This is a genomic window from Paenibacillus sp. MDV22-iso6, assembly GCF_058408365.1.
Genome location: NZ_JBZVDZ010000006.1, coordinates 1 through 228,420, shown reverse-complemented (window position 1 = coordinate 228,420; position 228,420 = coordinate 1). Strand labels below are relative to the sequence as shown.

Sequence of the window (228,420 nt, the reverse complement as noted above, 5' to 3'; positions counted from 1 at the left end):
CGTTGCTGCTGAATGAGCCGGATAAAATCAAAAGAAATGGAATGATGCAGATTAAGGAAAGAATCAGGATCATGCTGTAAGCGATGATTTGAAACAACAAGGTGAATTCCGTATCTCGGGTACGCGTGTGCATAGTAGGTCTCCCTTCTGCCTATTAGAACAAGGCGTAGTCCTCATTCACTTTACGGATGATATAGTTGACGGTCATGATCAGGATAAAACCGAACAGCGATTGATACAGACCAGCCGCAGTAGCCATTCCGATATCAAACGTCACTTTCAGGGAACGATACACATACGTATCGATGATATCTGTAGCGTTATATAAGACACCGTTATTTCCAATGAGTTGGTAAAAGAGATCAAACTGTCCCTTCATAATGCTCCCGAGCGAGAATAACAACAGGATGACAAAGGTCGGTTTTAGCATCGGTACGGTGATGTACCAAATGCGCTGAAAGATATTGGCCCCGTCAATCCGGGCGGCCTCGTAATACTCATCGCTGATCCCTGTAATGGCTGCAAGGTAGATGACCATGCTGTAGCCGAGATTTTTCCACAGATAAAAAATGATGATCAGAAACACCCAGATCCAGGGTGTGTTGTAAATATCAACAGGCCCCGCCTCAAAACGTTTGAGTACCGTGTTCACAAAACCGGATTCATAATTGAACATGTTGTAAGCGATTACACTTAATAGAACAAACGAGATAAAATACGGTAAAAACATGACCGACTGCGTAATTTTCTTAAACACTTTTCCCCGAATTTCACTGAGCAAAATCGCACAGAAGATCGCTAGCCCGTTTCCTAATATAATGAAGGCCAGATTGTACCCCACCGTGTTGGTTGTCAGCTTCAGCAGCATTCCGGATTGCCACAGAAACTTGAAGTTCTCCAGGCCCACAAATGGGCTGCCGAACAATCCACCTTCAAAATCATAGCGGGTAAACGCATAATAGATGCCGACCATCGGAAAATACGAGTTAATCAGAAAAAAGATCAGTGTAGGCAGCAGCATGAGAAACATGATTTTGTTTTTGTTCAATTCTTTGAGCATGGCTCGATCCCTCCCGAATTTCTTACGGCGCGGCGCGCAGTGGAGCTCTGTTTTTATTGTAGTTGCCCTAAGTGCTACCGGATACTGAATCATTCGGCCGGATCATGAACGATTCTGCGAAACAGAATATGAACAATATGAACGAACACTGAAATGAATGCCTGAGCGTTCACAAAAGTTGATATCGTGCATAGGTTGAACCTAGTGAACAATAAAGCGAAAGTTGAACTTTAGCTACGGAAATCGGCCATAGAATGCTGTCCACCGTTGATGTAAACGCATACATACTATATAATTCGAAATACATCCGTGATTCACCACACCCATATTATGAATTCTCATCCTTCGCTATGAAGTCTAACTTTGTTCATCCAAAACAGGAGGTCCACGGGAGGAAAGGTCATGCGCAAACGTTCAGAGGACAGCCAGAAAGTGTTTGCACGGATTCTCATCGGCATTATTGTTAGCACTGTTGCCACCTTACTTGTGGCTTCTACCATTTTGTACGTCAACTATAATCGTATTGCCCTTCGGCAGGTCTACCGAACCGATATGAACGGTCTTACCCAGACCAGTCGGGAAGTCTCCAAGATGACCGAGACCGCCAAATCACTGTCTTATCAGATTTATCAGGATTACACCATCTCTGCCCTGTTGCTCTATTCAAATCCGAGTATCTATGAAATTACGTCAGCGATGGAACAACTCGACAACTATCGCATGTCCCTCCCTTTTATCGAATCCATCTATGTATATAACTCCAAAAATGATGAGTTCTTTATCAGCTCCAATGAGGTTCGAAATGGACAACAGTCCATCTCGGAAATTGACGATCAAGGAATTACAAGTATCCTCGACCGTTTCCATGATTACAAACCTTTTGTCCCCATTCCGCGGACTTACCAAGTTGGCTCCACCGAGGAAACTCAAGTCAGCAGTTATACGTACCTCTGTTACGACACGATCAATGACAATGCTACACTGAATTATGCTGTTGTCGTAAATATTAAGGACGACTGGCTCAGTCCCAATATGAACTCAGCTGATCAGCCAGGGAAAACGTTTATTATCAATGAACAGGGACAGTTATTGTCCGATTTCAGCAATCGTGCGCTAATGAAAGATTTGTCCAATGAAACGTTTATGCAGCCAATCCTAGAAAACACGGAGCAGTCCGCCTATTTTACGGCAGAGGTTGATGGAATAAAGTCACTCATTACCTACACTGCTCCTGATAACCTGGGGTGGCGCTATGTAAGAATAACGCCTTATGACCTAATCACCTCAGATATTCGTAATATGCGGACACACACCGTTCTGTTTTGTATTGGGCTATTAATTGCGGGATTGCTCTTATCCTACCTCGTGTCCCGGAAGCTATATCATCCCATTGATAAAGTGCTTGTCCGTATGCGTGTGATGGAAGCGGAGCGTCGTGGCAGTCTGCACCTATTACGACAGGATTTTCTGCGTGGGGCTTTGCAAGGACGTGAAACGGTATCGGGAGGCATGCTGGAGGACAGAATGAAGTTCTACGGCTCTTCTGTTGATGTTCATCGTCTAACAAGACTGGTACTGCTTCGTATTGATCATTTTACCGATTTCAGCGATACCTACAGGGATGAAGTCCAACTTATAAAATACGCGATGATAAACATTTGCACGGAAACGGCTGACCTTTACTACCACACCGAAGCTGTGGATATGGGCAGCGATCTGATCACACTTATCTTTAATGATAAAGTTCAGGATGAAGCTGATGATGAGTATTGCCCCATTGAGGACCTGCTGCGCATGATGCAGGCTGCCGTGATGACACATCTAAGATGTTCCATTTCATTTACCATCGGGCCAGTGGAAGATTCACTGGAAAACAGTATTGCTTCTTATACTCGATCAGCAGAAGCTTCTCTTCATCGTTTGTTCATGGGTCCTGGATGCCTGATTTACACCTCGGACATCATGGCGTACCATTCCAAAGAATATGCTTTCCCTGTTGGAAAAGAGAGACAGTTGATTGATTACCTGATGACAGGCAAGACAGGCGAAGCCAAACAGGTCTATGCAGACATCGTGAGCGAAACGGCAACATATCCATTTACCGTATTTCAACTGGCTCTGTCCCATCTGACCATGACTCTGAATCATGTGAGAAACACACTCAAAAAGAACAACCAGCTTACACTTGAATCCATCTCCGACCGTTCGATGCTGCCGATTCATGATGCCGAGGATCTCAGTGAAGTTCACGCCCACTTCTATCGCATGTTTGACGAGCTTGGATCCAAAGTTGAGGAGAAAAGAACGCTTAAACATGAGGAACTCATTCGCAAAATTAACTGCATTATTGAACGAGATTACGCAGACACCAATCTTTGTCTGACCTCAATTGCAGATGAACTAGCCATGTCACCCATCTATGTCAGCAGACTCTATAAACAACTAACGTTAAAAGGTCTAACCGATGTTATTAACGAGACCCGCATAGCCAAAGCGCAATTCCTGCTCATTGAGACGGAAAACTCTGTAGCTGATATTGCTGAGCAAACCGGGTTCACCAACAGTTCTTATTTCTATCGGATGTTTAAGAAATTCAACGGGGTTACTCCCAACGATTATCGACGTAAGGAGCTTCATTCGGAGCTTTAGCAGAAGTAAAACGAATTTCCACAAGTGACGTCATGAGGTTTAGTTCATCGAAAATAGCAAAAAAAGCGTGATATGAGAGTCTGGTAGCCAGATGCATATCACGCTTTTTTTATAATATCACTCTTGATCTTCGCCAGACTCGTCCGCAGCTTCCCGAACTTTATACTTGTCCAAGCGGATTTGTTGATACTCGCGCAAGGCCTCTTCACCAACGATAACTTCAACCCGGTGAATGTTCATGCCTTTGCCCATGAATTTCTGCTCATACTCTGTCATGACATGCTCTTCATTCAATCCATCACGGTGCAGGTTCAGAGACAAATTGGTCATTTGCAGACCAAAGTCGGCAATTGCATTGAGAGAGAAATCAAACAATGTTTCCGAATCTGTTTTGAAATGAATCTGTCCTTTGGTGTTAAGCAGTTCCGTATATTTCTTCAGGAAACGTGGATGTGTCAAACGACGACGTGCATGCTTGGCTTTCGGCCAAGGATCGCTGAAGTTCAGATAAATCCGTTCCAGTTCTTCCTGTTCAAATACTTCCTCAATCTGTTCGATATTAGCCAGCGCCAGCTTCAGGTTGGGTGGTGTCTCCACTTCTGCCTGACTCCATGCTTTCCGAGCCTTCTCGCTGGCACGACGCACCAATTCATCATACATATCAATACCGATAAAATTAAATTCCGGATATTTATAACTCATTTGGCTGATAAATTGACCTTTACCCATGCCAAATTCCACAAAGATTGGATGGTCATTGCCAAACAGTTCAGACCATTTTCCTTTGTACTGTTTGGGATCAAGAACAACGAGGTCAACTTGTTGCTCCAAATTTTCACGAATCCCTTTTCTGCCACGTAAACGCATCTTATTCCTCCGTTTATCCATACTTGTCTCAGAATCATTTTGCCGAAGAACTGGCTAATTGTAAAGAGCAATGAAAAAGGAATCTTCGGATCTGCCACTTTGGGGCAAATCTCAAAGATTCCCTCTTCGATTTATTTGGAATTGGGGTCCAACTACTTTAATAGTTCATAGTCTACCTTATCTTGGTGTGAAAAATCAAATGTCTTTTCGAAAGCATCGCGAACTTTTTGTCTTGCAGCCGCTTTCACTTTCGGATTGCCATTGAAACGAACACCTGTCAAAGCCAGAGCTTCTTCTGCCGTCAGTTCTACAGAAACATGATGAAGATCATTATTTTTAAATTGGGAATTCATTCATATCACCTCACGGTATAGTATGGTCCATGACGTCAACATTGATTCAAATGCTATGATGAATAGTACCCATTAGATGGTGTCTGACGCTGGTTTAAATATAACATAATGTGTAAACTATAGCAAGGATAAAACCTCGTTTCTACGGCCTATTTTTGCGACTAGATTCCCCTTTTTTTGAGTTTTTTGATACAATGGTAAAAGTTCAAAAAGAGTCGAATTCGGTAATAGAATAAGCAAGCCATTAGGTAAACCAAAGGAGTACCCTGAAGATGAATGCACCTTCAATACAACCTCCTCTTCTGTGGGGAGATAAACGATTCCATACCTGGAATTACGAAATGAGAGACGAATTTAACAATAAGGTTTTCAAAGTGATGCTGGATGCAGGTTTCACCTGCCCGAACCGAGATGGATCTATCGCCAAAGGAGGCTGTACATTTTGCAGCGCTCGTGGATCGGGTGATTTCGCCGGTAGCAGACGCGATGATCTGGTCACCCAATTTAATACCATTCGGGATAAACAGCATCTGAAATGGCCTACAGCTCACTACATTGGCTATTTCCAAGCCTATACCAACACATACGCACCCGTTGAAGAACTGCGTGAATACTTTGAAGAAATCTTGAAGCAGCCCGGTGTCGTGGGACTGTCCATCGCCACTCGCCCTGACTGTTTACCGGATGACGTCGTTGATTACTTGGCTGAATTGAATGAACGCACCTACCTATGGGTTGAGATGGGTCTGCAAACCATTCACGAGTCCACGTCAACCCTAATTAACCGTGCGCATGATACGCAGTGTTATGAGGAAGCCGTTGCGAAGTTACGCAAACGGAATATTCGGGTGTGTACACATATTATTTACGGACTGCCTCAGGAAACCCATGAAATGATGCTGGATACCCGACGGGCTGTTGCCAACATGGATGTGCAGGGAATCAAAATTCATCTACTTCATCTGATGCGCAAAACGCCAATGGTGAAGCAGTATGAAGCCGGGCTCCTTCGTTTCCTGGAACAAGACGAGTACATTAAACTCATCGTCGATACGCTGGAGATGCTTCCACCGGAAATGATTGTACACCGTCTTACAGGTGATGCACCGCGTGATTTGCTGATTGGGCCAATGTGGTCCATGAACAAATGGGAAGTTTTGAATTCGATTGATCGTGAGCTGCGTGAGCGGGATTCCTGGCAAGGTAAATACTGGAGGGGTGCTTAAGATGGGCTTTCTTTCGGTTTTAAGTTGTGCCCATCAATGGATTTCTTCCCGGCTACAGCCTGGAGATTTAGCTATTGATGCAACGGTTGGAACGGGGGCGGATACTCTGTTTCTGGCACAAAAAGTTGGTAAACGTGGTCAAGTCATTGGTTTCGATATTCAGAGCGAGGCACTTACCTTGGCACAAGCCCGTATTCGCAAACAAGAGAATAGCGCAAAATTAGGCTCCATCTCCATGCTTCAATTAAGCCATGATCGAATGGCTGAGGCCGTTCCTGAAACATGGCAGGGTAATGTCGGTGCTGTAATGTTCAACCTGGGATACCTGCCTTCGGAAGATGCGGACTCCACCATAATTACGGAAACAGACAGTACTATTGCTGCTCTCCAGGCTGCACTGGCATTGCTCAAGCCGCGCGGCATTATTACCGTTGTGCTGTATCCAGGTCATGATGGAGGATCACAGGAAGCGGATGCGGTATTGGAGTGGTCCTCTGCTCTACCTGTAGAGCAGGCACAAGTGGTGATTTATCGCCAATTGCAGCGTGATGCCTCTCCTTTTCTGATTGGCATCGAGAAAAAATAATTTCCTTTGTCCCACAAATGCAATAAACTAGACACAATCGCAACAAAGCACTCTTTGGGTTTAATTTATGCGATTTGTGTACTACATAAAGACGTGCAACCGTATTCACTGTTACATTCATGCCAACTACGCGGTCATGATTGATTAAAGCGATCCACCATTTCATATACTAGAGGAGAGATTAGGAATGCCTACGCCATACCCACTGCAATTTCAACCAGAGTTCAAAGAACGTGTATGGGGAGGTCGCGCGCTGGAGCAATTCGGCCTGACGCCGCCTGAAGGACATATAGGAGAAGGCTGGATGATTGCGGATCATCCCAATGGTACAACCAAGGTATTAAATGGAGCACTTGCCGGAAAAGGCCTCGATGAAGTCCGTGAACAACTGGGCACAGCTTGGCTTGGAACCAAAGGAGTTTCGGAAAAGGGCGGACGATTCCCGCTTCTGATCAAACTGCTTGACTGTAACGATGATCTGTCCGTACAAGTTCATCCAACAGATGATTACGAAGTGCTCCCTCCTGGCGAGCTTGGCAAAACGGAAATGTGGTATGTGCTTGATGCCAAACCAGGAGCTCATATCATTTACGGCTTGAATGAAGGCGTTGATCGTGAAGTACTGAAGGAAGCGCTGGAAAATGGTACGGTCATGGATACCCTTCGCCAAGTACCTGTAGAGGCTGGAGATACGTTCTTTATTCCTGCGGGAACGGTACACGCTTTATGTGCAGGTGTCGTTGTGGCTGAGATTCAGCAAAACTCGGATACAACATACCGGATTTATGATTATAATCGTCCAGGCCTGGATGGCAAACCACGTGAGCTGCATGTTGAGGATTCATTGAATGTAACGGCTTATGAGGGTGCTGGCGCCACGACGATGAAAACCAACAACGCAACTCCAGGTGAGTGGCTGAAGCTTGCGGAATGTCCATACTTTGTAGTGGAAAAAGGGATTGTTACAGGACGTTGGGAGCTCTCTACAAGTGCTGAAAGCTTCACTATTCTTGTGGTCTGTGAAGGTAGCGGAACGCTGGAGTGGGATAACGCGGAATCGGATAAAATCGAATTGAAAGCTGGACAATGTTACTTACTGCCTGCCAACCTGGGCTCCTATACGCTGGATGGCAACACTACTGTTCTTCGCTCTTATTTGCCTTAATTGAATAATCAACTATCTATTCAAGGGTGAATTCCCTGATTTGAACTGGCTTTAATGTGACCTGTGAAGGAGGATTTACACGAGATGCAGGAATCTACCTTTAGCCTGGTTGGCAATGAAGGTACCCGTATTCATGTGTACCGCTGGCTTCCCGATCCGGAGTGCAACATCAAAGGTGTGGTCCAGATTGCACATGGCATGAGCGAGACTGCTGCCCGATATGCTGAATTTGCCCAACATCTCACCACGCACGGCTACGCGGTCTACGCAAATGATCATCGTGGTCATGGTAAAACGGTCGAAAACTCGAATTTGTTGGGCAATGCCGGCGTCGATGCTTTCCGCTGGATGGCGAGTGACATGATGAATCTGGGCGAAGTTGCCGCCAAAGAAAACCCTGATGTGCCCCTCTTTTTGATGGGGCATAGCATGGGGTCGTTTTTGGTACAGCATCTAATGTATGCTGGCCACGAGCGTTACCATGCATTTATTTTGTCCGGCACCAATGGCAAGCGCGGTCTTCTTCGGATTGGAGAGAAACTGGCTTTCTTGCAGTGTGGCATTCAGGGGACGGGTCATCCAAGTATGCTGCTCAATGCGCTCGTATTTGGCGGATTCAACCGTTCTTTCCGTCCGGCAACCACGCCGTTTGATTGGCTGTCTCGGGACTCCGAAGAGGTCAAGCGGTTTATGGATGACCCTTTGTGTGGAGCCGTCTGCTCTGCAGGTTTTTTCCGTGATTTCTTCAAACTGCTGTTGGACATTCACTTGCCGCGCAACATGAAACGTATTCCTAAGGATAAATCTGTATATCTGTTCTCGGGTGAACAAGATCCGGTGGGACTTCATGGCAAAGGAGTGCTTAACCTGGTCTCCCAATATCGAGAGCTTGAGCTTGAGGATATTGAACACCGCCTCTATCCGGGGGGGCGCCACGAAATGCTGCATGAAACGAATCGGACTGAGGTTGCCGGGCATGTCGTGGAGTGGCTGGAGAGGCATACGTCCGACTACAGTGCCTATCATTCCACAGCACACGCAGAAACCGCCGATTCCATATAATGCGACACAAATTACCTATACAATGACGAAAGCCCCTGAACGGGTGCACAGCATACACTGTGCTCCGCGTTCAGGGGCTTTACTTTTTTATTTATAAGATGGCAATTTAATGTTAATCATTATGGATTACCCTTCGATCAGCAAAGACTCTGGATCTTCAAGCAATTCTTTTACCGTCACGAGGAAACGTACGGCTTCGCTACCATCAATGATACGGTGATCGTACGACAGGGCGATATACATCATCGGACGGTTCTCCATCCGCTCTGCATCAATCGCTACCGGACGAAGCTGGATTTTGTGCATACCCAGAATACCTACTTGAGGTGTATTCAAAATTGGTGTGGACAACAGGGAGCCAAACGTTCCGCCATTGGTAATGGTGAAGGTTCCTCCTTGCAGATCAGACAAAGCTAGCGTGTTGGAACGCGCTTTGGACGCCAGGTCAGCAATGCTTTTCTCGATCTCAGCAAAGCCAAGACGATCTGCATCACGTACAACCGGTACGACAAGACCTTCTTTGGCAGATACCGCAATGCCGATATCATAGTACTTTTTGAGTACAACATCTTCACCATCAATTTCCGCGTTAATGGTTGGGAACTTTTTCAGTGCGCCTACAACTGCTTTGGTGAAGAAGGACATGAAGCCGAGATTGATTTCATGTTTCTCTTTGAACTTGTCCTTACGACGTTTACGAACATCCATGATTGCCGTCATATCCACTTCGTTAAACGTAGTCAACATCGCTGCAGTCTGCTGTGCTTCTACCAGGCGTTTCGCAATGGTAGCACGACGGCGGGACATACGTTGACGCTCCACTGGTTTGGTATACGTGGAACCACCTGCTGCCGGAGCACTAGGTGCTGTAGCGGGAGCTTTAGCAGGAGGCGCTGTAGGAGCGGCAGCCTGCGTGTTGTGAGTTTTCACATCATCCTGATAAACACGGCCAATCGGATCCTTGCTCTGTACCTGATCGAGCTCAATACCACGCTCACGTGCAAGTTTACGAGCAGATGGTGAAGCTGTCTTCGAGCTGCTATCCGAAGATTCCGGTGCTGCAGAAACGGGTGCTGGTGGCGGAGTTGGAGCTTCCGGTGCAGGAGCTGATTGTTTCTGCTCTGTTGCTGCTGGTTGGGAAGCGGACGCGCCGCTTCCTCCTCCAGTTCCAGCTGAAAGTGTTCCAATCGTTTCACCAATTTCTACAGTCTCGCCTTCCTGGCGAACAATTTTCTCAAGAACACCGCTCTCTTCAGCACTGATCTCAATATTTACTTTATCCGTTTCCAGTTCCAGAAGAACATCACCCTGATTAACGGTTTCGCCTTCTTTGACCAGCCATCTGGATACGGTTCCTTCCGTTATCGACTCACCCATTGCAGGTACTTTAATTTCACTCACAGCTGTTACCTCCCCAGTGGAATATTATTCTTCGTCGTTTGCTTCAATGCGGATGTAATGATCTGTTGCTGTTCCATGCCATGCACAAGTTGATAACCGCTGGAAGGACTCGCATGTTCCGGGCGACCTTCGTATTTAACGGTTGTTCCTTCTGGCGCGATTTCACGAAGACGAGGCTCCATGTATGTCCAGGCACCCATGTTTTTGTTTTCTTCCTGTACCCACACCAGCTCTTTCAGCTTGCTGAAACGTGCAAGTACACGCTTGATTTCTTCCGCCGGGAACGGATACAGCTGTTCGACACGAATAATGTGAAGCCAAGACCAATCTGCTTTATCTTTCTCAAAAGCATCTTCCAGATCGATGGCGATTTTACCACTGCACAAAACAATGCGCTCTACGCGATCCGGTTTCGTGCCCAATCCTGCTTGCTCAAGCACAGGCTCAAACTTGCCTTCGCTGAACTCTGCTGCAGGTGAAGCGACACGAGGATTACGAATGAGACTTTTCGGCGACATCATAACGAGCGGACGAGCATCTTCCGTTTCAGTCAACGAAGCCTGACGACGCAACAGATGGAAATATTGCGATGCACTTGTCAAATTCGCAACGGTCATATTATCTTCTGCACAAAGCTGCAGGAAACGTTCCAGACGAGCACTTGTATGCTCAGGTCCCTGACCTTCGTTCGCATGCGGGAGCAGCATGACCAGACTGGATTTTTGTGACCATTTGGCACGGCCGGCAGATACGAATTGGTCAAAAATAACCTGTGCACAGTTGGCAAAGTCTCCGAATTGTGCTTCCCAGATTACAAGCGTATCTGGTGAATAGACGTTATATCCGTATTCGAAACCAACAACGGACTCCTCAGACAACGGACTGTTGTAGATGGCAAAAGATGCTCTTGCCTGTGGCAGATGATGCAGTGGGCAGAATTTCGCACCATTCTCGGAGTCATGCAACACCAAGTTCCGATGGGCAAACGTTGCACGCTCTGCATCCTGTCCACTGATCCGGATTGGTTTGCCATCCGCAAGAATGGTAGCAAACGCAAGCGTCTCTGCAAGACTCCAGTCTACTTTCTCGCCTTCGTTCAGAGATGTGCTTCTGCGCTGCAAAATACGCTGCAACTTCGGATACACATTAAAATTCTCTGGCCATTTCAGCAAATCGGCGTTAATTGTCCGCAGATTTTCCAATGGTACCGCAGTTGGAATAATCGAAACGGCTTCTGGCTCGCTAATTTGACGTTGATAATATTCATGTACTTCATTGTTCTTCATCTGCTCGTATGCTTCTTTTAAGCGGTTCGTCACAGCTTCACGAATGCTGTTGATGGAGGCATCGTCGATAACCGATTCCTCTTTCAGATGATCCTGATACAAGTGACTAACCGTTGGATGAGCTTTTACTTTGTCATACACCGTCGGCTGTGTTGTTTCTGGATCATCCGTTTCGTTATGACCATAACGACGGTAACCGATCAGGTCAATCAGGAAGTCCTTTTTGAACAGGTTACGGTATTCTGCTGCCATACGAATAGCTGCGATACACGCATCCGGATTGTCTGCATTGACATGCACAATCGGAATCTCATATCCTTTGGCAAGGTCACTCGCATAATACGTTGAGCGTGAATCGCTGCTGTCTGTTGTGAATCCAAGACGGTTGTTCACGATAATATGAATTGTTCCGCCATTTTGGTAACCAGGCAATGCTTTGAAATTGAGCGTTTCTGCTACAATACCTTCCCCAGGGAAAGCCGCATCACCATGCATCAGAATAGTTGCCGCTTTGGTTACATCCTGCTTCGGATATCCCGGATCACGGCGATCATCCTGTGCTGCACGTGCAAAGCCCTGTACAACCGGATTTACATATTCCAGGTGACTCGGGTTATTGGCTAGCGTAAGACGCGCTTGTACTGTTTCACCGTCTTTTACATAACGGTTTGCGCCCAGATGATATTTGACATCCCCCGTCCAACCGTAATTGATTCCTGTTGACCCTTCGGAAGGAACCAAATCCTTGTTCGGAGAATGATGGAATTCAGAGAAAATTTTGCTATACGGCTTGCCCAGTACATGAGCAAGTACGTTCAATCGACCACGGTGAGCCATCCCCATCAGAATATGGCTGGAACCAGCGTGTGCCATAATTCGGACTGCTTCATCCAGCATAGGGACTAACACGTCGTTACCTTCAATGGAAAAACGTTTTTGCCCAACAAATGTTTTGTGGAGGAAATCTTCAAATTGCTCCACTTCAACCAAACGTTCCAGCAAAGCTTTACGCTCCTCTGGATTAAGCGGTGCCGGCGAAGTACGAGATTCTGCACGGCGGTTCAGCCATTCCCGCTCATGAACCTCATGCACATGGCTGAATTCATAAGCGATAGGACCAGTATATATTTGCCGCAGGCGCTGGATGGCATCCAATCCTGTTACCGTCTGTCCATCTGCACCTTCCCAGATCAGGGAAGCTGGCAGAGCTTTCAAATCTTCTTCATTCAATTCAAAATGCTTCGGTTCAAGCAAAGAAGTATCTGAATCTTCACTGATTCCAAGGGGATCAATATCGGCCGCAAGGTGACCATAGGTACGAATATTCATTACCAGTTTCCCTGCTGTAACCGCTTTCTGTAATAGTTGAATATCCACGCTTCCGGAAGCCTTTTGGGCGTTGCCAGAATACGAGACTGTATGTGCATCCCTGCCAGACATCGGCGGTGCACCCCATTGTTCAAATAATTCCCGATAAGCCGGTGTAACTGCACCCGGGTCTTGGGAGTATAATTCATATTGTTCCTGTACGTATCCCATATTCGGGCCATAGTAACTTTCCCAGGGTTTCTTGTTGCCTTCCTCGATCGTCATCGACGTTCCCTCCGTCTTGATTTAGTCATAAGTTTTTGACGGAAATCATTGACTAAGCCGTAATTTGCGTTCGTTCAACATTTTAAGCTAAATTTTTCATGAAGTCCAATAATCGTGCTGTTGGTGGTAGTAACGTTGTTCCGACGCTCCCGTCAAGGTTTGTCTGCGTTTTCAAAATCATAGTAAACTGATGATTGTATATACCGTCGCACAGATGTCGAATACTGTCCTGATCCGTTCGAGGGTTACACCTTCCTCAACTTTTTCAAGTGAAGTCCGTGTTCTAATATCTATTCTATAAACTTTTACGCTCAGGAGCATTTCCTATTTTTAGTTCAATTGATGCATAAATTAGATGAATCGAATAATTGGAACATTTCCGACCCACAAATGTGCTCTGATTGTATGGCGTTTTGTTGTTAATCGCTTATCCTACAATGGTTTCTACACATTTTCAGGTTTCACCCGATTTGCAGCCTCCTTATTTAGAATTGTGGTCCATAATGTCCAAAAACAAACCGTCAAGATAAATATTAACCATTTGGCTTGGTATTCAACAAGAAAATGGGTATTTCTTGAAATTCAATGTATAAACCAAAAGCCGCCTGTAATGCGTAAAAGCATCCGTGCGGCTCTTTTGGACTTAGTTTATTTAAACTGACAGACATTTTATTTTTTTTAATGTGGCACCTGAGACTGAAAATCGCTCCGGCTGGACTGATCTGCATGGTAAAAGACCACATCGCCATCCTTGAGGTGCCAAGTTCGGCCTTGACTGTCTACTGGTCTGTTATTGAAACCTTCCATCTTCCACTGATTCATCAGCGGAGCATAAATGTATTGCAGGTGTGGAGCCTCTGTATTCCCATCTCGAAGTGTCTCGATATTAAAGTTGACCACGATATATCCGTCCTTCAGAAATACAGAAGCCTTTTCATCCAGTTGATTTTGTCTGGCAAGCGATTCGAGATTGGTTCCCTTTGGCACGACGTATACATCTGCAGGCAGGCTGTATTCTCCGTACCAACGCTGGATCGCCGCATTCGCTCGGTCCACACTAACACCCGAAGGAATGTCTGTCTTGGGTCCAATCAGTGTACGAATGGAAGCGGGTAGGATCATCCAGTCATAGCGGCCTACCCATGTTTTCTGGTGAGAGATTTGATCTACAAGCTTAACCATATAATCAGCGAGCGAACTCTGATTGCGTTCATCGGCAGTCAGTTCATACGTATACTGATAACGCGCCGTGTCCCCCAATTCCGTACCGGGTACGTTACGCAATCTCGAGTTCAGGACAACAAACCTTTTCTCCAAATCCTGCGCCGATCCTATCCGAATAAGTCGCTCTTGACCGCGGTGGTAGTATAGATCAACTTCTTGTCTGGAAGAGCCATCTTTGCTAACAAAGTAGAATGTTGGAGTAATTCGAACACCATCCTGTTTCCCAAACATATTGCCTTTTGTTTTCAGGTCGAACTTGATATGGTAACCCGTTTTCACCGCAATATTACTAAAACCCTGCACAGGGTGACTACCTGGGCGAACAGGTAACACGAATGGTGCCAGATTCCCTCGCGGATCACCATCAATACTGTTAAGTCCTGTCCAGTAGCTCACTCCTGTCGGCTCCGAACTCCCGAGTTGCTTGCGGAACACGTTCTCCCAATTATAATCGGCGATATCCGTAACGTGAAAATCATACAATCGCCCAACAACCTCCACCGGGACCGTATCTGCCGCAACATGATGGGTCAGATTTGTGTTGGCATCCTGCTGTTCGGTGAATGTCGAAGGAGCATTTTCCGCAATATTGCGAAATTCAACTCGGTAATGCCCTTCATCCACCCATACTGGAAGATAGAAAATGGTATCCAGTTGGTTAACCGGAATGTCCACCCAGGTCTTGGCTGGAATGAACTGACTCCTATCGGCGTTATAGACGTCAAATGGGAAACGAATCTGCTTGATGCGAAAATACTTAGCATAGTCCCTATTGCCATAACCCGGGTAACTGGTTGCGTCCAGATGCTGCCCTGAGGTCGGGATGCGCACGATAAACGGTCGTTCCAGAATAAGCGCCGAACTTGTCGGATCAGGCACTGTTTTCTGGTTATGGGGCTGATCATCAGACACCCAGGCGTAGTTAACGACAGGCGTGTGCACCGTGACAGAATTGATTCCTTGAATAGAAAACTTCTGATCCTGACCGCCTTTAATGTTTCCAGGAATCAAGCCATATGCGATCTCGCCCGTTGTCGGTTGGTCCGCCTTGTTGACCAGTGTATTCTGAATAGTTAAACGATTCTGGTACAGCACGTTGTCGCCGATCATACCAGGCTGTGGAATTGTCCCAGGTCGCGGAGCAGTCTTATCCATCGAAGCAGGATCCATCACAGTGGTACCGTTAAACACTACCTTGTCATTATTTACAGTGTTCTCTTTAACCTCAGTCTCCGCTTTGGATTGGAATAATGACGTCTCATCAGGTGTAGGCGGCTCGCTGTCACCGCCTGACTTTGTTTCAGTGCCAAGGTCGATTTCCTTGCAAGGTGCAGGTTTCACATGTGCGGTAACCGCATCATCATTAGCCGATTGTAAGGTCGGGGGTGTATATCCGTTTGGAGTCAACGTTACTGTACCACCGTAGCCACCAAGTGCATAGTTGGATATCGTAGCTTGATTTATCTGATAGACTTCCAAATTATCAATCTGCCAATAACTATATTGTCGGATGACCTGCATTGGTTTTTCCACAGGAACGTCTAGTTCCTTAGGTTGTGGAGGTGTGCCTGGATCATTCGGTCCTGTCGAGGCTCTGCCCGGAATCGTCCATGTTTTGTGATACTTCTTTTTTACGTTAACCGTATAAGTCACTGTTCCCGTCATGTTCACCCACCGGTGCTGGAACAAGTATCCTTTAGCCATGACATTTGCATAGAGATCTTCAGAAGTCGGAATGCCTCGGGTGACATCGAACTTCTCAGACCCCCGATCATCAGCTTTCAGCACGCCCGAAACGGAGGGGTCCATGACAGCCGATTCGATCAACGCTCCTTTATTAGGAGGACTGATGGTCACGGGGCAACCCACAACACCGCCGTTACCTGGATCAGTTCCCCCATCTCCTCCGTTGCCTGTGCAATCCTTTACATCTAAAACCTGAGTTCCTTCCTCATCCAACTGCTGGGCAGTATCCAAAAATCGCGCAGTAATGGTGGTGCTGCCGACGATACCCTTGATCGTCATTTTCCCATCTGCACCTATGGTCGCTACTGCTGGATTAGAGCTTTGCCAGGTCAATTTGGGATGAGCAGTAAGCTCATGAACAGAAAGGTCTGACTTGGTCAGGATAGCTTTAGCTTGCAGCGGTGTGGCTGTGTCTGCTTTACAAGCGTTTGGCAGGTTCACAATGAGTCCTGGTTCGGACGTTACCGTAATGTCAGCCGTATCCGAGATGAGGTATGTACCGTTGTTCCAGATTGCACGCACAAAAGCAGTACCCGGCTTTTCAGCCTTCACCATTCCGGTTTTGGGTTCAATACTCACAATACTAGGATCGGATGACCACCAGGTGGTTTCAGCTTCGCGCCGACTTACGTCGATGCCTTCACTAAATTGAGTTGCACCATAATTTTTCGTTTTAACTTTGGCTACCATCTGTTTAGTTTCTCCGACCGTTAGAGTGGAGTCTGGAGTTACGTCGATTTGCTTTTCTTCTTCGAGATCCCCTTCCCAGATGATGTCCATAGGAGTGTAATAAACGACATTGTATTTTGGACATCCTTCCGTTGTCTCACCACCATTTAAAAAAGGTTTTTTTTCAGTCGGGGTATGGTAGCCTCCAGTAATTGTCCTTATTGCTACAATAGTAGAGGGAAATGGAGGACTTGGGTCCCCTACGCCAGTATAAGAATTTTGATCTGCTCTACCTTGATAGTCAACATCATGTATTCGAACATTTTTAATATTTGTTGCATCTACTTTGTTTCCATTATAGTCAGGCCAACTTTCTGGGGGCCATTTACTGAAATCAACATTATCAGGTATTTCTTTAGCTTCAGGATATGGACTCGAACAACTTCCTACATTTCTCGCATAGGTTGGGCCTCCCGCATGTTCAGCTTTAAATCGCCCGTCATCGACTTGGTACCAGTACACTCCTGGTGTTCCTATAGTAGGTGTTGCTAAGACCGTGACTTTATGAGGATTTTTCATTGATTTTGGCCCATACTGATCTGTTGCTGCATTAATGAAATTAATGGGTAGAAGGGAATTAGCTAATAATTCACTAACAAACACAGTTATCAAAATGAGACTAAGGAAACGTTTATTGATTTTTTTCACCACCCGAATCAAGCTACCTTTGAATTTTAAACGCTCCTTCTGTATCAGACTTCAAGAAATAGGACCAAGACTTATTTCTTAAAGTTGATGTAATCCAAAATCTTGTTTCAACACCCTTTTTAATCAGTTCACTAGAATTCATGGGTAACGTTGTAAAGCCATTCTGTTTTGCCAATTCCAAATCTAAGCGATTAAATTGTATAAGAGAATCAGAAAATCCCTTGTTAAATGTTAATAAATTTGATTCTTCTAAATTTGAAGTGAAAGAAACATCAGAAAATGTTTTATACGAACCAGGAACATAATTTTTCTCCAATAGTAATGAGGCATAAATACCTTTTGGTGTGCTCTTAGTGGTATCCACGACTATTAGTCGATGTATCTTCATTACACCAGATTTGTTAGTTAAGGTAATGTAACTTTTGGATAAGTCTGAAATATTAGCAGAACCCGAACTATACTTATAATTACTAATCGTCGTTAAATTCGTTCCAGTCGTACCAACCTCGCGCATTTCATTCAAATCACTGTACTTCCCTGCATCCGTACCCTCGACATCCATATAACGCAGCAAAATGGCAGACACTTCAGCTCGCGTTGTTGGATCAGCAGGCTTCAAGGAACCATCCTCAAATCCACCCACAATGCCAGTGCCGCGAACAAGTGCAAGATAAGGAATTTGCTCTGCACGAATCGTTCCGCGATTTACTTCAGGGGTAGGTAGCAGTGTATTTTTGCTATCGTCAAAAGCATCCTGGAAACTGGTTCCCGACTTGATCAGTCCGTTTGCAATCCATTTCATCATCTCGTAGCGTGTGAGCTCGGCATTGGGGTTGAATCCTTTCGGATAATCATTAGCGTTAATAAAGCCTTGGCCCACCAACTGTGTCACAGCTGATTCAGACCAGTGTCCCTTGAGATCAGCAAAAGGATTCTCGCTTTGTACCTTTTCCGAGCTGGTTGCACGGCTGAGAAGTGTGGCATACTCACCACGTGTGATTTTGGCATTGGGGCGGAACGTACCATCCTGATAGCCGGAGATCAGATTTTTATCATAGGCTTTGACAATTGTGGCTTGCGCCCAGTGCCCTTTGATATCTTTGAACTTCGTAAGCGCAGAGGCAGTTGTGCCCGCTCCATTCGTGCTTGTAGCAGCATCCACAGTAGACACCAGACCCACGGTTCCAGTAGTCAGCAGCGTTCCTGCCAGCAAAGCCGTCGTCAACAATCCGACTATTAACACATTCCTTTTTGATTTACTACCGTTTAATCTCATCTGCTTCTTCAAATCTACTCACTCTCCTATGTACCTTAGTATGGGGCAAACTTCTGCTTCTTCAGCAATCGTACTACTCTTCAAGCCAAAACCTAAATTTGTAATAATCATCAATATTCTACCATGCAAATCTAGGCTATTGGTATTATTTTTCAGCAATCCCCATCACTACAAGGCCTGCAACCTCCCCTTCCAAAGACCCAATTCACCCCTAAAAACACAAAAAAAGGCCACGAATCCGCAGATTCATAGCCTTATGCTTTAAGGTGTCAGTCCTATTCATTTGAAAAAATTGTAATCTATCTATCACAGAATAAACGATTCTGTTCCATTTGACCAGTCCTAAAATTCAAATCAAGTAGTTTTGTTAATCATATACTTTGCAAATGGCGTCAACGACAACGCTCCGACCTCTTCCAGAGTAAACCATTGTGCGCCCAGCGAATCTTCGCCATCCGGTTCCCTTTTGATCTCATAAGGCCGACTTTCGCATGTCAAATATACATCGTATAGAATTCCAATATGGTGCAGCTCTTCCGGCTCGCCTTCGTGAACCCACTCCAATACGTTCGATTCCGCAGAACGAATCACCAATTGTAGATTGGAAAGACCCGTCTCTTCCTCGATCTCACGGTGTAGGGCGGTCTCCGGTTGCTCACCAAACTCCAACCTTCCTCCAGGCAAATCCCATTTCCCCATGTAGGCCCCTCTCGCCTTATGTATTAACAGGACTTTTTGCTCCCAAGTGACTAAACCGTATACCCCCATGTGTGTGTACCGATCCACTTAAAGGTTCTTCCTCTCGTCTGAAAGATGCCTAACTTGCTCTTCCAATCTACGAATACGCTTATTCAACTGATAGAACGATGGAGTAAATATCACTCCAATAATAATAACAATGACCCAAACACTCAAATCATCAGCCCCTATCTTAAGAATCTCCCGACTCTAGCGATAACCGAACAATCAGTTCTTCACCCTCAATCAACAATGCGGTTAACCCTTTGTTCGAGCCAGATTGGTGATTCTCCCGTTGGTCCAATACGCGGCTTCTCCCGATCGTACAGCTACCCGTTCGCCTGTCTCACCTTCCACCCACCCTTCCCCTTCAAGCACCAGAAACACCTGGTCGCCCACAGCTGGATGCAAACCTACACTTCCTCCTGCAGACAGTTTCAGTTGTGCTACGTGGCAGGCTGTTGCGCTTCGGAGTATCGGCGTAATCTTTGCTCCCTCACTGCCATAAGCGGTGATGGTACGTCGGTCCTCTGGTTTGAGACGATATATCTTCACTTCTTATTCTCCTCTGCCACGGTATCGAGATCCAGAGACAAACGAATCATATCGACGCAGCGAATACCATCTTCTATAATCTCTTCTTCATAATGCTTCACAAAGAAATCCCGATCGACCCCTACAATGCGAAAACCACAGCGTTGATATAGCTTCAACTGATGAAAACTTGAGTTGCCTGTCCCAATTTCTACCGTTCGACCACCGAGCCTGCGTGCTGCCTCTATCGCTTCCTTGATCATGTGTTTGCCAACGCCCTGTCCCTGTAACTCTTCCTGTACGGCAATATTAACAATCTCTACCGTCTCTGGACGCGTCTTAAGCAAAACAAACTCTCCTACCATTTCTCCTTCATATTCAGCGATAAAACAAACACCGCGACTCAGATATTCGTCAACTATGGCTTTGGACGGATCAGCCATCAATAAAAGTTGATAAGGTTTTTCTTCTTCCCAGTCCAAAATCCGGAACGACAATTTCACACCAATCTCCACCTTTTCCTCGTACATATTCATTTACGTCCCGTTTGCAGAAGCCTATGTATGGCTAGTCACCAAATATATAACAACCTTCCGTATATAAATGTTTTAGTCTGAATTCATATTTTTCTCTTTTTATAACTTCGGGTTACTCCGGAACGATTTTTATACTTTATTTTAACCATCTAGTTCACCAAATCTATTAGCTATTTACCGCTCCAGCCTGATTTTGATAATGACGAATCACCATGCCAGATGCTTTTTGCATTCCCTGTTTCTCATAGAACTCCTGGAGTTCGTTATCGCACAGAAGATCAATCATATAGAGATCACCTAGACGATTAAACATACGCTTGATGAGATCTGTTCCGATCCCTTTACCCTGATACTCCGAAAGCACTTCCAGTAAGGGAATATATGCGCTAAGAACTCCATCTGAAATCGCTTGAATAAAGCCCACCACATTTCCGGTTTCTTCATCAATAGCCAGTTCGACAGCATAGGATTGTTCCAGCAACTTCAGAAATGTAGGCGTAGATGGAGGGTTTGGCCAACCTTCGAAAAAAGCCCCGCTAAGTTGGGCGATTCCTATTCCCTCCAGCGATTCACGAAATGTAATATCCATAATAGCAAGTCCTCTCCTTTTAAAAAGTAAACTTCATTATATCATAATATCTGGATATAAATATATAGAATTGGCTGATAAAATAAGAGACATGCTTCAAATAGAAGCCTTAATTATTAGCTTTATTCATGTAGACTGTTATAACAACAACGTTCTATTCCTCACGTTATACACCCGTACTTAAATGTTCGTGGATTAATTTCCATTCTCCGTTGATGCCTGCAACAAAAACATTGGTAGCCCGACCTTTTCCAGCAGCCGGCTCCCCTTGATACATTCCTTTCCAGTGATACGTATAAATACAGACCGCCTGTTCTTGCCCAGTCGTAATCCACGTGACATCTTCTGCACGATATACCTCATCCTTGACTGTCTCCCAAGCGTTTTCAAAATAAGCCCGAATTTCATTAAGGGTAGTACAAGACGTTCCCGTAAACCAATATACGGCATCCGGTGATAACCATTTGCTTACCTCATCAAACTCATGTGTATTGGTCGCTGCAATGTATCCTTCCAGTGCATGCTGGTATCCCATAAATGCTTCCTCCTCCTGAGCGTTTTGAATTATTTAACTTCACTCTATTCAAGAACCGAATCGCTATACACCATAAACGTCTCTTTCAGTGTACGTTCGGTTGATTTCTCCCAGATCACACTCCGCTCAAACGTACCTGCTTGAAAAAATCGCGGGAAACGTTCTGCAAACCAATCCTGCATGGGCAGCTCAAGCGCCTGTCCTAGAGACACCCACAACAGTTCGCCTTCCGGCGGCTCGCTCAGCAACTCCCCCTCATAAGAAGTAGCCACGTAGTTGAAGACCATATAACGCAATCCTTGCTCCGGATCACAAAATTCATCAAGACCTTTGTATGTAATCTCTTTCACCACAAGTCCTGTTTCCTCTTTAACTTCTCGCACGGCACCATCCACAATACTTTCTGGAAAATCAACTTTCCCTCCAGGAGCAATGTATCCCGGAAATCCTTTTTGGTTCGGACGATTCATTAATAGCACCTGATCATTCCGTTTGTCCCATACCATACACATCGTTAAAATCTCAGTTCTAGTGTCCATGTTTATCCTCCCAGTTGCCTTATACAAAACCTAATCCCTTGCAATTCATACATAGAATTAAGCTTATATACTTCATTGTACTCTAACACTTCTGGTACATAGATAGATTCTCCTGCTTCAATCTCTATTCAGAATCCCTCTTCACTTTCCTGATTATCTGCAAATTCAATTTCGATATAAACGCATACGAAAGACGGACACCGGAAATTTCGGAGGCCCGCCTCTTTATGATGTATGCAATGTTTTGTTTTTGAACCGAATATCGAATAGGCGATACTCAGCTCATGCCTGTAATTAATACCCGGCGCTCTTTCCACTCGGCACGGCGATAAGCCTGCAGCAGACCAAATTTGCGGATACTTGCTTTCGGTACCGATTTGTAAGGCATAACGACTGTAAAGTCCTCATCAAACGGCACAAAAGACAATCCGACTTTCTCATTGGAAAGCCACTCGGCCTGAATGGGCTGCCTTGAACAGGCGTCGAAGGTAGAGCCCAGTCCATCAGCAAAAAAATCATAACGTGCAGCAGGTGTTCCGGGTTCCTCCATACAGAGAAAAAGGCTGAGCTGATCACAAAATAGCATAATTTCTAAATCATGTTTCAGCCTAAGCTTCAACGCTTCACCACCACCAAGCTGCTGTTCCCAACGTAACTGATGCTCCCGTTCATCGTTCAGATATTCCCTAATATCTTCATCATCATTGGCGTTAGCACCCAGGTTGTTTTGAAACAAATCTGTATACATCATGCTGCACAACAACCCGGCGTACAGGTTTTTCTCCCGAACCTCTTCAATACCTTTACGGTAAAATACAAATCGTGGACGTAGCGGAAAATCACGAAACGAATACGGTATCTGACTATAATCATTCCAGAATGGAGCAGAATCCAGTTCAATCCATCCCCGATCATGCTCTTTTGCGGCAAAAATCAGATCTTCTCGATGCGCTTCATCAGTTAATAATTCCGTTTTCCAATGGGAAGCCATTTCTCCGGCTACTAGTCCATGCTCATGCTGTGCGGTCAAAACAAAATCATGCTCTCTCTCATATACGATCATTTGCTGTCACCCTCCCGCATGGTATACGTTGACTTTAACATAATTTGGTTTACAATTTCCTATAAGTTGCTTTTCATTCAACTTTCAGGGAATATACTAAGGGACCATCAATGTAAAGGTGTTGTCAGTTCCCTGAAATTTGGTACACTAATGATTGTGCCAACATAACATTACATACAGAAAGCGGGATCTCATGAATTTATACTCTCCTTACACCGAGTTTAACCGCAAGGAATGGGCTGACTTGAAGAAATATCAGACCACTCTTCCACTAACGACAGCGGAATTGGAACAGCTAAAGGGATTAAATGAAGAGGTATCCATTCAAGAAGTTGAGGATATTTATCTACCTCTTACCCACTTTATTGACTTATATGCAGGAGCTTCACGAGAGCTGAATCGCTTAACGGCATCTTTTTTAAAAAAAGAAGCACATCACGCTCCCTACATTATCGGTATTGGGGGCAGTGTTGCCGTGGGCAAAAGTACAACTGCCCGCCTGCTTCAGGCTATGCTGGCCAGAGGCAAAGGAAATCCAAAGGTGGATCTGGTCACTACGGATGGTTTCCTGTATCCCAATGCCGTGCTGCAAGAAAAAGGCATCATGAACCGAAAGGGATTCCCGGAAAGTTATGATATCAAGTCACTGATTCAGTTCATGGGTGATGTCAAATCGGGCAAACCCGAAGTGATGGCTCCCGTATACTCCCATCTTGCCTACGACGTCATTGCAGGTGAAGAGAATGCCATATGTCAGCCGGATATCCTCATTATTGAAGGAATTAACGTGCTCCAGGTCAAAAAGGAAACCCCACTGTTGGTCAGTGATTTTTTTGACTTTTCCATCTATATCGATGCAGAAGAGGAGCATATCCGCCACTGGTACATTGAGCGTTTCAAGTTGCTACGCAATACAGCGTTTCAGAATGAGAATTCCTTCTTCCACAGCCGTTTTGCCAATCTGGAAGAAAATGAGGCTGTTCTTACGGCAAGTCAGATATGGAAAGATATCAATGCCAAAAATCTGCACGAAAACATCCTGCCAACTAAAGGACGAGCCAGACTGATTCTGAAAAAGGAAGCGGACCATTCGATTCAGCGCATTCAATTGCGTAAGCTGTAAGTGTCATAATGAGCAGAAACATTCTGCTTAATACTCATTAAAAAGGAGACAAGACTACATGCAGACCTTGATTGTACTTGGAAGTATCATGATGTTTCTTGCTGTTGCCCTTGGAGCATTCGGTGCACATGCGCTCAAACGCAGATTGTCTGCTGACATGATCAAAATATACGAGACTGGCGTTCAGTATCACCTTGTTCACGGACTCGGAATCATCCTTCTCGGACTGTTCGCTGATCGACTGGAGCAGCCTTCTCTTGTGTTGCTGGCTGGATGGCTGCTATTCGCCGGCATACTCTTATTCTCGGGCAGTCTGTATGTCCTAAGCGTAACTGGCGTTCGAAAACTGGGGGCGATCACACCTCTGGGCGGAGTAGCTTTCTTAGCTGGTTGGGTAATGTTATTAGTCGCCGCTTTGTAAAACCAACATCGTAAACTGAAAAGAGTGTTCTAGCCGATCTCAAAAAATCGCTGGAGCACTCTCTTTATGTTTAACTTCGCCATATACGGCGAATGCTGTGTGTGACTTTATCTCCCTGCTGTTTTTCCAGGACATATACATCAGGATTAGATAGATTTTTCCACTCCTCGAATCCAAAGGATGCATCATGGCTGCGAATGAGCAGAGATAACAGATTACCGTGTGTAATCACAGCCCCGCTATGCTCAGGCCGGCTCCACAGCTCGTCCAGCACCTCAAGGCCCCTGGCTGTCGCGAAACGAGAAGATTCACCACCTTCTTCCGTCCAGTCTTCGTCCGTGTATGTACGTTCAAGCACATCCATCCAGTTATCCAGATGAAGGGTACTAAGCACCCTTTCTTGAAGACGTTCATCCGTATGTATATGTTGCAGGACGGTTTTGCCCAGTGGGGCAGCGGTTTGAAGTGCCCTTTTCCACGGACTCGACACAATGTATTGGATTGGGTGCTCCGCCAACATCTCAGCAAGTTCTTCTGCCTGACGAAGTCCTTCATCCGTAAGCTCGGCATCCGGTTCTTGCCCTGTAGCTTTGGCATGACGAATGAGATAAATAGACTGCATCGCCCTTCAACTCCTGTTGATTCAAATTACATTCAATGCTTCTCCAGATATTTGAGTGCAATTCGCATGTTCTCCCGGTCTTCCGAACGGCCAGATGAACTAAGAAAAGTAACATTATCCTCTGTCCACACGCCCTTTTGGTCTGCCAACCCAAGAAGCTGCTTCAAGCGGTTAACCGTTCCCGTACTGCCATCAATAATCTGAATATGATCTGGCAGAACCGTACGAAGAATCGATGTGTAAAACGGGTAATGCGTGCAGCCAAGCACAACTGTACCGTATGAGTTCATATCAAGGTCAGCCAGTTTGAGGCGGAAATACGCCGCAATCTTCTGTGGATCAAAGTCCAACTGCTCACACCACTCCACAAGTTCAGGTAATGGAATGGAATCGACACTGTGGTGATCATCCACTCGGGATACCAATTCATGATATTTCGTTTGACTCAAGGTTAGGGCTGTAGCAAATACAAGCACTCTTTTGCCGCTTCTTCGATTCATTTCCACTGCCGGTTTCACAGCAGGCTCCATCCCGATAACGGGGATATCATACTTCGCACGTAAATCCTTCACGGTCAGACTGGTCGCTGTATTGCAGGCAATCACAATCGCTTGCACATTTTCCTGAACAATAGCCTCCACACAATGGAAGATATGTCCTCTAACCTCATCGGCGGACTTGGTCCCATAAGGAACATGCAATGTATCGGCATAATACAGAAACGCTTCTTCAGGGAATTGATGCAAAGCCTTATGCAAGACGGTTAAACCACCGATTCCCGAGTCAAAAAATGCAATTTTCTTCTTCAAGGGTTTCACCTCTATAACGTATTCTTTCAGGTTCCTGGAACCTCTCATTCCTGCTCATGATGACTGGGGAGGTGAGTTATGTTATTCCGGATCATCACAGACGTTAACGTTTGACGATCTGCGGTGATCGTTTCGGTTACGGATCGTTCTTTCGATCGCTGTTGTCTCCAAATTTTCTTGATATATTTTATAAATGTCCAAATTTGGAGACAAAGGCGAACGCTACCGCTTCTTCAGAATCGATTCCGTTCCCTCCACTACCTTCGCTGTAAGTCATGCACTAATGAAGAGCCATTATTCTAACTTCATTTTATACTGTCTGAGCCAGTCTTTGCCACTTTGCCAGCGTTCCACGGGGTTACGCTCTCCGAGCAGTTCAGTACTAGCCTGAGCCATAAGCCATTCCTTAAGGCCATCATTCGAACTGGACTCCAGCTGCTGAATCAGGACGTTCAGTCCCTCTTCACCCGTATCCAGAATCTGAGCATACGCCTCTGTATTAGCAGCAATATAATCACCTGGATTACTGCTGGTCAGAATCTCAGTTTCGTTCACGATTTGCTGAAGATTGCTATCAATTTTCCAGCTCACGTCATGACTTTCCACCTGATTCGAGCATGCTACCAACATCCATGCTGCACACAGCATCATCATGCCGCTTGCAATACGTTTGCGAATCATGGAATCACTCCTGTCCCTGCTCAAACTTATGAACGGCACTCTCAATAAACCCGACAAAGCTATGATCATAATTATACTCATCCCGATAGATACGGATATGCGCTACAATGACTTATTGCAGGTTCTTTTGTACAAAATTCCTAATCATTGCTGCAACAACAACTTTTGATCCAGAGTTTCAACCCAGCGGATTGATGCCCTTCATTTAACACAAATGATTGCATCTTTTATGACGAGGTCGTGATGCTGAAATCCACACCAAACTGGATTAGTCCCAACTTCCGGGCAACAGTCTGCGAAGCTATATTATCCCATGATGTACTATAGATTGGAATGCGCCCGCTCTCTTTAACATGATACTTCCAGCACTTTACAGCTTCTGCTGCATAACCCTGTCCTCTGAAATTAGGCGCCGTATACAGACTAGCCTCAGCACCCTGTTGGGATACACGGGCTGAACAACATACAGCAACAGCCGAATTCTGCATAACATAAGCGGCAATGGGCATTTTCTCTTGCAGTTGTTCTATTAAATCAGGAAAATGCTCTTCCAGCAAAAAAGCACCATGACTCTCTATAAGCTGAACATTTGGATGCCATTCATCGAACTTCTCGGGAAATGTATAAGCCGGGCCCATCCATGCACTCTTCACTGGCTTAAACGTCTCCACTCTCCGAATCAGCTTCGCAATATCGAGCGGAAGCTTAGCATCACAGCCTAGCTCCTCAATCAGAGTGAACGGCAACTGCTCATGATAGTAGGAACATTGCCCGACAGAAGTTATTCCAATAAATAAGGCTGGAGCCTGCCCACCATCCGGCTCGTTAATACTTAACAGACGCTTCTGATTGTCCATCGTATACAATGTATTTGCCTGAATTTTCATCATATCCATGGGTGAAAGATTTAATATGGGATTCATAATTACGGAATGAACCTCCGCAATAATGGTTGGCCTACACTTCTTATTCCAGCGTCATGCTGCTTCAGAAAATCAGTTATTAATCCTGATATCGTATATTTGCACATTGGCTATACCCCCTCATTAATTTCCATTATACGGTATATCCCGTGCAGATACGAATCCAATGTGCACAATTGCGTATGAGAAATATATTAGATAATTTTAAGATCTAAACAAGGATTCAATATCGCTTATTGATCCTGCAGCACGGCTTTTTTCCATGCTTCACCTAATTCAGCAACCGACGCATAGCGACTCGCTCGCTCAGGGTCTATCGCACGAATAACCACCTGGTACAACGCTTCTCCCGCATCCCATCTGGCATATGAACGATCCAACTCTCCACCCAGCAGGGAGAAAGCCATCGCTCCCATGTTGAACACATTCGTGACTCCATCCATTGGTGCACCCAACTCAAATTCCTCAGGAGACATAAACCGGGATGATCCCCACATCCGTCCCATCGTATTCGTGAAAGAGCCCTTTCGATACAAATCAATATCACATATTTTCATCGATTGTTTGTCAAAATCATAGATCAGACTGCCATCGTAAAAATCAACAGCCACATACCCTCTCCGTTGCACTTCGATGTGAAAATCCAAAATCTGCTTCATCGCCTGAATACGCGTCTTTACCGGAAGCTGTCTGAATCGATAATAGGGGGAACGAGGGTCCTCATACTTGGCTGGTGGTGGAAAATCCCAATGGGAATGCAGACATTCTCCTTCCACCCAATCGAATACACAGACGTAGCCATGTTCCGTTGCAAAATGGTCTTTTAAATGAATCAATGTGTCATGTGCCAAATCTTCGTATATGGAAACGGATGATTTCAAATAATGAATCGCTTCGGCAGGTGTACTTAAACTGTTCGCATGTATCGTGCATGCTCCAGCATATTTCACGAATATCCGCTTTCCGTCCAGACCCAGAATACCAAAGGACAAATTGCCAGAATCCTGCTGATCAAACACACGGAATACAGTACCCAGGCGCGCGATCCACTCGAATGAATGAGGTTCTTTTAACTCAAAAGAAATGCCGTCAAGTTCAAGCTGAACCGTGTCCGTCATAAGTCACCACCTTCTTCAACATGCTCATCGCTCACATTCAAACGCTCAGCATAAAAGTACGTCATATGCGCTTCATCGTAACCCTTTCCCTGAACGACCAGTGCATTGCGCTCAATGCCATAGGTTTCAAATCCATGCTGCTCATACAATCGCCTTGCTGACCCGTTTGTGGTAACCACACTGAGATTGATTTGCTCTATGCCTTCCAATTCCCTGCCCCGATCCAACACTTCGCGGAGCAATCGGGAAGCAAGTCCACATCCACGATAAGACGGTGAGACATAAACTCCCCAGATGTATCCTTTGTGCCTCAGCTTTAGTCCCTGTTCTCTTTTGAACCCCATTGTCCCTGTGAGGATGCCTTCTTCTGTATATGCACCCAGAATGTAATTATCGGGTTCGGTATGTATACGTTCCTGCACTTCACTCATGGGAAGCTGAATGGACATTTCAAATGAAGCCCCGAAGGCTTCCGGATGATTTTTCAGTGCTTCCAGCCGCAAAGGCCAATATTTCTCTGCCTCATCTCTGCGTATATTGCGAAGGATGAACACGTTCTCCTTCTGACCTTCATTCATTCTTCAACCACTCCCTGCATGTCATAAGGATAATCGATTTGTAGCTTTACATTCGCTGCGGCTTCCTGGCCTGCAAGCAAACCTACAACATAGACCCCAAGATCAATGGACGTCGCTACCCCTCCGGCCGTAATCACATTTCCGTCTTTCACAATCCGAGTTTGAATCACCTCAGCAACATATGGCTCAAGCAGTTCATAGACATTGGGATGCGTTGTTGCTTTTTTACCCGTTAAAAACCCCGCCGCCCCCATCAGCAGAGAGCCTGTGCACACGGATACCTTCAGTGGAACATTCTCAGCTTGTCTCAGCCAGCCGACAAAAGCCTCATCGAATCGAAGCTTACGGGTTCCCATGCCACCAGGAACAAAAATGAGATCATATTCCGCCAAATTGGGCTTCACCCGGTCCACCTTCAACGTTAAACCCGATTCGTCCGTAACCTGATCTGTCATCGCACATGTTTCCCACGTCGTGCCTTTGGTTTGTTCAAAGAAATTCAACCGATTGATCACATCATAAAATCCTGCAAAATCAAGGAAAGTCAAACCATCAAACAAAACAAAAGCGATTTTCATATGAAAGCCCTCCAGTGTTTTTTATTTCGTGATTGAGTTTCGTAGCTGATTCTATTTCAATCCACGCGCAATAATCCACTCCAGCCATTTCCAGGGAAGCAGCAGCTTGCCGATGATAAGCAAACGCGAGCCTTTGCCCAGCGCATAACGAAGCCTTGGTGCACGCATCCGTGCAATGCGAGCAATCAGATCGGCTACTTCCTGCGGATCAGGTGCAGTCTCTCCAGCATGCTGGGAATAACGAAGAACCGCGTCCAGCTTATCCTTATAGGGAGAATCATCGCTCCTGTGAATTTCGCCCAAGCCTTTACTCCATATGGGTGTACGATAAGCACCCGGCTCTACCAGCACAACCCGGATGCCGAACGAAGACATCTCATGACGCAAACTTTCCGTGAAACCTTCAACGGCGAATTTGGATGCAGCATACGGCGCATAACCTGGAAAACCAGACAATCCGCTGACGCTGGACAAGTTGATGATCAATCCCTGCTTTTGCTCACGCATGATAGGCAGGACCGCACGTGTAACGGCAATCAAGCCAAACAGATTCGTTTCCATTTGCCGACGCCAATCATCCATGGATACTTCCTCAATAAATCCGCCAAGCGCAAATCCTGCATTGTTCACCAGCATATCGATACGCCCATTGTTTTGAAGTACCGTCTGAACAGCCTCCTGCACCGAAGCACCATCCGTTACATCCAGGCGAATAACCTGTAACCGATCCGAAATACCCGCCTGCTCCGCCAACCTTGCCAATTCCGCATTCCGACTCAAATCTCGCATCGTTGCCACAACACGATATCCTTGTTTAGCCAGCGTAACCGCCGTAAGCATACCGAACCCACTCGATGTACCCGTGATTAACGCCACAGGGGCGTTTGGGTTGAACTCTTTCGATTTCCGCACGGTTAAACCTGTTGCGCCCTTTATATGATCATCCTCTGTCTGTATCTTCTGTTCTGTCATCTGCTTCACCTCTTCCCTCGATGGATTTAGTCGATTTATCACGTTACCTTATCATCCAAACGCTTCACTACAAGTGTGCTGTCTCTCCACTCGGCGCAGCTTCGTTATTCCCGGTTCAAACGTATACGGGACAAATCTGATATCAGGTACGATGCATTCCAGCCGCTCTCCCAGTTTCGTCAGCTCCCGCTTCACACAAAATTCCACCTGCTGCATCCCTTCTCCTCCTCCTCCAAGCCTAAGCGATACTTCCAACATTCCGTTACCTCGCTGCACGACCCGATAATGCTCAATAGCTGGAGAGGCTGCAATCACCGAACGCGTAACAAAATCCGGAAACACAGGTACGGCTTCGCCCGTTTGTCGATGTGGAAAATAAAGCGTGTCATCACAGCGCCCTTCGATCCCCTCAATGGCAGTGAATGGAGACCCACAGGCACAAGGAACCGCTGCCTCGGTCAAAATGTCGTTCAGTCGATACCGGATAATCGGCTGTGAGGTTCTGGAGAAGTCCGTGATCACAGGCACAAATCTCCGGGTCGTGGGATCAATGAACTCTCTTTCAATATGAACGATATCTTCATTCAAATGCAAAGTACCGAAGCCACAGGTTGCGCCCAGAAATCCTTCAGTACACTGGTAAACCTGATGAATGGTTTGCCCAAAAACACTCTCCAGCACCTTGCGATCCAGGGGGTCTAGCACTTCAGCAACCGAAATGATTTTGTCCGGTACAGTGGTCAATGTGCCTGACGTATAAGCCTCAGCCAACATTCTCAGCATGGAGGGCGGCGCTACCCATACGGTGGGTCGGTATGTTTCCATACGTTCAACCAAGGTATCGACACGCTCCAGGAGATCAAAATATTGAAATTGCAGCTTACCCCGCTGCACCGATTCATACAGATTACTGTTGGCCCTTAGAAAAAAGGAGATCTTGGCAGGCTTCCACAGTCCGCCAGGCAGGAGCTTGGCCAACACAGTCCCTGTCCACGCATCCTGCTCACGATCACTCACCAGAAACAACCCCCGGTTGCCCGATGTGCCTGAGGACAAGCCTACCGTCACGCCCTGAACGGATGGCTTGAAATCACGCGTTTCCTCACTTTCCCCGGCGAGAGCCATCGCTTCGCCCTTGGAAATGCCCACCGTGTTGAGCCGATCGAAATGCTGCATCATGATCGTTTTGTCAATCAGCGGAAAGCTTCTCCAGTTGGATGCATCAACATCACCCCACCACTCCCGGTAAAAAGCGGACTTTTTACGAACCCTTTCCACTTGCCGAATGATCTGACGTTCCTGCCAGCGTTCAAGCTGCGCTCGTGTTTTCCATTTTCTCAATCCCCGTGCAAGTGCATAATGGTAGACAATACGCAGTGTACTGCTCATATGTGCTCACCCTCTGTACCCCAAGCATTCAGCGCTTCATGGCAATGACTGGGCACAATCCGAATCGCTGGAAACTGCTGATGCAACTGAACGAGTCTGTCAAAATTCCTTCGATACGCCTGACGATCCGACATAATGATTCCAGCGAGTGCATGAGGTCTGCGTTGTTCCTGAAAAGCACGACTCGACCACACTGTGTCCGCGCACAGAAAATAGTCATGTGACTCCGTACTAAGCAAAATTCCCATCATGCCTTCCGCATGACCCGATACGTCAACACCCAGCAGACTGCCATCACCGAAAATATCGTATACCTCGGGAAAAGGAAAATCCTCACCCGCTCTTACCCATCTCTCCGGCTGCTTCGTAACAAGCATTGATCGGGCATTAAAGTCCTCTGGCAGCAGGCCGGACAAAAAGCCTGCCTTTACAGCCGCAATGGGTCCAAGTGAACGCACCGCGTCATAGGCTCTTGGCAGATAGATCAATTGCGCCTGTGGAAAATCTCGCACACCTGCGATATGATCCCCATGAAAGTGCGAGAGAATGATGTACCGGATATCCGAAGCTTCCAGTCCTAAACGAGCCAGAAAATGTACCGCACTGTCTTCTTCACGATAGACCACAGGTGTAATATGACGATACAGCGCGTTTGGCAAGTGGGCGGTTTCCTTGAAAAAACGGGAGCTATATCCCGTGTCCAGCAGAATCGGACCATGTACAGGATGAATGATACACGCAAAGCCGGCCGGAAAGGCCACCGGACGCAAACTTCCACCACGCAGCGTCAGAAACTCCGGATGTGTGCAGTAACCCGCTACGCCCAGATGAAGTTTTACCGAGGTTGTTGTCAGCATGATTCAGCCCTCCACCAGTCTGCAAATTGTTGTAACCCCTCATCAATGGACAACCGAGGCACATACCCCAGCTTCTCACGGGCATCCGTAATATCCAGCGTCTGCGGGATAGATAACGAACCAACCGTATACCGCGTCAATTGAGGTTCACCTAACGCAGGAATCAAGCGGTGTACACGTTCCAGCACTGCGGCTGCTCCGTATGCTGCTCGGTAGGGAATATTTCGACGGCGTAAAGGCATTTCCAGCATGCCAAACAACGTGCTCACCAAATCCCGGAACGGTCTCGGATCTCCATTGGAAATATTGTAGGCACGACCCAGCACTTCTGTCTTGGCATCCCTACATAACAACAGCGCATCCACCACGTTATCCAAACAAGTCAGGTCAATGAGTGCCTGTCCGCCTCCGATCATAGGTACACCCGATTTGGCATTTGCTGCAACGATTCTGGGAAAAAGGGTCTGGTCATACGGGCCAAAAATAGCTCTCGGACGAATCATGATCGATGGAAGTCCCTTAGCATGAGCCTGCAAAACCACCTGCTCAGCGAGCCGCTTGGTGGCTGCATAATGATTAGCTGGCTTGGATGGCAAGGGGTCATTCTCATGTATGTCATATCGCGGACTGTAGTTAAAATATAGGCTCGGCGTTGATACATGAATGAAGCGCTTTATGCCAACTTTCATACAACGGTCCACCAAATGCTGTGTCCCCTCCACATTACTGCTGTAAAAATCCCGGTATTTGCCCCATGGCGACGATAACGCCGCACAGTGAAACACAACATCCTGACCCGAACAGACCTCATTCACCGCCGCCTGATCCCGTATATCTCCGTTATAAAATCGAATGCCTGCTGCCTCAAGCTGTGCACCGTGCTTTGGCTGGCGTCCCATACCCGTAACTTCCCAGCCTTGCTCTGCAAGCCGTATCGCCAGATGCCTGCCCAGACATCCGGTTGCTCCTGTAACCAATGCTCTATTCATCGTTGTTCACCGTTCCATTCTATGTCGTGAGTCAAAGCTTCAGTCAGCGAGAACTTATGTTTCCTTGCAAGCCGCCAGGCGGAGAGTACAATTGCAAATTGCTCAAACAAAGGTTTCATATCGTATCTCAGATACACCACATCCCTCGTTCCCCGCCAGGCTGTCATCCATGTCCGCAGGCCGCCCTTCCCCCAGAGTTGCTGCAATCCACTTCCCAACATCGGAAGCATCAACATCGCTTTGCTTCCTTGCTTGGGGATGATCACCTTTGCTGCTTTCACCAGCTCTTCAGGTGCAATTAAAGCACGTACCAAGCCATCACCAGGGTGAAACAAATGGATGCCACTGGTCGCCCTCGGATTACACTCAATGGCATACACTTGTCCGTCCTCTGTTTCGATAAAATCAAACCCAATCTGCCCGCTAAACCCTGTCGCCTGTACAAATTGCCTTACCCACTCGTAAATTCCTTCATGCTCCACATGTTCAAAAAAAACACTCGCCCCTACGCTGCCCGTTCGATAGCGACTGTCGTAGGTTGTATGTGCAACGATTTTCCCTTCATAAGCTACGCTGTATGTACATAACATTTGCCCGGCAACAAAAGCCTGTGCAACCCAAGGGGAAGCCGAGGATATTTCCGTGTCACCAGGAGGATCATTCTGTAAACGGTGCTGCTTCATTTTACCTTCGTATATCTTCTGATCAGGTGCGCCTCTATCAAAGTCTGCTGTGGAGGATATCGGCATACGAACTCTGGCAGCAAAGCGGGAGTATACGGGCTTCCATACCCATTCCCCTTCTATATCCAGATCAGCCTGCGCTTCCATCCATTCCTGCCGACTGTTGATCAGACGGGTATCCGGCACCGAAAGGCCAAACGACTCTGCAAGCTGAATAAAGCGATATTTATGATGCAATTCATGCAGCTGCTCTATAGGCGAAACAAGTACACGGCAGTGATTACGCAGTCGATCTGTCCCTTGGGCAATATAAAAAACTTCTTCACACATCGGAATCAACAATTCGATCTGCCAGGTTTGAACCAGACTCTCCATCTCTAACAAGTAATCCTCTGTTTCATGACGTGGAGATGGAACCATGAAACACTGCTCCACCGCACTGGTCAATCTGCACAAATGACGCACCACGCTCTCCGCAACGTAAACCCGGTGACCCGCACGATGAAGCATACGCGCCAGATCGAGCGTTACCGGAGCCCGCCCGCCTGTGAGCAGCACATTTAAGGATTCTGATGTTTGATGTCCATTCTTCGTGAATCTAGTAGTCAAAAATAAGTCCTCCCAGTGATAATCCGGCGGCTGTTCCGATCATTAGCACCCGATCTCCCCTCTGAATGCGCTGCTGCTTGATCGCTTCATGCAGCCCCATCGGAATGGAAGCGGCAATGGTATTGCCGTGATTTCGTGTAATGTCCATAAAACGGTCCTCTTCGATTCTTAGCTTCTTGCGGATCAGCCTCATCGCCATGGCACTTCCCTGATGCGGAATTACCAATTGGAAATCCTTCATCTGATTACCGGTTGCTTGCAACATATCGTCAATAAATGCTGGCAGCAACCTGGAAGCCATACGGAAGATGGCCTGTCCATCCATATGAAAAAGATAGGGGTCCGGCTGCTCTGCCACATAATTCGAGGCATGCAGACGAGTACCCCCACCGGCAATTTCCGAAAACCGCGCGCCGCGGCTGTACGTTTTCAGCGAGGCATGCACAATCTGCGAAGACTCTCCTTCAGCAGAGCGTTCAATAATGACAGCAGCAGCTCCATCACCGAACAGGGCAGCACTCTCCTTGTTCGACCAATTTAACCCCTTTGAAGCGATCTCCGTAGCTACAAGCAGCACCCTTTTATAACGCCCGGCATCCACCATATAGGAGATAACATCCAACCCGTTTAGGAAACTTAAACAGGTCGCATCCATGTCAAAAGCCGGTACACCTGAATCCTGCTGTCCCATCGCCTGCTGAATGAATACCGCCGTACTGGGTAAAGGTTGTTCCTTCGTACCGCTCGTACACACTAGACAGTCTATATCTGCGAACGTCAATCCCGCATCAACAAGTGCGGCTTCGGCAGCCCTCGCTCCCATGAAGGAAGAGGTCTCTGCACCAGAAGCGTAATGACGCACACCTACACCTGTTGCTTTGCTGACCCAGCCCGCAGGCACCTGCAAACGGCGATCCAACTCCTCGTCGGTTACTTCCTGTTGAGGCAAATACTTGCCTGTTCCCACAATTCTCACTCTTCTAAGCTGCATATGACCTACCTCTTTCTCTTCTTCTGACTGAATATAAGTTCAACTAATAAATATGTACACTAACACTCCAATGACAGAACAACCTTGTTATCGCAGTTATCGTGTAAATGTTTAGTCGAACATATCTAAATGAAAATTACACTTCACCCCGCCTGGCTAAACGCCATGACGAAGTGCAGAAAATACAGCAGAAGGGCAGATATCTCTGCCCCTCCCGTTGTGTTATTTTTTTATTCAGTCATGTTGATTCATTTCCTTACTTCAAAATCTCGGCCAGTGCAAGATCGAGCGTATCATATTTGAATGTAAATCCTTCTCTTTCCAGCCTTTCGGGAATCACCCAGCGACTTTTGAGAACCAGTTCTGTTTCGGTCCGGATGAATCGTGCCCCCAGTTCCAGCATCCAGCGAGGTGAAGGAAGTCCAATTCGAACTCCCATCTGCCGCCGCAGACTCTCCATAAGCTGGCGGTTCGTGACAGGATGCGGAGAGGATGCATTAAATACACCCTCCAATTGCGGATGCTGCTGAACATAGATCACCATGCGGAACAAATCTTCTATATGAATCCAGCTAAACTGCTGGGTTCCAGGTCCTTGTGATCCACCCAGCCCAAAGCGGACCAGATTGGTCAGTGGCTCCATGACGCCGCCTTCTCCCAGCACAATGGCGATCCGTAACGCAATCTGACGTGTAGACGGCAGACTGAATTCAAAAAAAGCCTTTTCCCACGCCTTGGCGACATCCACCGAGAACCCGGAACCAATCTCGCCCTCTTTCTCCGTCATGGGACGATCTTCTGCATGTCTGTATATGGTGGCGGTGCTCGAATTAATCCATAATTCAGGAGGGTTGCTACAAGCCAGAACAGACTCGCCCAAAATGCGGGTTGTGCGTGTTCTGGATTCCAAAATGATTTTGCGGTTCTCGTCCGTGTAACGGCAGTTTACGGATTTTCCGGCCAGGTTAATCAGCAATTCTGCACCTTCAAGTGCCTGTATGATTCCAGCCTGGTTCTCCCAGGCAATATGACCGGGCTGACGTGAGATGATGAGCACCTCATAACCAAGCTCCTTGAATCTTTGGGCAAAATCCTGACCAACAAACCCTGTTCCACCCGCCAACACAACCTTTTTCACGGTATCCCCTCATTTCCCCATACTGGGTAAAGCAACTACGCTATATATGGACTAACACTGTCTGCGACGGTTTTGTTTGATTTTAATTTATGCCCAAGGCTGCGTATAAACGATTGCGTTCTTCAATCGCCCATGCGTTCGCTGAGTTTTGCTCCAACTGATACATAAGCTCATCATGGAAATCATGAATCATGAACCCTTCAGGCAAATTCCCCAGCATGGCTGTAAAATTGTATTCAGGCAGTTTTCTTTGTCCTTTACCGATCTGCTTCAACCATTCCATCCATTCGACAAGCGTCAGCACTTCTACCTGCCATAGTTCGGCCTGTAATCCAAGTGCATCCTGAAACTGCTCATAAGCAGATAGCTCGGAGAAGGGACGACAAGCTTGCACAGCCAATTCATACAACTCGATTACTGCGCGCCGCACCTCATGCTCAAGCTCGATTTCCAACCCTTCCATGAAGTCCTGAACTTGAATTGACAGCCCGTCATCATATAGTAATGGTGCGTGTGCCAACAAACGCACAATCTCTTCCATGTCATGCGCTGAAACTTTCTTTTGCTCATAGAGAGCAGGTAACATATATGCTGTAATGATCCTTCACTCCTACATCGTTCTTCTATTAATGACGTATATTATATCATGATTTGGCGTTGAAATATTTGAACACTTGAATCGTTTCTTCCAGATCTTCAGGACCTGAATAGATATTCATAACTTTACCGATTTCGATTCCAAAATCCACATAAGCACTCGCCTTGGCTGTAATGATATGTCCATCAACAACAACACCTTCATTTACATATTTCCCTTGGGCTGTGATAGCTCTCATCTCGGATTCAGCATTAGTCGTAAATGATCTGCTCTCCAATATTTGCGCTTGACCGAACAATAATATTCCTGCACAGATGGCTGCAATGGGCGTCTTGCGCGCATTAAGTGCTTTGATGAAGTACATCAAGTCCGGACGTTGCAGCATTGCCGTAACATCTCCTCCGGGAATTATCAAAAGTTCCACTTCTGACGGATCAATCTCATTTAGTAGAACAGAGGGATTAACCGAAAATCCCTCATATGACTGTAAAGGTCCTTTTTCCAACGCTACCGTTATGATGTCTCCTTGGGTTTTCATAAAATAGCTGGCTAACATAATCTCAAATGATACGTATCCTTCAAATAATAATATGTATGTTTTCAAATCAGCTGCCCCCTTCTTTTTGTCCTTCTACCCTCGATACATATTAGTCTGCAAACATTTTTAAAGCATACTGATGATTATTTCTGATCAGATGATCATGGGCCATTCTCAAAAATTAGTTGTGAGCATCATTTGAATCCCGCAGCTGGATAAAATGCTTTTAATCCTGCTCTTCTATTTCACATAAAATGATCTTGATAACTAATGCATCCTCTCATGTTTATCCCCTATTTATGTTTCAATTTTCCAACTACCTCATTGTACAAGATTCTTTCGATTGATGGCGTGTTCCAACAAAAAAACAGCCCCGTGTAGGCCGATTTGGAATACGGAAGCTGTCGCAGTCAAACAAAACTTTTTATATATTTTCAGCAATTAAAAAAGTGGAGTGTTTGGTTCACTAAGAATTCGGGCGGATAGTTCACTCAACACTTGTTCTGTTCGTTCAAGCAGTTTGTCAATGTTGGTTGGCTCTGCAAGAAAAGAGTCTGGGCCGTTTTCTATTGAAGATATATATTGTATCGTGCTGATGAATAAGACAATATCCAATCCGGGATTCTTATCTGTATGCACAAAAGAAAGAATTTCGTTCATCGTCCATTTGTCAGGTAAGATCGTTGTTTGGTGCTCATGAATGTACAAAGCCTTGATCATGGCAGTCAAAGCCCAGTCACAGAGAATCAGGCAAACTTTCCTTTGGCTATGCTTATGCATCATAAAAGCCAATTTCATATGATATCCAGCAAGTTTTTGATAATCGAACACATCTCTTTTCACATTGGAAATCTCATCAGTTAAGTACAATAAAGGTTTATCGATCTGCCGATTCATGAAGGAGTGCATTTCATTCAAGTCCAACAACCCCTTTATCCGTTTTACTCTCTGTACAAAAAACTGGTGTGTATTTTTTAAGTTTTGGGCAAGATATAGATAAAATATTACTATATAGTAGTTTTTTAATCAAATTACTTATTAAGTATTGGTTAATCAACCTCTATTCTTTCTCTACACTTCTAATTAAAGAGAGGTGTACCCATGTCAGAACTTTTGGAGTTAGTTGGTGCAAGAATAAGAGATCTTCGGAAATCCAAGGATCTATCTCAAGAGGCTTTAGCTGAAAAGGCAGGATTTAATACAAGCTATATCGGATTCATTGAACGCGCGGAGCGTAACATCTCTTTGAAAAATTTGGATAGAATCGCGGATGCTCTTGATGTCGGCGTTAATCAATTATTTACATATGTGAATGAAAACGAGGCACTCTCCTATGAAGATAATAACATTCAGAAACTAATTACCATCCTGAGAACCCATGAACCACATGAAATAGCTATGGTTCTCAATGTGATCACTGAAATTTTCAAAACGTATGATAAGAAATAACAAAAAGGCAACGTTCACTCGATTAGGAGTTGATCGTTGCCTTTTTTGGATGTGATATCTTGAAGATTGTAATCCATTTCTGAATTCGCGCATTATCCATTAGATAAACGCTTTAACCGCTGCAAAATACTCCCGGATCATATTGATCGGTTTCAGATAACCCGGTGAAGGAGCGGAAATGCCGTATTCGGCAGCGTAACCGTTCTTGGCGGCCAAATACTTGGATCTGAACATATGGTAATCACTTGTGACAATCATGATCTTGGGATGCTCCAGCCCGGATGCATCAATGATTTTTTTAGAAAAAGCCATATTCTCCTGGGTGCTCGTCGATCGATCTTCCATAATGACTTGTGTGGGGCTGATCCCCTGATCAACAAGGTAGTTTTTCATGGCGAGTGCTTCCGGAATCGATTCTCCCGGCCCCTGCCCACCGGATACAATCACTGGCGTCTGAGGATGACTGCGGATATAGTCCAAACTGGCATCCAGCCTTTGTTTCAAGGTCAATGACAATTCAGTTCCCTTGATGCCCGAGCCGAGAATAATGACATAGTCCGCTTCTTCAGGATCATTCGCGTTAAGCTGAGTAAACACAAGTGCTTCGATAATTACAAATGAAACCGCAGCGATCCCGAAGCCAGTAAGCAGAATGCGTTTCAGCAGGATATGCTTTTGATAATCAATCCGCCTCAACACGATAAAGGCTACAGTGATCAGGCCAAAAAACTTCACCGCGAAGTTCCAGCCCCAGAAAACAAGGAAGAACACAAAACATGCAATGAAAATAAGATCAAGGATTAGGCCTTTTTCTCGTATAAACTTTTTCATAAATCCAGTAACACTCCTTCTCGGGCCTTCACTTCCGTCATATGCCCTTGATTCAGGATTTTATGATCGTGAGCTTGGGCCACTGTTGTTGCCAACATTTCTTCTCTACACGATGATTATAGTAGTCTGCATCCGTGAAAAACGGACTTTGGCGTACGATTAACGCATACAGATCCTCCAGCCCATGCGGGGCACAGATACGCACCTGACCTTGTTCATCTAACCGCACACCTATGGCTGTGACGATTTCTGGCCAATACCGAAGGGCATCTTCTGTGGATTGATAGGGCTTGTTTCCATTACGCAGATGCATCCTCGCCTGATTTTTCACCGACCATATGGAATTGCCTGTCTGCTCGCGAAGCCCTTGTTCCAGTAGCAGGTCCCGCTCCTCACGCATATCTTCCGTATCGTAGTAAATAACATCAATATCGCTGTGAAGTTCGCGAAGAGGATAGCCATGAAGCACATCCCAGATATAATTGCGAATATACCCCGCACCTATGTAACACTGAGGCAGATCCAGACTGCGAATCCGCCGCAGGTCATGCATTAATTGTTCATGCTCCGTAATCGCCTGGATCAACTTTTCCTCATGCAGCATATAACGTCTCTCCCCGTCACTCTGTCCATTTCATTGTAGAGCTATCATTGCTCGCTTTTACATTACCGACACGCTGCTCCTCCCAATATATCATGTTTGAGTACCTGCGATAAAATAAACAAATCCCCTCAGGCAGTCATCCTAGGCTCATCTGAACAGATGTTCCTTAAGATCATTTACCCTGAGGGGATCAATTGAAGAAGATTGAAAAAGCGATTAGGCCAGTGGCTTTTCCGAATACGTGATCTGCATTTTCTACATTTTACGTTGGATTATCCAATAGCGTCAGTTGTCCTTGCTTCTCCTGCATGCGGAAAATAACGGGTCGTTCCTTCGGATGATTGTTCGGAGCATGAATGGTGAGACACAGTTGTCCTTCGAACGTACGAAACAGCATCCCATGTCCTCCATTATTGGCGAACAACGGCTTGTCATCCTGCTTCCATGGACCTTGCGGTTTACCGGACACCGAGCGGGCCAGCCCCAGTGTATAACCGTCTTGACCGGATGTGGACCACATCATGACGAGTTCATCATTTTGCATACGATACAGAAACGGACCGTCCGTGACATAACGGTTTCGCTGTTCTCCACCTCCGACAGACCATGGCGCTTCGGAAGCTTTGAATAACAGATCAGGCTTGCCTATCGTTCCTTTCAGATCCGGTTTCAGACGTACCGCGTACATCTCCCCATCCTCCACCTGCACCCATTCCTTGCAAAAGATCATCCACGGATCACCCTGATCGTCCACATACAATGTACCGTCCAGGCATTCCCAATCTGGTGGCGTCAGGGAGCGACACCACAATTCAAAAGGCCCTTCCGGCTGATCAGCCACCAACACACCTGTTACCCGCGAAACACCTTCCGCCTTGAAGCTGGCAAACATATAAAAGCGACCTTCCCATTCATAGACTTCCGGGGCCCAATAGTGGTGATCGGACCAGAAGTCCGCAGGTGCACGGAAGCATGGGGAAGGACCACTCCAATGGATCAGGTCTTCACTCTCATAGACATCAAAACCGATGGCTGGGCCGTTCCACACATTTTGCCCGATAGAGCCATATAAATAATATTTCTTGCGCGATGGTATAGCCAGTATGTAGGGATCACGAAAATGAATATCTTCCAAACGGTGCACGTTCAATGGTTCATCCTCCTCATGAGAGCGGTTCATTAACCATGAGTATACACCATATCTCCAAATACTGGAATTCCACTAACCCCACATGCCTATCAGCAATATGCCGCCAAAAATAACGACGGAACAGAGAATACGCTTCTTCCCCTGCTGTTCTTTCAATAACAAAATACCGAGGAAGGCCGCAAATACTGTTCCTACTTCCCGAAGCGGGCCCAGTCTGGCCATTGGCGCCTGCTGCAATGCGAACAGAAACAACAAGTACGAGCCCGGATTCAGCAGCGCTCCCAGCATAATAGTTGATCGGTTCTTCTTCCATTCCTGACGCAGTTGGCGGGAAGCGAGCAGCGCCGGAGTCAAGCCGGCAACAAAGCCAATGTTCGTCACTTCCAGTAACGACAGGGGTGAAATATGCTCTAGATTTAATTTGTCCACGAACACATAACTGGTTGTACATAACCCGACACATAAGGCCATCAGAACCGGCTTTGATCCTGTTACACTTGAGCCAGATTTGCCAACTCTGCTTCCCACACCACTGAGCACCGTAAATCCTACAATCATGCAGGCAATACCGACCCAGCCGAACATGGACAACGTTTCACCCAGAAAAGCAACACCGATCAATGGCACCAACAAGGTGCTCGTTCCCCGCATAATCGGATAAATCTGCGACAAATCGCCCAATTCATACGTCTGCGATAGCAGCCAGGAATACAAGGCTTGCAGCGCCATCGATAACACGAGTAGTGCATAGGCTGGTATGGATAAAGGTTCCCGTACCAACTCCACGATAAGCACAGGCAACAGTATTACGGTTGGAATCATCATGATGGACCATAAAAACACACTTTTGTTTAAACTGCGTTTGGTGAACATACTCCAGACAGCGTGAGCCATCCCGGAAGCGAGCACCAGAACTATAGGTAAAATCATAATCAAAACGTTCCTCTCTAATGCCTTGCTCTTCTATATTCTCTAATGTGCCAAAGTGCTCTCAGGTTGATGTTCTGGCTGTTCCTTCACGACCGATCCGTCTTCCAGACGAATCCAGGTATCAAAGCTGCGTTGTCCCGCCTGCAATTGAATGACCCGTCCTCCGCGCAGCATGCCTTCCCTTCCATATGTACTGTGTCCACTCGAACGCCCGTAGCAGAGACGAATGCCGTGGTAAGTCCCCTGAAAATCATTCACATGATCATGTCCGCAAAAGGTCCCCATCACATCGCCCATCTCCAGCAGTGCAGAGAACAGACCCGAGTTCACTTGGGCAGAGCAGACAGGTTCATATTTGCTGCCGTAACAGATCTGTGTGTCCCACATGGACTGATATTCAGGAATCGGGATATGGAAAAACGCCAAGGCTGGGAGCTTCTCCCCGCGGCTGCGGCCGGGATTAACGCGTGTGGATTCAGACATCAGCCACTGGATCTGATTAGGCTGAATCCAGCCATAACCGGGAATGGACTCGAACTGGGAATAGTTCCCCGAATCGAGTAAATACAACACTGCTGCCGGACAGCCATCCGCTCCGGCAATCTCCAATGTGTAATTGCCTAGTCCCGCAATCTCACGCGGTCCAGGTTCTGTCACGGTATGCGCATGCTCCTGAATCACATCCATTAATGCATCGGGGGTAATCCGATTCTCTGTATCATGGTTGCCATACACAAAAGCCCACGGAATACCACGCTCTTCCACTACCGACACAGCATCCCGGAATGCCTGCTCCGGGTGTTCACATTCCTTATTGCCAGGATCGACTGGTCCCGTGTAGATGACATCGCCTGTAAAGACAACCAGATCGGGCTGTTCCGCTTCAATGACAGTTTTCATTAATTGCCTGGTCCGAAGATCTTCAGGTCGCCCATCTTTCCAGTGTAGATCTGTAAACTGCACGATTTTGAATGCTCCATTTGCTTGAAAAGCAAGCTGACGTTTCACCCTTTTTTCCTCCCTGATGATCCATGTACTATGGATTGAAGTTTTCAATGTTGTTTGTTGTGGTTTCACGTTGTTTTATATGATCTTATCGTCACATCATATTGCTGTCAATACATATTAAGAACAGAATTTACTTCTCATTATACTCCTCATTACATTTCAAAATTGACAAGGTCTTCTCTCCAACTTAAACTATTAAAACAACAACAATCCACACTATCTCACAACTCTAAAATAAATAGAACTTAGATCGAAACTTCAGGAGGCACAAACATGTCTTTAACGTATGAAGAACGCAGACACACCATTCTTAACCAGCTAGCTACCCAGGGCAAGGTTCAGGTACAGGTTCTGGCGGATCTGTTTCAGGTGTCTACGGAGACGATTCGGCGGGATCTGGACCGACTTGAAAAGGAAGGCGAATTGCGCAAAGTATACGGAGGCGCTGTACGTGTACGCTCAGGCATGATCGAAGCCCCTTTTCAAAAGCGTGCGCAGCTTCAACTGAACGAAAAGCAGGCCATTGGCGTGGCAGCCGCCTCTCTGATTGAGGATGGAGAGACCATAATGCTGGACAATGGTACAACAACGCTGGAGATTATGCGGCAGCTGCGACATCGGTCTCAGGTGACCGTCATAACCAACTCCGTCCCCATTCTTACCTGTGCGCTAGAGGAGTTTGCAGGCAAAATCATTTTCGCTGGAGGAGAAGTCACCCCGGTCGTACAAGCCTCTACTGGACCCATTGCTCATGAATTGCTCAGTCAATTCAAAGTCAATAAGGCATTCATCTCAGCAGGTGGCGTGTCATTAACGGATGGGATCACAGATTATGTGCTGGAAGAGGCACTCATCTCCCGCAAAATGATGGAGCGTGCGGAGGAAGCCATTTTGGTAGCAGATCATACCAAGTTTGGACGTTCAACCTTCGCCCAGATTGCACCTATAAATCAAATATCCATGGTGATCACAGATTCTGGATGTCCCACAGAATGGATAGATGCTCTTCACCAAATGGAAATCGAAATGGTTCACAGCATTTGACAATGTGAGCCATTTTCTATATTTTAGAAGTATAATGATCGTTCTATCTTATTCTGAAAGGAGCGTATTACTTCTTATGAGCAGCAAAAAGGAAATGCTGTTGAACGTGGCTGAGGAATTATTCTACCTGCACAGCTTTCATTCTATCGGCTTGAAGCGAATCATCACAGATGCCGGGATCGCCATCATGACGTTATATAATCACTTCAACTCCAAGGATGATCTCATTGTTGAAGTACTTCGGCGGCGCGAACAGCGCTATCTGGAACAGCTGCGGCAGTATGCCGACAACAAAGCGCAACCCGTATTCCTCAATCTGGCGGAAGGACATGCACGCTGGTTGATGGAGCATGAGTCGAGAGGATGCTTGTTTTTGCGTGCCAAGGAGGAATTTGGCGGAGATCCAGACAACGTCATTGTACAAACTGTCAACGCACATAAAAAACATGTGATGACCTTGATTAAAAATCTTGATCCTGCCGCAAGTGACCGTGCAGTGTTGCAATTTAACCTGTTGCTGGAGGGTTCTACTGCACTCGCTGAGACAGAAAATGTAAATAGCGTCTGCCGGGAACTCATTGACATGACGCAGAATAGTTTCAAGTAGTCCCACACCGGGTGAGTTAGTAGTTCAACTCACTTTTTTATTTCAAAGAAAATATAATGATCGTTCTATCTAAAAGGCGGTGGATTTGATGAAAAAAATTATTTTCCCAGGGATTGCCCTTATCGCTGTATGTTATGCATTCGGGAGATTCAGCTATGGGCTGTTTATGCCGGAAATCTCGGAAGCACTCCAACTGGACGATGCCCAATCCGGAGCAATCAATTCCGCAACCTACATTGCGTACTGTCTGTCTCTACTTAGTGCCCCACTGTTAATTAATCGCATTGGGCACTATCATGTCATTCAAATAGCGGGCGTTAGTGCTGTGCTCGGTTTATTGGGCATAGCCTTGTCTCCAAACGCGTTTGTTCTCACACTAGGTGTATTTCTTGCCGGATTAAGTACAGGCTTGGCCTCTCCTGCATTGGGTAACACCGTCTACGCTGAGCTTGCACCTGAGCAGCAAGCCAGGGGGAATAGCTGGATTAACACAGGTACCAGCTTTGGCATTATCGTATCCGGTCCGATCTACTGGCTGTTCACCGAGTATTGGCGTTTTACCTACATCTTCTTTGCTGTTCTGGGTGTTGTAGTAGTGTTATGGAATAGACGTGTTCTTTCCCCACGCAAAACAAAGCCTTGTACCAAATCCCTCTGGGCATGCATGAAGCCGACCAGACCCGGTGTGGCTCTGCTCATGGCTTCCCTTCTGACAGGTATCAGTTCTGCGATCTATTGGACCTTTGCCCGAAACTTCCTCACCGACGAAAAAGGGGCCTCCGATTCGGAAGCCGTACTGTTCTGGATTGTGATGGGGATTATGGGGATTCTCGGCGGGTGTGCTGGTCGGATTATTGAACGCATCGGAATTGGATGGTCCTATCGGATAGGCCTTCTGCTCTTGTCTGTTTCACTTGGCGTTATCCTTCTTCCATCGATGGCCGCCAGCCTGGTCTCAGCTGTTATGTTTGGCAGTACCTATATATTTCTGACCAGTGTATTCATCGTGTGGGCGACCAGGTTATTTCGCCCAAATACGTCCATCGGAATCAGCCTTGCTTTTCTCGCGCTCGGTGCGGGGCAGTTCATAGGTTCATCGATAGCGGGGTACACCATTGAGATGTTCTCCAACACGACAGCATTTCTGGCCTTTGCTGTACTGGGTCTGTTCGGATTACTTATTCGGGTGAAATAGCCAGACCCTTATCCTACAAACAAGCAAACCAACAGACTATACATCCGCTGCGCATCTGAAACCAATATGCCCAGTAGATGTATCAGGCGTGTTGGGGATTCTGGCCGCCACTCTATAGCGATTGCAGTAGGAACGGTGGCATAGGTAGGAACCGCCTTTTAACACCTTGCGGTCTTCATGAGGAGATAATTCCGTGGCAGCATCCGCAGCCTTCTCGTGATCCGTAACGTAGTTGTCTGCGCACCACTCCCATACATTGCCTGACATATTATAAAGTCCGTATGCATTGGGAGGAAACGATTGAGATGGAGCGGTGCCTGCATAACCGTCGGCTGCATTATTTTTCGTTGGAAATACCCCCTGCCAAATGTTGCAATAGTGCTGTCCATCCGGCCTTAACGTATCGCCCCAAGGATATTTTTTCTGAATTAGGCCACCCCGGGCTGCATATTCCCATTCGGTTTCTGTAGGCAGACGTTTACCCGCCCAGCGGCAATAGGCATTGGCATCATTCCATGAGATATGAAGAACCGGATGATCAGAGCGATCTTTTATATTAGAATCGGGTCCTTCAGGATGAGCCCAGTCTGCACCTTCAACAACCCACCACCAGGGTGTCTGTTGTACCACGTTTCGAACTTGAGCCGCCGTTTGCGGAGAAACGAACAGATGAAAAACAAAAGACCAGCCAAACCGCTCCGCCTCAGTCCGATACCCCGTCTCACGAACAAACTGTGCAAATTCCGCATTGCTTACCGTACAGGCATCCAGATAAAAGGAGTTCACCTGAACTTCTCTGACGGGGCCTTCTCCATCCGCTGCAAAAGCTTCAGGGTCATTCGTGCCCATCAGGAAACGTCCACCTTCAATACGAATACTTTCTTTCTTCTCTGCTCTATTGGTTAGAGCTATTGTGAAGTCAGCTGAATAACTGGTATGACTTGATGGCTTGTCCTCAACAGCCTCTACCAATGCAGCCGTTTCCTCTGGCAGACTCTTTTCCTCGAGCTTGCCGCCCCGACTTGCAGCGCAGCAGCAGGAAGAAGGTTTCTTTGGCAGCCGATCATGCATCTCAAGCATCCCCTTCATGGTTAGGTTTAAGACTCGTTCTCCCTATTGTACACGGCAGGGCGAATATTGGGATACGGTGGTGTTGTCATTCCTTCACCCAGATAATAATCGGTTAGCAAAGACTGCATATATCCTTTGACAGCCAGTCCGTTACGGTATGCCGGATTATGCGGCAGTGTGTAGATGCGAACATCTGACGGTATCGTCGTTCTGTACAGACGCAACTCTTGGAAATCACTCGTCTCATACAGAATTTCCTCCCGCCAGTCCCCGAGCAGATCCCCATAGAGTACAGGGGCGTTTCTGGAATTCACACGCACATCATCAGCTGTAAACAGACGTGTCGTCGTGTCCTGCTGCCAGTCCCACTTTTCCACAAAGTTCTTATCCAGCAGCTCGCCGAGCACATCTCCATCCCACCAGATTTTGAAGTTCGTTGATGGTTGAACCGAACTGATCACTTCACCATCCACATTATAAATATTGCCTGAACTGGACCACATCTCAAGCCCGCTGCGTCGTGGATCAATATCCGCCAGCGTTCCCCTTGCCACGTCCTGGGGCAGTTCTCCCGTGCGAATGATCTCACCCGTCGCTGCATCCGCGTAAAACCAAGGAAATTGATTAACGTTGCCGTTCTCCGCCTGCTGAATTCCAAACTGCTCCAAACCCGGCCGATCCGGATCAATATCCGTAATGTGGAATCGATCACCATGGACTACACCAGGCAGACTGTATAATGTCTCTCCATTATCATCCAGTGCCCAGCCGCCAAAAGAAACCTCGTCCTTTCCATCCCCATCGAGATCCAATATACGAATCTGGTGGAAAAACTCACCGTCCGCCCCTACATGTCTCCATCGCTCGGTTAGGGCTCCACCTGCATAATCATAAGCTGACGTCACATACTGGAAATTCCGGCTGAGCGCACGATTCTTGAGCGCCGTAATCAGACTCGGATGTTCACCATCCAGATAAGCTATACCGAAATGCCCGCTGAGCGGTCCATCGGCTGCATAATTATTCGTAATTGTAGTACGTGCAGCTTCTGTACCCGTCAATCCATCCACAACAGATACATATTGTGCGCGCTGCACCGTAGCAGGGACGACCTGACCATCGGCAAACGTCACACCTTCAAAGGTACGCAGCAGTACCTCAGCCTTTCCGTCACTATCCAGATCAAACACTGTAATATTGTCATTGTCACGCCAGCCGCCCAGTCCAGCCACACCGAATTCGCTTACCGAAGCAGGTGGTGCATTATATGTATCGATCGTGGTCACGCTGTAAGGCCCCAGATCAATTCGCCATAGGAAACCTTCGGTCAAGCTGTACGCCTCCACATATTTGTTGCCTCCATTCACCGGAATCCGGGTGACCACAACTTCATATTCTCCATCGCCGTCCAGATCCCCTGGCCAGCCATGCTGGACAAAATAATCGGACGGATTGGACGTTATATTTTGCAGCGGAATACTGAAATAATTGCGAATCTCGGGGTTTGCGGCCAGCACTACTTCTGCACTTGCACCCTGCAAAGTACCATCCACATAAGACTTCACGATATACGTATGACTCTGGTTTACATCCACGTCTGTATCCGTATAGTTGGTTCCCTGCGTCAAAGGCTGGGCATTCAGCTTCACCTCTTCTGTGCCCGTCCGTCGATAGACATTGAAGGTAGCTTGCTGCGGTTCGGTCCCAAGTAAACGCCAGCTCAGATAGACTTGGTTCTCCCCCAGGTACACCGCAGTAAGGCCTCGTCCCAGGTCTTCTACCAGCCGTGGTGCAGACACTTCTGCGGCCTCTGCCTTGGGTGCTAAACCTCCGGGTGAAGCCAAGCCTGTCAATCCAATGACTCCACTTAATAGCCATGTGAACAGTACTTTCTTTCCTTTTGCCACAGTCATTTCGGTTTTCATCAATGATTCCCCTCCATCGATTAATTTGCCAAACTCATAAACCGTCTGTATCTCACATCAAGTTCCCCTGCCTTATCCGGTCATAAAAAAAGCAAAGCAGATGATCCGCGCCCCTTTAGCCGACATCGTTTAATCGTCTAATCGTGGGAGCAATCTTCGCTTTGCCTCCGGTTGCCCGGTCAACGGATACACTTGGTCCTTCACACATTTACATAAACAACTCAATGTTACTCTCCTTATGTCTCCAGCGGCTTGGTGCCACCACGATCATAGAAGAAGGGTCCCTTGGCCCAGCTGACGGCCAGATGCATTAACAGTTCAGTCTTTAACTGTTCCCGGATTGCAGCATGCTGCTCTTCATCATATAGATTCGTCCATTCATGGGGGTCAACGGTCAGGTGATATAATTCACCTTTTGTTTCATGCACCCTGGAGGCCGATTCCGCAACAGAGCCTTCGAGGTACAGAATGAGCTTCCACTCCGTTGTACGCCACATATAAGCCGGGGCCGAATGGGGCGCTGTTACACCTTTACCATGAAATTCACAGAACGTTCCGCGATGCCGGAGTTCACCCAATAAGTTCACACCCGGTAGCATCGGGTTGGCCTCTAATCCTGCTGCTTGCGTTAATGTGGGGACAAGATCGACCAATTCGGCGGGTTTCTGATCCCTCGTTCCTCGCTTCTGTTCCGGGATGTATGTACCGGACAAAATGAGCGGAACTCTAACGCTGCTGTCATACAGATTGTATTTGGTGAAGCGGTATTGCCTTTCCCCCAACATCTCTCCATGATCCGATACAAATACAATCAGCGCATTCTCCAGCCTTCCGAGCTGCCCCAGCTTATTCAATGCCAACCCAAAATAGTGATCCAGCCAGGAGCAATTCGCCCAGTACCTCAATGTGGTTCTTCTTCTCTCCTCCGAACTGCGCTGCTCCCATACGGCCTTCTTGTCCAGATACGACTGACGACTGTTCACATTCAGATCATCCGAGGCTGCCAGATGGGTATTCAATTCGTCTTCCCAAGGTGGCTGCGGAATGTCCGGGATATCCTCCAGTCGGTAGAGGTCTTCAAATTCTTGGGGTACGTTGAACCCGGCATGCGGCTTGAGAAAGGACAAATAAAAAAACAGTGGCCTCTCCGTGTCTACTCCGTCTTCCAAAAATTGCAGTGCCTGTTCGGCTACCCATCCATCCCGATGCTGGTTCATCGGAATTCGGCTAGTGAACCCGGTATAACCGTTGACATTTTCCTCCCCGCCGCCAAAATCCTTCGTCTCCTGATGATACGCCTCCAGCGCTTCGGGATGGGTGTCCCCCATCATCGTTGCCCCCTGCTCATAATGGCCGCTCTGGCGGGAGAGACCGATCGATCTCACTTCAAACCCACGTGTGGATGGCTTGTCTACACCCTCGCTATGGTTCCAATGCGTTTTCCCAAAGCCAGCCGTCTGATACCCTGCGCGATGCATCAACTCCGGCAGCGGCTCAGAAGGCAGCTTGTCTTCCTCAAACAAACCACCATAATTCGTTCGAACCCCCAGCTGTGAGGGATAGTATCCCATCATCATGGAGCTTCGGCTGGGTGCACACATCGGGGATTGGCAGACCGCATCCTGGAAAGCGATTCCCTCGGCTGCAAGCTTATCCAGATTCGGCGTATGAATATGTTCATTAAACGTTCCAATGCAGTCCCATCGCTGCTGATCCGTCATAAGAAAAATAATATTGGGCTTATGATGTGACACGTTAGATCCCACACTCCTTTCGGCAGAAAATTATACGGAACGGTTACCACGCGAATGCCCGGTTTGCTTGCGAATGTCTTCCCGGTACCGACTCGGCGTCGTGCCCTCGCTTTTCTTGAACAAACGATTAAAATAACTCGCCTGATAACCGACCTGCTCCGCAATTTCGTTGATCTTGACGTCTGTTGATTCGAGCAGCTCTTTAGCCCGATTCAATCTGATTTCGGTTAAATAATCCACAAAATTCTGTCCAAATGTCTGCTTGAAGGCCCGGCTTAACGTGTAGGCATGAATCCCGTGAAGGTCTGCCAGTTCATCCAGCGATAACGCTTCAGCATATTGCCACTCGGCGTGCTCCTTCATCTGATGAACGGCCATCTGTATCTGCTTCTCTTCCCTGCCTGTGAATTCCTCTACACATACATGCACGATTCGTTCCCTGAACCACTGAAACAATTCATCCAGATCATGCAAATGCACCACTTCCTCATACATTGCCAAGCCGAACAGTTCAACCGGATTTTCACCTAATTGCAGCAGGGCATGCTGTATCCGCGCCAGCAATTGGAATAACGCCTGACGAATGTGCTCCTCTGGCGATTCAGACCCTTCGTATGTGTCTATAAATCGCCCAAAATGCTCCAGAGCTAATTCCTCATCCCCACTGCGCAATGCTGAAATGATGTCCTGCTCCAATTCGAGTGGATAAGCTCCTCTTTGCTTCACATCCTGCTCCGCCTCCTCATTCATATCCATGATTGATAGGTTGGAAGAGAGCTGCCTTTTCCTCAATACGGATCGTGATTCTCTAATCAGCTGTGGAATGTGCGAGGCGTCCGATGTGAGTTTGCTAAGGACCACCGTCAACCTGATATTCAATTCCGAATGTACACTGTCCATCCACTGTTGGCCCATACGCATCAGTTCATTTCTGAACTCAGCCGTATCCGGCTGGATCTTCGGAGGAACTGCAAGCAGCAAGGCAATGGACATATCATGATAATTGAGTGTCTCAGCCCGATAAGGAAGCTCCTGCAATTGTCTGCCCACTATGTCTGTTACGGCAAAACTGATCCACTCTTGGGATTCACGCCCATGATGTTCACTCCCATGAAGAAGAATAACTTCAGGACGAATATGGGCAAGCATAATAACGAACTGTTCATCCCTTAGGTCCCATCCGAGCTGGGACAGTCGTTCCCGCCATTCACGGTCTGATGGCAACAAGAGATGACCAAGGGTTAGCTGGATTAACAGGCTTTCCCGGGCAAGCGGCAGATGTTCTTCCAAGCGCTGTTGTAACGATTCCCGTTCCCGATTTATCCCGATCCAGCGCTGTTCGATATGCTTGATTTCATCCAGATGTACAGGTCCATTCGAGCGGATTGATGCTGATGAGAAACCTTTGGATAACGAAGACATTTCCGGTTTTTTAGCTTCTATCGCTGCCTCGGTCACGGTAAAGATCCGCAACAATTTGGTAAAAGGTTTATAGAGTTGGAGTGAACCGACCCAGGACAGGATTAGTGCCAGCAACAATCCCGCTCCATTCACAAGCAGCACGATACGGGGTACTGACACGATTGGAGCGACAATTTCATTGAGGGGAGCCGCGGAGATATAAGTCCAATTCGTACCCAGTCTGCGGAAGGTTCCTGATTGAACGGAATAGGTTATGTCGCCATACTCCATCAGGAAGGAAGACGGATTGGTTTCAAAATTTAACACACGTTCCCGAACGGCTTGCTGTAATCCACCCAGCTCTTTGTCCTGTGGCAGCATGGGCTTCCCCTGTTCATCCAGCAAAAAGGTTGTTCCGCCGTTATACGGGGATAAGGTCTGCAGCATGCTTCCCAGCTGTTGGTTATCTAGGGTGACGGTCAACGCACCAAGCGCATCATCATTTCCACCCGGAAGTCGATTCACCATCATCATGGAACTGCCCTCCAAGGAGCGGGACCAATACGTCGCCTGCGGCTGTTCGGTCAACCGTTCCATCTTTGTGATCTCACTGGGGTCACTTATAAAATCATATCGTTCCGAATCCATCTTCACGACTCGGGGTTCATCCAGATACAGCTGAACTTTGCCGATAAGTGTATTGGAATTCTGAATCATGAGCAGCAAACGATACAGTTCATGTACCTGCTTATATTTGTATACAAAATCAAGCTCTTTCAGGCGGTTATCAAAGACCGGATCGAACGCCCACTGGGAAAAGGTCAATTCAAGCGCATCCAATTGTTCGCTAACCCATGCAGTCCGCTGCTCGAATTGTCGCAGATGGGATTGCTGCAAAATGTTCTCCATTTTGACGGTGACCCAGCCGTACAACAACACACCTGTGATCACACCCGGAATGCAGGCGATAAACAGAATCATCATCAGACTGCGTCTGAAATAGCGCCCTTTGGGCAAGTTGTCTGCTGTGCACTTGAATAACATCTGTCTGTGCCTCCTTCCCGGGAATATAAGCCGAATATCAGCCGAATTACAGCCTGAATCCTGAACACAGATTTATCCTTTAACCGAGCCGATCAAGGCTCCTTTGGCAAAGTGTTTTTGGATAAAAGGGTACACAATCAGCACAGGCAAAATGGCTACAATGATCGCGGCCATCTTCAACATCTCTGTCGGCGGTGTCTCCATCTGCTGTCCAGGTGCAACCAGATCTATATTGGAAGCATTCAGCAGCATGTTTTGCAGCAATACTTGAATAGGCCATTTGGCTGAATCGTTCAGGTACAACAACGCCGCAAAGAATTGATTCCAGTAGCCTACGGCGAAAAACAAACCGAAAGCAGCCAATGCCGGCATGGACAGTGGCAGTACAATCGTGTACCAGGTTCGGATGGCACTACAGCCGTCAATGGACGCCGCTTCGCTGATCTCTGCCGGCAGGCTGTCGAAGAAATTTTTCATTAGTAACACCGTCCAGCCATTGGCGAGCGCAGGCAGGATTAATGCCCAAATATTATTGATCAGCCCCAGCTCCCGTACCAGCAAGTAATTCGGAATGATGCCCGGACTGAACAAGATGGTCAGTACAATCAGAAACATCAGAATCTTTCTGAATTGAAACCGCTTCTGGGATAGCGCATAAGCCAGAGAAGACGATACAGCCAGGCTGCACATCGTGCCCACGGTTGCCAGAAATGCACTGTTTCCCAGCGAGCGTGCAAAGGCAGGCGTGGATAACAAATACGTATACGCTTCGACAGACCAGTGTTCCGGGAAGAGTACGATTTTCTTTTGCAAATACTCTCCTGGATCGGTGAACGAAACGACAAAAACATAATACAGCGGGAAGAACATGACCACGGCCAACAATCCAAGAACAACAGCGTTCAGGGATTGCCCAACTCTCTCACTCCATTTCAAACGATGCATGCGAAACCTCCTTCCCCTGAAACAATGTCTGATCCGAATACGGGTATCGAAACTAGTAAACACCTTCCTGGCCCATGCGTTTTACCACGCGGTTTGCAACCACAACCAGCACCAGTCCAATCACCGATTTGAACAGTCCAACCGCCGTACTATAGCTAAAATCTCCCTGCTCGATCCCTGTACGGTATACATAGGTGTCGAATACTTCAGCCACTTCGGATACAGCACCGTTGTACATAAGGAAAATTTGCTCAAATCCAACCTCCATGATGTCTCCCAGTCTTAAAATCAGGAGCACGATGATGACACTACGGATGGCAGGCAGTGTAATGTGCCAGATCTGACGCAGCCGCCCTGCCCCATCCATTCGTGCCGCCTCATATAGTTGGGTGTCCACACTCGCCATGGCGGCCAGAAACACAATCGTTCCCCATCCTGCTTCCTTCCACATCGCTTGCAAAGTCACCATCACCCAGAAGCTGTCCGGGTTCGTCAATATATCCACTCGCGGCCAGCCCCATAAGGTGAACAGTTCGTTAATCAGTCCCGTTCCTTTGGCGAATAGCAGCAGCGTTAACCCGGCAATAATTACCCATGACAGAAAGTGTGGCATGTAGATAATCGTTTGAATTAGTCTCTTGTACGCCACACTTCGCAGTTCGTTAAGTCCCAAAGAAATCAGAATCGGAAAAGGAAAGAACAGAATCAGATTCAACAGACTAATCGCCAGTGTGTTTCGGAACAGCAAAGCAAAATCCGGATTGGCAAAGAGTTCAGTAAAGTGCTGCAGCCCGACCCACTCACTGCCCTGAATGCCACGAAAAGGGGAATAATCCTGAAAAGCAATGATGATGCCCCACATCGGGATATATTTGAAAACAAGAAAGAACAGGATACCTGGCAAGGCCAGCAAGTATAACGACTGGTCACGCCGGAGCGCGGACAGCAAGTTTAACCATTTGCTTCTGGCTGAAGTCTGCTTCCCCTTGACCGTGTTCATTCGTTGCTCATGGATGCTCATGGTTTGCAGCTCCTTCCCTCAGACTCACTGTCCGTTTCTTTTCTTATACGCCTCTATCATCTCATCACTCATCGCTTGAACATTCGGGTCATTACGCAGCGATTCCACAAAGGTATCCCAAGCTTCAATCGGCTCTCGGCCCAATATAATCTTCGCTTTCAGGTCCTGAATCTTCTTGTTGAGTTCAGGCAGAACCTTCTGCCCGGTCTCCGATTGAAGGCCTGCAGATAGATCGGCTACACTGGTTTTGTCCCGTTCGGCCTCCACTTTCTTGAACAGTTCATTCGCCTGTGTTTCTTCATCCGTTTCGCCTGTCGTATCCCAAGGCAGGTCAATAACGTTGACGATATGATTGAAATCCGAGGCGTTATCCGCCGTCAATTTCTCGGTATTCGTTACCTTTTTGCCATCCACCACTTCATAATGTGTGCCTTCAATCCCGAACTGCTGAATTTCAAATACTTCGGGGTTCATCCAGGTGTCCAGCAACTTCAGAATACGTTTCATCTTCTCTTCCGGCACACTCGCTGGGATCGCCAGAATACCGTTGTATCCAGCCCCTTTTGGGTTGTATCCATTCAGATTGGTCAGAGGGTAAAAGTCCGTATATTTGAAAGAAGGATCAACCTTCTTCAAATCATCAGCATAGATTTTGCGCATCGTTCCTGTCTTGTCCACAATAATGCCCGCCTGATTACGCTTGAACAATTCCCTTGCCTGTGTCAGCTTGAGCGAAAGCAGATCTTCCGGCATCATGCCGCTGCTGTAGGCTTTGGTCAGATATTGAAGGGATTCTCTAACCTCAGGCAGCAACTCCCTGTAGATCAGCTTCCCTTGCGATTCATCCCATTTCCAACTGCTGTTGGTTCCAATAAATGAACTTTCAATGGCACCCAGTACAGGACCAAGATTGCCTCCCCAGCCAAGATCATCCGGACTGATATAAGCGGCAAGTGCCGTCGTATCTTTGGCTCCATTCCCATCCGGGTCCTGCTCCACAAAAGCCTTCATCACTTCGAACAGCTCATCCGTGGTCTCCGGCACCTGCAAATTCAATTTGTCGAGCCAATCCTTGCGGATGATGAAAAAGGAGTCTCCGGTTACCGGGCGGGGGCGGGGAATACCATAATTGTTGCCATCCGCTGCCTTGGTTGTTTCCCAGGCAATGTCGGGAATACCGTTGCTCAGATTGGGATAATCCTTGATATAAGGCGTGACATCCCAGAAAGCCCCTTGTTTGACCATCTTGGTAAACGTGCTTCCGAACGGGTCATTAATCATGATCAAATCCGGGATATCCCCTGAAGCGAGTGTCAGATTCAGCTTGTCACCATAAATATTGTTGGAAACCCACTGGATGTTCATTTTGGAATTCGTCGCCTTTTCGATCGCACGCTTGATGACATTATCATCCGCTGCAGGAACCGCACTTGGCGTAATCGTCATGATACTGACTTCCAATGGATCATCCGCATTACCATTGCTTCCGTTCGCCTGGCCTTCTTCTTTATTTCCGCATGCACTGAGTACAACAGATAAAACCAACACAATGGATATGATCCAGGTTAAACTACGGGTGTTTCGTTTCCCCACTTTTTGCATGAGCTTTCCCATCCTCCTTAGTATCTTAAACCTATCGTATTAATCGGATTAATACCTAAAAAAAGGGGCTTCTACAGGCCAATGAAGAATGATCTTCGGCACTGGTCAAAGCTTTCACTCACTATATCGAACACCCGTATTTCCTGCAATTGCACTTTTTTGCACCTGTTAAAATCGGCATAAATAGCCTCTAAACCCTTTTGTCTCAGCGATATGGCCTGATAATTCTCTCGTTCCACACCTGTACTTCGATATAACGCTCCGGTCCGAGATCACCCTGTTGATTCCATTCCTGAGGCAGGCAGATCCTCCCATAAGATCTCCGGTTCGGTATACCATGATTCCAACCACGCGCATGCACCCAGGGTCAAGTAATGAGGATAATGGTTGCTCGGTTTCCCACCTTTGGTGATAAACTGCTCGTACGCTTTCCGCTCAAGTTCTCTGCGAATCATCATGTAATCTGCTGATCGCTGACTGGCAAAATTCCGGCCTTCCTGCCAGATATGCTGCGCAACAGCTTCTGCATCCTGCTCGGACAGACTGGAGAGATTGCGGAATGGTCCAACACTTTTTTCAAAATAATGATACGCTTTCAAGTCTGTCATACGGTACCACCTCCATGTACATCTCTTCGTCTCCCGTTTCGTTAGTCATAGTGTACATCATGCCAACATGTATGGAAATAACTGTAGTAAACCATTCCCTCTGGTGCACTATGCCATTTCAATTACAGTACCATCTTCGGATCGCTGCTTCGCTACTCCAGAATGATTCAGCACCTCTCCATCCAATAAGTGATAAACTAATAAAAAGACATTTTATCTTCAACAGGCTTAAAGGGAGGTTGTGTGTATGTTAGGCATTAAAGTACAGCAAGTAGAGAATAAACTCATCATCCGTTGGCAGCTTTCCAAAATAGAAATTCCCATCTCAGATATTAAAGCAGTTACCCTTGATGATACATATGGTGGAAGTGAGCCTTCAGCCATTCGAATCGGCGCAGCGTATGGCGCTTCCGAAACAATCCTGATCCGTACAACCAATCAATCCTACATCTTGTTTACTTCCAATGAGGCATTGTATCCAAAAATCAGTGCCATGCTATCCAATAATTCAGGTGAGCGGAATGCGTCAAACTTGCAACTTGCTAACGAATCTAGCGCACCTTAAAGGTCCGATTCTCAAGGCAGGCCAAATTAACGCGAACAAGAGGCGTCCACCGTCATGTTCATGACTTATGGAACAGCCCCCTTTTTTTTCACGTCGGTAGAAGTTCAGATAATACCCCTATCTCCAACTCCACTTCGGTAATTGATCCAGCGTAATGACTTCTTCACTATTATATACTTCCTTCAAATACGCCACGGTATTATGATTGCCACCCTTTAGGAATTCCCCTGTCCAGGTACAGAACCAGCTCCAATGTACACCTTGCTCTTTCATCTGCTTTGGATCAGGAATGGAGCCATTCTCGGCTAAAGCAATGATTTTGCTGTCATTCACTAATTCACGCAGATTTTCATAACGCTTAGCTAATGGGCTGTGATCGCCTGCTTCTGGATACACATCCACACTCACAATGTCCACCACATCGTCACCCGGATACCAATCCGGCTTTTCCGAGTTCCACACCCAGATCAGATTACCCAGCTCATACGTGTTGACCAATTGATCATACATTAGGCGGTATAACTTTTTGGCAGGTTCAGGTCCTTGGGCTCCCCACCAGAACCAGCCTCCTTCCGCTTCATGAAGCGGCCGGAATAACACAGGCACCCCAGCCTCCTTGAGTTCTTGCAGATGTACTGCAATGGCATCGATATCCCGGATCAATAAGGTATACTCTTGCGATTCAGGATGAGCCAATGCTGAATCGAGATCGTAGGTGGTGGCATCCATATAGAAACCGCGCCACCATTCTTTGCCTGGTTCATCTATCAGATGAGTAGGTGCATTCCAGTGCCAACACAATGTCACAATTCCGCCTTGCAGATGCCATGCAATCGCATCCCGAATCTCCTGAGAGATCGCGCCGCGTTCTGTCCTTGATGGAGAATAATCCATGAGATCGAATCCAATTACCGCCGGCTTGCGGCCTGTATTCTCATTAATCCAGTTCAGATTGCCGTAATCCTGCTGGCCGGACAGTACCCCTTTTCCATAACGCTCCGCCAAGTACTTCATCAGTTCTCTAGCCTCGGAAGTCGCATCTTTATTCACCAAATAACCGCTTATCTTTTGTTCCGTCATTGATAATCCCCCATTCCAAGGTAGGATACATAGAGACCCAAATATCAAAAACACCCGAATTACGCATCCTACACGACTACGCCAAGCCCGGTTAACCAACTACACCTGAACGTTCAATACTTTCCACGAAATAGCGCTGTACAAATAAATACAAAATAATGAGTGGTGCAATCGCCAGCAGAATTCCTGTATCCACGATCATGGCAACATAATTGGGGTCTGCCTTCATGCCCGAGTTCGAGCCAAAACCCATCAATTGGGGAATTAACTGGTTCGCCTGGGCAGGCAATGAAGCCACCTTCAGCGAGATAAGCGGGCTTTCACTCATGAATAGCGCGGAATAGAACGTATCGTTGTACTGCCAGACAAACGAGAACAGAATGACTGTGATCAGCGGTGAAATGGCGTTCGGCAGCATAATTCGAGCAAATGTCCGAAATCCGCCTGCTCCATCAATCAACGCAGCTTCTTCAATTTCCTTGGGCATGCCCTTGAAGAACTGGCGAAAAATATAAATGAACAGCCCCGCCTTCAGCCCACCAGCCGTAGCCGCAGTAATCATCGACGGCCAGTATGTATTCAGCAGGTTGATCCCTTCTCGCCCCGTGAACAGCCGAATCATGCCGAGAAAATCAAAGTTGCGGAAATGCAGATACATCGGCACCATCAGGGTGCTTGTCGGTACTAAAATAGTGAGGATGACTAATACAAACAGCACATTGCTGCCGGGAAAAGAAAAGCGGGCGAAGCCGTACCCGGCTAACGCACAGGATATCGCTGTGAGCAGCGTTGTAATCGTGACGAACAACAACGTATTCGCCAGCAAAGGTAAATAATCCATCACCTGCGCCGCAAGCTTGATATTATCCAGCGTAAAATGCTGGGGAATCATATAGATGGTCGGATTATAGATATCCTGTTTATCTTTGAACGCAACCGAGATTTTAAGAAACAATGGATACAAAATAATAAATGAAATACCAATAATCAATGCATATCTGAAGATGGAATACAGGAGGTCCGATGTCTTGTTTCGTACCCTCTGCATGCGGTAGTTCTCTTTCGGAACCACCACCATGCGATCCGTTCCCGACACAGCCATAGTCTCATGCCTCCTTCAACGTTCGTTAGCTTTCAGTTGTAATGAACCCGTCGTGACAGTACCCATCCCACAACAACCAATACCAGACCGATGACCAGCGTATACAGCCAGGACATGGCTGAGCTCAGGCCGAAGTTCTGGGTTTTAAATGCCGTCTGGTAGATGGCCTCCGTCACCGGGCTACCTGCAAAGGAATCAATAATCGTATAGATGACATTCGTCAGGATCAATGGACTCACCATTGGAAACGTAATTTTCCAGAAGGATTCATAGGCCGTTGCACCTTCAATTTTGGCCACTTCATACATCGAGCCGGGTACCGATTGCAGCGCAGCGAGGAAGATCAGAATCTGTACGCCAGAGCTGCTGACAATATCGTAAATGCGCATGATGGCTTCAACGATGTAATCGACATATGCCATTGGCAGCCCCACATCATTCAGCATTCGCACGATTGAAACGACGTTGAACGAAGCTCCCCCCTCCGCCGACGTATCCACTGCACTGATGTCTCCCATCAGATTGATCAGACCTGCGGACTCGGCCGCCGCCACAGCACTGGAGGCCAGAATGACCGGCAGGAAGAAGATCGCACGTGCCATCGTTCTGCCCTTGAATTTCTGGTTAAGCAGTGTCGCCGTAAATAAACTGAAGAATAGAATCATCGGCACATTCAGCAGCATCGCTCCGACCGAATCCACCAAGATCCGGTTAAATGTTGCATCGACCAGGATGGCATCTTTGAAATTTTTCAAACCGACAAAATCCAGTACATAGCCTCCTGGGGCAACCGACAGATTGCTGAAACTGAACCGGATCGATTGCAGCAGCGGCGTAGCGAACAAGAAGATGAAACCAATCAACCAGGGCGAAATAAACGCAAGGCCAAGCAGCGCTCTCCGTGATTTCAAGGATAAACGAAGGGTTCTCATCGGTTCACTCCTTCCACTGCATAGTCCGCCCCGCCAACGGTAATTCCATCAATCGTTACCGGATCAGCCGTATAATTCACCAAAATCGTTGCATCGCCACTATATGTGACACGCACCACGCCATCCTGAACTCGTTCATGCTCGGTTATTGGCTGGTTCCGCAAATGACCTAATACCTCATTCGCTTCCTTGTATAAGGCTGCTGCGTCATCTACCCAATAGGCAAAGTCAGTGGCATAAGCCGAATCATAACTGGTCAGCTTCAGCTTGGACGATGGTTCATACGTCCATTGAAACTGCGGAGCTGATCCCAGCTCCAGACTGCGGAGCAGCTGTTTGCGCAGATCCTGATCCCCTGACGTATTCATTGCGGAAGCAGCGTAGTCCATATATCCATGAATGACCATCTCATAAAAAGGAACTTCCTCATCGGTAATGTTGAACCGGCTGGAGCCTGAGGGAGCATTAACAATATGCTGCGTATATCCCCACGCATACGCATTAGCGGATGATAACATCATGTTTGGATATTCCTGCTGCAGCTTGCCCAGCTGCTCCTTCACGATGTTCTTCGCGGTCTCCCGGTGGATGACACGACTATCCCGATAATCCGAGCTCAATACCTGCCCGAGATCACGCAGCGATAATGCGCTGAGTTCCAATTTGTTGATTTTCCCGGCAAACTCGCTCACCACATACGGCAGCTTGGCGGCCGACAACAGATAATAACTGTCTTTGCTCTGATCCATCCGGTTGAGGGCAGGACTGTATGGATACAGTTCAGCCGTCTCCTTGGTGACAAATCGCGCTGCATCGGAGGATGGGGCAAAGTTCCAATCGTCGTGGTAAATACGCTGGAACGCCACATCAGGGAATAACGCTCCACCGGACTGCTTCAGTTGTTCAGACAGATCATGCAACTCGGAACGACTGCCCACTTCACTGTCCAGCTTGACCTGTGTCGGTGTATGGTGGCTGAAACCTCCGCCAAACCATCCCTGATACCGCATCTGCACGCGGTTCACACCTTCCTGCTGCAGCTTCGCAGCCATTTCAGCCGCTTGTTCATATGTCGTCATAGCCAATGTGGTCCGATAAGGTACACCCAGGAATGAAGCTTTTTTGTCCACTGCACCTAACACATCCACGTAAAAAGGCAAGGCTGAATCGTCCTCCAGCGGTTTCATTACGTTCTGCCCAACCAATTGCTGCTGATACAAACGGGCCATCCCGGAATAGCTGGCATCCTTACCATTAAGGAAATGGTATCGCACCTGAATATCCCCGCGGAATGGTTCCTCGCTTAGTAGCTGAATCTCCTGCATCTTTTGCGAGGTATACATCTCCAACTCATCCTCACCCCGCAGGGAGAACGTGCCGTAGACGTGGTTATAGCTATTTTGCCTGCCTCCAATGTCCGCAGAGATACTGGCCATGCCATCCCCTTTTTCAATCACGGCAAACCAGGCATGTTCACCGTTCTTCAAACCAAAGACAGGCATATGGACAGATTCACTAACCTGCGGGCGACTGAGTGAATTGTCATTCGGATCTGCACCATACACACGCTGTACGTACTGCTCCTCTTTGACCTTTCCGTTATTCAGATGGATCAGACTACCTGATCCGTCAGGTACAAACATATAACCTTCACCTTTCGTATCGGCGGCACCAAAATAAGCGAGCAGATCGATATTACGAATACGGTATTGACCGCTCTCTTTCACCTGACTTAGCGGCACGGTTACAACCAGCGAACCTTGATCCAGCCGATATTCCACCGGAATGACGAAGCTTGGTTTATCCGATGTGCCCCCGCCTTCGACTCCATTCTCCTCATTGTCAAAAGCAAGATCGTCAGCGGTGTAACCCGCCGTCTCAAAGGCATCCAGCATCTTGTTCAGTACAAGCTGCTTTGATATCTGTCCATCCAACCGTTCCAGCACATCCGGATTGTTCTTGGTTGGATAGTAGCGGGCAGATGTATATCTTGCGACTGTGGCATCCAGTTTCGAAAGTACCTTCTCCTCCAGACGCTGTTTGCTTATCAGTTTGGGCAGAGCATCAATGCCTAGCGAGGTATCCCCAAGCGTGTATGTAACACGAATGCCCTGATCCACATTGGCAGCTGCGAACTGTTTGTTGCTGATGCTGGAGCTAAAGTTCGGAAAGTTCTCCAGTGTACCGATCGCATCCCGAAATGACACGTTCAGCTGGGAGGACAACACTTCCTTTTCATAAGCGGAAGCCAGGCCATCCTGATTACGTTCGTTCGGATTGCTGTACCAGATCTGTCCACTCGCTCCATCACGAACGGCAATTTCCGTCGTCTCCTCGTTGTAATACAACGCCAGCCCCCGGTCTTCGGCGACCAGTTGCATACCCAGCACACCCTCTGAAGAATCGGTGAGGAATTGCAATGATTCGGTCTCAGTTGGCATAGCCTCTGTTGTTACTTCAAGATAAGCCGTTGCTTCCACGGCAGGTACTCCCCTGTTATTGATATACAGCAGTCCGGCTGTAAGCAGGATCACAGCAGCACCACTGGCCAGCACCGTATATATTCGTTGCCTTTTGTTCACGGATGCCGCCTCCTTTAGGTCCGAAAAATCAACTCGCGGTAGATGTTGTAACCGAATTCATATAACTGCTGCAACATGCTGAACACCAATGCTCCGAGGAACACGATTATGCCCATGACAATTAACGTCAGCAGCATCGTCAGGATCGTTTTGATCACGGTGTACTGGTGTACCGTCATCGTGCCAATGAAGAGCAGCAGCACGAACCAGAAGAACGCGATGCTATTAAACAAATAATAAAACGCCGTCTCTTCCTGTACCATAAACCGGCTGATGATAATCATCGGGACATAGATCAAAATGATCGGAATAAGTGAGTATCCTGTTGCCAGAAAAATCTCCTTGAACTTCCCTTCACCTTCCATCAGGGTGGTTACAGCCCAATTGGCTATGCACCAAAGAAAGAACGGTACTGCAACCGTTGCGATCTCCCCTATGCTGTTGATTGTGCGAGGATCGATGTAATTCACAAGAAACCCCGCGTATTGTTTTTGCAAAATCATCATGATAATGGTAAGCGCCAGTGCTCCAAAAGCAACGGTCAACCTGCCCCGCTGATCCGACTTGATATCCCAGAATGCATCAATGGGGTGAAAAATGAGATGCAGCGGAAACTTAATGTAATCCTGCTTCACGGTCAATCTGCCTCCTCCGTCTCCATTTAACCGCCACTCGGACCAGGATCAGAATGAAAATCAGTGCGATGGCAAGCGTCAGAAAGGTGCCGAAATGTTCCTTCATCATCTCTCGCCGATATCTTTTGAACGCGACAGAATAACTTTTGCGATCCATACCCAGTTCGAAATAACCCAGAGCTTCCTCGTTTTTCTTCTCCATCAGCAAGGATTTTCCGATACCGATATAGGCGATATCATAGTTGGCGTTCAACTTCAGCACTTCTTTCCAAATATGAACAGCCTCCGTATCCTCACCCTGATAATGAAGGGCAACCGCCTCATTCACGCTGGCTCCAAACCGTGTTGGCTCATAGATAACCAGATTGCTTTTCCCCCGATCCAGTACCAATTGATGATCCCCGGATTGTTCCATGGCGACTGGTGTTTTGAGCGTTCCCACCTGATTTCCTTTGCCTCCATATACGTAGAGCAGATGACCTTCATCATCGTAAGTAAACACCCGGTTCTGCGTCGCATCCAGCACACTGTACATACCGTTGCCCAGTACCTTCACATCAATCAGTTTGGACGGACCCGGGTTATTGCGGAATCTGATATCTCCTTTGACTTCAAAATAACCAAACCTCTTCAGCACATCCTCGCCGGATGGATTGAGACGTTTAATCGGTTCGCTGGAACCCGGGTCGATATTGGTCGCATATACGAACCCTTTGGAGTCGATATCGACATTGGAAAACTCGGTCGGTACAAACAAAACCATCTTTGCCCGCTGGGCTTTGGTTGAGAGCATCCGCCAAATGTATTCGCCGTAGTCGCGTTCCACCTTGTTCGTACCAACGTATCCAATGAACTGGCCGCGCTCGTCAAACTGCATAATTCCTTCGTAAACACCCTGAGCCACCACATACACGCGGCCTACCCGGTCCACAGTCAATTTCAGCGGTTGGAACTGAAAATTGGTCGCGAGGATATCGGACTCCGGCTTCGTAATCGTATGGACCAGCTGACCTTCCGCATCCAGGACAACTACACGGCTGTTCCCCGTATCAGCGATGTATACTCGATCCTCTTCATCCACGAATAATCCACCTGGCGTATTAAAACTCTCCTTGCTGCCGTCCATCATAAATCCTTCGATCACCCGCAGCAGCTTATAATCCGCGTCCAGGACAACAATTCGGCTGTTGCCACTGTCCAAAATATAAATCTGCCCGGAGGGAGAAACGTTTACATCACCGGGGTCTTTGAATTCGCCAATGCCCAGGTCGCTGCCCGAGATGGTTTGCTTGGGCAGATAGGCATCCGGTGAAGGAACGGCCTCTTTCCAGTAGTTGTAGTTATAACTCTCATACGGCGCCGGGGAGGCCGCCGCAGGCACGGCATTCACCAGCAGCAGCGATACTGCCGCCAGGAGAACAAGCCATCTTTTCACTGTGCGTGCCATATCGTTCCCCCTTATTCCTTCATGCCCGAACTCGCCATCGTCTCAATGATGCGGCTCTGGGAGAAAATGAATAGCGTAATGGGCACACTCATCAAAATAAGTGCTACCGCAGCACCTGCCCCGGCCCGGGATATCCCGCCCTGAATGATCTGACCCGCCGCATAGTGCAAGGTCTTGAGCTGTTCACTGTAGATGTACCCATTGCCATCACTGCCCCACAGCATCTGGAACAGCAAAATGATCAATGTGAGCCAGGCTGGCTTTACATTGGGCATGACAATGGACCAGAAAATCCGGTATTCACTGGCACCGTCAATTTTGGCTGCTTCCAGCAACGCATCCGGGATCTGCTCCATGAACTGCTTCATCAGATACAGACCCAATGAATAGGCAAATGCCGGAATAATGACGGCCCAATACGTATCAATCCAACCCAGCCATGACATGATCATATAGTTGGGAATGGCCGTCACGGCAGGTGTGAACATCAGGGAAAGCACAACAACCTGGAACATGAACACTTTGCCCGGAAATTTGTGCTTGGCGAGTGGGTACGCCGCTGCCGAAGCGAGCAGTACATGGCCCACGATGCCAATGCCCGTAATAAATACCGTGTTGAATATATATCGTGAGAACGGAACCCACGAGTCACTCAGCAGATTCAGCAGATCCGTAAAGTTGCTGAACGTTGGATTTTTGACAAATAGTGTGGGTGGAAAAGTAAAAATCTCATCCAGCGGTTTGAACGCATTATTGATCGCATAGATCAGCGGCAGCACCATGAAAGCACCAAATACGAGCAGAAGGGCAAACAGGGAGATGCTTCCTGATAAAGAGCGGTTGACCCTCTTTTTGCCTGTCGCAATTGCAGCCATAGCTATTCTCCCACCCTTCGAAGCAGTTTCTGTACCAGCAGGTTGGTGCCCACCATAATCATGAACAGCACGGTTGCAATCGCCGAGGCGTATCCCATCTCAAACCGCGTTGTACCAAAGTCGATCAAATGGGTCACCACCGTCTCCGCCGCATAGTTCACACTTGGGAACCCCGCCAGCGCAATGGACACATCCGCCACCGCGAATGAGGTCGTAAGTTGAATGACCGCACCGAACATCAATTGCGGGCGCATCGAAGGCAGGGTAATATACCAGAGTTCCTGCCAGCGATTTTTGATTCCATCTACCGCACCTGCTTCATATAACGTCCGGTCTACGGTCTGCAAACCGGCGATAAACGCCAGAAAGCCTGTGCCAAGACTTAGCCACAATTGCACCAGAATGAGGATTGGCATAATGTAGGCTTCCGTTTTCAACCACTGGATTGGCTCCAGCAGAAATCCCCATTTGATCAGCAGTCCATTTGCTATACCGTAGCGATCCCCCGAGAAAATCATCAGCCAGATAAAATAGACGTTCCCCGATATGGATGGCGCATAGAAAATCAGCGTCATGAACGCTCTCCATTTGGGTGTTAATTCATTAATGATCCACGCAAATACGAAACAGGCAATATAGCTGATGGGTCCGGTAATAATGGCAAACAGCAACGTATTTTTGATAGCAATCAGAAATACGTCATCCTCCAGAAACAGCCGGGTATAGTTCTGCCAGCCAATAAAACGCGGAAACTCCAACATGTTGAAATAAGTGAAGCTGAGTATGATGGAGATGACCACCGGAATCACAGTGAACATGATGAATAGGATCATATAAGGAGCTAGCAGTACATAGGAATGTTTGCTGGCCTTCATTTCCTTGAGCTTCCAGGACCACCATGATTTCATGCCCATGCCTGGTGTTTTCTCAGGAGGACTGTTTTGTCCGTCTCGGAGTGATATTTGTGACACTGTTAACCCTCCCTCTACTTACGGAAGACCAAATTCATTACGCTTGACTCGAATCTCGTCCTGAATATACTGGGTGTAATCCATGATGGATTCCCTGGCTTCCACTTGGCCAACAACCGTCTTGTAAAATGCATTGAACAGATGGCGTCCGGTAAAATAACCGCCAGGCACCTCGGGAATGCCCTTTACCGTCTCGAATTGTGCTTTCAGATTCGCATAATCCTCAGCAGGCCACGGAAGTGAATCGAGTGCCTTGATGTTGGCTGTCGGATAACGCGCAGCCGCACCCATCAGCCCTTCCATCTCGCGGCCAAACTCAGCCTGAACCGTTATACTGGTCCACCATTTCATGAACTCCCACGCGGCCTCTTGGTCCTTGGCGCTCTCCAGCATCATGACCGCGCTGCCGCCACCCGGAACGTCCCGATTCAATGTTCCATCCGGCTGCACAGTCCCCGGAACCGGAACAAATCCCCATAATCCACGGATCTCCGGTGCAAATACAGACAACTGGTTATACATCGTGTAATCCGTCAGACCAATCGGCATCTGTCCGGTCCGGAAACGGTTGGCAAAGTCATACTCCCGCTCCAGCTTGTAATCGGTATAAAACTCTGTCCACTTCTTAAAGGTCTCAATACCGATGCGCGAGTCCAGATCCGATTCCTTGCCGTCATTCCGATAGAAGGAGCCTCCGTTCTGCAGCAGCATTGTGGCATACTGCGAGTTAGGCGGGATATTGACCCCCTGAATGTTGGCTTGGGCCACCACCGGCATGCCAAATTCCATATGATTTTTACTCAGAATCGCCAGCAGGCTCTCGACATCATCCCACGTTTGAGGAACTTCAAGCCCCAGCTCTGCAAGCACATCTTTTCGATAAAACAACATATTAAAGGTCTGTGTCTCCGGCAGGGCGTACACGCCTGAATCATAGGCGTACGGTACGATGGCACTGTCTCTAAACTCCTGTTCTACCGTGGTATAGTCACTGAACTGGGTGAGATCCACCGCCGAGTTCCGCATCGCAAAGTTCACCGGCAGATCATTGCCGATCTGCATCGCTACATCAGGTCCTTCACCCGACAAGGTGGCTGGCAACAGCGTACCCATGTTGACCAGCTTCAAATTGACGTTGATGCCGCTCTCCGGTGTGAATGTCTCATCAATCATCGCTTTCATCGTGTTCGCCTGATCACGGCCACTGCCGATCCAGACCGTCACCGTGCGCTGATCCTCTGATGTGGCTACGTTCCCGATCTGGTTATAATCAATGAAGAACGAGTGATAGAATGTCTTCGCTTCATGACCAAGCTTCGCCAGTGGACCCGTACCCGTTCCGGGAATGCTGCTGTCTAATGAAGCTACATAGAGAGCATCAATCTCAAGCGGTTGCTCGCGAGCCTGCTGCACCCATGTCCCCAGTCCGCCTGTGTTCGTTTTGTAAGCGGCAAGTCTTCTTGGAATGGTATCCGGCTTATCGATCATCTCATCCAGCTGTTGGGCCATCGTTTTGATCAACGCTTCCTGATCGCTGGACTGGCCTGACAGAAGACGAAGTTGCCTTGCAACTTCCTTCAGACGTTTGCTTTCTCCGCTAAACACCTCCAGCAGATTTGGGATCTGCTTCTCCACCCGATAATCCCGGAATTCATCCGGCTTGGTGCCTGTAATCATTAGGATTCTCCGGTACATGGAGTTCAGGTTGTACAGGCTGTCCTCCACATTGCGAATAAGTGGTGCGAAGTCGCCCAGGCTGTTCTCCAGCCGAATGACATGTTTGCCTTTATCCAACTGGAACTTGTAAGCATCCTCACCGCCCAGCACATCAATGCGATAGTCGCTTTGGTAACGGAACGGGGCTTTCGTCATCTCCGCAAACGGAATCTTGCCATCGATGGTCAGCTTGCGTGTGGAATAGATGCCTTTGACAAAATTTTGCTGAGCGGTAAAACCAATATGATAAAGTCCACTCTCCGGCACATCCACTTCCCATTCGATCCACTGTCCTGGCAGACGCCAGTTAAAGCCACCAATCGTATTAATACGCACTTGGGAAGCACTGTACGGAGATACGGCTGAACTTGATCTTTCACTGGTTGGATATAACGTAGGTGAAGATTTGGCAACAGCCGCTTCCCCTTCAATTCGGATGAGCACATCCTTAGGCTGACCGGAAGGACCCATCTGCTTGGCCCCCGCGGTTTCCGCATAAGCAACGGCTGGCTTCTCGTTGAATAGTCGTATGGATCGAATTACCATGGGTTCGCGAGAGGATTTCAGCGTTAACGTGTGCTTCCCTTTTTCCAGATAGAATTTGAATGGAGCCTGTTCATACCCGTCCGAGTCCTGAAATGTTTCCTCCATCCAGCGGGGCTTCTCCACTTGTTTTGGACGAAGATCATTGCCCTGATTATCCTGTTCAACAGCTTGTTTCTCATTGCCCCATACCCGGTCAAACTGCAAATAGGCGGCTTCCGCAAACGGAAGTTCACCGTCAATGTACAATGCACGCTCAATGGCCGAACTCTTGCCTTCTACGGGAAAATAGACAGCAGAGAGGTTGTACAGCCCGGTTTCCGGTACTTCAACTACCCAGTCGATCTCGCCTGTCTCCCCAGTATGAAGCGATACACCCGGCCTGCCCTCATAATTATTCAGCTTGCGTACCTCTTCACCCTCTGCCCGTATGTAGTCTCCTGCTTCGATGGTCATATCCACATTCGGACGTGAGGCCTCGCCTGCTTGGGACAGATATTGTTCATATCCGTTCTTCTGCCTCGTCTGCTGCAAGATGGCATCCACCTTAATGGCAGGCAAACTGCCAGAAGGCACAACTGCACTCTTTACACCTGCACCGGAAGTAAGCAAAAGTATAATGCAGACTGCCGCTGCTGCAATGACTATGGGCAGGATCCATTTCTTTCGTTGTAGAATTCCAGCCATCCTACGAGCCCTCCTCATCAAGGCTGATGCCAGCAATGCTTAAATGGTGATACAGGAAAAGAGGTACCCGTGCGTGAGCCCGGACACGAGGCACCCCTGTCTGAATCATGCTGGTATTACTGTTTGCCAAGTTTATCGACTGCCGCTTGTGCCTGTGCTTTATACTTCTCAGCTGTTGCTGTAACGGAAGCATTGTTTTTGATAATGTCGTTTACATAGTCACCGATTGGATAACCCGCGTAGGCGTCATCCAGCAGGATGCGGCCCGTTCCCGCGATATGCTCGCGAATCATAGCGATGTCCTTCTCGTCGGTATAACGGCTTTCCAGGTAATCCTGACCTGGGTACTCTTCAATCTGCGGAATGTCGAAGGTTTCTTCATAGATTTGGTATACCATTTTAGGATCTTCCACACCTTTGGGAATGAATTTTGCTGAGGCAGCGTTGTTGGCGTATGTTACATCCTTGTTACCCTGAGGACCGTTCGGAATTGGTACGACTCCAGCAGCAAAGGTGATATCGCCCAACTGCCATTCCGCAGCAGTGAACAAAGCCACATCTCCATCCTTGAATGTGTTGCTTTCCTCCCAGTTCGTTTTGTCGCCTGTTTTGACTTTCACAACATTCTCGACGTTATACAGGCGTTTGACGAATTCGGCAGCTTCAATCGTTTTCGGATCGGATAATCCTTCTTTTGAATGTTCGTCGTCTACGATCGTGCCGCCATTGGCTGCAGTAAAGTGACGAAGTACGTCGATGGCCCAGCCAGAGAACCCGTATACGTCAATTTTTCCGTCGTTATCCGTATCTTTGGTCGCCTGTTTCGCCAGTTCCATGAATTTATCCCAATTCCATTCGCCTTTGTTGTATAGCTCCTGAGGATCAGGCAGCGACAACTTCTTGAATAAGTCACGGTTATAGTGAAGTCCCAGACCGATGCTGGTTGGAGATTCAAATGCGTAGTAGTTGCCTGCGATGGCAGGGAATTTCGTGATCAGGTTTGCCTCTTGGTTGATGTTATTCTCAGCTGTGGTGAATTCGGAGATCGGAAGCAGTTGCCCTTTGAGGATGGCGGGTAATGCGGATTTGTACTCCATCTGAACGATGTCTGCGAACGGTTCGCCAGCCAGCGCTGTCGTGGTAAATTTGTTCATGTATTCTTCGAATGGCACGTTTACAAACTCAATTTTCACGTTGTATTTCTTCTCGACTTCAGCGATTTTATCCAGTCTAGCCTTATCCGATGCGGTCTCCCCCGCTGGCTTTAGATCCCACCAGGCCGCAACCTTGATGACACGTCCACCCAAATCAGGTACATCTACGGCCACTTCTTCTGTTCCGCCTTCTTTGTCTGTCTCGACGGTTCCAGTGCTATTGCCCGAATTCGCTGGTGCATCATCAGCCGGCTGAGCCGTCCCCCCACCACTGCAAGCGGATACAAAAAGCATTACGACCAATAACATGAGCGGCAAAACGTTCCATTTTCTAGTCACGATTTTAACAACCTCCCCGAATGTGTATACAAATCATGGTCCGGCATAACTCCCTGACTTTCATTTACCCTAATGAAATTCGACGACCACCACCATTTGTTATTTTACCGTTTGGTTTTGACAAACAAAATTTAACATAGCATAATGTAAGCGTCAACATTTTTATTGTTAACATTTTCTAATTATTCTGATAAAATGCTGTTATATCGCTTTAATACCTTATGATATAGCATATTATCCGAATACCATTCTGAGTACTTCCATATCCAAAACGAAAATCATTTTTGATTATTTTGTTATTTTATAAAATAACAAAAAGATAATAACCCATTCAAAATTCGCCTTTTTCTCCTGCAACACGTCCATTCGCCAAGGTCTATTTTCGTCGGTACATGTATGGAACACTAACATTTTCACTTCTACAGCCGTTATTAGATTAAGAGAAATACATCATGATATACTAGAAACAGCTTTATTGCACAATGTAAGGAATACGGCAGAACTACGAGTGTAAGGATGGTATGATGAAGACGAAGGTAACAATTCAGGAAATTGCACATTTTACAGGTCTGTCGAAATTTGCGGTCTCACGAGCACTGTCCGGAAAATCAGGTGTTAGTGAGCAGACACGGGACGTTATTCTTAAGGCCGCTGGCAAACTTGGATATTTCAAAGATAACAGCATGTTGTCTGGTGATATGTATAGCAGCAATGAACTTCAGGACCCGCAGAACACGCGGTGGAGTGGCACCATTTTGATTTTGTTTCCTAATGTTCGTTATCAGAATCAGGAATCCGTATATTGGGGGCCTGTCTTTAACGGGATATCCTCCAGACTGAACCAGAAAGGCATCAATATTCTTACTCTGACAGAGCCTTCTGCGGATCAACTGTTCACGTTGCTGAATCCGGATGCCATTCGGGGCATTATTACGGTTGGTTCTATCTCCACACCCATTCTGCTTGAAATTAAGCGTCTGGGCATTCCCGTCGTCATGGTGGATCATCTGGACCCCGTCTTTCACAGTGACAGTATTTTCACAGACAACTTTGCTTCCATGCGTGACATTATGCTCTATTTGCTGCGCAAGGGATTCAAACGGTTTCAGTTTGTTGGAAATACCAGTGATGCGCACAGCTTCTATGAACGATGGGTCGCCTATACTTCGGTATTAATGGGGCATGGATTGGAAATGAATCAGATCCCCGAACTAAGCAGCCCGGATGTGGATGATTTTCGCAAGACGTTCACTTCGGTCATTCATGAGGGGAATTTGCCTGAGGTTTTTGTCTGTGCCAATGACTTCTATGCGCTATACACCATCGAGGCTCTGGAAAGTATTGGGATTAGTGTACCCGACCAGTGCGTAGTCACCGGTTTCGATAATGTGTATGATAATATCCCTGTACTCGCCACAGTTAATGTGAACAAGGAATTGCTTGGTGCGCGTGCGGTTGACCAGATGTTATGGCGAATTGTCAACCCGGAGAGCAGTGTGGAGAAAAAGCTGATTCTTGCTGATGTGATGATTCGGGAACAGTACGGAAGACATAGCGGATAAAACGGCAAGGTAACCATAGACAGCAAAACACCCCCATATCCAGTGTTCGGCTGGCTTGGGGGTATTTGAATTTGAATGTCAAATAAAAAATAGTTGATGTTAAAAGTCCATTCTACGTATCTGTCCGGACATCATCCCAATCTTGATCCAGATAACAGATCAGCCAATTGAGCGCACGGTGACGTTCGTAGGCCACTCCGCCATTCAGACCCCCGGGAGGTGTTTGCTCCTTCACACGACTGTCTACACACACCCAGTTGTACCGGTAGATTAGATCCGCTGCATCCAAAATCTCACTTTTAGAGCGAAGCTGTGCCCCGGCTACAAAGGCTTCAACATCGTCACATTGCTGCAAATACCCTACATCTTGTCCTACGTTACAAAGATTTACCGGAGCTCCAAGTTCCTTGACGTAGCCAAGCGCCCATAACATCACATGATAAGCCTCATATCCCCATGAAAAGGAGATAACCTCCTGATGCTCTGCCCCATGCTGCTCCACAAATCTTCTCTCCACAGGTGAAAAGAATGAAGCTGCATCATACTTGTCGATCACTTCCTGGACCAGCGCTGCTGTATCTTCTGCGCTCTCCCCCGCCCCCAGGCATTCACCCTTGAGAGCTGCAATACAGAGGGCTACCGCGCGATCTGCGACTTGTTCTACACTGCGGATCGTTGTATGCTCATCCTCCGCTCTTGCAGGTAAATGAACATTGAATGGGATTCCTTGCTCCGTTAGAAGCTGCTCGGAGCGCTCTTTACGCTGCATTGCAGATTCCGATGGGGGTCTGGCATCATCCAGAAAACTGGTGTGCGCTGTCACTTTGTAATCCTCTACTTCGGATTCTCCGTTGACATCCAACAGCAGCTGACCTTGCGCATTCAGCAAGGAGCCACCTCCCCAGAAGATGACTGCATCCAGGGCATCGGCCAGATGCAATAATTCATTAAAGAATTCTTCGGAAATGTCTTCTTCTGTCTCGATCCCAACAACCATATTCAGTGTAGAGCATTTAATAAGTACCTTTTCCTGCAGCGCAGCATTCTTTCCCTCAATCTGACTTAGAAATCCCAGCATCCCCTGAATCATTGCAGTAAATTCTTCAGGGTAGGTCTGGCTCGTCATGATATTGAAGCCCTTTGTCTTCTTACTAAATAACTTCTTGCGTGTAACTTGAATATGGGTTTTGTCTTCCTTACGCTCAATTGTATCCTGAGGGTATATGGATTGTATCATTTCAAACAACTGATCCAGGTCAAACTGCGAGCTGTATATCGCACAATTTCTCATGAGGTTCACCTTCTTCTTTCTATATAAGTTCAACTAATAAATATTTACACTGGCACTCCGATGACAGAACAACCTTCCGATCGCTGTTATCCCCAGATTTTGTTGATTCCCTTCTCCAAAGGGAAAAATCCGGGGATAAAGGCGAGGTCTATGCTTCCGATGCAGCTTTCTTTCAGAAAGCTTTTAGCTTCGCTTCTTCAGGTTATTTCTGTCCTCTCCGTTGTTGTGTAAATGTTGAGTTGAACATATCTAACTAGTCCTTATACGGGTCGAATTCATTACCTCCGGCCATCGCGACACCTACGGGACGCAGGATATGGTTGATTTTCAAGGTATGCGCATGCGCATTCAGCACGTCCTGCAGCTTCTTGTACACAAATGGACTTTCATCCGTTCCTGCACCCCGAAGCTCCACACCATAGGCACGAATCGCCGCTTGCATCTGTTCCTCGCTGATCTCCCCACCCATGCGTGTACGCAGCTTATAATTCATTTTGCCAGCCGCCTGGGTTCGGCTCATAGTGCGCCCTGCACCATGCACGGTGCTGCGGAAAGACTCGGTATTCTCTTCGCTGTGGATTCCTTCCACGATCACCGAGATATCTCCCATGCTTCCGCCCACAAAACCGAGCTGGCCCGGTGCCAGCGGCGTTGCTCCTTTGCGGACCACCACCACGTCTTCGCCCATATGCTGTTCTTTCCAGGCAAAGTTATGATGGTTATGAACCGAATATTCTGCGCTCGCTCCGAGGATGCCCAGAACCTGCTCAATCACATAATCGCGCCCTGCGTATGCATACCGGCCGGCCAATGTCATCCCGTCCCAATACATATCACCCATTTCACTCTTGAGGTCAAACAGTGTTGGTGGTTGGTCCATCGATTCTCCCGGCGCTTTGCCACTAAACGCACGTCCGGCAGCCAGATTCAGAAAACCACTGGCGACCTTATGCCCAAAGCCACGACTGCCAAAATGGTTTGCAATCCATACTTTACCCGTCGCCTCTTCCACAAAAATATCAACAAAATGATTACCACTGCCCACAGTCCCGAGCTGGTTGCGCGCGAGTGTCTTCAACTTGTGTTGTAGTCCAGGCTCAATGGAATCAAACAGCTTCCAGCTGGCATCGTCGAACAGCTCATGCTCCACAGGATTTGGATTGTTGCGTCCTACACCGAAGGATATGGTCGCATTAATATCATCCATAATCAAAGCAATCTGATCCCGTATATCATCCCACATCAGGTTGGTGCGCACTGCCTTGTTACCGCAGGCAATATCATATCCAACCCCTGACGGACTGATCATGTTCCGGTAGGCAACTACGCCCCCGATGGGCTGTGAATATCCTTTGTGATGGTCTGCCATTAGAGCCACGCCCAGTACATCTCCATACTGCGAGCAAGTCACCGCCTGACTTACCGCATTCTCCAGCGGCTCCCCCCAGACTTTAATGTTATCTACGATACGCATGATCTGGTTAACCTCCTTTTGTCTTCATTAAAACTTACAATTAAATATGTACATTTAAATATATACGTCCCTGCCCACAACTTTCTTTATTTTACCAAAGAGGGACCCTTCCCGAAACTATACATTCCTTCAGCTCAAAGATATCCGTATAAAGTAAAAAAAGAGAGCTAGGCTCTCTTTTACATGATCAGTCCCTATTTTATTTCTTACTGATCTTAAACTTGAACTCCCACGTCGCTGTGTTACCCGAATAACGGCCCCTGTTCTCCGTCACGACAACCGATAGAGTCTTGTTGATTGATTTGGTAATGGAGGAAACCTTAACGTTCATACTTTTGCTCCCTAGATCAGGGATTTTGTCCTGCTCTTCGGCATTCGCTTGTAATTTCAGCATATCTGTAGGTTTCAGATTCAACGTGACCGACGAACCCTCCTCCAGGCTCTTGCCGTTCACACTTGCCCCTATAGCCCATTCATTACCAACGGAATTGTTCTCCACCAGTTCTGCACTGACAAGCGTCACGGTCACTTTAACCGTCTTGGCAGCGGCATAGGATGTTGGGGAACATACAGCGAATACCAAACTCAGAATCATCAAGACATTAGCCCATTTTTTGAACACGAGAGTGCCTCCCTCATATCAGTTCATTTATTTCGAGACTATGCCTTATTCGCCCTGCTCCTTAAGTAGTCCTTCTACCTATTAGACATTTTCCGTGATATATTGATTAATTAAAATGCTTCCGGTAACCCTGAACTTTCTCATCTTTAAAGCCCAGCTTTTCATAGAAAATATGAGCCTCTTTGCGCTGATCGCCAGACACCAGAATCATGTATTCACATCCAAGATCTCTCGCAATGTGCTCAATCTGAAGCATAAGCTTCTGACCAATTCCCTGTCTGCGTACCCGATCGGATACAATCACATTCTCCACAACCATGAAGGGATTGCACTGACCCGCCAGATCCATACATTCAATACCCATAACCGATCCGGCCAGTTCGCCGTCGTAAAATGCACCGAGTACATGGTAGTGCCCATTTTGCTGGATATAATGAAACATCTTCTGCATCTGTTGTTCATTAGTCGGTGTACCCATCAATTCGTTGTATAATTGGCTTAGCGCCGGTAAATCCTCAAGTTCGATTGCTTTAATGGTAACCATAATAACCCTCCTGATTTTGCCCTATTTCACATACGCTGTCTTACGTTAGGTCCTTCTTAAAATAATAATGACTGTGTCCGGTCGGTGCATTCTCGATCGTTGTGATCAATTGGTAGCCATGCTTCTTGTAAAATTCAGGTGCTTGATATGAGAAAGTATTCAACATGACAAAATCACAAGATTTCTCTCGCGCAATTCGCTCAACTTCAAGCAACAACTGAGAACCATATCCCCGATGCCGTTGTTCAGAATCCACCCAAAGAATATCAACCTCCAGCCAGTTCCAGCAAAGTGTACTAAGCACACCTGCAACTATCTCGCCGGTCTCATTTTTGATATTGAAATTCAGTTCTTCGTAACGATGCCTTAATTCCTCGCTCACATGCGCAGCATTAAATGCGATAAGTTGCTGGCGAACATACTCTGAATCCTCTGAAGTACTTGGATTGATGTTTATTTGGGACATCCTCTTCTCCTCCTTCTCGTCATTACTTCGTGGTAAACATCTGAATAGGACCTTCCCAGTCAGGCTCTCTAGCCTCTTGGTATTTATTATCGGTATATCGTGCGATGACCTTACGCCAGAAAATCTGAGCAGGCTCATTCGTCTCCATCTCCGCTACTTTCCATGTCCCAGGGAAAAGGTTGAACACATGGATGGCAGCTTGCGCACCCATTCCCAGCTTTCTGTATTTTTTCATTACAAAAAACTCTGCCATAGCGTATATACTCGTTCCCTGTTCACTCTCGATTTCACGAATCAGTGCGAATCCCGCCAATTGTCCTTCTACCCGAAACAAAAAAGGATATCTGCCCGCTTCTGTCCAATAATGGTCCAGGTACACATACTCATATAACCCGTTTTCGTTAACATCTTCCGGGTCATACTCACTAAAATCGTATTTGTACAACTCCATCAGATTACGCAAAGTTGATTTATGTTGGTAATCCGCCTTATGAATCGATAACATGAGATTATTTCCTTCTTTCCGTTAGGTTTCGCAGGGGTTCTTTATTTCAGTAGTCTATAATTTACTAAGATATAGTTCAATCCTGAGAACAGCGTAACTCCTGCCGCCAGCCATAATAAAATCATATCAACCCGCACATCCGTCAGCAAACTGAACGGAAAATTATTCAATAATACAGCGATGATGGCTGCCACCTGCAGCACCATTTTGATTTTGCCATATCGATCAGCAGCCAAGGCAATTCCCTGTTCACTCGCAATCATACGCAGTGCTGTAATGACAATTTCACGTCCAATGATGATCACAGCAATCCATGAACCGATCAGATTCTCCTGAACCATCATAATCAGTGCAACCGAAATCAAGAGTTTATCTGCCAGTGGATCAAGCAATTTCCCCAGATTGGTGATCTGATTATATTTTCGCGCCACATACCCATCCAGCTTATCCGTACCCGCAGCCAGTGCAAAAATAATAACGCCAATCACCAGACCATGCTGATCCAAAAAACGAATAAGTTCACTCGACTCCTGTATCCATGATGGCAACGGGATGAAGCACAACATAAATAAAGGAATCAATGTCATTCTTGCCAGGGTAATCTTGTTAGCCAGGTTCATGGAAAACCTCCCTCTACTTCACTCCAATATGTTGTGATTTCTCCACCCTTGCGCCATCCTCCTTTTTTTCACAAAAAAAGAAAGGGCAGACTGTATATCATACAGTTGCCCTTCTTCGGAATTTTTTAATGTATTCCTCTGTTCCTCATCCTCTGGTCTACAATGATTCCTTAATCACTCGTTTGTAATACCATATGGACAACAGGCCGAAGATGGAATACAACAACGTATACACTATCATGACGATTACAGTCGGTGTGGCAAGTTCTGTACCGAAGAAAAACCAGCCTGATTTCACGGCAAAATAACTATGGCTCAGTCCCACAACAAGGGGAATGCCGAAATTAAACAACTGCTTGAACTGAATTCCGCGTAACAGATTGCTTTGCGTAAACCCGAGTTTGCGCAGAATCGTATAGTTTGATTTCTCTTCTTCGCTCTCATTCATTTGTTTGAAATAGAGGATACACCCGGATGTAATCAAGAAGGTGAGTCCCAGGAAACCAACAATGAACATAATCAGGCCCATACTGGTACGTTGATTATTTCTGAACTCGATCTGGGAGAAGCTTGGGGCCTTCAATTGCAGATCTGCAAAAATAGCATATGCATTCTCGTCTTGCCTCGAATCTGTAATTTGCACACCGTAATAATCGGTCGCTTGCCCTTTTTGAAGTTTTGGATCAAGATCCTGCGCAAGCTCTGCATAAACCAATTCATCCACAACCGTCACGGGCGTGCCTTGGTTATAGTATACGGGAAGCACGCCCTGTTTCGTGGTTCCGATTAGCTGCTGGTCAATCGTTTTCTTCAACCCGTGAAGAACAATGGGACCTTCATCCTTAATAGAAAAGAATTGCTGAATCACATTGCCATATCCCATGAAAATAACTTCGCCTGGTTTCAGGTCGATGTTATCCACCATGCTGTCACTTAACACACTGCTGAACAATCGATCTTCCGACAGGGAGTCATTCATGACCTTCGATGCATCAATCTCAATATATAAAGGTTGTCTGTGCTTTTCTTCATACGGAATTTGTTTGTTATCCAGCTCAGCTACAAAACGATCCTTTACATTCGCCTGAGCAAAAGAGAAATCCTCCGGCAGGCTTTCCTTGGCTTGTGCCTCTGCCGAATAATAGGAAATGTAACTGAGCGACAACAAACCTATGGCGAGTGCAGATACGGTAGTAATAATGGTCAGTAGCAAGGCATTCGACCTCATGCGAAACATGATGGAGGATAACGACAATACCTCATTAATGGAGAGATAGCCTTTTTTACTTTTGCGAATCAGATTAAAGAGAAAACTGACGGAACCTTTATAGAACAGATATGTCCCCAGAATAACCGAGAACAAAATCAAAATCATGGTGTACATTAACTGCTGCATATCCAATTTCTCGACGCTGAACAGCCGTGCAGACAGGATGTAACCGAACACGATGAGAGCAATACCCAAGATGCCCATCAGAATCTGCCCCACAGATAACTTCTTTACCTGCTGCTCTGTTGTAGAAGACACCCGAAAGAGTGATAGAATACTCTGGGCTCGGATAAACGTGTAATTCATCAACATGATAAGCAGATACATGACAGCAAAGACAATCAGCGTTTGCACTAGCGCCATCGGTGAGAAGTATAGCTTCGTGATCACATCAACGCCAATAATTTTGAACAAAATCATCAATATCAGCTTGGAACCCAGAAACCCAATTAGAATACCGATTACCATAGAACCAAAGTAGAGAATGCAATTTTCCGCACTCAAGATGCCAAATATTCTCCCCTTCGTCAGTCCGATTAGCTGAAACAAACCGATCTCCTTACTGCGTCGCTTGATAAAGATCGTATTGGCATAGAGCAGAAAAATGCCCACAATAACAATCAGTAACACGGAGGATGCGCCGATCGCAGCCGCTCCTTTCGTTGATTCAGCAACCTCATCCATGGAGGGATCATACTGTAAGGTCACAAAGGAAAAATACAGGGCCACACTAAAAATCAGGGCAAAGACATAAAGATAATAATTTTTCAGGTTTTTCCTCAGATTGCGAAAGATGATGTAGTTCAGGCTCATGGCTGCACACCACCCAACACGCCCTGAGTTTTGATAATATCGTTGAAGAAAGTTTGTCGGGACTCGTCTCCTTTATTTAATTGGGTGTAGATCTGACCGTCCCGGATGAAAATCACCCTGCTGCAATAACTTGCGGCAAACGGATCATGTGTAACCATAATAATCGTAGCCTGATGCTTCCTGTTCATATCACTCATTTTGCCAAGCAGGTCCGAAGCCGATTTGGAATCGAGTGCACCCGTCGGCTCGTCAGCGAAAATAATGCTCGGATCATGCACAAACGCACGGGCGGCTGAAGTTCGCTGTTTCTGTCCACCCGAGATTTCGGATGGATATTTGTCTTTCAGCTCATATATGCCCAGCTCACGGGCGATTTGTTCGAACTTCAGGTGTGCCTCATGCTTCGGAATACTCGTAATCGAGAGCGGCAGCAATACATTTTCCTTCACCGTGAGGGTATCCAGCAAATTATATTCCTGAAAAATAAAACCGAGATAGTCTTTGCGGAACTCAGCCAGCCTTTTCTCCTTCATGCCGGTAAACTCCTGGCCTTCGATTTCAATTGTGCCCTGACTTACCCGATCGATCGAAGAAAGAACATTCAGCAGCGTCGTTTTCCCCGAACCCGAGGGCCCCATAATCCCAACAAATTCGCCTTTACTTACCCCGAGATCAATCCCCTTGAGGACTTCCTGTTTATTTAATTTGTTGCCATAGACTTTATGAATTTTTTTGGCTTCCAGTATCCACATATCCCACTCACTCCTCTTTGGTATATCTTTATCATAGGCGGGATGCTCCAATTAATCGTGCGATTCACCGAACAAAACCAAAAAGCATGTGACAATGTTGTCACACGCCTGCTAGGTGGATCATGTCATTTTTTCTCGGGAAGGTTAGCTTGACACTAGTGCCCTCTCCGGGAGCAGACTGTACTTTAACGTCTATACGAAGTGCTTGTGCCACCTGTCGGGTCAAATACAAGCCCATTCCCGTTGCCGTTCCTTCCAGTCTACCCTGAGTTGAAGTGAAGCCTTTATCAAAGATACGTGGTAAATCCTGCGCTTCGATCCCTCTTCCATAATCCTGAATGGTCAATATGATGTGCCCATCCTGTTCCTTGCTTTCAATGACAATGTCAGAGGAATGGCTGTATTTCACGGCATTACTAAGCAGCTGCCGTATGATAAAACCTAACCATTTGCTGTCTGTCAGCACCTTTGTCACATCTAATGACACGTCGAAGCCAATCCGTTTGGATATACACCACGACTTCAAAGCTCTAATCTCGCCATTCAAAATCGGTTCAAGCTCTGTTTCTTCCACAAACAAATCATTATGCATAAATGGAATACGCTTCTGGTGAAGCTGCTGATCGAGAAGTTGGTGAATTCGCAGCCATTCATACGTCATCTGACCCTGCAGCTTGTCATCCGGCATTCGCTCAATCATTAATTGTAGCGCGGTTAAGGGCGTCTTCACCTCATGAATCCAGGACAGCATCTCATCCTTTTCTTGCTCCAGCAAAATAAAATGAGCTGAGGACTCCTTCCGATAACGTTCGGTCTGGGAAGTGACAGCATCGTGCACAATCCGTTCATAAGGGCTTTCAACGATATCTAAATCCCCTGGATCATAGGTGTGATCCCAGGCAGTTAATCTTTTGTAGAAACGAGTCTCTCTTGGATATCTCGCCCAGATAAACACAATGCATACCACCACATTCAGCACGACGATATACGCTACAGATCGGAATGGAATGGACGTGTCGATATAGGCTACAAATAAAATGATGAGCTGCATGCTTATAAGTAACACTAGCCAGCTGAGCTTTTCCCGTATGTATTTGCGAATCATACTTCCGCCTCTTCTGTTGCCATATAGCCCTGACCTACTTTCGTTTCGATATAGCTATCGAGTTCTAGCGGCTCTAGCTTCTTACGAAGGCGATTGACGTTGACTGTCAGCGTGTTATCACTCACAAAATGTTCATGATCCCATAAGCTGCGAATCAGGTCTTCCCGGGTCACAATCTGATTTTTGTGCTCCACTAGCACTTTGAGAATGAACATTTCATTTTTGGTCAAAAGGACAGATTCATTGTTATGGGTAAGTGTATTTTTCACATATTCAATGGTAGCCCCACGCCATGTGCGCAGCTCAATCCGCTCTGTATTGTAGTTATACACCCTACGCAGGGTCGCCTGGATCTTGGCAATCAGCACATCGAAATGGAAGGGCTTCTGGATAAAATCATCTGCGCCCAGATGCATCGACATGACCATATCCGTAGGATGATCACGTGAGGACAGAAAGATAATCGGTACATTGGAATGGGCTCGAATCATGCGACACCAATGAAATCCGTCATACTGGGGAAGCTGAATATCAATAATCACTAGCTGTGGCTGAATGGCACTGTATTCCTGCATCACTTTGCCAAAATCTCTCACGCCATACACGTCATATGACCACTGGGATAACCGTTCTTTGATTTCACTGAATAACGATTCATCGTCTTCAATGAGCATAATTTTAAACATACCTTCACCACGTTTCTGTTCTTCTTGGGTATTGCCCGAAGCATATTGTTTGACAATCTACGGGGGACCGTTCCAGATACGGATCGTTCTTCCGATCGCTGTTGTCCCCAAATTTCCTTTATTAAATTTATTAAATGTAGAAATTAGGTGACAAAGGCGAACGCTACCGCTTCTTCAGAATCGATTCCGTCTCTTCCACTCCTGCTGCTATTACATAGAACAATACAAATTGTCGAGGCAAAGTAAAATCCATAGTCTCTTACCAATTTAGATGAATCTAAACGTTTATAACTTTTAATCTGTTATCCCTCCATAGTATGGAGGACCTTGCTTGGATCACTGATTTCTTCCATCCGTTCTATCAATTGCTTTGCGACATCTTGTGGCGATCTTAATTGGCCTGCTTCATAGACCTGACCGAATACCTCAGACAGTGCAAATTCCTCTGCATTTTTGCCTCTTGCCACAGCCTGTAGCTCAGTATCTACCATCCCTGGATCGAATGCAATCACTTCAACGGGATTGGGCTGCCCGGATTGTTCCATCGCTACGCACTGGGTGAACATGTTTATTCCAGCTTTGGAGGCACAGTAAGATGCCATTGAAGGTGCCGGATAACTTCCTGACCCCGACGATATATTGGCTATTTTTCTGCGAGTGGTCAGGTGGTTGGTATGTTGTATAAAAGATGAAGTCAGAATCATAGGCGCTACCAAACTGATGTTCAGATTAAGACTGATCTCCTCTGCACTGCACCGATCTATCGATTTCAACGGTTCCAGCATCGCTGCATTGTTAATGAGCCCGATGAATTCAACTTCTTGCGGTGGAATCTGTTCCAATATGCCTGAGACAAGATCGTCGATGCTATGAATATCTGCCAGATCAAACTGAACATGCTGGTAACGCTCATAGGCTTCCTCCAAGTCAGACGTTCTGCGTGCAATACCGTAGACGTGATCTCCCTTTTCCAATAACAATTCCGCAAGCTGTTTGCCGATTCCTTTGGATGTACCTGTAATGATAAAATACCTTAGTCCCATATTCTCCCCGCCTTTCTCTCGCTCTGTGCAATATTGGTTAAACACGTCAAATCTATGACCCTTCGTCTATGACTACACGTTTGGTTTTCTCCACAATGTCACCCATAGGATGGGCAAGCCAAAACAATCTTCATCCTGATCCATCGCCTTCATCGGTCGCAGCTCCACGCATTCAAAAGGATCTTCCAGCAAATAGCGAAGCTTTTCTTCCGTAAAAGCCAGACCACCTTTCATCGACTTCTCACGGTATACTTCCCAATCGTCCATAACGCTCTCCGGTCCACCTTGACCGCCAAATCCTGGAGCAAAGCATGTCATTCCAAAATACCCTCCAGGTTTAAGTCCGTTCTGAATCATCTGTATGTAGGGAATTCGCTGATGTGGCAGCAGATGGTGAAGACAGCCCGAATCATAGACCAGATCGTACTCTTCCTGTGGCGTGAGTTCAAATGCTGATTTGCATTCAAAATTCACTTCAAGCTGTTCCTCCACAGCTCTTTCCTTGGCCCAGGCAATGGCTGTCTCTGAAAGATCATAAGCATCTACTTTATAACCCTGACGTGTTAGATATATTGCATTTCTTCCCGGGCCACAACCGAGCTCCAATGCGTTGCCCCCAGGTAATATTCCTGAGTTCACATGTGCTACCAAATTTTCATCCGGTTTGTTTGAAAAAAAGGGAATCGGCCGGTCCCTATCCTCGTAAAAAGGTTCCCAAAATTGCTTCGCTGATCTGAATTCTGCGTCAAGCATGTCATATAGATCCTGGACACTTTTAATTGTCTTCTCCATAAACACATTCCTCCTCGAATTCATACAAACATCCTGCACATTCCCTCTTATGTATCGATCTCTTCCCCTTTAAATCGCCCGCTCCATCACGGTTTCTACGCTAAATCAACTACCCTCTATTATAACATTCCCACCCAATTTAACTCTATTTTTCTTGTAAGATTCGAGCCGAAAACAGTCCGATTATATGTAAAAAAACGCTGTTTAGAAGAAAGTAATTCCCTGTCCTCTCAACAGCGTTATAATCCTTTTTATTCAGGATTCGATCAGCTTAACTTCTTCGTTAGATAAAGCACCACATCGTCATCGATAATCGTTTCATCGCCCCACTTTAGATAACGGTCATGCTTGTGAATGCCCTGTCCATCTGGTATATATCCACGAAGGGCATACAGAATTTGAGCTTTGCCATAATCCGAAAATATCCCGACACCAATCCCGGCAGTTTCGGTTCGCTCATGAATGACTTCTTCTGCCCGGTCCATCAAACGTGATCCAATTCCCTGACGCTGATACTTGATCAGCACATTGAAATCATTAATTTCCGGAATACCCTGTTCCCTGAACGAAGGGTAATACGAATTCCACAATACATTCGCGTAACCGGCAAAAGCTCCATCCAATTCCGCTATCAAAGTCACTCGCTCACCATTCTGCTGCTCTGCAAGATATTGAATGTACTGCTCCGCCGATTTCGCCCAACCCTGTTCCTGAAACGCCTGCGAAATTACGACCGGATCGCCTTCATTTAATAGTCTGATATGTATATTCATCGATATAATCTCCTTAATAAGTTATTTATTTCACCACTAGATTCCCAACCTGCTTCTAAGCGACGTTATATGGGCAACGTGGTGTCTGCCATGCCATGCATATACGCCCAAATTGTAGTCCAGTCTGGTCGTTTCTTTGGAAGCGGGGTGATAAAAGGTTTTGGCATAGTCTGCATCTGTTAATGTGTTCAGTAGCGCTACCCAACGTCGATGCAGCGCATCCAGGATTTGCAGGGAAAACTCGACATCCAGCTCCCGCGAATCACTCAGTTCAGCCCATCGTTCCTCGTAATATGGTCTTATCGTAGGGTTATCCTCTGTCAGTGCCAGCTTGAAACGAACCATGCTATTCATATGGCTATCTGCCATATGGTGTATGACCTGTTTGAGCATCCAGCCACCTTCCCGGTAGGGTAATCTCAATTGTTCTTCACTCAGTCCTTTGACCGCTTCGCGGGCATGCTCCGGCAAGTTGGCAATATCCTGAATCCATTGCTTCCGCTGCTCTGGTGTAACCTCGCCTGTATGTTCAAATGATCCAATCGGGTATCTCAAATCCATCGATCATTCCTCCTTGGTTAAATGGTTTATATAGCACGGCGCACTACCTATGGGGCATACTCCATCAGCCAGCAGTCTCTCATCTGTCCTTCGTGCAGCTCATGTTCTGGTAACAGTCTGACCTTCCTGAGACCACACTTCTCGTAACAGGATATGGCTCGTTCGTTCCATGATTGCGGGTCCATGACCACTTTCCGAGCTTGCTTTTCGTTGACTAGATAGCCCAACATGGATTGTACTAGTTGTGTACCAATACCGCGGTTCCAGTAATCAGCTTCTCCAATAAACTGATCTGTTCCATAGATGATTTCATCGGTGTCTCCATAACCATACTCATTCCGTTCTTCCTCCTCCAGTTCATAGAACTGGATATAGCCGATCGGTTTACCTTCGTGTTCAACCATACAACGATTTGCCGTATCCTCTTGTCTATAAAAGTGCTCTCTGACCAAATTCAGATCATGCGGCTGATCACGGCCTTCGTAATATTGAAGCACTACTGGGTCAGACAACCATTGAACAAGGAACTGCTCATCTTTTTCATCCAGTAAACGTACCGTAATCTCATTCCATTGATAGATTAGCATCACTCTGCGTACTCCTTAATGATTTCCAGAGGCTCTCCTGAGACCCAGCTCAGGTCTTTGCCCAGTAATTTTTCCTGATGAACATAATAGATCATCGGTTGCCGAATCAGTTCTGCCTCCTCACCCAAAGGATGAATGGTAAAACGCACCTTGTACGTGCCCACCGCATCAGGTATGGAGAACCCTGCAAATTCAGTAAACGCTGTTGATGACTGCCTCTGTAACACTTGACGAAGAATCTCTTCCATTGCACCTGTGCTGCCGACGGAAGTAGGTCGAATAAATCGGTTGTCCTGTTTGTCATCAAAAGATATTGAACCCCAGCCAGCTACAAGGGGATATATGGTGTGCTGACCCGTATCTTCTTTTGTACGTGTAATGGTTAATTGCACCTCGTATTCATCCGTAGCTGTCTGCCGAATCGTGCCCTTCATGTTAACATCCTGCGCTGTAACGCTTGGAGCCAGATTATTATATACAATGAAAGCTGCTACAATAATAATCGCAATGCCTGTTAGCCAAAATATCGTACTTTTTCGCATGTATTCAACCCCCAAGCTGATTAACCGTAAGTCTGAAGTAATTCTCTCTCCATTAGCCTCTGTGTAACGCTGTCCAGTTCCGGAGAAGCAGACCAATCACTATCTGTATTCAAACCATATTTAATCGTATGGATAACGCTATTAGCTGACATATATAAATTATGGTGTACTCCTGGTTGCACAATGACGTGATTTCCTTCGCCCATAACTCTGATTTCAAGCGTCTGATCATTCGTAAAATTTGCATAAGCGATCCAACCAGACTGCACAACATAGAACTCGATTATATGGTTATGAAAATGGCTATTTTGCCACGCTCCCTGAGATGAAGCTATCGTTCTGCAATAATAACTGCCATCCTCTGAAACCATTTTGTATTTCCGTTCCCCGTTAGCCATCTGCTCGAAGCTGGTATTCACATTATCTGGTCCTAAATTTTGTTCTAAAGTTTCTCTATCCAAAACACAACCTCCAGATCTGAAATACGAAGTCAGGCATTCATATTTTATAATCTTTCTTTAACGCCTTACGGCCTTCCAGATATATTTGTGATCACGCACAGCAAGTCTCCCATCAATCTGATTTTCCTTCAGCTTAACTTGAAGCTGCTCATGGTACTCAGGCTGTGTGTAATCCGGGTTGCCAGGGATATCGGAAAGAAAGATAGCGAACTCTTTTTCATCAGGGAAGACCATTAGGGCCTCGTTGAATTCCTCAATTTCAATGTTTTCATACTGATTTGTATGCAGCCTTTCTCGTACCTTGCTTACATCGGTATGAATGCCAAAGATCACGCCACCCTTTCGCAGCAATCTCCTATGTTCAATTATCGACGTAGGTCCTCTGCGGTCATAGATCAGGTCGAACTGTTCGTCTTCGAAAGGCAACTCTGTTTTGGTTGTAGCATAGACAAATTCAACATTGTCAACGTCACTGGCCACAAGCCCAGCCTGAGCGATACACAGTAGCTCCTTCGAGTTGTCAAAACCCTTAATATAATCGGTATAGGCCGACATTTTCAATGTGAATTCCCCATGACCACAACCTGCATCAAGCACAGATTTATACCTAGGCAGCAACTGCATTAGGCGCGCTTCAAATACATCTTCTGCTGAATTGCCCTCCCAGGTAAATACCGATCTGCCTTTGTATCCTCCGTTACGCCGTGCGATCATGTCATACCATTCCAAGCCCAATAGATATCCCCCCAGAAGAAAATCCCATATTAAACAACATTCGACACAGACAAGTCGATTTTCCTGTCCATAGGTTAACTTTTTTCTCACTTAAGAGTTTTATCTATCCTCATATTGTGCTTGTTAAAATTTGAAACGCTTCTCTCGTAGGCGCCGTATTATGCTCGAAGTCGTATTTTGCCACTTGGATAAACCAATAGGATGTGGAGGTTGAATGAATGTCTTTTTTTAAGAAAATGTTAGCCAGTGTAGGTGTTGGAGCAGCCAAAGTAAATACAGAATTACATACACCTGAGGTTACGCCTGGAGGAATCATCTCTGGGATCGTCTACATCGAGGGTGGAGACGTGGAACAGAATGTAGACCGAATCTACCTTACGATCAAAACCCATTACATACGGGAGCACAATGATCGAAAAGTAAATGAAACTGCCGTTGTAGCCAAATACTTGCTTACAGAAGGTTTTATTTTACAGCCTGGCGCCAAACTGGAGAAATCCTTCTCCTTTGATCTACCTGAAAATCTCCCAATTACACTGCATCGTGCAGAGGTATGGGTTGAAACGGGCCTCGATATCTCAAGCGCCATGGACCCCTCAGACCGGGACAGACTCCATGTAGTTCCTACAAAAGATATGAATACTGTGCTTGATGCGATTGATCTCCTTGGTTTCAAGCTGCGTGAAGTGACCAATGACTATGCTCCAAAGCTTGGTGGCAATCTTCCATTTGTACAGGAATTTGAATTCGTGCCAACGAGCAAGTTCCGTGGTTATTTGGATGAGCTGGAAGTACTGTTCTACCCGATGGGAGATTCACTTGAACTGTTGCTTCAGATCGACCGCCGCGCACGTGGACTCGGTGGCATTTTCTCGGAGGCGATGGGGACGGATGAGAGCTTTGTCCGACTGCATCTCTACGAGAGACACCTTGCACGGGGTGCGCATTCGGTTGCCCAAGGTCTGGAAGAAGTCATCTCCAAGCATCTATAATCTATTAAAAATAGATCCAAAAACAAAAAACAGTTCTCCTACCAACTTTCATTGGTGTAGAACTGTTTTTTGAATATGTTCTTCTTTTAATAAACAATCAGAAACGCTGTGTCCAGCGCTGTATTCCCGATCGAAGTCCGTAGTATGCAGCAGCAAGCAAGAGAAATCCAACAGTAGCGATCAGAATGGAAGTCATATCCCAACGGGCAATGGAACCAAAAGCAACTCTGGACTGCAACGTGCTGGTAGATGAATCAGTGTTCATCATTTCAGGTGTATGATTCAGCGTCATTAACATGCCTTGAATGACATTCCAAGCCATAAAACCCAGTGTGAATAGCAAAGTTACCAACAGGGACTCCATACCTAATCGTTTGTTGATACTCATTATTTTGCCTCCTCATTTACGGTTTGACAACACTTTGGAAGTTATAAAATTCACTACATCATCTGTCGTTTGGCCATCCGTCTGAATGTGCTCTTCAAAGCGTGCTCCATGGAATGCTTCGACACACTTAATCGCTTGTTGAAAAGTCCATCCATTAGGCTTATCCCCGCGCTTCAACAATCTCTCATGTAATGTTTCCATAGATGTCATCAGGGTAAAATGAAAAAGGTCAGTATCTAGCTCTTTCAGACCCCGATGGATGTAACTGAACTGCTCGGACTTGTAGATGGTCATCGGAACAATCAGATGTTTGTCATACTTCTGCCTGATTTCACGGGCGACTTTCACGGTAAGGACTTTCCACAGCTCCATATCCTGAAAATCGTCCGTTTTTTCCACTTCCATTCGGACGTCATCCGCAATCACGTTTCTTAACATGTATCCAATCTCTTCAGGATCGTAGATCATGCTGTTCGGAATTAGCGGCTGCAGCTTGGTTGCAGCAGAGGTTTTACCCGAGCCAAATGCCCCATTAATCATCACAATCATAGTAACGTCCTCCTGCGTGTCAGATTCAATTAGACAAGAGGTGCTCCAACTCCTGTTTCAGGCGATCTTTGTTCGTATCCACATATTGATAAAGGAGTTCAAATACCTCTTCATTATCCGATTGCATGCTTAAATTACCCGCTTCCAGCTCAACCCGTTGCAAAACCTCATGGATCTGCTGTCCATGCGTATTCAGGGTCGTCGTTACATCCTGTTCGGAGAATGCATTCACATTTTCTCTTAACTGCTCCGGTGTTACACCACTTTCGGATAACATATGCTGGATGTTCTTCAGAATCTCTGCATCAGCATCATTGCCTATGCGCTGCATCGCTTCCGTCGTTTCACCCAGAAAACGCCCACTCAAATTTTCAAGAAAACCAGTAATGCCGCTCATGGATAGCTCTGTATCCAGATCTATGATCAGGATGGTATCTCGCAATACCTGTGGAAGTTCAGGTCCACACTCCCGAATGGTCGCAAATTCCGCGCGATACAGATCCATCGCAACACTCCCCACCACTTCCTCACCTGACATGCTGTCAAACTGATCCAAGGGTAATAATTGCTGCAATTCTTCCTGTAATTTGTTCATCTCTCTGCCTCCTGTATCTCTCTATCTATATAAGTTGGACGAATGATTTCACACAGGTCCACTATAACTAAACGCCTATACATCATAGCAGAATATGTTATATAAGTTTATCCGATGTAAGTTTGCACCAGATCACTTCCCCGCACACTTTACACGGAATATGGATAAAGTTAACCTTCACTTGACCTTTGGAAAATGATCCGCTGTTATGATCTTCTCATCAAGAGTCTTGGGAGGGGTTATGATGCGCCTGGCCTTGTTCACCGACACCTATGTTCCGGAAACCAATGGTGTTGCCGGTACGCTGCACCGCTTGAGTAATCACTTGAACCGCAAAGGAATTGAGCATCTGTTATTCACACCGCAGTCTGTTATTGAAGGCAACGATGCCGCTCCGGTCCGTTCGGTGACCAACATCCCCTTTTTCCTCTATCCGGAATGTCGTATTGCCTTACCTAATCGAGCATCCATCCATAGGGAGCTAAAGACTTTCCAGCCAGATCTGCTGCATATCGCCACTCCATTCAATATGGGTCTTTTCGGTCTCAGGTATGCGCTCAAGCATCAGCTTCCACATGTCATCTCCTACCACACTCACTTCGATCGGTACCTCGAATACTACAAGTTGAAAAGTGTCATTCCTCTTTACTGGAAGTATATCCAATGGTTCCACCGAGCCTGTGATGCAACATTGACACCGTCTCAAGAGACCTTAAACTCATTGCAATCAAAAGGTATTCAACGTCTGAAGTTATGGTCCCGCGGGATCGATTGCAGCCTGTATTCACCTGATAAACGAAGTTCCGATTTTCGTACTCGCTACAATATAACGGCTCCTCTAATTCTACTCTACGTTGGACGAATTGCCCCGGAAAAAGATATCGCTACCCTCACCCTTGCCATGCAGCAGTTGCCAGAACATATGCAAGCCCGTGTACACTGGATCATTGTAGGCGATGGGCCATTGCTCCCCAAAATGCGTATGCAATCCCCACCCAATGTCACCTTTACAGGGTATCTGCATGGTGAAGAGCTTGCTGCTATGTATGCTTCGGCAGATATCTTTGTGTTTCCTTCCTCAACAGAAACATTTGGCAATGTGGTGCTGGAAGCGATGGCTTCGGGATTGCCGGTGCTCGCTGCGAATGGTGGCGGTGTAAAAGACTTGGTCACACATCATCGAAGCGGTGTTCTGTTCAAGCCAGGCCATGCGGATGCATTGATTCGGGAGATATGCCTCTGGGGAGATCATATGGATCAACTGAGGAATATGGGTCTTGAAGGCCGAAAACTTGCTGAACAGCGTTCGTGGGATCACATTTTTGACAGGTTGGTCAGAGATTATGAGGAAGCCATTGAGAATCGGAGAAGACGCACGAAAGATCGAATCATCACAGCTTGATTTTCATTAAATAAACCGAATTGAATAATGGATGATCACTGCTGCTCCAAGACCCACCTGTTGAAGTTTGGATATTCATATCCATCATCATTCCAAAAAGAGAATTTATATTCAATACGAGGTATTAAAAAAGAGCGGGGATGGTTAATATCCTCGCTCTTTATAACAGTCGTCTACAGACGTTAAACGTATAGCTTTTTCGATCAGAGATATGTCCCTTTCCCGGTCAAGACGTCTAACATTACACAACGGGTTCAAAGGATATCGTATCTTGCATAATACTCCATTCTACCCTTGGTTTAGCCGTTGCCCCTTCTCCATTCAGGACATTCCCGATCCATATCTCGTCGGTCTCCTGATTCTGCAAAAAGTGCCGGATCGCAGCTTTAATCAGAATGGATGTATGTAAATCCAGCAGTTCATCCAAAGGAATCCAAAATAAATCCCCTTCATCTGATGGAATAAAGGCTCGATGTGTCGTCTCACCAAAATATACAAACTGCTGCCGAACTTCACCGTCGCTATACTGCATCAAAACATATCGAAGACGGAAATTTTCAATTTCCGCTTGCTTGAACCCCGTCTCTTCTTCAATCTCCCGGTAACTAGCGGTCATTGGTGAATTAAGCTCGCCGTGCTCCAGATGCCCGCCAATACCACCCCAGAACTCAAAATCGAACAGCCTGCTGCCTGCCTTCTTCATCATTAACATGTCGTTGCCATTACTTAAAAATGCCGTAGCCATTTGTCTGATCTCCATGTGCACCTACCTCACTGTTCTGTTATGTAGTGTTGTTTGAAACTAACCTGAAGGTCTCCCCTTAGAGCAGGCCTTTTAATTCACCAAGATGCTCAATAGCATGTAATGGTTTGGTTGTAATGCTGTCCTGCCAAGGCTGATTGACCTTTATCCAGACCGTGCTCATGCCTACTTTTGCCGCTCCTTCAACATCATTGACGGGATGATCTCCAATGTAGATACACTGCTCGGCAGAGAGGTTGAAATGATCCAATGCCAATTTGAAAATACGAGGATCGGGCTTTTTGACCCCAGCCTCTTCCGAAACGATAATATGATCAAAATCATCCCGGATGCCAAGTTGATCGATTTTGCCGTACTGAATCTCGGTTTTACCATTGGTGATTAAACCTGTTTTATATTTTCCTCTTAGATGCTGAACCACTTCTCGCGCCTGCTCCATCAGAACAGCACTTTTCACATACTCTCTGCCATAGAACTCCATAAGCTCCGCGTGAGGTGGATTCTCAGCCCAAGGTAATTCATGGAGCAGCTCGTTGAACAATACATCCTTGTCCTTGTAACCGTCCTCATCCAGCTCAATAATTCGTTTAAGAATATCATCCGTAGTCTCAAGATGAGCAAAATAAGTGTTGATCAAGCTCTGGCTGAAGCCTTCAAAGGTACTTGTTCTGTTGAGAATCGTATTGTCTAGATCAAAAATAATCGCTTTAATATGATCCATCGTCATACTCCTCCTGTCTGGTCTTAAAAACGTTCTTTCCTTAATAGTTGCTCCAGTTTCCGATTGGTTTCGGCCTGCTCTTGAATTAACCGTTTCGTATTACTTTCTATGCTGATGAGTGTGACCGTCATAATAATTACACAAATGATCCCAATAAACCCCATAATACTACTCACCTCTAACGTAATGTTTATTGTATTCTGTTAGCTGCGACTACCATGAATTATAAACATGCAAACCCAACCATAGATTAGACCAGGGCTGGGTTTAGCTTGTAAAACTCAATTTCATTTCTTCTTTTTGTGATAATGGTAGCCTGTGCAAAGGCCCTTTTGTTTGGATTTCGCGGAACAATTATGTCCACCATTTTTGTCCAGTCTACCTGGATGGGCATAAGCTGAAGAAGATACACCAATAAGTACGACAAAAGACAAGATTACAATGACAACCTTTTTCATAAGTCACCCTTCGATCACACCCTATGCTTTAGGGCTTAATTCATCCTCCATCATTCTACATGAAAACCCATAATTAGGATATCCTTATTACTCCAACATTTGCTTATTCTATAATTTTAAACTTCCTCAACGCATGTGTGATGCCATCCTCACTTGCTCGCAGTGTGACATAGTCGGCACTTTGTTTGACGCGCTCTCCTCCGTTTCCCATCGCAATGCCAAGTCCCACATACTCTAGCAAATCCATATCATTTTCACCATCGCCAAAGGCCACTGCTTCCTCTTTCGATATATTCAGGTGGGCGAGTACTTTCCCTGCCGCTATGGATTTGGATACTTCGTTCTCTTCCAGTACGTTAGACACGTAAGGATGAAACCTCACGAATTTTAATACAGGGAATCTGGATTGGAATTTCTCCACTTTGTCTTGATCGGCATATAAGCAAATGCAATACACTTCCTGTTCCAAAGAACTGATTCTCAAGGGGTACTCCATCAGACCGAGCGTATCTCTCAATGCATCGATGACACGCACATCCCTTGTACATAAACCATTCATCTCGAATGACTCTGTAAAATAAGAAATACTGCTGCCGTTCAGCTCGGCAAATTCACTGAATTCTCTTACCACTCGTTCAGAAAGCACCGACTTATGTATCACTTCTTCACCGTTCTTGATCAATGCCCCGTTAGCCGAAATTATGGTATTAATCCCGAGTTTCTTGAAATCTCTGCATAAATTGTACGGTCTGCCAGTGACCAGCACGACCTGTATGCCCCTACGAACCAATTGTCTAATCGACTCCTCTGTACTTGGAGAGAGACTTCGATCCTTCTCACTGAGTAGCGTACCGTCCACGTCCATAAATACGATTTTAATCAAAGGAACACCTCCTAAGTTATCAATTGAGCATCAAACTTCCATACAAAAGGCAAGTGCTCAGTTAACTTAGTAGTCTTCCTGTACTTGCCTTTACATTAACGGGTCTGGACGTTCTGGCTCCGCTCCATATACCACAGTTGAAACGCCTCTACGGCTTCAAGCGGAATATCGTTTAAAGTGTGATGCAGAACTGGTTTGGCACGATTCACGGTTTGAATCGAAGCAACTCCAAACCAACGTTGCAGCAGATTCCGGGTGATCTGTACCTCAATGACTTTCTCTCGCTTGGAGATGTATAGTGTTGAGGTTAATGCACCCGTTCGCAATTGGATAAAGTTCTGATTCAGGACGTATCGTGTATGGAGAAAATCAATTATTCTGCATATGACAATCCACAGTAACAGAATAGCGGAAATCATCCACCATGCCTGATTCTGTCCCAGAATCGGCGGTTTGAAATAAAACAGTAACCCTGTTGCAATGATCCACACCCAGCTTGGTGTCAGCATGCGCAGCCATAATGATTTTCGTGGAAGCTTTTGCATCTCCTGCGTAACCTGATAGGATGGCAAAATCTCCGAGATCATATCGTAAGCTTGCTTCACAGGCAGAAAAGGATAGAGCGAGTTAACTTCCTGTTCGGATTCTCCCACACTACCTGCTGTCGTCAGTTCCACTTCTGCCAATCCTAGCAGTCTTTTCATCGGAGACTGTGTGATTTTCACCGCCTGTACTCGCTCTTTCAGGATCGAAAATGCGGTCTGTTCCAACATACCCTTCGTAATGTAGATACGTTTGCGATCAGAGGAGATTTGGAAATCACCATACTTCACAAAGGTTCTGACAATGCCTAGCATAATGGAAACAGCAATAAGTCCTGTGATGATCAATGCGGTAATCCACCATGTATCCAGCCACGTTAATAGGATGCTCTCCGTCACTTTTTCATCGGGAAAGAAATCTTTCACCGACGAATAGAGCGATCCCAGAATCGGAATAAGTACCAGAAAGCTGAGCGAGGTAAACGAAGCTTTGAATATATCTTTTCGGGTGGACTTGTAATGGACAATCCGTTCAAGTTCTTCTTTTACAGTCGAGGGGATATCTTCTTCCAGTGTTACGTGTTCAGGTCGCGTCACGGGTTCTTCGTTTGGTTCTACAGCATCACTGGCGACAATCGCTTCCGTTATATGCCCTGCTACGACCTTTTCAAGCCGATCCGATTCGGAAAGCGAAACGACTTGCAACTGAAAAGTAGCATCTTCTCCCTTGATACCCGTCTCAAAACGAATGGATGTGACTCGGAACAAACGATGAAACAGCGACGTATGCCGGTTTACGTTCTGAATTTTGGTATAGGGTATCGTTCTTCTTGTGCGATTAAATACCCCACTGTAGATCTGAAAAGCCTTATCATCAGCGGTATAACGGAGCGTAAACCAACTCCAGATGATGCTTATCACACTAAACGCGATAGCCACATAGAAGACGATTCTGCCATACATAATCCACGTGGACGCCGAGCCATGACGGAGAATAAATAAAAAAACGATAAATGCAAAAGAATTTTTCACCAGTTTCCACAAACTCCAGAGCATGGCTAACGGGTGTTGTCTTTTCATCTCGTTCATTCATCCACCTCATTAATCCTTGCATAGGACGCAATCTGATTACGCAGTTCAAGCGCCACTTCCTCTGGCAGCGCCGGGATCGTATGAGATGAACCCATCGTGCCAATCGATACAGAATATAGGCCATATTTTCTCAAAAGAGGACCTTGGTTCGTCGTGACGGATTGTACTTTGGCCATGGGAACGATCTGATGTACCTTTTTCAAAGCGCCGTGTTTCAATTGCAAGAACTCCTCATTCGCATCGTAATACCAATGCTTGTATAACAATGAAGGCCGGATAAAAACCTCCCACACCGTATACAGCACTGATATGGCAGTCACTCCCCACAGCAACCAACCAATCCACGCCCTCCATCCAAAGACGGAATCCAGAATCAGCAGTGCTGCAAGCACAATCAACCCTATTCCGTTCGATATAATCGCACTGATTCTCCATATGGTTATGGCATCCGGCGATAAACGTTGCTGGGGTGTACTCTGTATGTACTGCATATCTTCACTCCTTTTTCTTACTGTACGAAGAATAGTCCTCTATCGATGCAGAAAGATTGACTTAGTAAAAGAGATGACCCCTGTTCAGTACAGGTCGTCATCTCTTAGTCATTTATTGCAGCAAAATCCTTCACATTACATAACCACACCATATGGTCCGTGCCTTCACCCCAGTAGTTCTTTGCCACGGCATAGGGTTCTCCAAACTTCCGCTGCCATTTCTTCTGGGCTATCCGGTATCCACTATCCAGGCAAAATTGCGTAATCTCACGCCTCTGAAGTTCGGTTGCCAAAGCCTGAATGAGAGCAGACCCAATACCCTGACCCTGAACCTCTGGCAAAACGTAGAGACTACCCAGCTCCCCTACGTGGTTCAATTGGTGGTCTGTGCATTCTTGAATCTCCTCACCGCAAGGACCATACGAAATGGTGCCCACAACGGTATCTTCCCTTTTGGCAAGCAGAAAGAAGACACTTGATTCCTTGTTGTTGTCCGGATGCAAAGCGAAGTGAAGCATCGCTTTTTTGTGTTCAATTTCATCACGTATGTCTTCGTGTAGGGAACCCAGCCCTTCCTGTGTGAATGCATTCGTTATGGATGTCTCAAATACCCGCCAGGCACTCTCCATATCCGATGATGTTAAAGGTTGAATGGTAATCAGGTGACTCATATGACCGTCTCTCCGTTTCAATAGCTATATAAATTAAACTAAAAAATATTTACACTTGCCACTCCGATGGCAGAAGAACCTTCCGATCGCTGTTATCCCCAGATTTTTTTGATTCCTATTTTCAAAGGGTACAATCCGGGGATAAAGGCGAAGCTGATGCTTCCGATGCAGCTTTCTTTCAGAAAGCTTTTAGCTTCGCTTCTTTAGGTTTTTTCTGTCCTCTCCGTTATCGTGTAATTTTTTGTTGAACCTATATAGTAAACTGACTTACCGAAAGTAATCTGTAATCTTCTGTGTCAGTCCGTATGACTTTGAATCAGTTTCCTCACTCGGTTTGCATCCTCTATGGGTATGCTGTATCCTACGTGGGTATCCTCACGGTTAACCAGAAGGGCTGACTGCTTGGGATCTTTGCCTATGGAAAAATCATACTGGGTTAAGGACCCATCTGCATCTGTTAAGATCATCTTGTACTCCGCGCTATAATCAAGACTTCCCGATATACGCTCCGCTTTGTTTATAGCCTCGATTACGATTTCAATCTCAACAGGATCTTCAATTTTGACATCCTCGCACGCTTCAGTTATGAAGTTTGGGTTGCATGTTAATGTAATGAGCGAAGGTAGAGCTTCTTTCGGATTAGAATTAGTTCCAATTGGATGGTTGCACCCTGCAAGGAGCACCGCGAAGAGAACTAAGAGAATCCCTGCTTTTTTCATTAGCATATATACCTCCCGGCTAAACTAAACACATGGTACTCACTCTCTAAGCAATCATCTGTATCTAGCTCTAGATGCTTATGCTCGCATGCTGCAACTCGGTGTCCCATCCTTGGAGCAGGACTTTTAAACGCTGTGCAGTATCGGCCACGAAAGCACTTATCTTTACGTCCGTAATGAATTTGGGAACTATACCCGGTGTTCAACCCTGCACTCGCTCTGTTTGTATCCTCTCAAATAACTTCTCCAAATCCGTATGAAGATCCGGCTGTTCGTTAACGAGCAGGCTTATGTATTCCGACCCGCATTCATAGAAAACAAGACGATTAAACGGAGCTGAATCCCCCATACGATTGATTTCCAGTCCCAATTTCTCCCGAATTCGATTCTCCAGATAGCGCGCGTAACCTTCGTTCCATTCCAGCCAGTTGAAGTACTCACCTTGTTCTTCACTCAAAGAGCTGAACAGGGCTACTCTCGCCTCTTTCACTTGCAAGAGATCCTTACTCTTCAAGGCTGACAGCAGCGAAGTAATCCGCTGGACAACCATCTCATTGTCATAAGGAAACTCATAATCCAGTTCCCATGTTACACGTTTGATTTGCTCCATCTTACGTTTGATCTCAAGACGGTCACCCATGTCGGTATACTGCTCATATACGTAACAATGGACAAACTCATGAAAGAGATAAACTTTCTGTTCAAAATTTTGGAACGCCGCATCCGTCACTACTGCGCACATCCGCCCACCCATGTGGTGCACCGGAAATGCTGCAAGGCATCCTTCGGGAATGTTCAGGTCATCTGGGACGGTTTTCACCCATTCATATTGCTGCGTCTTGGACGAATAATCATAGATATATAATAAAGTTTCAAATGCCACAACCACGGGATAATAGTCTGCGAATAAAGGATGTATACTGACCAAATCTTTTTGAAGCTCCTGCAATTCGTTGATTTGCTCTAAAAAAGTATCCATGTCATTTACCCTCTCTTTAGTTGAATGATGAATTAATCATATCAATAGAACAACAATAAAACACTGAGAGAAAAATGATAATTCTATTGTTGAGTGAGATTTCTACAGCTTAGAACCGTTCTCCTCGTTTCTCATATAGATAAATGTCCAACGCCTGAATCCCGAGTTTAGCAAGTTTGATAAATAAAATGAGGGCATATACACCCAAACCGAATAACACCAAGTTAAATAAAACTGCGAATGTTGAAATGAATGAAAAGCTCATCACAATTCCTCCTTTTTTATCAACGTACTGAATTCATAATTCATATGATCATCATGATTGATAAATAGTTCAATTTATTAATTCACCAAACTATTTTAGCATATTTTACCTCCATTTACTTTCTCCAATCAAATTCCTCATTCTTGATAGAGTGAATTCTAATCATTAAATTCAAAAAGTCTTCCCCGAACTCCGGCAGGAAGACTCTACTTAAGACTTATTTTATTGGATACGTTCACCGCTTACCACATGCCAGTGTTGATGCTTCGAATCCTGGAAAGTGCCCAGGTTAGTTACGATTTTGGAAGAACCCGTCTGGACAACCATGTCCGCAGCAACCTTTTTGATAACGCGCATGATCTCCAGTAATAGTTCATCATTATTAGCTTCTTCCTGTGAAATGAACGATTGGATATGGATCTTTGGAATAACAACAATATGATGCTTGTAGTATGGTCGGGTATGATGATAAGCCAGCACCTTGTCTGTTTCCATGACGATATTTACTTTGGTATTACCACTAAGCACTTCATCACAATAAAAATCCTGTGTCATATACGATCCCCTTTCACTACTTAGTTAATATATCCCGCTTTTTTCAGTACATATTCCGTGAACGGATTAATCTCTGGAATGGGCATAGTCAGATCAAAATAACGTAGTTCCAGTCCTTCATCATCCATGACCGTTGGTTCGCCCTGAATTTCAGTAGCCTCATAGACAGCCATGACATTATATACTTCATCTCCATGCGGATACTTGTAATACATGTCCTGACCAGAGAAAACGGTAATGAGTTTATAGGCACCCGCTCTCAGTCCAGCTTCCTCATATAATTCACGGGCAGCAGCTTCCTCCAAAGATTCTCCCGGTTCCAATGATCCGCCAAGGGTTCCCCAATCCAGACTATCTGTACGTCTTTGCAATAACAGATGGCCCTGCTCATTGAAGACCAACACACATGAACCAGCCATGATTAGAGGGCGCGAACCCACCAGCTTTCTCAACTCCATGATATATCCCATAAAGATTTTCCCCCGTCTGTAATCAGATAAGTTCAACAACGTGTCTCTAAGACTTGGATTTAGTCAAGATTCCCTTGTCTACGGAATTTTGGATAATCTGCTGTGCGTACGTCCACAATGTTTTGGAACCGTTCTCAATCTCACGATTTCTATTTAACACCTGTTCACTTGTAATATTGTATTTCTGCCACGTATCTCCCTCATTCTGATGATTGTGGATCAACGGCTGCAACCGATCCATCGACGAGGCAAACTGCGCTTCGTTGGTCTCCTTTGCCTCAAACTCCAGCCATAGGTTCAACAGTTCTTCGGCTTGTTCCTCAGGTAAAATCCCAAATAGTCGATGCGCAGCCTTGATCTCTCGGTCATATTTATCCGCATGTCCTACCATATCGTAGGCAAATGTATCTCCGGCATCGATCTCAACGAGGTCATGAACAAGAAGCATCTTAATGACTTTGAGAATATCCACCTCCTTGTTGGAGTGACTCTGCAAAATTAAGGCCATCATCGCCAGATGCCATGAATGCTCCGCATCATTTTCAAGTCTGTCACCATGGATAATTCTCGTTTTTCGTTCAATCGTTTTCAGTTTATCAATCTCAATTAGAAATTGAATCTGCTCCTGTAATGATTCGTTCATTTAAGTCTCCTTTCAGCATTTTTTTCCAAACCCTATCAAGAGAGATTGTACCAGTAAACTCTGTAATCAAAGTTCAGAGACATACCCACACCCTCTGCCAAACGTATTGAACCTGCATTATCTGGGGAACAGTCCCAATACGGATGAATACCTTTAATCCTGCATTCTCCTACAAATGCTTGCGCTACCCGTGCACCGTAATTCCTTCTCTTGTATGCTTCGATAGTTTCAATATCAATTGCATGCCACTGATCTGATATAAACGCCGAAAAGCAAACACTCGCGATATCCTCGCCTTGTACTGCAATGTATCCAAAGCCATGTTCCAAGAACTCATCCATGTTATCCCAAAAGCGTGAGACTTTTTCCTTCAGAAAAGATAGATTGTTGAACTTCCCAGCTTTCAGTAATGCCTCGTCTAATTTGAGAAGCCTGACAACCTCATTCTGAGAAACATACCCTTCATGAATACCCAGATGACTTAGATGTTCAGTCATACCTTGGTCTGAATCCAATGTGAATACATGCTGAATATCGCTATGGAGCTCTTTATTCACGGCCATATGATGAAGCACATCTTCCCAGCTTTCATCCGCCACACCTACCTCGACTGTGTGGATATTTAATCTTAATAACTCAGGTTCTATGTGTTCTTTCATGAAATCTTCCAATTCGTTCAGGAAGGGTTCACTTCGAGCGTCTCCGACCAACTGAAAACCGTTTTGTCCCTTCACCCAAATTAACGCTGCTGTGATATTTTCTGCATTATCAACGTAGATTCGGCCAGGATTCAACCCAGATACCACGGCCTTCACCTCAATATTTCTGTATAAGTCCGTGAAGTGCCTCAACTTACAGAATTCATGCTTATTAAGCTCGCTAATCATAAGTTCATTCCCTCCCGAACGACACTCAGGAAATACTCACGATGATCCGGATGGCAGGCAATCAGATATGGCTCTGAATTCATGCCTTCAAAGGGAACCCCTTCAAAATCCATAACAATGGCACCTGCTTCTTTCGCCATTAATATACCTGAATACAGATCGTCTCCTTCCGAATTGTAGAGCACAATACCGTCAATATCCCCCTTAGCTAACATGCACCACTGTAAGGTTGGAGCCCATAATCGCATCATTCGTTTGAAACGAACATCGAGATGTTGACGTAGCCGTACAGCCTTCTCCTCATTTTGCACCTGATGCCCCTGAATCCAGCCAATGGTCCCTTTATGAATATGCTCTTTCTTTTGGACTTTCATGGGGTTTAGATTACAACTTGCCCCATTCCCACGTGATGCCACAAACAAACGATCCACCAGAGGTTCGTAAATAACCCCGAAAACGGGTTCTGAACGATACATTAAAGTAATGGAAACGGAAAATATCGGTAGGCCAATGGCAAAGTTGTTTGTTCCGTCTAATGGATCAATCATCCACAGCCAGTCACTCTTCTGTCCGTTATGCCCCCGCTCTTCACTATGGATCTCATGATCGGGAAAACTTATACTAATTTCATCACATATTATCCGCTCTGCTTCATGATCTACTTCAGTAACTACGTCGCCAAAGTTGCCCTTCTCCTCTGCGCAGGTAATCTTATCAAAATGATCTTTGGCAACTTTTCCGGCTCTTCGAATGACTCTCTCCGCAATCTCTTGGGCTAAATGAATGGTTTGTTCGATGACCATCACTCCGTTCGGTTACTGGATCCGTATTTCCCTTTTTCTTTGTTATTAAAACTTTCCTTTATATGCATATTTCATAGATCCGAGTCTCTTCATCATCGAGCAAATATCCTTTACCGAGATACGCCCAGTTATTTTTTTCATAATAGTCCGTCAAATCCGTACATAAATACAGCATGTCGTAACCCTTCGTCTTCACCTCATTAATCGCATGATTCTGTAGTTTCCCGCCAAGGTTCTGGCCTCGGTATTCTGGATCAACATGAAGGCACGCAAACCAAGGGAACAGATCCTGCCGGCTATTCAAATCACTCCGTAACAGAGCATATCCTCCAACAATCCTGTCGCCATCCAACATTACATAAAATCGGGGTACATCACTCTCGGTTTCCACGGAACGCTCTATGCAATCCCGATAAAAATGATAGCTCGATTCCGAGCCCCACTGCTTCCAAAAATAGTGTACAGCTGTCTGCAGCATGTCCGGCTTTTGCCGAATATCAACAATCTCAAACATCACAATCTACCTTCCTTATTGTGTTCTTGTATATTTTTGTGGTAATAGCTGCCCAATCGTTGTTTTAGAATAACCCTCTTCTCCCTGCAAAATGACCTGTGTGTCCTTCCCATAATCACTAATCAGTTCTCTGCAAATACCACAAGGAGATACCACGTCTAACTGGAGTTCCGCTCCGTTCGGTACATCATTAGGATCAACTTCGGGATGTCTTACGGCGACGATCGTTTCGAATTCATGTTCCCCTTCCGAAATGGCTTTACCAATGGCAATGGCTTCCGCACATACCGAGGCACGACCGATATAGGCTTCCAGATGTACCGCCGTAAATATTTTTCCAGATCGAGTTCGTACTGCTGCCCCAACGTGATGCTTGCCCTCCTGATACAAACGCGAAATTACGTCCTTTGCTGCTTCAATCAGTTCCAAATCCTCTGTCGTTATAATCATCATGATGTCTCCTTTTTATTTCATCCAACATGTACTTCGCATAATCCAGAAGTAAATCATCACTTAGATTCACGCTCTCCAGCTCTCCGTTATATTTTGCTAGACATTGTGAGATGACTTCTTTGTACTTCGGTAAAATATGAATGAGTGCCCACTCGCCTGCTTCTCGCTTGGAGTATATAACCGACTCTTTCACATACAATAGAACCCGTGATAGGTTCAAAACATAGTAGACAGGATTCTCCGTTATTTCTTCCATAGCTGAACCAACATCAGATGTAATAGAGGCCAACATATATTCACGTTTTACGGGCTGGAATAACTCCTTAATCGGTTTGCCGACAAGCACAATTCCACGGTCAACAATAACGGCCAGGTGTGCTACCAGATCTGGATCTTCGTATCCACCGCAAAGATATTGATCATCATTTCTATACTTTTCCCGGTGATACCCCGAGTAATGAAACTCAAATGGAGTCGGAAACGTCAGTTTAGCAACCGTAGACTTCAAAACAATACTAAGTTCAAATCCTGTGACAATGTGCATTTCATCTTCGGTGTGCATCAATCTCTTCGCAATCCTTCGATAGGTATCAGCAGACAGCTGCTCCCGGCATACCACCAGAATATCGATATCGCTTTGATTAGGAAGAAAGCACTCCATAGCCATGGACCCGTGCAAATAAATTCCTACCAAAGAGTCCGAACATTCTTCTTGTAACAAATGAGAAACTGTATGTAATACCGCCTGTTCATCCACCTAAACCCTCTCCTTCATTTACGTTGTTACGTATTCAACTCCACTTTCATTTCTTCCACAAAAACAGCCGTGCCTCGTATTCTGACATCCATGTCCTGTCCATTTCTGACCACACTGACATGAACTTTCCCATCTCTGCCAATCTCATGCCCTTGCTCCACAACAAAATGAGTCTGATCCATTCCAGAATTCATATACTCCAAATAATAGGCACCCATCACACCGGAAGCTGTTCCCGTAACCGGATCCTCCGTAGTTCCCGAAAAGGGCGAGGAAAAATGTCTGGCATGCATTAGAGCATCTGAATCGCGGGTTTCCAGAGTAAAGGGATGCAAAGAAGCTTTCGGATTTTCAACTAATATCTCAGGAAATAGAGAAGAATCCGGTTTCATTTGTTGGAAAGAAGTCAGTTCACGAATCGGTATCAATAACGTCCAGGTACCCGTAGTTCCATAGACGATGGGTGTGGATAGATCAATATCATCCGTGGTTAGATTAATAGAATTTGCCAGCTTCTCTATGTCACCTTGGAATGCCATGAAACGGGGTTGATCCTGCTTCATCTCAATGTTGATCGTATCGCCATCCTGCTGGAACTGAATCGGCAATATGCCTACATTAGTCTCAATGGTAATCGACTGTTTATCCTCCAGTAGCCCTCTAGTCTTTAACCCATACATGGATGCCATTGTTGCATGGCCACACAGATTAATCTCATGACCCGGTGTGAAATATCGTAATCTAACGTCTGCAACTACTGAACTCATCACGAAGACCGTTTCATTAAAGCCGACTTTATGCGCAATCTGCTGCATCGCTTCTTCACTGAGCGAATCGGCATGAAAGACGACTCCAGCCGGATTTCCTTTACCAGGAACCGTCGAAAAAGCATCATAATAATATACAGTGATTTCATTCATGGTAAACCCACCTTATTTTCAGTTTATACAACGTACATCGCCATAGGACTCTACCACTTCACCATCGATAACGATCCCGCCACCATCTTTGCAAGCATAGATTGTTGTAGAGTTGTCTCGCGCGTAATCTCTTAATGAATCCAAAGCTTCTTCCGTTCCATCCCAGTGCGGTGAAAATTCAAAATCAACGAGCGCCAGAGCCTGCTTGTCCATTAATCCAACATGGTTCTCGTCTGCATCTTTACCATATCCGGCCATTTCAATCGTTGGTGTAGTTAGAATACTACCCGCGCTAACGCCAATCAGAATGCCACCTTTAAGCACATAGGAACGCAACAATCCCATTGCATTTCTCTTCTGCAATAAACTTAGAAAATAAAATGTATTCCCTCCAGATAAATGAATCGCGTCGGTTTCAAAAATCGTATTGAATCTGTTTTCCTCATATTCTAGGTCTAGATCATAATAATCAATTGATTTGATTCCCAGTTGATTATAGTAACGTCTCGTATGCTCGAAATAGTTCCGTCCCGGGTCGGAACACGAAGGCACATAACCGATGGAAGGCTGGTCAGAGTTGAACAAACTCAATATCCTCTGATTTAGTTCGTGGTTAGATTCGAAATATAAGTCACTTAACAAAACCAGCTTGGTCATTTGAATTTCTCCCTTTCTTAATCTCCAGATTACTTAATACATCTGTCCATTAATATATCTTCTATGACTTGAAGATGCATCTTGAGCCCACAATTCCAACTCGATTCTACTAACCAAAAATTGATCTTGAACCTTGATGAAAGGAAACATTTTTCCTTCAAAGAAACCGGATGCCGAGAAACTTCCTTGTTCGGCCTTAATAATGTCCATCACCTGTTCTTTAGTCATACTCAGATACTCCGCCGTTTCTTGGATCGTCATTAATGTTTTATTATTGTTCGGCACAGTCTGCTCCACTGCCTGAGTCGATTCACTAGCTCTCCCCTGATTGGATAGCAGCAGGCAACCAACTATGAACGATATTCCCAGAATAACACTGGCTAGTAAAATGGAGATCGGAACGGATTTCATGGAATCCCTACCTTCTATTTTTGTATTACAGATCTCTGATCGTGTAATGACCCGCTTCGCCTAGAAAGTCACTTCGGGTTAACCCCTGCTCTCCAAGAAATGCTCTATAACTTGTTATCGTACCATCATGTGAAATGATAAAAGTACTCCCGCCCTGCTTTCTGCACCATTGAATTAGCTGTCCAGCATAAACCTCAAATTGATGTTCTTCCGTTCGATTAATCCCATCCAACCAGCAGTCAAGTTCAAAATCAAGAATTCGCAACCCTGTATACTGAGCATTTAATTCGTCTTTCGAATAGATTTGATCACAGCGCAGAACAGAGAACTCCGGATTTTGAGGGAACATTCTCGGGCCAACGAGTGGACAGACCGTCAGTTTAGCTCTTGATGTTAAGAGGGATGCCGTTTCTATTGTTCGTTTCGTAGGACTCACCAACACTATGTCTTCTGGTAAGATTTTTATCTGATTTCGTAATTCAGTGGCCTGCCTCTTTCCTTGTTCAGTAAGTCCCGGATGCAACTGGTTTAGCTGATGAGGATAATGAAGCAAATGTTCAGCGTGACCATGACGAATAAATGAGAGATCCATAAGCTCCTCCTATTTCGTTGCCTCAAGAAATAACATAAAAATAAACCTCCGTTATGTATTGTATTACCGCACAAAGAAATCTCGTACTTGTACTTTAGTATCTCAAAGTGAAATTCTCAAAATCTTCTCCAGTTCCTCCTGGCAAGCAGCGCGGTTATATTCCGAATTGTCCAGCCAGTGTTTGTCCATCTTCAGTAACTGATAAATTTCGGTCTCCAACTCTTTTCTTGCCTGAAGAACCTTCACCGTGCCTTCAACACCATGATATCCTTTCGCGAGTCCCCATCCTTGATTTGTGTAGTATTGTATGAATCCTTCTGACCATTCCTTGGGTCTTTCCTGGATTGCCTTGTCAAAGGTATGTGCAAGATCCTGCTGATGTACATAAATTAATAGCGGATTTAATAGTTGAACGATGCGCTCCAATTCCAAAACATATTGCACGTTTTCTTCTCTGGATTGATTGTATTTCACCATACCTATGGTCAGTGGATTTTGAATGAAACAACATTCGAATATGGTGATGGAATCATCATCCGCACTTATCACGCTTTCGGTAAAACTCCGCCATTTTTCGGTGATCAGCTTCACATTTTGTTCAAAAGGTAGTTCGTAAATATCTTTGCTAAATATCTCCTGCACCACATGATCGGGGAAATCCACTCCGAATTCCTCTTTCATTTTGCGATAAGGAATCAGAAAACCCTCTTGATAGGCTGTTGCTCTGCTCTCCAATATATGTTTACACGTCTCCTGAGCATCCACCAAAGATCTGAACTCTTCCGCAGAATAAAAGGCCACACCATCATAATCAGCAGGGTGATCCAGATTCCCTTCCTGGATGAGTTGCACCTTTTTGCCATGCTCAGTCAGAATCTCGGAAACCATCTTGGCAATCGTCGACTTTCCTGAACCCGGTAATCCCTCAATAAGTATCAATTGTTTTGTCATGATTTCATCACCCTTAACTTCTTTTCATTCAGTCGTTGTTAATCGATGTCTGCAAAGATCCACTTCGCAGCATCGCCATCCGCTTTCTTTTTCCTAAACACCATGCTAGAGCTGGCCTCCTCCTCGTTCTCTCTTAATTCAGTAACCATCACAAGTGCTTCATAAAGCTTCTTTTGCTCTCGAATGTTGATATCACTCATAGAGATGATCTTGCGAACTTTAAAACCTGAAAATCCTGAGACTGGCATGCCCGAGACTGGCGATTGTGGATCAAAAAGGCTCATATAGCCCTTCTCATCCTCTTCCCACATATAACGCATGCGATCGTTCATCAGTTTGACGATTTCCAGTTCATCACCTGTGTACTTTGTTTCATCAAGGTAAATAGGAGGGATGCCTTTGTCTTTTTTGGGTGCTTCTGCTTCATCGTCCTTCTGCTCGATTGCTTCATCAGTAACGCTTTCCGTCACAGGAATCGTTGGTTTCTGTACAGCTTCATGGGTTGTTTTATCCTGACAGGCGATTAAGAACAGAAATAATAACGACAACACAGTTAACTTTTTCATATCCAAGCCTCCAACATATGCACAACTTCGCCAAGATCTTTGCACTCATAATCCGGTGTAATCTGTTGCGGTTTGAGTTTTCCTTTTCGATTCAACCAGATAGCCTTAATTCCCGCATTTTGCGCTCCTTGTACATCACTGACGAGAGAATCCCCTATATGGATCACCTCATCTCGCTGCAAACCATACCTGTTGATCGCTTCATCAAACATCTCTGACCTTGGTTTATAAGAACGAACATCCTCACTGGTAATCACTCCGGCCACTTCAATGTTATGTGCCTTCATTGCAGCTTTCACGTCATCAGTATCGATATTGGACAGGATATATACCGGAACTTCAAGAGAATGAAGGAAGGGAATTGAATCAGCAAATATGCCAGGGTTACGCCAATGTGCCAACTGTTCCTGATTAAGCGACTCAGCTTGTAGATCCGATTTGAAATGGAGAAGCGTTTCTGCCAGAGATTGCACATTCAGCATTCTTTGCGTGGTAAACTGGCTGCCGTGGCTTGCATAAAACAATGTTGAAAAAGCCTTCCACCAGTAAGCACCGATCTCATCCGTTGTACATGCCACCTGCGCTGTCGCTTGAACTTGTTTATAAATCACAGGAAGAATGTCATCATCTTCATGAACAACTGTCCCATAGAAATCAAGGAAAATGGCTTTCATTCTATTCCTCCCACTGGAATAATCTCAATTCCCAAAAAACTTCCTATGTATGTTAAATTTTCTCTGTAGGTACATCATAACCCATAATGTGGAATTTGCGAATGAACCAAATAACGTAATCCGCCCCCTCCTTACGAATTCTGCTCAACACAAAAACCACGCTGCTCTGCATGCTTGCACCATACAAAAGCGTGGTATATCGATAAATTCTTTACAACTTCCAACATCATAGAACTTAAACCAACTATCTTTCAAAGAACATGTTCATTACACCAATGGCTTTAATGTTGATCTCATTACCCTCAGCATCCATAAAAGTCTCATTATACGTAGTAAAGATTCCCACATGCTGTATATGTCCGCTTCTGAAATTAAGACTTCTTTCCTGGCCATTCGTGATCTGTGTATACGTCGTTTCATTGATGTCGTAGGAGACATGTATACCATGCTCGCTTTCCAGCCATTTATAGAAATCTGTTCTGGATGGATTGGTAATAATCATAATGACAACTAAAACGACAAGACTCATAACTAGTATTTTACGGATCAAGTTCGGTTCATAACCAAATCTATTCTTCATCTTTTTCATTCCGTATCTTTGTTATCATTTCAAGCTTTTTAGCCAATACCCATCCACTTAATCCATATGATGATGTAATGACAAAGTACAGATATTCCCCCTCGAGCAACTTGGTTTCCAGTTCTTCATCAGTTTCATACATGATAGGCCAGCCCTGACCTTTCCCTTTCTCCAACAAATCGCGATTGTAACTAATAAAATAATCCAAACCAACGTCGTCAATATCGAAGATAATGCTGCCTTGCAACGGAGTATCAAATGAATGTGCCAATACATCCGAGAAAAGGATATCCGTATCACCATGCAATTCAGGATGATGCGAACGTGTACGCATCCTAATCTTCTCATTCTCCAAATCGACTTCGTAACTTAATATGATGTTATCATGCACACTTGCCATTTTATGACCCCTTTCAAAGTTCCATTTTAACTCATTGGTTGCTCTGCTTATAATCTGTTAAGCAACTGCCCATCAAACCATACATCCTCATAATCTTCTGCAATCACAAACCGCCATCCCGGCGCAAGTCCGAGGTACTTCTTAATTTTTGGGTCCCAGTCATCGATGTGTGTTACATGTAAAGGTACAAAAAAATCATCTGTATCCGAGTATTTTTCTGCCCAAATATACCAACCGGTTGTATCTCCCTCGGGCTGAATACGCATTCCGTGGATCGGTTCCAACTTCTCTTTGACGTTCCAGGCGATTCCAATCTTATGGTGCAGTTCGCTGGTTACATAGTCTGCGCTATATTTCTGGCACATCTGAATCTGTTCCTGGATGGAAGCAGCATTTGTCATCATTGATCATCTCATTTCTCACATGTTGTATATGACTAAGGTAGTTCATAATATTTTTTATAGGTAGAGACCCACTCCTCTTTGGAAAAATCAACAAAATCATATGGCTCACACTGTCTAAGATAATTCAACTGCTCTCCCGCTGAGTCCTCGAGATTCTGCTCCAGATCAGCCCAGTGTCCTCTACATTTCCTATGCAGAATAATAATACATAAGGTTTTGAGATACTCATGATCCACTGCTTCTTGATTCTCAATCTCTTGCTGCAACAACTCTCTGATTTGCTCCCTATGTCTGGTATCTGGATCTAAACCGTACAACTCCAAGATCTCTTCTTCGTTCATTTTAGTACCCCTTGCCTACTTCAGAATATTGTTTAATTCTTCCGCTTTTTTCCTGCTATCCATTCTAGCATAGAAATAGAATTGAATTGTGTGAAGTACTTGTTATGTTAGAAGAATTTCGAATTAACACAGACTAGTTTCGCCTTCAAAATCACGAAAAAAAGAACTACTCTATGAAGAGTAGTTCTTCTATTGACCTATCCCCACACCTGCTGCTAAAGATCAAATCATCGATCCGTTATCAGCCATGTCTTTGCCTCTTCAGGATCAGCATAAAATGATGCAGATTGCCCCATCCCCAGGCTCTTCAATCTTCTTTTCAGTTTCCAACGATCCATCCCTGATAGTCCTACAAATGAGAGCTTATCCACATGATCTTTGAGATTATTTATGTTGCAGATTAACTGATCCAAGACTTCTTTGGTAATCTTCGTCTCATACATATCCACCCAAACCTTGAGCTTTTTATTGATCCCTAAGATGAAAGCCTCTTCTTGTCTCATCACATCGAAAAGCTTATCTTGGTCCTTATGCTTGCTGCCATATTTCAGACAATGGATTTCTCCACCTTTATAATAATAAGGAAAAATATATCCACCTGGAGATTTCATGAAATGATCACTCCTTATATTTTGAGATTACTTTAGGCGTTGATCTCCGTAATTTCCAGATACATCTCCTGATTTTGCCGAATTATTTCATTCATGTGTAAAATAGCTTCCTGAGCAGCGGCTCGATATTTAGCGTATAGTTCTTCCGTTCTTTGCAGCAGGATTGGGTCTTTCTCCAAATCCGCAGGCAGGACCTCACGCCACGTATCTCCAACTTTATTTTTATCTGTAATCAAACGCTCGATGTCATCCAGCAGAGTTACCATTTCATTTTGGTTAAAATAGCGCATCCCATTCTTAATTCCATTCCAGCTCTTCATGTCAATAATGTTATACGCCGAAAACCAATAAAACTCTGCCAAGCTCTTCGTATGGTTATGATAGGAATAGAACAAAAATATCGCTTGTTGTCCTTCATGTAATCGCCGATATACCTCTACTTTTGCTGCAACATCTTTACCCCGAACGGAGATCAACATCGGTTGGACGCACAGCCAGCTAAGCTGCTCAGAGCCTAAATCTTCTGGTTTGACATTAACTTTCAATAACATGCTCCTCTCTACTTGCGATAATTGTACATTCGAACTTCACTAGTCATTTGTTAAGGATTCTTTGGTGTTTCTACTGCCGGATCACTCTCTCCACCCATTCTACGTCTGGACGTTTCTTTCCTGCCTGTCGCTGGAACATGGTTAGACACTTTAGCCAATCCGAATTTGGGCATATTCGCATAGATGGTCTCATATGAACCGGATTGAGCTTTGTACGTTTCATGATAAATCCCCACGCTTCCATCCGCTCCAATGGATTGGTTAAATCGTTTCCAAGCCTCCAAGTGTAGGCCACCGCGTGCGTATTTCTCCAATTCATCATAAGATCTCCAATATTGCAGCAGAGTCACTCCACGCCAGCTCATAAAAAATTCCGTCCCCAGAAACCCGGTATCTGGGTTCATGTACAGTTCTTTAATCATCGGGCCCATGGATTTAAAAACAGGCAACCACTTATGTATGGCCCACAAGCGATTAACTCTCATTCCAATAATAAAAACAACAAACTCTCCTTCGATCTCAGCCGAATATCTTCCCTTGTGTATGTTCGCCACATTAGTCCTCCTTTTTATCAAATATGCCGTCTTATTTGCCGTAATTCATGCCCTAAACCATTCTATATTGCAAAATTAGTTGAAGACCATTGATGCCCATTTTCCGCTCGCCCATATCCAGAAAACCTGCTTTTAGATACAGCTTTTGTGCTGCAATATTCCCCTCATTCACAGCTAAAATAATTTCATCGACTTTCGGATCAAACTGCTTAACCAGTTTAGGCAGTTCCCTCATGGCAGTGAGTGCATACCCGTTCCCCTGATGTTCTAACGTAATGGATAACGCACGTACCAGTATCGTACGGGAAGTATCTCGTTCCTCTACGTATTCAGAATTTTTATGTAATATGAAGAAACCAACTGGAGTCTCATCATTTAAAATCACTACCGGATATTTGTTCGGATTTTGGAATGCCTCCTCCATCACTTCCGCAGGCATTGCAGTAAACTGAACCTGTTCATCACTTAACGAAAAATTAGCCAACTCTTGATTGTACTTCTCATTATATGGGGCGAGGCTAATCCGTTTTTCCATTTAGAATACCTCCCACTTTCCTTATTAAGGTCTTTAGTGAATCAGATGGTATAACCATGCCCATCATCAAGCTTCTTTCTTTGCCATTAACACCCTTATGATACTTGTTGCGTTGACGAATTTCATCCGATTATTTTTCTGGTGGCAGTCCCATCCTTGTTCTAATGCATGTTGGATGAGATTAGATATCAGCTTGGGTTCATAGACAAATATATCCCACGTATCTTCCCAAGGGACAACAAACTCCACGAATGTAGATTTATACGTATTCGAAAATATACGAATTATAATGTCTTGTGCTTGCTCGTCTACAACGTACAGGAACAAAATATCTTTTATCACCATTTTACGGATTTGTTTCTTGTATACCTTCATAAATATCACTCCTTGCTCTAGCAATGCAGCATAAATCTTCAAACACCTCCCACTTTGCAAACAATTGTCTAAGTCTCTGGGCCGTTGTTTGTATAAACTCTTCTATAGCTTCCATAGATATAATGTTCAACTCACCTGAGGGCTCATTTTCAAGGTTTTTTAAAAAGTCTACTTTTTCTTTTCTATACTGATACACCTCTTGCTCCAGCAATCCACCCAAATCAAAAGCTTTACCTGCTTCCAGCTTATTCAATAGATCATGGCCATCAGACCCTTTTTCTCAAAATCATAAATTCCAGCTTCGTAACATCCTCCGTATAAATACTTCTTCCATCAGGGTGTTCTTCATATGCAGGATAAATCTCGAAAGTCCATACCCGATCCGTATATACATGAGCAATGTAGCCGCACAAATATTGCATGAACTTAGGACCACTCTGCGCACGTTTCTTGTTGGAATGGAAAAATGCCCTGAGCTCTTCGTCTGTTGCGAAACGTCCTGCCTCTGGCATAAGATGAGTTTTTGCCTTTTCGGCTCTTTCATTCGTTCTCACATGAATGGAGTCAGGTGCAAGACTGCCCACTATAAATTCAGGGGTTGGATCAGATAATAATTCCGATGCGATTGCAAAATGAGCCATGGGCCAAGGCATAATAATGCTCCTATCTCTATTAAAATAGCGATTTATATTTACTCTTGAAATATATTGTCCTATTTCCTCTGCAGATCTTCTTTATATCCTCTAGGGCTTAACGCAGAATTGTGAGTTCCCCTTGCATCAAATCTACCAATACAGGCTTCTGTACCTTATTGATTGTGGAAATATCAATTTCATCTAGACTTTTAAAAACAAGCTCTAGCGATTCATTCTGTTCATCTTTAAATAAAAGGGTTGTTTGATCATCATCAAGTTTCCCACCCAACTCCGCGGTGACGTTGAACAGGAACATTACAAATACAACCTCGTTGCCATCCGGATATGTATATTTCATTTTCTCACCTGTGTAGATGGATGCCAGTTCATATGAACTCACGTCAAGACCCGTTTCTTCTTTTACTTCTCTAATCATAGTTTCTTCAATACTCTCACCGGGCTCCATACCACCACCAGGTAATCCCCAATCGCCATAATCTGATCGTTTTTGCAGCAGTATTCTACCCATATGATCACGAATAATAGCTCCGCCCGTAACCACAATGCGGCTTGTCATTAATCTGCTCCTCTCTAATGGCTGGCTTCCCCTTTTAGTCAGCAGCTATGTTCCATAAGAAAATTTCACTTTAAAAGATCAAATACCAAAATGCAAAATGCATTTCTCATTTAGCTCTGCATCTTTTGTCATATTGGCAAGCTTGTTTAATTCGTTTATTAATTCAACTCTGTTATATATGAGTTTCTCATAATAGCCCCTCTGTTCATTTCCATCAAAACAATAATCCCCTGTAAGCTTAATCTGATCAGGAGCAAGGTTGAATACATCAATCCATGCTCGAATTAGTTGATGAAACTTCAACAAAGCATCTTTTTCTTCAATAACCGTTATTCCATAGTTGTTCAGTCCACTACATCTTTTACAGGTAGATGGGTTCCATGTATTCAACCAGTTAAGAGAATCCTGAATGTATGAAATGAACTCATCTTCCAAGTAAGCATGTTCCTCTGCCGTTAGTCCACTTTTATGTATAACTCCATGAGCATCCCATGAGTAGGAGGTGTAGATAGATTCATTGATTTGCGACTTATTTTCAATAACAAAATTATGAATAGGCATGCTATCCGAACCCCCGTTTTCTCTCGTGGTCCCCTTTTCATTCATCATAACCCATGTATTGGTAAATTCGAAACTAAAAGATCCTTTTTTTGACCAGAATCTCAGTTCCTTCTTCTTTGTACTTCGCAATAAATTCATTGGTCACATGATCATGATGAAGTATGCCCATATAGTCTGTGCCCGGCTTCTTCGGTCTGTAATCGGAATCAACTGTATAGATATTGAAGTGCACCTCATCTTCGTCTTCTGACACGTCCGTATGATTGAAAAGTACAATCACTTCATCTTTATTTAGAAACTGAAAATCCCCTTGTCTCTCCATAATATAAAAAGGATATTTCATGTCCTCTATCTGAATTAAATTTTGGTATTCTTTCAACTCTTCGGGGATTTGTTCCATGTAATGTATCGCTACCTCTTCTGCTTGAAATATTCCTGATATCCACTTGAACCTGCTTTTTGAAGCTACTATAACAAACAAATTAATCATCCTTCCTAGCTAAAATCACATAAATCTAGTTCGTTCTTGCACGTACAAAGGTTTGAGACAGAATCCGATGGCTGCCAGCGATGTTTTCAATTTCAATGCTATACTCAGACTCTACATATTCAATGTGATGTTGTTCATAGTATTTTTTCCAGAATGAAACAGCTGATTGGTTAATGGCCAGTTGCTCCACTTTGAATCTACCCTGAAATTGTGCAAACACCAGATCAACCGCTTGAGCTGCCAATCCTTGTCCACGATACTTTTTGACCAGAAATAGCTCTTGAACTGTATAGTCGACATCATCATCTACATATGGAGGAGAGCAAACCAGCACAAATCCGATTACCTTTCCTTCATCTAGAATAAAAAACGGATGTAATTCCGCCCGTTCCAGATAGAGATAGGTATTCGTTGGATCGAATTTACCCTCTTTTAGCAAATCCTCACCCGAGAATTCAGAAAGATCATACAGATAAAGGTTGTACAAGTTTAAAAATAATTCTTTCTGACTTTTATCGATTCTGGTGATCTGTACATTCATGTCATTACACCTCACTTTATTAATAAACCACAATTCCCCATCTTTAGTTGCATATCACGCCCCTGCTTACCACTTAAATGTATCGCTTCAACTCCAGTAAATATAGGTAAAGTTTAATTTAAACGATAAAGAATCCTTTCCATCATAAAAGGTTATGTGTAACCAAAAACGGACACGACATCGTCGCGTCCATGAGTAATCTCACTTATTTGATTAGATAATTAACTACAGGATAAGAAATCACGTTCCGGTCTCTATAGGTTGAGATCACTGCTTCGGAATGCGTACTTAGAATCCCATTTTGCAACATGACAGGTCTAAATCCTCGCTCCATCGCGCCATTATAAGTAAATAGAACACATTCCTCGGCGGCAAATCCCGATATGATCAACAGCTCAACACCGTTACTCTTCAGAATCTGCTCTAAGTCTGTCTGCCAGAATGCATTGGAGCTCTCCTTCGTAACCTTAAGATCCTTGTCATTCACATCAACCTCAGAAATAATACGATACGCCTCAGAATTTGAATCCTCCATCCCTTCCACGTCTTGTACATGAACTACCACATGGCCGCTCGAACGAAGCACGTCTGCAACATGATTGATATATTCACAAGCGCGGTCTATTGCTTTTTGATCTAACTTATCTCGTACAATACTCTCTTGCATATCCACGATCATAAAAGCTATTTTCATATCATTTCTCCTCTTACTTTCTTTCTCAGCATCATGATCTGCCCAATATGATACGCATTATGAATACACAGATTGGATATGACATTCCACCATGGGGCATTGAAGTACGATGGAATGGTCATCCCTAATTTTGCATCATCAATTTCCTCTACAGCCTGTATCCAGCGACTAAATGTTGCACCAATCTGTGCAATGCTTTTCTGCCAATCTTTTTCACTTACATGTGATGGGTTAACAATGAATGTCTCATCATTATTTATGCTATTGTCCGAACCCACATCACCCTTGATAAACCGCTCCAACCAAGTTTCATTCCAGAAAGTCAGATGATTCACCAACCTCCAGATCGATTGTCCCTCATCATTCAGCCATAAGGCCTGCGCAGCGGTTAGATCATGTAACATCTCATCCAGCGGCATAAACCAGCTCTTGTCATGATGACAGGCAGCGAGTTGGTCCAACAGCACCAATTTGATACTCATGTTCGGCTCCTGTCTCCTTTAAAAATAAAAACTATTAGTCCTTGAACAACTCATTCAGCATCCGGTCGCGATTTTCCAGGAAACTGCGGGTGATCTGATAATGTTCTGTATCCTCATATTCCACTTCCTGAATCCCATCGTCGAAGCTCAGAATGCATGCTCCCGGATATCCCAGTAGAATCGGCGAATGCGTCGCGATAATAAATTGGGAAGTGCCTGATAGATCATGCAGAATGCGCAACAAGGAGAGTTGACGGGCTGGCGATAAGGCGGCTTCGGGCTCATCGAGCAGATAAATGCCTTTGGAATTGAATCGGTTCACGAACAGATTGAGAAAAGACTCCCCGTGGGATTGTTCATGCAACGAACGCCCACCATAATACTTGAGCGACTCCGGCCCCAATTCATCTACATGCGATGCAAATTGATAAAAGGACTCCGAGCGCATGAAGAAACCATTCGTGATTTTGGGCAACCAGGATAGACGCAAATAGTCACCCAATGATGATTCAGCAGCATCAATCTCAAATGCATTATTTTTCCCGCCCCCTGCTGTGTTAAATCCACATTGATGAGCGATACCTTCGAGCAGTGTGGACTTGCCCGATCCATTTTCGCCAACAAAGAAAGTAATGTTATTTTTGAATTCCAAACGCTCCAATGACTGTATGGATGGTATATGAAACGGATATTGATCCGGATTTTCGACTTTAGCAGACAGTAACTCCACACTTCGAAGATACATAGACACACTCCTATTTTTATAACGTTGGACTCCTGTTGGTTTCAGTCCTGTTTATTGATCCACGGATGGATGATTTCTTTGCGGGTGATGATCTCAATGGTCCTGATAAAAAACCAGGTGAACCCGGCATAAAAACCGATATGCGGATATCGGAATGCCGCCGGTTTGTTGCCTTCGAAATAGAAGTGCCCAATCCAGGAAAGGGCGTAATGGATAAGTGCCAGAACCAGCATGACTTTAAAATTAATAAACAAGAAAATCCAAGCCACAAACGCCGATAAAAATGCGAAATAATGCAAGATGAGGTTGTTCCGATCCTGATGTTCCTGAAGATAATAACGCAAATCTTTGCGAACACGATTCAACATCCGGTCACACTCATTTCACCCTAAAATGTGATCATGGCTCCTTTTTCATCAAATACGGCAGTTGGATTCCAAGTGACTTCCCAGCAGTTATTCTCCGGGTCCAGAAAATAGGCGATTCTTCCGTCCCAGGCACGTCGTAGGGCTCTTTGATTACATTACCTCCGGCTGCGCGAATTTTAGCAATGGTATCATCAACATCTTCCGCTTTATCCACATTGATTGCCAGCGACGTTCCCTTCAACCCGTCAGATGCACTGAATGTCATACCTGTATCTTTCTCAAGCTCCTGAATGGGATATAACGATAACAATACACCAGTCGTTTCAAAGACACTGTACTGATCTGAACTGATTGCTGTCTCACTCCAGCCAAGCTTCTTACACATTCCCTATATTAAACGACGAACAGACGGATGACAAAATTATGGTTGACGGCGGCAGATCAGCTTCTATATTATGTAGGAAGAACGTTCTGCATAAAAACATAAAATGAATTGGCGTGTTACCACCCCAGAGGGCATGAGCCAAGAAGCGAACATGAGACTATACTCGCTTCTTGGCTCTTTTTGCGTTCCGGAGACCTGGAAGCGTTAACTTTAGAAACGAGGAGGCGGTGAACCGTGAGTAAAGGAATGATGCTGCAGGTGGAGCGGGTCGTCGGCAGCAATATTGTTCTGGCCCGGTCGCACCAGAATACCAAGGAGTACGTACTGATCGGCAAAGGGTTGGGATTTGCGTTCAAGGTGGAAAGCACCATTCAGTCCGATGATCCGCGGATTGAGAAAAGGTTCCGGCTGGAGGACCGGGAGGAGTGGGGGCAGGCGCAGGAGTTGATGAAGGACTTGGACCCCAATGTCATCGACATCTCTGATCAGATTATCCATCTCATCGCTGATCAGTTTCCTGGCAAGCTGAATGACAAGATCTACCTTGCTCTTCCAAGTCATATTCAGTTCACCTTATATCGTATCCGCAACGGGATGGAGATTCTGAATCCTTTCCTCACGGAGACAAAGCTCAGTTTTCCGAAAGAATTTGAAATCGCCTCGGAAGCGGCGGCCATGATCGGAGAGGCATTTGGCGTAGAGGTACCGGAGGATGAGGCCGGGTTCCTGACATACCATGTGTACTCCTCCGTGAATCACGTCCCTGTCGGACAGTTGGTTAAGGTATCCAATGTGATCAGCAAGCTTCAGTCCATTATTGAAGAGCAGGGTGGCATTCGCTTTGAGCAAGGCAGCCTTAGCCAGGCAAGACTCCTGATACACCTGCGCTTCTCCATGGAACGCCTGTATCAGCAGCCGATGACGGCCCCCACCTTCGCACAATATGTGAAAAATGAATATCCGTCCGAATACCAGCTGGCCAGAAAGCTAAGTGCTGTAATGGCCGAGGATTTGGGTACAGAGGTACCCGAGGAAGAAACGGCTTTTCTCGCCATGCATTTATACCGGCTTTTTCAAACCCAAGCCAAAACCAACAACAGAGAGGATAACACACAATGATCTGGAAATGGAAAAACAATAAATCTGCCAAAACATCTGAGACAATATCCGTCGTCTCCCCACTCACCGGAACCTGCGTCAGTTTGGAAGAAGTGCCTGACGAAGCGTTCGCGCAAGGACTAATGGGTCCAGGAGTTGCAGTGATTCCCCAGGAGGGCAGGCTGGTCGCACCTATCGACGGCACTGTGGTGCACCTGATTAAATCGCACCATGCCGTAATGATTGAGCATGCTTCTGGGCTACAGCTGCTGCTGCATATCGGTATGAATACTGTCAGTCTGAAAGGACAGGGCTTCACACCCCAAGTGCAGACCGGGGATCAGGTCGCTGTCGGTCAGACCCTGATCGAATTTGACCTGAATGCTATCGTTTCGGCTGGTTATCCGGTCATCACCCCTGTCATCGTTGCGAATGCGGCAGAACAGCCGTGGGAGTCACACCCGACGTATGGCAACGTAGAAGCGGGCTTGGGAACTATCATGAAAGTCAGCTTGCCCAAATAACATAAATCTAAAAAAAGAAAGGAAGAACAATATGCTGAAAGCACTGCAAAAGCTGGGAAGATCCCTGATGCTTCCTGTGGCAACCCTGCCTGCAGCAGGTATTCTTCAAGGCTTGGGTCTTCTTAATTATGAAAAGGACATTCCGCTCGGACCCGTGATAGGGGGATTTCTCAATCAGTATGTAGTTCCATTCATGAATGAGGGAGCGGGGGCGATCTTCGGCAACCTTGCGCTCATCTTCGCCATCGGGGTGGCAATCGGACTTGCGGGGGATGCGGTCGCCGCTCTTTCCGCCCTGATCGCTTATATGGTGCTGATACGGATTCTGGGAGCCGTTCCAGGTGTATTCGGTTATATTCCTGACGATGTCAAGCTGGATACGGGCGTTTTGGGCGGGATATTTGCCGGACTGCTTGCAGCCTATATGTATAATAAATACCACAATATCAAGCTTCCTGACTGGCTCGGCTTCTTCTCCGGCAAACGCTTTGTGCCGATGGTCACCGCCGGCTCCATGCTGGTGTTGGCCATCCTGATCGGCATGATCTGGAGCCCGATTCAGGATGCCATCGGCGCTTTCGGCGCCTGGATTGTAGGCTTTGGCGGCTTTGGCTCCATGGTGTTCATGATCGCCAACCGCCTGCTCATCCCGCTCGGTCTGCATCATGTCCTCAACTCCATCGCCTGGTTCCAGATCGGGGATTATACCAATGCAGCCGGGGAAGTCGTGCACGGGGACCTGACCCGCTTCTTCAACGGAGACCCTACGGCAGGCATGTTCATGTCTGGCTTCTTCCCGATTATGATGTTCGCTCTTCCGGCGGCGGCGCTTGCCTTGATTCATACAGCCCGGCCTGAAAAGCGGAAAATGGTCGCTTCGATCTTTATCGGCGCAGCGGTGGCTTCGTTCTTAACGGGTATTACCGAGCCGCTCGAGTTCTCCTTCATGTTCGCGGCGCCTCTGCTGTATGTGGTGCACGCTATTCTTACCGGTGTAGCGGCCCTGATCATGTACTTGCTGGATGTTAAGCTGGGCTTCGCCTTCTCGGCAGGTCTGATTGATTACCTCGTGAACATGAAGCTATCGACCAATCCGCTGCTCATGATTCCAGTCGGACTCGCATTTGCGGTCGTCTATTATTTCCTGTTCCGGTTCATGATTCTCAAGTTCAACCTAAAAACGCCGGGGCGCGAGGATGACGCTTATGATGCCGATGGCCCCACTGATGCTTCCGCCGTGGCAGCGGCGTCTGGCGACACCAAGGCTGGCAAAGTGCTCGCCGAGATCGGTGGAACAGATAATATCGAGAGCATCGATGCCTGCATCACTCGCCTCCGTCTTGTTGTTAAAGACGACAAAGCCATCAACGACCAGGCGCTCAAACAGCTTGGCGCTTCCGGCATCATGAGGCTTGGTGGCGGAGCTGTGCAGGTCATCTTCGGCACCCAGTCCGAAATTCTGAAGGATGAGATTAAGAAACTGATGTAACGCTCGTCCTCCTTTGAGTTTAAAAGGTCGAGAACAGGGGTATGCTTTACCCTGTTCTCGACCTTTTTTATTACCAAGAAGCGCATGATATTCTTTTGAGTGGCCGTGTCTTCTTTTGGTCTATGAGTTTTAATATACAAAGTTAATATACAAATCTGCGCTGCGCCCAATAGCTGAACACAAAGATCGATACCTCTGTTAACAGCTTGGCTGCAATCAGCGGGATAATCAATTTTTCATTGTAGAAGTACAACAATCCGTAATTTAATAACAGCACCAGAATGACCAATGAGAAGTATTTCGGTAAAGACTGACGGACTCTGGACGTTTTCCCAGCTGAAAATACATATTTCCGATTGATCGTATAGTTGAAGATGGAGCTGCACAGTCTCGCTGCAACGACCGATAGGAACAGATTATGCGTGAAGTACTGGATCACGAACAGTAAGCCAAAATCGATCAAGGCCGATAACACCGAAGACGTACTGAACATCAGAATCGGCATATAAATGCGGAATGAATCTACCAATGGGCGAAAATGAGAAGATTTGTTATGATCCAGATAGACCGTATCAATAAACTCCTCTGTAATCTCATACCCTTCTTTATGTGCTGTTAGCAGCATGTTCATTTCATATTCAAATCTTTCCCCCGGTATCTGGCACAGCCAGTCCAGCATCGAGTACGAAAAACCTCGCAGGCCTGTCTGTGTATCGTATACTTTCGTACCTGTCGTGAGAGAAAAGACACCTCGTGTGACCGTGTTGCCAAAACGACTACGCGCTGGAATGGTTCCACTGAACCGACGGCTACCCAGTACAATCCCCGGATTCGTTTGCTCCAATAGTACATCAAAGATGCGTTTGATATCATGCGGCAGATGTTGGCCGTCACTGTCTGCGCACACAATACCGCCCTGTGGGCCATGTTCCTTAATATATTGAAATCCTGTCTTGAGTGCACGTCCCTTGCCCAGATTAACCGTATGTGTCAAGACAGTACACCCATAGGCTTCTGCCGTCTCGAAAATCCCCCTGTAACCTGGTCCGCTACCATCATCTACAATGACAATGGGTCCTAACTGAAACGTCTGCAACTGCAGCACGAGATTCAATAAACGAACATCCGGTTCGTATGATGGAATTAATATGGTCATGATCATTGTCCCTCTTTCAGATAAAGGATGTCACTTACGCCGCGTTCCTGGTTTCTCCCCAGCGGATTATTAACAACCCGACCCATGAAATACATTGTGGATGAACCGCCGCCGTCCAGATTGTAGGCTTCCGTTGCTCCAAGACCTTTCATGACATCGGCAAGCTCTGCCAGCGTCATGCCACGGCTGTCATCCTGCCGTCCGTCAACCACAACAAATACATAATGATTCGGGGCGATCATGCCGATTGCAGTTCTCGGATTGGCATCCTGGATCGACCGGTTGCCAAAGTTGTTATCGATTTTCACACTGCTGAAGTCACTTACAATCTCACCGTCCTGAATCAGAATCGGTCCAAAAGATAGCGTATTGGTCGCACCTTCCGCCAGCAATTCCGATGAGGATTCTTCTGTCTCGTTATATGTCTTCATCGTGCCATCACTGAACAATGCCATCGCATCACGCACCGGATCATCCCGATATACCGTACCATTGCGGATAATTACGCCATCATCACGGAAGCCGTAATAGTCACCATTGATGGCAAAGATGGCATTGTTGGCCAATGCTATCTCTGAGGTGTTTTCGGTAATATTCGTGCCAAAGCTGTTATCTGCCAGAGCCGAGCGCAGGCTGCTCGCATCTGTCAGCTGTACATCTGCGACGTAATACGTGATCTGATCTGAGCCGGACCCCGTCTGCACCTTGTCGATTTTGACCTGCATATCATTGCTGGAATAGTTCCAGTCATCTGACGTTGCATTCACTTCAGTCGCCGGGGTTGAAGTATCGCTGGAGGTGCTGGTTGCTGATGTATTGTCATCCGCTACAACAACCTGTACATGCCGGATTAAGTAGCGATCTGCCAGGCTGTATATCACGGTACCAAGGCCTAGAACAATAACAAGGGTGATCATCAGCCATTTGCGCCTTGGTTTTGCATTTTTATATGGGTCGTTCTCGTTGGTTTTTGGATAGATCTTCATCATGTGAAGTTCACCTCTTCATCTAAGTTCTTAAGGCTCATCATAGGCGGGCTAGCTTAAATGAATCTGAAACAGGCTGAACGCAAAAAAAGAAGGTCATCCTTTCCCCCGAGAGGAAATCAGACAACCTTCCATATAAGTGATAATGATGGATCTCAATCTATATATGTACCCCAAATAGGGACAAGTACGATGCTAAACAACTTTCTATAAACGGGACTGTTCACCAGCAAAAAGAGCATCGTATGCAGGGCAGGGCTGCTTTTCTAGATAATCCATTAACGCTTGTGGTTGCTTGGTATAAATATCCTTCAAAGACGTACCCTCGTAGATATTGCCGATCACGACTGGGTGGCATAACTCACAGATGAGAATATCCCCATTACCGTGTAAATGCAGCTGCTTCGTCCCATCCACACAATTGGAGAAATACACACCCGGTTGTTCTCGTAACCCCAATTGCTCCGCGAAACGATCCATACAGGTAAAATATAATGTCGTATCTTCTTTCTTGTGCTTGATCAGATCATTTACGGACTGGATGAGGGACTCCTTGGAGGCAATCTTGCTCCATTTACTGTGTGGCATCACGATGCTGTTCTGAATCTCATGGATGCGCACACCCAGTTCATAGACTTTATCGCTAATAGCTTGCATATTCGCTTGGGTTCCTTCGAATAACAGCGTTTCAAGCACAGTTTCCAGCCCCGCTTCAGTACAAAGACGTATGTTATGCTCCAATCGCTCATACATGCGCGGATGTACACGATAATATGCTGCATATGCATCCCGATCTGTATAGTTAAAAGATATATGAATATTGGACAAGCCTGCATCCCGCAAAGCATGAATTCGTTCTTCCGTTAGCAGGCTGGCATTGGTATTTAATTGCGTGTCGATGCCATGTTCCCCACAATACGTCACAATCTCCAGGCAATCCTGATATTTCAGAGTCACCTCTCCCCCGGACAAACGCACCCGCTTGAGCCGCGGAAGCTCACGGATGATTCGGATAACCTCCTGACCGCTGATGCATTGCCCATCGTCCCGATTGTAGGCGCAGCAATAGTCGCATTTGTAATTGCAATTGGAGGTCACGCCGACCTCCAGTCCTTCCAGTTCATATACGCCGGGTGTTTCAAGCTCAAGTGATTTATATCTTTTTTTCGTTGTCAATTCAATGTACCTCCCGATTCCTTATCCATGTTTTTTCAACTTGGAGATTATAGCGGATCTCGGTCGATGCCCGATATGACATTATGTACGTTGGAAATCATTCATCATTTGAAATCATAATCGGATCGAATAATCGCATACATTTTCAAATCCTGCATTTCGTTTTTAATTTTCATATAACTCCGTAAAAGCCCTTCGAATTTCATGCCTGTCTTTTCCATGACCTTTGCGGAACCGATGTTACCCACCAGACATTTAGCCTGAATTCGTTCCAACCCGATGTCTTCAAATCCAAATTGAATGATTCGGCTAACCGCTTCCGTCATAATTCCTCGATCCCAGTACTCATTGGATAACACATAACCTAATTCCACCCTCATACTGTTGCTGTCGCACCCCAGATAATTGCAGCTGCCAATCAACTTTTTCTTTTTTTTATACTCAATCCCCCATGGCCCCAGCTTATCCACCTCATATCGACTCATGACAAAATCAATAAAGGCTTTGGTATCCTCCTTGCTCTGATGTGCGTCCCAAGTTGTGTATTCCGATACAGCAGGAACCGCGCAATAACGGTACATCTCATCCAGATCAGCATAGGTAATGGGCCTAAGGAGCAATCGTTCTGTTTCCAATACCGGAAATGGGTCAAAATAACTTTCAATGAACTTCATATGTATGCCTCCCCAGCTTATACAAATTAATTTAGCAACTGTTGCTGATAAGAACTCACACTATCCAGTTAATCTGTTTTGTTCTGGCTTCCCGCTTCTTGATCTACAGATTCATAACTCACAAAACGCTTGAGACTTTCTTTGGTTTTGGAGCTGGTTGCTTCATATTCCGCCCATACTAAATAGAACAAACCCAGGATTAAAGCAGCTATACTCCAACTTTGCGGAGCGGTTCCCACATAATTCAGCATCTCCTGAAACAATTCCGAATTCCACGAAGCCACACCAGAACCAAAAATGGCAGCACTCAAATATCGAACACTGTACAGAAATGCCGCTATGACCAGCAGCAGTGTCCCTGTAGTTCTACGACTCACACAATTCCCCCCTTTATAAAATCACGGCCATAACCTCTGGTGCTTCCATTGCCCATGTTGCAGAACATATTGGATTCGCACATGCTTTCGCTCCGGGTCTCCCTGCCAGAACTCAACTTCCTTTGCGTTCACGGCGTACAGTCTCCAATTCGGTGTAATGACATCAGGATCCCGGCTGATCCGCTCTTTCTGAGCGGCAATGGCGCGTTCCAATTCTTCCTCACTCTCCAGCTCCTGACTCTGTCGTCCTGTCATCGCAACTGCGCGCGCACCTGCCGATCTTTTCCGAAAATCCGCTGCACCTGCTTCCTCGCCCATATCCACGGCTTCTCCTCTTATGCGGATCTGTCTGCCCAATGTAGGCCAGTAAAAGGTCAGTGCCACATGCGGATTGTTCTCCAGCTGCTGTCCTTTTCGACTCTCCGAGCCAGATGCAAAATAAAAAGCTTCGTCAACTACGTCTTTCATTATCAATACTCGTGCATCAGGAAAACCATTCGAATCCACTGTCGAAATCGTCATCGCATGAGGTTCTTTCACCCCGTAATCTATAGCCAGTCTCAGCCATTCCAGAAAAAGATCCCCTGGTCGATCCGGTAACTGTTCGGTGTCCCAAGTCGGAAAAGGTCCAGACAAGGACTTCAACCCACGCAACAAATCACTTGGTTTATTAATCATATCTGCAACCTCCTTATACTTCCATTTCATTCCATTGTAGCGTAGTAGGCCATTTTCTCAACTATTTGTTTTGAAATGATTGATATGTTCTAATGAAAATTGGTATGAATGTACCCAGCTTAAAGTTAAGCCAGAACAGCTTAATATCTTTCCTGCACCTGTCGTTTATTGGATTGCTGAATCTAAATATGTTGATGATTTTGAATTACGTGCTATTTACTCGGAAGAGGTTTTAGTCGGTTTTCTCGTATTCTGTGCGAACCCAGACAAGGATGATAACTACTGGATTCCTGCCATAATGATTGACGAGAAGCATCAAGGAAAAGGTTATGGCAAGGCAGCAATGAAAACTTTGATTCAGCTTATGCGTATTTCAAATTGCACAAGAATCATGATTGGACACCGACCAGACAATCTAATTGCAGGAAAGTTGTATGAATCTTTAGGGTTTATAAAAACTAGTGAAGAAGTAATAGATGGTGAAATAGTACGTCTGCTTCAGACTCTAACCTAGATGACTCATCATATTCATGCTGCTAAACTCCCAACCATTCACTCCTTTTTCAAGCGTATGAACACTGGTATTCCCAATAGAATGAAACACCGATGTATTGGTCCAATTTTGGTTTCCTAAGAGATAATAAAGGATGTTGATTACTCCGCCGTGCGTGACCAGTAGAACATTCGATTTGATCTGTTGCTCCTCTATACTTCGGCATAAATCCCGAAAGGATGTACATATTCTGTTATAAAAATTTCGAGGACTCTCTCCTCCTGGAAACGGGGTATCCATGCCAAGAGTGTTAAAATAAACTCCTGCATATTTCAATTCTGCTTCCTGATTTGGCATTCCAGCCAAATCTCCGTTGTTCATTTCTCTCCAGTCTTTCAGATAAAGCCCCTTTATGTACAGTCTTTTTTCAAGCTCTTTGGCAGTCTGTACTGCGCGCGGAAGATCACTGCTAATCACTGTGTTTATCTTATATTGCTCTGAATGATGGTACAGGTAATCTCCGAGCCTCGCCGATTGAGTAACACCTTCTTCAATGAGCCCTCGCTGACTCCAACCACCTCTGTAGCCCTCCTCATCCATCCCATGCCTTACCAAGAAAATCTTCAAGATATCTCCTCCTCTATTTGAATCCTCTTATAACAAACCCCGGCCTTAGATCTTCCATCTTAGGTCGGGGCTTATGTTTTTATCTGACAAACGTATTGTGAACTCGAACTGATTTGATAAAATAAGGAATCCATATGGCACAGGTGAGTACCGACCTGCCTATCCCTTTTAACGAACTTCCATCCTCAAGTTCTACCGCCATAGGAATCTGAAGTAATAATAGATAATCAATAATGCCCACGGCTAGACTGACACTGTAAAACATAATCATAAGACGAGGGAATATCGATTTCTTTCTATAAAACGTAATCAGCGTATATACGCTAAATATTAAAAATAGCACATTATATACCGTTTCAAAAATGAGAACCGGGCCCCACCATGCGTGATAATAGTCAGATTGTTTGGAAGTTAAGAGCTCCCAAGTCTCTCTCGTCATTGAAGGTACAAGGTATTGAAATAATTGCACAACAAGCATAATGATGGTGAGATAAAGTCCAATATGGACGAGAATCAACCATCCCCCAAGTCCTGATATACCCAAAGGTCTATAATCAACCTTCTTTTCTTCAATTTGTGGTTCCACTAAATAATACCTCCTATTCTGTTTTGTTATTCTGAGATGACTCCTCTTTCTCGTGTAAACTTTTACACAACTGTATTATTATACAATGCGAGGAAGAGATACGATACCAATTTCTCCAATTAAAGCCATTGACCAACAAAAGAGGGTTACACTTTAAAAGATAATCCCTCTTCTTCAAGTGCTTGTCGAAGTTTTGGCATTGCAGAAGGCCCGATCCCGTGCAGCTTCAAAATCTCTTTTTCGGTGTATTGCGAGAGTATCTGCAATGTCGTAATCCCCTGATTCTCCAGCGCACGTCTGGCGGGTGCAGACAACAAGGAAAGAAATCCCTCTTTCGGTTTCCGTTCCTTCTCACAGACAGGACAGGTCGGACAATCGCTACTTTTGTAATAGGAATGCCCTTGTTCGCATGTTCTTAGTGTTCCTTTTGCGTTTACCATGCAGTTCACACCTTTCCGTTTTATGTTTATGGGATAACAATTATCTCGTATCTCGGATTTAGCTACTCAACCAGTTCTCAACATCGGAGATCATATCCTCGTATTGTTTTAAAGCCTCTATAGTCCATGTAACTTGTGATGTTCCCAACTGTTGCTCTTCACCGTCTGTGCATTCAATCCACAAAGAGCGTTTTAGACTGTATTCGAGCCAATCCAATTTTCCGGAAAAACCATTATCGAGAACCCTTCTCCAATTGGCGTTTAAATTCCCCACTCGAGACCGATATCCATTTATAAAAGCCAAGAACCTTTCTTTGCCCACGTTTCCGGTCTGATCCACAGACCAATACATCGCTGTTTCCACCAGATCATGCATCGGATTGATATAACCCGCTGATTCCCAATCAATAATGATGGGGTTGTCCTGCTGCCACATCACGTTCTTAGGTTCAAGATCTCTATGGCTAATAACTGCATCTGAAGCCAGTATTCCTGATGCATTTTTTGCCTGAGCACTCCACTCATAGATCTTTTGAATGTTATTAGCTAATAAGATCGTCCAATCCGAATTTTCTGTCTGCCCTTTGTTTAAATAATCATTCCAATCGGTTTCTTTGGAATCATCCAACTGAAGGTCAGGAATATGAAGCTGTGAAAAATCAGTTTTATGAATCTCCGCAAGAATCATGCCCATATGCTCACAATGGGTTTCAGTTACTTCATGATGCTCCAGACTTTTACCATCGATCCAGTCAAATATAAGATAACATTGATGATCTAAGATCTGCATTGAAGAACCGTTTATCACTTTGGCAGGTTGAGCATGGATAAAATTTGCTGCCACGTTTGCTATTTTTTCGGATTGGATATAATTCTGCATAGCTGTAGGTCTACTCATAATTTGAGGATTCAGTGCTTTCACAGCATATTTGGCATGTGTAGTTTCAATGGCATACATGCGATGTAAAAGCCCACCCGAGATTGCCTTGGGCTTACTGTTCAACTCACCAAGTTCTAATTCAGCGACGAGTTTTTCGAATTTTAGATTATATTGAACATTATTCATACGTTATAACACCTTTTGGAAACTACCAATATCCAATCTGCGATCAAATTTATATCCCACGCCTTTAAACATCGCACATTGCTCATACCCATGCTTTTCGAACAGGGACTTGCTGAGTGTGTTTTCCATGCATACCGTAGCAATTAAGGTGTAGAACCCTTGCTCGCGCGCAACATTCTCTATAAATCGCAGTGCCGTTCCACCAATGCCCTTCCCTACAATATCCGGTTTCAAATAAATGGTTACTTCTCCCGAGAAGTCATAGGCTTGTTTGCTCTTGTATTGCGTAATTAGCACATACCCTTTAATTTCGTTCTCTTCTTTAATGACAAACGATTTAAAGCGCGGATCTCTGTTTATGACAGAAGCCTTGATTTCTTCCAGAGTCAATTCTTCAGTATGAAACGAGATAGTCGTGTTGGAGACATAGTAGTTATATATTTCTCTGACTTCAGTCAAATCCTGCTCCGTTATTTCTTCGAAAGAGTATATGGGCATTTCCATTTTCATACTGATAAATAACATGTCCTCGTCATGCACTTTGCTATAAAACTCCTTATCTCTTTTAAAGCCTGTCCGCTCATACACTTTAATTGCTCGTTCGTTGAATGTGGCAACAACCAGCCGAAACTGAGAACTTTTGAAATGATTTTGCAAGAATACTAAACTTTGTTTAAGGAACACAGACCCTATCTTTTGTCCTGTCAGATCTGGATCTAATCCAAGACCTATATCCAGATATCCTTCTTCTTGATACAGTCCGATTGAGGTTCCTCCCGGTACACGTGCTGATTCCCCACAACAAATAAATCCTACTAACCTCTCCAGTTCATCCAGGACTGAAAAGTACTCCCCATTCATCAATTCTTGAATATCTTCATTGGATTCAGAGAAACTGTACATCGCGTATTCCTCTTCATATTTCCAGGTAACGATTTTTTCTGCATCAGCTATTTTCATTGGATGATAGGATAAAAGCATGAATAGTCCCCCTTTTTATACACTTACGAGCTTAATGAAGTCGATAGAGACACCATCACTGTTTTTCATACAGACTGGCACTCCAGTTCCCCTGTTTCATTCTGCGGATGTATTGGAATCCATAATCCTTATAATATTGATTAAGTCTCAGGTTATCTGCCATGCAATCCAGTCGGATCAAGGTCTTACCTTTATGCCTAATGTTCTCTTCAGCTGATTTTAGAAGGAGCAGGCCTATATTTTGCCCTTTAAAATCTCTATTCACTGCAAATCGGTGTATGTATCCGGAATTGGTGTTGTCGAGCTCTTCCCAAATCAGGGGATCTGACCACGTTAAGGTATACGTCCCTACGATTTCATGATTTATTTCAGCAAGATATACGTCAGATCCATCCGTCATGAATTCATTTACTTGTTCCAAATTGAAATACTCAGGACGCCATTGAAATATCTCTTTGGAGTTCAGCCATCGGGCAGACTCCTGCCATAGGTTCAACACAATGGAAGCTTCCTCCGGTAATGCAAGTCTAGTTATGAGTTTAGTATTAATTTGCTCCATCAAGATCCCTCGCTTATTCAAAAGTTTAATACCCCTATCAACCACGCTGCAAATCGTTCTTTCTCCTCGAACTGTGGGTAATGAGCCGATTCTTCAAATACAACAAAATCTTTTTCGGGTGCTCCAAGCTCATCGAAATAATCCCTTGCCGCATCCACAGACGTCATATAATCATACTTTCCCATAACAAAATAAGTCGGTATCTCCAGCTGATCTACAATGTCTGGCAAATGGTTGGCGGACCCCTCCTTCAGGAGAATTTCTTGTGTAGCCTGCACTCCTATCGAATACCGAATCACATCCAGTGCATTATATTCGGTTCCCAAAAGAAAGCCGAGCATATAGTCCCTGTTGTCATCAATAAGCCTAGCCGCACCGCCGTATTTGCGAACCATATTTCTTGGTGTGTATTTCTCGCCTCGCTCAATCGGACCCCGAAGACGTTCCAGACTTTCCGCATCAGCTGTACTGTCCGCTTGTTTCGCTTGTGTGATCGTATATTCCAAACTATCCAACTCACTCTGCACAGTATCAGCTACTTGTCCAATACCTATATAAGCAACGAATTTTTCAGGTGCTTTGGCCGCCGATTTTGTCCCTATGTATGTACCAAATGAATGACCGACCAGCGTAACCTTTCTTTGCCCCAGTTCGGCAGTAACGTAATCCGTTAATGCCAGCAAATCATCTACAAGCACATCTGAAGTCACATCCGAATAATCCTCCATGAAATGATATGACTTTCCACTTCCACGTTGATCATAATGCACAATAGTAAAATGTTGCTCAAGCTCCTGCTGATACTTCCTTACATAAGGAATCTCGGAGCAACCAGGACCACCATGCACAAAAAGAAGGATAGGATTGTTCCGATCCGTCCCGCGAATCATAACCTCATGACCTGCACCATTGATCTCGACCTGTCCTAACGTGCTGATACTATTCTCTCCCTTGATCCCAGGGGTCCATGTGGGAAAGATCAGAGCGATTATTACGAGTAAAAGAATACTAAGCATGGCGCGTCTGAATATTTTAATCGACCTCTTACGCATCAGATGGCTCCTCCGGCAGATATTCGTGTGTTTATTAAGTGGACTCCAAACTCCTCACTTGTTACTCCTTACTGCTCCTTGTTACTTCACTTTATAAAAATACGGTCCGCACATGGATTCATGGGTATGTACATACGTCCATGTGAACTCTTGGTCAAAAATATAAATGTCCTGTTCCGAATCAAAATCTTCTGCGATGACCTTATTCGCATTCTGAAATACCTGTATGAATGGTGTATGTTGATACATGACATACAATTCGTTTTTATTTTCGGCATTGAAAGCATCTCGTGCTGCATCGTCTGTTAGGCAATCCCGTTTCTCATAACTGAACATATGCCACTTGTACTGGCTATAATAGATAGCCTCTTTTATTTCTTCACTGATGCTCTTGGCAAATGTGTTATCCCATTTCTGTATAATTTCTTCGGATTCCTCGCACAATTCAGTCACAAGGACCCCCTTGTCCTCCAAATTTTTGTTATATATATATTTGCGGTGCACTAGCTCGATTCGCGAGTAAATCACGTTCAGTTCATGGTCCGGTAGAGCATCCAGCAGCTCATTAATTTCATCTCTAATCATCATAACCTCCGAAGTTTATTGGATTTAAGATTTAAGATTTAGAATACACTAGCATTCCAGTTACTCACCGTTTGCTTCTTCTCGCAGCAAATAGGCCAATCGGTACATTTCCGCGATGTCATATCTATTCTGTTCTTCAAATCTCTTAATCGCTTCACCAATCTCCACAACCTCTACGGCAATCACCTGTTCCCCATCCACCGGATTCAGCGGTTGGCCCACGAGTTCAACCTCTCCATAACCAATAAGTCTTACAAAATGAGGATGAGGAATATGCGGTCTATACGGCTCTGGTGCACTCGACATGCAATGAAATTGTCCAAACACCCGATACGTGATCAACTTGGCTCCTAGCTCCTCCATCACTTCACGTTGCAGTCCATCCATATATTTCTCTCCAACCTCCAACGTTCCTCCGGGCAGCTCCCATTTTCCGTTATCGATCTGAAAAACAACCACTCGTTCCCCCACAAAAGGGATAATGCTCACATTGCTTACCAGCGTTTCATCCACGATGTCATTCAATCTAAACTCCGCTTTAACAATTCCCCAATAAATCGATGTGCTGAGCGCCGGGAACTGTTCCCGGTCCAAAGTTTTCACTTTCTATCCGATCCTCTCTATGTAAAATAAATCTTCCATTATAAGTTCTAACTCTCATTATAGATCAAAAAAGAAAAAAGAAGGCCACTTTTCCCATCGGGAATCCATGGACCTTCTAATGTTATTTCAGTTGAACTAAAGAATGTCTATACTATTCACTCTGACCACTAATGGTGTACCAGTTTCCCGTTTTCCAAATAGAGAACCCGATCACATAGCGGCAAAATCCGCTCATCATGCGTAACCATGACTGCACTCTTACCCTGTTCTTTCACGAGCCGTGCAATCATGCCCACAATATCCAGTCCACGTTCCGCATCCAGACTAGCTGTCGGTTCGTCCGCGAGCAGGACGGCTGGATCATTCATCAAAGCTCTGGCAATGGCAACCCGCTGGCGTTCTCCGCCGGAAAGCTTCTCGGCATATGCCTTACGACGATGCGATAAACCTACCGTATCCAGCAACTCATCGACCCGCTTCTCTGCCTTGTTTTTGTCCGTTCCAGCGAGCTTGGCGACCACCATCAGTTGTTCTTCCACTTTCAGATACGGAATGAGGTTGGCACTTTGAAAAATAAACCCGAGCTGCTGGAGCCGTACATCGGATATGTCCTGTTTGTTTTTGCCCATAATCGATGCGCCATCCAGCATAACCTGTCCCTCCGTCGGTTCAAGTAGTGCACCTGCGATGGACAGAAATGTACTTTTGCCTGAGCCAGAAGGCCCCATGACCGCGACGAGCTCTCCTTCGGCCACCTTAAGATCCAACTTATCCAATATCGTCCGTTTGACCCCGCCATCTTCGAATGTCTGTGTAATTCCCTGCAATACCAGTCGGTTTCTCATGCTGCTGTCCTCCCAATCGCATCAAGCGCATCAATTTTGGTAACCTTCCACACCGAGAATAGCGAACCCGCCATAGACATCACCACGAATAACACACAGGTTAGTGCCAGGGTGGACAAGCTTAATTGAAACGGCATTGAAGCTGGCAAGATCGATTCAAATAGCCGAACCAACAGCACACTAATCACCAGACTGCCGATGGACAGAAGCAATACTTGCAATGAAACACTGCCCGCCAGATATGAATTTCGAGTCCCAATAGCTTTCAAAATACCGAATTGACTCGTTTTCTGAATCGTGATGACGTAGAAGAATACCGCAAGCACAAACGCCGAGATGACAAATAAAAAGGCAATCATCATGAGCAGCGAGCCCTGTTCTTCCTTGTACCCAGGAATGGCCGATACCGCATCGGACTTCGTAATTACCTCTGTATTCGGCAAAGCGGTACTAAGGTTATCCACCTTCTCGCCTGCATCCTTGACGGCAATCGCATTGTATACCGGAGCATTAGAGTTTGCTGTTCCTTGCGAAGTACGAGAACCCTCTTGAATAGCGAGCCATTCCTGCTCGTTTAAGAACACAACCGGTGAGTGACTGAAGGACTCATTTTCCACAAATCCACCTACGGTCCACTTCGTTCCCGAGGCTTGATCGACCAGTTCCGTTCCAATCTTCACTCCAGATTCAGACAGTTTTTGATCCACTACAACCTGCCCGTCTTTCAGATCCGTAATTGTAGAGCCTTCGGTTACGGTTGGAGTCAGCCAGCCTTCCGGGTTCACCATGAATAGCGTTACATCAATCTTCTTTGTGTCACCAGCTGGACTGACCGTTGTCATTTTTACACCCAGCGGTTCAGCGTTCTCTTGCCCCACAACGGAGCGTGTCTGCTCCAGCTGGTCCTTATTCACCTGGGAGCGGGTAAAACGATGATTCGAATCCTGCTCCAGAACAAAATGGGTTGCTGCCATATTTTTGATGGATGCCGCGTTATCATACGCAAGCCCCTGTGCCAGACCTGTGACAAACAAAACCAGAAATGATACAAGCACCATAATTGTAGCAATTAATGCATATCGCCCTTTGGCAAACCTCATCTCTCTAATAGCCAAGTACATATTCTCTGACCTCCTCTTGATAACCCAAGTATAGGAGGCGAAAATGAACGGCAAATGAATAACAGATTACATCTGCGGGAGCGTCACGGTAAAGACCGTTCCTTCAGACGAACTAGAGACCTCGATCGTACCGTCATGGATGCGGATAATTTTCTGCACAATGGCAAGCCCAAGCCCGGTTCGGCCGGAAGAACGTTCTCTCGCACGGTCTACTCGGTAGAAACGATCAAACAGGAAAGGCAAATGCTCTGCCGCAATCCCATCTCCTGTATCCCGAATATAGATTACGCACTGGGCATTGGTCTCTTCTGCACGAATCTCGATGCTTCTCCCCTGTGGAAGATGATTCACGGCATTACCCAGCAGATTCATCCATACTTGCATGAGCAGCACTTCATTGCCATATAACTGGATGGATTCGGGTACCGAGATCCTTAGCAACAGTTCTTTTTCTTCCAACTGCCATTGCAGCACCTGAACCGATTGGCGGAATTGATCTCGTAGAGAGAATCTCACTTTGGTCAAATCCTCATGACCTTGTTCCAGAGAGGACAACAGCAGCAATTGTTTACTGAGCAATGAGAGATGGCGGCTCTCCTCTTCAATAATGGAAGCATAGTGCTCCCGTTCTTGTTCAGGCAGATCTCGATCCGCTACCAGTTGGGCAAAACCCTGAATCGAGGTCAGCGGTGATTGAATCTCATGAGATACGTTCGATACAAACTGCTGACGGGCCTGATCCACCCGCTCCAGTTCACGACTCATGGTCATGAAATGCTGGGCCAGCTGTCCAATCTCATCACGCCTAGTCGTGGACAATTTCAGATTATAGTTTCCTTGGGCAATGCGCTTGGTCGCCTCGGACAGACGTTCAATCGGATTCACCAGATAGCGGGTACTGATTAAAAAGAGCAGAATACTAATGCCCACCGTAAACGCTCCAATCAACGCAAAAAAGATACGCAGCTCACCGAACTGCAAAATAACATCAGGGCGCATAAACAACGCATAACTTGCATTGCCCATCTGTAGATGAACACCAACGGTATTACTCAATTGATTATCGAAGAAACCCGTAATGAAGGGTTTGCTGGGAAACTCGGCAACGCCGTGGTATATCTCACCACCTAATACCCGATCTACAGCCTGCTTGTCCAGATCTTTCTGGCGGAATTCGCGGCCATAGAATTGGTCATTCCCTTTTCCATCTGTCACATAAATTTCGTAACCGAGCGCTGCGGCATTGTCCAGGTAATGCTCTACCGTAGCGGGTTCCTGCTCCACAAACTGCTTCATTTGCGTCGCGATGCCAACTAACTTCTCGTCATTGAAAGACTTCAGCTTCGCATGATAATAAATATTGGATAAAAGAAAACCCAGCATGGCGCTGACCAGAATCACCGCGATTGTAATCATAAACACCCGAAAGTACAGTGATCTCAATGCGCTTTCACCTCAATCTTATAACCAATCCCCCGTACCGTCTGAATGACAAAATCATCCCCATAATCGGCAAAACGATCACGCAGCCGCTTGATATGTACATCCACGGTGCGGTCATCGCCTTCATAATCCGCTCCCCAGACCAACCGAATTAGTTCATCACGCGAGAATAATCGCCCCGGAAACTGAGCAAGTTGAGAGAGTAGCTCGAACTCCTTCATTGGCAAAAAGAGAATCGATTGCCCATCGGAGACCTCGACATTATTCCGGTCAATCACGATGCGATTCATACGAATGATATCACTGGACGTACGATGGTACCGACGAAATAATGCTTTAACCCGGTAGACCAGTTCCTCGGGTTCAAATGGCTTCGTCACATATTCATCTGTGCCTCTCAAGTACCCATCCCGCTTGTCGGATAGTTGATCCCGTGCTGTCAGCAGCATAATCGGTATGTCATAATGTTGCCGAATGAAATCACATAACTCCAGTCCGTCCATACCTGGCATCATCACATCCAGAATCGCCAGATCGATTGGTGTTGCTTGCATAACCTTGACTGCTTCCACTCCATCCTGTGCTTCATGTACCCGATACCCTTCCTTGGTCATGACATGCCGGAGGAGTGCTCTAATATTGGCGTCGTCGTCCGCCAGAAGCAGATTCTTCATATTGTTGTCCGCCCCTTTTCTGTAAGTTGAAATAATATAGGTTCCGCGACATTGATCCTGCACAGATGGTAGCACAAAAGCAACGTAAATCGCCAGCGAACAAGTAAGAGTGCCCTGCGGGCATGTTTATATTTTCTTAAATCTGGTTGACACTATTATTAGGCGCACCTATAATAAAACCATAACATATGAATAACTGCTCATATGTTCATGTATTATCACTTTATCATTTCCGAAGATCACTTGTAGTCACAAAAGAAATCAATTACATAACGGAGCACGGCTCCAAAGGAGAGGATCTCATATGTCCGGACATCATCACAACCACGACCATGGACACAATCATGGTAGTACCAATAACAAGAAAGTACTGTTATTTTCCTTCATTATTATTACCGTTTATATGATTGTTGAAGCCGTTGGCGGATTCATGACGAACAGCTTAGCCCTCATCTCCGATGCAGGTCATATGTTATCTGATTCCATAGCTTTGGGGATCGCCTTGCTGGCGTTCACCTTTGGCGAAAAAGCGGTGAATACAGGCAAAACGTACGGGTACAGACGCTTTGAGATTTTGGCAGCCACGTTAAATGGGGTCACCTTAATCGCCATCTCACTTTACATCTTTTACGAAGCAATTGGTCGCTTCATCAACCCACCAGAAGTCGCAACAGTCGGTATGTTGATCATCAGTATCATCGGCTTGCTCATTAATATCCTGGTGGCATGGATCATGATGCGCGGTAGCGATACGGAGAAAAACTTGAATATGCGCGGAGCATACCTGCATGTCATTAGTGATATGCTCGGATCGGTTGGCGCCATTGCTGCTGCTTTGCTTATGATGTTCTTCGGTTGGGGCTGGGCCGATCCACTCGCAAGTGTCATTGTAGCTGTACTGGTTCTACGCAGTGGATTCTTTGTCACCAAATCATCCTTGCATATCTTGATGGAGGGAACGCCAGCGAATGTGGATGTAAATGACCTTGTTCAGACCATCAAACAAGTCGATGGCGTCAAAGGCGTGCACGACGTGCATGTCTGGTCCATCACCAGCAACCTGAATGCACTGACCGCTCATATCGTGGTGGATGGAACGATGGATGTGTATGCATCCGAGGTGCTTGTTCAGAAGATTGAGCATCTGTTGGAGCATAAAGAAATCAAGCATGTGACCTTGCAAGTCGAATCTGAAAAACATCTTCACGACACCTCGGTTTTATGCACTGTCAAAGGTGACGCACCGGATGCTCATGGGCATCATCATCATTGAGATTAATAGTTTTAAATAGAAACAGGACTTATTCCCGTTAGAGGAATAGTCCTGTTTTTCATTTTGCACGTAACTTTAATTCCATTCAGGCGTTCTGTAATACAAATGGCATTATCAAATTAATTTGTTGTACACCGTAATTTACTTAATATAATGAGGAGGTTATATCTACCATGGGGAAATTCCAAAAGTTCATGTCAGTGATTCTTGTACTGATAACGCTGCTCCTATTTCTTAACTACCTGGAGCTAAGAGAAAACAATAGACTACAAAACATCATCATAGATGGTATATATAATTAGCTTATCCATTTAAGTGGATAGCCTGGATATGTTCTCGATCAAAATCAATAATCATAATGTGACCTTGTAACACATTGTCTCCGCAGGCTATCGTTGCTCCGTAGTCCTCTTTACTATTAAATGTGATATCTACTTGATAAACTTCAATTTCATTAAACCAATCCTTATGTACTTGTTCACGAAGTTCATTCTCATAATAATTTCGAAATACGGCCTCACACTCCGTAAACCAATGCAGATATGACTCTACTACATCAGCAATTGCATCTAACTGAATAGTCGTCGATATATAGAGTCGGACATCATTTAAATCCTCATCCTTTATGGATTGCTTAAATATTTGGACTGTATTTTTCAAAACATAACATTTGTACCTCTCATCACTCTCTTCCACGAGCTCAATAAAATCACTTCGCACCTTAACCCTCCTTCCATAAAACGACCTGCATGATGCAAGGTATTGCTTCTTGAATAGGCACCTATACTATACTTTCTCGTCAATAATATATTTATTATCGCCTTGTTTATTGTTATTTTGTTTTTTAATTTCAGTTCTCAAATAGTGTACTTCTTTTATTAGATCCTCAAGTCTTTTCGATGTTTTTGAAGAATCTATCGCATAACGTATAACTGCAGCAACGATAAGAAACACAATAAAACATAGGATCAACGCTATAAAAGCTCCAAAGAGTTCCATCCTGATTCACAACTCCTTACTTATATTAAACTGTAATTGATTAACTGTTATGTTTACATGCATATAACGTATTGTCAAACCAAGTGCGAGGGAATTACTCTGGAGGATTTGTGAATACCACTATATAGAAAGAGGTAATCATCATGACAAATATAGCATTTTTCCCGATTCTTCTGCTCTTCCTTCTTCTCACAGCCTGCGCTTCAGAAGTTCCTACTGAAAATCATGACACTGAGGTTATCCCAAGAAATGAGGCTATGCCCATGATTGCAAATGTTGAGACTAACTTTCCCGAAAAAGAAGGTTGGATTATAATTCCTACAGATAGCACAGAGTTAAATGTCACAGTAGAGGCGACCAACGCGGAAACACTTCTTTTCTGGGCCGTTCCAACAGGAACTGAGACTTGGGGAGAACGAGAACTTATTGGGTATGATACTAACGAGGACGATGGGTGGAAGATAACGTGGGATATTGCGGGTAAGTCTGTGCATCACCACATGACTATTCAAGCATTGGGAAGTGATGGTAACACCATTACCGATGAAACGATAAAGATTACGAATGAGTAAGGTTGATTTAAATCCTTTAATTAAGGGAGATATTATTAATAATGGAGGCCTCCCCCGATAACTATTATCTTAGGTGGGCCTCCATTATGGTATGTAGTTGTCTCTGAACTACTTAATTTTAGAGAACAGCTTCTCTTTCTTTTGTTCAAACTCAAACTCAGTAATGATATTTTTTTCTCTCAACTCACCTAGCTGCAAAAGTTGTTCATGGACATTTACAGGTTGTTTTTTCCTCCGAGAAGATACAACCAAAGCAATAATTGAGAAGGGTATGGCGTACAGCATGCTTAAAAGTCCCAAGATTGCTGCGCTATCGGGATCTTCTGGCACTAGCCCGAATATCATTAAAAACGTTAATGTAAATAACACAATACCAATGATCGACAATGCTTTCAATTATAGTTCCTCCTAAACATCGACCTCGTCCCAATTCATAATGACATATGCAAGTTGAATTAAAAGCATAACCAGATAACTTATATTTACAACATAACAGAATTTAAGATTTTTGGCTTTATTCATGTACTCTTCTTTACTAATATTTCCAGTATCCAATCCGGATTTAAGTTTCTTATTCGATATCAATAATAAATACAACTCAATAAGCCCAAACAATCCCCATACTAAAGTGAAAAACAATGACACGGCATTGGCAACCGACAAAAGCATAAGGGAACCTTCATCCAATCCCCTTCCATAATGAAAAATAAGATTTATGGCCAAAGTCATAATAATTAATCCTAAACCAATGAAACTTAAATACGGTGTAAACCTGGAGCTTCTCACGCCCACTCCTCCTTCCAGGTAATTCTTAGCTGAATATTTTGTTATTTAAAGCCAACACTCTCTTTCAAACGGCTAAACATCGTTTTACTTCTTTCTGGAATTCCCCACTGAAGTTCCAACAAAATGGGAGGATAATAGATGGGATTGATCCATGAGTAGCTCCCATCCAATTGAAGGTTCCCTAACCAAATTTGCTTTTCCTTATCTGCCTTGATCGCCCACTCACCGGAGTACACCATATGGCCTTTATTTTTACGAGCGAACTTCTTGGCTTTATCAAAATCAAACACTTCTAGCAAGGAGCTATCAATTTCCTGACCCATCCGCTCATGCTTTTCTTCTTTGGCTTTCCAGGAAAACTCCGAATCCCAGATCTCCACCAATTGATAACCCACGATGGATTGACTTAATATTTCTTGAAAAAAATCTGAAACATATATGTAAGATAACTCTCTATCCTCGCTTGGTAGTTTAATTCTGAATATGTGTTGTCCTTGTAAAGCTTTTTGAACTAAAACAAGTGAATACTCATCAAACTGAGGAACGTCGTCATAATAAGTCCTTACTTTAGAGTTTTCCGGGTCTATACAATCGATAACACACAGCACGTGTAAAATATAGTATTCCTCTTCAGTGGCCGTTGAAAGTGGCAAGAACTCGATATGTTCAATGTGATTCTGTTCCAATAGTTCTTTCACTTTCCTACTAATGACAAGCGCCCCCGTGTATCTGTTTAAAATATCGGCTGGTTTGCCCACATCATTAAATTCTACGTTAGGTGCAGACCATTCCTGAATAATCGGCTTATCACTGCCTAAAGCCTCATAAACTTGATCTAATTCCTCCGAATCGCTAAATTCAATCGTATTATTCGGTGGATAGTAATCTAACAACCATGCTTTCATTCATTTCACTCCTGCTTATAAGATGCGTACTATTGCTAAACAAACCAAAAATGATAAAACTCTTCCGAAAACCAAAACCATATGATTCCTAATATCATCATGATGCAGCCTAATGCTTTTAATATCACTTCTATCAATTTTGGAATATCTCTGTTTGGAGGGTTGTCCTCAAATTCCCAATTTGGTTTGATTCCCCTATATCTCATCAGAACAAAGCATTTATATAAAATATCAGGAAAGAAATAAAATACAATCCCCAAGACAAACACCGGAATGGATAAATAACCAAATGTGCTGGTCGTCCACTCAATATCAATACCATTTGGTTTCTTCCCATATAGATTCATAGAATTATTTAAAATGCGCCCTTTCCTCTTGGTTAGAACTAAAAATATAATCTGGATACTTGTTTGCAATAGGTGGAAGCTCATTCTCGGGGAAAAATTGCAGATCCATTATCTCTTCATTATCGGATGCCAGTTGTCCAGACTTGATACTGCATTCAAATACGATCGTTAAATATTCAACTTGGTGACCATTACTGTATGTAAACCGCTGCTCTTCACCACCATAAATCCCTATCACTTTCTCCGGTTCTATGATAAGCCCTGTCTCTTCCCATGCTTCTCTTATCATCGCTTGAGCAGGTGTCTCACCGAGCTCGATTGCCCCAGCAATTAAGCCCCAGTTGGTTTCATTATGTTTACGACCGAACAAGATCTCTCCTTGTTCATTTCGGATAACCCCAGCCACACCCGTCATAAAAATAAGCTCGTTTCCGATTTTCCCCCTAAGGTTTTTATAATAATCAGACATGCCCATGTAGAGTATACCTCCTTCTTTCAGTTACTGAATTCCCGCTGTACCATAGGTAGCTTCAATGGCTTGTTTATAATTTTCCCAATGAAAATAAAATGGGCCCACATCTATTTTATTGTCGTTCAATAAGAAATCACTCCAGATTACAACATCATCTTCTCTATCAATCTTCACAGAGATAAATCCACATTCTTCATCTCCACACCAAGGGCATACTAAAATCGGATATCTATAATACATGGATTCATGTGGCTTATTAAGCAGAAAATAGTCAATAAGAAGTCGTTGATATTCGTCGCTTCCCCATCCTAGACAAGGTACTAAATCATGTTTTTCCAGTCTCTGATAGAGCGATCTACCATCAATAATGATGTCTGCAAATTTCGTGTTTTTATTTCCGTCTTGTTCAGGATCGAACTCATCGTATCTTGAAGATAATTTGGTTTCTATTGTACTGATGTTCACTACATTCCCTCCATACTCAACCACTTGGGCTCTGCCTCACTCTTCTTCTGCGAGAATATCTTCACAGCGAACAATAAGTTCAGGCATATTTTCTCCATAGAATAAAACATGAAGCTCATATCCGTTATCGATCCGATACAATTCCTGATACAGCCAGTAACTGCCTACAATCTGCCCTTCTTGCTTGATGATTTCGGGTGCAATCAGCATAAGTTTATTCATATTAGTGAAGCCTCCACTGGTATCAAAACGAATGGCAACTTCCTCTCCCGTCAGCAGTTCCGTCACTGTACAATCATGAAATTGAACTCGGCTATGTATCTCACCTGGAATATCCTGTGCCACAATAGCTTCCCTGTATTCTTTCGATACGCGGTCCAATTATTTATTGTTGTTGTGTGTGGTTGGTTCACTGCCTCCAGAGGACACTATTGGTGGCTGAGCTAGCCTGTTCGATAACCATGAAGCATTTTATTTCATACTCAAATACCTAGTATAATTATGTTAAACTTATAGTAATAAATTTTATTATAATTGGAAGAGGGTTCAGGATGTCCAGAAGTTCTTTGTTAAGAAACTCTGTAATATTAATTATTGCAGCTGCAGTAGCAAGGTTTTTAGGTGTTTTTCAACGTATTCCACTTGTTTATCTGTTAGGAAATACTGGGATGAGTAGTTATGCTATCGCTTTTAATCTTTATTCTACTCTTCTCGTGATAGCTACCGCTGGAATACCTACGATCCTAAGTAAAGTAATTTCTAGCAAAATAGCTGATAATTCAGAAGAAGAAGCTCATACCATTTATCACAGGGCCCTGTTTTTCTCAGTGATAAGTGGTCTATTTATGTGTTGTCTCTTATATTTTATTGCACCAATCTATGCACGGATATCTGGAGATTTAGATGCAGTTTTTTCTATAAGAGCTATTGCCCCTGCTTTATTATTTTTTCCAGCAGTAGCTGTCATGAGAGGCTACTCATTGGGGAATCAAAATGCTATGCCCAATGGTATCAGCCAAATAGTTGAACAAGTTGTAAGACTGATTATTTCAATACTTTTAGCATACTTATTAATTGGTTATGGTTTGATATGGGCAAGTGCAGGTGCATCATTTGGCGGGGTAGCGGGTGGATTGGCAGCACTCTTAACTCTAATTTATTGTTTCAAGAGGAATAAACACCTTAAAACCAAGAAAAAAATTGTGTATTCGTTTGGTGAATTGTTGAATTTTTTTAAGCGCTCATTAAGTACAGCAATTTGGCTAATAAAAATTTCCTTGCCAAATGTAATCTTCTCTATGACAGTTACACTAATTTATAATATTGATACTTCTTCGATCATACCTTTATTAAAAGATAAGTTTACATTAAATGAAGCTAAAGAGTTAATAGGTATATTAGGTGGCCAAGCGCAATCATTAGCCGGAATACCAATTATTATTTCTGTAGCATTTAGTCAATCTATTGTTCCAGTACTATCTGCACTTTATATTAAAAAGAATATGAATGAATTAAAAACAGAAGCATCCAAGTCATTGCGTTTGGGACTTCTAGCTGGATTGCCGGTTGTTTTAGGCATATGTTTTGCTAGTTCCTCTCTTGTTGGTTTTTTATTTAATTACGGGGGAACTGAATTCGGTAAGACATACTCTTCTAATATGGTAATAATGATAACGATAAGCTCTCTCTTTCAAATCTTAATGCAAACTAGCGGCGGTATTCTAATTGGAATTGAAAAATCAAAATATCTAATTATAAGTTTTATAATAGGTGTATCGAGTAAGGTTGTATTAAACTATATTTTATCCGATTACTTTGGTATCTATGGTATTAACGTATCAACAATTATATGTTTTCTTCTTATGTTTTTGTTTAATCTTTCAATAATCAATAAGGTTGTTACATTAAATATACTAGGCTTAAAATGGTTCAATCTAATTCTGTCAACTTCTATTGTTGTATTATTGTCTCTAGGTTTAAACAAATTTGTAGTAAAGAGTTTAAATCTTTTTCCATATGAAAAGCTCAACAATCTACTAGAAGTTGTCTTCATAATGGCATTTGTGTGTGTTTTATACATATCACTTTTAGTAATTTTCAAGTTACTACCTTATAAAGATGTGTTGAATGCCGTGAGCAGATTTAAAAGAAAAACAAGAAAAAATTCATAGATATAGTAAGCTAAGCTTTTTTTAATTCCGTCGCGGGTTCAACCAGCGACGGTTTCTTGGTTTGTTTTTATAAGAATCTTTTATTTTATGATTGGAGGCACTTTACAGGTTCTCTGGCACAAAAGGAAGCAACAGGAAACCCTTAGAAACTCGCTGTAAATTCACCATTGGCAGATCCATTTCGGATCGCCCTCAAGAGGTTCGTTCTCGTGAAACGTTTGGGAACTGGGAACTGGATACAGTTGAATCAGGGGCGCGGGAAAAGTAAAGGATGCGTAGCGACGTTGATTGAACGAAAAACACGCTTGTATACGGCTATTCTCATACCAGATCGTACGAAATTGTCTATGGAAATTGCGCTCGGTGTAGCGAACTCGCAATACCCAACAGGTACCTTCCTCACAGTCACTGCTGACCGAGGGAAGGAGTTCGCTTGCTATGCCAATCTGGAAACCACTCATGACGTGAAATTTTGCTGATCTGTATTCGTCTTGGCTGCGTGGATCCAACGAAAATGCGAATGGATTACTTCGAGAATTTTTCCCTAAAGGCACGGATCTCGCTCAAGTGGCAGAAGAAGATCTCGTCCACTCACTCCACTTCATTAATCATAGACCACGATAATGCTTGGGTTGGAAGACTCAAATCTTTCACAGTGGAACTGTCGCACTAGGTTTGATAATGTGTCTCATACCTATTCTGACTCGTATTTTCTATTTAGATACGATCTGTATAATTGTTTTTCGCAAGCTTACTGAAAGACTGCGTATATACCTCATTAAATAACCATTTGCACTCCCTTGATATTCGCAGCAACTATACGATCAGATCGCTCAGTCAATCTATTACAATTCTTAAGCTTTACGCTTCCTATAGCAAAAAGATACGGTACCCAAAAAATTTGAATTCAACTTTAAGGTTTTAATAAATGGCTAATTATTAAAGGAGTATACGACAAGTGCCTCGGTCCGTAGGAAAATCAAAAAAACAGAATCATTTCTGAAACTCTGATTTTACAAGAATTTTCAGAAATGATTCCGTAGTTAATTTACAGGCTTTGAGAAATCTAGTCATGATTCAAACAGGTTGGAGAAAGACGGTTGTATAATAATGCTGGAGCAGCTGGCACGAAGAAGTGTTACCTAACGAGAGTGAAAAAAGTTTATGATAATTCTTAAACGAAGTTGAGGCGTTTCATACTACTCAATTTTATAATGTGAATCTCTTCATCTAAAATTTCGTTAGGATATTCATTTATCACAATAGAATCTCCCCATGACTTCCTCTTTATCTGAACATACCAATCAGGAGCCTGTATAAAAACTATTGAATTTATAAAGCTGTTATTTTTCAAGAGCTGATCTAATTCATTATACATTTCATTAGTGCTATTCAGAAAAATAATATAATTAGAATTTTCTATGTCAATATTCTTCTCTTTACAATAGTTAATAAGATGAGAGTTTACTGAATTAATCTTAATTAATTTTATGGTTATGTATATTAAATATATAACCATAATAATCAGTGCTCCGATTTCCATATACTCGCCCCTACATTGTAAGATACAGTAAACTACTTAGTAATATTATTAAAATTATATTTCTCGTTAGAGGAAATTCATTAAGGAATTTTATCTTTCCAAAACATGAGCAGGTTCTCTTACTGGAAGAAAATCGCTTAATAATTAAGGCTGCAGTAAATAATAACAATAAAAAAATGGATGAAATTACTGCCCATATAATCAAGGATTGGTGCAGAAAAAAAATAGCTAGCAGAAGTTCAATAACCAAAACTGCAGGAGCTAGAATCCTCGATAACCTGTAGTTTACAAGACCATAAGAATAAATATCTACACTAAAATTAGTGATTCCGGTTATTTTCGAAGAAAAAGAAATAAAAAATATGATTGAGAAGAGTATACTTAATATGTTAGTAATCATATAATCTCCTCCAAGTTATTTATGTTGAAACTTTTCAACAACGAAGTTTTAGCTTATTCCTAGCGTCAGCAATAATAATTCCACTTTCGATTTAGCATTCATCTTAATATATATCCTACTAATATAAGTTCGTACAGTTGACTCGCTTAAACTTAACTCTTTTGCAATATCTTTATAATTCCAGTCATTTATCCATAGTAAAATTACCTGCTTTTCTCTAGTAGACAGTGTCAAACATTCTACTTTTTCTTCTAATTGAGCTATCATAATACGCCCCCCAGTAGTAGATCTAGTTGAATTTAGCTGCGTTGTACCATTTGGATTGACTAGTGTACAATTTTTTATAGTAGCTATCTTTGCTCATTAGTGTGTCATGATTCCCTTGTTCTATTAGTTCGCCGTCTTTCATTACCAATATTTTGTCAGCAAATTTTGTTGTGCTCATACGATGTGAAATGAAAATAGAAATTTTACCTTTAGTAACTTCAGAATACTGTTCTAAGATTTTATTCTCAGCTATCGGATCTAGTGCAGAAAAGGCTTCATCGAATACAACCACCTGTGGAGAAATATATAGTGTTCTCGCTAAGGCTATTTTCTGCCATTGTCCTCCTGAAATTTCAAGACCACCTGTAAATTGGTTTCCAAGTTCTGTATCATATCCTAGTGGCAGTTTATCAATCAATTCACTTAAACCTGCAGTTTGAATCGCTTGTTCGAAATCTTTAATATTCATATGTTCATTTAATGTTATATTTTCCTTAAGGCTTAGATTGTATTGAGAAAAGTTTTGAAAAATAACAGAAACATTATTAACGAAAGATTGGGGATCAATGTCTTTGACATTGATTTCATCATAAAAAACGTCTCCTTCTTGGATTGGGTATAAACCTAATAAGCACTTTATAAGTGTTGTTTTCCCAGCTCCGTTATCTCCGACAACTACCACTCTTTCCCCTACCCCAATATTTAGACTTATATTTTTTAATTGATTTGCATTACTATTTGGATAGTTAAAGCTGATATTCTTTGCTTGTAATCCTTGTTTTAGCTTGGGGAAATTAATCAAGGTCTGGCTACGAGTAGTTCTAACTTCTCCAAAAGAATCTGTGAAAGAAAAGTATTCCATTGCAAACAATGAATTCTCATAAATTGATGAAAATCTAGTTATTATTTCATTAATTATACTTTGTGAAGTGTTTAAAGCTTGTAAAAGTGCTACGAATACTCCGATAGTAATTTTATTTTTACTACCGATCACTATCAAACTAATACTGAGTGCAAATATTACAATCGAATTAGAGAGAAAGATAATTAATGAGTATAAAGACAGTTGTTTTTGTATTTTCATTTCTTTATTCGCAAAAAGATTATAGTATTTTCTCCATCTGTTTAGAAGGAAATCACCATGCTTAAATATCTTTAATTCTGATGAAACTCTTTTCTCTTTAAATAACTCCGAAAAGTAATTCGATTTTCTATTAAGTTCCGTATTCTGCACGACTTTCTGATATTTGTATCTACTCATTTTGATATTAAAAAAATAAATAGGCAAAGCACAGAATATAAAGATCATACTTACGATTGGACTATAAGAAAATAAAATTGAGATAAATCCAACCAACGTAATGAAATTCTTAAGAATGACTAGTAAAGAATCTATGATGCTGACACTTTTTGGTCCTGAGTTAGAAATCCGTTGAGTTTTATTATAAAACTCCCAATTTTCGAATTCCACTAATGGAATGTTTTGAATAGAACGGGAGAACAAGTCTTGAAAATAGAATTCTGTTTTCAGGTCTGTACTTTTTTGTATATAAGTAATCACACTCTGTGCAAGAAAACCTGTTATAAGCAGTATCAGCTGTAAAAATAGTAAATAAAATGACTGAAATAGATACGATTCCACTGCTGGATTCTCTATTACCAATTGAACATTGTTAATTAAATTAGTAGTAATCTTAACCAAAATAACTGGTATTAATGCTTCATATAACATGAATAAACATTTCACAAGAAAGAGAATAGGGTAAGTCTTCATTATCACTTTCATTGCTCGAGCAATTATTCTTAAAACACTAGAAAGTTTAACTTCTGTTTTCATTAATTCCATAAATAGAGCACCTATAATACCTGTATTGGATAACTGTATAATCTATTTTCATTTACATTTAAATCAACAAAAATCATACCTTTGCGACTAATAGGAAATTTAATTTGATAGGTTCCTTCAACTGTTGGGATTTCATTTGATGGTCTTTTGTTATACATGGCTAAATTATCTGTACTCCTGATCAAATTATCATCTTCATCCTTCACCTGAATGTTAAGCTCAAAGCCCCTTTCAGCAGAAAAAAAATCTACTTTGAAATATACAAAAAAATCAATTACACAGGGGAGTGTGTCTAGGTACACTTTGTTTAGAACAATCCCAATCCTGCTCTCGGTTTGGTCCCCTACTCTTCTTGCTTCTGCGTCTTTGCTACAAATCAATAAGCCCTGCATTGGAAGCCTCCTTATCCAAAAAAATAAAATGTTCATAATCATAAACAATGCTATTGTGGATAATCTCATTACTACTTTTAGCTGTGAATAAAACAGAAGGAAATTTCTTTACAGCAAAAAAAGATTCTGACTTTTTGTCAAGTTGTAAGACTTTAAAATTCCATTCAAAGTATGATACAAGCTCTCTGTTTTCTTCAGTACTACCTGTTGACATTAATATCATTTTACGGGGTGCTATTTCACTTTCAATTTTAGATAGATGGGGAAGCAACTCAATGCAATAAGAACATGTTAAAGAAATAAAAAAAATGATACCGTTTGAAAAATCTTCTACTTCTACGATACTATTATTATGGTCTAGTGCGCTAAGAAATGATTTTTCAACTCGTGTAGTGTCCATCAGTTATTTCCTTTCTGCTCATAATAAACCTCCAAAAGATGAAAGGAAAGTCTCTCCAAGTCCTCCTCTGAATTAAAAATGCCTGTTGAGATTATTTGACCCTTGTTATTAAGTATAAGTGCAGAAGGGATGATAGAAACTCCGAATAACTCGTTGACAATTTCCATTTTTAACGGAATCAATTTGACGTGATTTCCGAAGATTTTTTCATCAAGTTTCTTTTCAGATTCATAAAAAATTAAATAGTTAAATCGATCATACAAGGACGAAAATTTAATTATAGGTTGTAAATCGCATGAAGCACATTGCTCACTTACAAAAATAACAATATTTCCTGAACTGATGTTCATTAATGAGTGTAGATTAATTGTTCTATCTTGATCAACACTAATAGTTACGGGCAAATTTTCTCCGATCAGATCATTGAGACTCTCAGTGTTAGCATTAGAATTTTTAAGGAATTTCCTATAGTTCGAAGAATTCATTGTGATTACTCCTTTATAAATAAATAGAAAAGAAGCCCAAGGGCTAACAGCACGCCCTTGGGGACATCTTCTAGTACCAAGAATTTGTGCAGCAGACTCCTGTAGACTGTGTATTACATTCCGCAGTATAAGATCTACCCATTCCTAACAAATCGAAACAATAACTAGTCTCTTTGGTAAATTTCATATACCCACTAGCACAAACATGATTAGTTTGACAAAATGAGATTGAAGAATCGGCACCAGCAGAGCGCGTAAAACCTACTTGACAAGAACATGACATAAAAAAACCTCCTAAAAATTATGTGATTACTATTGCTTATGTAATCTATAAATATTATACGAAAGTATAAAATATAACATAAGTCTTCATATGTACTACATTTACTATATTTTTCTTACTAATATAATAATTTTAATAAATCTCTGTCCTCTAAGATAGGACCAAAATGCTCTTGTAAAAAAAGAAAGATAGTCTGAACCATCATAGATTAAGTATCCCCATAAGATTGAAATCATTGCTGAAATAAGAGAAGCTAACATTCAGAAGTTTTTAATTTAGTGGTGGGAATAAATATCACACCTAATAATAAAGGTTGGCAATTCGTTCACCTTAAACACCTTGATATACCTTTGGTCAAGACCGTCGTTTACGATAAATTCGAAATTGAATTTCGAGGATTTTCGCCAGGAGGACTTTTTTGAATTTCATTTAGATCCAGATAAATTTTATCCCACACATATTGGTTTGCTAACATGGTACGGTATAGATCCCCATTAAATCTATCAATGACTTTAGTTGCAATTCTTTCTCCAAAAATACTGTCAAGTACATCGGTTGCCTGCCCTTTTGTCCATGTTTCATCATACAAAATAGCATTTTTATCGAGCTGCGAACGTTGAGCTGGACTCATTGGATGATGTCTCCACCGAGCTTCCTTATAAATTATCTTGGTATTGATTGTTTGCAAAAAGCTTTCAGCAATACCTTGTATACACTCTAGCGATAAAGCTTCATCATGTAAGGGATACAGCCGCTTATTTGAATGTCCAAATAAAATCCACCAGAGGTTATCATCTTTAATTAAGTAACAATATTGCTTATTGCCAATGCTAATGTAGTAAGCACTACCGGAGATAGAGTTCCATAAATAGATCGTCTTTGTAGAGAAAAGATTAATCTCATGCATTTTCTTACCATGTTCAAAGGCAATTTGATACAGACTCTCCTGAAATTCAAGGACGGATTCCCTATCCTCAAGCATTTCATCTTTTAGGATATCTTCATCGATTTCCTCATCATCTTCTATTCTCCCTGGAGGAAAGAGATCGATGAGTGTTATTAAAGAGTGTTTCTTTGATGAAACACCAACAATGTCAAGAACAAGGCAATCGACTTTATCCGGAAATATTCGGGTCCCCCGTCCAATGCACTGAATATATAAGCTCTCACTTTTAGTGGGTCTCGCCATCATAATACAACTTACACCAGGTTCGTCAAAGCCTTCCGTTAAGATCATACAATTCACCATGACTTGTAGAATGCCCTTAGAAAAATCAGCGAGCAAGTGATCGCGAGTCTCTTCAGGCAATGAACCATCAATGCCGGCAGCATTCACACCATGAGAAGATAAGCGATCGGCAATTTCGTAGGTTTGTTTCACATTTACAGCGAATATAATCGTTTTTCTCTCTTCGCCATGTTCTAAATACGCCTGGACTATTGTATCGATAACACTTTCTTGGCCCATTTGCTCACCCAGTTGTTTTTCGTTAAAAACACCAGCAAGTGTTTGAACAGAATCCAGATTGAGTTCATCTGCAATAATCTTCTTACCCCTGATGTCACAAAGATACTTTGATAGTATGAGGTCCAAAATCGTTTTTTCATATACAATCTCCTCATACACCTGTCCTAAAGCTTGCCGGTCAAGTCTGTTCGGGGTCGCGGTTATCCCGAGTAATTGTGGACCATCAATGTCAAAGCAACCCAAGCTCTAAGACCTTGTATGAACCCTTTGAGACACTATGATGTGCCTGATCATAAATAACAAGCGAAGGTCTAACCATCTGCCTGCCGCGGACTAACGTTTGAGTAGATGCGACAATGACGTCGACTTCTTGCTCGTTGTCGGCGCCCTTCACAGCAGCGTAAAGGGATTTCGTTTCAGTACTGAAACAAACAGGACAACTGGTTTTTTATTGTCAATGTTTAATCCGTATCGTAAATGTTTGGGCTGTATATCATTCCGCTGCGCAAAAAGTACTACCCGATCATCCATAAACAATTGCATATTTGTAGCGATCGTTACCATAATACTAGCTAAGATTTTATCTGAGCCAGCTAGCGGTAGCGACATGTTAAGCCAGGTTGAATCTCCACCGCTCTTTCCCTGGATCTCGAATGCAAGTCCGCCATTTATTAGAATGAGTTGTGCAATCTCTTTATTTCTGCATAATCTTTGGCCACAGATAACGGGTTGTAACCCGGGAAGTGATTTTCAAAAGGAGATAACTGGATGGTATCGAATCCACGTTTCCGTAGTTCGGGACCTGTTTTCCAATACAGTTCACCTTTGGGATCTGTCACCACCGCGGAAACCCACTGATCTAGCTCTAAAAGATTGGGTATAAAGAATGTACTCGATTTACCAGATCCGGTTGGCTGATTAATGCTAGATGTTCGAATGAAAGTTTCTGAGACATCCTGACTTCTTTTCCGAGGATAAATCCCCCTTTTCCAATCACCGGTCTTAATGCCCTATGATCCATTAAACTGGCGGTACCTCGATTGTTAACAGTAGCAGCAGCTGAAGCCATGGTTATTCCTCCTAATTTCAATAGAAAAGGCGTTCGAAGAAACTCCAGGTAAGATCCTGAGAGTCTCTCCAAACGCCTTATTGGAGTAGTTTTGTGTAATTTATGATTTACACTTAATTGGATTGTACATTACATTGATTTTAAATGGTAGTGCGACTATTATTATTATTATTATTTCCATCTCTCTTGTATTTTCCGCACTCTGTTTCTTTAACTGAAGCAATATTTCTCTTGTGCAATACCCGAGCGTAAACACACGGATATCTGCAATTTGCTCAAAGATTCCCTTTTGGCAAACGCTCTGCCTTATGCTCGAAATTCCACTCCATCGCTTCTTTGTACTTTCTTTGCACTTTTTCTCATCAAAAGGAGGACAGGCATCATATTCGGCAATGAGATTTTCGATATGCGTTCGCTCTTCCAGCGGCATGTGGTAAACCATCTGATCCTCTTCCTTCACCTCTCCCCCACTAAAAGCTTTGTCTACACGAGTGAGCACCTGACCATCATGCTCGAGCATGAAACGGGGGTCCATGTTATATATCTCGCGCTCCTGCTTTATATGTTCTATTTCCTTTCTTTTATACAGCCGTTGAAAAAGAGCCTCGTTCAATTCGTAAGCTTCGCTATGTACTCTCATGCCAAAATGAAGACCGGTCCGCTGGCAGGTTTCATACCATTCTTTCGTTAGATATTTCATGGGCATCCCTCCTGCTGATGTTCGGGATTAGACATTAAATTCACCGCTTGCAGATGTAAGTAAACGGCAATATTCAATTTGCTATTGAAGCATATACCTTTTTAATTTGTGATGAAAATTTAGCTGCACCCGGAATACCTGTATGTTTGTAATATGCAGTTAACTGTTTTGGATGATTTTTGACCATATCATACTCAATGATGGTGTCAGCGATGACAGACCTGGCAAAACCTAAAACCTCGACAACTTCAGATCGATCTCCTGCATCAGGCTCCTCCCCCTCTGGGAATTCCCCATCCGGGTCATCGTCCAACTGCTCACTGAACGTTAATCGAGTCGCCACATAAGACATAATCTTGCCCTTGTCCTCGGCAATCTGCTCCATAATCCACTGAACACATTCTTCTTCTGCTGGAGACGAGACCCTAAAGCCCTCCAGAACATATTTACGTTCTTTAAAAGAATCCATTAAAAGATCTGTTTCATAGTTGGCATGCTCGCCAAACTTGAGGTGAGGTTTAAGCTAACGAGCTCAGCAATGACGTTTTTATACCAATCGCTTGTTAGAAATTGTTCTACTGTTTTCAACAAGTACACCTCCGGAACTTTCAGATTTTATTTTGGCAAAACAGCATTACGCCTCATCATCCTCATGACATGACGGTCTCAATGAAATAAACGTACGAGTCTACGTCAAGGTTTGAAAGAACTTGTGCTTCATATCTTTATGATTCCGTGCTGCCCATGCATGTAACCCCTCTAATCCTTGGGTCTCCTGATTTCTTTGGAAATAAAAGCATAAATCCATCGGCACTAAACGTTTTCCATAGAGTTTGATACCAATCCGTTTGTAATTCACATAAATACACTCAATCTGGGATGCATCGTATTTCCGATGTTTTGTAGAAATCACATGATCGCTTTCCAGCGTAATGCTCGGTTTTGTAAAAAACAAACGCCGGATCAAAAAAATGATATAACCCAGAATAAAGGTCAATATAATGATTAGGGAATACTTCAGAATACCATTTTCGTCGATTATAATATTTCTGAAAAAAATAACCTCAATGGCCAGCATGCATATTAAATTCAGTACAGCTCTGGGGTAAGTCGTCGAATATGTGATAAGATATTCCTCCTATTCTTTCTCTCCATTGGTACTTGCTATGTTCAAGATTTAGTCGGACAGACTGGCTCTCGTCTACATATCTATGGGAGATCCCTGATTAAAGTCGTCTACGTTTACCTACTCATCCCTCTCTATTCGACTAATTTGGTTGACAGATCACCAACATATGGATTAGCGTTATCATCTATCACTTAACTGGAGCAGGTTCACCTCTTCAACATTCTGGAGAGTCAAACTCCTCCAAAACCTTGAACTTATCCCCGTGAACCTTTTCGAGGTGCTCCTCTCCCCAATAGCACAAAAAGTCCAAAGCAGGTTTGAGTCCCCAACCGTAACTCGTTAACTCATATTCCACTTTTGGAGGAACCTCCGAATACACCTTTCGCTGCACGATCTCGTCCTTTTCCAAACCTCTGAGCTGCGTTGTCAGCACTTTCTGCGTGATGTCCGGTATCAACCGACGCAGCTCCGATGTACGTTTTCGCCCTGTCATCAAATGATAAATAATCAACGGCTTCCACTTTCCGCCCATCACTTCCAAGGCCGCCTCCACACCGACTTTATATTTCTTTGGAGTGCTCGTTTTTCCATGTTCCGTCAACTTTTAACCCTCCTTCATCAAGCTGTTGCCGAGGTAAAATCATAACCTTCATATTTCTCTTCGTTTCGTTATTTGAACTCCATTTCGAGGCAGTGATTCAGGGTACTTTGATGTTCCTATGGCACCTCATTCTTCCTATAGTACATCAAAGTGCGTACTTCCAGATGTTTTCATACCTGTTTATAATAGCATCAGCCAGCGATTCATGGCTACAAGACAGCAATGCAGAAAGGTAGTGAAAGATAAGATGAATGTATTAGTCGTTGTGTCTCATTCGAGAAAAGATTCCCTGACCTTCCAGGTTACCGAGCATTTCGTGCAGGGCCTTGCCGAGGCTGGTCACGATTTTGAGATATTGGATTTGCATGGCATTGGCTTCAACCCTGTTCTCCAAGGCATAGATGAACCTGACTTTACCAAGGAACATCAGGTTTTCTCCCCTGAGATAGAAGCGGAGATCGAACGATTGAAGAAGCACGATGCTGTCGCTTTTGTGTTTCCTCTCTGGTGGTGGCATCTGCCAGCCATGCTGAAAGGGTATGTGGATCGTGTAATGAACAACGGGTTTGCCTACGGCTCGAACAAGCTTCATCATCAGCAGATGTTATGGATTGCTCTAGCAGGCGTGACGGAAGAACAGATGCAAAAGCGAAACTATGATGAATCGATCACCAATTTGCTTAATGTGGGTATTGCCAATTACTGCGGCGTGCCTCAGTCGAGCGTTGAATTTTTATATGAAACGCTGGATGCGCAGCCTGAGCATTATGAGGCACTTCTGAAACTGGCGTATCAGTTAGGATTGAATTATGCCAACGATAATCCGACTCTATGACGGTATTACGACCCCTATATAGGGTCTGAAGTTTTGTTGTAAGTTCGGTGGCTTGAAGCCTTTTTTGTGCAAATAAATCACGTTAACCATCACGCTAATCTCTCGAGTTTAAGAACAACTACTTTTTAACACGGCAAAAAGGTCGCTCCGAAGAGCGACCCTACCTTTGTGTCATTCATTATTTTACTGTCGAGAGAAGAAACTTCTCCAGCATGGTGATATCGGTGATATTATGGTTACTCAGATAGGTTGTATATGTGTAATCCATCAACTCCAGAGTTATGTTTACGTTCTTAATATCGTTCTGTAAACCTACTCATCCACCAATCCCTCTTCATTAAATATTCAACTTTGATTGGCATAATAATGTATTCTTCCGTTACTTCAATCAGCTCATTGGGACCGTTATAGATTAAATCCACATTTAAGTGAAACGGTTTAATTTTTCTACCCACTTCATCTTCAAATTCTTGAACATAACGTATAAGGTCAGGTATCCCTTCCCAGTAATTCATTGCAGCTTGCCCGCCCGCAGGCATGTACCACCACTGCCTAAAGGATGGCCATAAATGAACCAATACCTCCCTTAATTCATGTTGTTCAACTAACTCAAAGTCGGGCAGTCCTAGCACAAATGATACATGATTACTATTTTTATGCGCCTTTTGGTTAATGCTGCGATCCCAGAACCATTTCCATTGTATTTCAAGTTTTTGATGAAGTTCATCTGATTCTACCATTTGCCGGGATGGCCATAGAATATTCTCATTGATGTCCTCTTTAAGAAGGCCATACGTACTCGCTACATAGATCAAAAAGTTCAATTCAAAATCACTGGATATACAAACAGACCATGAGTTATGGTTTTGAATCATTGACATTTCTCCTTTCACCCAAAATGCATAAATTTAACGTTGATCATGCGATTTGAGAGATATTTCTTTTCCTATCTTACTGCACTCGTAAAACTCGCTTTAAAAATAAGATCATATACATATGTGTATGAATTATAATATTCAAGTGCCTGTTTTCTTTCTTCGTAAAACGACTTCAACCTCTCTTTGTCTCCAGTATCGACATAAGCGATTAACTCACGGCTTGCTTTTTTGTATGCTTCTACACTTTCTCTCGCAGGTGCAAAATCAAACGAATTAAAGTCTAGCACGGGAGTAAAGTCCTCCGGTCGGATTCCCGCATTTGATTCAGCTTCCGCTATGAACTCGTGTAATTCCGAGAAATCTACCGGCTCTTCCAGCAGCACATTGCCCAAAATGTGAACCACTTCCTGATCTATCTTGTTGAATCGAGTTGTAAAGACATGATTAAGCACATGCATCTCCATCAAATTTCTGGTGTACAGAAAATAGCTATTGACCAAATGAAGCGTTGAGTTTTTATACTCTACCGAGAATCTCGCACCTCGAAGGATATTAGCCGGGATATATACTCGGCCGTCTATCATTTTCGCTTCGGCACCTGCCTGTGTTTTGAGTTCCTTTTCATTAAAAATCACGCTGATTTTCTTAGGTGCACTTGAAACGGTATGAGCCATGGAGCAGCTTAATAACGCTACAGCAAGTGTAAACATCATCATCTTTTTCACTATGTACAACTCCTCAATATGAATAGTCAGGATATACTTGCATTTTATTTTTCTCATCGTACCATTTTATTCAAATAAAGGTAATAAACTACATACGTGCAACATCTTTCTCCACACAAAAAAGAAGCCACCTCCCTGGCCTTCCCCAGTTCAGTGACTCCATTTTACAACCCTATTCTAACCCTTACATTCAACTACTCCTTCACAGCCCCAACCACGATCCCAGTCACGAAATAACGTTGCAGGAACGGATACACGAGCAGGATCGGCAGCGCACTGATGAAGATCTGTGATGCCCGAATGGTCCGTTGGGACAGATTCGCAACAGCTTCCGGATCGAGCTTCGACATATCGGCCTGCACGATGATCGTCTGCATGAATGTCGCGAGTGGCAGCTTTTCTGCATCACGGATGTAGATGATCCCGTCAAAGTACGAATTCCAATGTCCAACCATCATGAAGAGCGAAACGGTTGCAATAACGGGTACGGAGACAGGCAGATAGATTTTGATAAACGTCTGAAAATGACCTGCGCCATCGATAAATGCAGCTTCCTCCAGATCCTTTGGAACGGTACGAAAGAAATTCAGCAGCAGAATAATGTTGAACACCGCAACCAATCCCGGCAGGATCAAGGCCAGCAATGTATTCATCAGTCCCAGCTTCAGAATCAGAATGTACCCCGGAATGAGACCACCGCTAAACAGCATCGTGATGACAAAATACCACAGATAGATGTTGCGTGCACGGAACACCCGTGTCTCTTTGGAGAGCGCGTAGGCTGCAATCGTATTGACGATTAACGCGAGCCCTGTTCCCAGTACCGTCCGCTCCACAGACACCCACAGGGAGGAGAGGAAATTGCTATTGGCGAACGTCTTAGCATACGCCTCCAGTGTAAAGCCAATCGGCCAGAACGTCACCAGTCCAGCATTGGCAGGAGCAGATGCGCTCAGTGATACCATGAGTAAGTGATACAAAGGCAGCAAGCAGAGCAGCGAAAGGACGGTCAGTAACACATTGTTGATTATGCTGAATATGCGGTAAGGCATCGTTTTATGATACATGAGTTCGTCATCCTTTCTAGAAAATTCGGTATCCGGCGAATCGGTAAGCCAGTCGGTAGGAGATCACAATCAGGATCAAACTAATAACCGATTTGAACAGATTCACGGCGGTAGCGAAACTGAACTGCCCACTTAGCAGACCTTCTCTATACACAAACGTATCGATAATATCCCCTTGCTGGTAAATCAATGGACTATATAAGTTAAAGATCTGGTCAAAGTTGGCGTTAAGCACATTACCCAGTGCCAGGGTTGCGATTACGATCCCAATGGGAATAAGTGCCGGGATGGTAATATACATCGTTTGCTTCCAGCGTCCTGCCCCATCCACTTCAGCTGCTTCATACAGTGCAGGGTTAATGCCAGACAGTGCCGCGAGGAAGATGATCGTGTTGAATCCAAACTCTTTCCAGACATCACTCGCAATGATCGTGAACCGGAACCAGCTGCCATCCCCCAGAAAGAATATCGGCTTAATGCCGAATACGGAGACTAGGAACTGATTGACAATACCCGTCTGCGCCAGAATGTCGATCAGAATGCCTGACAGTGTAACCCAAGACAAAAAGTGCGGCAGATACACGAGCGTTTGAATCGTTCTCTTCAGCGCCATCTTCCGTACCTCGTTGAGCAATAAGGCGAAGACAAACGGAATAATTAGGTTCATAATGATCTTAGAACAGGCAAAAAACAGCGTATTCCACGTGATTTGCAGGAAATAATCATTTTCCCACATGTATCTGAAATGCTTCATTCCGACCCATTCGGAATCGAAAAAACCCAGTGCAGGTTTATAGTCTTGAAATGCCATCAAAATCCCGGACATCGGAATGTATGAAAAAATAAAGACCATAATGGCCGCCGGCAACACCATCAAGTGCAGAATCCATGGTTGTTTGTAGCGTTTTTTTGTTTTTCTGTTCGGCTTGCTCCCAATGTCCGCCTGAGGTACCCGGTTAGCTTCCATATTAGCCTCCATAGCGCGCTCCTGTTCCCAAAAAAAGTTTTTGTGTGTAATGGGGATCTCTGCTATAAATAGTATCAGGCATTTCTCAGGTCTGACTATATAACATTGTTAGGCTTGATAGTGTTTTGTTAGGAACATCATCTGAAGAGGTTGTTTACACAGAATTTGAAGGAGACTTTTTATGAATACATGGAAGCGCTTTATAACTTTGGGAAGAACGTCCAGATCCCGGTTTAGTCTGTTTGCCAAAATAAACTGTTTAATTGTGGTCCTGTTCATCCCCATTATTATCATGTATACCTACTCGAACAACGTCACTTATGATGTTGTAAGCAAAGAGCTACAGGTCTCCAATACGAAGCAGCTCACGTTTCTGTCCAGTCAGATCGATTCCCGTATTAACCAGATGATGGACTTCAGTCTTATTCTCTCAAGAGATCCCAATGTCAGAGCATTCAATGGCTTGAACATATGGAATGATCGTTATGACAAGATGCAGACCCGATATGTTATTCAGGAAAAGCTGATGCTTCAATCCGGTGTTACCGATATATGGCCTACTCGATACGCTGTGCATTCACAACAGAATCAAGATGTCATTGCCAACTATAATAGAACATCCGGGTATGATGAGGATTATTTGAAAAGAAATATGAGCGGACAATGGACATACGGTGATGGTGCTGAGTCCAAAGAGGATATGAAATCCTTTTACTGGTTCTTTACGGATTCCTTGGCCCAGCCGGGTATGTTGACGGGAAGCAATCTGGTGATTGAAGCCAGCTTCAGTTATGAGAATATTCAGAACATGCTGGATACGTATAAGGAAGGTGGACAAGGTGATCCCTTCTTTTATCACAAAGGAAATTCACCCATTCTGAATCGCAGTGCAGACAAGCAGCTATCCGAGGAACTCATTCGTTATCTGGATGAGCACTCGCCAGAGGATACCACACAGGATGTCGTCAAGCTGAACGGGAAAAAGTATCTGGTTAGCTCGGTGAAATCTTCCTATCTGGATTGGCATTTGGTCGATGTGGTACCTCTCTATCAAATTCTACAGCCGATCTCGCTTAGTCGGAACTTGTTCTATCTGTTTATGATTCTGCTGTTTGTGGTGGGCATTTCCGCTTCGATTCTGTTATATCGAAACATTCAATATCCGATCAAAAAGCTGATCCAAGGCTTACGCCGCGTGCAGCGCGGAGATTATTCCGTACGTCTGCATAGCAAGGATCAGAATGAATTCTCGTTTTTGTTCCATCGATTCAATGATATGTCACATCAGATTCAAGACCTGATCGAGAACGTGTTCCAGGAAAAAATCAGGGCCAAGGAAGCTACGCTGAAACAGTTACAGGCCCAGATCAATCCGCATTTTCTGTATAACTGTCTTGGCTATATCATCAATATGGCCCAGATGAAGGACGAGCAAGCCGTCGTCTCCATGGCACATAACCTTAGTGCCTACTATCGTTATACGACACGAGTGGAGCGGGAGACATCTTCTCTAAAAGAAGAAATCAACTTGCTCGTCAACTATTTGGATATCCAGAAGCTGCGTAATGGCAGAATTGAATACCATATCGACATCCCTGAGGATATGCTAGCCCAGTCGGTACCACGATTAATGCTTCAACCCATTGTGGAGAATTCCGTCATTCATGGCGTGGCGAAGTCGTATTCATCTGGTGAAATCCGGATTACTGGCGAGAGCTCGAACGGGTTCTGCAAAATTTACATCGATGACGATGGACCTGGCTTGAGCCCGGAACAGTTGGAGGCGTTGAATCTGAAAATGCAGCAGCCGCTGCAGGAGGAAATGGGCTGTGGCCTATGGAACACGAATCAGCGAATCATGCACCTATTCGGCAATCAGTCCTACCTTCTATTCGGCCCCTCCCCTCTCGGCGGATTCCGAACCGAGATGATCTGGGAGATCCCGAAAGATGATACTGAGCGAGGAGATACTTGTAAGAGTTAAAGGTTAATACAAACAATAAATTGACGATTTAATTTTGAACAAGATCACGTACACGATAACGCAGAGGACAGAAAAAACCTGAAGAAACGGAGTGCTCGCCTTTATCACCAGATTTACACATTATAAAATTCATTCAATAAATCTGGGGATAACAGCGATCGGAAGGTTATTCTGTCATCGGAGTGGCAAGTGTACAGATGTCTGCGTTCAACCACTAAGGAGACAATACAACATGCAAATGATCATCGTAGACGATGAAGCACACTGGGTAGATAACCTGTCCATGACCAAACCGTGGCATAAGCTGGGGATCGAACAGGTGCACAAAGCATACTCGGCACACGAAGCACTTCAACTGATCGATACGCACCCTATAGATATTGTAATCTCGGATATTCAAATGCCTGAAATGACAGGTATTGAACTGATCGAACGGATTAGAGTCCGTGACAAAAAAATAAAGTGCATTCTTTTATCGGGACATTCCGAATTCGATTACGCCAAAAAAGCCATCCAGTTCGAGGCCGTCGATTACTTGCTTAAACCACCGACAGATGATGAATTGATGGGCGCTGTTCAGAAGGCCATTGATCAATTAAATACTGAATGGGAACTCGTAAGTTCACTAAAACGAACCCAGTTTACCCTTCGAGAGAACCTACCGCATTTGCGGGGGCGATTGCTCCTTGAGGCTTTGCAGGGACATCGAATTGCCTCCAGCGAATGGGCACGGAAACTTGCGAATTACGATCTGCCCTTCCACGCCGGGGATTGCGCATTAATGCTTGTACGTATGGAAGAAGAATTCGGGCAATATGACAACAACGATCAAACCCTGCTTGAATATGCGGTCATCAATATGGCGGAAGAGATTATGGGTGAGTTTATGGAAGTGTGGGGCGTGAAGGAGGAGCATGGATATCTGGTGTTTCTGCTTCAACTGAAAGTGAACAACACCGACATTGGCAAAGAAACCATACTGGAGAAGCTTTCCGTACAACTTCAGTCCAAAGTTAAGCAGTTTCTGAAGGGTTCCCTCTCCATCGTCATCACCGAGTGGTTCACGTTTCCCGATCAGCTATATGATCGTTTTCGGCAAGCCTCCGCTTATTTCCGGCAAATTGTCGGTGACGAGCGCGAGTTCGTGATGCGGGTCAGTGACGTGGAAACTCCGGCAGCGCAAGGTCCGCTGGATGTCCTATATACTCCACCCACGTTCATTCACCTGTTAGAGAGTGGTCAATGGGATGCGGCAGAAGAAAAAATACTAGCCGTCTGTGCGGAGCTGGATGAGAAATGGTCGGAATCGTGGGAGCATTGTATGGAGGCTGGTTTTTTAATTACGGCTTCGTTCACCAATCTCGCACACCGAAACAGGCTGACTTTGGCCAACTTAATGGGTGACGATATCGAGTGGTTACAGAGTGGAGAAGCTTTCACCACCATCAGTAAACTGCGCAAATGGTCGCTTAGTGTACTTGGCAAACTCAAGGAAGGTACATCCAATGAGATCAAGGACATCCGTTCCGAGTATGTGAAGAAGATTCAGGATTTTACAGATAAAAACCTGCATCTGGATGTTTCTCTGCGTGTACTGGCCGATCATGTCAATCTGCATCCGACCCATTTGTCCAAGATCTATAAAATTGAAACGGGCGAAGGCATCAGTGATTATATCTCTCGCCTACGCATGGATCGGGCCTGCCACAAGCTGGTCACGACCACCAAAAAGGTATATGAAATCAGCATGGAGATTGGATATATGGACCCGGCTTATTTTATCAAAGTGTTCAAGCGCCAGTTTGGCGTCACGCCGCAGGAGTATCGGGATCAACATTAAACAACATAATAGAGTCCTATCGAAACTAACAAACTCATATAGATGCCCTCCCGCCCAAATTGGTACAGTTACACTGTAAAGATCATACATCGTAGGGGGATTGAACAATGATCAAATTCAAAACATGGTGGTCACTGCTCATGGTTATCGCACTCATCACGATCACTGCGTGCGGCAGTGGCGATACAGCCAGTGACAATGGTACCAAAGATGATACACCGGCGACCGTCGGTTCAGCTGAAGCAGAAGCTGCTTTTGCCAAAGGAAAATACGACCCACCCATCGAATTCAGTTCGGTATTGATGCCGAAGAAATACGTGCAAGGGGATACCAAAGAAAATAACGTTCACGATCGCTGGATGCTGGAAACGCTGGGTATGAAGCATAAAGATACCTGGTATCCGGCCAATGACGATCAATACAGACAAAAGCTGCAACTGGCTATCGCCTCTGGCGAGAAGCTGCCTGATTTCGTATCCGTACCGACCAATGCCGTATTGACCAATCAGTTGATCGACTCCGGTCAATTCATCGCCATCGATGAGTTGTTCGACAAGTACGCGAGTCAGACCCTGAAAGATCATGCAGCAGCACATCCTGAACTCTGGTACCCGTTCACTAAGGACGGTAAGAAATACAATATGCCGATCATGGAGTATACGGATAACGATGACACATTGCTGTGGCTTAGAGAAGACTGGATGGAGAAGCTGAACCTGGAAGCTCCGAAAACCATTGCAGACCTTGAGAACATCATGGACAAATTCAAAAACGAGAACCCGGACGGTCTGTCTCCAGACAAAGTATTCCCGCTGGCGATCTCGCTGAAAAATAACACCAACACCTGGATGGGTCAGCTCGACTGGTTGTTCGGTGCATATGGCACAATCGAGGAGCAATGGAACAAAGACGCAAATGGCAATCTGGAGTACGGCTCCGTTAACCCGGGTGCGAAACAAGCACTTGCCAAGTTGGCTGAATGGATGAACAAAGGTTATATTCATACCGACTCCGCTCTGTGGGATGAAGGCAAATCCGCTGAAAGCTGGACGGCTGGCAAAGCGGGCATTCTGCCTGGCGCAAACTGGGTACCCGACTGGCCTGCACCTGACCTGCTGAAGAACGTACCTGGCTCAAAGTATAAAGCTTACCCTGTTCCGGCTGGCCCAGACGGCAAGATCGGTACGAAGTGGCAGAACTCTGGTGTCAACGCAAGTATCATGATTAACAAGGATGCGAAGCATCCAGAAGCCATCTTCCTGTACTACAACTACCTGCTCGATAACCTGGCTAACCCGGCTGCGGGCAGTGAGTATGAATACGGCTTCGCCAAAGGTTACGACTGGGATGTCATTGACGGACAACCGACCAGTGACAAAGAGAAGATCAAAGACTTCTCCAACGAATTCCCGTTCCTGACCGGCCCAGCACGTATCCCGGATCTGTACATGAAAACACTCGTGAAGCTGGCCAACGGCGAGAAGCCTGAAACACCTTACGAGAAACAAATGGCCGAATTCCGTAAACCGGAAAACTGGTATGCAGGTAAAGTCGTTATGTCCCAGATCGACATCCGTAAACAAAACTACTTTACCGGTGCTGCAACACCAACCATGGTATCCAAATGGAACCTGCTCCGCCAGTCCGAGATGGAAACCTTCAACAAAATCATCTACGGCCAACTGCCGGTTGATGCCTTTGACCAATTCGTCGCCAACTGGAAATCCAACGGCGGTGATCAAATCACGCAAGAAGTGAATGATTGGTTTAAGTCGGTGAGTGGGAAGTAAGCATTGGATGTTGGAAAAGTAGAACATTAAAACCCGAGTCGAAGCGATAAGTTACACGCTTCGGCTCGGGTTTTTTAAGGTATAGATTGGGGTTGCTTCCCCTGACTTATGGGTTCGCGTTAGTAGGTTAAAACCTCTAACAACTCACAGATTACGTTTTGCTATTCTCAACTCTTCTCACTTCTTATGAGACATATTTTCAAGCAATTAGGCATCCGGCCTGTCATTATCCCTGTCAGTTAACATTGACTGCCCCAGCAAGGAAACTGTGAGCTGAATGCCATCTCTTAGCCCTTGCATGTATAACCGCTCATACTCTATTCCTTTACTGACAATGTATCGGCTCTCCCACTCAGTATATTCAGGTGTCTGCTCGATATCCTTGCCATTAAACAAAGATTCGAACGCTTCGTCTGTTTCCCCACGTACACGACTCAGTTCAGGATCATGCTCGATCCGGGAAGATACCTCATCCAGCCTTGCCTGAATTGCTCGCTGCATCCACGGTGGAAAATCCATTGCTTCTCCTCCCCTGCGCTTTATGTACTTCGCTCATTGCCGTACAACTCGGCTATGCCTCGCTTTCATTTCACTCACTCGCGCCACCAGTTCGTCCACCCTTCGGCTCTGTTCCTGAACCTCAGGATTGTCCCACAACGGAATCGCTTGCTTCAAGGATGCCTCTCCAAGCTGATTAAGCTTGCGCCGTTCCTCTTCCAATAAGTCAAGCAACCGGCTCATACATGCACCTCTCTGATGAGTCTAAATTGCACCATGTCTTGTTAATGCTAGACATGAGCAATCATTTTAATGCGATTATCGGTTTATTTTATTTTAATTCGATATCCGCATTAAAACAACCATTATTTCTCATACAATTTGGTTGAAATGAGGGGTGTACATAATGAAGCATAGACAAGAACCACCTGGCGATAAAAACATAATCGGCTCCCGAGTCGTAGCTATCCGTAAAAGTAAAGGGATAAAACAAAGAGAATTCCTGGCCAAACTGCAAACACTGGGTTTGGATATTAGTCAAACCAGTTTATCACGTCTGGAGGGTCAATATCGTCTCGTTCAAGATTATGAGGTCGTGATGATTGCGAGGGCTTTGGAGGTTTCTGTGGGGTATTTACTTGGGGAAGAAGTCGAATGAAGCTTGTATTACGTAAATCTTCTTATTTTCTACAAGACTCCTCGTCCCTTCTTTCCCCACATTATCTATAAGAATTCTTCACCGTCACGATAATAATATCTCATCGTTACTTTATCAAAAGCTATTGCTATAATCACAAAAAAGCCGATTGTCCCCGTTCCGGCATCGGCTTTATAAAAGGAACTCTCTATATTCAAGAGATTAAAACGGCAATTTATCATCAACAAACGGATCACTATGTGCTTCAGGTTCGATATACTTCTGTTCTAATATTAACTTATCTATATTGTTATGGAGCCAACCCATCCCTTGATTTGTTACACTGTATGCCTTGTAATAATCACCTTGATGATCTTGTTGATCAGAATACTGTATTAATCCTTTATTCTGAAGAGAATCCAAACCTAATGTTACAGCAATAGGAGTAAATCCCGCTTTGTTCATGTCCTGTCTTATAATATATGTGCTTATTGTCTCGTCGGGGCTATCTATATTTTGAGTAATTGAAACCAATAGTGTCAATTCATGTTGTGACAATCCCTCAGTAAGTGCGATTGAGGATTGTGTAGATATTAGCCCCATTTTTAATTGCTTCTGGTTTATCGCATTGATTCGTTCTTTGATTTGAACCTTTAAGAGCTCAAAGTCTCTTAGGGAAGCTGTACTATAAGTGATTATCTTTCTATGTTGTATATCAAACGGAAATTTCGAATTTCTTTGATCTGAACAAATCAGTATAACTTCTTTTTGACTCGCAATTGCATATCCAAGCTCAAACCATACGTTAGGATTATCTAATGAAATCTCTGCTAAAACTACATCAGCATTTTTGATTCCATTTTGTATATCCTCTATAGGTATAGTTACGGTAGGATCTCGGTCTACTCTATAAGGTTCTAAACCAGATTCAGTTATGGATGGAACTAGGATATCTTCATACCTTTTATCAAAAGCTCCTCCGTCAAATGGCTGAATTACAAAACAGATTGCCACTCTATCACCTCTTACATTATTTTTCATATTGAGTTACAATTATCGTTCTTCCGAATTCATGAACCTCTCCAAGGAGTTATCTGCCAGAGCATATCAAGTTGTTACCAGCACTGCTAAGATCAATAAGGATAAAAATAAAAATTAGTAGCAACTTTAGAATCCAACATAAAGTTTTCATTATTTAAATGTTTTTAGAGTTTCTACGCCTTTCATGTAAACGTGGTTTGAGAGATTTTTCCCAATCACTACCATCTCTGACATTATAATTTTTATAATGAGAGTCCTCAAAAGGAAACTCACCCTCTTTTGCTTTCCACGCCCGCAAAATGTTATATGACTCTGGTAGCAGCAGCTCCTAGATTACTTTCGCCAAAAGGTTCATCACATAAAATGCTGAATAGTTTTCATTTCTATATGCCATCACACAATCTCCTTTAGTTTATATAAGTTTATTTTATCCATTCTTGAATCGTGTATTAAGATTGATACACAAGATGGGTAAGTAAATTTTATTCTGCTAATCTTAAAAGACCATATTAGCAACTCTAGTAGCTCCTGGTCTGTTATTGGACCTGCGTCTTTCAGACGCGTTAGCCCAGAACCTAAAAGTGGTATGGATATTGATCTGCCGTTATAAAAACTATCAACCTCATTCCAAAAATTCAATAAAAAATTAATATAATCATTCATATATAAATAAGCTCTGTTCTCATTATCGAATTTAGAGAATGCAGTGAGAAAATAGTCATCATTAGGAAATATAGTTCCAAGTTTATACTTAGTCTTCTTTCCTATTCTTCTTGCACTATTTTGTTCAAGGATCTTCTCTTTTAAAATAGGATCAATTTTTAATTTCTTATCAAGTTGAGAAATCTCTCTACTTCCCTTCCTTTTAATATATATACCGTTTAGTGTTGTTTCAGATATAATTACATTATCAACTTGTGTATCAAAATATTCATTAAATGCTATGACTTTGTAACCATCAGCTTCAAAAATATCACCACTCCTAATTTCCAATTCTGAGCTATTAATATGTAGTCTTACTTTTTGCATTAAATTTGCCCTTATCCAAAGTAAAAAATAAACTACTACTAAAAAAACAATGAAACTTGTGAAGTAAAATATCCTATACTCCGTAGGTATATTGATGAATATAGAGCCAAGGGTGAAGAAAACACTCAAAATAGTTAAGAACGATAAATAATTTTTTATTAGTGCTTTGTCCAAAAAAACCACTTTGATTTTCATTTCCTCTAATATCAAACCTTTCTAAATATTATTTTGACCCTTTTTAGCATACCTTCCTGTATTGTAAAATTTAAAAGGGGGTTGTGTGTGATGCAACCGGAATCTATCAGTAGACTAAAACTCCAAAGGTTTCACTGCTTGAATGTCTTGTTTCAGGAAAGGACACCTTCAATTAAAATGGTAATAATAATTGTTTACTAAATAAGTCTTCTAGAGTCTCTTTAAACAAACTTTCAAGACCATTATTATTAAACAACGGCTTTAATTTCGTAGAATATATTTCAAATATATTATATAACTCCATTATTTCGATTTGTATATTTTTATCTATTTGTTTTAGTTTATTATTTATTGTTTTTTCAATTTTTTTATCAATATCACTGAATATGAAATCAACATCTAAAAAAACTCCATTTTTATCATAAACTTCGGAGTTATTCAAAACCAAATCAACAAAATGCTCAGTGACTTCGAATATTTTATTCTTTTCTTCCTGACCTAGCACAGCTACATCTTTAAATTTAATGTACTCAAATATTTTGTTTGTGTAATATGAGACCGTCTTTATATTTTGCCTCTTCACAACATCTTCATATTCACCAGTTGCTGTAAGTATTGATTTACCGATCTGATCAATCATTTCATTCATACGTTCTGATATATTATGTAATTCAGATACTTCATTAATAATTTTATTTTTGTCTTTCTCCTTAATTTGTTCTATTAAATAGTTGTAGAACATACCAGCCCACTGACTTTTCAGATATACTTCGATTTCCTCAAATTTTTCAAACGTAGAAATAGCTTTAACTTTAACTTCATCAATAAAATCAAAAATATTAGAACTATCAACAAATGCAAATTTAAAATTAGAGTCAGGCTCTTTTAACAAATCAGAAATTACTTTTTTATTTTTCTTAAAAGTATGATATTCACTATATACGTTCTTTTCAATAAAGATAAATATAGGAATATTATTATCAATAGCTTCTTTAAACTCTTTTCTAGTTATGGAAATATAGTTTTGTTCATATTTTTTAACAAATTCATTTTGTTTCTCTTCACTAGACGGGGCGCCATATCTTCCACCAATAATTAATACCATCATATGGCATAATTTAACTTCGTTGTAGCATGATATATCTAATTCTTTATCATGTTCAAAAAATACATTCCCACTTTCAAAAAGTACAGCTTCAAAACCGTACTGACTAATAAATCTTTCCACGTTATTTCTAATATGCTTCAAGTCATAATAAGTTGAACTCACAAAAATTCTTGGCTTCATCGTCTTCCCCCCAAAATCATTATTCTCAGTACAATTTCTATAACGTCCTTGTATTCACGAACCCTCACTGGCTTAAGGCGCGAATGCTCCGGGTCCAACGGACTTAGCCAGTGCAGGTTGTCCGGTTGCCAAAGCTTCCTCGAAATCCCTCTGCCGGACCGAGAGCCGAATGGATCGATGCGTGAAAATCATGTTATGCGCTGTTACTGCCCTCCTAAGTTACTCCATTGAATCTATGCCATTCTTTTTCTAGTTTTTTTAATGTTTTTTCTTCGTTGTAAAAACTCACAAATTTAATTTCTTTCTTAACCCTCGTCCACTCTGCTTTCAAATAAATTTGTGCTAATTTAGTAAGATCCCCTCTATTACGTGCAATTTGGCTAAATAAATCATTATGGATAATACCTAGTTTTCTTTGAAACTCATTAAGATAACTCTTAGAGTTGATAACTGAAATATAGTCGCTAATTACGCTTACTAGATAATCATAAGAATTCTCATTAATGCTTTTTTCATCAAGTTTTGAGTTAATGTTATTTTTTACAGAATGATCTCTGAGAAATTTGATTAAAATAACATCTGGATTATTGATTAAAAAATTTTCAAAGACTATTGAATTAGTAGCCGGATTTTTGTTTATTTTTAGTTTTCTCCCCAAGTTATTTATATACAGTACTAGAAAAATATTATTTGTAATCTCATCTATATTCTCTATTATCCTCTTATCTAGAGTGCCTTTAAAATTTAAATGTAGCTTTATTAATGAAGCTTTATATATCAACTTTTCTCTATAATTCATAAGTTCTGAAACTTCTAAGACACTCACTTGGACTTTAGGCAAATCAATTTCGGATACAAAATCCGCTACATATTTTCTTAGTGTGTTAATCCATTCCACCCTATGTTGTGTTAAGTTGTCCAACTTAATCCTTTTCAACGCTTGTGTTAATGTAATTAGCCCAACAATAAAGATAAGTGAAATTCCGATTAACGTTACAAATATCCCTATTAATGTAACTATATCTTTCTCTTCTAGTGAATTAATAAATCACATTTAACCCCTCTTTCCTTTGTAGTAATTGCGTATAACGTTGTTATATCCACGACGTCCCAAATCCGCCAAGGGCGACCACGGTGCGGATGTGTCCGCTGAATATGCTTCTCTGCCAATACCTTCTAGAGGACTGAGGAGCCGTCAGGCTCGATAGTGGATATATTGTTATGCGATGCCTCTGATTCCCTCGATCAAACTCAAAATTAGAAAAGTCAACCAAGAAGAAGTTGACTTTTTAATGAACTTACACAATTATTCATCCTTACCTGTTCCAACAAAAAACTTAATTACTGGCTCTAGCGTTTCATAAATCTTTTTCCCCGCATTGATAATATTATTAATCTCAAAAATGTATCCCACTATTTTCTTACCAGTGCTCCTTTCTTCTTCCGATGTTACAAGATCACCTCTTAACAATATCGAACCAAAACTAGAATCGATTACTGACTGCAATCCTTTGGTTCCCCATAATTTATAATTTTCAATTGCCGACCTTATGTTGGTTAGATTCTTTAAAAATAGTGCTTTTAAGTCATCATTAATCTTCATATTATTAACTGATTCAATAAGATTATTAACATTGTTACATAGCTCATTTAATTCATCTTCACTAATACTGTGTTCACCAATCTCTCGAGAAAGTGTATCTGAACAAAATTCCAGCCGAGTCATTATATTCTCATCTATTTTATTGACGAATTTACTCAAGCCGTTAGTAGCATTCAATTCAATACTTGATAAAGCATCTAAAACGATATTAATTGGCTGCAAATATCTCTCATGATTAATGTTAGTAACTTGCAATATATCTTCCTTAAGTGTTTTTGTTAATTGAAATAATTCAGAATAGTTTTCAATGATAACTGCCTTGTCATCTTTTGATACATTGAATACTTTTGCCAATACAGTATATGGGGTTGAACTGATTGAATTATTGTTTTTTATTTCATCAATAATATGATATAACCGCCCAGCAGAGTTATTCATTGGTATTTCAATTTTCGTCATTTTTGCAACCTCCATAATCTAGTTTTATTTACTATAATATAGTTGGTCATATACTCTTATCAATATCAATTAATTATTCATACGATATTATCAAGTACTTTAGATTTTCAGAGGTTATACATAACGTTGTTGTATTCACGAACGCGAGAGGCTTAAGGCGCGTAGCGTCGGGTGGCTCCGCCACTTAGCCTCGCAAGGTTGTTTGCATGATTACACTTCCACGAAATGTCTCGGCAGACCGAGGGTCAGCATGCTGGCCCGATACGTGAATACTTTGTTATCCGATGCATCCGACATCCTGAAACACTTATAATATATTCTTAATCCTCATGCTTAATATACTCTCTCGTAAATTGGGACAATTCCGACATTAATTTTTCTATTGTTTCATTAAATTCGTCACGTTGAACAACACCATGAGAACGATGATTGTGTATATCTTCTAACACCTCTATTAATTCTGTTGCCTTCTCAACTCCATTTAACTTGATTTTCAATAGATAATAATTTTTCACAGATAAATTTCTTGAGTAATCATCTTTATTATGGCGACTAGCATAATAATATCCCGATATGTCCATAATATATTCTGAAATAATGTGGGCTATATCATCTGTAAATACCTTACGCTGACTTTGGCGTTGGAGCTTTCTATCATTCTCAATATTATCCTGTGTTTTATTTTGTATAGTCCTTGTTTCTTTCGTTGTAACCCAAACAGCTAATATAGTCCCAATACCACTGATAACTCCACCTAAATAACTCCCTAGAAATCCTCCCCATTCCCCGTTGGAAAGTGTGGAATAAATTTCATTTCTAAAGATAAAGTACTCCAATATAAATGGGAGTGAAATGATGACCAAAAAAGCAACAAGGAGTATTATGATATATCTCCTCGCATCACCACTTCCTTTATTCGGATTATTCTTCTTGTTTATATTTCTATTATTCATCAAAAATTCTTCAATTCGATATAGACCAGTAATCAAAAAAATGCGTACCAGGATAATATTCAGGAATAAGACTTTGACAGCTTGAAATTTCTCACCATATTTCAAGCAGTAACAAAAAGCAAATAAATTAGCATCTTTTTCTTTTTCACTTTGATAGTACTCTTTCAAATCAAATTCCTTAGCCCCCTCTAAATCATTTTCAAACTTATAATTATATTTTTCTCTATTTTTGAATTGATGAGCATGTCGCATTTCGTGAGCTAACGTACTTATCCTTCTGGGATTTATTACTGCGACAGTATTGTCTACATGATTAAATCCACCCATTAATCTTCTTCCACTTTTATCATGCTTCTCTATGTATTTTTTGGCTTCATCTCCAAGTCTCATTACAGGATTCACATCAAGAATTTTTTTAAGATTTTCAATATGATCTATACACATTAAAATTCCTCTATTCTTTTAATTTTCGGATGTTTCGGATAACGTTCCTGTATTCACGACGTCAGACGAAGTCGGATGTGTCTGCTGGTATCCCTCCTCGAAATACAACCAGTAGACCAAGGCTCCATCGGAGCCGCAGCTTGAATATTATGTTAACTGAAGTTGTATCATATCATTGAGTTACATATACATTAAAAATAAAACTCGACTTCCTTCTCATCAAATAAATGCCCTCCTTTATAATATTCAATGTTAATCCTTCTTTTCTTATAATTCACTTCATAGTAAACGCCCAATACATATTTACATACATGTTCCGGAAATGTCTTTCCATCAAAGGACCAAACATCATCATAACTGTCCTTGGTCAAAGCAATTAGTCTAATTTTGTCACTTTCTTTCTCTTCTTTTGTTCTATTCCCTCGGCTATGAACAATAAGATCGCAATTTATCTTAACTCCAACATCCTTAGGTCCATAAATAGTTTTTACAATTGTTTTGATTTCCCCATTTTTGTTCCGATTATATTCCACGTCTACCTTATATTCTGCAAATTCAGATCTTTTTATTATGTTATTTATATGTAACATTAGTGCACCACAAAGCGTCCTCTCAGAAACTTTAGATATAAATAAGTCAAAATCACTTTTTAAAAAATCTCTATTTGCCTTCTCGAATATTTCAATAAGTCTTTCTATCAATGTGTACCTCCGAATATTTAATTTCTAATTGTTTATAAAGCAATTTCAGTTAACGTTCCTGTATTCATGAACCCCAAAGGGGTTGGCTGCTGAAATGCCTCTTCGAAATCCACCTCGCAGACCAAGGCTCCAACGGAGCTGCCGCTTGAATATTATGTTATGTGCGTTTGGGCCATCTTCGAATTACTTAATCATGTTTGAAATCCCTTTTCGTACAAAAGTCATCATTTAATTTTATTACAGTTAAAATAAATATTCTCAATAAAATCAAATAATTCTGATTATGAATTTCCTTATCATCATTCTCTATATTCGGCTGAATGTGACTATATTTATTCCGTAAATCTAGTCCATTATTAAATTGCGATTTATTAAGAGTATAATTGATATAATCTGTTTCCTGTCTAGAAAAGAGAGTGCTTTCAAATTCAATTATTCCCTTATCTTGTAACTCATCTAGTAGCTTACGCTTATACTCTGAACATTTCCAATAGCACACTACTTCATTAATATAAAAATCATATAATAGTAATGCTAGTTGATAATCTTTAAAAGTTATAATTTCATCTTCGTCAATAGATAAATATTGTTTCTCTATGAGCCATTCAATTTCTTTCAGATTGTAACTCTGAATTTCATTTTTATTCATTCTTTCATTTGTAAGTAACTCAAAAAAGTTGTTATAAGACTCAGCTGATCTTTCAAGGTATCCTAATCCACACTGATCTGAAAAAAGTAAGTAAATTAAATAATTAAATTCATCCCCACAACCATAGGCATATTTCTTTGATATCAAGGATGGAATGTTTTTGTAGACAAGGTGTTCTGATCGAATTTCAAGTAACTCATAGTCTATATGTCCATCTTCAACAAATAAAATAAATTGCTTAAGAACTGACTCTAAAGCAGGTGTAATATAAGTGCATTTCTCAAAAAAAGGAGAATTTACTGAGGGCATTTTCACTTTAAAGTTGTGTGCATCAAACTCTGCAAGTAAATAATCTTCAAAAAACCATTCAATGATTTCTTCTAGTCTTATCCCAAGACTAAAGAGTTGATGATAGTAACCTGACATTTGGAGTAATGACAAAACGTTCTTACGCTCAAATACAAAACCAACATTATATGCGTTTTGAGATGAAATAAAAATATGGCGTTCAAACACTCCCATCTCACTTATCTTATTAACTATTGTACTTCTCATCTGTAAATCAACAAATTCAAAAAGATATATAAAATTATTAAGTAAAGTTGAAAAATCCCTATTTTCTTCAATCCATTTGGTGCTGTACGTTGCAGCTATGGTTTGACCTTCATATACCAACTTCACTTCTTCATTCTGACTTTTCGAAAAACTCACACTTGTCTCCATTGGCATTCCAGAGTTCTCTACGAAATATTGCTTTTCTAGTTCTTCTGCTTTTCGCTTTGCTTTTAATAAGACTTTGGGTGCGATTTCAAGTTTATCTTTACTGCTCTGTATGTTAGCAATAAGCCGTACATAGTTCAAATTAGGCTCTTCACTATCCAAATAGCTTGAAATAATTGATTCTTTATCTAGATTACTTAATTGTTTCGGAAAATGTATGGCTTGGGGTTCTCTAAGATGTTTTAATTCATATTTATCCAAAAGCAGTTTGACTGATGATAAGGGATCAGACAACATCTTATCTTTAATTATTTCACCATAGTGATTCGTGATGCTCTTAGACTTTAATAATTCTCCCAAAGATACAATTGTTGTACTCAAGAATATCTTGAAACAGTCAGCTGTGATATTTTCATATACCTTGAATTTATCTATAAGTTCCCAAAAATCATCTCTATAGTTTCTTTCGACTCTACTATACATTTCTAATAAGTTATCATCATTAATTGTTTTAAAGAACTTAGCAACTATTCCAAAGAGTTTATTAATTTTCTTTTCCAAACGATCTATAGTATCAGGTGTCCAATCACTAGGATATACTTTATTATCGAAATACTTTTTTGCATTATAAAGTTCAATTACAACATTGATATCATCTGCTTCTTCGTTATAATATTCATCTATCAGTGTTCGGCTTTTCAATAAATTTCTTCCATACAGAATATCATTTAATGAATAAAATTTTATCCTTTTCATGTAAGCTCCTTATCTGTAACTGGCTTTTTGCCCTAATGTCACATAACGTTCTTGTGTTCACGAGTCCGAGAGGCTTAAAGGAGCGTCAGCGACTGGGTCGAAAACTTAGCCTCGCAGGATTGTCTGCTGAACAACTTCTTCGAGTTGCCTCTTGCAGACCAAGGACCGAACGGTCCGCAGCGTGAATACGGTGTTATGCGGCGTTCTTGCTTCTTCGAAATACTACCATCCAATAATCATTATAATCTCTTAATAAATTGAGTTCATTATTACAATTTTTTTCTATATTTAGGAGTGCTAGATCGAATTTTCTCGATTCAGTTTATCTAATCATGCGATATCTCATGACTTTCAATTTCACCGTTCTTATCGAAACTGAGTCGTAACAGACTATCATCTACTCCTAAGCCTGCTCTTCCTAGATAATAAACATACTGACGAGAAGGTTCACCAAGTTTTTGTTCTGGCTCACCAAGTAAATCAATAATCTCGGTTTCCGTCATCCCTTTAAGTTCGTAACTATTTATCAAACTGTACACCATACTAGTTCTTTTCTCTGCCTCTTTAAACCATGTTTCTTTATTATACTGATTACTACATGAACAAAGAATTAGTAGTAATAGTAAAGAGAGAACTATCTTCTTCATTATACTATCCCTTCCTTTTTCATTACAGCTTACTATTTATTCAATAGTTTTCGTGCGGGTATGATGGGAGTTGCACATAAACCGCCGAAAGTAAATTGTGTTCTTTAGTTGAATTTTTTTATTTCTTTCAAGAATGTCGCATAACGTTCCTTTATTCAAGACGTCCGACGAAGTCGGATGTGTCTGCTGAGATACCTCATCGATTTTCTACAAGCAGACCAAGACTCGTAAGGAGCCGAAGCTTGAATATTATGTTATGCGAAGTAGATTAGCTACAGTGAAGAATCTTTAATTTTTTGGAATTGATCGTTTATCAAAGAAATACAAGCTCTTATACATGCGTTCCTAAATTGTTGATATGTTAACCCAACTTCATATGTAATTTGATTATATCCCTCATCCTTTTTCAACTTAGCTTTGACTATATTTAAAGTTCTTCCATCATAATCTTCTTCATTAAAATGAAATGTCCAGTAAACTCCTTCATGTGCAACATTATTTCTAATAGATGTCATAAGTAAAGCGAACTCTGACATACTTATTTCTTCTTTATAATAAACTTCATCGTTAATACCAGAAATAGTTATACTTTCTTGAATAATTTTCTTATCATCTTGATTAAAATAGTTCTCGAAAAAGTGAATTGCTATTTCTTGTTTTTTCAGTTTTACTGCTGGAATGAAACCATATAGTGACTCGATACAAGTAATCAAAAAGAAGATACTTAAGTCTCTTCTTCCAGGTCGAATTATATCTATCTCGTCAGATAAAGTTATCAATCTCTGAGCAGTATTTAACATTCTGCGCGGCACTAAACTTTGGGAGTAATTAAGCTTCTCTAATATAAAATTGTTTGCCTCTTCTTCTTCCATAAAATAATCACCGAATAATGCTTGGTGGCTTTGAATCAATTCTGTCTCTAGATTTCTCATTTGTTCTTCAACTCCTTAAATGATCTTGATCTATTTTCGCATAACGTTCCCGCATTCCTGACGTTCAAGCAGCTTAAGGCAACAAAGTTGCCGGGTCGATAGACTTAGCTGGTTGAATGTGTCGCCTGAATAAGCCTCTCCGATATCCCTCTTGGCGACCAAGGAGCGTCAGCGACGAAGTAGGAATGTAATGTTATCCGATGTCTCTGCCTTCCTGATTTACTTGCATTAATTCTTTCCTACCATACAGAAAGGCTTGTTCTGAAATCATTCTCGTCAGTTATGTATTTTATATTTGTATAGGCCTGTTTTTTTGCGTTAGAATACATCCCTTCTACTAACTCGGCATTTTTGCAATAGATTGTTGTATAAGAACTATCTACAACTAATAATGCCAATTCGCAGTTACTTCTGAGAAAATCATTGTAAGTTTTTATTTCAATTGGTTGACTGCCTTTAGGAAAAGCTTTAAGGTCTTGGAATATTAAATAATAATCGTTGTTCTTTATAACGTTTCTTAGTGTTTCACCATCCATACATTCAATTAACCCTGAAAAAAGTGCATCTAGTTCGCCATCTAGTATAATGTATGACTCCTCCCCACCAATCCACCAATTATGATCTTCTACTTTAAACGGTTTTAATATATCTTCGAGAAATCTTCCGTATTCATTTGGAATTTCAAAACTAATTCCTCTTATCATCTACTCTTCTCCTTATTCTTTTCCTGCAGAGATTTCGGATAACATCTAATTTATGTACTTCGTAAATACCACACATCCTGCATGATATGTGAACTACGTATATGATAACCTAAGGTGTAGTTATTTGCGAAGAAGAATTTGGTGAAAAAGGGAGATTTATCGAAGCATTCAATCTCCCAAATCCATCCGATCCAGCGGGCTTTGAATACGCTGGATATTTTTCGTACTAACATGCGTATATCGCTGAGTTGTACGTGCACTCGTATGACCAAGTAACTCCTGAATGTAGCGCAGGTCTGTCCCGTTTTCCAGCAAATGAGTGGCGAAGGAGTGTCTCAACGCATGAATACTTACCTTTTTCACAATTCCTGCGCGTTGTCTAGCTTCTTCAAAAACCTTCTGCACGCTCCGCTCAGTAAGATGTCGATCAGAAGATTGCCCCGGAAACAGCCAACGATTGGGTCTGTATTCATCTATGTATTTCTGCACCATATCCCAGGCAAGGCTTGAAAGAAGCGTTCTCCGATCCTTTTGACCCTTTCCCTGTCGGACAATGAGTGTCTGCCTTTCAATATCCAGATCGCTGCAACGCAGACGCACAACTTCACCTACACGAAGCCCGGAAGAATAGGTCAGAAACAATATGGCCTTATGTTTAGGGTTGGTTACGGATTTGAGTAATTGTGCAACTTCCTTTTCGGACATCACTTGTGGAAGCTTGGTCTGCTTCTTAGGACGAATATACTGGATATCCGTAGGATGATGGAGCACATGTTTGCAATAGAAGCGGAGCGCGCTAATGGTCTGATTCACGCTTGAATGGGAAATTCCTCGCTCCAGCAAACCTAAACAATACATCTGAACATTGGAAGTAGTGACATCCTTATTTTTAAGGCTAAGGCTGCTTAGAAAACGCTCGACCTGATTACAATACGCTTTGATCGTTTTGCGACTATATCCTCGTAACTTTAGTGCCTTCTGTAACGGTTCTTTGCTCCACTGGTTGTTTCCCCTATTAGCTTTCCATTGCTGCAGTTCTTCATTGTCAACCCACAACTCCGGGTAATCTGAACTTCATCTGGATCAAACTGGCTCGTAAACTCCTGGATGGCCGCAATAGTGTAGGGTATGATCCACATTTTCTGTTTGGGTTCCCACTTTCTGCCCGTAATCTGGCGAATGCGCTGAATATATGCAGGGTTATAGGAACAACGAATATGCAATGAATGAGTAGAACCTTTAGTTATGGTAATCTTCTTTTCCGTTGTAGTATCATCGTTCATAGGAAACTCTCCTTTGTTTGAGTCTATGTCTTTCTCCGCAATTTTGAGAAATAAAAAGGAAGGCTATCCTCATCCCAAAAAGGGAATCAGATGACCTTCCGATGCTTTCGGAACATATATGATCTTTAAAAGTAAAGATGGGCACAGCCAGTGCAATAAAAAACTGCCACTCCATGTAGCTTCAACAAAGCATACTTACTGTCAATTTGTCCTCATGGATAATAGTAGACGATTGAACCCGCAGGTATTTCGTCTGGGGATATACTTTTACCCAAACATATACCGATATTTTTTTTACCCGCAATAGAATGATTAATTTGAGTAGAAACAACTCTAAACACTTGCTCTTCCCCATCCGTTTTTTTGATCATGATCTTCTCACCAATCATCTCTTTAGTTGTCGAAGGCAGGAGCTCATCCAACTCTTCATTAGCCCCCATAACGATGGTTCCGAATTCCGGTGTATCGAAGACTAACCCCACGCCAAACAGCATTTTAGTTTCCATTCTATGGCCTCCCTATCTCTGATCTATGAATAGCTCGCCTTTGACATCTCGTATCCTGAAATCGGCATTATGAAGCCTGACTATCGCATCTCTCAATAAAGCATACCGTTCAGTAGAATTGAGTTCAGGAGCAAACCTTGCTGCCCGAATACTTGCCTGAGCCTCATCAAGAGCATAGTTTCTTTTGATGACTTCAGGAGGAAGATCATAAAGTGGGAAGGATCTGCCTGCGATAGAAGCCTCATAGTGCCCAACAATCTCGTGAGCTAGTGTAGCATTCATTGAAATGTGTGTATTCGCACTCAAAGTCCCTACTCCCGGGGCTGCTGCTGGTAAGACATCCGTATTGATGACCAAGCGATTATACATCATGCCTGTATTCCAGGTATCATAATAACCAGGTTGTGCGATTAAGATATTTTCTTCGGGGAAATCAAGCTTGTTCAAGTAACTCTTTATCTCAATCTTTTGGTTATCCGTCAGCGGAAGCTCATTGCGTTGTCCGTCACTGAGAATCTGTCTAAAATCTACCGCGCCATCGTATTTGACAGGGGTATCGATATGCAGCTTAGGTTTGAAAAAAGAGCTAACGCCTAATACCATACCACCTGTACCGAGCATACTTGCCCAATGTTCACTTGACCAAGCATTTGTAGGTAAAACGGCTTCTCTAATCGTTCCATGGACTCCAAATGTCAACCAGTTCAGTGTGTCTTGAGGCGACTCAAAAGCTTTGTCAGCTCGATCAACATACCCGTTTACGAGTCCACTCGGAATACCAAATGTCCAGTAATCCAGAAATCCGCCTACACTATCATATCTCTTCTGATATCGGTCATCTGCCGATTGTATAAATGCTTGTCCTAGCTCTTTTAAACTATCTACAGACTTCTCAACTGCATTCCGATCGTCTACACCTTCCTGTGGGCCACAAGCATTCGGTGGTGGTGGTAAACAGTTCATGTCTACTTGCCCTTCCGACCCGTGATCAGCTTGGAGAAATCATTCTCCATAGTTATGTAACACAGTTGATATTGAACTCATAAGTGTGACAACTTCAGTCATAACAAGCTGTGACTTCTTGAAATCATAGTAGAACCTTTCTCTAGTACTCCCATCCCAGTTCGCTTCTATATCAGTCATGCTTCGCAGAAGACTTTCATTCATATGTTGAAGAGTAGTATAAGCTGTAGAGAACTGTTTACTAATTGCAAATAGTTGCTCTGGCGTAACCATAATTCTCGTCATTATACCTCACACCTACTAAAGAAATATTTAGTTTCTGATTTCAGGGAATATCTGGATTTTACTGTTCATTTATTACCTGTGTCAAATAATGCAGCAATAAGCCACTGAACAATCTGAACTAGAGCCCTGATCATTTTTGTTGTTACCTTTGACTTTGTTTATATACTTGTCCAACTAATGTAAAGACAGCAGATCCAGATAAGGAACTGCTGTCTTTATATCTCTATAATTTCCTTCACTTAATATCAGTGATATATAGGAGTCATTTGCGAGCCATTGTATTGCTTGGAATATCTACATTCAGCTTTGCCACTCTAAACATACAAATGCCAACCCACAATAAAAGCAGCCAGGATGAAAGCCGAAATACCGGACATGATGTACATCACCTTTTGCTTTTTGCTGTAACTGCTCTTCCTCAGTTTGAACATAAGCAAGCCAAGATACGCCACTGCTAGAACTACATAAAGTAGGTTAAACAATAAATTGATCCGTAGCGAAGAATGAGCGGGATAACTTGGAAGTCTCGTGTGTATGATTAAAAGGTTAAGAGGAAGTATCGCACCTGCTACATTAATTGCAAGATAATATTTATCAAAATCTATCCGAGGATTTCCTCGTTTATTTCGTTTGTAAAAAAGCATCCGGATTAAATAGCCGATCAACACACTTAAACTGAAAACGATGGCTAGCGCAACAGGAATAAAAGATAATACAATCAAGTTCACCTTCAAATTAGATACAGGCAAGTAATCCATGTAAGGAGTGTAGGAAATTTTCTCAACAACGCCAATATGCTCGACCACATTATATAGATTACTTAACTCCGCTTTTGAAAATTTGGTTATATCAAGCTGCCTGAATAAATCAGTAAATCTAGAAGCTGCCCTTCGTGCGGACTGAAAATATCCTCCTTCAGAAGCAACGGAACTAACGTATGTACTATTACCAAAGATTTTGCTAATAAGTCCATAATAATAGATTTCCTCGAACGCAATGTTTGTCATGACCACCATCCCAAATTTGGATGCTGGATCGAAGACAACTTTACTTGAAAATCCTTTTAAATTCCCCTCATGCATCAGCGTAGGCACCACGTATTCCATCTCAACGAACCCGTGCGCAAATCGCGGAATAGAAGTCTCATCATAATATAGACTTGTTGACAACATTTCGTCTAACGTATCCCTCTTTGCAAATAATACATGGCTATCATCGACAGGCATCAGCGCTGCAAGGAATTTCCCTAAATCTTCTGCTGTCCCGATTGCTGCCCCTGTAGGATAAAACGTTACGTATACTCTGTTCTCAGGTATCAGTTTCAAATCTTTCGTATACCCTTCGATCTCATTCCTTCTTTGCACTAGGTCTGGACGATCTTGCCCCGTTGGATGAACCGTAGTGTCGTTCATATGAAGAGGTTCAAAAATATGTTGATTAACATATTCATAATAAGGTTGCCCACTTACCAATTCCACGATGTAACCGGCTAATCCAACGCTATAGTTTGAATAACCAACGACGCTATTCGGTTTATATATCTGTTTCGGCTCATTTTCACGCAACGTTTCTCCCAAATCATAATTTTCATTCTCTTCGTAATAATACACTTCGGACGCTGTTTGATCTTCCCAACCCGCATTGTGATGCATCAGGTTCATTAGGGTAATCGGTTCATCGTATTTCAGCTTTTTGAAAAATCCCTCTGGTAGATATTCTTGGATATCCGCCTCCAAATCAAGCTTTCCTTGCTCGACAAGCTGCATCACACTCGTATAGACCAACAGCTTAGAGATCGAAGCCCATTCAAAAACCGTAGATGTATCCGCCTTTCGCTGATTCTCCATATCCGCGTAACCATATGCCTTATTCACAATGGTTTTTCCGTCTTTGATAGCCACAAACGAGACAGCAGCGGTATACTTCTCATACGAGGCAACATAAGTATCAATCGTTTCCTCTAACTTGGATAAAGGAATGCTGGATGGTGTAGTCTCAACCTGTTCTTCTTCAGCGTGGACAGGTGCCGCTATTGCCATAATGATAAATATGAATGACAGAATACAAGCGATTACTTTGTTTACAGTGTGATATCCACGACTCATCTGCATTAGCTTCTCTCCTTTTATATTAAATGTTAATTACGTACTCTTGTTTTCACGTATGCGTTTTCAAAAGAGTACACACGAATCTAAATTATTCTTAAATGCAATTACACTCCATTCAGGATAGAGGTCAAAGAATTTCATCTATTAATTTGGGCGTGATGATCTCATCGCTCCATTTCGGTGTTAATACTCTTCTGTACCCTATATATTCTTTGGTCCAGCCTTCGAATTCTTCCCCTCAGAAACGATATGTAATGTGATTATTCCTTCGTTGTTAGCATCCGGATCAACATAACATTAAAATGATCAATTGGAACGAACGATTTTACTCGCATTATTATTTTTTATAAATATCCTTCATTTATCACATATATCCATCTTCAGGTTCACCAACTTCAAAGCCCAACACTTTTGACGCTTCCAGCTTAAATGTTTCTATCCAAGACACCCAATCATCAATATTCATCTGTGCATAAAATGATAATCCACTAGGCTCTACGGATGCCTCAATAAAAACATCATCCTCTTCAGACCCAAACCAATATGGAACTCCACTTTTATAACCAATCCACCCTGGCATACGCTCATACACTTTAGAAACTTTATCCCATACCTCATCAGGCAGATCATACCTTATATTTAGGTTGCAATTATGAGAATTTATGTTGTTCATTTACATTCACTCCCTCTACCTCAGACGGACTTCAAGATATATCCTCTATTTTTATTTATAACTTGATTAAGGATAGATCTCTTGGTCTTTATATACTATTTTCGTTATCATTTTTGAATATTTTAATCTCGTTATTTCAATGAGTTCATTTGGCTGCATCATATTCACGATGTGACTATCATTTATTTTAATTTTGGTGTTACCTCGTCCCAGTCCTTTGACTATTACGATGTTATTATTCACCTCTACTATTTGTCCAATTGTGTTGAACTGCTCTTGTTTCTTGAGATCAAGGTATGTTACAAGGCCAAGTATACAAAATATAATAAAGCAAAAAATTGATAACGCAGTTGTCCATGCAGGAGGATGATATGCTAAGTTATTGGTAGTTACTTGAATTACGATTATAAAAATAAATAGAACGATGAATAGAAATTGCTTTTTTAATTTGCCTTTAGCTTTTTCGTTCATAGCTTCTCCTTATTAGGTTTTCTGGTATTTCACATAACGTTCTTGTATCTACATACCCTCACTACCTCAAAGAGTGCAGCGACTTGCCGCGACACGATTAGATAGTGCAGGGTTACCTGCCGACTTCACTTCTTCGAATACCCTCAGCAGACCAAGAAGCGAAAGCAAAGCGGTGTAGATATATTGTTATTTAGATGTCAATTGCCTTCCACGAACAACTTATAAGTTGTATTTCATTTTAATTCTTTCATATAATCTATTATCCGTATTCCGATTTACAATCTCTCCAATTAACTCTTTCCATTTGTTTTCAATCCACTTAGGACTTTGTTCTTTCAGAACATCCTCGTTAAATTGACTATCAATATACTCCAAATCTTGTTTAAGCACACCTATATCCTTAATCAGTTGATTTCTCGATTCTTTTTCTAGCGATATCTTATTCGATAAAATTTGGTCTATGATTTCTACTCTTATATACGTATTCATATCTCTAAACACATTATAGATTAAATAGGTTGAAGATAATTGATCTTCCCGGAAGTCGGATTTCAGAAAGACGAATGATTCTTCACCCACTTTCAAAGATACTGCCACATTTCCTAATGCGTGTATGACTGTTTCCTTCGAAGAATTGTCCTCTAAGCTTTTGATCACATTATCTAAATTGTAGATTGATTCTTTTATACCAATTTGAGTTCCATGATTCAGTTTAACCGTGTAATCAACCTTTTGATTGTCTTTGTACGCTTTGAATTGATAGTTGAAAAACATGCTTATTATCAATCCAACCATTAGTATGATTATTGCTATATTTTTTCTCATTGAATCACCTCGTAATCATGTCATTGAATTCATATAATATCTAATTTTTGTATTTCACAAATACAACATATCCCATCTACTAGTGCCTGAACTACGTATATGATAACCCATATTGTTACATTTAAGAAGGTGAATTGGCGAATAAGGGATAATTATTAGTTTCTCAAACCCTTATCCATACGGATCAAAAGAAGAAAACGATAATTGTTCAAAATTAGTAAAGGCACGGGTTTTACTCGCAAATATCCAGTTAATACACTGCAGTTTACTCGTTTTACGACATAAACAAGAAAAGATCAGCCTAAAGAGGCTGACCTTTTCTTGTTTAAAAATTAGCACAGAACTTATTACATAACCTTAATTCATTTAATCAGTTAATCAATAATTTTTTTAAGCTCAAAAATAGTTGCCTCTGATAACAAGATAAGCCTATCGTTATTAACAGCTAAAAAGCTTAAACTTACAGGTATGCTCATTTTTGTAGAAGAGTCACTTATATCTATTGCCTTTATTTCATCATTTATATGTAAGTCTGGGATATCTATTTTATAATATCTATAAAAAGAGTCAGAGTTATAGCATGTTGCCGTAATCTGATATAATGGATTTTTTAGTTCATATTGATATTTCTTATACTTTTTAAGTCCTTTTGATGAAAAAAAGTCTTTTTCGATTATAACTTTATCTCCAATAAATTTTTGCCCTGTTGGATATTCAGAAGCATCATTATATGAATTTGCAAATCCTAAAAGCTTCTCAACTTTCCAAGTTCCATAGAAATATTTTTCAGTTTCACTATCCAAGCTTATACGGTCTACCGTACAATAGTCGGATATGTTTTTTTGAATAATAGCCTCCTGAGTTTCAGGTTTAGGCTCACTAGAAGTATTGGGATTGGATGTCTTTTCAACATTTCCACAAGCCGATGCTAGCATCAACATTATCATCATACAAGCCAATATTGTTTTTTTCATATCTCACACTCCTACTATGAAGTTATGATTTCGCATGTTTACTCGCTTGCTAACTGAATTAATCCCCGTATGGATTAAAATCTTCTGTTCCTTCTTTTTATATCACCATGTGCTAAAAGCTACTTCCATACAGCGAATAATTCTTCATTGCTATATAACAAATGGGGCGATACTTTTTCTTTACTTTCCGATGACTTTATCAGTTTTCCCTCAGTGTTTTGTTCTGGTTGAGTTGTTACTTGGTTACTGGGAGGTTCGCTCTAGCAGAAATTATATCAGAGCAATTGAAGCAAGGAATGACATAAAATTTACATTATTTATGAACAAAGTTAACTTTATGTTATCTAAATCACAAACAACAATTTCCAATCTAACCCATACGCTTGCACTTGGTGACAGTGACGCTGGTATTACCCCAACTTAAAAGATTATGAATATCTAACTTGCTTTAAGCTTGGGAGGTCTGACTTTGTGGAGCCATAAACAAAATCCCACTCCATGGCCGAGTGGGATTTTGAATAGAACTTCTCTTTTGTGGAACTATCGTTTCGCTAAATCAAGGGAGAGTAGTATTGCTAACATATTTCATTCCAACTCTGAAACTGATTCGCCACTAATTATCGTACCGTTATTCTTACCTTCACAAATTTCTTTCATCGAACCTGGTTTATCGAAGTTAAACACATGCATTGGCAGATTGTAGTCTCTTGCTAAAATGAAAGCTGATTGGTCCATTACCTTTAAGTTGTGTTTTAAAACGTCGTTGTAATGAAGCGAACGAAATTTCCTTGCATCTTTATCAAACTTAGGGTCTGCATTAAGAACACCATCAACACCTTGCTTTGCAACTAATAAAGCGTCACAATTAAACTCGATGGCTCTTTGTACTGAAGGATAGTCTGTTGTAACGTAAGGTTGACCGTTCCCCCCTGCAAAAATTACAATATAGCCTTTTTCTAGATGGTGGATTGCTCTTAGACGGATGTATGGTTCTGCAACTGAAGTAATAGGTATTGCGGTCATTACTCGTACTTCTTTTTTGGTCTTGGCTTTAAGAACTCCACGAAGCATTAAACTATTTACTACAGTCGCAAGCGTCCCAATGTTATCAGCTTCTGCCCTTTCAATCCCCCAGCTTTCCGCCATATTGCCTCTGAAAATGTTACCCCCACCTATAACTAACGATACTTCAACGCCTAAATTTACTACTGACATAATTTCATCCGCAATATGGTCTAACCTTTCTGGCTCAAAACCAAATTCAGAGTTTCCTGCTACTGCTCCACCACTTAGCTTAACGAGAACCCTTTTGTACCTTGACAATTATTACACCCCCATAAAATAAAAACACTAAAGCAATAAATGCTTTAGTGTCCTAATGGAATGAAAATATGAAATTACGCAAGTCGACTGAATGTAAGTCTTCCGTTTCCACCTCATACTCCCACTCCTTCATGTTTTTTCCATCAAGTAATTTTACATTACGTGAGGCTAAATTGCAATTACCGTCAATATTAAATCTGCAAGCAATTTCAATAAGTTATAATATGATTTACGATGAGCCGTATCAAAGAGCTACCTTGCCGTTTTACGAACAACAAAAAAATCATAACCCCTCAAGCCAACAACGCCTGTTCAATCTGATCCACAATGCCATTAATGCCTGTCGGTCCATAACAGCCGATCCATGTCGCAGCATCTACGGAATGTATTTGCTGTCGCTCACCCGTATCCAGCAACCCCCACACACGCTGTTCTGTCGCGGATATCCCATCCTGCATAAGCTCATTACTGAGCAAAAAGTAGTGACTGGCTTGTACAGCCGTTAATCTATCAACCGAGATATGATAGGCTGTGTCAGCGGTATCGGATACAAATAACGGAACAGGCAGACCCAGATCACGGTACAACACAGCACCTGTACGATGAGCGGCAGAGTGAACCCGAACGAGAGAGTCCAGCGGACGAATCAATGCCACACTTTTACCTGCCAGTACTGGAGCCAGTTCTTCGGACAGCAAAGCAGTACGTCGATGATAATCCGCAAGTATACGCTTGGCCTCTGCCCGCTTGCCTGTCAGTTCACCGAACAGACTCAGGATGTTCTGCCAGCTCTCATTACGCTTGAACATAATCACTGGAGCGATCCGGCTTAACCGTTCAACGTGCTGATCATGCACCTCAGTGCAAATAATCAGATCTGGAGACAGTCGTTCCACAGCAAGCAGATCAGGGTACTCATACGTTCCGAGCAATTCGGTAGTTTGAAGTCCTGCCCTGATATATTGCGGGAAATGGAACGTTGCACTTCCTACTCCTACACTTCCCGCTGGAGACAACCCAAGCGCAATCAAATGATCGGCATACTGGACATCAAGTACAGCGATACGTTGCGGTAACTCGGTGACAGTATACTCTCCTCGCATATGGCAGATCACCGGGCCTTGGGCTGACTCATACGAAGAAGCCAATCGATTCCGCAGCAAGGAATGAGCATAGTTTGCAACTGTTTCCGAAGCGGCAGCAAGCCGATAACGCAGCGGAGGAACGCCATAATATTTCTTAAACGCCCTACTGAAATAATACATGTCACGGTAGCCCATTTTGTCAGCAATTTCCCCAATGGGAGCATCCGTATGATGCAGCATCCGCGATGCATTCTCCATGCGTAGCTGGATGACGTACTCCATCGGTCCGAGCTGCTTCTCTTGTTTGAATCGTCGCTGCAACTGTCTTACACTGCACCCAGCGAGGGCTGCCAGCTCTTTAAGCTCCAGATTCTGACGATAATGCGATGATATATATGACACGACAACATCCACCATGTCGGACTCTGCTCCGCCTTGACCACATTCATACTCCATGATCAGTTCGTAGATCATCATCTGGAGCAACGCATTGGCATGAAAACGTTCCAGCCCTTCGCCACGACGCCATTTGGCAACGATTTTTTCCGCATTCTCGATCCATTCCGCTTGGGTCACCGGATTCTGAATAAACGAAGTTTGCAGTGGGTGTTTGCGATATGAGGGTATAACATGAGAGGCTCCTTCCATGGAAGAAGCCTTATAATTGATCACTATATAATAAAGTTCGTCTGATCTGGCGGTCAGCGTGAAGGATGTGCCCTCCACCACATGACAGGCAAAAGAAGCTCCAATGTGGCAAACCTCACCATTCATTGCAAGCTCCCCTTCCCCTCCGCATGCCAGCAGCAACACATTTGAAGTTATTTCTGTTTCGCTAAGAACACTGCCTGTCTGCAAAGTACCACTATACCCGTCGAGCATCTTGATCGTCGTATCACTCCATAGACTTGTCTGTTCTTGCAGCGGCATTTCTCTCATCTCCTGACAATAGCAAAGGTAAAATGGTTGCTGTTGTCATTTTAATTGAGATTTATTCTCATTGTCAATTTTCGGACATTTTCTGCAATATTCCCCTGACATCTGATAATAAAAACAACAGGTGATCCGCTCGCTTTTGGCAACGTAGCCATTGTCTTTGCATTCGGTGAAGCGAGTTAACGGATTCTTTCTCACGCCGAAAATCTGCCCGGATGCCACCTGCGTCAGATAGGCAAAGTCTGCCTGGATGTGCTCACTTTCTTGCTCATCATCGTCTGCTTTAGGAGTATATAGCGGCCCAATGCGTACCATGATATTCTCCCAGAGGATACTCATTGAAAGTGGAGCAATCACAGCAAGCATCTTTAACAGCGGTGTAAGCTGTACCGCAAACATCTCCTCTACCACCTTTTCCCGCGAGGATTCCCTGTCTTCCGATAGTGGTTCTGCCCGAAGTCCATTCACCGCTAGAAAAGGAAATCGTGTGCCGCCCTCATGATCTGAGAGCGCCGGATGATAGAGAAAGCTGTTCTCCAGCTGAAACGAAACATGCTGATGATGAAAAGTCATCGCGGTCACCAGCGGAGCCGTCCACAGATAGCCAATTCGCTTGGCTAACATGGAAGCGGCAACATTCATGTCAGGTGTATCGATATACTCCTGAAACCAGCTGATATACTCTCGGCATGCCGCTTCGTCATGCAGTTCACTCAAAGCAATGGTACGGACACTATGTTCAGGCGGCTCACCAAGCAAAATCGAATGATCCTTCACTGTCTCTTTCCATAAGTCTGTCGAGAGATAATGGGTCATATTAATTCGATCCGAGCAGAGCTTCCGATGCCTGATCTACAATAAGATTAATCGCAAGCGGTCCGTAGTATGCAATCCACAGTGTTGAGTTTACGTCATACGTGCGGTTATTTTTCACAGCATCAAGGGACTTCCACACGGGATTACTCACCATAGCCTCTGCCTCCGCCGCAAACAGCTCATCCGACAGTACAAAATAACGATCTGCCCCGATCTCAGGAACCTTCTCCATTGAGATTTCAACAGAAGTATCATCCTTGATTCCCTCAACCAGTGCAGGCATATTCAAGCCCAGATCCTGATACAGAATAACACCTGTACGATGCTCAATCCCATGAACACGAATGCCTTCTTTACGCGGACGAATCAGCGCTACCGTCTCATCACCCAGCTTCTCCGCCAGCTTTGTCTTCATTCCAGCAACTTTTTCCTCATACGCCGTGCGCACTTTCTCTGCCTCGTCCTGCTTGTCTGTAATCTTAGCAACTGTGGCTAAAGTATCCCGCCAGTCTTCGTAGAAATCGAGTACAAGGGTCGGTGCAATTCTACTTACACTCTCATACTGCTTCTCCTGGAAATCAGTCATGATAATCAGATCCGGGGCCAACGCTACAATCGCTTCCAGATTAGGCTCGTCCCGTGTACCCAGAACCTGTACTCCACTCGGTTGATCGCCTAAGTATTCTGGAAAATCGGAGTTTCCTCCAGCGATAACACTGCCTGCCGGCTTCTCGCCAACGGCTAACATTTGATCCAGGAATTTGACATCAAGCACAGCGATTTTCTTTGGTTTTTCATTTAGGGTCAGCTCGCCCTTCATGTGTTTGATCGTTACGGGAAAAGCTCCGTCCGTCTGAGTTCCTTCATTCGCAGGTGTCTCCGCTGGCGTTGCCGCAGACGGCTTGCCGCTATCTGTACTTGTTCCGGCACCGCAAGCCGTCAGGACAAGAATAAGGGCTAACATCAAGCCCATGAATAATCGTGATTTGCGAGCAGCATATACCTTGCTTCCAGCAGCCTGCCCCTTTGTTCCTTGTTTCATTTGTAAATCCCCCTTATGTATACTGGTGATAATGATTTTCATTATCGAAACATAAAGAGAGTATATACGATCTCCGTATCGTGTTACCATGTACTTTTGCGACATTTCAGCCGGACTAATGCGACATCGTGAGCCGCTTATCCGCCCTTTAACTTTTCTGCAATGTACGCTTGCAATCGGTAGATATCTGAAAGAAGCTCTTCTTCCTCCGGCGTATTCCCATACTCCCCTAGCCAGCGCGGTGTGCGAATATGCCACTCGTTAGACATGTATTGCTGTTTATCTCGATACACTAGAACATGTTCCAAGAAATACTCCAAAGAGCCGAAAGATTGTTTATGACTATCGATGATGATGGATTGTGTTTTCTCAATGATTGCCTGTAACATGTGTTGGATATGATCTTCTGGATTCATAGAGTTGCCCTCCTTATCATCATTTCAAGATGTATAGCTTCATCCAAGCAAACTAGCAATCAATTTCTTGGATGCAAAACAGTAGACGATTGAACCGACGGGTATTTCATTCGGGAAAATTTCTCTCCCCAAACAAATACCAATATTCTTTTTACCGGCTAATGAATATAATTCACTTTCACTCATTTAAAATCCATTATATGGTTTAATAATGATTATCATCAAAATACAAAACGGAACGGTCTAACAATTAAAGATGGTAGGGATGTTATGTGAAAAGAAATGTTATCATTTTACTTCTATTAGTCATCATTATTCTAGTAGGGATTTATTGGTATGCAGACAGAGAACTCATCTCTCTTAAAACAGGATCTACATTACCATTACAATGGGAAGATCCATATAATAACCATGAAGAGCCAATTCAACTTACAGATCAAAATCAGACTTTGTCTGATTCGAAAGTGCATCTTACTAAGCTCTATTACCTGCCTAATTCAAAAAAACTGCAATTTGGCTTATGGTACAGTAAAAGAGAGTATCAACCGAATCCATCTGAAAAGATTCCAGATCGAATTTTTCAAGTTACGATCCGCGATAAAAACGGACAATTGTATAATCAAGATACCATTGTTAAAGCTGAAGGCTTGTTTGATGAGTTTCAACGCAGGTCGATTTCTATTGATTTAGACAATCAAGAATCTATAGAATTAACGATTTCCTTGATTGAACAAAATGGAACAACCGTAACCCCGATGGAGTCAACAACTATTAACGTACCTTTAGACAAAATAAAACAGTGAAAAACTTAACTTAGCAGTTACTCAACGCTTTGTGTAGGGAGAATCTTTTCTTTATTGTGAGAGTTCGAAAAAAAGAAGCCAGATATTTAATTCACTGGTATTATCCCCTCAAGGTAGACAGTGAAAAAAGAGGTCATGTTAAAATGAACTCAACACTGAAAACCGGAGGGGATTTTTGCTATGCCAGCTAAAAAAGGCCAAACCTTTAATCAATATAGTAAAGAAACGAAGAAAGAGGCTGTTCGTCTGCGATTGGAAGAAGGTTGGACATACAGTCGGATCATGGAGAAGTTTGGTATTAAGAGTGAGAGCCAGATTATTACTTGGGTACGGAAAAGCCAAAATGGAGAGAGTTTTGAGGATTATCGAGGACGTTGGACAAAGAAGCATTTTAGCAGTGCAGAAGAAGAAAATGCTTATCTGAAAGCGCAGGTAGAATATCTAAAAAAGCTCAATCCGAATTTGCACGGAGAGGGAAGCTGGATTTCGAAACCCGGTGCCAGTCCGTTCGAGAAATAAGCAAGTGGGCACCTGTGGTTTGGTTGTGTAAAATTGCTGAAATTTCTCGTGCAGGTTACTACAAATGGAAGAAGAATATCGTCCTCTGAGAGAAACGAGCAGATCGGGATGCGGATCTAAAAGCACATATTTTAGGCATTCACCGGCTTCGTCCTTATTTTGGCTACAAACGTATGCGAACCGCGTTAGGAAAGGAAGGCCTCGTGGTGAATCACAAAAAGGTACGCCGCTTAATGAGAGAACTCCAGATTCGTTCCGTGATTCGCAAGAAACGTCCATTTGCTGGCCGGAAACCGTCCGTTCTGTTCCGTAATGTCTTAAATAGAGAATTCTCGGCGGCAGCTCCTCTGCAGAAGCTCGTGACGGATATTACGTATGTCCGGATTGGGCATGATTTTGCTTATCTCTCGGTTGTGATGGATCTATACAACAACGAGATTGTAGCTTGGGAACTCTCCGAGCGAAATGACTTAAAACTCGTTATGGACACGGTGAAGAAACTGAAATGTGGACCTACCTTGCTCCATTCCGACCAGGGGTTCCAGTATACAACACAGAGCTATGCCAAGTTGCTTGAAGAGAAGACGCTAACAGGAAGCCATTCTCGGCGTGGGAACTGCTATGACAATGCATGTATTGAGTCGTTCTTCTCCCACTTAAAGACGGAGAAGTTGTATTTGGAGAAGCCTCAGAATCTGGAGCAAGCAAGGAACCAAATTACAGAGTATATTTTGTTTTACAACAAGGAACGTTTCCAAAACAAACTCGGCGACCTCTCCCCAATTGAATTCAGGGAAAAAGTCGCCGCTTAATGGAATTTCTCTTTTTTTATTGTCTACTTGACGGGGCTATGACCATCACCGGCTTCTTTTTTCTCAAGTAAAACGAAGTGCAGTATCGCCTAAAGCATGAATATGATGTGATTCAGGCATCCATGTTCTATGAAACACTAACCTCTCTTCTACTTAATTTCTTAAATGCCGAGTATTCCTGACTAGAATTTATATAACTTAATATCTTTTCCGCACATGCAGCTGAGCTAAGCTCTTCCGTGTTCACTTCCAGATCATATTCATCATAGGCGTATATGTAGTCGAACTGGGAATGGGCGAGTCCAATCGCACGATCTCCTCTGCTCTGCTCTCTTCTGGTGAGTTCTTCTTTCGAGCAGTGTACACCTACAAACAATATCGGATAATCCGATAGTAAATCATAAAAACCGTTAAACCACTTGTCATTGCTGATGACCGTATCTACGATGACATTCAAACCCATTTCCGAAAACAGTTTAATGGTTGCAAAGTACAACGAGGCGATCGGGTCAAAAAGGATATCGGTCATCACATGGTGTTCCACTTCTCTTGTTGGTTTCATATCTGGATATGTATTGTCGATAAACTGATCATAATTATGGAGAAATTGATCTACAGATAGATGATGAAATGGAATCTCTCCCTGATTTTTCATTTCCATCGCGATGCTCGTCTTCCCTGCACTTGACGTTCCGTTCAAAAATATAATGAGTCCTCGTTCCACATTAATCACCCTTATCTATGAATTTGGCAGTACCTTTCAAGTCCATTCTGAATCAAACACCGCGCCTTGCTTCATTGAACTCACCTTCTTTTAAGTTATTGAAAATATGATTTAATTTCTGTCGTATAACTTTCACGTATCCACGACCTCAGCAGATGCTGAGGTGTCCGGCTGCTCTCTACTTCTCCGGAATCCGTCCACCGGACCAAGGGCGTATGCCCGATGCGTGAATATTACGTTATAGGATTTCAGCGGCTGCATTGTATTACTATCAAATTTCTTTAACGTTCCTGATCGAGATCAATAGATTGTATCATCTGATTAATAATTGTCTGAACTCGTTTTCATTAATCTTTCGTATTGCTACATCAGAATACTTCGCTTGCTCAAATAATGGACGTGGATGCGGTACATAAAACATGGGTTTGTTTTTATACTTCTTATCTGAGGATTTTAATACCTCATAGCAATACATTTTATTCAATGCATTTTCAAAAGTACATATTAATGAGGGATTACTAATTTTTTGCTTTAGAATTCCTTTATGTCCTTTAAGTCCCCACCCAATGAAGACGCAATTTGCTTCTGAAATAGCTTCAGTGATAAATTCCCAATTGACAGACTCAAAAACAAACTGTGTCGTATTTAAGTTACTACTCTTGCCATCAATAATACTAGAAACGTTCACAACATAAAGCGCGTGACAACCTTGAACTCTTGCAACTTTGATTAATTGGTCAACCGTCTTATCAGATATATCATGTGCTGCATTGCTAGGATTCATCATAATGGCAGTAAGTACTTTTTCGCCTTGTGCCCAACGCTTTTCTAAAAAATAACGTCGTGATCCATTTGGATTAAAAACTGCATTTCCTAATATATTTGCATGGGTTCCGGTTTTAAAAGATAATTGATTGCTATTAGCCACCTGAACAAACCACAAGTCAATCACTCCTCCTATGTATGTTAATCTGGACGAAAACGATTATCAAAATAATTAGTTTTAATATAACCGAATTTACATTGTCCTTTATTTTTTTGTTTTTTTCCTTGCACAGGTTTCGTCTAACTGAAATATATTACAAATTATCTTTAAATTCATTCATTACCCTCGTAACAAATTTTGTCTTCCCATCGGTATAAGCTTTGCGATTATTTCTAAACTTATCGGACAGTTCTCTCTTCAAATTTGCATACTCTGCTACTAAAGAAGGATGCTTTCTTAATATTTCTCGAAATATTATATGTCTTTTTAATTCTTCACTTTCTTTATTGCATACGTATAGATGATGTTCGTACTTCTCATTACCTTCACTACCGTAAGGTACATATGCATCCTTTCTTGCAAATGCTTCTCTATTCTTAATTCCCAAATCACCTTCATGTACATATCCCAGTTCTTCTAGCTTATCGATTACCCCTGGCAGGTACTCCACAGATTCAATTACTACATCAACATCAATGATTGGCTTGGCTGCAAGACTCGGGACCGATGTACTTCCAACGTGTTCAATTCGTAATGCTAAACCATTAAGATTATTTGATAGAATTGATTCTATTACATTGAATGCTATTGGCCATTCTTCATTGTATTCTTCAATAATTACTGGTTTTTGATTCTTCATTCAAGTTCTCCTTAAGATTATTTACGAAGATTTCCGATAACGTTCCCTAATCAAATAAACAATGCCACTCAGAATACATATAGCCTCAATCCAATAATTGAGCTCAAAGTTCACATGATAATTATCTGGAGTATAAGGCCCGGCTGCAGCGGCCTGATATGCAGCAAATCCTAGCTTTGGAATCACTTCTTCAATTATCTTTGAGATAGTAATAATACAAATTCCCAAAATAATAAATATGAAAGAAAAGATGACTGGCAGTTGTTTCATGTTAATCAACCTCCTTCTGTTTTTTCAACTTTGAGATTTCTGATAACGTCTTTTCTACGAATTCGCTTAATGTTCCCATATATATTATTAGACGAAGAGAGGACTAATCCTCCATCTCCGACAGGTTGTCTTCAGGCTTGAGTGGCCGAGAAGCTCCTGAATCTTCTTATTTTGGTACGCAAAAAGGCAGCTTCTGCTTTACACATCGCTGCCTATTTGCTTATTAACTTTTTTCAAACAAACCTATCCAACGTTATGATTGTTCAACCTTTTATACCGCTAAATGTAATACCGCTAATAAACGTCTTTTGAAGAAAAAAGAACAAAACAATAATAGGTAATGTCATCAAGGTGGATACCGCCATTAATAGACCCCATTCGGATCCCTTTTGACTCTGAAATTGCTGCAATCCGAGCGAAACCGTGTAAGATGGTTCATTGGTTAAATAGAGCAAGGGGCCCATGAAATCAGTCCAGCTCCCCATAAATTGAAACAATGCCACGGCTAAAACGGCGGATTTGGCTAGTGGAAACATGATCTGTAAATATATGCGGAATTCACTAGCGCCGTCTAAGCGGGCCGCTTCGCGCAGGGCATCAGGCAGTCCCATGAAAAACTGTCGCAATAGAAAAATGTAAATGGGCACTCCAAAAAATTGGGGTACAATCAGTGGAAGAGATGTTCCTACCCAACCTAATTTAGTAAACAACAGGAATAGAGGAATCATCGTCACCTGTCCGGGAATCATCATCACAGCAAGGGTCACAAAAAAAAGTATACCTCTCCCACGGTACTCTAACTTGGCAAAACTATAGGCAACCAAGGGACAGGATATGATCACACCAAGCGTACTAACGATTGTTATAATCGCCGTGTTTTTCAGATATGTCCAGAAAGGGATATACTCAACGGCACGGGAATAATTACTCCACAGAATTGGATGCGGAATCCACTCTGGTGGGAATGTAAAGATTTGTGTGAGTGGTTTAAGAGATGTGGAAAGCAGCCAAATGAACGGAATAATGAAAAATGCAGAAGCAACAATTAGACATACATAGGCTAACGCACGATTGATTCTTTTGATAGCGGTAGGATTCATCCCTTACTTCCCCCTCCTTATTTCCCTTGATAATGAACCCAGCGTTTAGACGTAATAAAAATAATTCCGGTTAATGCCATTACGATAATAAATAAGATCCAGGCCATTGCGGAGGCATAACCCATTTTGAAATACCTGAATCCGTTCTCATATAAATACATGACGTAAAAAGTCATGGAATTTGCAGGAGTTCCTTGCCCTTTGGTCAACGTATAGGGAAGAGTAAACTGTTGGAATGCACCGATCATTCCCATGACAAGGTTGTAGAAAATAACGGGAGTGAGCAAAGGCAGGGTTACCTTTCTCGTTTTCTGAAACCAGTTAGCTCCATCGATTTGCGCTGCTTCATAGTATTCATCAGGGATGTCTCCTAATCCAGCAAGGTAGATGACGACGGCTTGCCCAATACCCCAAAGCGACATCAAGATGAGCGAAGGCTTGGACCATGACTCACCACCAAGCCAAGAAGGTCCATCGATACCGATATTCGCTAACATCCCGTTCACCAATCCGAAGTTTGGATGTAACAGCCACATCCACAGAACTGCCAAAGCCACTTGTGGAACAAGTGTAGGCAAGAAAAAGATCGTTCTGAATATAGCCATCCCCTTGACCTTCATATTCAACATCATAGCGAGTGCCACACCGAAAAATATACTTAATGGAACAAAAAATACGGTGAAATAAAGCGTGTTGTATATGGATTTCCAAAACAGAGGATCATGGAAAAGATCTATATAATTACTCATTCCGACAAATTCACCAGGCTGCAGAATGCTGTACGTAGTGAAGCTGAAGTAGATGGACATTAGCATCGGAATTGCATAAAAGCATAGCAGCCCTATAGCCCAAGGTGAAGCAAACAGCCACCCAATCACGTTAGTTCTGTGGAGTGCTCGTTTCCTTGCCGATGGAATTGCGTTTACTTGAACTGAATCGGCCAGTTTCGCCATTTGCATTCTCCTTCCAATTGTCATTCATTAATAGGCAAGGAGAGAGAGTTCTCTCCCTGCCTACCTAGCACCTATTTGTCGTATTTTTCTAAAGCCTTATTAATAGTCTCTGTTACTCTATCCAGGTTCTCTTTCGGAGTACCGTTACCGCGGGTAGCCTTTTCCGTAGCGGAAGCTAACTCATTCCACAACAGCTGTCCTTCAGGAATAACCGGGCGGTTGTGTGAATTTGGCAAAATTTCAATAAATTCCTTCATAATCGGATCGTCCTTGTAACCGTACTTGTCGTTAATCGAATCGATAACAGAAATTTGAGAGTCAGCGTTTAATAACGTTTGCCCCTCTTCTTTTCCTAAGAATTCGAGGAATTTCCAAGCAGCAGCAACGTTCTTGGCGCCTTTAGGGATAATAGCGGACCCGCCTCCCGACCATGTCGTAAAATTAGTACCTGTTGGGGTCGGTATTGGTGTAACACCGTAATTTAAATCCGGCTTAAATTTTTCGATACCCTTCACCGTAAAGTTTCCACTTATCTTCATGCTGACTTGACCGGAAATGAACGGATCCATTTCCTCCGTGCCAGCTGCGCTTGTGAATCCGGCAATATCCTCAACATTGTATTTTTTGCCGAAGTCGGTCATCCATTGTAGCGCTTCAACGACTTTAGGATCATTTGCAGTAATTTTGCCGGTGGCAGCGTCCTGGAATTCTCCTCCAAATGCCCATCCCCAAGTATACAGCCAGCCTTGCGAATACCATGGGATGAACCCGATCCGTTTGAAACGTTTACCTTCCTTAATGGTTAACTTTTCGGCGGCCGCTTCAAGCTCGGCGATCGTTTGTGGTGGTTTGTTGGGATCGAGCCCTACTTCTGTGAAATGATCCTTATTGTAAAATAGCAGGCGAGAGTCCGTATCCATCGGCATTGCATAAAGCTTTCCTTGATAACTGGACTCCTCCCAAGCAAATGGATAATACATTTCCTTAAGAATTCCAGATTCTGCTGCCATCGAGGATAAGTCAGTCAAAGAACCTTGCGCAGCCCAAGTACCGACCTTAAACCGGTCGAAAAGTGCAACGTCAGGAGGATTGCCGCCTGCGACTGCAGTCAGCAGCTTCTGATCGGATCCCTCGCTGGATTCTGTATAAACCAATTTCATTTTGATGGTAGGGTTTTTCTCTTCAAATGCCTTCACGACTTTATTCAAATTATCTAAATCAATGGAGGTAAGACCATGCCACATCGTAACCGTTGTATTCCCCTCTCCGGCCTGATCACTTGAGTCTCCCTTCGTTGAGCAAGCGGTTACAAGTAGTGACATAGCCAGAAAGTAAACAAGAATTGGAAATGCGAATTTTTTGGATCTCCTCATTCAAAGTCCCCCTTAAGTTAAATTAATTAGTTTAACTTGAATTCCTATAGAATCCACTCCATTTTCTGATCAATCCACATTTTATGTAAGCGCTAACAAGACTGGTGATATGAACTATTCAAATCAGAAAATGACGAACAAAGTGAATTGGTTATAAGAATCCTGCTGGCTATACTAATTATACTAAGTATATTAATATGACATTACGAAGCATGTCAATTGCAATATTACGACATAAATATTCATGACGTATGGTTATAATTAGATATATAAATCGACGTTTCAAGGTTCGTTAATATCCCAAGTCAGGAAGGTCCATGCTTCGAAGTTTATATTTCTGATATCAAAAAAGGTGCCGATAAGCCCCCGGGGACTTCTCGACACCTTGAACAATATGCTTGCTTTTGTTGAGCTGCGCTTGTATTAACCCTACCTGTTATTTTTCACGACCATACGATGTTCAATGATGTTCAGCTCGGGAACTGCTGTTCCATGCAACTGAGAGATTAGCATATCCACTGCCAATTCACCCATCTGATTCTCATCCTGCTTAATATGTGTGAAGATGGGTTGACCTAAGTGATCGTTCAGGGAGTCGAAACAAACAATCTCAAATTCCTCCAGAGATTTCCCCATCGAGTGGATGACTTGAGCCAGCATGGTAGCTATTAGAAATTCCGACGCGACGAACGCCTTTACATCAGGGTTTTGTTTCAAAAAATGCTTTACTGTTTCTTTATCACTTTCAATCGCTGTTCCGTTTATGTTCATGGGAAGGGTGCCCTTCAAGTTCGTCAATACATAATCTTTGTTCAAGTTCATTCCTTCTTGGGTGAAGGCAAACGTATATCCGAGCAGCCTTTCCTCCAATGTTGACGTGTTCTCTTCCGGCGGAGATAAAAAGGCAATTTTTTTATGACCTTTGCTAATCAGATGACGCGTAAGATCCATGGCTGCTTTCTTATTGTCTGTGTATACCGAACAAACCGGAATTCCTTTTAGATATCTATCGACCAAAACAATTGGAAACCGATCTAATACAAGTCGAAGCAGCTCCGAATTATAGTGTTGACCATGAATGGGGGTCACGATTAATCCTTTGATGCCCAAACCAATAAATAAGTCGATCGCGCGTTTTTCCTCATCCCGATCCCCGCAAGTTCGCTTAATAATGAGTTGATAATTATGCTCAGCACTCCGCTTTTCCATCGATCTAAGAAGTTGTAGGCCAAACTCGTCAGAAAAATTCGGTATAATAAAACCGATCAACCGCTTATCATCCTCAGGCACCAAGGTCGTTTTTACCTCTGAATAGTGCTTCGGTTCTTGTCCTCCAATTATACCATCGGACACATATGAGCCTTTTCCTTGTATTCGTTTAATAACCCCAGAATCCGCCAATTTCTCCAAAGCCTTTTTAGATGTAATACGACTGACGCCAAATTTTTCAGCCAACTCTTTTTCAGAAGAGACTCGGTCTCCTTCTTTTAATCGACCTTCTTTAATCTCTTGTACAATAGAGACATATATCTGCTCGTATAAATGCAATTCCACAAAACCACCCTGACATCATAATATTAGTATACTAAGTATATTACACAAGAAGTAATTCGCAAAGTTACTCAGATTACCGGCGAACTTCTGTGGCATGGCGTTTTCCAAGTCTATTGTGTCAGACCTCTCCTTACAGTTAGACCCCCTGGTAGGGTCATGGAATAACTGGCCCTAAGTCGACAGCCGATTCCCGTTTATCTTAGTGGATGCGATGGTATTGAAGGTCCGTGAAGAAAACTCTCGAACCCCAAACGAACAAAAAAAGCCGTCCCTCAAAATATATTCCTACCTTGAGGGGCAGCTTATCGATACACTGCTGATTATTTAGATAGCTCTTCCTTCACCATAAGCTGACGGGCATATTCATTCAAATCGATAGACTCGCCCCCGTTCAGCCGCGACTTTTCAGCTGCGAATGCGATCAGATGGCTCCGGACGGAAGCTGAAGCCGATGTCAGGCTCTCCTGGCCGTTATAGTGACGCACCTCATTCAGAAAATTTCTCACAATGCCGCTGTCTCCCCCACCATGGCCACTGGTTTGTGAAGGGATTGTAATTTCTGTTTTTTGATGTGTCAAAAAGTCGTACACCGTAATTTGATCTTCCTCACCACGAAGTTCTCCTTTCGTCCCCATGATCTGGATTCTACGTTCCTGCTCAAATGTAAAGCCGCACATACTGAACATGGCCGTAGCTCCACCTTCAAATTCCATATTCACAACCTGATGATCTACCACATTATTGTCACTCCGGTATACACACCGGCCGTAAACGGTATCACGCAAGCCCTGTATGATATTCGTTTTCGTCAGCTCCTGTGTAAAATGTCCTGCCCAACCCCTGAACTGGTCACTCAAATAAAATCTTGGTGCAGAATACGCACAGGTTGGTTCTACAGCACAATCCAAGCATCGGTCAGCGGAACCTTCCGGTGCATTGCCTTCATGAAAATGTTTAAGAGATCCGAACGAACTGACCTTAAGGCAAGGCTGATCCACGAGCCAGGATAATACGTCCATATCATGGCATGACTTGGACAGGATCATCGGGCTGGATGTGTTGGAATTGTTCCAATTTCCCCGCACGAAGCTGTGGGCAATATGCCAGTAACCCACATTCTCATTCAACTGAATGGAGACAATTTCTCCGATACGTCCTTCTTGTATCACCTTCTTGATTGTATTCCAGAACGGTGTGTACCGCAGCACATGGCAGATCGTCAGCAGCCGATCATTATCTCTGGCCGCTTGTTCCATCTCAAGACATTCCTTTGGATCAGGTGACATTGGCTTCTCCAGCATAACATGATACTTCTTATCTAAAGCCTGCATCGTTGGACCATAATGCATTCTGTCCTGTGTACAAATAACCGCAATATCAGCCAGCTTAGGTTCAGCCAACAGGGGCTCCCAAGTCTCATAACAGTGTTCCGGCGGAATCCCGTGCTTCTCAGCAAATCTTGCTCTTCTCACTGGATCGGCTTCGGCAACCGCAATGAAGGTAAGCTCATGCGGATAATCAAGTGCATAGGGTGCATAGCCACCCGCTCCCCTCGCACCTGCTCCAATCAGGACTGCTTTCATTTGACTCATATTTGTTCACTCCTTTATGATCTGAAATCTACGGATGAACCTTCTAATCCGCTTGGGTATAACGGTCTGCTGCTGATTGATAGATGGCTACATATCGTTCTACGCCCATCTTTTGGAGAGCTGCCACATACTGATCCCAATTGTCAAAGGATTCATTTCCAGTAATGAATTTGTCACGCATTTCATCTACATACGTTTCAATATCCGTTTGGAAAGTGGTCAGATCCCGCTGCTCTTCCTGCGTGAAATTAAATGGAGGCCAAATTTGATCTTGTGGTAAGATGTGAGACTCTGCTTTTTTTGCATTTTCAACCGAAGTTGGCAGACCTTCAGCTCCCTTGAAGTATTTCTGCTTCACAAAACCAGGGTAGTACCCACCCGGCCAAATCAGGTATTGACCTACTGCCTGGTCCAGATTAAGGCCATCCGGGTTGTTTTTGATATTGTCGACATAGTCTACGTTACCGTCTGCGTCTTCTTTATACGTCTCATCTTTCCATCCCATGAAGAACGTCTTGATGCCCTCATCGCTGTAGAAATAATCCATCCAGCGGATCATGGCCTCTGGGTTTTGGGCTTTATCTGTAAGTACGAACATCCCGATATTACCGAGTGGAGAACCATAGGCATTGTATGTCTGATCGCCATGAGGCCCCTTCAGTACTGGCATGCCAACATAACCTCGCTGATTGTATATCGCAACCGGATCGACATTATCAACGACTCCGATCAGGCCTTCCATACCTTTAGCATCCACTTCCGTACTCTTAACAGATACAATATCCTGCTCGAGCAATCCGTCCTTGTAGAGCTTATTCACGAATTGTAGCAGCTCCTTGTACTGGGGATCGGTTGGAATAAAGCGTACTTTATCCGTCTGAGGATCTGTATCAATGTTAATGTTGGAGGTTCCATGATTATTCAACCCAAATGAACCTCTCAGGTAGTTCACCACACCAGCCGTCCCCACACCGCCCCAGGCTATCTCGTCCTTCTGCCCGTTGCCGTTCGGGTCCTTTTCTTTAAAAGCTTTCAACATAGTATAGAAGTCATCTAATGTCTGCGGTTCCTGCATACCTAATTTATCAAGCCACTCTTGCTTCACCCAAGGTGTCCCGTACAGAACCGACTTGAATTCCGGATCATACAAGGTTGGCAGCCCATATATGTTACCATCCGGCATCGTAATCCCTTTGCCAATAACCGGATACTTCTTCATTAGTGCCTTAAAGTTAGGCGCGTATTGGTCGATCAGATCATTCAGAGGAATGAATGCACCTTGCTTGCCGTATTTCAGCAGATCCGATCTGGAAAACGCCGAGGCGTAGAACAGCTCTGGGTAAGCGCCGCCTGCCAGCAGGAGATTGCGTTTTTCCTTCAAATTATCCTTCTGCACCGTATCCCACTGGATATGAACATTGGACATCTTCTCATACTCTTTCCAGAGTCTAAGATCGTTCCAGTCTGCATTGGCAAAAAACTTTCCGGCAAATCCGCTTACTGTAATGGTGTCATTTACGATCGGAAATCCGCTCGCATTGACTTTGCCATTGGCAGCTCCTTTATCCTTGCTACTTCCCGAATCAGCATCCTTAGAATTGCACCCGGCCAGCATCGAAACGGACATGATACAAACCAGAGCGATACTCCCCCACTTTTTGAGTGTCATTCTTATTCCTCCCTTTGTCCCATCGTTATCCATACAAGGAATCATCCTTTAATGGCACCAATCATTACGCCTTTAACAAAATATCTTTGCAGGAAAGGATAAAGCAGGAGCACCGGTATATTGGCAACGACGAGTACAGCATATTTGATGCCCTCCACTTCCCTTTGCTGCTTAATTGCAGACTCGGTTGACATTTTGACCATATCGTTCGTCTGCCCTTGAATCAGAATTTCCCGCAAAATGAGTTGAAGTGGAAACTTGTCCTTGTCTGACAGATACAACATTGCGTTAAAGAAGGCGTTCCAGTGCCCAACAGCATAGAACAGAATTGTCACCGCGATAATGGGCATGGATAATGGCAGGATAATCCGGGTTAACGTTTGAATATTGGAGCAGCCATCAATCGTCGCCGCCTCATGCAACTCATTTGGAATCGATTGCTGGAAGAATGTCCGCATAATGATGATGTTCCAGATCGAAACGGCATTTGGAATGATCATGACCCAAAATGTGTTTAACATGCCAAGGTTTTTGATTAGCATATAGGTTGGAATTAGTCCGCCACTGAAGAACATCGTGAAAACAAACAGGGCCATGATGGCATTGCGGCCAATAAAATCCTTTCGAGATAGCGGGTATGCCGCCAGAATCGTCATGACAAGATTAATCAACGTCCCCACTGACGTATAGATCAGTGTATTGGTATAACCTCTGAGGATATCTTTGTTCTGAAAAATCTTCTCATAAGAATGGAGATTGATCCCCTTGGGCCATAGGAACATTTCACCACGCAGGACGGCCTGCGGATCACTGAACGAAGCACTTAACACAAAAACAAGCGGGTAGATAACAATGAGCGTAATTATAATTAACAAAAAATGGTTAACTATATTGAAAATACGATCTCCTCTAGATTCAACAAGCATGCATCAGCAACTCCCTTACCATAGGCTCGTTTCACTCATTCGTTTTGAGATCTGGTTAACAGTGACTAATAAGATGAAATTGATTATGGAGTTAAACAGACCAATCGCCGCCGAGAAGCTGTATTCAGCATCTTGTATCCCGCTCCGGTAAACGTAGGTAGAGATAATGTCCGAGGTTTCTAAATTCAGTGTGTTCTGCATCAGCAGGACTTTCTCGAAACCAATACCCATGATGCTTCCGATGTTTAAAATGAACAAAATGATAATTGTCGGCATAATACTCGGTATATTAATATGCCATATCCGCTGCAACCGGGTTGCCCCATCCACACGCGCTGCTTCATGAAGCTGAGAGTCCACGCCAGCTAATGCCGCCAAATAAATAATCGAGCTCCAGCCCATGGTCTGCCATACATCCGACATCACAAACAAGGTCTTGAACCAGGAAGGCTCAGATAAGAAATTAATGGGATTACCGCCAAACATACCAATGAAGTGATTAATGATTCCGTATCGAGGCGATAAAAACATCATCATCATGCCTACGACCACGACAGTTGATAGGAAGTGCGGCGCATAGGTAATGGTCTGAACAAATTTTTTAAACTTTTCCGCCCTTACCTCATTCATCAGAAGCGCCAAAATGATAGGGACTGGAAAACCTACTGCCAAGCTGTACAACCCAAGTCCAAGCGTATTTTTAATTAATCTCCAGAAGAAATAACTGTGAAAAAAACGTTCAAAATGTTCAAAACCGACCCAGGGGCTTCCCCAGATTCCCTTCGTTGCAATGAAATCCTTAAACGCGATTTGAATGCCATACATCGGCAAGTACTGAAAGACAAGGTAATAAGCAACAACTGGTGAGATTAACAAATAAAGCTGCCAATTTCGTAAAATCGGGTTCCACTTTTGACGTCTTCTTCTCTTCTTTTCATGTACTGCATTCATTGCAGGTTGTACAGTTGTATTGGCCATGAACATCCCCCCTGGAATCGTCACTACAATTCTGCCTGGCAAAATGTCTTTGTGTTAAACCACCAGCGTCCTTACGCTGCTCGAAGCAGTTCCCACCTTTCTTTTTTGATTTCTGATCTTCTTTGATTTCTGAGATTTGATTTGAAGTACTTATATGTTAGAAGTTATTACACAAAGTGAGTGGATAACGTTAATAATGAGTTCATCATCTGACGCAAGGGGATTTGTTTTTTTGGATGTATATTTGGATATATATTTGGTGCTAGTTTGGAATATATTATATGTAAATGGGTAGGTATCAGTTTGGATAATAGTTTATAAGAGTTTTAGAGGTTTCTTGTATATTTTATATAAACATTGATTTAAAGGGGATGAAAGCGCAATCAATAATTTGCTTTAACATATAATTTTAGCTGCTGGCTAAATCCAAAAACATAAAAAATAACGCCAAACGTTTAATTTCATACATCATAATATAGCCCATAGACGATTGTCAAACATTTTTTTGGTTTTATTTGGATTACTTTTGGCTAAAAAAACAAAAAAAAACCACGCGGATGCATTCCTCGTAGGTTTTATATGACAATTATCTGAATTTATATGTAATATAATATCACACAACCAACTAGTCATTTGTACGATCATAAACAGATGATTCCCTCACAATAAGGGTGCTGGGCAACAAAACTTTATGGAGAGATGAATAACGCCCTTCCAGATAATCGTTAATTAATTGTGCTGCCACTTTGCCGATTTCATATTTTGGAACTTGCACGGACGTCAGAGGTGGTGTCGTATACTGCGCCATAGAGATATTATCCATGCCCACGAATGCTATATCTTGAGGGATACGGCCATTTTGTTCAACCACTGCCCGCATCGCAGGAATAGCGAGCATATCACTTGCACAAAAAATGGCCGTCGGCCAATCAGACTTGGGCGTCTCGATCAGGAGATCCGTCAGTCTGCTGTAGCTGAGATTCACATTCCAGTTGGTGTTGATAATCCAATGTTCATTCAGATTCAGGTTTGCTTCCAGCATGGCAAATTTATAACCGACATACCTTTCTTCGCTCTCTATTTGTTCCGAATATGCGGGGCCACCGATAAACCCAATCCGGGTATGGCCTTGCTCGATCAAATGACGGACTGCTGTGCGAGCAGAAAATATTCGGTCACAGTCAACGACCGGTACAGTAAGTCTTTCGTCATTGAGACTTACACCCAGTACAGTGATATTCTCTTGCTCAAGCAGCTCAAACAATTTTTCATCGTACCAGCTGATTGCGACTATACCTTGAGTACCCGTTTCCTGAAGCATCATCTTTATCCGTTCGGTGTCACCAAGTTCTTCGCAAGTGCGGACAATTGCTGGAGGCAGCCCCAGTTCCGTCATTTTAACGTGAAAACCAGTCAGTACCTGTGAAAAGTACGGATGATCATCCATCAAAATCTGTGGCACGATACAAGCTATCCGTTTGGCTGAGGTAATCTCTTTGCCAATGGATTTGGAGGATTCATCCAAAATGTATCCCAACTCAAGAGCAGCTTCCCTAATTTTTCGCTTTGTCCCTTCATTGACCGGTCGATTGGTATCATTGCTGATCGCACGCGAAACCGTTGATATGGATACGCCTACACGTTCTGCGATATCTTTTAATTTTGGCATTACAGCACCTCCTCTTGCTCTCTTTATTTGGAGCCAAAATTCATGTTTTAGCAATGATCATATCATAATATTGTAATATTTTGGCGTCAATTAAACAAGCCGCGATACGAGTTCTGTTATACTATCAACACTTCCCCCGAGACTGCCCTTTTTCCCTTAATTCCTAGATGGCCGAGCGATTTGATGAATTCCTCGCCGCCCACTCAATGCCAATCGGACAGCAGAGATGGTTTAGGGGATGATCCATACATTCAATTTAGGTTCCCACTGTCTGACTGTAATCTGGTGAATACGATGAATATATACAAGGTTGAATGGAATGCGAATGATTGTAGAAGCCTTCTTTCATGCTACCATCCCTGTTTGCTTTAACATCAGCCATATCTCAAAAAGAGCTTAATTCAACTGTTGAAAAGCGGACAGGCTCTAGAACAAAAACCTAACAAAAATTGTTAGGTGAACTTCACTTGTATATGTATCTTTTTATCTGATACTCATTATAAATAGGACTCGTTCATTGATAAAATTTTATTTTCAATTATGTAATTCTAATGTTTTCAGATCAATAATAAAATTTTGTTGTTTCAGAATATCCAATCAAGAGCCTGTATCTATAATTACATCATCTATTCTTAATATTCTTCCTCTAAATGTAACGGTAAGTGACGTTGTAATTAACTGACCATCATAGTTAATTTTCATTCGTATTACGTCTCACTCTCATTAATGGATCTCTGCGGAGGTTGATCACAAAGTCTTGATTCGAAGTATGATACACGATGTTACCAGGCTCTACTTGAAAAAATTCTTTATTCGCATCTTGTTCGGATACGGTACGAATTGGTGCAACTTCATCTACTATTTTTTTGTTGTCTTCCTCATGATAATGAATGATAGAAACCAAAACAAACTGGTCAGGGAACAGTTCTCTAACTTCTTGCCACTTCATGTGTTCTACCTCCTGTTATTGAGTTAGTTCTACTTTCTGTAATTTTAACATATATCGCGATTGCATATAACTTTCTTGGGTTTCATGACAACTGACTTAGACTAATTTGTTTACTGAAAATGACTTACCACAATCAACCACGTAGACTAATACTTCGCACTATCCCAGAAATACGTTGTTAATACGTTCTCGATCATAATCTAGAATCCAATCGTTATATTCTTTATAGATATCCGTTAGCGCTTCTCTTGATGGTGAAATAACATCGCAACCTCTATCATCATAGATATGAAATATCGTTTTCTTACTTATATTAATGAAATACACCCTATGATAGATCGTTGGCTTAATGCCAACATCATGATTACATATAGCTTTGATTAACTGACGATATTTCAAGTCTTCAATTCTACATTTAGTCCAGTACCTATACATGTTGTTCCTTGGATCTGGGGTTTCATCCGGTTCACAATCCAAATCTGGAAGTATCTCAAGTCTCAAGGCTCTAATCGGCTCTTTCTTCTTGATCATGAAAAGCCTTAAATAATTCAAGCGATCGATGATAAACTCGTTCCATGTAATGCTCCTTATTTATTCCAAACATCAGAGGATTGCCAAGTTCGAATCGTATTGCAACATCCCAATTATAGAAAAGAGGCGGTTCTAAGGTCAGGTTTGGGAAATGCTCTGCCAGGTACGTCTTTAGGTCCATTCTGTGGCCTCCATTTCAAACCTTGTTTGAATCATTTCATTGCACTCTACAAACTGTTATTTTTCTTTATAGTCATTTGCTGCCTCTTTAATTTCTTCATTTTTAGAATTAATTCCCAATTCAATTCCCCAATCTAGTAATTTTGGAATTGCCTCTGAAAGTAGCTCTAACAACCTACGATACTCCCATTCATCGTCAAGACAAATTGCTGTTTTAGCTACATTAGGAAGATGTTCTATTAGCCAATCAGAAGGAATTGTTTTAATCTTTTTCCTCGCTATTTCAATTGGGTGGGTATTTTGTGGCTGGCAAGCCCATTCAATAAGGATAGTGAGTATTTTTATTCCAAGCCGCGTAGGGATACGTTCAATATCTTCTAGTCTAGTTGATATATTGGGAGATATTTGATTAATTTCATAATCTATTTTCAGTTCTTGCCATGATGCCATACCATTATTCATCATCCTTCCCTCCTAATACATTCATACTCAATTGGAACTAGATCTCCGGAATTTCACTTAACGTTTTGTATTGACGACGTCCTGGCCCCTTAGAGTCGCTGCTTATAGTTGTGAGGCTTGCCGAACACCTAGTGCAGTGACGTCTCGACGGGCTTAGGGGGCTAAATGTGGTCAATCGCTTCTCAGAGTGATCCGGATCGTCAATATTTTGTTATTCGAAGGAAGCTCTGGAAGCAGCCATTGCATTTAAAGCGTTCTCAAAATAGCTATATACTTCATCTGCAATTCCCAAAAACTCTTCAACAAGTACATTACTATCCAAGTAACAAGCATACAGATAATCAACTAAAGCGGAGTCAATATCACAATAGTCTAATATGGCATTCTTCATCTTAATAAAGTCATCTTGCCATACGCCTATTTCTTCTAAAACCAAAGAGTATAATGCACGAATTAATCTCTTAGAGTAACCTTTAATATATCTAGTTTTCATTGTGTTATCACTAGCACTAGAAAGTAAACGATGTATACGATCTACTTCCTCCTTGGTCTCTGTATTTAAGTCTAATATGAACTCAGGAGAAATAACTATCGGGGGTACTTTTTCACCAACGTCATCACCATATATACAAACACAAATGATCTTAACCCAAAAACCCCACTCATTTGGTTTACTTAATACATCGTCAATCGAACAAATGGTCGTATCAATCTTAGTTAACACTGGATATTTTTCCAAAAGCCTGTCTTTAATATTTGACAATCTTTCGTAATCAACATCTTTGGGATTTACACATACAATAGTAAAGTCTGCATCTGACTTAAAAGGTTTAGCAGTTCCTTTGGGAATCGAGCCACACATATAAATGCTATGAATCTTACCTTTAAATTCGCTAAGTATAAGATCTACATACTTATCAACAAAATCCTTATATTCATTTTGTATTACAATTCTATTTATAACTTTTTCTAATATCATATAGACTCCTCCTAAAATAAGAACTTCTTTCGACTAACGTTGTGTATTCATGACGCTTGGCGAATGCCAAGTGTGTCCGGCAACCTCTGCTTCCCTGAAATACTTCTGCAGGACCGAGGGCGTATGCCCGATGCGGTGAATATATTGTAATCTGATTTAGGGTAATCTATAAATAACTTTCAATACTGTTTCAACTATGATCTTCAATCAGTATTATCTTCTTATCTTTCATTTGAAATATTGATTTCCCTTGAAGTTTTAATGTTTCTCCTGCTTTCATTCCATTAGGGAGATCACGGGACAATATTCCCTCATAATCAATGTCAACCTCTGCTTTATCTCCTGCGAAAGTAATGTTCTTTATTACTTGACGCCTTTGAGAAAATACCTGAATTGACTGCTCTGCTAATGTGCGAAATTCCTGAATCCCCTTTGTTTCCGAATTCACTTCACCTTTAGAAATGTTTCGAAAATGAATATTTTCATTCAAAACTCCAATCATTCCATCAATGTTAAACGTGTTATATGCGCTCAAGTATTTTTCAATAAGATTATTTAAATTTGAGTTCTCCAAGTCGAATCACACTCCTAGATTTTGATATTACATATTTGTCCTGATTTTAGATAACGTTGCTGTATTCACGAATCCGAGAGGCTTAAAGGAGCGTAGCGACTGGGTCCGTCAGGACTTGCCTCTCAGTGGTTGTCGCCTGAGTCCGCTTCCGTTCTACTGAATTTCGCTAAAACCTCATCAATGTTATCCCATTCATAAATTAATTCATTTAGAACTTTTCCTCCGATTATTATTTGAATTGATTTACATAATTTAGCTCCATAATGTTCATAGAAATATCGTGTCTTATTATCTTCTAGAACTTCAACAAATATCTTTTGATAGCCTAAAAATTTAAATTGTAGAAACAGTTGTTTAAGTAATTCTTTCCCTAAACCTCTTCCGTGATATTCCTTAAGTATGTATATAGATGTTAAATCACTAGAATTGGCTACTATATTTGTTTCTCTCTTCCAAGAATCTGCAAATCCAATAATTTCTCCTTCTGGGTTTTCTGCTATAACTACAAAATTATCTTCTCTTTCAATATTTTTGATCCATAATTCAGTTCTTTTTTTATATGATAGATTATATAAGAATTCATCTGGAATAATACCTTTGTAAGTTGTTCTCCAACTATCCACATGAACTTTTGCAATGCCTTCTGCATCATTAATCGTTGCTTTTCTTATTTGCATAATAACCACCTCATAAGATTAGTTAAAACGATATTTCAAGCACTTAGCCATAACTGTATATAATGAGTAGCATTATACAGTTCCTATCTTGTAATTTATTTACGATGATTTCTCATAACTTTCTTGTATTCACGAAACGCCCCGGCCTTAGATAGCTCTTATCTTAGGCTGGGGCGTTTGTTGACTGATATTTCTTCCATCATTATACATCTGTCAATCAAGGGACGATAGCCCTACAGCTTGAATACTGTGTTAAACGCAGTTGCTGACTTCATCGAATGATCAAATATTTGCTTTCAGTTTGTTTTATATGATGCAGCATATGGTTTATATTCTATAAAATTGTCTATTAGTTTGAAATAGATTCTCCCAATTATCCATCGAAATACTCCAATCATCAGGAATCCCATTGAACTAGATAACATTCATCCCGTGATGCATTTATGACCCGATATGGCCTTCTTTATCCATAACCATTCGCAACACGCTTTCCTCGAGACACAAAAAAAGACAAGGCTATCTAAATGGTATCGATCATAAAAAAGTACTGGATAAGTAAATGGCATACAGGAAAACATAAATCCGGGAACTTCATTAACTAACGGATCTAGGAGGTCGGCAAATGGCAAAGTTTTTCGTTTTAATAATATTATTATTGGTGGCAGGCTGTTCGTCCCATAACAATATGATGCAAAAACAAGTGACTCCTGAGCAAAAACAAATTTCAATTCATGATCATGCTGCTGCACCAAACTCTGTCCTCACACAGGCATCATCAACCGCTACATCTTGGCAAGAGAGATCTATTACAACAAAAGAAGCCCAAAATGGAATTCCATTGGATTTGTTGGATCTGGTTCGAACACCGGATGGAAATCCAGTAAACCAGGCACCTGCAGGAAATCCTGAAAATAAGGAGCCAACAGGACAAGTACAGGAAGGTAAAAAAAATACTACGGATAAAACCGATTTTGAGCAGCAGGTTCTGGATCTAGTCAATCAAGAAAGGGCCAAAACAGGATTAAGTTCCTTGAGTAGGAATGAAGAATTGTCAAATGTGGCTATGGTCAAGGCACAGGACATGTACAACAACAGTTACTTTGATCATAATTCGCCAACACATGGATCCCCCTTCGATATGATGAAGGAATTCGGGATCACATATAATACCGCTGGAGAAAACATCGCAAAAGGGCAAACCACCCCTACTCAAGTTATGAAGGAGTGGATGAATAGCCCTGGCCACAAAGCAAATATACTGAATAATAGTTATACTCATATCGGTATTGCTTATTATAACAACACATGGGTTCAGGAATTTACTGGGTAGCGCCTTTCATCTCCCAACAATAAAGTATCAAAAACCCGCAATTTATGTCGGGTTTTTGATACTTACAGATCCTGCATACGCCACCAGTTTTTTTTGTTTCCTCGAACCGGATTTAATTGTAAATTTTATCCATCTTTATCTTATTTGCATTAATTTCACCCACCGTTTTTATGTGATAGATTGTCAAACCAAGTGCGACAGTTCCTCTGTGAAAGATTCGTGGGCGGTTTTCCAGCCCAGACATTTCCGAGGGCGATGGTTGATTAAATGAAGCGAACGATCCAATGCTGCATCTAATATTTGAGTAAAGTCTGTGCCCTTGGGAAAAAACTCACAAAGTAAGCCGTTTGCATCCTAATTTGAACCTCGTTGCCAGGAAGAGAAAGGGTCGGCAAAATAGATCTGTACGTCGTGCGTTTCCTCCAAGTTCGCGTAGCAGACAAATTCCTTGTCACGGTCTGTTGTAGCAGTTTGAAAAGCTACAGCAAGATACTGAGCAGCGGCTACACCAAAGGCAATCTCCATCGATAGATTTGAATCACGGTGTACAGGCGTGTTTTCCGTTCAATGAAGGTTGCTAAATTGTCGATGTAGGATTTCTAGCTTGCTGCGGAGCTTCTGGAATGTCATACGGAATACAATCAGCTTTCTGCGGAGACAGATCAATACTTTAAACACTTCGTGATGCTTTGCCCGATCAATCCATCTTAGAAAGAAGTATCTACTTACAAGGTTTCAAAGACGCTTTACAACTCTTTAGTGAATTGCAAAACTCTAACATTTAAAGGATCATATGATCCTCTTTTCTATTGTTTTTGATTCTGTCGTATAACGTTTGTGTATCTACGAACCCGAGAGGTTTAAGGCGCGCACGCGCCAGGTCCAACGGACTTAGCCTCGTAGGGTTGTGAGCTGATTCACTTCTCTGACTACTCCATCTTGCGAACCAAGGGCAGAGCCCGCAGCGTAGATAGTGTGTTATATGATGGATCGGGCATCTTGAACTACTTCCACAACTTTGTATTTATTCATTGTGTTAATCAGTAAAATCTATGCATAATAACCGCCTTCTAATAAATAAGTTCTTGTCTCTTTATAGTGTTTATAGATTTTACTAAATGCCCTGTTTGCTTTATGCTGGTAACCTATATCACTTATGCATGGTTTAATTACTTTCACTATTTCCCTCATATCCGTATCACTTGAAATCTCGCCTGATATTAATTTTTCTAAATCCAGTTCAAATAATCCCTCAAAGTTTTCTGAACAATCCCCATACGCATATACTGCTTTGTTATCATCCATTCTATATAATTTGTATTTAATACAGATTGCCACAGAATTCATCCTCTATTTCTTTAATTTTATTGAATTACTTGTTTTTCCAATCTTTCACCTAACGTTAATGTATCCACGACGTCCCACCGACATAAGGCTGCGCCAGCAGCCGGCCGCGATGCGGTTAGTCGGTGCGGATGTGTCCGCTGAAATTACTTCCCTGCCAATCGCTTCTCGCGGATCGAGGGGCCGCCAGGCTCCGATGCGTGAATATAATGTTAGATGGATGTTTCCGTTTCCGGCTTCTAGAATAGACTCAATATTCATTATTACAAATCAAACATCCATGACATGACAACAATATATTATGTTTTTCGCATTTTGGATAACCTCTTGGTATTGTTGGTGTCTCATCTTGATCATTGTTTTCTATCCAATCTAAATACTGTTGCTCATCTACATCATTTACCTCAAATTCTAAAATCATTTTTTTGAAATGATCTAGACGCCTAATAACCATTTCATTATTAGGCTCATAACTTAACTTACTCCATTCAAACCCACTTATTGCATTATCTAATGCTTTTAATAGAAACTGCTTCTCCTCTATAAAACTTTCAGTTGTCCATGGCAGTTCATCAATATCAAAACCTACTGTACCTATCCCAACAACTTCCTGATCCCGTTGAGCCAACCATATGATAAGTTCTTTCTCGCGATTGGTATTTGCTGTCATAGATCCACTTAAAACTAATGCTTCTAAGAAAATAGCCGTCAAAGTATTAGACATTGAGAGTGGTTTAATATTGTTTCTATTTTTATTATTCAAACCTATTGTGTTTCCCATAGAATTAGTTATCCTTTCATTTCGGCAATTTCATCTAACGTTCCTGTATTCACGACTCGACGTATGTCGAGTGTCCGGCGTATGTCGAGTGTCCGGCGTATGCCGGGCCAAGGGCGTATACCTGCAGCGTGAATATTATGCTAGATGATGTTCCATCTTCTTTGCGATACTTTAACTGTGTTTTTCAATATTGATTATTCTCTTTAATTTTTCATGATTTTCTTGATGTACTTTTCCCCAAATCATATTTGTGAAATTCTCCTTATCGAACCAAAGATAAAGATCAACTTTGTCCAAGTCATTACTTACTCTTCCAACTCTATGAACCCCAAGGTATTCGCCGCTCTCTAAACGAGCGTACCCTGTTAAGGTCATGAGCATCTTTTAAGCTATCAAAGTTTACAAATGCCAATACATTTGGAATCTTTCGATCTGTATTCACGCTCTTAAATTGTTTTACTGCTTTGTGTACCTGACTTGAAATAGAACTATATGTTGGATCATTTTTAGAACCTTCAAAATCATCATATTCAATTGTTTTTTCTTCGCAATAAAAAACTAATTCACTATTTAAATACACTTCATAGTCTGGTGTTTTTGATCTACCTTCCTTTATTTTTCTGACTTCAAATCCCAAAGATTCTAAAAAGTCTTTTACAATCTTTTGGCTTCAATTCTCTCCTCTCATTTGTCTTATATGCAGTATGGAATTTCATCTAACGTTCCTGTATTCATGAACCCCAAAGGGTTTGTCTGCTGAAATCCCTCCTCGCAATCTTTCCCGCAGACCAAGGCTCCGAAGGAGACTTAGCTTGAATATTATGTTATAGGATGTCATCACTTCATTGAAATACTCCCAAGAATCTAAAATCTTAATTCACTAAATGTTATTAATTTTTTTCATCATTTCTACTCTGCCAATACTCTTATATTGCTCATTAATAAAAGAAATCACCTCATTTAAATATACAAATATTTCATTAAGATATAATTGGAAATCATTAAAAGTTGTATCATCAGGTACTACTTTTTGCTCGTGAATTTGCAGATATAATGACCACCAGTCAAATTTTCTTGGAACTGGATAACCGATTTTTTCTAAGTCCTTCTCTAGACCGTCCAAAAATCTCAATTGGGGTATATTCCCTAAGTACAAATCATCTTTTTTCTTGACTGTGATCATATATTCGACTGCTTCCAAAATACTTGTCAAATAATCGAATGGATCAAAACATTCTGGGACATTTGTGAATTCACTCTTATCGAGTAATTCTCTACAATAAAAGCTCTTTATTTCAGAGACAATATTTTTATCTTCAAAAATAACACCACTCTCATAATTGTTATTACTTCCAAAACTGAAGTTAGCAGAACCAATATAAGCAAAATTATCAGTAATAAAAAGCTTTGAATGGTTAGTTATAAGTTCAGCACACAGCACAAAATTTTTGAATATATCTTCTATCTCCAGTTTATCTTCAGAAGAAAATGTTCTTTTAGCGTATAGTAAATTAATATCAACTCCTGAGTTTGCTATGTCAGCTAACTTTCTATAAAAGCTTCTTTCATATTTATTTTTAAAATTAAAATTATACGTTGCTATATATATATTTTTTGTGTTTGTTAAACGGCTATTCAGTAATTCAGTCCAGAAATCAGATTCTTTAAAAAAAATCACTTTACCTTGTGAAAATAAAATTTCCTTTTGCATGTTTATCTCCTTATACTTTTTGTTGTAAATCATTTTCTAGGTCGTCAGACTTAGCGATTGAATGTGTCGCCTGATTTCACTTCTCCGAAAATCCTCTTGGCGACCTAGGAGCGTACGCGACGACGTAGGAATGTTTTGTTATCAGAAGTTACAGCCTGCGTAGCATTAACATTGCTTTTTATTCATATCTTCCTCTGTTTTTAACTCAATAATATATTGAACCCATGAGTAACTAATTACTAAACATGAAACAACAATTAGAAATTGCTCAAGTTCATTTATTTTAAGTAGAGTTAAAGATGAACCGGAAGCAGTATACAATGAAACCTTCACCTTTACTTTTTGTAAACATACGATAGACTTGATGATATGAAACGAGAACCACATAAAAGATGTGATAGCTATAAGTATAAAAATTATTAGTTCCATATTGCTCAATATAAATTCTATTAAAAAGGTAATTTCGAAAATCTGAAGCAGTAATGGGATACCTACAATAGGAATAACTAAAAAGTAAGAAAAAAACAATAAAAAAACCATATAACCTTTAAGATCAAACCTTTTAGTTATTTCCTCGATCCCCTCTTTTTTACCAAATAATATAAATTTATTTATACCTTCACCTTTGTAAAACAAATAGGGAATTAAACAATAAATAAATGATCCAAATAAAAAGGTTGATGATTTCATGAAAATATCAGTACCAAAATAGTCATCAATTTTCATCCCGATGGCTCCTAATACTATTATTGAGATAAACAAAAATGTAAAACCATTCATTCCCCAACGATATGGACATCGTAGAAATCTATCAATTTTTGATAGAGCTTCAAAAAAAGATCTAATAACTTTTAACATGCTTTTCTCCTTACTGCTGTAATTTCCAATAACGTTCCTGTATTCATGAATCCCTAAGGGGTTGTCTTTTGAAATCCCTCTTTGAGATCCTTCCCGCAGACCAAGGCTCCAAAGGAGCCGCAGCGTGAATATTATGTTATAGAATGTTGCTTGTTCTTATTTACTCTCTTTTATTATCATTGATACGTTCTTCTAATTGCCTCATTTCAAAAAATCCATTTAACTCAACTTCTCTTGATACAACAGTCATAAATTCTTTCCATTGTGGTATTTGAGCATCATTGTATTCAATGACTATTACGCCACTTTCTTGAACCCATAGTCTTATACTTATATAGAATTTTTTCCCGAAAATATCTTCGTAAGAAATCGTTGTACTGTATGTAATGAAGAAATAATCAGTAGGATCTTTCCTCGCAATTCTAATTACAAATGGTACATGTTCACCCTCAAGTATACTAATTGAGTTGTTCCCCACTCTAAATTCAATAGGTTCTTCTTCTTCACTTCTAAAGTTAAGCACGTTTACATTTTTCGCAACTCCTTTTCCTGCATTCTTTATTCCAAAATGAACTAACGCGGTTGTTCCTACATCATCAATCAGTGGATATTCGTAATTTCCAGCAAACAAATTATCATCATTAAAAAATTGATTAACCCTACCTGGCATCAACAAAGGTCTAATTGAGGTTTTTCGGGAAGAGATGTTTTCTCTGAAAATATAAATTGTAATTATAAAAGTTAATACAATCGCAATATTTGCAGACACCTGAATTATATCCATTAGTAATTTAGACATATATCCTCCTCTTGATTTTCGGGTTTTGCAATTTCCTATAACGTTCCTGTATTCATGAACCCAAAGAGGTTGTCTGCTGAAATTCCTCTTTGAAATCCAATCGTAGACCAAGGCTCCAAAGTAGCCGCCGCTTGAATATTATGTTAAGTGAAGTTACAGCTCTAATTTTTTAATTCAATTTTTTGTTTTAGGTTTTTTGAGAACTCTCGTGTCGAATTCTCAACATTTCCTGTATATTCTATTTCTGTTGCCATCTCAAAGATCTCTTTTTCTAAAATCTCTTGTAAATCCTCTATACTGCATGTCATTTCTTCTCCTAAAAATTCTTTTATAACTGCTTTTTGTTGGCTTTCAAAAACCAAAATCCATATCTTTCTACACTTCTCTTCTGCTCGCTCCATTAATACTCGTAAAGAATCTTCGGCTTTATTTACTGATTTAATTACATTGTTTAATTTCGCATCTTTTACTTTGCCTTCTTGAGATATTTCCACCCAACTAGCTGGATAAAAACATTCAAGACTTTCATCTAAATTTGAATTCAAATTCGATAATCTTCCCCAATACTCACAAAAGTCTACGTACTCAGCAGTAATCATCTTAAGGGCTTCTATCCAATCTTCTTTTTTATTGAAATCAAATGGTGTGCTTCGATGTTTCATACCAAGTATTTGATTTAATTGTTTGATCTTTGTTTGTTGGTCTTTTGAAATAAACATATGTATCCCTCCGTAAATAAGACTTCAGTAATTTCACTTAACGTTCAGGTATTCACGAACTTCCATAGGAAGTTGTCACTGAAACTACTACTTCTGCCGAAAACATCAAAGTGACCAAGGCGTATCAGCCGCGTGAATACTGTGTTATCCGATGGACTTGCCTTCTTGATTCTTCTTTCATTATCTGTATTTTCGTTTTCATTTGTTTATGTATTCTAGGACTTTTGGTAAATATTCTTCGATTGGTTTCGATGTATCAACCACTATATACTTCTCTTCTTCTGGTTTCTTACTGTTTTTTATGGTTCTATAAAATCCTTCTTCTGATGACGGTGCCTCAATTTGACTCAGAAGTCTTTCTCGATTTCTCAATCGTTTTCGGATTATTTCAATGTCTTCTATATAACATTCAACATACTTATATCTCTTATTGTGTTTTATCGCTAATTCAAGTCCGGTTTCTAATAAATTACTGTACAAACAAGGACTATCCATAATCACACTGTGTCCATTCGATAAATAAAAATCCACCAACGACCAATCTACATCATAGGATAGTTGTCCTATTGCTTTACCTTCCATCGTGTTTCCTTGTGATGATAACGATTTTAAAATTGCTGTTTTGGAAATGTCATGATCGACAATGACAGCTCCAGTTGCTTGGCTAATCTGTTTTGCTAATGTTGACTTTCCTGATCCTGGGAATCCCGACATCTGTAAAAAAAACATTCATACACCTCTATCTTATAAAAGTATTTGCAAGTCTCCGTATAACGTTCCTGTATTCACGACGTACGACGAATTCGGACGTGTCTGCTGAGTCCACTTCCCTGAAATCCATCCAGCAGACCAAGGCTCCGTAAGGAGCCGCTGCGTGAATATATTGTTATCGGATGTCAATGCCTTCCTCGTTTTAACTCACATTTGTCCGGTGGAAGTCAGTTCTAGAGGTTGAACTCTTCTCTATGCTTTTCAACAAATTCATCTTTCGTTAATCCATACAAAATGAAGTCCATAAATTTGCCATTGATATAGACGACCTGTCTCCGTATGCCTTCCTGAATACATCCGAGATTCTCCATCATCTTTGCAGATGCTTCATTTCCCTCAAGAACATAGTCATTGAATTTATTAAGCCTTCGTTCCAGAAATGCGTACCTTAACAGAATCTTCATCGCTCTTGTATCATAACTCATACCACGATATTCTTTATCGATTACTATTCCGATACTGAACGTACTCCTATGCTTTCGCCTTCTAAGGTCTCAAGAGTAAACATGATTCTTCCATTTGTTGAGGAAAAATCAGCATTTTCTCTGCAAATTTCTTTGAACCCGCAATAGTAGGCGGCAATTCTGTCGAACATTCTAGAAGACGACGTGCAGGAGTATCAAAATTACTAATATAATCTCCTTTCCAATCTGCTGAATGTATTGCACGTAATCTGACTTTATCATCCTGCCAAAAGTATTGACTATAATCTATTTTCATTGAATTATCCTCCATCGTTTGACCCTCCTCAATTTTCGTTTTCCCTAATACAAATATTTTTTGCATTGATTTCCGATAACGTTCCTGTATTCATGAATCCCAAAGGGATTGTCTGTTGAAATGCCTCTTCCAAATTCACCTCGCAGACCAAGGCTCCGAAGGAGACGTAGCTTAAATATTATGTTATATGTCGTTACCTGCCTCCCGAATAATCTCGAACTTACTTCCACAATTTTTCTTCAATTAAACAATCCATCTCTTTAAAATATTCAATTATTTTTTCGGCTTCCTGTTTGAGTCCATTTGAGTAATGAACCCCTATCCCATTTGAATCTGTATACTCAAAACTTAGATATTTAAATCCACCTCTTGGTCCAACATACTTTATTATGTTCCTTGCTGATTTATATTCTTCTAGCCTTTTCTTCTTTTCCTCTTCCATTTTCTCTAAATATTTTGGATCTACTATTTCAAGTGAAGTCCAAAGAACGTCCAATTTACCCAATCCAGGAAAGTGCACTCCAGTAAAATTATCATTTGATCTTGACCACATTCCATAATTTCTGATTGTATAACCTTCAGTTCCGACTATAAGACCTTTTAGATATTGAGTAAGATCAACTTTTAACTTTACTTGGATGCTCTCATACATCATGAATCCTCCCACTCAAATAAATATTTGGGTAATGTCATATAACGTCTTTGTATCTACGAACCCGAGAGGCTTAAAGGAGCGTACGCGACTGGGTCCGACGTACTTACCCTCGCAGGGTTGTGAGCTGATACATCTTCTTCGCTTATCTCTTCTTGCGAACCAAGGGCCGAAGTGCCCGCAGCGTAGATACTATGTTATATGATGGGCATGTCCACTTCGATCAACAATCAAAATTTCTTTATGTACTCTAAATTGTTATGTTCTCACTTTCTTTAAGACTTACAAATTCAATATCATTACAATAGAAGTTAATAATTCCGTTCTCGTAGTCCTCAATTAAATATTTCATTGGGTGATATCCATGATCCTTTAAATCTCTAATATTAAATCCACTTATTTGAGTTAGTGCCCCTCCAGATTCAAGCTTAAGACTTTCAATATTAGAAAATCTTATAACTAACTCATATGTTTTTGAACTCTCCTTAATTAAAAAAGTTATATCTAGTATTGATATGTTCTCAAAATACTTGTCTTGAGTAATATAGAAGTGAAAATTCGAAAGCCATTCTATTTGACGGATAGTAAAGTTACCAATAAACGGTTCTATGCTTTCTATATTTCTTATCATCATCAAAAAAACTCCTTAAATGATTAGTTACATGTCTTTCATATAACGTTCCTGTATTCATGAACCCCGAAGGGGTTGTCGGCTGAAATCCCTCTT

The 228,420-nt window shown here is 43.0% G+C and carries 258 protein-coding genes and 6 pseudogenes (1 of these 264 only partly in view); 34 read left to right on the top strand and 230 right to left on the bottom strand.

Features of this window, described 5'->3' with window-relative positions:
* Positions 1–73 carry the 5' portion of a carbohydrate ABC transporter permease gene (locus AC4PM4_RS18430; protein ID WP_491614321.1) on the bottom strand. Its footprint begins 767 nt before the window's first position, so 73 of the gene's 840 nt are visible here — the first part of the coding sequence; it begins with the start codon at positions 71–73; its stop codon lies off the left edge, out of view.
* A gap of 81 nt (positions 74–154) precedes the next feature.
* On the bottom strand, positions 155–1,060 hold the full coding sequence (locus AC4PM4_RS18425; RefSeq protein ID WP_063564186.1) for an ABC transporter permease: 906 nt from the start codon (positions 1,058–1,060) through the stop codon (positions 155–157).
* Positions 1,061–1,462: 402 nt separating this feature from the next.
* Here AC4PM4_RS18425 and AC4PM4_RS18420 point away from each other — a divergent pair, with 402 nt between their 5' ends.
* Positions 1,463–3,709 (top strand): AraC family transcriptional regulator, encoded by a 2,247-nt coding sequence (locus tag AC4PM4_RS18420; RefSeq protein ID WP_491614254.1) that lies wholly within the window; start codon positions 1,463–1,465, stop codon positions 3,707–3,709.
* A 117-nt stretch (positions 3,710–3,826) separates the two neighbouring features.
* Here AC4PM4_RS18420 and trmB read toward each other — a convergent pair whose 3' ends face one another.
* Positions 3,827–4,576, bottom strand: a complete 750-nt coding sequence (trmB, locus tag AC4PM4_RS18415; RefSeq protein ID WP_064639506.1) for a tRNA (guanosine(46)-N7)-methyltransferase TrmB — start codon at positions 4,574–4,576, stop codon at positions 3,827–3,829.
* A 152-nt stretch (positions 4,577–4,728) separates the two neighbouring features.
* Positions 4,729–4,929, bottom strand: a complete 201-nt coding sequence (locus AC4PM4_RS18410) for a hypothetical protein (protein ID WP_491614252.1) — start codon at positions 4,927–4,929, stop codon at positions 4,729–4,731.
* A gap of 272 nt (positions 4,930–5,201) precedes the next feature.
* On the opposite strand from AC4PM4_RS18410, the gene mnmL reads away from it, so the two are divergent.
* From mnmL to AC4PM4_RS18390, 4 genes are all read left to right on the top strand, one after another.
* A complete protein-coding gene (gene mnmL / locus AC4PM4_RS18405) occupies positions 5,202–6,155 on the top strand; it encodes a tRNA modification radical SAM protein MnmL/YtqA (RefSeq protein ID WP_491614251.1) in 954 nt (317 codons plus the stop codon).
* Between the two features lies 1 nt (position 6,156).
* Positions 6,157–6,741: a tRNA 5-(aminomethyl)-2-thiouridylate-methyltransferase MnmM gene (gene mnmM / locus AC4PM4_RS18400; protein WP_491614250.1), complete on the top strand. Its 585-nt coding sequence runs from the start codon at positions 6,157–6,159 to the stop codon at positions 6,739–6,741.
* A gap of 187 nt (positions 6,742–6,928) precedes the next feature.
* On the top strand, positions 6,929–7,906 hold the full coding sequence (locus tag AC4PM4_RS18395; RefSeq protein ID WP_491614249.1) for a type I phosphomannose isomerase catalytic subunit: 978 nt from the start codon (positions 6,929–6,931) through the stop codon (positions 7,904–7,906).
* 84 nt (positions 7,907–7,990) lie between these two features.
* Positions 7,991–8,968 (top strand): alpha/beta fold hydrolase, encoded by a 978-nt coding sequence (locus tag AC4PM4_RS18390; RefSeq protein ID WP_491614248.1) that lies wholly within the window; start codon positions 7,991–7,993, stop codon positions 8,966–8,968.
* A gap of 126 nt (positions 8,969–9,094) precedes the next feature.
* On the opposite strand, the gene odhB is transcribed toward AC4PM4_RS18390, so the two are convergent.
* The 11 genes from odhB to AC4PM4_RS18335 form a co-directional block, all read right to left on the bottom strand.
* Positions 9,095–10,369 (bottom strand): 2-oxoglutarate dehydrogenase complex dihydrolipoyllysine-residue succinyltransferase, encoded by a 1,275-nt coding sequence (gene odhB, locus AC4PM4_RS18385; protein ID WP_491614246.1) that lies wholly within the window; start codon positions 10,367–10,369, stop codon positions 9,095–9,097.
* Positions 10,370–10,374: 5 nt separating this feature from the next.
* Positions 10,375–13,248: a 2-oxoglutarate dehydrogenase E1 component gene (locus AC4PM4_RS18380; RefSeq protein ID WP_090954425.1), complete on the bottom strand. Its 2,874-nt coding sequence runs from the start codon at positions 13,246–13,248 to the stop codon at positions 10,375–10,377.
* 678 nt (positions 13,249–13,926) lie between these two features.
* On the bottom strand, positions 13,927–16,998 hold the full coding sequence (locus tag AC4PM4_RS18375) for a DUF5704 domain-containing protein (protein WP_491614244.1): 3,072 nt from the start codon (positions 16,996–16,998) through the stop codon (positions 13,927–13,929).
* A gap of 610 nt (positions 16,999–17,608) precedes the next feature.
* Positions 17,609–18,883: an S-layer homology domain-containing protein gene (locus AC4PM4_RS18370; protein WP_491614243.1), complete on the bottom strand. Its 1,275-nt coding sequence runs from the start codon at positions 18,881–18,883 to the stop codon at positions 17,609–17,611.
* Positions 18,884–19,225: 342 nt separating this feature from the next.
* Positions 19,226–19,639, bottom strand: a complete 414-nt coding sequence (locus AC4PM4_RS18365; RefSeq protein ID WP_491614242.1) for an NUDIX domain-containing protein — start codon at positions 19,637–19,639, stop codon at positions 19,226–19,228.
* A gap of 228 nt (positions 19,640–19,867) precedes the next feature.
* The gene (locus AC4PM4_RS18360) at positions 19,868–20,164 is read right to left on the bottom strand and encodes a cupin domain-containing protein (protein WP_491614241.1); all 297 of its coding nucleotides are present in this window, start codon (positions 20,162–20,164) and stop codon (positions 19,868–19,870) included.
* Complete coding sequence (locus AC4PM4_RS18355) at positions 20,161–20,679, bottom strand: GNAT family N-acetyltransferase (protein ID WP_072734060.1); 519 nt, start codon at positions 20,677–20,679, stop codon at positions 20,161–20,163. The genes AC4PM4_RS18360 and AC4PM4_RS18355 overlap by 4 nt, the downstream gene beginning before the upstream one ends.
* A gap of 166 nt (positions 20,680–20,845) precedes the next feature.
* Positions 20,846–21,268 (bottom strand): GNAT family N-acetyltransferase, encoded by a 423-nt coding sequence (locus AC4PM4_RS18350; protein WP_491614240.1) that lies wholly within the window; start codon positions 21,266–21,268, stop codon positions 20,846–20,848.
* A 166-nt stretch (positions 21,269–21,434) separates the two neighbouring features.
* Positions 21,435–21,803 (bottom strand): YybH family protein, encoded by a 369-nt coding sequence (locus tag AC4PM4_RS18345; protein ID WP_491614239.1) that lies wholly within the window; start codon positions 21,801–21,803, stop codon positions 21,435–21,437.
* Between the two features lie 44 nt (positions 21,804–21,847).
* Positions 21,848–22,342, bottom strand: coding sequence for an 8-oxo-dGTP diphosphatase (locus AC4PM4_RS18340; protein WP_491614238.1), 495 nt, complete (start codon positions 22,340–22,342; stop codon positions 21,848–21,850).
* 277 nt (positions 22,343–22,619) lie between these two features.
* On the bottom strand, positions 22,620–23,405 hold the full coding sequence (locus AC4PM4_RS18335) for a DUF3891 family protein (protein ID WP_063564169.1): 786 nt from the start codon (positions 23,403–23,405) through the stop codon (positions 22,620–22,622).
* Between the two features lie 193 nt (positions 23,406–23,598).
* Between AC4PM4_RS18335 and coaA the strand changes: the two genes are divergently transcribed.
* Both coaA and AC4PM4_RS18325 read left to right on the top strand, forming a co-directional pair.
* Positions 23,599–24,528, top strand: a complete 930-nt coding sequence (coaA, locus tag AC4PM4_RS18330; protein ID WP_072734063.1) for a type I pantothenate kinase — start codon at positions 23,599–23,601, stop codon at positions 24,526–24,528.
* Positions 24,529–24,586: 58 nt separating this feature from the next.
* Positions 24,587–24,949: a DUF423 domain-containing protein gene (locus AC4PM4_RS18325; protein WP_090808597.1), complete on the top strand. Its 363-nt coding sequence runs from the start codon at positions 24,587–24,589 to the stop codon at positions 24,947–24,949.
* Between the two features lie 70 nt (positions 24,950–25,019).
* On the opposite strand, the gene AC4PM4_RS18320 is transcribed toward AC4PM4_RS18325, so the two are convergent.
* The 17 genes from AC4PM4_RS18320 to AC4PM4_RS18240 all read right to left on the bottom strand — a co-directional run bounded on the left by AC4PM4_RS18320 (position 25,020) and on the right by AC4PM4_RS18240 (position 39,919).
* A complete protein-coding gene (locus AC4PM4_RS18320) occupies positions 25,020–25,571 on the bottom strand; it encodes a histidine phosphatase family protein (RefSeq protein ID WP_491614237.1) in 552 nt (183 codons plus the stop codon).
* A gap of 32 nt (positions 25,572–25,603) precedes the next feature.
* Positions 25,604–26,428, bottom strand: a complete 825-nt coding sequence (murI, locus tag AC4PM4_RS18315; RefSeq protein ID WP_491614236.1) for a glutamate racemase — start codon at positions 26,426–26,428, stop codon at positions 25,604–25,606.
* A gap of 246 nt (positions 26,429–26,674) precedes the next feature.
* Positions 26,675–27,061 (bottom strand): hypothetical protein, encoded by a 387-nt coding sequence (locus AC4PM4_RS18310; protein ID WP_491614235.1) that lies wholly within the window; start codon positions 27,059–27,061, stop codon positions 26,675–26,677.
* Between the two features lie 227 nt (positions 27,062–27,288).
* Positions 27,289–27,951, bottom strand: coding sequence for a GNAT family N-acetyltransferase (locus tag AC4PM4_RS18305; RefSeq protein WP_491614233.1), 663 nt, complete (start codon positions 27,949–27,951; stop codon positions 27,289–27,291).
* A gap of 266 nt (positions 27,952–28,217) precedes the next feature.
* Positions 28,218–29,102, bottom strand: a complete 885-nt coding sequence (locus tag AC4PM4_RS18300) for a serine/threonine-protein kinase (protein ID WP_072734069.1) — start codon at positions 29,100–29,102, stop codon at positions 28,218–28,220.
* Positions 29,099–29,680 carry a GNAT family N-acetyltransferase gene (locus AC4PM4_RS18295; RefSeq protein WP_083584717.1) on the bottom strand — a complete coding sequence of 194 codons (582 nt, stop codon included), beginning with the start codon at positions 29,678–29,680 and terminating at the stop codon, positions 29,099–29,101. Before AC4PM4_RS18295 ends, AC4PM4_RS18300 begins: the two co-directional genes overlap by 4 nt.
* On the bottom strand, positions 29,677–30,258 hold the full coding sequence (locus AC4PM4_RS18290) for a DJ-1/PfpI family protein (protein ID WP_072734070.1): 582 nt from the start codon (positions 30,256–30,258) through the stop codon (positions 29,677–29,679). Before AC4PM4_RS18290 ends, AC4PM4_RS18295 begins: the two co-directional genes overlap by 4 nt.
* Positions 30,259–30,309: 51 nt before the next feature.
* Positions 30,310–31,230, bottom strand: coding sequence for an SDR family oxidoreductase (locus tag AC4PM4_RS18285; RefSeq protein ID WP_491614232.1), 921 nt, complete (start codon positions 31,228–31,230; stop codon positions 30,310–30,312).
* Between the two features lie 51 nt (positions 31,231–31,281).
* The gene (locus tag AC4PM4_RS18280) at positions 31,282–32,619 is read right to left on the bottom strand and encodes a F390 synthetase-related protein (protein ID WP_491614231.1); all 1,338 of its coding nucleotides are present in this window, start codon (positions 32,617–32,619) and stop codon (positions 31,282–31,284) included.
* Complete coding sequence (locus tag AC4PM4_RS18275) at positions 32,616–33,476, bottom strand: MBL fold metallo-hydrolase (protein WP_491614230.1); 861 nt, start codon at positions 33,474–33,476, stop codon at positions 32,616–32,618. Before AC4PM4_RS18275 ends, AC4PM4_RS18280 begins: the two co-directional genes overlap by 4 nt.
* Complete coding sequence (locus AC4PM4_RS18270) at positions 33,470–34,465, bottom strand: NAD-dependent epimerase/dehydratase family protein (protein ID WP_491614229.1); 996 nt, start codon at positions 34,463–34,465, stop codon at positions 33,470–33,472. The genes AC4PM4_RS18275 and AC4PM4_RS18270 overlap by 7 nt, the downstream gene beginning before the upstream one ends.
* Positions 34,462–35,757 carry an ATP-grasp domain-containing protein gene (locus AC4PM4_RS18265; protein WP_491614228.1) on the bottom strand — a complete coding sequence of 432 codons (1,296 nt, stop codon included), beginning with the start codon at positions 35,755–35,757 and terminating at the stop codon, positions 34,462–34,464. Before AC4PM4_RS18265 ends, AC4PM4_RS18270 begins: the two co-directional genes overlap by 4 nt.
* Positions 35,747–36,748: a beta-ketoacyl-ACP synthase III gene (locus tag AC4PM4_RS18260; RefSeq protein WP_491614227.1), complete on the bottom strand. Its 1,002-nt coding sequence runs from the start codon at positions 36,746–36,748 to the stop codon at positions 35,747–35,749. Before AC4PM4_RS18260 ends, AC4PM4_RS18265 begins: the two co-directional genes overlap by 11 nt.
* A 256-nt stretch (positions 36,749–37,004) precedes the next feature.
* Positions 37,005–37,886, bottom strand: a complete 882-nt coding sequence (locus tag AC4PM4_RS18255) for a TIGR01777 family oxidoreductase (protein ID WP_269055024.1) — start codon at positions 37,884–37,886, stop codon at positions 37,005–37,007.
* Between the two features lie 82 nt (positions 37,887–37,968).
* Positions 37,969–38,472 (bottom strand): hypothetical protein, encoded by a 504-nt coding sequence (locus AC4PM4_RS18250; protein WP_072734077.1) that lies wholly within the window; start codon positions 38,470–38,472, stop codon positions 37,969–37,971.
* Positions 38,473–38,530: 58 nt separating this feature from the next.
* On the bottom strand, positions 38,531–39,088 hold the full coding sequence (locus tag AC4PM4_RS18245) for a DJ-1/PfpI family protein (protein ID WP_072734078.1): 558 nt from the start codon (positions 39,086–39,088) through the stop codon (positions 38,531–38,533).
* Between the two features lie 375 nt (positions 39,089–39,463).
* Positions 39,464–39,919, bottom strand: a complete 456-nt coding sequence (locus AC4PM4_RS18240) for a hypothetical protein (protein WP_072734417.1) — start codon at positions 39,917–39,919, stop codon at positions 39,464–39,466.
* 204 nt (positions 39,920–40,123) lie between these two features.
* Between AC4PM4_RS18240 and AC4PM4_RS18235 the strand changes: the two genes are divergently transcribed.
* On the top strand, positions 40,124–40,471 hold the full coding sequence (locus AC4PM4_RS18235) for a helix-turn-helix domain-containing protein (protein ID WP_491614226.1): 348 nt from the start codon (positions 40,124–40,126) through the stop codon (positions 40,469–40,471).
* Positions 40,472–40,570: 99 nt separating this feature from the next.
* Here the strand turns inward: AC4PM4_RS18235 and AC4PM4_RS18230 are convergent, their stop codons facing one another.
* The 5 genes from AC4PM4_RS18230 to AC4PM4_RS18210 form a co-directional block, all read right to left on the bottom strand.
* Positions 40,571–41,302, bottom strand: coding sequence for a YdcF family protein (locus AC4PM4_RS18230; RefSeq protein WP_400346601.1), 732 nt, complete (start codon positions 41,300–41,302; stop codon positions 40,571–40,573).
* Positions 41,303–41,354: 52 nt separating this feature from the next.
* Positions 41,355–41,906, bottom strand: coding sequence for a nucleotidyltransferase family protein (locus tag AC4PM4_RS18225; RefSeq protein WP_491614225.1), 552 nt, complete (start codon positions 41,904–41,906; stop codon positions 41,355–41,357).
* 262 nt (positions 41,907–42,168) lie between these two features.
* On the bottom strand, positions 42,169–43,050 hold the full coding sequence (locus tag AC4PM4_RS18220) for a glycoside hydrolase family 43 protein (protein WP_491614320.1): 882 nt from the start codon (positions 43,048–43,050) through the stop codon (positions 42,169–42,171).
* Between the two features lie 78 nt (positions 43,051–43,128).
* Positions 43,129–43,986: a DMT family transporter gene (locus tag AC4PM4_RS18215; RefSeq protein WP_400346605.1), complete on the bottom strand. Its 858-nt coding sequence runs from the start codon at positions 43,984–43,986 to the stop codon at positions 43,129–43,131.
* Positions 43,987–44,028: 42 nt separating this feature from the next.
* Positions 44,029–44,994, bottom strand: a complete 966-nt coding sequence (locus tag AC4PM4_RS18210; RefSeq protein ID WP_491614224.1) for a metallophosphoesterase family protein — start codon at positions 44,992–44,994, stop codon at positions 44,029–44,031.
* Between the two features lie 273 nt (positions 44,995–45,267).
* Between AC4PM4_RS18210 and AC4PM4_RS18205 the strand changes: the two genes are divergently transcribed.
* The 3 genes from AC4PM4_RS18205 to AC4PM4_RS18195 all read left to right on the top strand — a co-directional run bounded on the left by AC4PM4_RS18205 (position 45,268) and on the right by AC4PM4_RS18195 (position 47,840).
* Positions 45,268–46,038 (top strand): DeoR/GlpR family DNA-binding transcription regulator, encoded by a 771-nt coding sequence (locus AC4PM4_RS18205; protein WP_063564152.1) that lies wholly within the window; start codon positions 45,268–45,270, stop codon positions 46,036–46,038.
* Positions 46,039–46,114: 76 nt separating this feature from the next.
* Positions 46,115–46,645 carry a TetR/AcrR family transcriptional regulator gene (locus tag AC4PM4_RS18200; RefSeq protein ID WP_491614223.1) on the top strand — a complete coding sequence of 177 codons (531 nt, stop codon included), beginning with the start codon at positions 46,115–46,117 and terminating at the stop codon, positions 46,643–46,645.
* Between the two features lie 88 nt (positions 46,646–46,733).
* The gene (locus AC4PM4_RS18195; protein WP_491614222.1) at positions 46,734–47,840 is read left to right on the top strand and encodes an MFS transporter; all 1,107 of its coding nucleotides are present in this window, start codon (positions 46,734–46,736) and stop codon (positions 47,838–47,840) included.
* Positions 47,841–47,876: 36 nt separating this feature from the next.
* On the opposite strand, the pseudogene AC4PM4_RS18190 reads toward AC4PM4_RS18195, so the two are convergent.
* From AC4PM4_RS18190 to AC4PM4_RS18155, 8 genes and pseudogenes are all read right to left on the bottom strand, one after another.
* Positions 47,877–48,704, bottom strand: a pseudogene (locus AC4PM4_RS18190) (formylglycine-generating enzyme family protein); the annotation flags it as partial.
* A gap of 233 nt (positions 48,705–48,937) precedes the next feature.
* Positions 48,938–50,836, bottom strand: coding sequence for a rhamnogalacturonan lyase family protein (locus tag AC4PM4_RS18185; RefSeq protein ID WP_218135398.1), 1,899 nt, complete (start codon positions 50,834–50,836; stop codon positions 48,938–48,940).
* Between the two features lie 236 nt (positions 50,837–51,072).
* Positions 51,073–52,590 carry a sulfatase family protein gene (locus AC4PM4_RS18180; RefSeq protein ID WP_488731358.1) on the bottom strand — a complete coding sequence of 506 codons (1,518 nt, stop codon included), beginning with the start codon at positions 52,588–52,590 and terminating at the stop codon, positions 51,073–51,075.
* Between the two features lie 30 nt (positions 52,591–52,620).
* On the bottom strand, positions 52,621–55,035 hold the full coding sequence (locus AC4PM4_RS18175) for a helix-turn-helix domain-containing protein (protein ID WP_491614221.1): 2,415 nt from the start codon (positions 55,033–55,035) through the stop codon (positions 52,621–52,623).
* 72 nt (positions 55,036–55,107) lie between these two features.
* Positions 55,108–55,980, bottom strand: coding sequence for a carbohydrate ABC transporter permease (locus AC4PM4_RS18170; RefSeq protein WP_491614220.1), 873 nt, complete (start codon positions 55,978–55,980; stop codon positions 55,108–55,110).
* Positions 55,981–56,032: 52 nt separating this feature from the next.
* A complete protein-coding gene (locus AC4PM4_RS18165) occupies positions 56,033–56,980 on the bottom strand; it encodes an ABC transporter permease (protein ID WP_274570503.1) in 948 nt (315 codons plus the stop codon).
* A gap of 45 nt (positions 56,981–57,025) precedes the next feature.
* Positions 57,026–58,603, bottom strand: a complete 1,578-nt coding sequence (locus tag AC4PM4_RS18160) for an extracellular solute-binding protein (RefSeq protein ID WP_256337961.1) — start codon at positions 58,601–58,603, stop codon at positions 57,026–57,028.
* Positions 58,604–58,875: 272 nt separating this feature from the next.
* Positions 58,876–59,211, bottom strand: a complete 336-nt coding sequence (locus tag AC4PM4_RS18155) for a hypothetical protein (protein WP_488731355.1) — start codon at positions 59,209–59,211, stop codon at positions 58,876–58,878.
* A 247-nt stretch (positions 59,212–59,458) separates the two neighbouring features.
* On the opposite strand from AC4PM4_RS18155, the gene AC4PM4_RS18150 reads away from it, so the two are divergent.
* Positions 59,459–59,776, top strand: coding sequence for a SunI/YnzG family protein (locus AC4PM4_RS18150; RefSeq protein ID WP_491614219.1), 318 nt, complete (start codon positions 59,459–59,461; stop codon positions 59,774–59,776).
* 117 nt (positions 59,777–59,893) lie between these two features.
* Here the strand turns inward: AC4PM4_RS18150 and AC4PM4_RS18145 are convergent, their stop codons facing one another.
* From AC4PM4_RS18145 to AC4PM4_RS18100, 10 genes are all read right to left on the bottom strand, one after another.
* Complete coding sequence (locus tag AC4PM4_RS18145; RefSeq protein WP_491614218.1) at positions 59,894–60,856, bottom strand: glycosyl hydrolase; 963 nt, start codon at positions 60,854–60,856, stop codon at positions 59,894–59,896.
* Between the two features lie 91 nt (positions 60,857–60,947).
* Complete coding sequence (locus AC4PM4_RS18140) at positions 60,948–61,958, bottom strand: carbohydrate ABC transporter permease (RefSeq protein WP_079696486.1); 1,011 nt, start codon at positions 61,956–61,958, stop codon at positions 60,948–60,950.
* A gap of 32 nt (positions 61,959–61,990) precedes the next feature.
* Positions 61,991–62,890: a carbohydrate ABC transporter permease gene (locus tag AC4PM4_RS18135; RefSeq protein ID WP_090954384.1), complete on the bottom strand. Its 900-nt coding sequence runs from the start codon at positions 62,888–62,890 to the stop codon at positions 61,991–61,993.
* Positions 62,887–65,472 (bottom strand): DUF5696 domain-containing protein, encoded by a 2,586-nt coding sequence (locus AC4PM4_RS18130; RefSeq protein WP_491614217.1) that lies wholly within the window; start codon positions 65,470–65,472, stop codon positions 62,887–62,889. The genes AC4PM4_RS18135 and AC4PM4_RS18130 overlap by 4 nt, the downstream gene beginning before the upstream one ends.
* A gap of 14 nt (positions 65,473–65,486) precedes the next feature.
* Positions 65,487–66,107 (bottom strand): Yip1 family protein, encoded by a 621-nt coding sequence (locus AC4PM4_RS18125; RefSeq protein ID WP_491614216.1) that lies wholly within the window; start codon positions 66,105–66,107, stop codon positions 65,487–65,489.
* Complete coding sequence (locus AC4PM4_RS18120; RefSeq protein WP_491614215.1) at positions 66,088–67,554, bottom strand: NHL repeat-containing protein; 1,467 nt, start codon at positions 67,552–67,554, stop codon at positions 66,088–66,090. Before AC4PM4_RS18120 ends, AC4PM4_RS18125 begins: the two co-directional genes overlap by 20 nt.
* 11 nt (positions 67,555–67,565) lie before the next feature.
* Complete coding sequence (locus AC4PM4_RS18115) at positions 67,566–68,429, bottom strand: carbohydrate ABC transporter permease (RefSeq protein WP_064639582.1); 864 nt, start codon at positions 68,427–68,429, stop codon at positions 67,566–67,568.
* Positions 68,430–68,431: 2 nt separating this feature from the next.
* Positions 68,432–69,343, bottom strand: coding sequence for a carbohydrate ABC transporter permease (locus AC4PM4_RS18110; protein WP_064641001.1), 912 nt, complete (start codon positions 69,341–69,343; stop codon positions 68,432–68,434).
* 75 nt (positions 69,344–69,418) lie between these two features.
* Positions 69,419–72,346, bottom strand: a complete 2,928-nt coding sequence (locus AC4PM4_RS18105; protein ID WP_491614214.1) for an extracellular solute-binding protein — start codon at positions 72,344–72,346, stop codon at positions 69,419–69,421.
* Between the two features lie 116 nt (positions 72,347–72,462).
* Complete coding sequence (locus AC4PM4_RS18100; protein ID WP_240321348.1) at positions 72,463–73,839, bottom strand: ABC transporter substrate-binding protein; 1,377 nt, start codon at positions 73,837–73,839, stop codon at positions 72,463–72,465.
* A 521-nt stretch (positions 73,840–74,360) separates the two neighbouring features.
* Between AC4PM4_RS18100 and AC4PM4_RS18095 the strand changes: the two genes are divergently transcribed.
* Positions 74,361–75,401 carry a LacI family DNA-binding transcriptional regulator gene (locus AC4PM4_RS18095; RefSeq protein ID WP_231952619.1) on the top strand — a complete coding sequence of 347 codons (1,041 nt, stop codon included), beginning with the start codon at positions 74,361–74,363 and terminating at the stop codon, positions 75,399–75,401.
* 112 nt (positions 75,402–75,513) lie between these two features.
* Here AC4PM4_RS18095 and AC4PM4_RS18090 read toward each other — a convergent pair whose 3' ends face one another.
* The 19 genes from AC4PM4_RS18090 to AC4PM4_RS18000 all read right to left on the bottom strand — a co-directional run bounded on the left by AC4PM4_RS18090 (position 75,514) and on the right by AC4PM4_RS18000 (position 91,043).
* Positions 75,514–76,692, bottom strand: a complete 1,179-nt coding sequence (locus tag AC4PM4_RS18090) for a DUF4272 domain-containing protein (RefSeq protein WP_090808543.1) — start codon at positions 76,690–76,692, stop codon at positions 75,514–75,516.
* A 253-nt stretch (positions 76,693–76,945) separates the two neighbouring features.
* Positions 76,946–78,166: an RtcB family protein gene (locus AC4PM4_RS18085; RefSeq protein ID WP_400346635.1), complete on the bottom strand. Its 1,221-nt coding sequence runs from the start codon at positions 78,164–78,166 to the stop codon at positions 76,946–76,948.
* 199 nt (positions 78,167–78,365) lie between these two features.
* Positions 78,366–78,788 carry a hypothetical protein gene (locus AC4PM4_RS18080; RefSeq protein ID WP_256337960.1) on the bottom strand — a complete coding sequence of 141 codons (423 nt, stop codon included), beginning with the start codon at positions 78,786–78,788 and terminating at the stop codon, positions 78,366–78,368.
* 106 nt (positions 78,789–78,894) lie between these two features.
* Complete coding sequence (locus AC4PM4_RS18075; RefSeq protein WP_063564138.1) at positions 78,895–79,332, bottom strand: GNAT family N-acetyltransferase; 438 nt, start codon at positions 79,330–79,332, stop codon at positions 78,895–78,897.
* 40 nt (positions 79,333–79,372) lie between these two features.
* Entirely contained in the window at positions 79,373–79,798 is a 426-nt protein-coding gene (locus AC4PM4_RS18070) for a GNAT family N-acetyltransferase (RefSeq protein ID WP_036669633.1), read from the bottom strand.
* A 22-nt stretch (positions 79,799–79,820) separates the two neighbouring features.
* Positions 79,821–80,303, bottom strand: a complete 483-nt coding sequence (locus tag AC4PM4_RS18065; protein WP_269055011.1) for a GNAT family N-acetyltransferase — start codon at positions 80,301–80,303, stop codon at positions 79,821–79,823.
* A gap of 41 nt (positions 80,304–80,344) precedes the next feature.
* Positions 80,345–80,923, bottom strand: a complete 579-nt coding sequence (gene pgsA, locus AC4PM4_RS18060; protein WP_072734099.1) for a CDP-diacylglycerol--glycerol-3-phosphate 3-phosphatidyltransferase — start codon at positions 80,921–80,923, stop codon at positions 80,345–80,347.
* Between the two features lie 157 nt (positions 80,924–81,080).
* Positions 81,081–83,006 carry an FtsX-like permease family protein gene (locus AC4PM4_RS18055; RefSeq protein ID WP_491614213.1) on the bottom strand — a complete coding sequence of 642 codons (1,926 nt, stop codon included), beginning with the start codon at positions 83,004–83,006 and terminating at the stop codon, positions 81,081–81,083.
* The gene (locus tag AC4PM4_RS18050; RefSeq protein ID WP_090894957.1) at positions 83,003–83,758 is read right to left on the bottom strand and encodes an ABC transporter ATP-binding protein; all 756 of its coding nucleotides are present in this window, start codon (positions 83,756–83,758) and stop codon (positions 83,003–83,005) included. Before AC4PM4_RS18050 ends, AC4PM4_RS18055 begins: the two co-directional genes overlap by 4 nt.
* Before the next feature lie 100 nt (positions 83,759–83,858).
* Positions 83,859–84,863: a sensor histidine kinase gene (locus tag AC4PM4_RS18045; RefSeq protein ID WP_491614212.1), complete on the bottom strand. Its 1,005-nt coding sequence runs from the start codon at positions 84,861–84,863 to the stop codon at positions 83,859–83,861.
* On the bottom strand, positions 84,860–85,549 hold the full coding sequence (locus AC4PM4_RS18040; protein ID WP_090808534.1) for a response regulator transcription factor: 690 nt from the start codon (positions 85,547–85,549) through the stop codon (positions 84,860–84,862). The genes AC4PM4_RS18045 and AC4PM4_RS18040 overlap by 4 nt, the downstream gene beginning before the upstream one ends.
* A 302-nt stretch (positions 85,550–85,851) precedes the next feature.
* Complete coding sequence (locus AC4PM4_RS18035; protein ID WP_090808532.1) at positions 85,852–86,592, bottom strand: SDR family NAD(P)-dependent oxidoreductase; 741 nt, start codon at positions 86,590–86,592, stop codon at positions 85,852–85,854.
* A gap of 72 nt (positions 86,593–86,664) precedes the next feature.
* A complete protein-coding gene (locus tag AC4PM4_RS18030; protein WP_090808531.1) occupies positions 86,665–87,384 on the bottom strand; it encodes a class I SAM-dependent methyltransferase in 720 nt (239 codons plus the stop codon).
* Positions 87,385–87,650: 266 nt separating this feature from the next.
* Positions 87,651–88,157 (bottom strand): GNAT family N-acetyltransferase, encoded by a 507-nt coding sequence (locus AC4PM4_RS18025; protein WP_269055407.1) that lies wholly within the window; start codon positions 88,155–88,157, stop codon positions 87,651–87,653.
* A 36-nt stretch (positions 88,158–88,193) separates the two neighbouring features.
* Positions 88,194–88,718: a YfiT family bacillithiol transferase gene (locus AC4PM4_RS18020; RefSeq protein WP_491614211.1), complete on the bottom strand. Its 525-nt coding sequence runs from the start codon at positions 88,716–88,718 to the stop codon at positions 88,194–88,196.
* 47 nt (positions 88,719–88,765) lie between these two features.
* A complete protein-coding gene (locus AC4PM4_RS18015; protein WP_491614319.1) occupies positions 88,766–89,305 on the bottom strand; it encodes a GNAT family N-acetyltransferase in 540 nt (179 codons plus the stop codon).
* A complete protein-coding gene (locus AC4PM4_RS18010; protein ID WP_491614210.1) occupies positions 89,305–89,847 on the bottom strand; it encodes a hypothetical protein in 543 nt (180 codons plus the stop codon). The genes AC4PM4_RS18015 and AC4PM4_RS18010 overlap by 1 nt, the downstream gene beginning before the upstream one ends.
* Before the next feature lie 20 nt (positions 89,848–89,867).
* Positions 89,868–90,308 (bottom strand): cupin domain-containing protein, encoded by a 441-nt coding sequence (locus AC4PM4_RS18005; RefSeq protein ID WP_491614209.1) that lies wholly within the window; start codon positions 90,306–90,308, stop codon positions 89,868–89,870.
* 57 nt (positions 90,309–90,365) lie between these two features.
* Positions 90,366–91,043, bottom strand: a complete 678-nt coding sequence (locus AC4PM4_RS18000; RefSeq protein ID WP_491614207.1) for a class I SAM-dependent methyltransferase — start codon at positions 91,041–91,043, stop codon at positions 90,366–90,368.
* Positions 91,044–91,261: 218 nt separating this feature from the next.
* Here AC4PM4_RS18000 and AC4PM4_RS17995 point away from each other — a divergent pair, with 218 nt between their 5' ends.
* On the top strand, positions 91,262–92,035 hold the full coding sequence (locus tag AC4PM4_RS17995; RefSeq protein WP_465115814.1) for a sporulation protein: 774 nt from the start codon (positions 91,262–91,264) through the stop codon (positions 92,033–92,035).
* A gap of 97 nt (positions 92,036–92,132) precedes the next feature.
* Here the strand turns inward: AC4PM4_RS17995 and AC4PM4_RS17990 are convergent, their stop codons facing one another.
* From AC4PM4_RS17990 to AC4PM4_RS17980, 3 genes are read right to left on the bottom strand one after another with little or no spacing between them, the layout of a single operon-like run.
* Positions 92,133–92,423 (bottom strand): hypothetical protein, encoded by a 291-nt coding sequence (locus tag AC4PM4_RS17990; RefSeq protein WP_491614205.1) that lies wholly within the window; start codon positions 92,421–92,423, stop codon positions 92,133–92,135.
* Positions 92,424–92,435: 12 nt separating this feature from the next.
* Positions 92,436–92,972 carry a DEAD/DEAH box helicase family protein gene (locus tag AC4PM4_RS17985; RefSeq protein WP_269055401.1) on the bottom strand — a complete coding sequence of 179 codons (537 nt, stop codon included), beginning with the start codon at positions 92,970–92,972 and terminating at the stop codon, positions 92,436–92,438.
* Between the two features lie 25 nt (positions 92,973–92,997).
* On the bottom strand, positions 92,998–93,567 hold the full coding sequence (locus AC4PM4_RS17980) for a DMP19 family protein (protein ID WP_491614204.1): 570 nt from the start codon (positions 93,565–93,567) through the stop codon (positions 92,998–93,000).
* Between the two features lie 241 nt (positions 93,568–93,808).
* Here AC4PM4_RS17980 and AC4PM4_RS17975 point away from each other — a divergent pair, with 241 nt between their 5' ends.
* Complete coding sequence (locus AC4PM4_RS17975; RefSeq protein WP_491614203.1) at positions 93,809–94,969, top strand: glycosyltransferase family 4 protein; 1,161 nt, start codon at positions 93,809–93,811, stop codon at positions 94,967–94,969.
* Positions 94,970–95,210: 241 nt separating this feature from the next.
* Here the strand turns inward: AC4PM4_RS17975 and AC4PM4_RS17970 are convergent, their stop codons facing one another.
* The 45 genes from AC4PM4_RS17970 to AC4PM4_RS17750 all read right to left on the bottom strand — a co-directional run bounded on the left by AC4PM4_RS17970 (position 95,211) and on the right by AC4PM4_RS17750 (position 122,235).
* Positions 95,211–95,729, bottom strand: a complete 519-nt coding sequence (locus tag AC4PM4_RS17970; protein WP_231952621.1) for an NUDIX domain-containing protein — start codon at positions 95,727–95,729, stop codon at positions 95,211–95,213.
* 61 nt (positions 95,730–95,790) lie between these two features.
* Positions 95,791–96,453, bottom strand: a complete 663-nt coding sequence (locus AC4PM4_RS17965) for an HAD family hydrolase (protein WP_400346671.1) — start codon at positions 96,451–96,453, stop codon at positions 95,791–95,793.
* A gap of 287 nt (positions 96,454–96,740) precedes the next feature.
* A complete protein-coding gene (locus AC4PM4_RS17960) occupies positions 96,741–96,911 on the bottom strand; it encodes a YHYH domain-containing protein (protein ID WP_094030628.1) in 171 nt (56 codons plus the stop codon).
* 103 nt (positions 96,912–97,014) lie between these two features.
* On the bottom strand, positions 97,015–97,794 hold the full coding sequence (locus AC4PM4_RS17955; protein WP_491614202.1) for a Cof-type HAD-IIB family hydrolase: 780 nt from the start codon (positions 97,792–97,794) through the stop codon (positions 97,015–97,017).
* Between the two features lie 95 nt (positions 97,795–97,889).
* On the bottom strand, positions 97,890–99,425 hold the full coding sequence (locus tag AC4PM4_RS17950; RefSeq protein ID WP_491614201.1) for a PH domain-containing protein: 1,536 nt from the start codon (positions 99,423–99,425) through the stop codon (positions 97,890–97,892).
* Complete coding sequence (locus AC4PM4_RS17945; protein ID WP_491614199.1) at positions 99,422–99,919, bottom strand: PH domain-containing protein; 498 nt, start codon at positions 99,917–99,919, stop codon at positions 99,422–99,424. Before AC4PM4_RS17945 ends, AC4PM4_RS17950 begins: the two co-directional genes overlap by 4 nt.
* Positions 99,920–100,023: 104 nt before the next feature.
* Positions 100,024–100,590 carry a GNAT family N-acetyltransferase gene (locus AC4PM4_RS17940; protein ID WP_063564112.1) on the bottom strand — a complete coding sequence of 189 codons (567 nt, stop codon included), beginning with the start codon at positions 100,588–100,590 and terminating at the stop codon, positions 100,024–100,026.
* A 296-nt stretch (positions 100,591–100,886) separates the two neighbouring features.
* The gene (locus AC4PM4_RS17935; protein ID WP_400346680.1) at positions 100,887–101,309 is read right to left on the bottom strand and encodes a YhfM domain-containing protein; all 423 of its coding nucleotides are present in this window, start codon (positions 101,307–101,309) and stop codon (positions 100,887–100,889) included.
* Between the two features lie 202 nt (positions 101,310–101,511).
* The gene (locus AC4PM4_RS17930) at positions 101,512–102,288 is read right to left on the bottom strand and encodes a hypothetical protein (RefSeq protein WP_400346682.1); all 777 of its coding nucleotides are present in this window, start codon (positions 102,286–102,288) and stop codon (positions 101,512–101,514) included.
* 109 nt (positions 102,289–102,397) lie between these two features.
* Positions 102,398–102,553: a hypothetical protein gene (locus AC4PM4_RS17925; protein ID WP_162842428.1), complete on the bottom strand. Its 156-nt coding sequence runs from the start codon at positions 102,551–102,553 to the stop codon at positions 102,398–102,400.
* Between the two features lie 222 nt (positions 102,554–102,775).
* Entirely contained in the window at positions 102,776–103,108 is a 333-nt protein-coding gene (locus AC4PM4_RS17920; protein ID WP_064639646.1) for an HIT domain-containing protein, read from the bottom strand.
* A gap of 20 nt (positions 103,109–103,128) precedes the next feature.
* Positions 103,129–103,578 carry an NUDIX hydrolase gene (locus AC4PM4_RS17915; protein WP_079696456.1) on the bottom strand — a complete coding sequence of 150 codons (450 nt, stop codon included), beginning with the start codon at positions 103,576–103,578 and terminating at the stop codon, positions 103,129–103,131.
* A gap of 46 nt (positions 103,579–103,624) precedes the next feature.
* On the bottom strand, positions 103,625–104,221 hold the full coding sequence (locus AC4PM4_RS17910) for an HD domain-containing protein (protein ID WP_491614198.1): 597 nt from the start codon (positions 104,219–104,221) through the stop codon (positions 103,625–103,627).
* A 35-nt stretch (positions 104,222–104,256) separates the two neighbouring features.
* Positions 104,257–105,108, bottom strand: a complete 852-nt coding sequence (locus tag AC4PM4_RS17905; RefSeq protein ID WP_491614197.1) for a GNAT family N-acetyltransferase — start codon at positions 105,106–105,108, stop codon at positions 104,257–104,259.
* On the bottom strand, positions 105,105–105,905 hold the full coding sequence (locus AC4PM4_RS17900) for an inositol monophosphatase family protein (protein WP_491614318.1): 801 nt from the start codon (positions 105,903–105,905) through the stop codon (positions 105,105–105,107). Before AC4PM4_RS17900 ends, AC4PM4_RS17905 begins: the two co-directional genes overlap by 4 nt.
* Positions 105,906–105,969: 64 nt before the next feature.
* Positions 105,970–106,425: a GNAT family N-acetyltransferase gene (locus tag AC4PM4_RS17895; protein WP_491614196.1), complete on the bottom strand. Its 456-nt coding sequence runs from the start codon at positions 106,423–106,425 to the stop codon at positions 105,970–105,972.
* Between the two features lie 15 nt (positions 106,426–106,440).
* Positions 106,441–106,875, bottom strand: coding sequence for a cytidine deaminase (locus AC4PM4_RS17890; protein ID WP_491614195.1), 435 nt, complete (start codon positions 106,873–106,875; stop codon positions 106,441–106,443).
* On the bottom strand, positions 106,841–107,635 hold the full coding sequence (locus tag AC4PM4_RS17885) for an aminoglycoside adenylyltransferase domain-containing protein (protein WP_491614194.1): 795 nt from the start codon (positions 107,633–107,635) through the stop codon (positions 106,841–106,843). The genes AC4PM4_RS17890 and AC4PM4_RS17885 overlap by 35 nt, the downstream gene beginning before the upstream one ends.
* A 26-nt stretch (positions 107,636–107,661) precedes the next feature.
* A complete protein-coding gene (locus tag AC4PM4_RS17880) occupies positions 107,662–108,555 on the bottom strand; it encodes a PhzF family phenazine biosynthesis protein (protein WP_491614193.1) in 894 nt (297 codons plus the stop codon).
* Between the two features lie 18 nt (positions 108,556–108,573).
* Entirely contained in the window at positions 108,574–109,212 is a 639-nt protein-coding gene (locus tag AC4PM4_RS17875; RefSeq protein ID WP_090808486.1) for a Type 1 glutamine amidotransferase-like domain-containing protein, read from the bottom strand.
* 33 nt (positions 109,213–109,245) lie between these two features.
* Complete coding sequence (locus tag AC4PM4_RS17870; protein ID WP_491614191.1) at positions 109,246–109,623, bottom strand: MerR family transcriptional regulator; 378 nt, start codon at positions 109,621–109,623, stop codon at positions 109,246–109,248.
* Between the two features lie 25 nt (positions 109,624–109,648).
* The gene (locus tag AC4PM4_RS17865) at positions 109,649–110,215 is read right to left on the bottom strand and encodes a histidine phosphatase family protein (protein WP_491614190.1); all 567 of its coding nucleotides are present in this window, start codon (positions 110,213–110,215) and stop codon (positions 109,649–109,651) included.
* Between the two features lie 102 nt (positions 110,216–110,317).
* Entirely contained in the window at positions 110,318–111,166 is an 849-nt protein-coding gene (locus AC4PM4_RS17860; RefSeq protein ID WP_491614189.1) for an adenylyl-sulfate kinase, read from the bottom strand.
* 38 nt (positions 111,167–111,204) lie between these two features.
* Positions 111,205–111,732 carry a hypothetical protein gene (locus AC4PM4_RS17855; protein ID WP_465115791.1) on the bottom strand — a complete coding sequence of 176 codons (528 nt, stop codon included), beginning with the start codon at positions 111,730–111,732 and terminating at the stop codon, positions 111,205–111,207.
* The gene (locus tag AC4PM4_RS17850) at positions 111,729–112,406 is read right to left on the bottom strand and encodes an HAD family hydrolase (protein ID WP_491614188.1); all 678 of its coding nucleotides are present in this window, start codon (positions 112,404–112,406) and stop codon (positions 111,729–111,731) included. Before AC4PM4_RS17850 ends, AC4PM4_RS17855 begins: the two co-directional genes overlap by 4 nt.
* Positions 112,407–112,650: 244 nt before the next feature.
* Positions 112,651–112,986, bottom strand: coding sequence for a hypothetical protein (locus AC4PM4_RS17845; protein ID WP_491614187.1), 336 nt, complete (start codon positions 112,984–112,986; stop codon positions 112,651–112,653).
* Complete coding sequence (locus AC4PM4_RS17840; protein WP_090808474.1) at positions 112,976–113,386, bottom strand: hypothetical protein; 411 nt, start codon at positions 113,384–113,386, stop codon at positions 112,976–112,978. The genes AC4PM4_RS17845 and AC4PM4_RS17840 overlap by 11 nt, the downstream gene beginning before the upstream one ends.
* Before the next feature lie 47 nt (positions 113,387–113,433).
* The gene (locus tag AC4PM4_RS17835; protein ID WP_400346711.1) at positions 113,434–113,790 is read right to left on the bottom strand and encodes an immunity protein Imm33 domain-containing protein; all 357 of its coding nucleotides are present in this window, start codon (positions 113,788–113,790) and stop codon (positions 113,434–113,436) included.
* Between the two features lie 32 nt (positions 113,791–113,822).
* Entirely contained in the window at positions 113,823–114,131 is a 309-nt protein-coding gene (locus AC4PM4_RS17830; RefSeq protein WP_491614186.1) for a hypothetical protein, read from the bottom strand.
* A gap of 227 nt (positions 114,132–114,358) precedes the next feature.
* Positions 114,359–114,742 (bottom strand): hypothetical protein, encoded by a 384-nt coding sequence (locus AC4PM4_RS17825; protein WP_491614185.1) that lies wholly within the window; start codon positions 114,740–114,742, stop codon positions 114,359–114,361.
* A 32-nt stretch (positions 114,743–114,774) separates the two neighbouring features.
* Entirely contained in the window at positions 114,775–115,287 is a 513-nt protein-coding gene (locus AC4PM4_RS17820) for a hypothetical protein (RefSeq protein WP_072734143.1), read from the bottom strand.
* A 56-nt stretch (positions 115,288–115,343) separates the two neighbouring features.
* The gene (locus tag AC4PM4_RS17815) at positions 115,344–115,847 is read right to left on the bottom strand and encodes a DUF4188 domain-containing protein (RefSeq protein WP_099855036.1); all 504 of its coding nucleotides are present in this window, start codon (positions 115,845–115,847) and stop codon (positions 115,344–115,346) included.
* Positions 115,848–115,899: 52 nt separating this feature from the next.
* A complete protein-coding gene (locus tag AC4PM4_RS17810) occupies positions 115,900–116,382 on the bottom strand; it encodes a GNAT family N-acetyltransferase (RefSeq protein ID WP_491614184.1) in 483 nt (160 codons plus the stop codon).
* A gap of 66 nt (positions 116,383–116,448) precedes the next feature.
* Complete coding sequence (locus tag AC4PM4_RS17805; RefSeq protein WP_076290042.1) at positions 116,449–116,757, bottom strand: hypothetical protein; 309 nt, start codon at positions 116,755–116,757, stop codon at positions 116,449–116,451.
* Positions 116,729–117,010 (bottom strand): hypothetical protein, encoded by a 282-nt coding sequence (locus AC4PM4_RS17800; RefSeq protein WP_491614183.1) that lies wholly within the window; start codon positions 117,008–117,010, stop codon positions 116,729–116,731. The genes AC4PM4_RS17805 and AC4PM4_RS17800 overlap by 29 nt, the downstream gene beginning before the upstream one ends.
* 13 nt (positions 117,011–117,023) lie before the next feature.
* Entirely contained in the window at positions 117,024–117,398 is a 375-nt protein-coding gene (locus AC4PM4_RS17795) for a hypothetical protein (RefSeq protein WP_491614182.1), read from the bottom strand.
* A gap of 109 nt (positions 117,399–117,507) precedes the next feature.
* Positions 117,508–117,969: an NUDIX domain-containing protein gene (locus AC4PM4_RS17790; protein ID WP_310852373.1), complete on the bottom strand. Its 462-nt coding sequence runs from the start codon at positions 117,967–117,969 to the stop codon at positions 117,508–117,510.
* A 78-nt stretch (positions 117,970–118,047) separates the two neighbouring features.
* Complete coding sequence (locus tag AC4PM4_RS17785) at positions 118,048–118,530, bottom strand: hypothetical protein (protein ID WP_491614181.1); 483 nt, start codon at positions 118,528–118,530, stop codon at positions 118,048–118,050.
* A gap of 73 nt (positions 118,531–118,603) precedes the next feature.
* Positions 118,604–118,873: a hypothetical protein gene (locus AC4PM4_RS17780; protein ID WP_491614180.1), complete on the bottom strand. Its 270-nt coding sequence runs from the start codon at positions 118,871–118,873 to the stop codon at positions 118,604–118,606.
* 172 nt (positions 118,874–119,045) lie between these two features.
* Complete coding sequence (locus AC4PM4_RS17775) at positions 119,046–119,561, bottom strand: GNAT family N-acetyltransferase (protein ID WP_269055370.1); 516 nt, start codon at positions 119,559–119,561, stop codon at positions 119,046–119,048.
* A 205-nt stretch (positions 119,562–119,766) separates the two neighbouring features.
* Positions 119,767–120,255 carry a cysteine hydrolase family protein gene (locus tag AC4PM4_RS17770; protein WP_491614179.1) on the bottom strand — a complete coding sequence of 163 codons (489 nt, stop codon included), beginning with the start codon at positions 120,253–120,255 and terminating at the stop codon, positions 119,767–119,769.
* Positions 120,252–120,737: a DinB family protein gene (locus AC4PM4_RS17765; protein WP_269055369.1), complete on the bottom strand. Its 486-nt coding sequence runs from the start codon at positions 120,735–120,737 to the stop codon at positions 120,252–120,254. The genes AC4PM4_RS17770 and AC4PM4_RS17765 overlap by 4 nt, the downstream gene beginning before the upstream one ends.
* Positions 120,738–120,771: 34 nt before the next feature.
* A complete protein-coding gene (locus AC4PM4_RS17760) occupies positions 120,772–121,482 on the bottom strand; it encodes an AAA family ATPase (RefSeq protein WP_090954279.1) in 711 nt (236 codons plus the stop codon).
* A 41-nt stretch (positions 121,483–121,523) separates the two neighbouring features.
* Positions 121,524–121,850, bottom strand: a complete 327-nt coding sequence (locus AC4PM4_RS17755) for a DUF962 domain-containing protein (protein ID WP_090954277.1) — start codon at positions 121,848–121,850, stop codon at positions 121,524–121,526.
* Positions 121,851–121,881: 31 nt separating this feature from the next.
* On the bottom strand, positions 121,882–122,235 hold the full coding sequence (locus AC4PM4_RS17750; protein ID WP_491614176.1) for a VOC family protein: 354 nt from the start codon (positions 122,233–122,235) through the stop codon (positions 121,882–121,884).
* A 234-nt stretch (positions 122,236–122,469) separates the two neighbouring features.
* Here AC4PM4_RS17750 and AC4PM4_RS17745 point away from each other — a divergent pair, with 234 nt between their 5' ends.
* From AC4PM4_RS17745 to AC4PM4_RS17735, 3 genes are read left to right on the top strand one after another with little or no spacing between them, the layout of a single operon-like run.
* Positions 122,470–123,354, top strand: a complete 885-nt coding sequence (locus AC4PM4_RS17745; RefSeq protein WP_491614175.1) for a PRD domain-containing protein — start codon at positions 122,470–122,472, stop codon at positions 123,352–123,354.
* A complete protein-coding gene (locus AC4PM4_RS17740; protein WP_063564075.1) occupies positions 123,351–123,857 on the top strand; it encodes a PTS sugar transporter subunit IIA in 507 nt (168 codons plus the stop codon). The genes AC4PM4_RS17745 and AC4PM4_RS17740 overlap by 4 nt, the downstream gene beginning before the upstream one ends.
* 31 nt (positions 123,858–123,888) lie before the next feature.
* Positions 123,889–125,346, top strand: coding sequence for a PTS transporter subunit EIIC (locus tag AC4PM4_RS17735; protein ID WP_491614174.1), 1,458 nt, complete (start codon positions 123,889–123,891; stop codon positions 125,344–125,346).
* Positions 125,347–125,488: 142 nt separating this feature from the next.
* Here AC4PM4_RS17735 and AC4PM4_RS17730 read toward each other — a convergent pair whose 3' ends face one another.
* From AC4PM4_RS17730 to AC4PM4_RS17705, 6 genes are all read right to left on the bottom strand, one after another.
* On the bottom strand, positions 125,489–126,502 hold the full coding sequence (locus tag AC4PM4_RS17730) for a GtrA family protein (RefSeq protein ID WP_488731323.1): 1,014 nt from the start codon (positions 126,500–126,502) through the stop codon (positions 125,489–125,491).
* A gap of 2 nt (positions 126,503–126,504) precedes the next feature.
* Positions 126,505–127,491, bottom strand: a complete 987-nt coding sequence (locus tag AC4PM4_RS17725; RefSeq protein WP_090954271.1) for a phosphodiester glycosidase family protein — start codon at positions 127,489–127,491, stop codon at positions 126,505–126,507.
* A 204-nt stretch (positions 127,492–127,695) separates the two neighbouring features.
* Positions 127,696–128,664: a radical SAM protein gene (locus AC4PM4_RS17720; protein WP_491614173.1), complete on the bottom strand. Its 969-nt coding sequence runs from the start codon at positions 128,662–128,664 to the stop codon at positions 127,696–127,698.
* 104 nt (positions 128,665–128,768) lie between these two features.
* A complete protein-coding gene (locus AC4PM4_RS17715; protein WP_491614172.1) occupies positions 128,769–129,338 on the bottom strand; it encodes a GNAT family N-acetyltransferase in 570 nt (189 codons plus the stop codon).
* A 68-nt stretch (positions 129,339–129,406) separates the two neighbouring features.
* A complete protein-coding gene (locus tag AC4PM4_RS17710; RefSeq protein ID WP_274570168.1) occupies positions 129,407–129,715 on the bottom strand; it encodes a hypothetical protein in 309 nt (102 codons plus the stop codon).
* 21 nt (positions 129,716–129,736) lie between these two features.
* Positions 129,737–130,393, bottom strand: a complete 657-nt coding sequence (locus AC4PM4_RS17705) for a pyridoxine/pyridoxamine 5'-phosphate oxidase (RefSeq protein ID WP_269054859.1) — start codon at positions 130,391–130,393, stop codon at positions 129,737–129,739.
* A gap of 79 nt (positions 130,394–130,472) precedes the next feature.
* Here AC4PM4_RS17705 and AC4PM4_RS17700 point away from each other — a divergent pair, with 79 nt between their 5' ends.
* Positions 130,473–130,907 carry a GNAT family N-acetyltransferase gene (locus AC4PM4_RS17700; protein ID WP_491614171.1) on the top strand — a complete coding sequence of 145 codons (435 nt, stop codon included), beginning with the start codon at positions 130,473–130,475 and terminating at the stop codon, positions 130,905–130,907.
* Here AC4PM4_RS17700 and AC4PM4_RS17695 read toward each other — a convergent pair.
* From AC4PM4_RS17695 to AC4PM4_RS17635, 13 genes are all read right to left on the bottom strand, one after another.
* Positions 130,899–131,513 (bottom strand): histidine phosphatase family protein, encoded by a 615-nt coding sequence (locus AC4PM4_RS17695; protein WP_063564067.1) that lies wholly within the window; start codon positions 131,511–131,513, stop codon positions 130,899–130,901. The genes AC4PM4_RS17700 and AC4PM4_RS17695 overlap by 9 nt on opposite strands.
* 79 nt (positions 131,514–131,592) lie before the next feature.
* On the bottom strand, positions 131,593–132,099 hold the full coding sequence (locus AC4PM4_RS17690) for a DUF2569 domain-containing protein (protein WP_269054862.1): 507 nt from the start codon (positions 132,097–132,099) through the stop codon (positions 131,593–131,595).
* Positions 132,100–132,245: 146 nt separating this feature from the next.
* Positions 132,246–132,539, bottom strand: coding sequence for an RNA polymerase alpha subunit C-terminal domain-containing protein (locus AC4PM4_RS17685; RefSeq protein ID WP_376032349.1), 294 nt, complete (start codon positions 132,537–132,539; stop codon positions 132,246–132,248).
* A gap of 58 nt (positions 132,540–132,597) precedes the next feature.
* A complete protein-coding gene (locus AC4PM4_RS17680) occupies positions 132,598–133,605 on the bottom strand; it encodes an aminoglycoside phosphotransferase family protein (protein ID WP_491614169.1) in 1,008 nt (335 codons plus the stop codon).
* A gap of 3 nt (positions 133,606–133,608) precedes the next feature.
* Entirely contained in the window at positions 133,609–134,586 is a 978-nt protein-coding gene (locus AC4PM4_RS17675) for a GNAT family N-acetyltransferase (RefSeq protein ID WP_491614168.1), read from the bottom strand.
* A gap of 55 nt (positions 134,587–134,641) precedes the next feature.
* Positions 134,642–135,145 (bottom strand): GNAT family N-acetyltransferase, encoded by a 504-nt coding sequence (locus tag AC4PM4_RS17670; protein WP_491614167.1) that lies wholly within the window; start codon positions 135,143–135,145, stop codon positions 134,642–134,644.
* 17 nt (positions 135,146–135,162) lie between these two features.
* Positions 135,163–136,197, bottom strand: a complete 1,035-nt coding sequence (locus tag AC4PM4_RS17665) for an alpha/beta fold hydrolase (RefSeq protein WP_491614166.1) — start codon at positions 136,195–136,197, stop codon at positions 135,163–135,165.
* A gap of 81 nt (positions 136,198–136,278) precedes the next feature.
* Positions 136,279–136,782: a DUF4275 family protein gene (locus AC4PM4_RS17660; RefSeq protein ID WP_491614165.1), complete on the bottom strand. Its 504-nt coding sequence runs from the start codon at positions 136,780–136,782 to the stop codon at positions 136,279–136,281.
* A 60-nt stretch (positions 136,783–136,842) separates the two neighbouring features.
* The gene (locus AC4PM4_RS17655) at positions 136,843–137,385 is read right to left on the bottom strand and encodes an NUDIX hydrolase (RefSeq protein WP_491614164.1); all 543 of its coding nucleotides are present in this window, start codon (positions 137,383–137,385) and stop codon (positions 136,843–136,845) included.
* Between the two features lie 167 nt (positions 137,386–137,552).
* Complete coding sequence (locus AC4PM4_RS17650; RefSeq protein WP_099855076.1) at positions 137,553–138,230, bottom strand: ABC transporter ATP-binding protein; 678 nt, start codon at positions 138,228–138,230, stop codon at positions 137,553–137,555.
* Entirely contained in the window at positions 138,227–139,351 is a 1,125-nt protein-coding gene (locus tag AC4PM4_RS17645) for an ABC transporter permease (protein WP_491614163.1), read from the bottom strand. The genes AC4PM4_RS17650 and AC4PM4_RS17645 overlap by 4 nt, the downstream gene beginning before the upstream one ends.
* A gap of 66 nt (positions 139,352–139,417) precedes the next feature.
* Positions 139,418–140,794 carry a sensor histidine kinase gene (locus AC4PM4_RS17640; protein WP_079696409.1) on the bottom strand — a complete coding sequence of 459 codons (1,377 nt, stop codon included), beginning with the start codon at positions 140,792–140,794 and terminating at the stop codon, positions 139,418–139,420.
* Entirely contained in the window at positions 140,791–141,468 is a 678-nt protein-coding gene (locus AC4PM4_RS17635) for a response regulator transcription factor (RefSeq protein WP_063564057.1), read from the bottom strand. Before AC4PM4_RS17635 ends, AC4PM4_RS17640 begins: the two co-directional genes overlap by 4 nt.
* A gap of 304 nt (positions 141,469–141,772) precedes the next feature.
* Between AC4PM4_RS17635 and AC4PM4_RS17630 the strand changes: the two genes are divergently transcribed.
* Positions 141,773–142,741: a cation diffusion facilitator family transporter gene (locus tag AC4PM4_RS17630; RefSeq protein WP_491614162.1), complete on the top strand. Its 969-nt coding sequence runs from the start codon at positions 141,773–141,775 to the stop codon at positions 142,739–142,741.
* Between the two features lie 303 nt (positions 142,742–143,044).
* Here AC4PM4_RS17630 and AC4PM4_RS17625 read toward each other — a convergent pair whose 3' ends face one another.
* Positions 143,045–143,437: a hypothetical protein gene (locus AC4PM4_RS17625; protein WP_491614161.1), complete on the bottom strand. Its 393-nt coding sequence runs from the start codon at positions 143,435–143,437 to the stop codon at positions 143,045–143,047.
* A gap of 90 nt (positions 143,438–143,527) precedes the next feature.
* Positions 143,528–143,740, bottom strand: coding sequence for a hypothetical protein (locus AC4PM4_RS17620; RefSeq protein WP_063564054.1), 213 nt, complete (start codon positions 143,738–143,740; stop codon positions 143,528–143,530).
* A 143-nt stretch (positions 143,741–143,883) separates the two neighbouring features.
* Here AC4PM4_RS17620 and AC4PM4_RS17615 point away from each other — a divergent pair, with 143 nt between their 5' ends.
* Entirely contained in the window at positions 143,884–144,312 is a 429-nt protein-coding gene (locus tag AC4PM4_RS17615) for a hypothetical protein (protein WP_090954245.1), read from the top strand.
* Between the two features lie 108 nt (positions 144,313–144,420).
* Here the strand turns inward: AC4PM4_RS17615 and AC4PM4_RS17610 are convergent, their stop codons facing one another.
* From AC4PM4_RS17610 to AC4PM4_RS17580, 7 genes are read right to left on the bottom strand one after another with little or no spacing between them, the layout of a single operon-like run.
* Positions 144,421–144,708, bottom strand: a complete 288-nt coding sequence (locus AC4PM4_RS17610; protein ID WP_090808409.1) for an SHOCT domain-containing protein — start codon at positions 144,706–144,708, stop codon at positions 144,421–144,423.
* Between the two features lie 12 nt (positions 144,709–144,720).
* Entirely contained in the window at positions 144,721–145,098 is a 378-nt protein-coding gene (locus AC4PM4_RS17605) for a hypothetical protein (RefSeq protein ID WP_090808407.1), read from the bottom strand.
* Positions 145,099–145,139: 41 nt separating this feature from the next.
* Positions 145,140–146,003: an imm11 family protein gene (locus tag AC4PM4_RS17600; protein WP_491614160.1), complete on the bottom strand. Its 864-nt coding sequence runs from the start codon at positions 146,001–146,003 to the stop codon at positions 145,140–145,142.
* Between the two features lie 35 nt (positions 146,004–146,038).
* On the bottom strand, positions 146,039–146,350 hold the full coding sequence (locus tag AC4PM4_RS17595; protein WP_090808402.1) for a hypothetical protein: 312 nt from the start codon (positions 146,348–146,350) through the stop codon (positions 146,039–146,041).
* 4 nt (positions 146,351–146,354) lie between these two features.
* Positions 146,355–146,825, bottom strand: a complete 471-nt coding sequence (locus AC4PM4_RS17590; protein WP_491614159.1) for an NUDIX domain-containing protein — start codon at positions 146,823–146,825, stop codon at positions 146,355–146,357.
* 24 nt (positions 146,826–146,849) lie between these two features.
* Positions 146,850–147,287: an oxidoreductase gene (locus AC4PM4_RS17585; protein WP_491614158.1), complete on the bottom strand. Its 438-nt coding sequence runs from the start codon at positions 147,285–147,287 to the stop codon at positions 146,850–146,852.
* Positions 147,288–147,323: 36 nt separating this feature from the next.
* On the bottom strand, positions 147,324–147,668 hold the full coding sequence (locus AC4PM4_RS17580) for a DUF4085 family protein (protein WP_491614157.1): 345 nt from the start codon (positions 147,666–147,668) through the stop codon (positions 147,324–147,326).
* Positions 147,669–147,838: 170 nt separating this feature from the next.
* Here AC4PM4_RS17580 and AC4PM4_RS17575 point away from each other — a divergent pair, with 170 nt between their 5' ends.
* Entirely contained in the window at positions 147,839–149,458 is a 1,620-nt protein-coding gene (locus tag AC4PM4_RS17575; RefSeq protein WP_491614156.1) for a putative polysaccharide biosynthesis protein, read from the top strand.
* Positions 149,459–149,579: 121 nt separating this feature from the next.
* Positions 149,580–150,082, top strand: a pseudogene (locus AC4PM4_RS17570) (IS30 family transposase); the annotation flags it as partial.
* 550 nt (positions 150,083–150,632) lie between these two features.
* Here AC4PM4_RS17570 and AC4PM4_RS17565 read toward each other — a convergent pair.
* The 13 genes from AC4PM4_RS17565 to AC4PM4_RS17505 form a co-directional block, all read right to left on the bottom strand.
* A complete protein-coding gene (locus tag AC4PM4_RS17565; protein WP_491614155.1) occupies positions 150,633–151,001 on the bottom strand; it encodes a hypothetical protein in 369 nt (122 codons plus the stop codon).
* Between the two features lie 10 nt (positions 151,002–151,011).
* Positions 151,012–151,401: a MauE/DoxX family redox-associated membrane protein gene (locus tag AC4PM4_RS17560; RefSeq protein ID WP_491614154.1), complete on the bottom strand. Its 390-nt coding sequence runs from the start codon at positions 151,399–151,401 to the stop codon at positions 151,012–151,014.
* Between the two features lie 48 nt (positions 151,402–151,449).
* Positions 151,450–151,668 carry a response regulator transcription factor gene (locus tag AC4PM4_RS17555; RefSeq protein WP_491614153.1) on the bottom strand — a complete coding sequence of 73 codons (219 nt, stop codon included), beginning with the start codon at positions 151,666–151,668 and terminating at the stop codon, positions 151,450–151,452.
* 22 nt (positions 151,669–151,690) lie between these two features.
* On the bottom strand, positions 151,691–153,514 hold the full coding sequence (locus AC4PM4_RS17550; protein WP_491614151.1) for an ABC transporter ATP-binding protein: 1,824 nt from the start codon (positions 153,512–153,514) through the stop codon (positions 151,691–151,693).
* Positions 153,515–153,525: 11 nt separating this feature from the next.
* Positions 153,526–153,906: a hypothetical protein gene (locus tag AC4PM4_RS17545; protein ID WP_491614150.1), complete on the bottom strand. Its 381-nt coding sequence runs from the start codon at positions 153,904–153,906 to the stop codon at positions 153,526–153,528.
* Entirely contained in the window at positions 153,884–154,306 is a 423-nt protein-coding gene (locus tag AC4PM4_RS17540; protein WP_491614149.1) for a thioredoxin domain-containing protein, read from the bottom strand. Before AC4PM4_RS17540 ends, AC4PM4_RS17545 begins: the two co-directional genes overlap by 23 nt.
* Positions 154,306–154,791, bottom strand: a complete 486-nt coding sequence (locus AC4PM4_RS17535; RefSeq protein ID WP_491614148.1) for a hypothetical protein — start codon at positions 154,789–154,791, stop codon at positions 154,306–154,308. The genes AC4PM4_RS17540 and AC4PM4_RS17535 overlap by 1 nt, the downstream gene beginning before the upstream one ends.
* 650 nt (positions 154,792–155,441) lie before the next feature.
* On the bottom strand, positions 155,442–156,785 hold the full coding sequence (locus AC4PM4_RS17530) for a DEAD/DEAH box helicase (RefSeq protein WP_491614147.1): 1,344 nt from the start codon (positions 156,783–156,785) through the stop codon (positions 155,442–155,444).
* A 428-nt stretch (positions 156,786–157,213) separates the two neighbouring features.
* Positions 157,214–157,423: a type IV secretory system conjugative DNA transfer family protein gene (locus tag AC4PM4_RS17525; RefSeq protein WP_491614317.1), complete on the bottom strand. Its 210-nt coding sequence runs from the start codon at positions 157,421–157,423 to the stop codon at positions 157,214–157,216.
* The gene (locus tag AC4PM4_RS17520) at positions 157,408–157,611 is read right to left on the bottom strand and encodes a hypothetical protein (RefSeq protein ID WP_491614146.1); all 204 of its coding nucleotides are present in this window, start codon (positions 157,609–157,611) and stop codon (positions 157,408–157,410) included. Before AC4PM4_RS17520 ends, AC4PM4_RS17525 begins: the two co-directional genes overlap by 16 nt.
* Positions 157,612–157,711: 100 nt before the next feature.
* A complete protein-coding gene (locus AC4PM4_RS17515; protein WP_491614145.1) occupies positions 157,712–158,311 on the bottom strand; it encodes a hypothetical protein in 600 nt (199 codons plus the stop codon).
* A gap of 73 nt (positions 158,312–158,384) precedes the next feature.
* Positions 158,385–158,780 carry a hypothetical protein gene (locus AC4PM4_RS17510; protein ID WP_491614144.1) on the bottom strand — a complete coding sequence of 132 codons (396 nt, stop codon included), beginning with the start codon at positions 158,778–158,780 and terminating at the stop codon, positions 158,385–158,387.
* An 874-nt stretch (positions 158,781–159,654) separates the two neighbouring features.
* The gene (locus AC4PM4_RS17505) at positions 159,655–159,972 is read right to left on the bottom strand and encodes a winged helix-turn-helix transcriptional regulator (RefSeq protein ID WP_176854745.1); all 318 of its coding nucleotides are present in this window, start codon (positions 159,970–159,972) and stop codon (positions 159,655–159,657) included.
* A 316-nt stretch (positions 159,973–160,288) separates the two neighbouring features.
* Between AC4PM4_RS17505 and AC4PM4_RS17500 the strand changes: the two genes are divergently transcribed.
* Complete coding sequence (locus AC4PM4_RS17500; protein WP_063564043.1) at positions 160,289–160,876, top strand: NAD(P)H oxidoreductase; 588 nt, start codon at positions 160,289–160,291, stop codon at positions 160,874–160,876.
* A gap of 293 nt (positions 160,877–161,169) precedes the next feature.
* Here the strand turns inward: AC4PM4_RS17500 and AC4PM4_RS17495 are convergent, their stop codons facing one another.
* The 4 genes from AC4PM4_RS17495 to AC4PM4_RS17480 all read right to left on the bottom strand — a co-directional run bounded on the left by AC4PM4_RS17495 (position 161,170) and on the right by AC4PM4_RS17480 (position 164,420).
* On the bottom strand, positions 161,170–161,751 hold the full coding sequence (locus AC4PM4_RS17495; protein WP_491614143.1) for a hypothetical protein: 582 nt from the start codon (positions 161,749–161,751) through the stop codon (positions 161,170–161,172).
* A 71-nt stretch (positions 161,752–161,822) separates the two neighbouring features.
* Positions 161,823–162,479 carry a hypothetical protein gene (locus tag AC4PM4_RS17490; RefSeq protein WP_491614142.1) on the bottom strand — a complete coding sequence of 219 codons (657 nt, stop codon included), beginning with the start codon at positions 162,477–162,479 and terminating at the stop codon, positions 161,823–161,825.
* A 194-nt stretch (positions 162,480–162,673) separates the two neighbouring features.
* A complete protein-coding gene (locus tag AC4PM4_RS17485; RefSeq protein ID WP_491614141.1) occupies positions 162,674–163,546 on the bottom strand; it encodes a carbohydrate ABC transporter permease in 873 nt (290 codons plus the stop codon).
* 16 nt (positions 163,547–163,562) lie between these two features.
* On the bottom strand, positions 163,563–164,420 hold the full coding sequence (locus AC4PM4_RS17480; protein ID WP_491614316.1) for an ABC transporter permease: 858 nt from the start codon (positions 164,418–164,420) through the stop codon (positions 163,563–163,565).
* A gap of 274 nt (positions 164,421–164,694) precedes the next feature.
* Here AC4PM4_RS17480 and AC4PM4_RS17475 point away from each other — a divergent pair, with 274 nt between their 5' ends.
* From AC4PM4_RS17475 to AC4PM4_RS17465, 3 genes are all read left to right on the top strand, one after another.
* Positions 164,695–166,497 (top strand): sensor histidine kinase, encoded by a 1,803-nt coding sequence (locus AC4PM4_RS17475; RefSeq protein ID WP_491614140.1) that lies wholly within the window; start codon positions 164,695–164,697, stop codon positions 166,495–166,497.
* A gap of 232 nt (positions 166,498–166,729) precedes the next feature.
* Positions 166,730–168,337 (top strand): response regulator transcription factor, encoded by a 1,608-nt coding sequence (locus AC4PM4_RS17470; RefSeq protein WP_491614139.1) that lies wholly within the window; start codon positions 166,730–166,732, stop codon positions 168,335–168,337.
* 107 nt (positions 168,338–168,444) lie between these two features.
* On the top strand, positions 168,445–170,127 hold the full coding sequence (locus AC4PM4_RS17465; RefSeq protein WP_491614138.1) for a type 2 periplasmic-binding domain-containing protein: 1,683 nt from the start codon (positions 168,445–168,447) through the stop codon (positions 170,125–170,127).
* Positions 170,128–170,334: 207 nt separating this feature from the next.
* Here AC4PM4_RS17465 and AC4PM4_RS17460 read toward each other — a convergent pair whose 3' ends face one another.
* Both AC4PM4_RS17460 and AC4PM4_RS17455 read right to left on the bottom strand, forming a co-directional pair.
* On the bottom strand, positions 170,335–170,646 hold the full coding sequence (locus AC4PM4_RS17460) for a hypothetical protein (protein ID WP_491614137.1): 312 nt from the start codon (positions 170,644–170,646) through the stop codon (positions 170,335–170,337).
* Positions 170,647–170,679: 33 nt separating this feature from the next.
* Positions 170,680–170,868: an aspartyl-phosphate phosphatase Spo0E family protein gene (locus AC4PM4_RS17455; protein ID WP_491614135.1), complete on the bottom strand. Its 189-nt coding sequence runs from the start codon at positions 170,866–170,868 to the stop codon at positions 170,680–170,682.
* Between the two features lie 163 nt (positions 170,869–171,031).
* Between AC4PM4_RS17455 and AC4PM4_RS17450 the strand changes: the two genes are divergently transcribed.
* Complete coding sequence (locus AC4PM4_RS17450; RefSeq protein ID WP_491614134.1) at positions 171,032–171,283, top strand: helix-turn-helix domain-containing protein; 252 nt, start codon at positions 171,032–171,034, stop codon at positions 171,281–171,283.
* A 201-nt stretch (positions 171,284–171,484) separates the two neighbouring features.
* On the opposite strand, the gene AC4PM4_RS17445 is transcribed toward AC4PM4_RS17450, so the two are convergent.
* From AC4PM4_RS17445 to AC4PM4_RS17340, 22 genes are all read right to left on the bottom strand, one after another.
* Positions 171,485–172,303, bottom strand: a complete 819-nt coding sequence (locus AC4PM4_RS17445; protein ID WP_491614132.1) for a hypothetical protein — start codon at positions 172,301–172,303, stop codon at positions 171,485–171,487.
* A 154-nt stretch (positions 172,304–172,457) separates the two neighbouring features.
* Positions 172,458–172,601 (bottom strand): TIR domain-containing protein, encoded by a 144-nt coding sequence (locus tag AC4PM4_RS17440; protein ID WP_491614131.1) that lies wholly within the window; start codon positions 172,599–172,601, stop codon positions 172,458–172,460.
* Positions 172,602–172,696: 95 nt separating this feature from the next.
* A complete protein-coding gene (locus tag AC4PM4_RS17435; protein WP_491614130.1) occupies positions 172,697–173,527 on the bottom strand; it encodes a macro domain-containing protein in 831 nt (276 codons plus the stop codon).
* Between the two features lie 172 nt (positions 173,528–173,699).
* On the bottom strand, positions 173,700–174,815 hold the full coding sequence (locus AC4PM4_RS17430) for a DUF4062 domain-containing protein (protein WP_491614129.1): 1,116 nt from the start codon (positions 174,813–174,815) through the stop codon (positions 173,700–173,702).
* Between the two features lie 214 nt (positions 174,816–175,029).
* A complete protein-coding gene (locus AC4PM4_RS17425) occupies positions 175,030–175,713 on the bottom strand; it encodes a hypothetical protein (RefSeq protein WP_491614128.1) in 684 nt (227 codons plus the stop codon).
* 408 nt (positions 175,714–176,121) lie between these two features.
* Positions 176,122–176,877, bottom strand: a complete 756-nt coding sequence (locus tag AC4PM4_RS17420) for a hypothetical protein (protein WP_491614127.1) — start codon at positions 176,875–176,877, stop codon at positions 176,122–176,124.
* Positions 176,878–177,197: 320 nt separating this feature from the next.
* Positions 177,198–178,274, bottom strand: coding sequence for a hypothetical protein (locus AC4PM4_RS17415; RefSeq protein WP_491614126.1), 1,077 nt, complete (start codon positions 178,272–178,274; stop codon positions 177,198–177,200).
* Positions 178,275–178,465: 191 nt separating this feature from the next.
* Positions 178,466–178,975 (bottom strand): hypothetical protein, encoded by a 510-nt coding sequence (locus tag AC4PM4_RS17410; protein WP_491614125.1) that lies wholly within the window; start codon positions 178,973–178,975, stop codon positions 178,466–178,468.
* A gap of 187 nt (positions 178,976–179,162) precedes the next feature.
* The gene (locus AC4PM4_RS17405) at positions 179,163–181,100 is read right to left on the bottom strand and encodes a hypothetical protein (RefSeq protein WP_491614124.1); all 1,938 of its coding nucleotides are present in this window, start codon (positions 181,098–181,100) and stop codon (positions 179,163–179,165) included.
* A 326-nt stretch (positions 181,101–181,426) separates the two neighbouring features.
* The gene (locus AC4PM4_RS17400; RefSeq protein WP_491614123.1) at positions 181,427–181,747 is read right to left on the bottom strand and encodes a hypothetical protein; all 321 of its coding nucleotides are present in this window, start codon (positions 181,745–181,747) and stop codon (positions 181,427–181,429) included.
* 272 nt (positions 181,748–182,019) lie between these two features.
* Positions 182,020–182,679: a hypothetical protein gene (locus tag AC4PM4_RS17395; RefSeq protein WP_491614122.1), complete on the bottom strand. Its 660-nt coding sequence runs from the start codon at positions 182,677–182,679 to the stop codon at positions 182,020–182,022.
* 239 nt (positions 182,680–182,918) lie between these two features.
* Positions 182,919–183,383, bottom strand: coding sequence for a DUF2691 family protein (locus tag AC4PM4_RS17390; RefSeq protein ID WP_491614121.1), 465 nt, complete (start codon positions 183,381–183,383; stop codon positions 182,919–182,921).
* Between the two features lie 168 nt (positions 183,384–183,551).
* Positions 183,552–184,439: a site-specific tyrosine recombinase/integron integrase gene (gene xerA, locus AC4PM4_RS17385; protein ID WP_491614120.1), complete on the bottom strand. Its 888-nt coding sequence runs from the start codon at positions 184,437–184,439 to the stop codon at positions 183,552–183,554.
* A complete protein-coding gene (locus tag AC4PM4_RS17380; RefSeq protein ID WP_491614327.1) occupies positions 184,352–184,666 on the bottom strand; it encodes a hypothetical protein in 315 nt (104 codons plus the stop codon). Before AC4PM4_RS17380 ends, xerA begins: the two co-directional genes overlap by 88 nt.
* A gap of 212 nt (positions 184,667–184,878) precedes the next feature.
* On the bottom strand, positions 184,879–185,172 hold the full coding sequence (locus AC4PM4_RS17375; protein WP_491614119.1) for a hypothetical protein: 294 nt from the start codon (positions 185,170–185,172) through the stop codon (positions 184,879–184,881).
* Positions 185,173–185,184: 12 nt separating this feature from the next.
* On the bottom strand, positions 185,185–186,135 hold the full coding sequence (locus AC4PM4_RS17370) for a WXG100 family type VII secretion target (protein ID WP_491614118.1): 951 nt from the start codon (positions 186,133–186,135) through the stop codon (positions 185,185–185,187).
* A 39-nt stretch (positions 186,136–186,174) separates the two neighbouring features.
* The gene (locus tag AC4PM4_RS17365) at positions 186,175–186,408 is read right to left on the bottom strand and encodes a WXG100 family type VII secretion target (protein ID WP_491614315.1); all 234 of its coding nucleotides are present in this window, start codon (positions 186,406–186,408) and stop codon (positions 186,175–186,177) included.
* A gap of 326 nt (positions 186,409–186,734) precedes the next feature.
* Positions 186,735–188,531 carry a serine hydrolase domain-containing protein gene (locus tag AC4PM4_RS17360; RefSeq protein WP_491614117.1) on the bottom strand — a complete coding sequence of 599 codons (1,797 nt, stop codon included), beginning with the start codon at positions 188,529–188,531 and terminating at the stop codon, positions 186,735–186,737.
* A 361-nt stretch (positions 188,532–188,892) separates the two neighbouring features.
* Positions 188,893–189,201 (bottom strand): hypothetical protein, encoded by a 309-nt coding sequence (locus AC4PM4_RS17355; RefSeq protein ID WP_076290099.1) that lies wholly within the window; start codon positions 189,199–189,201, stop codon positions 188,893–188,895.
* A gap of 66 nt (positions 189,202–189,267) precedes the next feature.
* The gene (locus AC4PM4_RS17350; RefSeq protein ID WP_076290100.1) at positions 189,268–189,672 is read right to left on the bottom strand and encodes a hypothetical protein; all 405 of its coding nucleotides are present in this window, start codon (positions 189,670–189,672) and stop codon (positions 189,268–189,270) included.
* Between the two features lie 219 nt (positions 189,673–189,891).
* The gene (locus AC4PM4_RS17345) at positions 189,892–190,497 is read right to left on the bottom strand and encodes an oxidoreductase (RefSeq protein ID WP_491614116.1); all 606 of its coding nucleotides are present in this window, start codon (positions 190,495–190,497) and stop codon (positions 189,892–189,894) included.
* A gap of 374 nt (positions 190,498–190,871) precedes the next feature.
* A complete protein-coding gene (locus AC4PM4_RS17340; RefSeq protein ID WP_491614115.1) occupies positions 190,872–191,471 on the bottom strand; it encodes a hypothetical protein in 600 nt (199 codons plus the stop codon).
* A 190-nt stretch (positions 191,472–191,661) separates the two neighbouring features.
* Between AC4PM4_RS17340 and AC4PM4_RS17335 the strand changes: the two genes are divergently transcribed.
* A complete protein-coding gene (locus tag AC4PM4_RS17335; RefSeq protein WP_143764757.1) occupies positions 191,662–191,895 on the top strand; it encodes a hypothetical protein in 234 nt (77 codons plus the stop codon).
* A gap of 161 nt (positions 191,896–192,056) precedes the next feature.
* On the opposite strand, the gene pyrH is transcribed toward AC4PM4_RS17335, so the two are convergent.
* The 5 genes from pyrH to AC4PM4_RS17310 all read right to left on the bottom strand — a co-directional run bounded on the left by pyrH (position 192,057) and on the right by AC4PM4_RS17310 (position 197,089).
* Positions 192,057–192,794, bottom strand: a complete 738-nt coding sequence (gene pyrH / locus AC4PM4_RS17330) for a UMP kinase (protein ID WP_491614114.1) — start codon at positions 192,792–192,794, stop codon at positions 192,057–192,059.
* A 293-nt stretch (positions 192,795–193,087) separates the two neighbouring features.
* Positions 193,088–194,809 (bottom strand): helix-turn-helix domain-containing protein, encoded by a 1,722-nt coding sequence (locus AC4PM4_RS17325; protein WP_491614113.1) that lies wholly within the window; start codon positions 194,807–194,809, stop codon positions 193,088–193,090.
* Positions 194,810–194,854: 45 nt separating this feature from the next.
* The gene (locus AC4PM4_RS17320) at positions 194,855–195,631 is read right to left on the bottom strand and encodes a (2Fe-2S)-binding protein (RefSeq protein ID WP_175383816.1); all 777 of its coding nucleotides are present in this window, start codon (positions 195,629–195,631) and stop codon (positions 194,855–194,857) included.
* Position 195,632: 1 nt separating this feature from the next.
* Entirely contained in the window at positions 195,633–196,673 is a 1,041-nt protein-coding gene (locus tag AC4PM4_RS17315; protein ID WP_491614112.1) for an ABC transporter substrate-binding protein, read from the bottom strand.
* A gap of 137 nt (positions 196,674–196,810) precedes the next feature.
* On the bottom strand, positions 196,811–197,089 hold the full coding sequence (locus AC4PM4_RS17310) for a hypothetical protein (protein WP_376032244.1): 279 nt from the start codon (positions 197,087–197,089) through the stop codon (positions 196,811–196,813).
* Positions 197,090–197,361: 272 nt separating this feature from the next.
* Between AC4PM4_RS17310 and AC4PM4_RS17305 the strand changes: the two genes are divergently transcribed.
* Together AC4PM4_RS17305 and AC4PM4_RS17300 are read left to right on the top strand one after the other, a co-directional pair.
* Positions 197,362–197,892, top strand: coding sequence for a hypothetical protein (locus AC4PM4_RS17305; protein WP_491614111.1), 531 nt, complete (start codon positions 197,362–197,364; stop codon positions 197,890–197,892).
* A 180-nt stretch (positions 197,893–198,072) separates the two neighbouring features.
* A pseudogene (locus AC4PM4_RS17300) lies at positions 198,073–199,223 on the top strand (IS3 family transposase).
* A 127-nt stretch (positions 199,224–199,350) separates the two neighbouring features.
* Here the strand turns inward: AC4PM4_RS17300 and AC4PM4_RS17295 are convergent.
* From AC4PM4_RS17295 to AC4PM4_RS17255, 9 genes are all read right to left on the bottom strand, one after another.
* Entirely contained in the window at positions 199,351–199,947 is a 597-nt protein-coding gene (locus tag AC4PM4_RS17295; protein ID WP_491614314.1) for a chloramphenicol phosphotransferase CPT family protein, read from the bottom strand.
* A 132-nt stretch (positions 199,948–200,079) separates the two neighbouring features.
* Positions 200,080–200,208: a hypothetical protein gene (locus AC4PM4_RS17290; protein WP_491614110.1), complete on the bottom strand. Its 129-nt coding sequence runs from the start codon at positions 200,206–200,208 to the stop codon at positions 200,080–200,082.
* A 52-nt stretch (positions 200,209–200,260) separates the two neighbouring features.
* A complete protein-coding gene (locus tag AC4PM4_RS17285) occupies positions 200,261–200,890 on the bottom strand; it encodes a DUF1643 domain-containing protein (RefSeq protein ID WP_491614109.1) in 630 nt (209 codons plus the stop codon).
* A 136-nt stretch (positions 200,891–201,026) separates the two neighbouring features.
* The gene (locus AC4PM4_RS17280; RefSeq protein ID WP_491614108.1) at positions 201,027–201,572 is read right to left on the bottom strand and encodes a GrpB family protein; all 546 of its coding nucleotides are present in this window, start codon (positions 201,570–201,572) and stop codon (positions 201,027–201,029) included.
* A gap of 21 nt (positions 201,573–201,593) precedes the next feature.
* A complete protein-coding gene (locus AC4PM4_RS17275; RefSeq protein WP_491614107.1) occupies positions 201,594–201,842 on the bottom strand; it encodes a hypothetical protein in 249 nt (82 codons plus the stop codon).
* A 263-nt stretch (positions 201,843–202,105) separates the two neighbouring features.
* Positions 202,106–202,942 carry a carbohydrate ABC transporter permease gene (locus tag AC4PM4_RS17270; protein ID WP_072734216.1) on the bottom strand — a complete coding sequence of 279 codons (837 nt, stop codon included), beginning with the start codon at positions 202,940–202,942 and terminating at the stop codon, positions 202,106–202,108.
* Positions 202,943–202,959: 17 nt separating this feature from the next.
* A complete protein-coding gene (locus AC4PM4_RS17265) occupies positions 202,960–203,895 on the bottom strand; it encodes a carbohydrate ABC transporter permease (protein WP_063564007.1) in 936 nt (311 codons plus the stop codon).
* Positions 203,896–203,966: 71 nt separating this feature from the next.
* On the bottom strand, positions 203,967–205,268 hold the full coding sequence (locus AC4PM4_RS17260) for an ABC transporter substrate-binding protein (RefSeq protein WP_491614106.1): 1,302 nt from the start codon (positions 205,266–205,268) through the stop codon (positions 203,967–203,969).
* A gap of 429 nt (positions 205,269–205,697) precedes the next feature.
* Positions 205,698–206,822 (bottom strand): GntR family transcriptional regulator, encoded by a 1,125-nt coding sequence (locus AC4PM4_RS17255; RefSeq protein ID WP_491614105.1) that lies wholly within the window; start codon positions 206,820–206,822, stop codon positions 205,698–205,700.
* Between the two features lie 57 nt (positions 206,823–206,879).
* Here AC4PM4_RS17255 and AC4PM4_RS17250 point away from each other — a divergent pair.
* Positions 206,880–207,057 (top strand): annotated as a pseudogene (locus tag AC4PM4_RS17250) (transposase); the annotation flags it as partial.
* Positions 207,058–207,142: 85 nt separating this feature from the next.
* Here AC4PM4_RS17250 and AC4PM4_RS17245 read toward each other — a convergent pair.
* The 12 genes from AC4PM4_RS17245 to AC4PM4_RS17190 form a co-directional block, all read right to left on the bottom strand.
* Positions 207,143–208,414, bottom strand: coding sequence for a Gfo/Idh/MocA family protein (locus AC4PM4_RS17245; RefSeq protein ID WP_491614104.1), 1,272 nt, complete (start codon positions 208,412–208,414; stop codon positions 207,143–207,145).
* Positions 208,415–208,457: 43 nt separating this feature from the next.
* Entirely contained in the window at positions 208,458–210,083 is a 1,626-nt protein-coding gene (locus AC4PM4_RS17240) for a type 2 periplasmic-binding domain-containing protein (RefSeq protein ID WP_491614103.1), read from the bottom strand.
* A gap of 41 nt (positions 210,084–210,124) precedes the next feature.
* Positions 210,125–211,009, bottom strand: a complete 885-nt coding sequence (locus AC4PM4_RS17235) for a carbohydrate ABC transporter permease (protein ID WP_113051434.1) — start codon at positions 211,007–211,009, stop codon at positions 210,125–210,127.
* A 15-nt stretch (positions 211,010–211,024) separates the two neighbouring features.
* Positions 211,025–211,987 (bottom strand): ABC transporter permease, encoded by a 963-nt coding sequence (locus AC4PM4_RS17230; protein WP_079695359.1) that lies wholly within the window; start codon positions 211,985–211,987, stop codon positions 211,025–211,027.
* Positions 211,988–212,612: 625 nt separating this feature from the next.
* The gene (locus AC4PM4_RS17225) at positions 212,613–213,656 is read right to left on the bottom strand and encodes a LacI family DNA-binding transcriptional regulator (RefSeq protein ID WP_491614102.1); all 1,044 of its coding nucleotides are present in this window, start codon (positions 213,654–213,656) and stop codon (positions 212,613–212,615) included.
* A 691-nt stretch (positions 213,657–214,347) separates the two neighbouring features.
* Positions 214,348–214,605, bottom strand: a complete 258-nt coding sequence (locus AC4PM4_RS17220) for a hypothetical protein (RefSeq protein ID WP_488731275.1) — start codon at positions 214,603–214,605, stop codon at positions 214,348–214,350.
* A 159-nt stretch (positions 214,606–214,764) separates the two neighbouring features.
* Positions 214,765–215,136 carry a DUF3885 domain-containing protein gene (locus tag AC4PM4_RS17215; protein ID WP_491614101.1) on the bottom strand — a complete coding sequence of 124 codons (372 nt, stop codon included), beginning with the start codon at positions 215,134–215,136 and terminating at the stop codon, positions 214,765–214,767.
* Positions 215,111–215,317: a DUF3885 domain-containing protein gene (locus AC4PM4_RS17210; RefSeq protein ID WP_371129261.1), complete on the bottom strand. Its 207-nt coding sequence runs from the start codon at positions 215,315–215,317 to the stop codon at positions 215,111–215,113. Before AC4PM4_RS17210 ends, AC4PM4_RS17215 begins: the two co-directional genes overlap by 26 nt.
* A 56-nt stretch (positions 215,318–215,373) precedes the next feature.
* Positions 215,374–215,778: a hypothetical protein gene (locus tag AC4PM4_RS17205; RefSeq protein WP_063563997.1), complete on the bottom strand. Its 405-nt coding sequence runs from the start codon at positions 215,776–215,778 to the stop codon at positions 215,374–215,376.
* A gap of 211 nt (positions 215,779–215,989) precedes the next feature.
* Entirely contained in the window at positions 215,990–216,757 is a 768-nt protein-coding gene (locus tag AC4PM4_RS17200) for a nucleotidyltransferase domain-containing protein (protein ID WP_491614100.1), read from the bottom strand.
* A gap of 190 nt (positions 216,758–216,947) precedes the next feature.
* Complete coding sequence (locus AC4PM4_RS17195; RefSeq protein WP_063563995.1) at positions 216,948–217,331, bottom strand: nuclear transport factor 2 family protein; 384 nt, start codon at positions 217,329–217,331, stop codon at positions 216,948–216,950.
* A 122-nt stretch (positions 217,332–217,453) separates the two neighbouring features.
* The gene (locus AC4PM4_RS17190; protein ID WP_076290124.1) at positions 217,454–218,008 is read right to left on the bottom strand and encodes a GNAT family N-acetyltransferase; all 555 of its coding nucleotides are present in this window, start codon (positions 218,006–218,008) and stop codon (positions 217,454–217,456) included.
* 622 nt (positions 218,009–218,630) lie between these two features.
* On the opposite strand from AC4PM4_RS17190, the gene AC4PM4_RS17185 reads away from it, so the two are divergent.
* Entirely contained in the window at positions 218,631–219,338 is a 708-nt protein-coding gene (locus tag AC4PM4_RS17185) for a CAP domain-containing protein (RefSeq protein ID WP_376032199.1), read from the top strand.
* A gap of 183 nt (positions 219,339–219,521) precedes the next feature.
* Here AC4PM4_RS17185 and AC4PM4_RS17180 read toward each other — a convergent pair.
* Positions 219,522–219,919: pseudogene (locus tag AC4PM4_RS17180) on the bottom strand (IS30 family transposase); the annotation flags it as partial.
* A 22-nt stretch (positions 219,920–219,941) separates the two neighbouring features.
* Here AC4PM4_RS17180 and AC4PM4_RS17175 point away from each other — a divergent pair.
* A pseudogene (locus AC4PM4_RS17175) lies at positions 219,942–220,123 on the top strand (hypothetical protein); the annotation flags it as partial.
* 265 nt (positions 220,124–220,388) lie between these two features.
* On the opposite strand, the gene AC4PM4_RS17170 reads toward AC4PM4_RS17175, so the two are convergent.
* From AC4PM4_RS17170 to AC4PM4_RS17115, 12 genes are all read right to left on the bottom strand, one after another.
* Positions 220,389–220,643: a hypothetical protein gene (locus AC4PM4_RS17170; RefSeq protein ID WP_269054934.1), complete on the bottom strand. Its 255-nt coding sequence runs from the start codon at positions 220,641–220,643 to the stop codon at positions 220,389–220,391.
* 289 nt (positions 220,644–220,932) lie between these two features.
* On the bottom strand, positions 220,933–221,463 hold the full coding sequence (locus tag AC4PM4_RS17165) for a hypothetical protein (RefSeq protein WP_491614099.1): 531 nt from the start codon (positions 221,461–221,463) through the stop codon (positions 220,933–220,935).
* Between the two features lie 319 nt (positions 221,464–221,782).
* Positions 221,783–222,100, bottom strand: coding sequence for a hypothetical protein (locus AC4PM4_RS17160; protein ID WP_491614098.1), 318 nt, complete (start codon positions 222,098–222,100; stop codon positions 221,783–221,785).
* Between the two features lie 243 nt (positions 222,101–222,343).
* The gene (locus tag AC4PM4_RS17155; protein ID WP_491614097.1) at positions 222,344–223,174 is read right to left on the bottom strand and encodes a phospholipase D-like domain-containing protein; all 831 of its coding nucleotides are present in this window, start codon (positions 223,172–223,174) and stop codon (positions 222,344–222,346) included.
* 165 nt (positions 223,175–223,339) lie between these two features.
* Positions 223,340–224,032: a hypothetical protein gene (locus AC4PM4_RS17150; protein ID WP_491614096.1), complete on the bottom strand. Its 693-nt coding sequence runs from the start codon at positions 224,030–224,032 to the stop codon at positions 223,340–223,342.
* A gap of 160 nt (positions 224,033–224,192) precedes the next feature.
* Positions 224,193–224,831: a hypothetical protein gene (locus tag AC4PM4_RS17145; RefSeq protein ID WP_491614095.1), complete on the bottom strand. Its 639-nt coding sequence runs from the start codon at positions 224,829–224,831 to the stop codon at positions 224,193–224,195.
* A gap of 161 nt (positions 224,832–224,992) precedes the next feature.
* The gene (locus AC4PM4_RS17140; protein ID WP_491614094.1) at positions 224,993–225,550 is read right to left on the bottom strand and encodes a hypothetical protein; all 558 of its coding nucleotides are present in this window, start codon (positions 225,548–225,550) and stop codon (positions 224,993–224,995) included.
* A gap of 198 nt (positions 225,551–225,748) precedes the next feature.
* On the bottom strand, positions 225,749–226,279 hold the full coding sequence (locus AC4PM4_RS17135) for a P-loop nucleotide/nucleoside kinase family protein (RefSeq protein WP_491614093.1): 531 nt from the start codon (positions 226,277–226,279) through the stop codon (positions 225,749–225,751).
* Positions 226,280–226,494: 215 nt separating this feature from the next.
* On the bottom strand, positions 226,495–226,746 hold the full coding sequence (locus AC4PM4_RS17130) for a GNAT family N-acetyltransferase (protein ID WP_491614092.1): 252 nt from the start codon (positions 226,744–226,746) through the stop codon (positions 226,495–226,497).
* Positions 226,747–226,807: 61 nt separating this feature from the next.
* Entirely contained in the window at positions 226,808–227,056 is a 249-nt protein-coding gene (locus tag AC4PM4_RS17125) for a hypothetical protein (RefSeq protein WP_491614091.1), read from the bottom strand.
* Between the two features lie 205 nt (positions 227,057–227,261).
* Complete coding sequence (locus AC4PM4_RS17120) at positions 227,262–227,693, bottom strand: hypothetical protein (protein WP_491614090.1); 432 nt, start codon at positions 227,691–227,693, stop codon at positions 227,262–227,264.
* A gap of 250 nt (positions 227,694–227,943) precedes the next feature.
* Entirely contained in the window at positions 227,944–228,327 is a 384-nt protein-coding gene (locus AC4PM4_RS17115) for a hypothetical protein (protein WP_072734200.1), read from the bottom strand.
* Between the last annotated feature and the right edge of the window lie 93 nt (positions 228,328–228,420).

What these genes read in the sequence shown, in the direction of transcription:
- AC4PM4_RS18425 (WP_063564186.1), bottom strand. Translation starts at nt 1,060, where the DNA reads ATGCTCAAAGAATTGAACAAAAACAAAATCATGTTTCTCATGCTGCTG.
- AC4PM4_RS18420 (WP_491614254.1), top strand. Translation starts at nt 1,463, where the DNA reads ATGCGCAAACGTTCAGAGGACAGCCAGAAAGTGTTTGCACGGATTCTC.
- trmB (WP_064639506.1), bottom strand. Translation starts at nt 4,576, where the DNA reads ATGCGTTTACGTGGCAGAAAAGGGATTCGTGAAAATTTGGAGCAACAA.
- AC4PM4_RS18410 (WP_491614252.1), bottom strand. Translation starts at nt 4,929, where the DNA reads ATGAATTCCCAATTTAAAAATAATGATCTTCATCATGTTTCTGTAGAA.
- mnmL (WP_491614251.1), top strand. Translation starts at nt 5,202, where the DNA reads ATGAATGCACCTTCAATACAACCTCCTCTTCTGTGGGGAGATAAACGA.
- mnmM (WP_491614250.1), top strand. Translation starts at nt 6,157, where the DNA reads ATGGGCTTTCTTTCGGTTTTAAGTTGTGCCCATCAATGGATTTCTTCC.
- AC4PM4_RS18395 (WP_491614249.1), top strand. Translation starts at nt 6,929, where the DNA reads ATGCCTACGCCATACCCACTGCAATTTCAACCAGAGTTCAAAGAACGT.
- AC4PM4_RS18390 (WP_491614248.1), top strand. Translation starts at nt 7,991, where the DNA reads ATGCAGGAATCTACCTTTAGCCTGGTTGGCAATGAAGGTACCCGTATT.
- AC4PM4_RS18380 (WP_090954425.1), bottom strand. Translation starts at nt 13,248, where the DNA reads ATGACGATCGAGGAAGGCAACAAGAAACCCTGGGAAAGTTACTATGGC.
- AC4PM4_RS18375 (WP_491614244.1), bottom strand. Translation starts at nt 16,998, where the DNA reads ATGGACATCATCTGGGAAGGGGATCTCGAAGAAGAAAAGCAAATCGAC.
- AC4PM4_RS18365 (WP_491614242.1), bottom strand. Translation starts at nt 19,639, where the DNA reads ATGGGGGTATACGGTTTAGTCACTTGGGAGCAAAAAGTCCTGTTAATA.
- AC4PM4_RS18355 (WP_072734060.1), bottom strand. Translation starts at nt 20,679, where the DNA reads ATGAATATGTACGAGGAAAAGGTGGAGATTGGTGTGAAATTGTCGTTC.
- AC4PM4_RS18350 (WP_491614240.1), bottom strand. Translation starts at nt 21,268, where the DNA reads ATGGATATTACATTTCGTGAATCGCTGGAGGGAATAGGAATCGCCCAA.
- AC4PM4_RS18345 (WP_491614239.1), bottom strand. Translation starts at nt 21,803, where the DNA reads ATGGGATACCAGCATGCACTGGAAGGATACATTGCAGCGACCAATACA.
- AC4PM4_RS18340 (WP_491614238.1), bottom strand. Translation starts at nt 22,342, where the DNA reads ATGGACACTAGAACTGAGATTTTAACGATGTGTATGGTATGGGACAAA.
- AC4PM4_RS18335 (WP_063564169.1), bottom strand. Translation starts at nt 23,405, where the DNA reads ATGATCGTATATGAGAGAGAGCATGATTTTGTTTTGACCGCACAGCAT.
- coaA (WP_072734063.1), top strand. Translation starts at nt 23,599, where the DNA reads ATGAATTTATACTCTCCTTACACCGAGTTTAACCGCAAGGAATGGGCT.
- AC4PM4_RS18325 (WP_090808597.1), top strand. Translation starts at nt 24,587, where the DNA reads ATGCAGACCTTGATTGTACTTGGAAGTATCATGATGTTTCTTGCTGTT.
- AC4PM4_RS18320 (WP_491614237.1), bottom strand. Translation starts at nt 25,571, where the DNA reads ATGCAGTCTATTTATCTCATTCGTCATGCCAAAGCTACAGGGCAAGAA.
- murI (WP_491614236.1), bottom strand. Translation starts at nt 26,428, where the DNA reads ATGAGAGGTTCCAGGAACCTGAAAGAATACGTTATAGAGGTGAAACCC.
- AC4PM4_RS18310 (WP_491614235.1), bottom strand. Translation starts at nt 27,061, where the DNA reads ATGATTCGCAAACGTATTGCAAGCGGCATGATGATGCTGTGTGCAGCA.
- AC4PM4_RS18305 (WP_491614233.1), bottom strand. Translation starts at nt 27,951, where the DNA reads ATGATGAAAATTCAGGCAAATACATTGTATACGATGGACAATCAGAAG.
- AC4PM4_RS18300 (WP_072734069.1), bottom strand. Translation starts at nt 29,102, where the DNA reads ATGACGGACACGGTTCAGCTTGAACTTGACGGCATTTCTTTTGAGTTA.
- AC4PM4_RS18295 (WP_083584717.1), bottom strand. Translation starts at nt 29,680, where the DNA reads ATGAATGAAGGTCAGAAGGAGAACGTGTTCATCCTTCGCAATATACGC.
- AC4PM4_RS18290 (WP_072734070.1), bottom strand. Translation starts at nt 30,258, where the DNA reads ATGAAAATCGCTTTTGTTTTGTTTGATGGTTTGACTTTCCTTGATTTT.
- AC4PM4_RS18285 (WP_491614232.1), bottom strand. Translation starts at nt 31,230, where the DNA reads ATGACAGAACAGAAGATACAGACAGAGGATGATCATATAAAGGGCGCA.
- AC4PM4_RS18280 (WP_491614231.1), bottom strand. Translation starts at nt 32,619, where the DNA reads ATGAGCAGTACACTGCGTATTGTCTACCATTATGCACTTGCACGGGGA.
- AC4PM4_RS18275 (WP_491614230.1), bottom strand. Translation starts at nt 33,476, where the DNA reads ATGCTGACAACAACCTCGGTAAAACTTCATCTGGGCGTAGCGGGTTAC.
- AC4PM4_RS18270 (WP_491614229.1), bottom strand. Translation starts at nt 34,465, where the DNA reads ATGAATAGAGCATTGGTTACAGGAGCAACCGGATGTCTGGGCAGGCAT.
- AC4PM4_RS18260 (WP_491614227.1), bottom strand. Translation starts at nt 36,748, where the DNA reads ATGCAGCTTAGAAGAGTGAGAATTGTGGGAACAGGCAAGTATTTGCCT.
- AC4PM4_RS18250 (WP_072734077.1), bottom strand. Translation starts at nt 38,472, where the DNA reads ATGTTACCTGCTCTCTATGAGCAAAAGAAAGTTTCAGCGCATGACATG.
- AC4PM4_RS18240 (WP_072734417.1), bottom strand. Translation starts at nt 39,919, where the DNA reads ATGAATCGGCAGATCGATAAACCTTTATTGTACTTAACTGATGAGATT.
- AC4PM4_RS18235 (WP_491614226.1), top strand. Translation starts at nt 40,124, where the DNA reads ATGTCAGAACTTTTGGAGTTAGTTGGTGCAAGAATAAGAGATCTTCGG.
- AC4PM4_RS18230 (WP_400346601.1), bottom strand. Translation starts at nt 41,302, where the DNA reads ATGAAAAAGTTTATACGAGAAAAAGGCCTAATCCTTGATCTTATTTTC.
- AC4PM4_RS18225 (WP_491614225.1), bottom strand. Translation starts at nt 41,906, where the DNA reads ATGCTGCATGAGGAAAAGTTGATCCAGGCGATTACGGAGCATGAACAA.
- AC4PM4_RS18215 (WP_400346605.1), bottom strand. Translation starts at nt 43,986, where the DNA reads ATGATTTTACCTATAGTTCTGGTGCTCGCTTCCGGGATGGCTCACGCT.
- AC4PM4_RS18205 (WP_063564152.1), top strand. Translation starts at nt 45,268, where the DNA reads ATGTCTTTAACGTATGAAGAACGCAGACACACCATTCTTAACCAGCTA.
- AC4PM4_RS18200 (WP_491614223.1), top strand. Translation starts at nt 46,115, where the DNA reads ATGAGCAGCAAAAAGGAAATGCTGTTGAACGTGGCTGAGGAATTATTC.
- AC4PM4_RS18195 (WP_491614222.1), top strand. Translation starts at nt 46,734, where the DNA reads ATGAAAAAAATTATTTTCCCAGGGATTGCCCTTATCGCTGTATGTTAT.
- AC4PM4_RS18185 (WP_218135398.1), bottom strand. Translation starts at nt 50,836, where the DNA reads ATGAAAACCGAAATGACTGTGGCAAAAGGAAAGAAAGTACTGTTCACA.
- AC4PM4_RS18175 (WP_491614221.1), bottom strand. Translation starts at nt 55,035, where the DNA reads ATGTTATTCAAGTGCACAGCAGACAACTTGCCCAAAGGGCGCTATTTC.
- AC4PM4_RS18170 (WP_491614220.1), bottom strand. Translation starts at nt 55,980, where the DNA reads ATGCATCGTTTGAAATGGAGTGAGAGAGTTGGGCAATCCCTGAACGCT.
- AC4PM4_RS18165 (WP_274570503.1), bottom strand. Translation starts at nt 56,980, where the DNA reads ATGAACACGGTCAAGGGGAAGCAGACTTCAGCCAGAAGCAAATGGTTA.
- AC4PM4_RS18160 (WP_256337961.1), bottom strand. Translation starts at nt 58,603, where the DNA reads ATGCAAAAAGTGGGGAAACGAAACACCCGTAGTTTAACCTGGATCATA.
- AC4PM4_RS18155 (WP_488731355.1), bottom strand. Translation starts at nt 59,211, where the DNA reads ATGACAGACTTGAAAGCGTATCATTATTTTGAAAAAAGTGTTGGACCA.
- AC4PM4_RS18150 (WP_491614219.1), top strand. Translation starts at nt 59,459, where the DNA reads ATGTTAGGCATTAAAGTACAGCAAGTAGAGAATAAACTCATCATCCGT.
- AC4PM4_RS18145 (WP_491614218.1), bottom strand. Translation starts at nt 60,856, where the DNA reads ATGACGGAACAAAAGATAAGCGGTTATTTGGTGAATAAAGATGCGACT.
- AC4PM4_RS18140 (WP_079696486.1), bottom strand. Translation starts at nt 61,958, where the DNA reads ATGGCTGTGTCGGGAACGGATCGCATGGTGGTGGTTCCGAAAGAGAAC.
- AC4PM4_RS18135 (WP_090954384.1), bottom strand. Translation starts at nt 62,890, where the DNA reads ATGAGAACCCTTCGTTTATCCTTGAAATCACGGAGAGCGCTGCTTGGC.
- AC4PM4_RS18120 (WP_491614215.1), bottom strand. Translation starts at nt 67,554, where the DNA reads ATGGCACGCACAGTGAAAAGATGGCTTGTTCTCCTGGCGGCAGTATCG.
- AC4PM4_RS18115 (WP_064639582.1), bottom strand. Translation starts at nt 68,429, where the DNA reads ATGGCTGCAATTGCGACAGGCAAAAAGAGGGTCAACCGCTCTTTATCA.
- AC4PM4_RS18110 (WP_064641001.1), bottom strand. Translation starts at nt 69,343, where the DNA reads ATGGGCATGAAATCATGGTGGTCCTGGAAGCTCAAGGAAATGAAGGCC.
- AC4PM4_RS18105 (WP_491614214.1), bottom strand. Translation starts at nt 72,346, where the DNA reads ATGGCTGGAATTCTACAACGAAAGAAATGGATCCTGCCCATAGTCATT.
- AC4PM4_RS18095 (WP_231952619.1), top strand. Translation starts at nt 74,361, where the DNA reads ATGATGAAGACGAAGGTAACAATTCAGGAAATTGCACATTTTACAGGT.
- AC4PM4_RS18090 (WP_090808543.1), bottom strand. Translation starts at nt 76,692, where the DNA reads ATGAGAAATTGTGCGATATACAGCTCGCAGTTTGACCTGGATCAGTTG.
- AC4PM4_RS18085 (WP_400346635.1), bottom strand. Translation starts at nt 78,166, where the DNA reads ATGCGTATCGTAGATAACATTAAAGTCTGGGGGGAGCCGCTGGAGAAT.
- AC4PM4_RS18075 (WP_063564138.1), bottom strand. Translation starts at nt 79,332, where the DNA reads ATGGTTACCATTAAAGCAATCGAACTTGAGGATTTACCGGCGCTAAGC.
- AC4PM4_RS18070 (WP_036669633.1), bottom strand. Translation starts at nt 79,798, where the DNA reads ATGTCCCAAATAAACATCAATCCAAGTACTTCAGAGGATTCAGAGTAT.
- AC4PM4_RS18065 (WP_269055011.1), bottom strand. Translation starts at nt 80,303, where the DNA reads ATGTTATCGATTCATAAGGCGGATTACCAACATAAATCAACTTTGCGT.
- pgsA (WP_072734099.1), bottom strand. Translation starts at nt 80,923, where the DNA reads ATGAACCTGGCTAACAAGATTACCCTGGCAAGAATGACATTGATTCCT.
- AC4PM4_RS18055 (WP_491614213.1), bottom strand. Translation starts at nt 83,006, where the DNA reads ATGAGCCTGAACTACATCATCTTTCGCAATCTGAGGAAAAACCTGAAA.
- AC4PM4_RS18050 (WP_090894957.1), bottom strand. Translation starts at nt 83,758, where the DNA reads ATGTGGATACTGGAAGCCAAAAAAATTCATAAAGTCTATGGCAACAAA.
- AC4PM4_RS18045 (WP_491614212.1), bottom strand. Translation starts at nt 84,863, where the DNA reads ATGATTCGCAAATACATACGGGAAAAGCTCAGCTGGCTAGTGTTACTT.
- AC4PM4_RS18040 (WP_090808534.1), bottom strand. Translation starts at nt 85,549, where the DNA reads ATGTTTAAAATTATGCTCATTGAAGACGATGAATCGTTATTCAGTGAA.
- AC4PM4_RS18035 (WP_090808532.1), bottom strand. Translation starts at nt 86,592, where the DNA reads ATGGGACTAAGGTATTTTATCATTACAGGTACATCCAAAGGAATCGGC.
- AC4PM4_RS18030 (WP_090808531.1), bottom strand. Translation starts at nt 87,384, where the DNA reads ATGGAGAAGACAATTAAAAGTGTCCAGGATCTATATGACATGCTTGAC.
- AC4PM4_RS18025 (WP_269055407.1), bottom strand. Translation starts at nt 88,157, where the DNA reads ATGAATATACATATCAGACTATTAAATGAAGGCGATCCGGTCGTAATT.
- AC4PM4_RS18020 (WP_491614211.1), bottom strand. Translation starts at nt 88,718, where the DNA reads ATGGATTTGAGATACCCGATTGGATCATTTGAACATACAGGCGAGGTT.
- AC4PM4_RS18015 (WP_491614319.1), bottom strand. Translation starts at nt 89,305, where the DNA reads ATGCTAATCTATCAATGGAATGAGATTACGGTACGTTTACTGGATGAA.
- AC4PM4_RS18010 (WP_491614210.1), bottom strand. Translation starts at nt 89,847, where the DNA reads ATGCGAAAAAGTACGATATTTTGGCTAACAGGCATTGCGATTATTATT.
- AC4PM4_RS17995 (WP_465115814.1), top strand. Translation starts at nt 91,262, where the DNA reads ATGTCTTTTTTTAAGAAAATGTTAGCCAGTGTAGGTGTTGGAGCAGCC.
- AC4PM4_RS17990 (WP_491614205.1), bottom strand. Translation starts at nt 92,423, where the DNA reads ATGAGTATCAACAAACGATTAGGTATGGAGTCCCTGTTGGTAACTTTG.
- AC4PM4_RS17985 (WP_269055401.1), bottom strand. Translation starts at nt 92,972, where the DNA reads ATGATTGTGATGATTAATGGGGCATTTGGCTCGGGTAAAACCTCTGCT.
- AC4PM4_RS17980 (WP_491614204.1), bottom strand. Translation starts at nt 93,567, where the DNA reads ATGAACAAATTACAGGAAGAATTGCAGCAATTATTACCCTTGGATCAG.
- AC4PM4_RS17975 (WP_491614203.1), top strand. Translation starts at nt 93,809, where the DNA reads ATGATGCGCCTGGCCTTGTTCACCGACACCTATGTTCCGGAAACCAAT.
- AC4PM4_RS17970 (WP_231952621.1), bottom strand. Translation starts at nt 95,729, where the DNA reads ATGGAGATCAGACAAATGGCTACGGCATTTTTAAGTAATGGCAACGAC.
- AC4PM4_RS17965 (WP_400346671.1), bottom strand. Translation starts at nt 96,453, where the DNA reads ATGGATCATATTAAAGCGATTATTTTTGATCTAGACAATACGATTCTC.
- AC4PM4_RS17960 (WP_094030628.1), bottom strand. Translation starts at nt 96,911, where the DNA reads ATGAAAAAGGTTGTCATTGTAATCTTGTCTTTTGTCGTACTTATTGGT.
- AC4PM4_RS17950 (WP_491614201.1), bottom strand. Translation starts at nt 99,425, where the DNA reads ATGAACGAGATGAAAAGACAACACCCGTTAGCCATGCTCTGGAGTTTG.
- AC4PM4_RS17945 (WP_491614199.1), bottom strand. Translation starts at nt 99,919, where the DNA reads ATGCAGTACATACAGAGTACACCCCAGCAACGTTTATCGCCGGATGCC.
- AC4PM4_RS17940 (WP_063564112.1), bottom strand. Translation starts at nt 100,590, where the DNA reads ATGAGTCACCTGATTACCATTCAACCTTTAACATCATCGGATATGGAG.
- AC4PM4_RS17935 (WP_400346680.1), bottom strand. Translation starts at nt 101,309, where the DNA reads ATGAAAAAAGCAGGGATTCTCTTAGTTCTCTTCGCGGTGCTCCTTGCA.
- AC4PM4_RS17930 (WP_400346682.1), bottom strand. Translation starts at nt 102,288, where the DNA reads ATGGATACTTTTTTAGAGCAAATCAACGAATTGCAGGAGCTTCAAAAA.
- AC4PM4_RS17925 (WP_162842428.1), bottom strand. Translation starts at nt 102,553, where the DNA reads ATGAGCTTTTCATTCATTTCAACATTCGCAGTTTTATTTAACTTGGTG.
- AC4PM4_RS17920 (WP_064639646.1), bottom strand. Translation starts at nt 103,108, where the DNA reads ATGACACAGGATTTTTATTGTGATGAAGTGCTTAGTGGTAATACCAAA.
- AC4PM4_RS17915 (WP_079696456.1), bottom strand. Translation starts at nt 103,578, where the DNA reads ATGGGATATATCATGGAGTTGAGAAAGCTGGTGGGTTCGCGCCCTCTA.
- AC4PM4_RS17910 (WP_491614198.1), bottom strand. Translation starts at nt 104,221, where the DNA reads ATGAACGAATCATTACAGGAGCAGATTCAATTTCTAATTGAGATTGAT.
- AC4PM4_RS17905 (WP_491614197.1), bottom strand. Translation starts at nt 105,108, where the DNA reads ATGATTAGCGAGCTTAATAAGCATGAATTCTGTAAGTTGAGGCACTTC.
- AC4PM4_RS17895 (WP_491614196.1), bottom strand. Translation starts at nt 106,425, where the DNA reads ATGTTTGAGATTGTTGATATTCGGCAAAAGCCGGACATGCTGCAGACA.
- AC4PM4_RS17890 (WP_491614195.1), bottom strand. Translation starts at nt 106,875, where the DNA reads ATGATTATAACGACAGAGGATTTGGAACTGATTGAAGCAGCAAAGGAC.
- AC4PM4_RS17880 (WP_491614193.1), bottom strand. Translation starts at nt 108,555, where the DNA reads ATGAATGAAATCACTGTATATTATTATGATGCTTTTTCGACGGTTCCT.
- AC4PM4_RS17875 (WP_090808486.1), bottom strand. Translation starts at nt 109,212, where the DNA reads ATGACCAAGCTGGTTTTGTTAAGTGACTTATATTTCGAATCTAACCAC.
- AC4PM4_RS17870 (WP_491614191.1), bottom strand. Translation starts at nt 109,623, where the DNA reads ATGAAATCCGTTCCGATCTCCATTTTACTAGCCAGTGTTATTCTGGGA.
- AC4PM4_RS17865 (WP_491614190.1), bottom strand. Translation starts at nt 110,215, where the DNA reads ATGGATCTCTCATTTATTCGTCATGGTCACGCTGAACATTTGCTTCAT.
- AC4PM4_RS17860 (WP_491614189.1), bottom strand. Translation starts at nt 111,166, where the DNA reads ATGACAAAACAATTGATACTTATTGAGGGATTACCGGGTTCAGGAAAG.
- AC4PM4_RS17855 (WP_465115791.1), bottom strand. Translation starts at nt 111,732, where the DNA reads ATGAAAAAGTTAACTGTGTTGTCGTTATTATTTCTGTTCTTAATCGCC.
- AC4PM4_RS17850 (WP_491614188.1), bottom strand. Translation starts at nt 112,406, where the DNA reads ATGAAAGCCATTTTCCTTGATTTCTATGGGACAGTTGTTCATGAAGAT.
- AC4PM4_RS17845 (WP_491614187.1), bottom strand. Translation starts at nt 112,986, where the DNA reads ATGAAGAATAGATTTGGTTATGAACCGAACTTGATCCGTAAAATACTA.
- AC4PM4_RS17840 (WP_090808474.1), bottom strand. Translation starts at nt 113,386, where the DNA reads ATGGCAAGTGTGCATGATAACATCATATTAAGTTACGAAGTCGATTTG.
- AC4PM4_RS17835 (WP_400346711.1), bottom strand. Translation starts at nt 113,790, where the DNA reads ATGATGACAAATGCTGCTTCCATCCAGGAACAGATTCAGATGTGCCAG.
- AC4PM4_RS17830 (WP_491614186.1), bottom strand. Translation starts at nt 114,131, where the DNA reads ATGAACGAAGAAGAGATCTTGGAGTTGTACGGTTTAGATCCAGATACC.
- AC4PM4_RS17825 (WP_491614185.1), bottom strand. Translation starts at nt 114,742, where the DNA reads ATGAAATCTCCAGGTGGATATATTTTTCCTTATTATTATAAAGGTGGA.
- AC4PM4_RS17810 (WP_491614184.1), bottom strand. Translation starts at nt 116,382, where the DNA reads ATGGAAAAACGGATTAGCCTCGCCCCATATAATGAGAAGTACAATCAA.
- AC4PM4_RS17805 (WP_076290042.1), bottom strand. Translation starts at nt 116,757, where the DNA reads ATGAAGGTATACAAGAAACAAATCCGTAAAATGGTGATAAAAGATATT.
- AC4PM4_RS17795 (WP_491614182.1), bottom strand. Translation starts at nt 117,398, where the DNA reads ATGGCTCATTTTGCAATCGCATCGGAATTATTATCTGATCCAACCCCT.
- AC4PM4_RS17790 (WP_310852373.1), bottom strand. Translation starts at nt 117,969, where the DNA reads ATGACAAGCCGCATTGTGGTTACGGGCGGAGCTATTATTCGTGATCAT.
- AC4PM4_RS17785 (WP_491614181.1), bottom strand. Translation starts at nt 118,530, where the DNA reads ATGCCTATTCATAATTTTGTTATTGAAAATAAGTCGCAAATCAATGAA.
- AC4PM4_RS17780 (WP_491614180.1), bottom strand. Translation starts at nt 118,873, where the DNA reads ATGAAATATCCTTTTTATATTATGGAGAGACAAGGGGATTTTCAGTTT.
- AC4PM4_RS17775 (WP_269055370.1), bottom strand. Translation starts at nt 119,561, where the DNA reads ATGAATGTACAGATCACCAGAATCGATAAAAGTCAGAAAGAATTATTT.
- AC4PM4_RS17770 (WP_491614179.1), bottom strand. Translation starts at nt 120,255, where the DNA reads ATGAAAATAGCTTTTATGATCGTGGATATGCAAGAGAGTATTGTACGA.
- AC4PM4_RS17765 (WP_269055369.1), bottom strand. Translation starts at nt 120,737, where the DNA reads ATGAGTATCAAATTGGTGCTGTTGGACCAACTCGCTGCCTGTCATCAT.
- AC4PM4_RS17760 (WP_090954279.1), bottom strand. Translation starts at nt 121,482, where the DNA reads ATGTATCTTCGAAGTGTGGAGTTACTGTCTGCTAAAGTCGAAAATCCG.
- AC4PM4_RS17755 (WP_090954277.1), bottom strand. Translation starts at nt 121,850, where the DNA reads ATGTTGAATCGTGTTCGCAAAGATTTGCGTTATTATCTTCAGGAACAT.
- AC4PM4_RS17750 (WP_491614176.1), bottom strand. Translation starts at nt 122,235, where the DNA reads ATGTGTAAGAAGCTTGGCTGGAGTGAGACAGCAATCAGTTCAGATCAG.
- AC4PM4_RS17740 (WP_063564075.1), top strand. Translation starts at nt 123,351, where the DNA reads ATGATCTGGAAATGGAAAAACAATAAATCTGCCAAAACATCTGAGACA.
- AC4PM4_RS17735 (WP_491614174.1), top strand. Translation starts at nt 123,889, where the DNA reads ATGCTGAAAGCACTGCAAAAGCTGGGAAGATCCCTGATGCTTCCTGTG.
- AC4PM4_RS17730 (WP_488731323.1), bottom strand. Translation starts at nt 126,502, where the DNA reads ATGACCATATTAATTCCATCATACGAACCGGATGTTCGTTTATTGAAT.
- AC4PM4_RS17725 (WP_090954271.1), bottom strand. Translation starts at nt 127,491, where the DNA reads ATGATGAAGATCTATCCAAAAACCAACGAGAACGACCCATATAAAAAT.
- AC4PM4_RS17715 (WP_491614172.1), bottom strand. Translation starts at nt 129,338, where the DNA reads ATGAAGTTCATTGAAAGTTATTTTGACCCATTTCCGGTATTGGAAACA.
- AC4PM4_RS17705 (WP_269054859.1), bottom strand. Translation starts at nt 130,393, where the DNA reads ATGATTAATAAACCAAGTGATTTGTTGCGTGGGTTGAAGTCCTTGTCT.
- AC4PM4_RS17685 (WP_376032349.1), bottom strand. Translation starts at nt 132,539, where the DNA reads ATGGTAAACGCAAAAGGAACACTAAGAACATGCGAACAAGGGCATTCC.
- AC4PM4_RS17680 (WP_491614169.1), bottom strand. Translation starts at nt 133,605, where the DNA reads ATGAATAATGTTCAATATAATCTAAAATTCGAAAAACTCGTCGCTGAA.
- AC4PM4_RS17675 (WP_491614168.1), bottom strand. Translation starts at nt 134,586, where the DNA reads ATGCTTTTATCCTATCATCCAATGAAAATAGCTGATGCAGAAAAAATC.
- AC4PM4_RS17670 (WP_491614167.1), bottom strand. Translation starts at nt 135,145, where the DNA reads ATGGAGCAAATTAATACTAAACTCATAACTAGACTTGCATTACCGGAG.
- AC4PM4_RS17665 (WP_491614166.1), bottom strand. Translation starts at nt 136,197, where the DNA reads ATGCGTAAGAGGTCGATTAAAATATTCAGACGCGCCATGCTTAGTATT.
- AC4PM4_RS17660 (WP_491614165.1), bottom strand. Translation starts at nt 136,782, where the DNA reads ATGATTAGAGATGAAATTAATGAGCTGCTGGATGCTCTACCGGACCAT.
- AC4PM4_RS17650 (WP_099855076.1), bottom strand. Translation starts at nt 138,230, where the DNA reads ATGAGAAACCGACTGGTATTGCAGGGAATTACACAGACATTCGAAGAT.
- AC4PM4_RS17645 (WP_491614163.1), bottom strand. Translation starts at nt 139,351, where the DNA reads ATGTACTTGGCTATTAGAGAGATGAGGTTTGCCAAAGGGCGATATGCA.
- AC4PM4_RS17635 (WP_063564057.1), bottom strand. Translation starts at nt 141,468, where the DNA reads ATGAAGAATCTGCTTCTGGCGGACGACGACGCCAATATTAGAGCACTC.
- AC4PM4_RS17630 (WP_491614162.1), top strand. Translation starts at nt 141,773, where the DNA reads ATGTCCGGACATCATCACAACCACGACCATGGACACAATCATGGTAGT.
- AC4PM4_RS17620 (WP_063564054.1), bottom strand. Translation starts at nt 143,740, where the DNA reads ATGGAACTCTTTGGAGCTTTTATAGCGTTGATCCTATGTTTTATTGTG.
- AC4PM4_RS17615 (WP_090954245.1), top strand. Translation starts at nt 143,884, where the DNA reads ATGACAAATATAGCATTTTTCCCGATTCTTCTGCTCTTCCTTCTTCTC.
- AC4PM4_RS17600 (WP_491614160.1), bottom strand. Translation starts at nt 146,003, where the DNA reads ATGAAAGCATGGTTGTTAGATTACTATCCACCGAATAATACGATTGAA.
- AC4PM4_RS17595 (WP_090808402.1), bottom strand. Translation starts at nt 146,350, where the DNA reads ATGAATCTATATGGGAAGAAACCAAATGGTATTGATATTGAGTGGACG.
- AC4PM4_RS17590 (WP_491614159.1), bottom strand. Translation starts at nt 146,825, where the DNA reads ATGGGCATGTCTGATTATTATAAAAACCTTAGGGGGAAAATCGGAAAC.
- AC4PM4_RS17575 (WP_491614156.1), top strand. Translation starts at nt 147,839, where the DNA reads ATGTCCAGAAGTTCTTTGTTAAGAAACTCTGTAATATTAATTATTGCA.
- AC4PM4_RS17565 (WP_491614155.1), bottom strand. Translation starts at nt 151,001, where the DNA reads ATGGAAATCGGAGCACTGATTATTATGGTTATATATTTAATATACATA.
- AC4PM4_RS17560 (WP_491614154.1), bottom strand. Translation starts at nt 151,401, where the DNA reads ATGATTACTAACATATTAAGTATACTCTTCTCAATCATATTTTTTATT.
- AC4PM4_RS17555 (WP_491614153.1), bottom strand. Translation starts at nt 151,668, where the DNA reads ATGATAGCTCAATTAGAAGAAAAAGTAGAATGTTTGACACTGTCTACT.
- AC4PM4_RS17550 (WP_491614151.1), bottom strand. Translation starts at nt 153,514, where the DNA reads ATGGAATTAATGAAAACAGAAGTTAAACTTTCTAGTGTTTTAAGAATA.
- AC4PM4_RS17545 (WP_491614150.1), bottom strand. Translation starts at nt 153,906, where the DNA reads ATGCAGGGCTTATTGATTTGTAGCAAAGACGCAGAAGCAAGAAGAGTA.
- AC4PM4_RS17540 (WP_491614149.1), bottom strand. Translation starts at nt 154,306, where the DNA reads ATGGACACTACACGAGTTGAAAAATCATTTCTTAGCGCACTAGACCAT.
- AC4PM4_RS17535 (WP_491614148.1), bottom strand. Translation starts at nt 154,791, where the DNA reads ATGAATTCTTCGAACTATAGGAAATTCCTTAAAAATTCTAATGCTAAC.
- AC4PM4_RS17520 (WP_491614146.1), bottom strand. Translation starts at nt 157,611, where the DNA reads ATGGCTTCAGCTGCTGCTACTGTTAACAATCGAGGTACCGCCAGTTTA.
- AC4PM4_RS17515 (WP_491614145.1), bottom strand. Translation starts at nt 158,311, where the DNA reads ATGAAATATCTAACGAAAGAATGGTATGAAACCTGCCAGCGGACCGGT.
- AC4PM4_RS17510 (WP_491614144.1), bottom strand. Translation starts at nt 158,780, where the DNA reads ATGGATTCTTTTAAAGAACGTAAATATGTTCTGGAGGGCTTTAGGGTC.
- AC4PM4_RS17505 (WP_176854745.1), bottom strand. Translation starts at nt 159,972, where the DNA reads ATGGGCGGAAAGTGGAAGCCGTTGATTATTTATCATTTGATGACAGGG.
- AC4PM4_RS17500 (WP_063564043.1), top strand. Translation starts at nt 160,289, where the DNA reads ATGAATGTATTAGTCGTTGTGTCTCATTCGAGAAAAGATTCCCTGACC.
- AC4PM4_RS17495 (WP_491614143.1), bottom strand. Translation starts at nt 161,751, where the DNA reads ATGATTCAAAACCATAACTCATGGTCTGTTTGTATATCCAGTGATTTT.
- AC4PM4_RS17485 (WP_491614141.1), bottom strand. Translation starts at nt 163,546, where the DNA reads ATGTATCATAAAACGATGCCTTACCGCATATTCAGCATAATCAACAAT.
- AC4PM4_RS17480 (WP_491614316.1), bottom strand. Translation starts at nt 164,420, where the DNA reads ATGGTGTTGCCGGCGGCCATTATGGTCTTTATTTTTTCATACATTCCG.
- AC4PM4_RS17475 (WP_491614140.1), top strand. Translation starts at nt 164,695, where the DNA reads ATGAATACATGGAAGCGCTTTATAACTTTGGGAAGAACGTCCAGATCC.
- AC4PM4_RS17470 (WP_491614139.1), top strand. Translation starts at nt 166,730, where the DNA reads ATGCAAATGATCATCGTAGACGATGAAGCACACTGGGTAGATAACCTG.
- AC4PM4_RS17465 (WP_491614138.1), top strand. Translation starts at nt 168,445, where the DNA reads ATGATCAAATTCAAAACATGGTGGTCACTGCTCATGGTTATCGCACTC.
- AC4PM4_RS17460 (WP_491614137.1), bottom strand. Translation starts at nt 170,646, where the DNA reads ATGGATTTTCCACCGTGGATGCAGCGAGCAATTCAGGCAAGGCTGGAT.
- AC4PM4_RS17455 (WP_491614135.1), bottom strand. Translation starts at nt 170,868, where the DNA reads ATGAGCCGGTTGCTTGACTTATTGGAAGAGGAACGGCGCAAGCTTAAT.
- AC4PM4_RS17450 (WP_491614134.1), top strand. Translation starts at nt 171,032, where the DNA reads ATGAAGCATAGACAAGAACCACCTGGCGATAAAAACATAATCGGCTCC.
- AC4PM4_RS17445 (WP_491614132.1), bottom strand. Translation starts at nt 172,303, where the DNA reads ATGAAAAATAATGTAAGAGGTGATAGAGTGGCAATCTGTTTTGTAATT.
- AC4PM4_RS17435 (WP_491614130.1), bottom strand. Translation starts at nt 173,527, where the DNA reads ATGAAAATCAAAGTGGTTTTTTTGGACAAAGCACTAATAAAAAATTAT.
- AC4PM4_RS17430 (WP_491614129.1), bottom strand. Translation starts at nt 174,815, where the DNA reads ATGAAGCCAAGAATTTTTGTGAGTTCAACTTATTATGACTTGAAGCAT.
- AC4PM4_RS17420 (WP_491614127.1), bottom strand. Translation starts at nt 176,877, where the DNA reads ATGACGAAAATTGAAATACCAATGAATAACTCTGCTGGGCGGTTATAT.
- AC4PM4_RS17415 (WP_491614126.1), bottom strand. Translation starts at nt 178,274, where the DNA reads ATGTGTATAGATCATATTGAAAATCTTAAAAAAATTCTTGATGTGAAT.
- AC4PM4_RS17405 (WP_491614124.1), bottom strand. Translation starts at nt 181,100, where the DNA reads ATGAAAAGGATAAAATTTTATTCATTAAATGATATTCTGTATGGAAGA.
- AC4PM4_RS17400 (WP_491614123.1), bottom strand. Translation starts at nt 181,747, where the DNA reads ATGAAGAAGATAGTTCTCTCTTTACTATTACTACTAATTCTTTGTTCA.
- AC4PM4_RS17395 (WP_491614122.1), bottom strand. Translation starts at nt 182,679, where the DNA reads ATGAGAAATCTAGAGACAGAATTGATTCAAAGCCACCAAGCATTATTC.
- AC4PM4_RS17390 (WP_491614121.1), bottom strand. Translation starts at nt 183,383, where the DNA reads ATGATAAGAGGAATTAGTTTTGAAATTCCAAATGAATACGGAAGATTT.
- AC4PM4_RS17380 (WP_491614327.1), bottom strand. Translation starts at nt 184,666, where the DNA reads ATGAACGATGATACTACAACGGAAAAGAAGATTACCATAACTAAAGGT.
- AC4PM4_RS17375 (WP_491614119.1), bottom strand. Translation starts at nt 185,172, where the DNA reads ATGGAAACTAAAATGCTGTTTGGCGTGGGGTTAGTCTTCGATACACCG.
- AC4PM4_RS17370 (WP_491614118.1), bottom strand. Translation starts at nt 186,135, where the DNA reads ATGAACTGTTTACCACCACCACCGAATGCTTGTGGCCCACAGGAAGGT.
- AC4PM4_RS17365 (WP_491614315.1), bottom strand. Translation starts at nt 186,408, where the DNA reads ATGGTTACGCCAGAGCAACTATTTGCAATTAGTAAACAGTTCTCTACA.
- AC4PM4_RS17360 (WP_491614117.1), bottom strand. Translation starts at nt 188,531, where the DNA reads ATGCAGATGAGTCGTGGATATCACACTGTAAACAAAGTAATCGCTTGT.
- AC4PM4_RS17355 (WP_076290099.1), bottom strand. Translation starts at nt 189,201, where the DNA reads ATGAACAACATAAATTCTCATAATTGCAACCTAAATATAAGGTATGAT.
- AC4PM4_RS17350 (WP_076290100.1), bottom strand. Translation starts at nt 189,672, where the DNA reads ATGAACGAAAAAGCTAAAGGCAAATTAAAAAAGCAATTTCTATTCATC.
- AC4PM4_RS17345 (WP_491614116.1), bottom strand. Translation starts at nt 190,497, where the DNA reads ATGAGAAAAAATATAGCAATAATCATACTAATGGTTGGATTGATAATA.
- AC4PM4_RS17340 (WP_491614115.1), bottom strand. Translation starts at nt 191,471, where the DNA reads ATGAAAAAAACAATATTGGCTTGTATGATGATAATGTTGATGCTAGCA.
- AC4PM4_RS17335 (WP_143764757.1), top strand. Translation starts at nt 191,662, where the DNA reads ATGACTTTATCAGTTTTCCCTCAGTGTTTTGTTCTGGTTGAGTTGTTA.
- AC4PM4_RS17325 (WP_491614113.1), bottom strand. Translation starts at nt 194,809, where the DNA reads ATGCCGCTGCAAGAACAGACAAGTCTATGGAGTGATACGACGATCAAG.
- AC4PM4_RS17320 (WP_175383816.1), bottom strand. Translation starts at nt 195,631, where the DNA reads ATGACCCATTATCTCTCGACAGACTTATGGAAAGAGACAGTGAAGGAT.
- AC4PM4_RS17315 (WP_491614112.1), bottom strand. Translation starts at nt 196,673, where the DNA reads ATGAAACAAGGAACAAAGGGGCAGGCTGCTGGAAGCAAGGTATATGCT.
- AC4PM4_RS17310 (WP_376032244.1), bottom strand. Translation starts at nt 197,089, where the DNA reads ATGAATCCAGAAGATCATATCCAACACATGTTACAGGCAATCATTGAG.
- AC4PM4_RS17290 (WP_491614110.1), bottom strand. Translation starts at nt 200,208, where the DNA reads ATGCAGCCGCTGAAATCCTATAACGTAATATTCACGCATCGGGCATAC.
- AC4PM4_RS17280 (WP_491614108.1), bottom strand. Translation starts at nt 201,572, where the DNA reads ATGAAGAATCAAAAACCAGTAATTATTGAAGAATACAATGAAGAATGG.
- AC4PM4_RS17275 (WP_491614107.1), bottom strand. Translation starts at nt 201,842, where the DNA reads ATGAAACAACTGCCAGTCATCTTTTCTTTCATATTTATTATTTTGGGA.
- AC4PM4_RS17270 (WP_072734216.1), bottom strand. Translation starts at nt 202,942, where the DNA reads ATGAATCCTACCGCTATCAAAAGAATCAATCGTGCGTTAGCCTATGTA.
- AC4PM4_RS17265 (WP_063564007.1), bottom strand. Translation starts at nt 203,895, where the DNA reads ATGGCGAAACTGGCCGATTCAGTTCAAGTAAACGCAATTCCATCGGCA.
- AC4PM4_RS17260 (WP_491614106.1), bottom strand. Translation starts at nt 205,268, where the DNA reads ATGAGGAGATCCAAAAAATTCGCATTTCCAATTCTTGTTTACTTTCTG.
- AC4PM4_RS17245 (WP_491614104.1), bottom strand. Translation starts at nt 208,414, where the DNA reads ATGAGTCAAATGAAAGCAGTCCTGATTGGAGCAGGTGCGAGGGGAGCG.
- AC4PM4_RS17240 (WP_491614103.1), bottom strand. Translation starts at nt 210,083, where the DNA reads ATGACACTCAAAAAGTGGGGGAGTATCGCTCTGGTTTGTATCATGTCC.
- AC4PM4_RS17235 (WP_113051434.1), bottom strand. Translation starts at nt 211,009, where the DNA reads ATGCTTGTTGAATCTAGAGGAGATCGTATTTTCAATATAGTTAACCAT.
- AC4PM4_RS17230 (WP_079695359.1), bottom strand. Translation starts at nt 211,987, where the DNA reads ATGGCCAATACAACTGTACAACCTGCAATGAATGCAGTACATGAAAAG.
- AC4PM4_RS17225 (WP_491614102.1), bottom strand. Translation starts at nt 213,656, where the DNA reads ATGCCAAAATTAAAAGATATCGCAGAACGTGTAGGCGTATCCATATCA.
- AC4PM4_RS17220 (WP_488731275.1), bottom strand. Translation starts at nt 214,605, where the DNA reads ATGAAGTGGCAAGAAGTTAGAGAACTGTTCCCTGACCAGTTTGTTTTG.
- AC4PM4_RS17215 (WP_491614101.1), bottom strand. Translation starts at nt 215,136, where the DNA reads ATGATCAAGAAGAAAGAGCCGATTAGAGCCTTGAGACTTGAGATACTT.
- AC4PM4_RS17210 (WP_371129261.1), bottom strand. Translation starts at nt 215,317, where the DNA reads ATGGACCTAAAGACGTACCTGGCAGAGCATTTCCCAAACCTGACCTTA.
- AC4PM4_RS17205 (WP_063563997.1), bottom strand. Translation starts at nt 215,778, where the DNA reads ATGAATAATGGTATGGCATCATGGCAAGAACTGAAAATAGATTATGAA.
- AC4PM4_RS17200 (WP_491614100.1), bottom strand. Translation starts at nt 216,757, where the DNA reads ATGATATTAGAAAAAGTTATAAATAGAATTGTAATACAAAATGAATAT.
- AC4PM4_RS17190 (WP_076290124.1), bottom strand. Translation starts at nt 218,008, where the DNA reads ATGCAAATAAGAAAAGCAACGATTAATGATGCAGAAGGCATTGCAAAA.
- AC4PM4_RS17185 (WP_376032199.1), top strand. Translation starts at nt 218,631, where the DNA reads ATGGCAAAGTTTTTCGTTTTAATAATATTATTATTGGTGGCAGGCTGT.
- AC4PM4_RS17170 (WP_269054934.1), bottom strand. Translation starts at nt 220,643, where the DNA reads ATGGATGATAACAAAGCAGTATATGCGTATGGGGATTGTTCAGAAAAC.
- AC4PM4_RS17165 (WP_491614099.1), bottom strand. Translation starts at nt 221,463, where the DNA reads ATGGGAAACACAATAGGTTTGAATAATAAAAATAGAAACAATATTAAA.
- AC4PM4_RS17155 (WP_491614097.1), bottom strand. Translation starts at nt 223,174, where the DNA reads ATGCAAAAGGAAATTTTATTTTCACAAGGTAAAGTGATTTTTTTTAAA.
- AC4PM4_RS17150 (WP_491614096.1), bottom strand. Translation starts at nt 224,032, where the DNA reads ATGTTAAAAGTTATTAGATCTTTTTTTGAAGCTCTATCAAAAATTGAT.
- AC4PM4_RS17145 (WP_491614095.1), bottom strand. Translation starts at nt 224,831, where the DNA reads ATGTCTAAATTACTAATGGATATAATTCAGGTGTCTGCAAATATTGCG.
- AC4PM4_RS17140 (WP_491614094.1), bottom strand. Translation starts at nt 225,550, where the DNA reads ATGTTTATTTCAAAAGACCAACAAACAAAGATCAAACAATTAAATCAA.
- AC4PM4_RS17135 (WP_491614093.1), bottom strand. Translation starts at nt 226,279, where the DNA reads ATGTTTTTTTTACAGATGTCGGGATTCCCAGGATCAGGAAAGTCAACA.
- AC4PM4_RS17130 (WP_491614092.1), bottom strand. Translation starts at nt 226,746, where the DNA reads ATGAGTTATGATACAAGAGCGATGAAGATTCTGTTAAGGTACGCATTT.
- AC4PM4_RS17125 (WP_491614091.1), bottom strand. Translation starts at nt 227,056, where the DNA reads ATGGAGGATAATTCAATGAAAATAGATTATAGTCAATACTTTTGGCAG.
- AC4PM4_RS17120 (WP_491614090.1), bottom strand. Translation starts at nt 227,693, where the DNA reads ATGTATGAGAGCATCCAAGTAAAGTTAAAAGTTGATCTTACTCAATAT.
- AC4PM4_RS17115 (WP_072734200.1), bottom strand. Translation starts at nt 228,327, where the DNA reads ATGATGATAAGAAATATAGAAAGCATAGAACCGTTTATTGGTAACTTT.